The 222,476-nt window shown below is 66.6% G+C and carries 216 protein-coding genes, 6 tRNA genes, 3 pseudogenes and 2 riboswitches (2 of these 227 running past the window's edge); of the genes and pseudogenes, 83 read left to right on the forward strand and 142 right to left on the reverse strand.

Annotated features, from left to right (window positions below; all coding sequences use genetic code 11):
• Nucleotides 1-761 carry the 5' portion of a glycoside hydrolase family 25 protein gene (locus CYR75_RS09525; protein WP_101499829.1) on the reverse strand. It extends 37 nt beyond the left edge of the window, so the window shows 761 of its 798 coding nt (coding positions 1-761); it begins with the start codon at nt 759-761; the stop codon falls past the left edge of the window.
• A 161-nt stretch (nt 762-922) separates the two neighbouring features.
• Between CYR75_RS09525 and CYR75_RS09530 the strand changes: the two genes are divergently transcribed.
• Complete coding sequence (locus CYR75_RS09530; protein WP_101499830.1) at nt 923-2,092, forward strand: M20 aminoacylase family protein; 1,170 nt, start codon at nt 923-925, stop codon at nt 2,090-2,092.
• A 16-nt stretch (nt 2,093-2,108) separates the two neighbouring features.
• Here CYR75_RS09530 and moaA read toward each other — a convergent pair whose 3' ends face one another.
• Nucleotides 2,109-3,113, reverse strand: coding sequence for a GTP 3',8-cyclase MoaA (moaA, locus tag CYR75_RS09535; protein WP_101499831.1), 1,005 nt, complete (start codon nt 3,111-3,113; stop codon nt 2,109-2,111).
• Nucleotides 3,114-3,221: 108 nt separating this feature from the next.
• On the opposite strand from moaA, the gene CYR75_RS09540 reads away from it, so the two are divergent.
• Nucleotides 3,222-3,692 carry a hypothetical protein gene (locus CYR75_RS09540; RefSeq protein ID WP_225972669.1) on the forward strand — a complete coding sequence of 157 codons (471 nt, stop codon included), beginning with the start codon at nt 3,222-3,224 and terminating at the stop codon, nt 3,690-3,692.
• A gap of 18 nt (nt 3,693-3,710) precedes the next feature.
• Here the strand turns inward: CYR75_RS09540 and CYR75_RS09545 are convergent.
• Nucleotides 3,711-3,786: transfer RNA gene (locus tag CYR75_RS09545), tRNA-Thr, on the reverse strand.
• Between the two features lie 101 nt (nt 3,787-3,887).
• A tRNA-Ala gene (locus CYR75_RS09550) sits at nt 3,888-3,963 on the reverse strand.
• A 120-nt stretch (nt 3,964-4,083) separates the two neighbouring features.
• Here CYR75_RS09550 and CYR75_RS09555 point away from each other — a divergent pair.
• Entirely contained in the window at nt 4,084-5,289 is a 1,206-nt protein-coding gene (locus CYR75_RS09555; RefSeq protein WP_101499832.1) for an NAD(P)/FAD-dependent oxidoreductase, read from the forward strand.
• On the forward strand, nt 5,286-5,843 hold the full coding sequence (gene rsmD / locus CYR75_RS09560) for a 16S rRNA (guanine(966)-N(2))-methyltransferase RsmD (RefSeq protein WP_101499833.1): 558 nt from the start codon (nt 5,286-5,288) through the stop codon (nt 5,841-5,843). Before CYR75_RS09555 ends, rsmD begins: the two co-directional genes overlap by 4 nt.
• Here the strand turns inward: rsmD and dapD are convergent.
• A complete protein-coding gene (gene dapD / locus CYR75_RS09565; protein WP_101499834.1) occupies nt 5,840-6,664 on the reverse strand; it encodes a 2,3,4,5-tetrahydropyridine-2,6-dicarboxylate N-succinyltransferase in 825 nt (274 codons plus the stop codon). The genes rsmD and dapD overlap by 4 nt on opposite strands.
• Nucleotides 6,665-6,770: 106 nt before the next feature.
• Here dapD and CYR75_RS09570 point away from each other — a divergent pair, with 106 nt between their 5' ends.
• Nucleotides 6,771-7,598: an LOG family protein gene (locus CYR75_RS09570; protein WP_101499835.1), complete on the forward strand. Its 828-nt coding sequence runs from the start codon at nt 6,771-6,773 to the stop codon at nt 7,596-7,598.
• A gap of 48 nt (nt 7,599-7,646) precedes the next feature.
• Here CYR75_RS09570 and CYR75_RS09575 read toward each other — a convergent pair whose 3' ends face one another.
• From CYR75_RS09575 to argC, 5 genes are read right to left on the reverse strand one after another with little or no spacing between them, the layout of a single operon-like run.
• A complete protein-coding gene (locus CYR75_RS09575) occupies nt 7,647-8,165 on the reverse strand; it encodes an RNA pyrophosphohydrolase (protein ID WP_101499836.1) in 519 nt (172 codons plus the stop codon).
• A complete protein-coding gene (locus tag CYR75_RS09580) occupies nt 8,162-9,658 on the reverse strand; it encodes a S41 family peptidase (protein WP_101499837.1) in 1,497 nt (498 codons plus the stop codon). The genes CYR75_RS09575 and CYR75_RS09580 overlap by 4 nt, the downstream gene beginning before the upstream one ends.
• The gene (locus CYR75_RS09585; protein WP_101499838.1) at nt 9,655-10,860 is read right to left on the reverse strand and encodes a murein hydrolase activator EnvC family protein; all 1,206 of its coding nucleotides are present in this window, start codon (nt 10,858-10,860) and stop codon (nt 9,655-9,657) included. The genes CYR75_RS09580 and CYR75_RS09585 overlap by 4 nt, the downstream gene beginning before the upstream one ends.
• Entirely contained in the window at nt 10,857-12,383 is a 1,527-nt protein-coding gene (gene gpmI, locus CYR75_RS09590; protein ID WP_101499839.1) for a 2,3-bisphosphoglycerate-independent phosphoglycerate mutase, read from the reverse strand. The genes CYR75_RS09585 and gpmI overlap by 4 nt, the downstream gene beginning before the upstream one ends.
• Complete coding sequence (gene argC / locus CYR75_RS09595) at nt 12,380-13,297, reverse strand: N-acetyl-gamma-glutamyl-phosphate reductase (RefSeq protein ID WP_101499840.1); 918 nt, start codon at nt 13,295-13,297, stop codon at nt 12,380-12,382. Before argC ends, gpmI begins: the two co-directional genes overlap by 4 nt.
• 141 nt (nt 13,298-13,438) lie before the next feature.
• On the opposite strand from argC, the gene fzlA reads away from it, so the two are divergent.
• Entirely contained in the window at nt 13,439-14,158 is a 720-nt protein-coding gene (fzlA, locus tag CYR75_RS09600) for an FtsZ-binding protein FzlA (RefSeq protein ID WP_101499841.1), read from the forward strand.
• 11 nt (nt 14,159-14,169) lie between these two features.
• Here fzlA and aroC read toward each other — a convergent pair whose 3' ends face one another.
• Nucleotides 14,170-15,276: a chorismate synthase gene (gene aroC, locus CYR75_RS09605; protein WP_101499842.1), complete on the reverse strand. Its 1,107-nt coding sequence runs from the start codon at nt 15,274-15,276 to the stop codon at nt 14,170-14,172.
• A 111-nt stretch (nt 15,277-15,387) separates the two neighbouring features.
• Nucleotides 15,388-15,485: riboswitch (TPP riboswitch) on the forward strand.
• Nucleotides 15,486-15,514: 29 nt separating this feature from the next.
• Between aroC and CYR75_RS09610 the strand changes: the two genes are divergently transcribed.
• The 3 genes from CYR75_RS09610 to CYR75_RS09620 are packed head-to-tail and all read left to right on the forward strand — an operon-like array spanning nt 15,515 to nt 18,727.
• On the forward strand, nt 15,515-16,492 hold the full coding sequence (locus CYR75_RS09610; protein ID WP_101499843.1) for a thiamine ABC transporter substrate-binding protein: 978 nt from the start codon (nt 15,515-15,517) through the stop codon (nt 16,490-16,492).
• The gene (locus CYR75_RS09615) at nt 16,468-18,030 is read left to right on the forward strand and encodes an ABC transporter permease family protein (protein ID WP_101499844.1); all 1,563 of its coding nucleotides are present in this window, start codon (nt 16,468-16,470) and stop codon (nt 18,028-18,030) included. The genes CYR75_RS09610 and CYR75_RS09615 overlap by 25 nt, the downstream gene beginning before the upstream one ends.
• A complete protein-coding gene (locus tag CYR75_RS09620; RefSeq protein ID WP_101499845.1) occupies nt 18,017-18,727 on the forward strand; it encodes a thiamine ABC transporter ATP-binding protein in 711 nt (236 codons plus the stop codon). Before CYR75_RS09615 ends, CYR75_RS09620 begins: the two co-directional genes overlap by 14 nt.
• Here CYR75_RS09620 and CYR75_RS09625 read toward each other — a convergent pair.
• From CYR75_RS09625 to CYR75_RS09640, 4 genes are all read right to left on the reverse strand, one after another.
• Nucleotides 18,724-19,065 (reverse strand): DUF2794 domain-containing protein, encoded by a 342-nt coding sequence (locus tag CYR75_RS09625; protein ID WP_101499846.1) that lies wholly within the window; start codon nt 19,063-19,065, stop codon nt 18,724-18,726. The genes CYR75_RS09620 and CYR75_RS09625 overlap by 4 nt on opposite strands.
• 81 nt (nt 19,066-19,146) lie before the next feature.
• On the reverse strand, nt 19,147-19,425 hold the full coding sequence (locus CYR75_RS09630; RefSeq protein WP_101499847.1) for an I78 family peptidase inhibitor: 279 nt from the start codon (nt 19,423-19,425) through the stop codon (nt 19,147-19,149).
• Nucleotides 19,425-19,766: a hypothetical protein gene (locus tag CYR75_RS09635; RefSeq protein ID WP_101499848.1), complete on the reverse strand. Its 342-nt coding sequence runs from the start codon at nt 19,764-19,766 to the stop codon at nt 19,425-19,427. The genes CYR75_RS09630 and CYR75_RS09635 overlap by 1 nt, the downstream gene beginning before the upstream one ends.
• Nucleotides 19,767-19,853: 87 nt before the next feature.
• Nucleotides 19,854-20,525: a TetR/AcrR family transcriptional regulator gene (locus tag CYR75_RS09640; RefSeq protein ID WP_101499849.1), complete on the reverse strand. Its 672-nt coding sequence runs from the start codon at nt 20,523-20,525 to the stop codon at nt 19,854-19,856.
• A gap of 161 nt (nt 20,526-20,686) precedes the next feature.
• Between CYR75_RS09640 and CYR75_RS09645 the strand changes: the two genes are divergently transcribed.
• The gene (locus CYR75_RS09645; protein WP_225972670.1) at nt 20,687-22,114 is read left to right on the forward strand and encodes a Glu/Leu/Phe/Val family dehydrogenase; all 1,428 of its coding nucleotides are present in this window, start codon (nt 20,687-20,689) and stop codon (nt 22,112-22,114) included.
• Between the two features lie 163 nt (nt 22,115-22,277).
• Here CYR75_RS09645 and CYR75_RS09650 read toward each other — a convergent pair whose 3' ends face one another.
• The 9 genes and pseudogenes from CYR75_RS09650 to CYR75_RS09690 all read right to left on the reverse strand — a co-directional run bounded on the left by CYR75_RS09650 (nt 22,278) and on the right by CYR75_RS09690 (nt 32,189).
• Entirely contained in the window at nt 22,278-23,159 is an 882-nt protein-coding gene (locus CYR75_RS09650; protein ID WP_101499850.1) for a PfkB family carbohydrate kinase, read from the reverse strand.
• A gap of 102 nt (nt 23,160-23,261) precedes the next feature.
• Nucleotides 23,262-23,972, reverse strand: a pseudogene (locus CYR75_RS16750) (cytochrome c1); the annotation flags it as partial.
• A gap of 540 nt (nt 23,973-24,512) precedes the next feature.
• On the reverse strand, nt 24,513-25,835 hold the full coding sequence (petB, locus tag CYR75_RS09660; RefSeq protein ID WP_101499852.1) for a cytochrome b: 1,323 nt from the start codon (nt 25,833-25,835) through the stop codon (nt 24,513-24,515).
• An 11-nt stretch (nt 25,836-25,846) separates the two neighbouring features.
• Complete coding sequence (gene petA, locus CYR75_RS09665) at nt 25,847-26,425, reverse strand: ubiquinol-cytochrome c reductase iron-sulfur subunit (protein WP_192876650.1); 579 nt, start codon at nt 26,423-26,425, stop codon at nt 25,847-25,849.
• A 224-nt stretch (nt 26,426-26,649) separates the two neighbouring features.
• Nucleotides 26,650-27,447 (reverse strand): purine-nucleoside phosphorylase, encoded by a 798-nt coding sequence (locus CYR75_RS09670; RefSeq protein ID WP_101499854.1) that lies wholly within the window; start codon nt 27,445-27,447, stop codon nt 26,650-26,652.
• A complete protein-coding gene (locus CYR75_RS09675; RefSeq protein WP_101499855.1) occupies nt 27,431-28,396 on the reverse strand; it encodes an ABC transporter permease in 966 nt (321 codons plus the stop codon). Before CYR75_RS09675 ends, CYR75_RS09670 begins: the two co-directional genes overlap by 17 nt.
• A gap of 33 nt (nt 28,397-28,429) precedes the next feature.
• The gene (locus CYR75_RS09680; RefSeq protein WP_101499856.1) at nt 28,430-29,521 is read right to left on the reverse strand and encodes an ABC transporter permease; all 1,092 of its coding nucleotides are present in this window, start codon (nt 29,519-29,521) and stop codon (nt 28,430-28,432) included.
• The gene (locus CYR75_RS09685) at nt 29,521-31,200 is read right to left on the reverse strand and encodes an ABC transporter ATP-binding protein (RefSeq protein ID WP_101499857.1); all 1,680 of its coding nucleotides are present in this window, start codon (nt 31,198-31,200) and stop codon (nt 29,521-29,523) included. The genes CYR75_RS09680 and CYR75_RS09685 overlap by 1 nt, the downstream gene beginning before the upstream one ends.
• Nucleotides 31,200-32,189: a BMP family lipoprotein gene (locus CYR75_RS09690; protein ID WP_101499858.1), complete on the reverse strand. Its 990-nt coding sequence runs from the start codon at nt 32,187-32,189 to the stop codon at nt 31,200-31,202. Before CYR75_RS09690 ends, CYR75_RS09685 begins: the two co-directional genes overlap by 1 nt.
• Nucleotides 32,190-32,359: 170 nt before the next feature.
• Here CYR75_RS09690 and radC point away from each other — a divergent pair, with 170 nt between their 5' ends.
• Together radC and CYR75_RS09700 are read left to right on the forward strand one after the other, a co-directional pair.
• The gene (radC, locus tag CYR75_RS09695) at nt 32,360-33,169 is read left to right on the forward strand and encodes a RadC family protein (RefSeq protein ID WP_101499859.1); all 810 of its coding nucleotides are present in this window, start codon (nt 32,360-32,362) and stop codon (nt 33,167-33,169) included.
• Nucleotides 33,170-33,596: 427 nt separating this feature from the next.
• Nucleotides 33,597-33,854 (forward strand): DUF333 domain-containing protein, encoded by a 258-nt coding sequence (locus tag CYR75_RS09700; protein ID WP_101499860.1) that lies wholly within the window; start codon nt 33,597-33,599, stop codon nt 33,852-33,854.
• Nucleotides 33,855-34,326: 472 nt separating this feature from the next.
• Here the strand turns inward: CYR75_RS09700 and hflX are convergent, their stop codons facing one another.
• The 16 genes from hflX to CYR75_RS09780 form a co-directional block, all read right to left on the reverse strand.
• Nucleotides 34,327-35,625 carry a GTPase HflX gene (hflX, locus tag CYR75_RS09705; protein WP_101499861.1) on the reverse strand — a complete coding sequence of 433 codons (1,299 nt, stop codon included), beginning with the start codon at nt 35,623-35,625 and terminating at the stop codon, nt 34,327-34,329.
• Nucleotides 35,626-35,859, reverse strand: coding sequence for an RNA chaperone Hfq (hfq, locus tag CYR75_RS09710; RefSeq protein ID WP_101499862.1), 234 nt, complete (start codon nt 35,857-35,859; stop codon nt 35,626-35,628).
• Between the two features lie 95 nt (nt 35,860-35,954).
• Nucleotides 35,955-37,589 (reverse strand): potassium transporter TrkG, encoded by a 1,635-nt coding sequence (locus CYR75_RS09715; RefSeq protein WP_101499863.1) that lies wholly within the window; start codon nt 37,587-37,589, stop codon nt 35,955-35,957.
• Nucleotides 37,589-38,965: a Trk system potassium transporter TrkA gene (gene trkA / locus CYR75_RS09720; protein WP_101499864.1), complete on the reverse strand. Its 1,377-nt coding sequence runs from the start codon at nt 38,963-38,965 to the stop codon at nt 37,589-37,591. The genes CYR75_RS09715 and trkA overlap by 1 nt, the downstream gene beginning before the upstream one ends.
• A 71-nt stretch (nt 38,966-39,036) precedes the next feature.
• Nucleotides 39,037-40,206 (reverse strand): ABC transporter ATP-binding protein, encoded by a 1,170-nt coding sequence (locus CYR75_RS09725; RefSeq protein ID WP_101499865.1) that lies wholly within the window; start codon nt 40,204-40,206, stop codon nt 39,037-39,039.
• A complete protein-coding gene (locus tag CYR75_RS09730) occupies nt 40,194-41,756 on the reverse strand; it encodes an alpha-amylase family glycosyl hydrolase (protein ID WP_101499866.1) in 1,563 nt (520 codons plus the stop codon). Before CYR75_RS09730 ends, CYR75_RS09725 begins: the two co-directional genes overlap by 13 nt.
• Nucleotides 41,757-41,758: 2 nt before the next feature.
• The gene (locus tag CYR75_RS09735; RefSeq protein WP_101499867.1) at nt 41,759-42,889 is read right to left on the reverse strand and encodes a carbohydrate ABC transporter permease; all 1,131 of its coding nucleotides are present in this window, start codon (nt 42,887-42,889) and stop codon (nt 41,759-41,761) included.
• Entirely contained in the window at nt 42,889-43,884 is a 996-nt protein-coding gene (locus tag CYR75_RS09740) for a carbohydrate ABC transporter permease (RefSeq protein ID WP_101499868.1), read from the reverse strand. The genes CYR75_RS09735 and CYR75_RS09740 overlap by 1 nt, the downstream gene beginning before the upstream one ends.
• A gap of 29 nt (nt 43,885-43,913) precedes the next feature.
• On the reverse strand, nt 43,914-45,269 hold the full coding sequence (locus tag CYR75_RS09745) for an ABC transporter substrate-binding protein (RefSeq protein ID WP_101499869.1): 1,356 nt from the start codon (nt 45,267-45,269) through the stop codon (nt 43,914-43,916).
• 94 nt (nt 45,270-45,363) lie between these two features.
• Entirely contained in the window at nt 45,364-45,843 is a 480-nt protein-coding gene (locus CYR75_RS09750) for an RrF2 family transcriptional regulator (protein WP_101499870.1), read from the reverse strand.
• Nucleotides 45,844-45,944: 101 nt separating this feature from the next.
• Nucleotides 45,945-46,020: transfer RNA gene (locus CYR75_RS09755), tRNA-Thr, on the reverse strand.
• Between the two features lie 81 nt (nt 46,021-46,101).
• Complete coding sequence (locus CYR75_RS09760) at nt 46,102-47,433, reverse strand: glutamine synthetase family protein (RefSeq protein ID WP_101499871.1); 1,332 nt, start codon at nt 47,431-47,433, stop codon at nt 46,102-46,104.
• 4 nt (nt 47,434-47,437) lie between these two features.
• Nucleotides 47,438-48,262, reverse strand: coding sequence for an ABC transporter permease (locus tag CYR75_RS09765; RefSeq protein ID WP_101499872.1), 825 nt, complete (start codon nt 48,260-48,262; stop codon nt 47,438-47,440).
• Nucleotides 48,259-49,137, reverse strand: coding sequence for an ABC transporter permease (locus CYR75_RS09770; RefSeq protein ID WP_101499873.1), 879 nt, complete (start codon nt 49,135-49,137; stop codon nt 48,259-48,261). Before CYR75_RS09770 ends, CYR75_RS09765 begins: the two co-directional genes overlap by 4 nt.
• A gap of 46 nt (nt 49,138-49,183) precedes the next feature.
• Nucleotides 49,184-49,966, reverse strand: coding sequence for a transporter substrate-binding domain-containing protein (locus CYR75_RS09775; RefSeq protein WP_101499874.1), 783 nt, complete (start codon nt 49,964-49,966; stop codon nt 49,184-49,186).
• A 23-nt stretch (nt 49,967-49,989) separates the two neighbouring features.
• The gene (locus CYR75_RS09780) at nt 49,990-50,775 is read right to left on the reverse strand and encodes an ABC transporter ATP-binding protein (RefSeq protein WP_192876651.1); all 786 of its coding nucleotides are present in this window, start codon (nt 50,773-50,775) and stop codon (nt 49,990-49,992) included.
• Between the two features lie 88 nt (nt 50,776-50,863).
• Here CYR75_RS09780 and CYR75_RS09785 point away from each other — a divergent pair, with 88 nt between their 5' ends.
• Genes CYR75_RS09785 through CYR75_RS09795 form a run of 3 tightly spaced genes read left to right on the forward strand, consistent with a single transcriptional unit; the run spans nt 50,864 to nt 54,295 of the window.
• Nucleotides 50,864-51,562 carry a type 1 glutamine amidotransferase gene (locus CYR75_RS09785; protein ID WP_101499876.1) on the forward strand — a complete coding sequence of 233 codons (699 nt, stop codon included), beginning with the start codon at nt 50,864-50,866 and terminating at the stop codon, nt 51,560-51,562.
• A 40-nt stretch (nt 51,563-51,602) separates the two neighbouring features.
• Complete coding sequence (locus tag CYR75_RS09790; protein WP_101499877.1) at nt 51,603-52,961, forward strand: glutamine synthetase family protein; 1,359 nt, start codon at nt 51,603-51,605, stop codon at nt 52,959-52,961.
• Between the two features lie 23 nt (nt 52,962-52,984).
• Entirely contained in the window at nt 52,985-54,295 is a 1,311-nt protein-coding gene (locus CYR75_RS09795) for an NAD(P)/FAD-dependent oxidoreductase (RefSeq protein ID WP_101499878.1), read from the forward strand.
• A 21-nt stretch (nt 54,296-54,316) separates the two neighbouring features.
• Here the strand turns inward: CYR75_RS09795 and CYR75_RS09800 are convergent, their stop codons facing one another.
• From CYR75_RS09800 to CYR75_RS09810, 3 genes are all read right to left on the reverse strand, one after another.
• A complete protein-coding gene (locus CYR75_RS09800; RefSeq protein ID WP_101499879.1) occupies nt 54,317-54,757 on the reverse strand; it encodes a CoA-binding protein in 441 nt (146 codons plus the stop codon).
• A 184-nt stretch (nt 54,758-54,941) separates the two neighbouring features.
• Nucleotides 54,942-55,364, reverse strand: coding sequence for a YHS domain-containing (seleno)protein (locus CYR75_RS09805; protein WP_101499880.1), 423 nt, complete (start codon nt 55,362-55,364; stop codon nt 54,942-54,944).
• Between the two features lie 70 nt (nt 55,365-55,434).
• Nucleotides 55,435-56,235, reverse strand: coding sequence for a TrmH family RNA methyltransferase (locus tag CYR75_RS09810; protein ID WP_101499881.1), 801 nt, complete (start codon nt 56,233-56,235; stop codon nt 55,435-55,437).
• Between the two features lie 133 nt (nt 56,236-56,368).
• On the opposite strand from CYR75_RS09810, the gene CYR75_RS09815 reads away from it, so the two are divergent.
• Nucleotides 56,369-56,452: transfer RNA gene (locus CYR75_RS09815), tRNA-Tyr, on the forward strand.
• 116 nt (nt 56,453-56,568) lie between these two features.
• Here CYR75_RS09815 and CYR75_RS09820 read toward each other — a convergent pair.
• Together CYR75_RS09820 and CYR75_RS09825 are read right to left on the reverse strand one after the other, a co-directional pair.
• Entirely contained in the window at nt 56,569-57,168 is a 600-nt protein-coding gene (locus tag CYR75_RS09820; protein ID WP_101499882.1) for a superoxide dismutase, read from the reverse strand.
• 184 nt (nt 57,169-57,352) lie between these two features.
• Nucleotides 57,353-57,619 (reverse strand): hypothetical protein, encoded by a 267-nt coding sequence (locus tag CYR75_RS09825; RefSeq protein WP_101499883.1) that lies wholly within the window; start codon nt 57,617-57,619, stop codon nt 57,353-57,355.
• A gap of 175 nt (nt 57,620-57,794) precedes the next feature.
• Here CYR75_RS09825 and ccmI point away from each other — a divergent pair, with 175 nt between their 5' ends.
• Both ccmI and ruvX read left to right on the forward strand, forming a co-directional pair.
• Complete coding sequence (gene ccmI / locus CYR75_RS09830) at nt 57,795-59,033, forward strand: c-type cytochrome biogenesis protein CcmI (RefSeq protein WP_101499884.1); 1,239 nt, start codon at nt 57,795-57,797, stop codon at nt 59,031-59,033.
• Nucleotides 59,030-59,497: a Holliday junction resolvase RuvX gene (ruvX, locus tag CYR75_RS09835; RefSeq protein ID WP_101499885.1), complete on the forward strand. Its 468-nt coding sequence runs from the start codon at nt 59,030-59,032 to the stop codon at nt 59,495-59,497. Before ccmI ends, ruvX begins: the two co-directional genes overlap by 4 nt.
• 39 nt (nt 59,498-59,536) lie before the next feature.
• On the opposite strand, the gene uvrC is transcribed toward ruvX, so the two are convergent.
• Nucleotides 59,537-61,411 carry an excinuclease ABC subunit UvrC gene (gene uvrC / locus CYR75_RS09840; RefSeq protein WP_225972671.1) on the reverse strand — a complete coding sequence of 625 codons (1,875 nt, stop codon included), beginning with the start codon at nt 61,409-61,411 and terminating at the stop codon, nt 59,537-59,539.
• A gap of 7 nt (nt 61,412-61,418) precedes the next feature.
• On the opposite strand from uvrC, the gene CYR75_RS16055 reads away from it, so the two are divergent.
• Nucleotides 61,419-61,808 (forward strand): hypothetical protein, encoded by a 390-nt coding sequence (locus CYR75_RS16055; RefSeq protein WP_158644624.1) that lies wholly within the window; start codon nt 61,419-61,421, stop codon nt 61,806-61,808.
• Here CYR75_RS16055 and CYR75_RS09845 read toward each other — a convergent pair.
• Together CYR75_RS09845 and CYR75_RS09850 are read right to left on the reverse strand one after the other, a co-directional pair.
• On the reverse strand, nt 61,781-62,713 hold the full coding sequence (locus CYR75_RS09845; protein WP_101499886.1) for a calcium/sodium antiporter: 933 nt from the start codon (nt 62,711-62,713) through the stop codon (nt 61,781-61,783). The genes CYR75_RS16055 and CYR75_RS09845 overlap by 28 nt on opposite strands.
• A 99-nt stretch (nt 62,714-62,812) precedes the next feature.
• Complete coding sequence (locus tag CYR75_RS09850) at nt 62,813-63,625, reverse strand: S49 family peptidase (protein WP_101500981.1); 813 nt, start codon at nt 63,623-63,625, stop codon at nt 62,813-62,815.
• A 99-nt stretch (nt 63,626-63,724) separates the two neighbouring features.
• Between CYR75_RS09850 and CYR75_RS09855 the strand changes: the two genes are divergently transcribed.
• The 3 genes from CYR75_RS09855 to CYR75_RS09865 all read left to right on the forward strand — a co-directional run bounded on the left by CYR75_RS09855 (nt 63,725) and on the right by CYR75_RS09865 (nt 67,263).
• A complete protein-coding gene (locus CYR75_RS09855; protein ID WP_101499887.1) occupies nt 63,725-64,681 on the forward strand; it encodes an acetyl-CoA carboxylase carboxyltransferase subunit alpha in 957 nt (318 codons plus the stop codon).
• Nucleotides 64,682-64,778: 97 nt separating this feature from the next.
• Nucleotides 64,779-65,468 (forward strand): preprotein translocase subunit SecG, encoded by a 690-nt coding sequence (gene secG, locus CYR75_RS09860; protein WP_101499888.1) that lies wholly within the window; start codon nt 64,779-64,781, stop codon nt 65,466-65,468.
• Between the two features lie 148 nt (nt 65,469-65,616).
• The gene (locus CYR75_RS09865) at nt 65,617-67,263 is read left to right on the forward strand and encodes a CTP synthase (protein ID WP_101499889.1); all 1,647 of its coding nucleotides are present in this window, start codon (nt 65,617-65,619) and stop codon (nt 67,261-67,263) included.
• A gap of 45 nt (nt 67,264-67,308) precedes the next feature.
• On the opposite strand, the gene CYR75_RS09870 is transcribed toward CYR75_RS09865, so the two are convergent.
• On the reverse strand, nt 67,309-67,953 hold the full coding sequence (locus tag CYR75_RS09870) for a L,D-transpeptidase (RefSeq protein ID WP_101499890.1): 645 nt from the start codon (nt 67,951-67,953) through the stop codon (nt 67,309-67,311).
• Between the two features lie 191 nt (nt 67,954-68,144).
• Between CYR75_RS09870 and CYR75_RS09875 the strand changes: the two genes are divergently transcribed.
• The gene (locus CYR75_RS09875; protein ID WP_101499891.1) at nt 68,145-68,657 is read left to right on the forward strand and encodes a CAP domain-containing protein; all 513 of its coding nucleotides are present in this window, start codon (nt 68,145-68,147) and stop codon (nt 68,655-68,657) included.
• 3 nt (nt 68,658-68,660) lie between these two features.
• Here the strand turns inward: CYR75_RS09875 and CYR75_RS09880 are convergent, their stop codons facing one another.
• The gene (locus CYR75_RS09880) at nt 68,661-71,696 is read right to left on the reverse strand and encodes a M10 family metallopeptidase C-terminal domain-containing protein (RefSeq protein WP_101499892.1); all 3,036 of its coding nucleotides are present in this window, start codon (nt 71,694-71,696) and stop codon (nt 68,661-68,663) included.
• Nucleotides 71,697-71,895: 199 nt separating this feature from the next.
• Between CYR75_RS09880 and rfbC the strand changes: the two genes are divergently transcribed.
• The 4 genes from rfbC to rfbA are packed head-to-tail and all read left to right on the forward strand — an operon-like array spanning nt 71,896 to nt 75,225.
• Complete coding sequence (rfbC, locus tag CYR75_RS09885; protein WP_101499893.1) at nt 71,896-72,456, forward strand: dTDP-4-dehydrorhamnose 3,5-epimerase; 561 nt, start codon at nt 71,896-71,898, stop codon at nt 72,454-72,456.
• Nucleotides 72,453-73,493 carry a dTDP-glucose 4,6-dehydratase gene (rfbB, locus tag CYR75_RS09890; protein ID WP_101499894.1) on the forward strand — a complete coding sequence of 347 codons (1,041 nt, stop codon included), beginning with the start codon at nt 72,453-72,455 and terminating at the stop codon, nt 73,491-73,493. Before rfbC ends, rfbB begins: the two co-directional genes overlap by 4 nt.
• Complete coding sequence (gene rfbD / locus CYR75_RS09895) at nt 73,490-74,356, forward strand: dTDP-4-dehydrorhamnose reductase (protein ID WP_101499895.1); 867 nt, start codon at nt 73,490-73,492, stop codon at nt 74,354-74,356. The genes rfbB and rfbD overlap by 4 nt, the downstream gene beginning before the upstream one ends.
• Complete coding sequence (rfbA, locus tag CYR75_RS09900) at nt 74,353-75,225, forward strand: glucose-1-phosphate thymidylyltransferase RfbA (RefSeq protein ID WP_101499896.1); 873 nt, start codon at nt 74,353-74,355, stop codon at nt 75,223-75,225. Before rfbD ends, rfbA begins: the two co-directional genes overlap by 4 nt.
• Here rfbA and gph read toward each other — a convergent pair.
• From gph to CYR75_RS09960, 12 genes are all read right to left on the reverse strand, one after another.
• Nucleotides 75,201-75,887, reverse strand: a complete 687-nt coding sequence (gene gph / locus CYR75_RS09905) for a phosphoglycolate phosphatase (protein WP_101499897.1) — start codon at nt 75,885-75,887, stop codon at nt 75,201-75,203. The two genes, rfbA and gph, sit on opposite strands and share 25 nt — an antisense overlap.
• A complete protein-coding gene (rpe, locus tag CYR75_RS09910; RefSeq protein ID WP_101499898.1) occupies nt 75,884-76,579 on the reverse strand; it encodes a ribulose-phosphate 3-epimerase in 696 nt (231 codons plus the stop codon). The genes gph and rpe overlap by 4 nt, the downstream gene beginning before the upstream one ends.
• 59 nt (nt 76,580-76,638) lie before the next feature.
• Complete coding sequence (locus CYR75_RS09915) at nt 76,639-77,583, reverse strand: glycosyltransferase (RefSeq protein WP_101499899.1); 945 nt, start codon at nt 77,581-77,583, stop codon at nt 76,639-76,641.
• Nucleotides 77,584-77,691: 108 nt separating this feature from the next.
• On the reverse strand, nt 77,692-78,192 hold the full coding sequence (locus CYR75_RS09920; RefSeq protein ID WP_101499900.1) for a flagellar basal body-associated FliL family protein: 501 nt from the start codon (nt 78,190-78,192) through the stop codon (nt 77,692-77,694).
• A gap of 9 nt (nt 78,193-78,201) precedes the next feature.
• Nucleotides 78,202-78,936 (reverse strand): flagellar basal body L-ring protein FlgH, encoded by a 735-nt coding sequence (gene flgH / locus CYR75_RS09925; RefSeq protein ID WP_101499901.1) that lies wholly within the window; start codon nt 78,934-78,936, stop codon nt 78,202-78,204.
• On the reverse strand, nt 78,933-79,364 hold the full coding sequence (flgA, locus tag CYR75_RS09930; RefSeq protein ID WP_101499902.1) for a flagellar basal body P-ring formation chaperone FlgA: 432 nt from the start codon (nt 79,362-79,364) through the stop codon (nt 78,933-78,935). Before flgA ends, flgH begins: the two co-directional genes overlap by 4 nt.
• Entirely contained in the window at nt 79,364-80,149 is a 786-nt protein-coding gene (gene flgG / locus CYR75_RS09935; RefSeq protein WP_101499903.1) for a flagellar basal-body rod protein FlgG, read from the reverse strand. The genes flgA and flgG overlap by 1 nt, the downstream gene beginning before the upstream one ends.
• Nucleotides 80,150-80,160: 11 nt before the next feature.
• Complete coding sequence (locus CYR75_RS09940) at nt 80,161-80,880, reverse strand: flagellar hook-basal body complex protein (protein WP_101499904.1); 720 nt, start codon at nt 80,878-80,880, stop codon at nt 80,161-80,163.
• 3 nt (nt 80,881-80,883) lie between these two features.
• Entirely contained in the window at nt 80,884-81,150 is a 267-nt protein-coding gene (locus tag CYR75_RS09945; RefSeq protein WP_101499905.1) for a flagellar biosynthetic protein FliQ, read from the reverse strand.
• 1 nt (nt 81,151) lies between these two features.
• Nucleotides 81,152-81,430 (reverse strand): flagellar hook-basal body complex protein FliE, encoded by a 279-nt coding sequence (locus tag CYR75_RS09950; RefSeq protein WP_101499906.1) that lies wholly within the window; start codon nt 81,428-81,430, stop codon nt 81,152-81,154.
• Nucleotides 81,431-81,441: 11 nt separating this feature from the next.
• Nucleotides 81,442-81,834, reverse strand: coding sequence for a flagellar basal body rod protein FlgC (flgC, locus tag CYR75_RS09955; RefSeq protein WP_101499907.1), 393 nt, complete (start codon nt 81,832-81,834; stop codon nt 81,442-81,444).
• Between the two features lie 4 nt (nt 81,835-81,838).
• Nucleotides 81,839-82,225 (reverse strand): FlgB family protein, encoded by a 387-nt coding sequence (locus CYR75_RS09960; protein ID WP_101499908.1) that lies wholly within the window; start codon nt 82,223-82,225, stop codon nt 81,839-81,841.
• A 109-nt stretch (nt 82,226-82,334) separates the two neighbouring features.
• Between CYR75_RS09960 and CYR75_RS09965 the strand changes: the two genes are divergently transcribed.
• The gene (locus CYR75_RS09965) at nt 82,335-83,651 is read left to right on the forward strand and encodes a FliI/YscN family ATPase (RefSeq protein WP_101500982.1); all 1,317 of its coding nucleotides are present in this window, start codon (nt 82,335-82,337) and stop codon (nt 83,649-83,651) included.
• A gap of 98 nt (nt 83,652-83,749) precedes the next feature.
• Nucleotides 83,750-84,478 (forward strand): Crp/Fnr family transcriptional regulator, encoded by a 729-nt coding sequence (locus tag CYR75_RS09970; protein ID WP_101499909.1) that lies wholly within the window; start codon nt 83,750-83,752, stop codon nt 84,476-84,478.
• A gap of 8 nt (nt 84,479-84,486) precedes the next feature.
• On the opposite strand, the gene CYR75_RS09975 is transcribed toward CYR75_RS09970, so the two are convergent.
• The 3 genes from CYR75_RS09975 to CYR75_RS09985 all read right to left on the reverse strand — a co-directional run bounded on the left by CYR75_RS09975 (nt 84,487) and on the right by CYR75_RS09985 (nt 87,384).
• Nucleotides 84,487-85,065, reverse strand: coding sequence for an extensin-like domain-containing protein (locus CYR75_RS09975; RefSeq protein WP_101499910.1), 579 nt, complete (start codon nt 85,063-85,065; stop codon nt 84,487-84,489).
• A 234-nt stretch (nt 85,066-85,299) separates the two neighbouring features.
• On the reverse strand, nt 85,300-86,580 hold the full coding sequence (locus CYR75_RS09980; RefSeq protein ID WP_225972672.1) for a L,D-transpeptidase family protein: 1,281 nt from the start codon (nt 86,578-86,580) through the stop codon (nt 85,300-85,302).
• A 51-nt stretch (nt 86,581-86,631) separates the two neighbouring features.
• Complete coding sequence (locus tag CYR75_RS09985) at nt 86,632-87,384, reverse strand: GntR family transcriptional regulator (RefSeq protein WP_101499911.1); 753 nt, start codon at nt 87,382-87,384, stop codon at nt 86,632-86,634.
• 223 nt (nt 87,385-87,607) lie between these two features.
• On the opposite strand from CYR75_RS09985, the gene CYR75_RS09990 reads away from it, so the two are divergent.
• Both CYR75_RS09990 and CYR75_RS09995 read left to right on the forward strand, forming a co-directional pair.
• Nucleotides 87,608-88,258, forward strand: a complete 651-nt coding sequence (locus CYR75_RS09990) for a ribonuclease HII (RefSeq protein WP_101499912.1) — start codon at nt 87,608-87,610, stop codon at nt 88,256-88,258.
• 90 nt (nt 88,259-88,348) lie between these two features.
• Nucleotides 88,349-89,461, forward strand: a complete 1,113-nt coding sequence (locus tag CYR75_RS09995; protein ID WP_101499913.1) for a site-specific DNA-methyltransferase — start codon at nt 88,349-88,351, stop codon at nt 89,459-89,461.
• A gap of 98 nt (nt 89,462-89,559) precedes the next feature.
• Here CYR75_RS09995 and CYR75_RS10000 read toward each other — a convergent pair whose 3' ends face one another.
• Together CYR75_RS10000 and CYR75_RS10005 are read right to left on the reverse strand one after the other, a co-directional pair.
• Entirely contained in the window at nt 89,560-90,675 is a 1,116-nt protein-coding gene (locus CYR75_RS10000; protein WP_101499914.1) for an alkane 1-monooxygenase, read from the reverse strand.
• Between the two features lie 64 nt (nt 90,676-90,739).
• The gene (locus CYR75_RS10005) at nt 90,740-91,606 is read right to left on the reverse strand and encodes a branched-chain amino acid aminotransferase (protein WP_101499915.1); all 867 of its coding nucleotides are present in this window, start codon (nt 91,604-91,606) and stop codon (nt 90,740-90,742) included.
• A 146-nt stretch (nt 91,607-91,752) separates the two neighbouring features.
• On the opposite strand from CYR75_RS10005, the gene CYR75_RS10010 reads away from it, so the two are divergent.
• Nucleotides 91,753-92,271: a MarR family winged helix-turn-helix transcriptional regulator gene (locus CYR75_RS10010; RefSeq protein WP_225972673.1), complete on the forward strand. Its 519-nt coding sequence runs from the start codon at nt 91,753-91,755 to the stop codon at nt 92,269-92,271.
• Complete coding sequence (locus tag CYR75_RS10015; protein WP_101499916.1) at nt 92,268-92,969, forward strand: response regulator; 702 nt, start codon at nt 92,268-92,270, stop codon at nt 92,967-92,969. The genes CYR75_RS10010 and CYR75_RS10015 overlap by 4 nt, the downstream gene beginning before the upstream one ends.
• A 219-nt stretch (nt 92,970-93,188) precedes the next feature.
• Here CYR75_RS10015 and CYR75_RS10020 read toward each other — a convergent pair whose 3' ends face one another.
• Both CYR75_RS10020 and dapB read right to left on the reverse strand, forming a co-directional pair.
• Nucleotides 93,189-96,281, reverse strand: coding sequence for a valine--tRNA ligase (locus CYR75_RS10020; protein WP_101499917.1), 3,093 nt, complete (start codon nt 96,279-96,281; stop codon nt 93,189-93,191).
• A 125-nt stretch (nt 96,282-96,406) separates the two neighbouring features.
• Nucleotides 96,407-97,219 carry a 4-hydroxy-tetrahydrodipicolinate reductase gene (gene dapB, locus CYR75_RS10025; protein WP_101499918.1) on the reverse strand — a complete coding sequence of 271 codons (813 nt, stop codon included), beginning with the start codon at nt 97,217-97,219 and terminating at the stop codon, nt 96,407-96,409.
• Between the two features lie 80 nt (nt 97,220-97,299).
• Here dapB and rbfA point away from each other — a divergent pair, with 80 nt between their 5' ends.
• The 3 genes from rbfA (at nt 97,300) to truB (ending at nt 99,456) form a co-directional block, all read left to right on the forward strand.
• Complete coding sequence (gene rbfA, locus CYR75_RS10030; RefSeq protein ID WP_101499919.1) at nt 97,300-97,719, forward strand: 30S ribosome-binding factor RbfA; 420 nt, start codon at nt 97,300-97,302, stop codon at nt 97,717-97,719.
• Nucleotides 97,700-98,470 (forward strand): phosphodiester glycosidase family protein, encoded by a 771-nt coding sequence (locus CYR75_RS10035; protein WP_101500984.1) that lies wholly within the window; start codon nt 97,700-97,702, stop codon nt 98,468-98,470. The genes rbfA and CYR75_RS10035 overlap by 20 nt, the downstream gene beginning before the upstream one ends.
• 68 nt (nt 98,471-98,538) lie before the next feature.
• Entirely contained in the window at nt 98,539-99,456 is a 918-nt protein-coding gene (truB, locus tag CYR75_RS10040; RefSeq protein ID WP_101499920.1) for a tRNA pseudouridine(55) synthase TruB, read from the forward strand.
• Between the two features lie 269 nt (nt 99,457-99,725).
• On the opposite strand, the gene CYR75_RS10045 is transcribed toward truB, so the two are convergent.
• The 3 genes from CYR75_RS10045 to CYR75_RS16060 all read right to left on the reverse strand — a co-directional run bounded on the left by CYR75_RS10045 (nt 99,726) and on the right by CYR75_RS16060 (nt 102,430).
• A complete protein-coding gene (locus tag CYR75_RS10045) occupies nt 99,726-100,559 on the reverse strand; it encodes a C40 family peptidase (protein WP_101499921.1) in 834 nt (277 codons plus the stop codon).
• Nucleotides 100,556-101,950, reverse strand: coding sequence for a leucyl aminopeptidase family protein (locus CYR75_RS10050; protein WP_101499922.1), 1,395 nt, complete (start codon nt 101,948-101,950; stop codon nt 100,556-100,558). Before CYR75_RS10050 ends, CYR75_RS10045 begins: the two co-directional genes overlap by 4 nt.
• An 84-nt stretch (nt 101,951-102,034) precedes the next feature.
• Complete coding sequence (locus tag CYR75_RS16060; protein WP_158644625.1) at nt 102,035-102,430, reverse strand: hypothetical protein; 396 nt, start codon at nt 102,428-102,430, stop codon at nt 102,035-102,037.
• 143 nt (nt 102,431-102,573) lie between these two features.
• On the opposite strand from CYR75_RS16060, the gene CYR75_RS10060 reads away from it, so the two are divergent.
• The 4 genes from CYR75_RS10060 to CYR75_RS10075 are packed head-to-tail and all read left to right on the forward strand — an operon-like array spanning nt 102,574 to nt 106,070.
• Nucleotides 102,574-103,221, forward strand: coding sequence for a carbonic anhydrase (locus CYR75_RS10060; RefSeq protein WP_101499924.1), 648 nt, complete (start codon nt 102,574-102,576; stop codon nt 103,219-103,221).
• Nucleotides 103,221-104,408 carry an MFS transporter gene (locus CYR75_RS10065; RefSeq protein WP_101499925.1) on the forward strand — a complete coding sequence of 396 codons (1,188 nt, stop codon included), beginning with the start codon at nt 103,221-103,223 and terminating at the stop codon, nt 104,406-104,408. Before CYR75_RS10060 ends, CYR75_RS10065 begins: the two co-directional genes overlap by 1 nt.
• A complete protein-coding gene (locus CYR75_RS10070) occupies nt 104,401-105,441 on the forward strand; it encodes a glycosyltransferase family 4 protein (protein WP_101499926.1) in 1,041 nt (346 codons plus the stop codon). Before CYR75_RS10065 ends, CYR75_RS10070 begins: the two co-directional genes overlap by 8 nt.
• A complete protein-coding gene (locus CYR75_RS10075) occupies nt 105,438-106,070 on the forward strand; it encodes a glycosyltransferase family 29 protein (RefSeq protein ID WP_101499927.1) in 633 nt (210 codons plus the stop codon). The genes CYR75_RS10070 and CYR75_RS10075 overlap by 4 nt, the downstream gene beginning before the upstream one ends.
• A gap of 28 nt (nt 106,071-106,098) precedes the next feature.
• Here CYR75_RS10075 and pheT read toward each other — a convergent pair whose 3' ends face one another.
• Nucleotides 106,099-108,504: a phenylalanine--tRNA ligase subunit beta gene (gene pheT / locus CYR75_RS10080; RefSeq protein WP_101499928.1), complete on the reverse strand. Its 2,406-nt coding sequence runs from the start codon at nt 108,502-108,504 to the stop codon at nt 106,099-106,101.
• A gap of 279 nt (nt 108,505-108,783) precedes the next feature.
• On the opposite strand from pheT, the gene CYR75_RS10085 reads away from it, so the two are divergent.
• The 7 genes from CYR75_RS10085 (at nt 108,784) to CYR75_RS10120 (ending at nt 117,561) form a co-directional block, all read left to right on the forward strand.
• The gene (locus CYR75_RS10085; protein WP_101499929.1) at nt 108,784-109,317 is read left to right on the forward strand and encodes an iron transporter; all 534 of its coding nucleotides are present in this window, start codon (nt 108,784-108,786) and stop codon (nt 109,315-109,317) included.
• Between the two features lie 60 nt (nt 109,318-109,377).
• A complete protein-coding gene (locus tag CYR75_RS10090) occupies nt 109,378-109,725 on the forward strand; it encodes a cupredoxin domain-containing protein (protein WP_101499930.1) in 348 nt (115 codons plus the stop codon).
• 13 nt (nt 109,726-109,738) lie between these two features.
• Nucleotides 109,739-110,584, forward strand: a complete 846-nt coding sequence (locus CYR75_RS10095) for an FTR1 family iron permease (protein WP_225972675.1) — start codon at nt 109,739-109,741, stop codon at nt 110,582-110,584.
• The gene (locus CYR75_RS10100) at nt 110,581-111,987 is read left to right on the forward strand and encodes a 4Fe-4S binding protein (protein ID WP_101499931.1); all 1,407 of its coding nucleotides are present in this window, start codon (nt 110,581-110,583) and stop codon (nt 111,985-111,987) included. Before CYR75_RS10095 ends, CYR75_RS10100 begins: the two co-directional genes overlap by 4 nt.
• Before the next feature lie 87 nt (nt 111,988-112,074).
• Nucleotides 112,075-112,662 carry an ImuA family protein gene (locus CYR75_RS10105; RefSeq protein WP_101499932.1) on the forward strand — a complete coding sequence of 196 codons (588 nt, stop codon included), beginning with the start codon at nt 112,075-112,077 and terminating at the stop codon, nt 112,660-112,662.
• Nucleotides 112,577-114,175 (forward strand): Y-family DNA polymerase, encoded by a 1,599-nt coding sequence (locus CYR75_RS10110; RefSeq protein WP_450091375.1) that lies wholly within the window; start codon nt 112,577-112,579, stop codon nt 114,173-114,175. Before CYR75_RS10105 ends, CYR75_RS10110 begins: the two co-directional genes overlap by 86 nt.
• On the forward strand, nt 114,172-117,561 hold the full coding sequence (locus tag CYR75_RS10120) for an error-prone DNA polymerase (protein WP_101499933.1): 3,390 nt from the start codon (nt 114,172-114,174) through the stop codon (nt 117,559-117,561). Before CYR75_RS10110 ends, CYR75_RS10120 begins: the two co-directional genes overlap by 4 nt.
• 176 nt (nt 117,562-117,737) lie before the next feature.
• Here CYR75_RS10120 and CYR75_RS10125 read toward each other — a convergent pair whose 3' ends face one another.
• Together CYR75_RS10125 and CYR75_RS10130 are read right to left on the reverse strand one after the other, a co-directional pair.
• The gene (locus CYR75_RS10125; RefSeq protein ID WP_101499934.1) at nt 117,738-118,004 is read right to left on the reverse strand and encodes a glycine zipper 2TM domain-containing protein; all 267 of its coding nucleotides are present in this window, start codon (nt 118,002-118,004) and stop codon (nt 117,738-117,740) included.
• Nucleotides 118,005-118,146: 142 nt separating this feature from the next.
• Entirely contained in the window at nt 118,147-119,466 is a 1,320-nt protein-coding gene (locus CYR75_RS10130) for an MFS transporter (protein WP_101499935.1), read from the reverse strand.
• A 210-nt stretch (nt 119,467-119,676) separates the two neighbouring features.
• Between CYR75_RS10130 and cyoA the strand changes: the two genes are divergently transcribed.
• The 10 genes from cyoA to CYR75_RS10180 all read left to right on the forward strand — a co-directional run bounded on the left by cyoA (nt 119,677) and on the right by CYR75_RS10180 (nt 129,975).
• Complete coding sequence (gene cyoA, locus CYR75_RS10135; protein ID WP_158644626.1) at nt 119,677-120,705, forward strand: ubiquinol oxidase subunit II; 1,029 nt, start codon at nt 119,677-119,679, stop codon at nt 120,703-120,705.
• Between the two features lie 10 nt (nt 120,706-120,715).
• Nucleotides 120,716-122,719, forward strand: coding sequence for a cytochrome o ubiquinol oxidase subunit I (gene cyoB, locus CYR75_RS10140; RefSeq protein WP_101499937.1), 2,004 nt, complete (start codon nt 120,716-120,718; stop codon nt 122,717-122,719).
• A gap of 8 nt (nt 122,720-122,727) precedes the next feature.
• A complete protein-coding gene (cyoC, locus tag CYR75_RS10145) occupies nt 122,728-123,342 on the forward strand; it encodes a cytochrome o ubiquinol oxidase subunit III (RefSeq protein WP_101500986.1) in 615 nt (204 codons plus the stop codon).
• Nucleotides 123,342-123,743 (forward strand): cytochrome o ubiquinol oxidase subunit IV, encoded by a 402-nt coding sequence (gene cyoD, locus CYR75_RS10150; RefSeq protein WP_101499938.1) that lies wholly within the window; start codon nt 123,342-123,344, stop codon nt 123,741-123,743. Before cyoC ends, cyoD begins: the two co-directional genes overlap by 1 nt.
• A complete protein-coding gene (locus CYR75_RS10155) occupies nt 123,740-124,474 on the forward strand; it encodes an SURF1 family protein (RefSeq protein WP_225972677.1) in 735 nt (244 codons plus the stop codon). Before cyoD ends, CYR75_RS10155 begins: the two co-directional genes overlap by 4 nt.
• A 125-nt stretch (nt 124,475-124,599) precedes the next feature.
• Nucleotides 124,600-125,178, forward strand: a complete 579-nt coding sequence (locus CYR75_RS10160) for a GNAT family N-acetyltransferase (protein ID WP_158644627.1) — start codon at nt 124,600-124,602, stop codon at nt 125,176-125,178.
• Between the two features lie 110 nt (nt 125,179-125,288).
• A riboswitch (cobalamin riboswitch) is annotated at nt 125,289-125,481 on the forward strand.
• A gap of 120 nt (nt 125,482-125,601) precedes the next feature.
• Nucleotides 125,602-127,461 (forward strand): TonB-dependent receptor plug domain-containing protein, encoded by a 1,860-nt coding sequence (locus CYR75_RS10165; protein ID WP_101499940.1) that lies wholly within the window; start codon nt 125,602-125,604, stop codon nt 127,459-127,461.
• A complete protein-coding gene (locus tag CYR75_RS10170; RefSeq protein ID WP_101499941.1) occupies nt 127,455-128,267 on the forward strand; it encodes an ABC transporter substrate-binding protein in 813 nt (270 codons plus the stop codon). The genes CYR75_RS10165 and CYR75_RS10170 overlap by 7 nt, the downstream gene beginning before the upstream one ends.
• On the forward strand, nt 128,264-129,238 hold the full coding sequence (locus CYR75_RS10175) for a FecCD family ABC transporter permease (protein WP_101499942.1): 975 nt from the start codon (nt 128,264-128,266) through the stop codon (nt 129,236-129,238). Before CYR75_RS10170 ends, CYR75_RS10175 begins: the two co-directional genes overlap by 4 nt.
• Nucleotides 129,235-129,975 carry an ABC transporter ATP-binding protein gene (locus tag CYR75_RS10180; protein ID WP_192876652.1) on the forward strand — a complete coding sequence of 247 codons (741 nt, stop codon included), beginning with the start codon at nt 129,235-129,237 and terminating at the stop codon, nt 129,973-129,975. Before CYR75_RS10175 ends, CYR75_RS10180 begins: the two co-directional genes overlap by 4 nt.
• A gap of 15 nt (nt 129,976-129,990) precedes the next feature.
• Here the strand turns inward: CYR75_RS10180 and CYR75_RS10185 are convergent, their stop codons facing one another.
• The 6 genes from CYR75_RS10185 to puuE all read right to left on the reverse strand — a co-directional run bounded on the left by CYR75_RS10185 (nt 129,991) and on the right by puuE (nt 135,985).
• The gene (locus tag CYR75_RS10185; protein WP_101499944.1) at nt 129,991-130,740 is read right to left on the reverse strand and encodes an ABC transporter permease; all 750 of its coding nucleotides are present in this window, start codon (nt 130,738-130,740) and stop codon (nt 129,991-129,993) included.
• On the reverse strand, nt 130,737-131,702 hold the full coding sequence (locus CYR75_RS10190) for an ABC transporter ATP-binding protein (RefSeq protein WP_101499945.1): 966 nt from the start codon (nt 131,700-131,702) through the stop codon (nt 130,737-130,739). The genes CYR75_RS10185 and CYR75_RS10190 overlap by 4 nt, the downstream gene beginning before the upstream one ends.
• A complete protein-coding gene (locus CYR75_RS10195; protein WP_225972678.1) occupies nt 131,699-132,961 on the reverse strand; it encodes an ABC transporter permease in 1,263 nt (420 codons plus the stop codon). Before CYR75_RS10195 ends, CYR75_RS10190 begins: the two co-directional genes overlap by 4 nt.
• A 33-nt stretch (nt 132,962-132,994) precedes the next feature.
• A complete protein-coding gene (gene osmF / locus CYR75_RS10200; protein ID WP_101499946.1) occupies nt 132,995-133,903 on the reverse strand; it encodes a glycine betaine ABC transporter substrate-binding protein OsmF in 909 nt (302 codons plus the stop codon).
• Between the two features lie 146 nt (nt 133,904-134,049).
• Nucleotides 134,050-134,496, reverse strand: a complete 447-nt coding sequence (locus CYR75_RS10205) for an ureidoglycolate lyase (RefSeq protein ID WP_318778983.1) — start codon at nt 134,494-134,496, stop codon at nt 134,050-134,052.
• A 73-nt stretch (nt 134,497-134,569) separates the two neighbouring features.
• Nucleotides 134,570-135,985, reverse strand: a complete 1,416-nt coding sequence (gene puuE / locus CYR75_RS10210) for an allantoinase PuuE (protein ID WP_101499947.1) — start codon at nt 135,983-135,985, stop codon at nt 134,570-134,572.
• A 147-nt stretch (nt 135,986-136,132) separates the two neighbouring features.
• On the opposite strand from puuE, the gene uraH reads away from it, so the two are divergent.
• On the forward strand, nt 136,133-136,465 hold the full coding sequence (gene uraH / locus CYR75_RS10215) for a hydroxyisourate hydrolase (protein WP_101499948.1): 333 nt from the start codon (nt 136,133-136,135) through the stop codon (nt 136,463-136,465).
• 24 nt (nt 136,466-136,489) lie between these two features.
• On the opposite strand, the gene CYR75_RS10220 is transcribed toward uraH, so the two are convergent.
• The 4 genes from CYR75_RS10220 to CYR75_RS10235 form a co-directional block, all read right to left on the reverse strand.
• Nucleotides 136,490-137,401 carry a LysR family transcriptional regulator gene (locus CYR75_RS10220; protein WP_101499949.1) on the reverse strand — a complete coding sequence of 304 codons (912 nt, stop codon included), beginning with the start codon at nt 137,399-137,401 and terminating at the stop codon, nt 136,490-136,492.
• A gap of 121 nt (nt 137,402-137,522) precedes the next feature.
• Nucleotides 137,523-139,676 carry a malate synthase G gene (locus tag CYR75_RS10225; protein WP_101499950.1) on the reverse strand — a complete coding sequence of 718 codons (2,154 nt, stop codon included), beginning with the start codon at nt 139,674-139,676 and terminating at the stop codon, nt 137,523-137,525.
• A gap of 160 nt (nt 139,677-139,836) precedes the next feature.
• Entirely contained in the window at nt 139,837-141,354 is a 1,518-nt protein-coding gene (locus CYR75_RS10230) for a nucleobase:cation symporter-2 family protein (RefSeq protein ID WP_101500990.1), read from the reverse strand.
• A gap of 401 nt (nt 141,355-141,755) precedes the next feature.
• Nucleotides 141,756-142,580, reverse strand: coding sequence for a bifunctional allantoicase/(S)-ureidoglycine aminohydrolase (locus CYR75_RS10235; RefSeq protein ID WP_101499951.1), 825 nt, complete (start codon nt 142,578-142,580; stop codon nt 141,756-141,758).
• 178 nt (nt 142,581-142,758) lie between these two features.
• Between CYR75_RS10235 and CYR75_RS16065 the strand changes: the two genes are divergently transcribed.
• A tRNA-Sec gene (locus tag CYR75_RS16065) sits at nt 142,759-142,849 on the forward strand.
• Between the two features lie 87 nt (nt 142,850-142,936).
• Here the strand turns inward: CYR75_RS16065 and CYR75_RS16070 are convergent.
• Both CYR75_RS16070 and CYR75_RS10240 read right to left on the reverse strand, forming a co-directional pair.
• On the reverse strand, nt 142,937-143,074 hold the full coding sequence (locus CYR75_RS16070; RefSeq protein ID WP_158644628.1) for a hypothetical protein: 138 nt from the start codon (nt 143,072-143,074) through the stop codon (nt 142,937-142,939).
• A 22-nt stretch (nt 143,075-143,096) separates the two neighbouring features.
• Nucleotides 143,097-144,110 (reverse strand): cation diffusion facilitator family transporter, encoded by a 1,014-nt coding sequence (locus CYR75_RS10240; RefSeq protein ID WP_225972679.1) that lies wholly within the window; start codon nt 144,108-144,110, stop codon nt 143,097-143,099.
• A 258-nt stretch (nt 144,111-144,368) separates the two neighbouring features.
• On the opposite strand from CYR75_RS10240, the gene CYR75_RS10245 reads away from it, so the two are divergent.
• Nucleotides 144,369-144,593 (forward strand): amphi-Trp domain-containing protein, encoded by a 225-nt coding sequence (locus tag CYR75_RS10245; RefSeq protein ID WP_101499953.1) that lies wholly within the window; start codon nt 144,369-144,371, stop codon nt 144,591-144,593.
• 297 nt (nt 144,594-144,890) lie between these two features.
• Here the strand turns inward: CYR75_RS10245 and CYR75_RS10250 are convergent, their stop codons facing one another.
• Both CYR75_RS10250 and CYR75_RS10255 read right to left on the reverse strand, forming a co-directional pair.
• Nucleotides 144,891-146,321: an amidohydrolase family protein gene (locus tag CYR75_RS10250; protein WP_158644629.1), complete on the reverse strand. Its 1,431-nt coding sequence runs from the start codon at nt 146,319-146,321 to the stop codon at nt 144,891-144,893.
• A gap of 32 nt (nt 146,322-146,353) precedes the next feature.
• The gene (locus CYR75_RS10255) at nt 146,354-147,556 is read right to left on the reverse strand and encodes an MFS transporter (protein WP_264080887.1); all 1,203 of its coding nucleotides are present in this window, start codon (nt 147,554-147,556) and stop codon (nt 146,354-146,356) included.
• 577 nt (nt 147,557-148,133) lie between these two features.
• On the opposite strand from CYR75_RS10255, the gene CYR75_RS10260 reads away from it, so the two are divergent.
• Nucleotides 148,134-148,913: a GntR family transcriptional regulator gene (locus tag CYR75_RS10260; RefSeq protein WP_101499956.1), complete on the forward strand. Its 780-nt coding sequence runs from the start codon at nt 148,134-148,136 to the stop codon at nt 148,911-148,913.
• Between the two features lie 20 nt (nt 148,914-148,933).
• Here the strand turns inward: CYR75_RS10260 and CYR75_RS10265 are convergent, their stop codons facing one another.
• The 14 genes from CYR75_RS10265 to CYR75_RS10330 are packed head-to-tail and all read right to left on the reverse strand — an operon-like array spanning nt 148,934 to nt 162,033.
• The gene (locus CYR75_RS10265) at nt 148,934-149,710 is read right to left on the reverse strand and encodes an aspartate/glutamate racemase family protein (protein ID WP_101499957.1); all 777 of its coding nucleotides are present in this window, start codon (nt 149,708-149,710) and stop codon (nt 148,934-148,936) included.
• Nucleotides 149,707-150,480: an aspartate/glutamate racemase family protein gene (locus CYR75_RS10270; protein ID WP_101499958.1), complete on the reverse strand. Its 774-nt coding sequence runs from the start codon at nt 150,478-150,480 to the stop codon at nt 149,707-149,709. Before CYR75_RS10270 ends, CYR75_RS10265 begins: the two co-directional genes overlap by 4 nt.
• Nucleotides 150,480-151,901 carry an FAD-dependent oxidoreductase gene (locus CYR75_RS10275; protein ID WP_101499959.1) on the reverse strand — a complete coding sequence of 474 codons (1,422 nt, stop codon included), beginning with the start codon at nt 151,899-151,901 and terminating at the stop codon, nt 150,480-150,482. The genes CYR75_RS10270 and CYR75_RS10275 overlap by 1 nt, the downstream gene beginning before the upstream one ends.
• Before the next feature lie 19 nt (nt 151,902-151,920).
• On the reverse strand, nt 151,921-152,814 hold the full coding sequence (locus tag CYR75_RS10280; protein WP_101499960.1) for an isocitrate lyase/PEP mutase family protein: 894 nt from the start codon (nt 152,812-152,814) through the stop codon (nt 151,921-151,923).
• 41 nt (nt 152,815-152,855) lie between these two features.
• Complete coding sequence (locus CYR75_RS10285; RefSeq protein ID WP_101499961.1) at nt 152,856-153,557, reverse strand: ABC transporter ATP-binding protein; 702 nt, start codon at nt 153,555-153,557, stop codon at nt 152,856-152,858.
• Nucleotides 153,550-154,290 carry an ABC transporter ATP-binding protein gene (locus CYR75_RS10290; protein WP_101499962.1) on the reverse strand — a complete coding sequence of 247 codons (741 nt, stop codon included), beginning with the start codon at nt 154,288-154,290 and terminating at the stop codon, nt 153,550-153,552. Before CYR75_RS10290 ends, CYR75_RS10285 begins: the two co-directional genes overlap by 8 nt.
• The gene (locus tag CYR75_RS10295) at nt 154,283-155,266 is read right to left on the reverse strand and encodes a branched-chain amino acid ABC transporter permease (RefSeq protein ID WP_101499963.1); all 984 of its coding nucleotides are present in this window, start codon (nt 155,264-155,266) and stop codon (nt 154,283-154,285) included. The genes CYR75_RS10290 and CYR75_RS10295 overlap by 8 nt, the downstream gene beginning before the upstream one ends.
• A complete protein-coding gene (locus CYR75_RS10300; protein ID WP_101499964.1) occupies nt 155,263-156,132 on the reverse strand; it encodes a branched-chain amino acid ABC transporter permease in 870 nt (289 codons plus the stop codon). Before CYR75_RS10300 ends, CYR75_RS10295 begins: the two co-directional genes overlap by 4 nt.
• A 60-nt stretch (nt 156,133-156,192) precedes the next feature.
• Entirely contained in the window at nt 156,193-157,416 is a 1,224-nt protein-coding gene (locus CYR75_RS10305; protein ID WP_101499965.1) for an ABC transporter substrate-binding protein, read from the reverse strand.
• Between the two features lie 38 nt (nt 157,417-157,454).
• Nucleotides 157,455-158,069, reverse strand: coding sequence for a 3-isopropylmalate dehydratase small subunit (leuD, locus tag CYR75_RS10310; protein ID WP_101499966.1), 615 nt, complete (start codon nt 158,067-158,069; stop codon nt 157,455-157,457).
• The gene (leuC, locus tag CYR75_RS10315; RefSeq protein ID WP_101499967.1) at nt 158,066-159,493 is read right to left on the reverse strand and encodes a 3-isopropylmalate dehydratase large subunit; all 1,428 of its coding nucleotides are present in this window, start codon (nt 159,491-159,493) and stop codon (nt 158,066-158,068) included. Before leuC ends, leuD begins: the two co-directional genes overlap by 4 nt.
• A 14-nt stretch (nt 159,494-159,507) precedes the next feature.
• Nucleotides 159,508-160,431 (reverse strand): polysaccharide deacetylase family protein, encoded by a 924-nt coding sequence (locus CYR75_RS10320; protein WP_101499968.1) that lies wholly within the window; start codon nt 160,429-160,431, stop codon nt 159,508-159,510.
• Nucleotides 160,431-161,339 carry a polysaccharide deacetylase family protein gene (locus CYR75_RS10325; RefSeq protein ID WP_101500991.1) on the reverse strand — a complete coding sequence of 303 codons (909 nt, stop codon included), beginning with the start codon at nt 161,337-161,339 and terminating at the stop codon, nt 160,431-160,433. The genes CYR75_RS10320 and CYR75_RS10325 overlap by 1 nt, the downstream gene beginning before the upstream one ends.
• A gap of 16 nt (nt 161,340-161,355) precedes the next feature.
• Complete coding sequence (locus CYR75_RS10330; RefSeq protein ID WP_101499969.1) at nt 161,356-162,033, reverse strand: isochorismatase family protein; 678 nt, start codon at nt 162,031-162,033, stop codon at nt 161,356-161,358.
• 173 nt (nt 162,034-162,206) lie between these two features.
• Here CYR75_RS10330 and CYR75_RS10335 point away from each other — a divergent pair, with 173 nt between their 5' ends.
• Nucleotides 162,207-162,602 (forward strand): nuclear transport factor 2 family protein, encoded by a 396-nt coding sequence (locus CYR75_RS10335; RefSeq protein ID WP_101499970.1) that lies wholly within the window; start codon nt 162,207-162,209, stop codon nt 162,600-162,602.
• A 96-nt stretch (nt 162,603-162,698) separates the two neighbouring features.
• On the opposite strand, the gene CYR75_RS10340 is transcribed toward CYR75_RS10335, so the two are convergent.
• A complete protein-coding gene (locus tag CYR75_RS10340) occupies nt 162,699-162,944 on the reverse strand; it encodes a hypothetical protein (protein WP_225972680.1) in 246 nt (81 codons plus the stop codon).
• 108 nt (nt 162,945-163,052) lie between these two features.
• On the opposite strand from CYR75_RS10340, the gene CYR75_RS10345 reads away from it, so the two are divergent.
• A protein-coding gene (locus tag CYR75_RS10345) for an IS3 family transposase (protein ID WP_225972681.1) occupies nt 163,053-164,209 on the forward strand; the annotation gives its coding sequence in 2 pieces (ribosomal slippage) (nt 163,053-163,308 and nt 163,308-164,209; 1,158 coding nt in all).
• On the opposite strand, the gene CYR75_RS16635 is transcribed toward CYR75_RS10345, so the two are convergent.
• The 12 genes from CYR75_RS16635 to CYR75_RS10400 form a co-directional block, all read right to left on the reverse strand.
• A complete protein-coding gene (locus CYR75_RS16635; protein ID WP_264080888.1) occupies nt 164,206-164,337 on the reverse strand; it encodes a hypothetical protein in 132 nt (43 codons plus the stop codon). The genes CYR75_RS10345 and CYR75_RS16635 overlap by 4 nt on opposite strands.
• A 153-nt stretch (nt 164,338-164,490) precedes the next feature.
• On the reverse strand, nt 164,491-166,059 hold the full coding sequence (locus tag CYR75_RS10350) for a hydantoinase B/oxoprolinase family protein (protein ID WP_101499971.1): 1,569 nt from the start codon (nt 166,057-166,059) through the stop codon (nt 164,491-164,493).
• 2 nt (nt 166,060-166,061) lie between these two features.
• A complete protein-coding gene (locus CYR75_RS10355; RefSeq protein ID WP_225972682.1) occupies nt 166,062-166,946 on the reverse strand; it encodes a M24 family metallopeptidase in 885 nt (294 codons plus the stop codon).
• A 38-nt stretch (nt 166,947-166,984) separates the two neighbouring features.
• Nucleotides 166,985-168,643 (reverse strand): hydantoinase B/oxoprolinase family protein, encoded by a 1,659-nt coding sequence (locus CYR75_RS10360; protein ID WP_101499973.1) that lies wholly within the window; start codon nt 168,641-168,643, stop codon nt 166,985-166,987.
• 12 nt (nt 168,644-168,655) lie between these two features.
• The gene (locus tag CYR75_RS10365) at nt 168,656-170,731 is read right to left on the reverse strand and encodes a hydantoinase/oxoprolinase family protein (protein WP_101499974.1); all 2,076 of its coding nucleotides are present in this window, start codon (nt 170,729-170,731) and stop codon (nt 168,656-168,658) included.
• Nucleotides 170,728-171,231 carry a GAF domain-containing protein gene (locus CYR75_RS10370; protein ID WP_101499975.1) on the reverse strand — a complete coding sequence of 168 codons (504 nt, stop codon included), beginning with the start codon at nt 171,229-171,231 and terminating at the stop codon, nt 170,728-170,730. Before CYR75_RS10370 ends, CYR75_RS10365 begins: the two co-directional genes overlap by 4 nt.
• A 5-nt stretch (nt 171,232-171,236) precedes the next feature.
• Complete coding sequence (locus tag CYR75_RS10375) at nt 171,237-172,031, reverse strand: ABC transporter ATP-binding protein (protein ID WP_101499976.1); 795 nt, start codon at nt 172,029-172,031, stop codon at nt 171,237-171,239.
• On the reverse strand, nt 172,028-172,897 hold the full coding sequence (locus CYR75_RS10380) for an ABC transporter ATP-binding protein (protein WP_101499977.1): 870 nt from the start codon (nt 172,895-172,897) through the stop codon (nt 172,028-172,030). The genes CYR75_RS10375 and CYR75_RS10380 overlap by 4 nt, the downstream gene beginning before the upstream one ends.
• Entirely contained in the window at nt 172,894-173,727 is an 834-nt protein-coding gene (locus tag CYR75_RS10385) for an ABC transporter permease (RefSeq protein ID WP_101499978.1), read from the reverse strand. The genes CYR75_RS10380 and CYR75_RS10385 overlap by 4 nt, the downstream gene beginning before the upstream one ends.
• Nucleotides 173,724-174,749, reverse strand: a complete 1,026-nt coding sequence (locus CYR75_RS10390) for an ABC transporter permease (protein WP_101499979.1) — start codon at nt 174,747-174,749, stop codon at nt 173,724-173,726. Before CYR75_RS10390 ends, CYR75_RS10385 begins: the two co-directional genes overlap by 4 nt.
• 66 nt (nt 174,750-174,815) lie before the next feature.
• On the reverse strand, nt 174,816-176,411 hold the full coding sequence (locus CYR75_RS10395; RefSeq protein WP_101499980.1) for an ABC transporter substrate-binding protein: 1,596 nt from the start codon (nt 176,409-176,411) through the stop codon (nt 174,816-174,818).
• On the reverse strand, nt 176,320-177,057 hold the full coding sequence (locus CYR75_RS10400) for a helix-turn-helix domain-containing protein (protein WP_101499981.1): 738 nt from the start codon (nt 177,055-177,057) through the stop codon (nt 176,320-176,322). The genes CYR75_RS10395 and CYR75_RS10400 overlap by 92 nt, the downstream gene beginning before the upstream one ends.
• Before the next feature lie 707 nt (nt 177,058-177,764).
• Here CYR75_RS10400 and CYR75_RS10405 point away from each other — a divergent pair.
• The 3 genes and pseudogenes from CYR75_RS10405 to CYR75_RS10415 all read left to right on the forward strand — a co-directional run bounded on the left by CYR75_RS10405 (nt 177,765) and on the right by CYR75_RS10415 (nt 180,581).
• Nucleotides 177,765-178,583, forward strand: coding sequence for a heparinase II/III family protein (locus CYR75_RS10405; protein WP_158644630.1), 819 nt, complete (start codon nt 177,765-177,767; stop codon nt 178,581-178,583).
• A gap of 32 nt (nt 178,584-178,615) precedes the next feature.
• Nucleotides 178,616-179,806: pseudogene (locus CYR75_RS10410) on the forward strand (IS3 family transposase).
• Nucleotides 179,748-180,581: a heparinase II/III family protein gene (locus tag CYR75_RS10415; RefSeq protein ID WP_158644631.1), complete on the forward strand. Its 834-nt coding sequence runs from the start codon at nt 179,748-179,750 to the stop codon at nt 180,579-180,581. The pseudogene CYR75_RS10410 and the gene CYR75_RS10415 overlap by 59 nt, the downstream one beginning before the upstream one ends.
• Nucleotides 180,582-180,831: 250 nt before the next feature.
• Here CYR75_RS10415 and CYR75_RS10420 read toward each other — a convergent pair whose 3' ends face one another.
• From CYR75_RS10420 to CYR75_RS10440, 5 genes are all read right to left on the reverse strand, one after another.
• Complete coding sequence (locus CYR75_RS10420; RefSeq protein WP_101499984.1) at nt 180,832-181,560, reverse strand: SDR family NAD(P)-dependent oxidoreductase; 729 nt, start codon at nt 181,558-181,560, stop codon at nt 180,832-180,834.
• 10 nt (nt 181,561-181,570) lie between these two features.
• On the reverse strand, nt 181,571-182,863 hold the full coding sequence (locus CYR75_RS10425) for a TRAP transporter large permease (RefSeq protein WP_101499985.1): 1,293 nt from the start codon (nt 182,861-182,863) through the stop codon (nt 181,571-181,573).
• Nucleotides 182,860-183,366, reverse strand: a complete 507-nt coding sequence (locus tag CYR75_RS10430) for a TRAP transporter small permease (RefSeq protein ID WP_158644632.1) — start codon at nt 183,364-183,366, stop codon at nt 182,860-182,862. The genes CYR75_RS10425 and CYR75_RS10430 overlap by 4 nt, the downstream gene beginning before the upstream one ends.
• Before the next feature lie 81 nt (nt 183,367-183,447).
• Nucleotides 183,448-184,434, reverse strand: a complete 987-nt coding sequence (dctP, locus tag CYR75_RS10435) for a TRAP transporter substrate-binding protein DctP (RefSeq protein ID WP_101499987.1) — start codon at nt 184,432-184,434, stop codon at nt 183,448-183,450.
• 37 nt (nt 184,435-184,471) lie between these two features.
• Nucleotides 184,472-185,344, reverse strand: coding sequence for a fumarylacetoacetate hydrolase family protein (locus CYR75_RS10440; RefSeq protein ID WP_225972683.1), 873 nt, complete (start codon nt 185,342-185,344; stop codon nt 184,472-184,474).
• Nucleotides 185,345-185,539: 195 nt separating this feature from the next.
• On the opposite strand from CYR75_RS10440, the gene CYR75_RS10445 reads away from it, so the two are divergent.
• The 6 genes from CYR75_RS10445 to CYR75_RS10465 all read left to right on the forward strand — a co-directional run bounded on the left by CYR75_RS10445 (nt 185,540) and on the right by CYR75_RS10465 (nt 190,774).
• A complete protein-coding gene (locus CYR75_RS10445) occupies nt 185,540-186,202 on the forward strand; it encodes a GntR family transcriptional regulator (RefSeq protein WP_158644633.1) in 663 nt (220 codons plus the stop codon).
• Nucleotides 186,199-186,528: an EthD family reductase gene (locus CYR75_RS16075; protein ID WP_158644634.1), complete on the forward strand. Its 330-nt coding sequence runs from the start codon at nt 186,199-186,201 to the stop codon at nt 186,526-186,528. The genes CYR75_RS10445 and CYR75_RS16075 overlap by 4 nt, the downstream gene beginning before the upstream one ends.
• Nucleotides 186,525-187,478 (forward strand): NAD-dependent epimerase/dehydratase family protein, encoded by a 954-nt coding sequence (locus CYR75_RS10450; RefSeq protein ID WP_158644635.1) that lies wholly within the window; start codon nt 186,525-186,527, stop codon nt 187,476-187,478. Before CYR75_RS16075 ends, CYR75_RS10450 begins: the two co-directional genes overlap by 4 nt.
• Before the next feature lie 706 nt (nt 187,479-188,184).
• Nucleotides 188,185-189,132, forward strand: coding sequence for an ABC transporter substrate-binding protein (locus CYR75_RS10455; protein WP_225972684.1), 948 nt, complete (start codon nt 188,185-188,187; stop codon nt 189,130-189,132).
• The gene (locus tag CYR75_RS10460) at nt 189,132-189,944 is read left to right on the forward strand and encodes an ABC transporter ATP-binding protein (RefSeq protein WP_101500993.1); all 813 of its coding nucleotides are present in this window, start codon (nt 189,132-189,134) and stop codon (nt 189,942-189,944) included. Before CYR75_RS10455 ends, CYR75_RS10460 begins: the two co-directional genes overlap by 1 nt.
• Nucleotides 189,941-190,774, forward strand: a complete 834-nt coding sequence (locus tag CYR75_RS10465) for an ABC transporter permease (protein WP_101499991.1) — start codon at nt 189,941-189,943, stop codon at nt 190,772-190,774. Before CYR75_RS10460 ends, CYR75_RS10465 begins: the two co-directional genes overlap by 4 nt.
• Before the next feature lie 275 nt (nt 190,775-191,049).
• Here CYR75_RS10465 and CYR75_RS10470 read toward each other — a convergent pair whose 3' ends face one another.
• Nucleotides 191,050-191,715, reverse strand: a complete 666-nt coding sequence (locus CYR75_RS10470; RefSeq protein WP_101499992.1) for a DUF924 family protein — start codon at nt 191,713-191,715, stop codon at nt 191,050-191,052.
• Between the two features lie 162 nt (nt 191,716-191,877).
• Between CYR75_RS10470 and CYR75_RS10475 the strand changes: the two genes are divergently transcribed.
• Both CYR75_RS10475 and CYR75_RS10480 read left to right on the forward strand, forming a co-directional pair.
• Complete coding sequence (locus CYR75_RS10475; protein ID WP_101500994.1) at nt 191,878-193,746, forward strand: heavy metal translocating P-type ATPase; 1,869 nt, start codon at nt 191,878-191,880, stop codon at nt 193,744-193,746.
• A 160-nt stretch (nt 193,747-193,906) separates the two neighbouring features.
• Nucleotides 193,907-194,260 (forward strand): zinc ribbon domain-containing protein YjdM, encoded by a 354-nt coding sequence (locus tag CYR75_RS10480; protein WP_101499993.1) that lies wholly within the window; start codon nt 193,907-193,909, stop codon nt 194,258-194,260.
• A 145-nt stretch (nt 194,261-194,405) separates the two neighbouring features.
• Here CYR75_RS10480 and CYR75_RS10485 read toward each other — a convergent pair.
• From CYR75_RS10485 to CYR75_RS10550, 14 genes are all read right to left on the reverse strand, one after another.
• Nucleotides 194,406-194,481 (reverse strand) — tRNA-Phe (locus tag CYR75_RS10485).
• Between the two features lie 68 nt (nt 194,482-194,549).
• On the reverse strand, nt 194,550-194,717 hold the full coding sequence (locus tag CYR75_RS10490) for a DNA gyrase inhibitor YacG (protein WP_101499994.1): 168 nt from the start codon (nt 194,715-194,717) through the stop codon (nt 194,550-194,552).
• On the reverse strand, nt 194,718-195,761 hold the full coding sequence (locus CYR75_RS10495; RefSeq protein ID WP_101499995.1) for a ribonuclease E/G: 1,044 nt from the start codon (nt 195,759-195,761) through the stop codon (nt 194,718-194,720).
• On the reverse strand, nt 195,758-196,354 hold the full coding sequence (locus tag CYR75_RS10500; protein WP_101499996.1) for a Maf family protein: 597 nt from the start codon (nt 196,352-196,354) through the stop codon (nt 195,758-195,760). The genes CYR75_RS10495 and CYR75_RS10500 overlap by 4 nt, the downstream gene beginning before the upstream one ends.
• 78 nt (nt 196,355-196,432) lie before the next feature.
• The gene (gene infA, locus CYR75_RS10505) at nt 196,433-196,651 is read right to left on the reverse strand and encodes a translation initiation factor IF-1 (RefSeq protein WP_010397442.1); all 219 of its coding nucleotides are present in this window, start codon (nt 196,649-196,651) and stop codon (nt 196,433-196,435) included.
• Between the two features lie 209 nt (nt 196,652-196,860).
• Nucleotides 196,861-198,036 (reverse strand): FliM/FliN family flagellar motor C-terminal domain-containing protein, encoded by a 1,176-nt coding sequence (locus CYR75_RS10510; protein ID WP_158644636.1) that lies wholly within the window; start codon nt 198,034-198,036, stop codon nt 196,861-196,863.
• A gap of 51 nt (nt 198,037-198,087) precedes the next feature.
• The gene (locus tag CYR75_RS10515) at nt 198,088-200,745 is read right to left on the reverse strand and encodes an ATP-binding protein (protein WP_101499998.1); all 2,658 of its coding nucleotides are present in this window, start codon (nt 200,743-200,745) and stop codon (nt 198,088-198,090) included.
• Nucleotides 200,735-200,998 (reverse strand): hypothetical protein, encoded by a 264-nt coding sequence (locus tag CYR75_RS10520; protein ID WP_101499999.1) that lies wholly within the window; start codon nt 200,996-200,998, stop codon nt 200,735-200,737. The genes CYR75_RS10515 and CYR75_RS10520 overlap by 11 nt, the downstream gene beginning before the upstream one ends.
• Nucleotides 200,995-201,486, reverse strand: coding sequence for a response regulator (locus tag CYR75_RS10525; RefSeq protein ID WP_101500000.1), 492 nt, complete (start codon nt 201,484-201,486; stop codon nt 200,995-200,997). The genes CYR75_RS10520 and CYR75_RS10525 overlap by 4 nt, the downstream gene beginning before the upstream one ends.
• Nucleotides 201,487-201,556: 70 nt before the next feature.
• Entirely contained in the window at nt 201,557-202,849 is a 1,293-nt protein-coding gene (locus CYR75_RS10530; RefSeq protein ID WP_101500001.1) for an XRE family transcriptional regulator, read from the reverse strand.
• A 74-nt stretch (nt 202,850-202,923) separates the two neighbouring features.
• Nucleotides 202,924-203,805: an ATP-binding protein gene (locus CYR75_RS10535; RefSeq protein WP_101500002.1), complete on the reverse strand. Its 882-nt coding sequence runs from the start codon at nt 203,803-203,805 to the stop codon at nt 202,924-202,926.
• Nucleotides 203,798-204,646 (reverse strand): twin-arginine translocase subunit TatC, encoded by an 849-nt coding sequence (tatC, locus tag CYR75_RS10540; RefSeq protein WP_101500003.1) that lies wholly within the window; start codon nt 204,644-204,646, stop codon nt 203,798-203,800. The genes CYR75_RS10535 and tatC overlap by 8 nt, the downstream gene beginning before the upstream one ends.
• Nucleotides 204,647-205,201: a Sec-independent protein translocase protein TatB gene (gene tatB / locus CYR75_RS10545; protein WP_101500004.1), complete on the reverse strand. Its 555-nt coding sequence runs from the start codon at nt 205,199-205,201 to the stop codon at nt 204,647-204,649.
• Nucleotides 205,202-205,275: 74 nt separating this feature from the next.
• Nucleotides 205,276-205,542, reverse strand: a complete 267-nt coding sequence (locus CYR75_RS10550) for a twin-arginine translocase TatA/TatE family subunit (protein ID WP_101500005.1) — start codon at nt 205,540-205,542, stop codon at nt 205,276-205,278.
• Nucleotides 205,543-205,720: 178 nt separating this feature from the next.
• On the opposite strand from CYR75_RS10550, the gene CYR75_RS10555 reads away from it, so the two are divergent.
• Nucleotides 205,721-206,344, forward strand: coding sequence for a MarC family protein (locus tag CYR75_RS10555; RefSeq protein WP_101500006.1), 624 nt, complete (start codon nt 205,721-205,723; stop codon nt 206,342-206,344).
• A 2-nt stretch (nt 206,345-206,346) separates the two neighbouring features.
• Entirely contained in the window at nt 206,347-206,919 is a 573-nt protein-coding gene (locus CYR75_RS10560; protein ID WP_101500007.1) for a retropepsin-like aspartic protease family protein, read from the forward strand.
• Between the two features lie 11 nt (nt 206,920-206,930).
• Here CYR75_RS10560 and CYR75_RS10565 read toward each other — a convergent pair whose 3' ends face one another.
• Nucleotides 206,931-207,383, reverse strand: a complete 453-nt coding sequence (locus tag CYR75_RS10565; protein WP_101500008.1) for a DNA polymerase III subunit chi — start codon at nt 207,381-207,383, stop codon at nt 206,931-206,933.
• A 7-nt stretch (nt 207,384-207,390) separates the two neighbouring features.
• Nucleotides 207,391-209,001, reverse strand: coding sequence for a leucyl aminopeptidase (locus CYR75_RS10570; RefSeq protein WP_101500009.1), 1,611 nt, complete (start codon nt 208,999-209,001; stop codon nt 207,391-207,393).
• Between the two features lie 158 nt (nt 209,002-209,159).
• Between CYR75_RS10570 and CYR75_RS10575 the strand changes: the two genes are divergently transcribed.
• The 6 genes from CYR75_RS10575 to rsmA are packed head-to-tail and all read left to right on the forward strand — an operon-like array spanning nt 209,160 to nt 216,973.
• Entirely contained in the window at nt 209,160-210,386 is a 1,227-nt protein-coding gene (locus CYR75_RS10575) for an LptF/LptG family permease (RefSeq protein WP_101500010.1), read from the forward strand.
• Nucleotides 210,383-211,483 (forward strand): LPS export ABC transporter permease LptG, encoded by a 1,101-nt coding sequence (gene lptG, locus CYR75_RS10580; protein ID WP_101500011.1) that lies wholly within the window; start codon nt 210,383-210,385, stop codon nt 211,481-211,483. The genes CYR75_RS10575 and lptG overlap by 4 nt, the downstream gene beginning before the upstream one ends.
• Before the next feature lie 29 nt (nt 211,484-211,512).
• Nucleotides 211,513-213,846, forward strand: a complete 2,334-nt coding sequence (locus tag CYR75_RS10585) for an LPS-assembly protein LptD (RefSeq protein ID WP_225972685.1) — start codon at nt 211,513-211,515, stop codon at nt 213,844-213,846.
• Between the two features lie 53 nt (nt 213,847-213,899).
• The gene (locus tag CYR75_RS10590) at nt 213,900-215,144 is read left to right on the forward strand and encodes a peptidylprolyl isomerase (protein ID WP_225972686.1); all 1,245 of its coding nucleotides are present in this window, start codon (nt 213,900-213,902) and stop codon (nt 215,142-215,144) included.
• A 3-nt stretch (nt 215,145-215,147) separates the two neighbouring features.
• A complete protein-coding gene (gene pdxA, locus CYR75_RS10595) occupies nt 215,148-216,125 on the forward strand; it encodes a 4-hydroxythreonine-4-phosphate dehydrogenase PdxA (RefSeq protein WP_101500014.1) in 978 nt (325 codons plus the stop codon).
• A complete protein-coding gene (rsmA, locus tag CYR75_RS10600; protein ID WP_101500015.1) occupies nt 216,122-216,973 on the forward strand; it encodes a 16S rRNA (adenine(1518)-N(6)/adenine(1519)-N(6))-dimethyltransferase RsmA in 852 nt (283 codons plus the stop codon). Before pdxA ends, rsmA begins: the two co-directional genes overlap by 4 nt.
• A gap of 841 nt (nt 216,974-217,814) precedes the next feature.
• Here rsmA and CYR75_RS16805 read toward each other — a convergent pair.
• The 3 genes and pseudogenes from CYR75_RS16805 to prfA all read right to left on the reverse strand — a co-directional run.
• Nucleotides 217,815-218,067, reverse strand: a pseudogene (locus CYR75_RS16805) (DUF4167 domain-containing protein); the annotation flags it as partial.
• A gap of 219 nt (nt 218,068-218,286) precedes the next feature.
• Nucleotides 218,287-219,156 (reverse strand): peptide chain release factor N(5)-glutamine methyltransferase, encoded by an 870-nt coding sequence (gene prmC, locus CYR75_RS10610; protein WP_101500017.1) that lies wholly within the window; start codon nt 219,154-219,156, stop codon nt 218,287-218,289.
• Nucleotides 219,153-220,205 carry a peptide chain release factor 1 gene (gene prfA, locus CYR75_RS10615; protein WP_101500018.1) on the reverse strand — a complete coding sequence of 351 codons (1,053 nt, stop codon included), beginning with the start codon at nt 220,203-220,205 and terminating at the stop codon, nt 219,153-219,155. Before prfA ends, prmC begins: the two co-directional genes overlap by 4 nt.
• Nucleotides 220,206-220,322: 117 nt before the next feature.
• On the opposite strand from prfA, the gene gdhA reads away from it, so the two are divergent.
• Entirely contained in the window at nt 220,323-221,672 is a 1,350-nt protein-coding gene (gene gdhA / locus CYR75_RS10620) for an NADP-specific glutamate dehydrogenase (protein ID WP_101500995.1), read from the forward strand.
• Between the two features lie 70 nt (nt 221,673-221,742).
• On the opposite strand, the gene speB is transcribed toward gdhA, so the two are convergent.
• Nucleotides 221,743-222,476 carry the 3' portion of an agmatinase gene (gene speB / locus CYR75_RS10625; RefSeq protein ID WP_101500019.1) on the reverse strand. The gene runs 238 nt beyond the window's last position, so 734 of the gene's 972 nt are visible here — the last part of the coding sequence; its start codon lies beyond the right edge, outside the window; the stop codon is at nt 221,743-221,745.

Consider the following 222,476-nt stretch of genomic DNA (forward strand, 5'->3'; position numbering starts at 1 on the left):
TGGCTGACACTGCCAGCAAAAGCGTTGAGGTCGACATTGCCGTTGATGCCCGGCGCCCGGCCGGTGCCGGTATATTGCCAGAAGGTCCAGTTCTGGCCCGGATAGACGGTCTGCGGATGCCCGGCAACCGAGCGCAGCCAGAACTCGGCGTTCAGGCGGCGGATGCCGGTGTCGCGGTAGAAATCGACGGTGGTGTAGATGATCGGGCGCTGGCCATAGTGACGCTCGAGGATGCTCATGAAGATCGACGCTTCGCGCAGGATCTCTTCGGACCCCGGACGGCGCGGGCAGGTGCGCGAATGGGTCCATTCGATGTCGAGGACCGGCGGCAGCGAGCCTGCCTCGCGCGGGACGTTGCGGATGAACCACGCCGCCTGCTCGGCGCCCGAGCGGCAGAAATAGTAATAATGATAGGCGCCGCGCGGGATGCGAGCATTGCCGGCCTCGCGCCAATAGCGGCGGAATTCGGGGTCGGCGTGGTCGGCGCCCTCGGTGGCCTTCAGGAAGGCGAAGCTGATGCCCGAGGTCCGCGCCCGCGCCCAGTCGATCTGCCCCTGCCAGCGCGAGATGTCGATGCCGTGGACCGGCAGCAGATAGGGGTGTCCGCCGACCCAGGCATGGGGGGCGCTGTCGCCCAGTTGCGGCACCATGCTGCCCGGCACGCCCCCGCTGGCGGTGACGACGACGGCGCGCTGCCCGCCGCCGCAAGCCGCCAGCACCAACAGCGCAAGGGCGGACAGAATGGTGACGATGCGCGACATGATGTCCCCCGTTTGGATGTTTTCTTGAAGCGTCTTATCGCAGCGCGGCGACGTAAAGTCACCACCGCTTGCGCCTCACGAAATCGTCAGGAAAGGGGCGGCGATCTTGCCACTTGCAGCGCCCGCGCCCGCGCGCCACCCTGCCCGCGAAGGAGAGACCCATGCCCGTCAAGAACCGCTTTGCCGACATGCTGCCCGAGATCATCGCCTGGCGGCACGATTTCCACGCCCACCCCGAGCTGCAATACGATCTGCCCCGGACCTCGGCCCGCGTGGCCGAGCTGCTGCGCAGCTTCGGCGTCGACGAGGTGGTCGAAGGCATCGGCAAAAGCGGCGTCGTGGGCGTGATCCGCGGGCGCGAGGACAGCGCGGGTCGGGTGATCGGGCTGCGCGCCGATATGGACGCGCTGCCGATCACAGAAATGACCGGCCTGCCCCACGCCTCGACCGTGCCGGGCAAGATGCACGCCTGCGGCCATGACGGGCACAGCGCGATCCTGCTGGGGGCGGCGAAATACCTGGCCGAGACGCGGAACTTCGACGGCACCGCCATCGTCATCTTCCAGCCCGCCGAGGAGGGCGGCGCGGGCGCGCGGGCGATGCTGCAGGACGGGCTGGCCGAGCGCTGGAAGATCCAGGAGTTCTACGCCATCCACAACATGCCCGGCATCCCGACCGGCGAATTCGCCATCTGCGAAGGCCCGATCATGGCCGCCGCGGACGAGTTCGAGATCACCGTCACCGGCCGCGGCGGCCATGCGGCGCGCCCGCATGACTGCATCGACACGCTGCTGGTCGCGGCGCAGACCGTCGTCAGCCTGCAATCGCTGGTGTCGCGCAATGTCGATCCGATGAAGAACGCGGTGCTGTCCTGCTGCGTCATCCAGACCGATTCGACCGCGCATAACGTCATCCCCGAGGTGGTCCAGATCCGCGGCACCGCCCGCAGTCTGGACGAAGGCGTGCGCGACATTCTTGAACAGGGGGTGGCCCGCGTGGCGAACCACACCGCCGCCGCTTTCGGGGCCACGGCAGCGGTCGATTACCGCCGCGGCTATCCGGTGACGGTGAACCATGCCGAGCAGGTGGGCTATGCCGCCGAGGTCGCGCGCGCCATCGCCGGCGATGTTGATCTGACGCTGGCGCCGATGATGACCGGCGAGGATTTCAGCTATATGCTGAACACCCGCCCCGGCGCCTATATCCTGATGGGCAATGGCGACACCGCCATGCTGCACCACCCGAAATACGAGTTCACCGACGAGGCGATCCCCTTCGGCGCAAGCTGGTTCGCGGGGATGGTCGAGGCACGGATGCCGACAACCGGCTAATCCCCGACGGGGCGCGTCAGCCGCCGGTATGGCTCATATGGCGGCTGACCTGACCGGCGACCGACTGCCGGGAATAGTCGAAATCATGCCCCTTGGGCTTGCGGGCGATGGCGGCGCGGATCGCCTCGCGCAGCAGGGTGTCATCCTCGGACGCGCGCAGCGGGGCGCGCAGATCGGCGCGGTCCTCTTGGCCCAGGCACATGTAAAGCTCGCCCGTGCAGGTGACGCGTACGCGGTTGCAGCTTTCGCAGAAATTATGCGTCAGCGGCGTGATGAAGCCGATCTTCTGCCCGGTCTCGGCCAGCCGCACATAGCGCGCCGGCCCGCCCGTGCGCTCGGCCAGGTCGATCAGGTTGAAGCGCTCGGCCAGCCGCGCGCGCAGGTCCGACAGCGGCCAATACTGGCCCAGCCGCTCGGTTTCGGACATGTCGCCCATCGGCATGACCTCGATGAAGGTCAGGTCATGCCCCTCGGCCGCGCACCAGTCGAGCAGCGAGAAGAGTTCCTCTTCGTTGAAGCCCTTCAGCGCGACGGTGTTGATCTTGACCCGCAGCCCGGCCGCCTTGGCGGCGCTGATGCCCTGCATCACCTGCTCAAGCCGGCCCCAGCGGGTGATCGCGGCGAATTTCTGCGCGTCCAGCGTATCCAGCGACACATTGATCCGCCGCACCCCCATCGCCGCCAGATCGGGCGCGAAGCGCGCCAGCTGGCTGCCATTGGTGGTCAGCGTCAATTCGTCCAGCCCGTCGCCCAGATGCCGCGAGGCGGCCCGCAGGAACGACATGATGTCGCGCCGGACCAGAGGCTCGCCTCCGGTGATCCGCAGCTTGCGCACCCCCAGCCCGATGAAGACCGAGGACAGCCGGTCGAGTTCCTCGAGCGTCAGCAGATCGCGCTTGGGCAGGAACTGCATGTGCTCGGCCATGCAATAGGTGCAGCGAAAATCGCAGCGGTCGGTCACCGACATCCGAAGATAGGTGATCGGGCGGGCGAAGGGGTCGATCAAGGGTGCGCGTTCCATATCTATCAGATAGGCCGAAGCCGCCCCGCAAGCAACTGGCACAGTGCCGCAGTCATTGCGCCGCCCCGGTTCAGCGGCTAGCCTGACCCGGCAACAAAGGACACACGCATGACCCGCCTGACCGCCGCGCTGACCCTTGCCCTTGCCACCCTGGCCCTGTCGGCCTGCGACATGGCGACAGCCCCCATCACCCCGCGTCCGGCCCCCGCCCCTGCGCCCACCCCGGCGGCAGCCAGCGCCGACGCGCTGCAGGCGCCGGGGCAAAGCGTGGCGGCGCTGGACACCACCACCGCGGCCGAGAAAGCCGCCGCAGCCGCCCCCGCGCAAGGCGGCGGCAAGCTGGGCAGCAGCGTGGCCTCGCTGGGGGACGCGACCGAGGGCGGGTTCTGGGTCAAATCGCCGCTGGTCAAGATCGCCGGCAAGGGCCGCGTGACCAATACCGAGACCGGCAAAAGCGCCAATGTCGATCTGAAGCCGCTGTCGGGTTCCGGCACCGGCAGCCAGTTGTCGCTGGCGGCCATGCAAGCCATCGGCGCCGGGCTCACCGACCTGCCCCTGATCGAGATCTGGCAAAACTGACGCGGAACGGGGTGAAAATGGTGCCGGATACCCGACTCGAACGGGTCGCCTCGGGGTTACAAAGCCCGCGCTCTACCAGATGAGCTAATCCGGCACACGGCCTCTATCTAGCAGCGGCGCGCGGGTGCGACAAGCGTCCGAGAGCGGCGCGGGGCGCATAATCGGGCGCGTCTTTGGCTGGCTGTGTTGGAGGATTGGTGGAGCCGAGGGGAATCGAACCCCTGGCCTCGTCATTGCGAACGACGCGCTCTACCAACTGAGCTACGGCCCCATCGGCGCGCGTTTTGAACCCGACCCGGCGCAATGTCAATGCGAAATTGAGCCGCGTCGGGCGGGGGTTGCGCTGCGGCGGCGGGCGCGCGATGACAGGCCAAAAGCCACAGGTGGACAGATGCAGATCGTGATCCTTGGTGCCGGTCAGGCGGCAGCGTCGATGGCCGCAAAGCTGCGGGCCCTCGGCCATCAGGGCGGCATCACCGTCATCGGGGACGAGCCGATCCCTCCCTATCAGCGCCCGCCGCTGTCGAAAGCCTATCTGCTGGGCAAGATGCCGCTGGCCCGGCTGACGCTGCGCGGGCCGGAATGGTGGGCGGAACAGGACATCCGGCTGCTGACCGACACGACCGGGTTCAGCATCGACCGGCAGGCGCGGCAGGTGCAGACAAGCGCCGGGGCGGTGCCTTATGACCAGCTGGCGCTGACGCTGGGGGCGCGGCCGCGTCGTCTGCCGCCGGGGATGGGCGGCGATCTGGCCGGGCTGCACGCGATCCGCAACCTCGCCGATATCGACCGGCTGCGGCCGGAACTGCAGGCCGGGCGCGATCTGGTGGTCATCGGTGGCGGTTATATCGGGCTCGAGGCGGCGGCGGTGGCGCGGATGCTGGGGCTGCGGGTGACGCTGATCGAATCAGCGCCGCGCATCCTGGCCCGCGTCGCCGCGCCGGAAACCGCCGCGATGATCCGCAAGCTGCATGAAAGCCACGGCGTCACGATCTGCGAATCGACGGCGCTGACCCGGATCGAGGGATCGCAGCGGGTCGAGGGCGTCCGGCTGGCCGATGGGCGCCTGCTGGCGGCGGATCTGGCGATTCTGGGGATCGGGGTGGACCCGGAGACCGAAGTTGCCGCGCAAGCGGGGCTGCGGATCGAAAACGGCATCGCCTGCGACAGCCATGGCCGGACCTCGGACCCTGCGATCTGGGCGGCGGGGGATTGCGCCTCGTTTCCGTGGCAGGGGCAGCGGATGCGGCTGGAAAGCGTCGGCAACGCCATCGACATGGCCGAGCTGGTGGCCGAGAACATGCTGGGCGGCGGGCGCGACTATCAGCCCAAGCCGTGGTTCTGGTCCGATCAGTATGACGCGAAACTGCAGATCGCGGGGCTTGGTCACGGCCATGACCGGATCGTGACACGGCCCGGCGACGGCGCGCATGGCGGCTCTGTCTGGTATTTCCGCGAGGGGCAGTTGCTCGCCGTCGACGCGCTGAACGACGCCCGCGCCTATATGGTCGGCAAGCGCCTGATCGAGGCCGGGCGCAGCCCCGACGCCGAGCGGGTGGCCGATGCGTCGGTTCCGGTCAAGGATCTGCTGGCGTGAGGATTATCGGCGGCGCGTTGCGCGGGCTGAAGCTGGCCGATGTGGGAGAGGGCAATGCGGCCGCACATCTGCGCCCGACCTCGGACCGGGTGCGCGAGGCGGCGTTCAACCTGCTGCAGAACAGCCTGGGGATCAGGCTCGACGGGCTGCGCGTGCTGGACCTGTTCGCCGGCACCGGCGCGCTGGGGCTCGAGGCGCTGTCGCGCGGCGCGGCGCGCGTGGCCTTCGTCGATGACGGCGCGGCGGCGCGGTCGCTGCTGCGGGCGAATATCGAAAAGGCCCGCGCCATGGGCGCGACCGATGTCTGGCGCCGCGATGCGACGAAGCTGGGCGACAATCGCGGGCCGGGTTATGACCTGATCTTCCTCGACCCGCCTTACGGCCAGCAGCGGGGCGAGGCGGCGCTGAGTTCTGCGCTGGACGGCGGCTGGCTGGCCCCCGACGCGGTGGTGCTGTGGGAGGAGAACCTGCCCCCCACGCCCCCCGCCGGGTTCCAGCTTCTGGACCAGCGCCGCTATGGCGACACGCTGATCACCATTCTGCGGCGCGATTAGTCGCGCAGCAATTCGTTGATCGAGGTCTTGGACCGGGTGCGTTCGTCCACGCGCTTGACGATCACCGCGCAATACAGGTGCACGCCGTTCTTGGACGGCATCGACCCGGCGACGACGACCGACCCGGCGGGCACCTCACCATACATCACCTCGCCCGTGTCGCGGTCGAGGATCTTGGTCGACTGGCCGATGAAGACGCCCATGCCCAGCACCGAGCCCTCGCGGACGATCACCCCCTCGACCACTTCAGAGCGCGCGCCGATGAAGCAGTTGTCCTCGATGATGGTGGGGCCGGCCTGCATCGGTTCCAGCACGCCGCCGATGCCCACGCCGCCCGACAGATGCACGTTCTTGCCAATCTGCGCGCAAGAGCCGACCGTGGCCCAGGTGTCGACCATCGTGCCCTCGTCCACATAGGCGCCCAGGTTCACGAAGGACGGCATCAGCACCACGCCCTTGCCGATAAAGGCGGATTTGCGAACGATGCAGCTGGGCACGGCGCGGAACCCGGCGCTGCGGAAATCCTCGTCATCCCAGCCTGCGAACTTGCTGTCGACCTTGTCCCACCAGCCGCTGCCCTGCGGGCCGCCGGACTGGAACTCCATATCCTTCAGGCGGAAGCCCAGCAGCACGGCCTTCTTCGCCCATTGGTTCACATGCCAGTCGGCACCGCGCTTTTCCGCAACGCGCAGCTCGCCGCTGTCCAGCGCGGCCAGCGTATCCTCGATGGCGTCGCGGGCCTCGCCGGTGGTGGCGGGGGTGATGGTGTCGCGATCCTGCCATGCGGCTTCGATGGCGGTTTCCAGGGCGGCGTTGGACATGATGGCTCCTTCGTCGGGTCGCTGAGGGTGGAACTGGCTTGCAAAGGGCTATAAGCGTGGCGCGAGTCCGGCGCAATGCGCGCCCCCGGAATACAAAGGTCCGCCGATGGAAGACGAACCCCGCGCCCACCCCTTTCCCCCCAGCCGCGCGGATGCGATTTCGGCCCAGAAAACGCCCGACACGCCGCAGACCCGCGCGCCCGCCTATCGGCTGGCCTTTGCGGATATGGATTTCCTGCTGCGCGAAGAACTGCGCCCGGTGCGCCTGCAGCTGGAACTGCTGAAGCCGCAGATGGTGATGGACGAACGCGGGATCGAGTCCACCGTGGTCATGTTCGGCGGCGCGCGCATCCCCGCCCCCGACCACAAGACCGAGGCCCGGACCGAGGCGCTGGCCGAGATGTCGCGCTATTACGACGAGGCATACCGCTTTGCCCGCCTGATGACCGAGCGCAGCAGCGCCAGCTATGGCCGCAACTTCGTCATCTGCACCGGCGGCGGCCCCGGCGTGATGGAGGCCGGGAACCGCGGCGCGATGGATGCCGGCGGCCAGTCCATCGGGCTGGGGATCGTGCTGCCGCATGAACAGGCGCCGAACCCCTATGTCACGCCGGACCTGTCCTTCAACTTCCACTATTTCGCCATTCGCAAGATGCATTTCCTGCTGCGCGCGCGGGCGATCACGATCTTTCCCGGCGGCTTCGGGACGCTGGACGAGATGTTCGAGACGCTGACCCTGATCCAGACCGGGCGGATGAAGCGCGTGCCCTTCCTGCTGTTCGGGCGCGAGTTCTGGGACAGCGTCATCAACTGGCGCGCGCTGGCCGATGCCGGCACCATCAGCCCCGAGGATCTGGATCTGCTGCGCTATGTCGAAACCGCCGAGGAAGCGGTCGAGATCATTGACGCCTATGATCCCGACGCCTGCATCTGACCGCTGAACCACGCCGAGCGGGCGGCGTGGCAAGCTCCCGCGCCGCTGTCAGGCCAGCCGGTCGCGCAGCGCAGCAAAGACCTGTTCGTAAACCGTGCGCTTGAACGGTACGATCGAGGCGATCAGCTCGTCCGGCCCCATCCACGCCCATTGGCTGAACTCGGGATGTTGGGTCGCGATGTCGATCTGATCGTCGCGCCCGGTCAGTCGCATCAGGAACCATTTCTGGCGCTGGCCGCCGAATTTCCCCTGCCAGATCTTGCCGAGCAGCTCATCCGGCAGATCGTAATAGATCCAGTCCGGCGTCTCTGCCTCGATCCGGACGGCGTCGGGCGGCAGCCCGGTTTCCTCGCCCAACTCGCGGATCGCGGCCTGCCGTGGCGTCTCGCCCGGATCGATCCCGCCCTGCGGCATCTGCCAGGCCTCGGCGGTGGTGTCGATGCGGCGGCCGGCAAAGATCAGCCCTTGCGGATTGACCAGGACCACGCCGGCGCAGGGCCGATAGGGCAAGCCCTTTGGCCCCAGCCGGTCGGGCGCGGTGTCGCCCGCCGCATCCACCTTGGTCATTGCACCGCGTCCGTTTCCGCCTCGCCGGCCTCGGCGGCGTCGTCCTCGGCCGTGCCGTCATCGGGGACCGACGGCGCGTCGGTCGCGGGTTGGGATTCGATGCCCGAATCCTCGGTGGCGGCGGGTTTGGCGGCCTCGGGGACGGCATCGGCGCGGTATTCCACCGCCGACAGACCTTTCAGGATGTCGATGGCATAGGCCATCTGGTAATCCTCTTCCCGCAGCTTGGCGGTGGCCTCGACCTCGGCCGCTTCCTGTTCAAGCTGGCGCTTTTCCTCTTCCGAATAGCTGTCATTGTTCAGCGCGCCGCGCAGATCGGCCTCGGAACTGGTGAAGCGCGACTTGGTGCGCGGGGCGTTCTCGTCCTCTTCCTCTTCGGGCTTGGGACGGGGTTGGGCCACGATGATGTCGGGATTGATCCCCAGCGCCTGGATCGACCGGCCCGAGGGCGTGTAATACCGCGCCGTGGTCAGCCGCATGGCGCTGTCGGCGGTGACCGGCAACACGGTCTGGACCGAGCCCTTGCCGAAGGATTTCTCGCCCACGACGATGGCGCGGCGGTGATCCTGCAGCGCCCCGGTGACGATTTCCGACGCCGAGGCCGAGCCGCGGTTGATCAGCACCACGATGGGCTTGCCGCCGGCAAGATCGCCGGGCGTCGCGGCCCAGCTTTCGCTGTCCTCGGGCAGACGTCCGCGGGTCGAGACGATCTCGCCCCGGTCGAGGAACGCGTCCGAGACATAGATCGCCTGATCCAGCAGCCCGCCGGGGTTGTTGCGCAGGTCGAGCACGAAGCCGGTGACGTTTTCCAGGCCGCCCAGCTCGTCCACCGCCTTTTTCAGATCGGCTTCCAGCGAGGACATGGTCTCGTCGTTGAAGGTGGCGATGCGCAGGATGACGGCGTGGCCCTCTACCCGGCCCTTCACGGCAGTCAGCTTGATGGTGTCGCGGGTCATGGTCAGGTCGAACGGCTCCTGCTCGCCCTCGCGCAGGATGGTGATGGTGATTTCGGAGCCGACCTCGCCGCGCATCAGATCGACGGACTGATCCAGCGACAGCCCCATCAGCGGCTCACCATTGACATGGGTGATGAAATCGCCGGCCTTGACGCCCGCCTCGGCGGCGGGGGTGTCGTCCATCGGCGTGATGACCTTGACCAGCCCGTCTTCCTGGCTGACCTCGATCCCCAGCCCGCCGAAGCTGCCGCGGGTCTGGGTGCGCATGTCCTCGTAATCCTCGGCAGGCAGGAACGAGGAATGCGGGTCCAGCGATTGCAGCATGCCGTTGATGGCGGCCTCGATCAGCTTCTTGGGGTCGGTTTCCTCGACATACTGGCTGCGGACCTGTTCGAAGACATTTCCGAACATGTCGAGTTGCTCGTAAAGCGCGGTGTTCTTGCTCGAATCCTGCGCCAGCAGGGGCGCCGCAAGCTGCGTGGTCAGCAGCAGGCCGGCCAGCGTTCCGCCGATGCCTGCGATCAGATAGTTCTTCATTGCGTCTCCGCCTGTGTGTCTGCCTGCGCCTGCGCCTGCATCTGGTCGCCGACAATGTGATTGAGCACGAACCACTCCTCGGGGTCCAGCGTTTGCTTGCCCTTCCGCAGTTCGAGATACAGCGTTTCGGTGCGGTCGGCATGGCGCCCGGTGGCCGCGTTGACGACGAAACCGATGCCGAATTCCTGCGCCGGGGGTTCGGTTCCGCCCATCAGGCCCACGGGTTCGCCCGCCGCCAGCACGTCGCCCACCTCGCCAAAGACCTGCGCCAGACCGGCCAGCACCAGCAGGTAATCCCGCGCCGGTTCCAGGATCATCACATTGCCGTAATCGAGCAGCGGCCCGCGATAGCGGATGGTCGCGGCCCATGGCGTGGTGACCAGCGAGGCGGGGGCGGTGGCGATCACCAGCCCCGGCCGCTCGATCCCCGCCGCGTCGGGTTCCAGATAGCCGCGCAGCACCTGTCCCATCACCGGCAGCGGCAGCGACCCCTGCGCGCCTTCGAAATCCGCCAGCGGCGGGCCGACATCGGATTCCATCCCGGCGATGCCCTCGGCAAAGGCATCCAGCGTCGCTGCGGATTTCTGCAGCGCCTGCAATTCCTCGGGGTTTTCGGCAAAGCGCTTGGGCATGGTCGAGCGGTCGGTGACGGCACTGGCCAGCAGCCGGCGGGCTTCCTGCACGCGGCCAAGCCCCTCGGCCAGGGTATTGGCGGCCTCTTGCTGCTGGGCGCGCAGGGAGGCGATCTCGTCCAGCCCCTGCTTCAGCGCGTCCGCCTCGGCGCGCAGGCCGGGGGCGATGCTGGACAGGATCATGCCGGAATGGGCGGTGGCGCGGGGCCCGGCCGGATGCAGCAGCATCAGCGTTTCGGGCGATTGCTGCATGGTCATCATCACGCCGATGATGCCGGCCAGCTCGGCCCGCCTGCCCTCCCACGTCGCGCGCAGTTCCTGCTCGCGGATGCCGGCATGGCGCAGCCCGGCCCGCAGCGAGGCAAGCCCCGTCTCATAGGCGTGGATCATGTCGGTCAGCGCGGTGACCTGATCCTCTTGCGAGAGCGCCGCTTCCAGCCGGTCGGTCGCCGCCCGCAGATCGAGTGCAGCCTGCGCCGCATCCTCGCCCGCCACCTGCGCCGACAGCGTCGCGGGCAGGCCGGCAAGTGCCAGAACGCCGGACAGGATCAGGGAACGCGCCAGCCTCATGCGCGCTCGATCAGGCTGCGGCCGGTCATCTCGGGCGGCAGGTCGAGGCCCATCAGTTCCAGCACCGTCGGCGCCACATCGGCCAGCCGCCCGCCATCGCGCAGCCCCTTGATCGCGCCGCCGCCGGTCACGATCACCGGCACCGGATTGGTGGTGTGGGCGGTGTGCGGGCCGCCGGTCTGGGGGTCGATCATGGTCTCGCAATTGCCGTGATCGGCGACGATCACCGCCGCGCCGCCGGCCTCGTCCAGCGCCTGCAATGCGCGGCCCAGATTGCGGTCCACTGCCTCGCAGGCGCGGATCGCGGCGGGCAGGCTGCCGGTATGGCCGACCATGTCGGGATTGGCGAAGTTCACCACGATCAGGTCATAGCCCTCGCGGATCGCCTTGACGAACCAGTCGCCGACCTCGTCGGCGGCCATTTCGGGCTGCAGATCATAGGTCGCGACCTTGGGGCTGGCCGGCATGTGGCGATCCTCGCCCGGTTCCGGCGCCTCTTTCCCGCCATTGAGGAAAAAGGTCACATGCGGATATTTCTCGGTCTCGGCCAGCCGGAACTGGCGCAGCCCCTTGCGACCGACCCATTCGCCCAGCGTGTTGACGATCTGGCGCTTGGGATAGGCGGCGGCCATGTATTCATTGTGCCGCTGCGAATAATCGACCATCCCCAGCAGCGCCGCCCATTTCGGCCGCGGCCCGGCGTCGAAATCCGAAAAGCCGGGCTGGCCGATGGCGGCCAGGATCTCGCGTGCGCGGTCGGCGCGAAAGTTCAGGCAAAAGAACCCGTCGCCGTCCTGCGCGCCGCCAAAGCCGCCCAGAACGGTCGGCTGGATGAACTCGTCGGTTTCGCCGCGCTGATAGGCGGCCTCGACCGCGTGGGGCGCGTCGGGGGCAGACAGGCCCTTGCCGCCGATCATCGCCTGATAGGCGCGCGCCACCCGGTCCCAGCGATTGTCGCGGTCCATGGCGAAATAGCGCCCGATCACGGTGCCGATCCGCGCGCCTTCGGGCAGGCTGCCCTGCAATTCGGTGATGAAGCCCATGGCCGATTTCGGCGGCACGTCGCGGCCGTCGGTGATGGCGTGGATCACCACCGGCACGCCCTTGTCGGCTACGGCGCGGGCGGTGGCGACGACGTGGTGGATATGGCCGTGAACGCCACCATCCGAGACCACGCCCATCAGATGCGCGGTCCCGCCGCTGCGCTGCAGCTTGGCGACGAACTCGCCCAGCCCGGTGTTCTGGTAGAAGCTGCCGTCTTCAATCGCGAGGTCGATCTGCCCCAGATCCATCGCCACCACCCGGCCCGCGCCGATATTGGTGTGGCCGACCTCGGAATTGCCCATCTGCCCGCGCGGCAGCCCGACATCGGGACCATAGGTGATCAGGGTCGAGCGCGGACATTCCGCGTTCAGCCGGTCCCAGGTCGGGGTCCGGGCGCAATCGGGCGCGCTCTGCTCGGGCCGATCCGAGATGCCCCAGCCGTCGAGGATGCACAGCACGACGGGCTTCTTGCCGCTCACAGCCCGGCCCCCTCGTCGATTCCCAGCATGATGTTGAGGTTCTGCACCGCCGCGCCCGAGGCGCCCTTGCCCAGATTGTCCAGCACCGCGACGACCACCGCGCAGTCCGAGGTGTCGTCGCCATGCACCGAGATTTCCAGCATGTTGGTGCCGTTCAGCGCGGTCGGGTCGATGCGGGCACCGACCTCTTCGGCCTCGCGGATGCGGACGAACTCGGCGCCGGTGTAATGCCGCGACAGCGCCGCATGCAGCGAGGACAGCGACAGCGCGCTGTCCAGATGCAGCGGCAGCGACACCGCCATGCCTTGCGCGAAGTTCCCGACCGAGGGCGCAAAGATCGGTTGCACCGACAGGCCCGACAGGGCCATGATCTCGGGGATGTGCTTGTGGTGCTGGGCCATCGCATACAGGAAATGCGGCGGCGCGGTGCCGGCCTGGTATTCCGCGATCAGCGCATTGCCGCCGCCGGTATAGCCGGACACGGCGTTGATCGCCAGCGGCCGGTCATGGGCCAGCAGCCCCGCCGCCACCAGCGGCCGGATCATCGCGATGGCGCCGGTCGAATAGCAGCCCGGATTGGCCACACGCCGGGCCGAAGCGATGCGCGCCCGCGCGTCGCGGTCCAGTTCGGCAAAGCCGTAAACCCAGTCCGAATCCACCCGATGCGCGGTCGAGGCGTCGATCAGCCGCACCGGCAGATCGGCCGACAGCGCGACCGCCTCTCGGGCGGCATCGTCGGGCAGGCACAGGATCGCGATATCGGCCTGCGCAAAGCAGTCGCGGCGGGCGTCGGCATCCTTTCGCAGGTCATGGGGGATCCGGACCAGCTCGATATCGTCGCGCCCGGCCAGCCGGTCGCGGATCTGAAGCCCGGTGGTCCCGGCCTCGCCGTCGATAAAGACCTTGTGCGTCATCGCACCCCCCTTTCGTCTGCGCCCCTGACATAACGATCCGCCGCCCCGGGGGCAATGCGCGCGACCGCTGCCGGCGGGATACGCGGGCAGATTGTCGCGGACAGTTGAAACGCCCCCGCAGGATCGCGTATCACCGCTGGCATGACCGATCTTTACGCCCATTCCGCCGTTGCGCCGCGCAGCCTGACCGGGCAGCCTTCGCGCCTGTATCACACGCCCCTGTCGCCCTTTTCGCGCAAGGTCCGGCTGGTGCTGGCCGAAAAGCGGATCGAGGTCGAACTGGCCGAGGAACGCTATTGGGAGCAGGGGCCAGAGCTGTTCCGCCGCAACCCCGCCGGCAAGATCCCGGTGCTGCGCCATGACGGGATGCTGTTGGCCGAAAGCCAGGCGATCTGCGAATATCTGGACGAGACCGTGCCCACCCCGCCGCTGATGCCCGCCGATGCCGCTGGCCGCTACGAGGTGCGCCGGCTTTGCGCGTGGTTCGACGACAAGTTCAACGCCGAGGCGACGCGCCCGGTCCTGAACGAGCGGGTGTGGAAAAAGGTGCAAAAGACCGGCTACCCGGATTCGCGCATGGTCAAGGCGGGGCTGGCGGCGATCAAGGCGCATATCGACTATATGCACCGCCTGCTCGAGGAACGGCGCTGGCTGGCGGGGCGCACGCTGACCATCGCCGATTTCGCGGCGGCGGCGCATTTTTCCTGCCTCGATTACATCTCGGACATCGACTGGGACCGCTCGGATCTGGTGCGGCAATGGTATGCGACGATCAAGTCGCGCCCGGCCTTCCGCAGCGTGCTGGCGGATCAGGTGCCGGGCCTGCACCCGGCCCCGCATTACGCGCAACTCGATTTCTGACGGCGCCGGGCCTATCCCCCGATCCGCCCCCGCACCCCGCCGGTCTGCGCGCGGTCCAGCAGCAGGTGATCCAGCACCACGCAGGCGGCCATGGCCTCGGCCACCGGCACCGCGCGGATGCCGACGCAGGGATCGTGGCGGCCCTTGGTGATCAGCTCGATCTCTTGCCCCGCCGCGTCGATGGTGCGCCGTGGGGTCAGGATCGACGAGGTCGGCTTGACCGCGAACCGCACGGTGATGTCCTGCCCGGTCGAGATGCCGCCCAGAATCCCGCCGGCATGGTTCGATAGATATTCCGGCTGACCGTCCGGCCCCATGCGGATTTCATCGGCGTTCTCGACCCCGGTCAGGGCGGCCGCCGCCATCCCCTCACCGATTTCGACGCCCTTGACGGCGTTGATCGACATCATCGCGGCCGCCAGATCGGTGTCGAGCTTGCCATAGACCGGCGCGCCCAGACCGGGCGGGCAGCCGCGGATCAGCACCTCGACCGCCGCGCCGACGCTGTTCTGCGCCTTGCGGATGGCGGACAGATACGCCTCCCACTCTGCCACGGCGCTGGGGTCGGGCAGAAAGAACGGGTTGTCGCGGATCGCGTCGGCATCGAAGGCATCGCGGTTCAGATGCAGCGCGCCCATCTGGACCATATAGCCCAGCACCGTCAGCCCCGGCACCAGGTCGCGCAGCACCGCCTGCGCCACCGCACCGGCCGCGACCCGCGCGGCGGTTTCCCGCGCGCTCGACCGCCCGCCGCCGCGATAATCGCGCAGCCCGTATTTCTGGTGATAGGCGATGTCGGCGTGGCCGGGGCGGAAGGCGCGGGCGATGTCGCCATAATCGCGCGAGCGTTGGTCGGTGTTCTCGATGATCAGCATGATCGGCGTGCCCGTGGTCTGCCCCTCGAACACACCCGAAAGAATCCGCACCCGGTCGGCCTCTTGCCGTTGCGTCGTATGCTTGGAACTGCCGGGGCGGCGGCGGTCCATGAAGGGCTGGATCCAGCCCTCGTCCAGCGCAACGCCCGGCGGGCAGCCATCGACCACCGCGCCCAAAGCCGGGCCGTGGCTCTCGCCCCAGGTGGTGACGCGGAACACATGGCCAAAGCTGTTCAGGCTCATCTCGATCTCCCCTTTGCGGGCGTGGTTAGCGGGCATCCGCCGGACCGGCAAGCGGCAAGCCGGTCGCGGTGCAGAAACGCCCTTGCACCCGCGCCCGCCATGACCGATGCTGTCCCCGCCTCGGGGAGCCATCTGGCTGAGACGCATCATGCGGACCCGTCGAACCTGATCCGGTCAATACCGGCGGAGGGAAGGTATCGCTGACCTTCTTTTCGGTAACAGAATGAAGGAGGAAGCGATGCGCACCACCGTCCTGGCCCTGCTGGCCACGACCGCCCCGGCCCTTGCCGCCGGCCCCGAATTCACCGTCTACGCGCCCGACTATTTCGCCTCGGAATGGGGCCCCGGCCCCAAGATCGAGGCCGGGTTCGAGGCGATCTGCGGCTGCGATTTGCGCTTTGTCACCGGCGACGTCCTGCCGCGCATCCTGCTGGAAGGCGACCGGACCGAGGCCGATGTCGTCATCGGTCTGAACAGCGACACCACCATGCGCGCCCGCGCCTCGGGGCTGTTCGCGCCGCATGGGCAGGACGTGTCCGGGCTGACCATGCCGGTCGAATGGACCGACGACACCTTCCTGCCCTTCAACTGGTCGGAATTCGCCTTTGTCTATGACGACACCCGGCTGGAAAACCCGCCCAACAGCTTTCAGGAACTGCTGGACGCGCCCGACGACCTCAAGCTGGTGATCCAGGACCCGCGCAGTGCGATCTCCGGTCTGGGGCTGCTGCTCTGGGTCAAGTCGGTCTTTGGCGAGGACAGCAAGCAGGCGTGGGAAAAGCTGCGGCCCAAGGTACTGACGGTCACGCCCGGCTGGTCCGAGGCCTACGGTCTGTTCACCGATGGCGAGGCGGACATGGTCCTCAGCTATACCTCGTCGCCCGCCTATCACATCGCGGCCGAGGATGACGCGACCAAACATGCCGCGATCTTCCCCGAGGGCCATTACCTGATGGTCGAGATGGCCGCGCAGTTGAAGGACAGCGATCAGCCGGAACTGGCGCAGGCGTTCATGGACTATATCCTGTCGCATGATTTCCAGTCGATGATCGCCGAGGCGAACTGGTCCTATCCGGCCAAGCTGCCGGCCGAGGAACTGCCAGAGGCCTTCGCCGTCCTGCCGCGCCCGGACAAGACCATCTTCCTGCCCGAAGATCAGGCCGAGGTCCTGCGCAAACCGGCGCTTGAAGAATGGCTGCAGGTCTTCGCCCGCTAGGGATCGGCCGCCGATGGTCGCCCGGCGCATTCGTCGCCGCCGGGCTGCTGGCGCTGATCCTCGGCACACTGGGCACGGTCGCGATCCATGCCGGCGGGCTGACCGCGCTTGGCAGTTGGGACTGGCGCGCGGTGTGGTTCACGCTGTGGCAGGCGGCGCTGTCGGCCACGCTGTCGGCGGCGCTGGCGATCCCGGTCGCGCGCGCGCTGGCGCGGCGGCGGTTCGTCGGGCGCCGGCTGCTGATCACGCTGCTGGGCGCGCCCTTCATCCTGCCGGTGATTGTGGCGGTGACGGGTCTGATCTCGGTCTTCGGGCGCAGCGGGCTGGTCAATGGGCTGCTGGTGCCCTTGGGCTTCGGGCCGGTATCGGTCTATGGCTGGCACGGCGTCATTCTGGCGCATGTCTTCTTCAACCTGCCGCTTTGCGTGCGGATGATCCTGCATGGCTGGCAGGCGATCCCGGCCGAGCGGTTCCGCCTCGCGCAATCGCTCGACTTCGCGCCCGCCGACATTGCGCGCCATCTGGAACGCCCGATGCTGCGCGAGGTTCTGCCGGGCGCCTGGCTGGCGGTGTTCCTGGTCTGCCTGACCAGCTTTGCGGTGGCGCTGGCCCTGGGCGGCGGGCCGCGGGCGACGACGGTGGAACTGGCGATCTATCAGGCGTTCCGGTTCGATTTCGACATGGGCCGGGCGGCGACGCTGGGGCTGGTGCAGGTGGGCTTGTGCGTGCTGGCGCTGCTGCTGGCGGCGGGGGTGGCGGCGCCTGCGGGCTTTGGCGCGGGTCTGGACCGCGCGGCCCCGGCGCTGGCGCCACCGGGCTGGCGGCGCGGCGCCGATCTGGCGGTGATCGCGCTGGCTGCGGCCTTCCTGCTGGTGCCGATTCTGTCGGTGACGCTGGCCGGCGCGCCGCGCATAGCCGAGCTGCCGCCCTCGGTGTGGGAGGCTGCGGGCCGGTCGATCGTGATGGCGCTGATCTCGGCCGTGCTGGCGCTTGCCGTGTCGTTGATGCTGGCGCTGTCGGTGGCCGCTGGCCAGCGATGGACCGAGGCGGCGGGGATGCTGCCGCTGGTCGCCTCGCCGCTGGTGCTGGGGACGGGGCTGTTCCTGCTGCTGCGCGGCTTAGCCTCGGCCACGCAACTCGCGCTGCCGGTGACGGTGGCGATCAACGCGGTCATGGCCCTGCCCTTCGCGCTGCGCATCCTGATCCCGGCCGCCCGCGCCCTGCGGCACGATTACGGGCGGTTGGCGGATTCGCTGGGCATGACCGGCGCGGCGCGGTTGCGGCTGCTGATCCTGCCGCGCCTGTCGCGGCCCCTGGGCTTTGCCGGCGGGCTGTCGGCGGCGCTGGCGATGGGCGATCTGGGGGTCATCACCCTGTTCGCCGACAGCCGCAGCCCGACCCTGCCGCTGATGCTGTACCAGTTGATGAACAGCTATCGCATGGCCGATGCGGCCGCCTGTTCGGTGCTGCTGATGGCGATCAGCTTTGCCCTGTTCTGGGCTTTCGACAGAGGAGGACGGCTGAATGCTGCAGCTTGAGCGGGCCGAAAGCGATCTGGGCGGCTTCCGCCTGCGCGCCGATTTCAGCATCGAGCCGGGCGCGCGGGTCGCCGTGATCGGGCCGTCCGGGTCCGGGAAATCGACGCTGCTGGGCATGATCGCGGGCTTTGTGCCGCTGTCGGCGGGCCGCATCCTGTGGCGCGGGGCCGATCTGTCCCAGCTCGCGCCCGGCGCGCGGCCGGTGTCGATCCTGTTTCAGGACCAGAACCTGTTTCCGCATCTGAGCGTCGGTCAGAATGTGGGTCTGGGCCTGCGCCCGGACCTGCGGCTGAATGCTGGCCAGAAGCGCGCGGTGACGCAGGCGTTGCATCAGGTCGGGCTGGACGGTCTGGCCGACCGCCGGCCCGCGCAACTGTCGGGCGGGCAGCAAAGCCGCGTGGCGCTGGCCCGCGTCGCGCTGCGCGAACAGCCGATCCTGCTGCTGGACGAGGCGTTTTCCGCCCTCGGCCCGGCGCTGAAGGATGAGATGCTGTCCCTGTTGATGGGTATCGCCGATCGCAGCGGCCTGACCGTGCTGATGGTGACGCATGACCCGCAGGATGCCCGCGCCTTTGCCGCGCAGACCGTCGCGGTGATCGACGGGCAGGTCAGCCCGCCCCAGGCCACGGCGGCGCTGCTGGACAGCCCGCCGCCCGCCCTTGCCGAGTATCTGGGCGCAGGCCCGGTGCGCCGCTAGTTGCGGTTCAGCGCGCGCAGCAGCTTGCCGTCGAAGACCCGCAGCACCTGCCCCAGATCGTGACCGCGCCGCAGGATGCGCCCGTCCATGGCGATCACCGCATAGGCCCCCTGCGCATTCCGCAGCCGCGGCCGTTTCTCGACCCGGTAGATCGGCGTCTCTGCCGCGTGGCGAAAGATCGAGAAGATCGCGACGTCGGACAGGAACGCCATCGCGTAATCGCGCCACTCTCCGGCGGCGACCATGCGGCCATAGACGGACAGGATCTGCCCCAGCTCGACCCGGTCGAAGGCGATCCGGTCGGGCTGCGGGGCAAAGGGGCGGGCGGGCGCGGTCATGGCCCGATGGTGGCATCCGCCACGCGCGCAGGCAATCGCAAAAGCTCGCGCCGCAACCTTGGCGCAGCGGGCGCGGCCTGGTTAATAGCAGGCAACCTTGGTCACGCGGTTGGCCGCGTCATATTCGATGTTCAGCCGGTCGGGCCGGTAATCGTCGGTCACCGCCATGTCCGGCCCGATCTGGCGCGGCACCCGCGACAGCGACCGGAAATCCAGCGACCCCAACGGCTTGCCAACCAGAGCTTGCAGGGCCGAGGCCCCGCAGGCATCCGAGGGCGGGGGCACGCCCGGGCCGGTCGCGGCCTCGGGCTCGACACAGGCGGTCAGCGACAGCAGCGCCAGCGCCAGACCCCGCCGCATCACCCGCAATCCACGCCCGAGATCGCGCCGGTGCTGTCCAGCCGGAAGACGATGCGGTTCGGATCATATTCCTGCGGCTCGATCCCGCGATACTCGACCACGCGATAGGTCCGGCTGATGCCGAGCGTCGGGATGACGGTGCCGGGCTGGCCGATCCTGTTGGCATAGGTGCTGGCCTTGCACAGGTCGGGCTTGCGCTCGGTCAGCCCGCTATCGGCGGCGGTGGGCAGCGGCTCGATCCCGGCGGGCTGCACCGGTTCCTGCACCGGCGCGCCAGCCATGCAGCCGGAAAGTGCTGCGATGGCGACCAGCGGGGCGATCAGTCGAAGCGTCGTCGTCATGGGGTGTCTGTCCCTGATGGTTTTCTGATTCTGCTCGGGCACCCTGACGGGCGCTGCGTCAGCTATACTGCAAGCCCCCCGCCGGTGTTAAGCCCTCGCCTTTTGCGGCGGCGCGTCCAGCAGCGCGATGGCGTCGGGCGTGCCATAGGCGCGCAGGAACACCTGCACCGCGTTTTCGACCGTGCGATGGATCAGCCCGTCATCGACATGCATCCGCCCGACCAGCAGGACCTTGTCACGCAACCGCGCCGCGCAGAGCAGGATGAAGCAATCCGCCGCCAGCGTCAGATCGTCCAGATCGTTGCGCAGCATCCCTTCCTGCTGCCAGATCCGGAACTGGCTTTGGAACAGCCGATGCAGCCTGACCGAGGATGATTCGTAGAACGCCTCGCCCAGAACCGGAAAGCGCGGTGCCTCGGCGATGGCCAGACGCAGGGCCCGGTGCCCGGCCTCGGACAGATATTGGCTGGCGATCAGATGGCCGGTGAAGCGCAGCACCTCGTCGATGGGCAGATCGGCGGTGATCAGCCGGTCCAACTCCCAGATGGCGCCGCCCATCATTTCGCGAAACACCGCCTCGAACAGCTGCGCCTTGTCAGGGAAATAGCTATACAGCGTCGCCTTGGACACGGCAGCCTCGCGTGCGATTTCGTCGACGCTGGCGCCGTGATAGCCGTCGCGCAGAAACACGTCGCGCGCACCACGCAACACCTTGTCGACCTTGCGGCCCGTGACAGCGGGCCGATACTCTTTAAACATACAACCGACCCGGAAAAAACAGGTGGCCCCAGCTTAGGCCGAGGCAGGGTCGCCGGGCAAGCACGACCGGCAAGGATAATTAACACGGATAATTAACATTGCATTTCCGCTGTCAGCAATGAAGCTTCGCGGGAAGGACTGCCTCAGCAAAAGGACGCATCATGTCGATGAATCAACCCTCTTTTCGCGACTCGGTCGATCGGATGTTCACCCATGCCGCATCGTTGATGGATCTGCCGCCGGGTCTCGAGGAAAAGATTCGGGTCTGCAACTCGACCTATACGGTGCGGTTCGGGGTGCGGCTGCGCGGGGCGATCCACACCTTCACCGGCTACCGCTCGGTCCATTCCGAACATATGGAGCCGGTCAAGGGCGGCATCCGCTATGCGATGGCGGTCAATCAGGACGAAGTCGAGGCGCTGGCGGCGCTGATGACCTATAAATGCGCGCTGGTCGAGGTGCCCTTTGGTGGGTCCAAAGGCGGGCTGCGGATCAACCCGCGCGACTGGAACGAGGATGAACTGGAACGAATCACCCGGCGCTTCACCTATGAGCTGTCGCGGCGGTCGCTGATCTCGCCCTCGCAGAACGTGCCCGCGCCCGATATGGGCACGGGCGAGCGCGAAATGGCGTGGATGGCCGACGCCTATAAACGGCTGCATCCCGACGACATCAACGCCAAGGCCTGCGTCACCGGCAAGCCAGTGACCATCGGCGGCATCCAGGGCCGGGTCGAGGCGACGGGCCGCGGCATCCAGTACGCGCTGCGCGAATTCTTCCGCCACCCCGAGGCGCTGAAGCGCGCCGGCATCAGCGGCGATCTGTCCGGCAAGCGCGTGGTCGTGCAGGGTCTGGGCAATGTCGGCTATCACGTCGCCAAATTCCTGCAAGAGGAAGACGGCTGCGCCATCGTCACCGTGGTCGAGTATAACGGCACCGTCCACAACCCCGACGGGCTGGATGTCGAGGCGCTGAAAACCCATATCCGCGAGACTGGCGGGGTCGAGAATTTTCCCGGCGCCAGCTTCCGCCCGGCCGGCCTCGAAGGGCTGGAGGATGATTGCGACATCCTGATCCCCGCCGCCGTCGAAAGCGTCATCACCCAGGAAAACGCCCCGCGCATCCGCGCCCGGCTGGTGATCGAGGCGGCAAACGGGCCGACCACCTCGGAAGGCGACCAGATCCTGAAGGATCGCGGCATCGTCGTCATCCCGGACATGTTCGCCAATGCCGGCGGCGTCACCGTGTCCTATTTCGAATGGGTCAAGAACCTGTCCCAGATCAGCCTCGGCCGGCTCGAGCGCCGCCACGAGGAGGCCCGCAACCGCCTGCTGGTGGCCGAGATCGAGCGGCTCTCTGCCGCCTCGGAGGTCAAGTGGAGCCTGTCCGACGGCTTCAAGGAGGCCTATATGCGCGGCGCCGATGAGCTGCAGCTGGTGCGCTCGGGCCTCGATGACACGATGCGCGAAAGCTACATGAAGATGCAGGAGGTCTGGTTCGGCAATGACCGAGTCGACGACCTGCGCACCGCGGCCTTTGTGGTCGCAATCCGTCGGATCGCCAAGGTCTACGGCTCGCTCGGGTTGTAAAGCGTAGCAGGCTGGGGCGGTGACGCGGCGGGCTAGGTCGGTGTCGTCCCCTGCTGCGGCCGTCGAAACTGCGGGTCGTTGGAGAGGTGAGCGCCGGAGCGTCCATCCGCAGCCCTGATCATCGGCTGCCGGTTCGGGCGCCCTATCCACCGCCCGCGCTCTATCAACCGCCCGTCCGCGCCAGGTAGTCGTTGACCTCGCTCGCCTCGGGAATGGCGTCGCCGGCGCCCGGTCGGGTGACCTTGATGGCCGAGGCGGCGGCGGCGTGGCGCAGCGCCTCGGGGATCGGCCGGCCCAGATCGAGACCGGCGGCGAAATAGCCCAGGAAGCAGTCGCCTGCCCCGGTGGTGTCGACCGCGCGCGCCGGAAATGCCTGCTGCGTGAGGGTCTGGCCAGAGGCGAGATCGCGATATTCGGCGCCCTCGGCGCCCTTGGTCACCAGCATGGCCGGCACGGCGATGCCGTCGGGGAATGCCTTGGCCAGTTGCGCGGCCTCGACCGCGTTCAGCGCCAGCAGCGAGACATGGGGCAGGATCTTGCTCACCGCATCGACCGAGAACGGCGCCGAGCTATAGATCACCCGCGCCCCGGCGGCACGCGCAATCCGGGCCGCCTCGACCTGCTGCGAGGTTTCGTTCTGGATCAGCAGCGTGTCGCGCGGGCCGATGGGCGCCAGCGCCTGCGCGACCGCGTCGGGGTCGAGCCGCCGGTTCGCGCCCGGGTGCAGCACGATCGAGTTCTCGCCCTGCCCATCGACCAGGATGATGGCGTGCCCGGTGGTCTGGTGGTGCAGCCGCGCGATCCGGTCGGTTCGGACGCCGTATTCCTGCAGCCGGTCCAGCACCCAATCCTCTCCCAAGGCAGCAATCGCGCCGATATGATGCACGACCGCCCCGGCCCGCGCGGCGGCGACCGACTGGTTGGCGCCCTTGCCGCCAAGGCCCTGCCCATAGCCCTCTGCCGCCAGGGTTTCGCCCGAAGCCGGCAGATGCGGCAGCCGATAGATGTGGTCGACGTTGATCGAACCGAGATTGTAGATCGCCATGAAGCCCCCTTGCGCGATTCGCAGACTGCACCGGCGCAGGTTAAGATACCGCAAAGAAAAACGCGCCCCGGCGGGGGCGCGTTTCTGTTTCGGCGGTCTCGATCACTCGGGGCGGCGATGCTTGATCGGATACCACAGCCGCTTGTTGGTCAGATACAGCAGCGCAGCGAAGATGGTCAGGAAGATGACCGACACGAAGCCGACCTTCTTGCGGGCCATCATGTGCGGCTCGGCCGTCCACATCAGGAAGGCAGAGACGTCCTTGGCCATCTGGTCCATGGTCGCCGGGGTGCCGTCCTCGTATTCGACGAGATCGTCGAACAGGGGCGGCGGCATCGAGATCCAGTTCCCGGGGAAGGTGGTGTTGTGATAGAGCACCGTCCCGGCCTGTTCCTTGTCCTCGCCCGTATAGTGCATCAGCACGGAGTAGATGTATTCCGGGCCGCCGATGCCGTTGAAGAGCTGGCTGATCCCGGTGCCGAGCGGTCCGTGGAAGCCGGCCCGCGCCTTGGCCATCAGCGACAGGTCCGGACCCATGCCCAGGCCTTCGACGGTCGGGAAGTGGTCGGTCAGGATGCGCGCGCGGTCCTCGTCGGTTTCGGGGTCGTAGATGTCGAACTGGGCCGCATAGGCGCGGACCTGATCGACCGGCAGGTTGGGCCCACCCTCATCCGCGAGCGTCCGGAACGCGACCTGCTTAAGGCCGTGGCACGAGGCGCAGACCTCGGTAAAGACCTGCAGGCCACGCTGAAGCTGGAACTGGTCGAAGGTGCCGAACGGGCCTTCGAAGGAAAACGCGATGTCGGTGACATGCGCCTCTTCGACCTCGATCGGCGGCTCCTCGACGACCATCTCGGTTTCGCCAGAGTCGGCGAGACCGGGCTGTTCGAGGCTTTCCAGATCTTCGGCGTCGTCGGTCGCGGCCTCGTCGGCGGCCTCGACCGCTTCGGGCGCGTCCTCGGCTGCCGGTTCTTCAGCGGCGGCGTTGGTTGCCTCTTCAGCGGCCGGTTCCTCGGCGGCTGCTTCCTCGGCGGGGGCTTCGTCTGCCACCGCCTCGGCTTCAGGTTCGGCTTCCGGCTCGACCGCGGCCTCGTCGGCAGCGGCTTCGGCGTCAGCCTCGTCCGCATTGTCCTCGGGCGGGATCACTTCGGACGCAGGCTGGGCGGCCGGCGGCTCTGACGCGACCGGCGCGGTGGCCGGTTCGGTCAGGATCTCGACAGGGCTGCTCTCTGTGGCGGTATCCGTGGGCAGCGGGATCACCACAGCCTCGTCCTGCGCCCATGCGGCGGCACCGAGGCTGAGCGCGGCCACAGCCGTGAGGGTCTTCATTCTCAGGGACATGCTTGCCTCTCCTTACTCGGCAGGATGGGTGGTTGTGCCGTAATGCGCGGCAAAGTCTTCCTCGATGGTCGAGGGCATCGCATCCGGCTTTTCGATCACACCCAGCAGCGGCAGGATGATGAGGAAATAGGCGAACCAATAGGCGGACCCGGCCAGGGCGATATAGGGATAGATCCCCTCGGCGGGCATGGCACCGACCCACATCAGCACCACGAAGTCGATGCAGAGCAGCCAGAACCACCATTTGAACTGCGGCCGGAACCGGCCCGAGCGGACACGCGAGGTATCCAGCCAGGGCACCAGCGCCATGACCACGATCGCACCGAACATCGCGATCACGCCGAAGAACTTGGCGTCGATGATGCCAAAGCTCAGCCACTCGACCGCGATCACCACCCAGACATCGGCGGTGAAGGCGCGCAGGATCGCGTAGAAGGGCAGGAAGTACCATTCCGGAACGATATGGGCGGGGGTCACCAGCGCGTTCGCCTCGACATAGTTGTCGGGGTGGCCGAGATAGTTCGGCATGAAGCCGACCACGGCGAAGAACACGACCAGGATCACCGCCAGGGCGAACAGGTCCTTGATGACGAAATAGGGCCAGAAGGGCAGCGTGTCACGCTCTGCCTCTTCCTTCGAGGTGCGGCGCACTTCGATGCCGGTCGGGTTGTTGTTGCCGGTGGTGTGGAAGGCCCAGATGTGGACGACGACCAGCGCCGCGATCACGAAGGGCAGCAGATAGTGCAGCGAGAAGAAGCGGTTCAGCGTCGCGTTGTCGACGGCCGGTCCGCCCAGCAGCCATTCCTGCAGGCTCGGCCCGATGCCGGGGATGGCGCCGAACAGGCCGGTGATGACGGTGGCGCCCCAGAAGGACATCTGACCCCAGGGCAGCACATAGCCCATGAAGGCGGTGGCCATCATGCAGATATAGATCAGCATGCCGACGATCCACGTCACTTCGCGCGGGGCCTTGTAGCTGCCATAGAACAGGCCGCGGAACATGTGGATATAGACGGCCAGGAAGAACAGCGAGGCGCCGTTCGAATGCAGGTAACGCAGCAGGTGGCCGCCATTCACGTCGCGCATGATATGCTCGACACTGCGGAAGGCCATGTCCACATGCGGCGTGTAGTGCATCGCCAGCACGATGCCGGTGGCGATCTGCAGCACCAGGCAGAAGGCCAGCACGATGCCCCAGATCCACCACCAGTTCAGGTTGCGGGGGGTCGGGATCATCAGCGTGTCGTAAAGCAGCCCGACGATGGGCAGCCGGCGATGCAGCCAGCGCTCGGCGCCGGTCGTGGGTTCGTAGTGGTCGTGCGGAATACCGGACATGCTTAACCTCCTTAGCCGAGCTTCAGGGTCGACTCGTCGACAAAGGACGCCACGGGGATGTCCATGTTGCGCGGGGCCGGGCCACGGCGGATGCGGCCGGCGGTATCGTAATGGCTGCCGTGGCAGGGGCAGAACCAGCCGCCGTAATCGCCGGCGCCGTCGCCGATCGGCACGCAGCCCAGATGGGTGCAGACGCCGATCTGGACCAGCCATTCGCCGGTGTTGGTGCCGTCCGGCCCGGCGAGCGAGCGGTTTTCGTCGGTCGCGGGTGCGCCCGGGTCGATATTGGGGTTCTGGGCCAGCGGGTCGATCAGCGCGGCGTCGTTATCGGCGCGACCGGCCTCGATCTCGGCCTCGGTCCGGCGGCGGATGAAGACCGGCTTGCCCAGCCATTTCACCGTCAGCTGCGTGCCTTCGTCGATGCCGCTGACATCGACCATGATCGAGGACAACGCCTGAACATCGGCCGAGGGGTTCATCTGGTTGATCAGGGTCCATCCGGCAGCGCCGGTTGCGACGGCCCCTGCCCCCGCGGTGGCGTAATAGAGGAAATCCCTCCGCGTGCCTTCGTGTTCTTCTGCGTTGGTCACGGCTTCTCTCCGGTTCAGGCCCGCCGTCGCGGACCGGCTATGATAGATAGGGGCGCTGAATCGCCGCCCGTGCAGGGGCATCTCTAGCGATCAATTCCGCGCCAGTCCAGCGGCCCGGCGCGGTTGAAAGGGGCCAAATAGCCGCAGGTGTGGCCTTTGCGCCCCGGCCGCTTTGCATGGCTGGCGCCATCGGGACGGGCGTGACGGCGTGGCATCCACAGCGTTCATTGGTGTAGAAAGCGGCGCAACACCCGCTCCAGCTTGGCGGCGCCGATGGGGGCCATCTGCTTGGTGTGTTCGTGGCTGATCGATTCATCCGACAGGCCTGCGCCCATATTGGTGATGACCGAGACCGCCGCGCAGCGCAGCCCCAGAAACCGGCCGAGAATGATCTCGGGCACGGTGGACATGCCGACCGCGTCCATGCCCAGCACGCGGGCGGCGCGAATCTCGGCCGGGGTCTCGAAGCTGGGGCCAGAGAACCAGCCATAGACGCCCTCGGGCAGATCGACCCCCTCGGCCTGGGCTGCCGCCTTCAGGCCCGTCCGCAGCTCGGCGTCATGGGCGTCAGTCATGGGCACGAACCGCGCGTCCGACCCCTCGCCGATCAGCGGGTTGGTGCCGGCGAAGGCGATATGGTCGGACAGCAGCATCAGATCGCCGGGCGCCAGATCGCGGTTCACCGCCCCCGCCGCGTTGGTCAGCAGCAGCTTCTCGGTGCCCATCTCGGCCAAGACCTGCAGGGGCAGCCGCATCGCATCGGCCCGCCCGGATTCGTAGTAATGCGCCCGCCCGCCGAAGACCGCGACGCGCACGCCTTCCAGCGTGCCGATGACCAGATGCGGGTTGTGGCCCGACACGCCGGCATGGGGAAAGCCCGGCAGATCGGCATAGGGGATTGCGACCCCGTCCACCGCCTGCGCCAGATGCCCCAGACCCGATCCGAGGATCAGCCCGATCTCGGGCACCTCGTCGCCCGCGCGGTCACGGATCAGGCGGACAAGATCAGCGCTCTTTGACATAGGGTTCTCCGCCCGCGCGGGGCGGGATGGCGCGGCCGACAAAGCCGGCGAGGATGATGACGGTCAGGATATAGGGCAGCGCGTTCATGAACATCGAGGGGATGGCGATGACGCCCAGATCCAGGCTTTGATAGCGGTTGGCGATGGCCTCCAGCAGGCCGAACAGGAAGGTCGCGAACAGCGCGTTCCACGGCCGCCACTTGGCGAAGATCAGCGCCGCCAGCGCGATGAAGCCGCGCCCGGCGGTCATTTCCTTGACGAATCCCGCCGACAGGCCCGTCGCCAGATAGGCCCCGGCCAGACCGCACAGCACGCCGCAGATGATGATCGCCTGATAGCGCAGTCCGGTGACCGACACCCCGGCCGTATCGACCGAGGCCGGGTTCTCGCCCACCGCCCGCAGCCGCAGCCCGAAGCGGGTGCGAAACAGCAGCCACCAGGTCAGGGGCACGCAGAGAAACGCCACATAGACGAGGATCGTGTGGCCCGAGATCAGCTCGTAATAGATCGGGCCCAAAATCGGCACATCGCGCAGCGCGGCGGCGAAGGGCAGCTCGATTTCGGCAAAGCGGGCGGCGCCGGACAGGCTGGGGGTGCGGCCGCCCAAGCTGAACAGCTTTTGCCCGACCAGCACCGTCAGCCCCGAAGCGAGGAAGTTGATCGCGACACCCGATATCAGTTGATTGCCGCGAAAGGTGATCGAGGTCACGCCATGGACCAGCGACAGCGCCATCGATCCGCCGATCCCGGCCAGCAAGCCCAGCCAGACCGAGCCGGTCAGCGCCGCCACCGACGCCGCCGAAAACGCCGCCATCAGCATCTTGCCCTCGAGCCCGATGTCGAAAACGCCCGAGCGTTCGGAATATAGCCCGGCAAGGCAGGCCAGCAGCAGCGGCGTCATCAGCCGCACCGAGGAATCGAGGATCGCGAGAATGGTGTTGAAGTCCATGTCAGACCCCGCCCCTGTCGGTCAGCGCGCCGGTCATGTCTTGCGCCTTTGCGACATGAAAAACGCCTCGAGCGGGATGCGCACCATGTTGTCCAGCGCGCCGGTGAACAGGATCACCAGCGCCTGAATAACCACGATCAGCTCGCGCGGGATAGTGGTCCACAGCGCCAACTCGCCCCCGCCCTGATAGAGAAAGCCGAAAAGCAGCGCCGCCAGTAGCACGCCGAAAGGGTGGTTGCGGCCCATCAGCGCGACGGCGATGCCGATGAAGCCCGCGCCCTCGACATTGTTCAGGATCAGCCGCTCGGCCTCGCCCATGACGTTGTTGATCGCCATCATCCCCGCCAGCCCGCCAGAGATCAGCATCGCCACGATGATGATTCGCACCGGCGAGATGCCTGCATAACGTGCCGCACTCTCGGATTTGCCGAAGGCCCGGATCTCATAGCCCAGCCGCGTGCGCCAGATCAGCAGCCAGACGCCCAGACAGGCCAGCAGCGCGATGACGAAGGTGACATTGGCAGGCGTGTGCCGGCCCCAGGCGATGCCGAACAGCGCGAAAATCTCGGTCAGCTTGGGCAGATGGGTGGCGGCCGGGAATGTGGCCGAGGCCGGGTCCATGCTGCCGATCGGGCGCAGCTTGACCACCAGCACCCAGTTCAGCAGCGCCGCGGCGATGAAGTTGAACATGATCGTGGTGATGACGACATGGCTGCCTCGCTTGGCCTGCAGCAGCGCCGGAATAAAGGCCCATGCCGCGCCGAACAGCGCACCGCCCGCCATCGCCGCCAGCAGCGCCAGCGTCCAATGCGGCCAAGGGATGAACAGGCACATCAGCGCCACCCCAAGGCCGCCCAGCGCCGCCTGCCCCTCGCCGCCGATATTGAACATCGCGGCGTGATAGGCGACGGCGACGGCCAAGCCGGTAAAGATGAAATTCGTCGTGTAATACAGCGTGAAGCCCCAGCCATAGCTGGACCCCAGCGCGCCGTTGACCATGATCTTCAGCGCCGCCCAGGGGCTTTCGCCGATGGCGAGGATCACCAGCGCCGAGATCGCGAAGGCCAGCGCCAGCGAGATCAGCGGCGTCAGGATCACATCGGCCCATTTCGGCATCCTGTCCATCAGCCCATCCCCTCGGGTTTGACCAGCCGGTCCTCGCTGCGGTCGGCGGGCTGGATCTGGGCGGGCGGGATGCCGGCCTCGGCGGGCTGGGTCGGGTCGGTGACGCCGGCCATCAGCAGCCCCAGCTCTCCCGCCGTGACGGTGGCAGGGTCGCGTTCGCCCATGATCATGCCGTCGAACATCACCAGAATCCGGTCCGACAGCGCCATGATCTCGTCCAGCTCGACGCTGACCAGCAGCACCGCCTTGCCCGCGTCGCGCAGCTCGACGATGCGCTTGTGAATGAACTCGATGGCGCCGATATCGACGCCGCGGGTGGGCTGGCCGATCAGCAGCAGGTCGGGATTGCGCTCAACCTCGCGCGCGACGACGATCTTCTGCTGGTTGCCGCCCGAGAAGTTCCGCGCCGCAAGATCCGGGTCGGGCGGGCGGACGTCGAACCGGCTGATCTTGCCCTCGGCATCGGCGCGGATCGCGGCGCGGTCCATGAACGGCCCGCTACGGTATTCCGGCGCGGTGTGATAGCCGAAGGCGATGTTTTCCCAGGCCGTGAAGTCCATGATCAGCCCTTCATCCTGCCGATCCTCGGGGACATGACCGATCCCCCGCGCCCGCCGCGTCGCCGCGTCCGAGTGCCGCCCGCTGAGGTCCAGCATCTGGCCGTTCACCCGCACCTCGCCGGTGATCTTGGCGCCGGGTTCGGGAAATCCGCCCAGCAGTTCAAGCAGTTGCGTCTGACCATTACCGCTGACCCCGGCGATGCCCACGATCTCACCCGCGCGGATGTCGAAGCTGATCCCGCGCAGCCGCTCGACCCGGTCCTCGTCCCGCATCCGCAGGTCGCGCACCGACAGAACGGTCGGACCCGGCGCGGCGGGGGTCTTGTCCACCTGCAGCAGCACCTTGCGCCCGACCATCAGCTCGGCCAGTTCCTCGGGGCTGGTGTCGGCGGTGGCGACCGAGGCGACCATCTGGCCGCGCCGCATCACGCTGACGGTGTCGGTGATCTCCATGATCTCGCGCAGCTTGTGGGTGATCAGGATGATCGTCTTGCCTTCGTCACGCAAGCCGTTGAGGATACGGAACAAATGATCCGCCTCGGCCGGGGTCAGCACGCCCGTCGGCTCGTCCAGGATCAGGATATCGGCCTGCCGATACAACGCCTTGAGGATCTCGACCCGCTGCTGATGGCCGACCGACAGCTCGTCAATGGTCGCGTCGGGATCGACGTTCAGCTCGTATTCCTGCGCCAGCTCGCGCAACCGCCCCCGCGCACGCGCCAGCGAGGGGCGCAGCATCGGCCCGTCCTCGGCCCCAAGGATGATGTTTTCCAGCACGGTGAAGTTCCGCACCAGCTTGAAATGCTGAAACACCATGCCGATGCCGGACCGGATCGCGGTCATCGAATCGGTGATCTGGACCGGCTTGCCGCCGATCCAGATTTCCCCGCTGTCGGGTTTGTAGAATCCGTAAAGGATCGACATCAGCGTGGATTTGCCCGCGCCGTTCTCGCCGATGATGCCGTGGATGGTGCCCCGCTCGACCCGCAGGTCGATGTCGCGATTGGCCTGAACCGGGCCGAACGCCTTGGAGATCCCGCGCAATTCGATCGCCGGAACATCGCCAGCGGAACGAGGGGCCGCGTCCGGCCCCCCGCGCTTTTGCGCCTTTTCAGGCATCAATCGACCGGGCAGGTGTTGTCGGTCATGTAGTCATGCACCTCGATCTCGCCCGAGATGATCTTGGCCTTCGCCTCTTCGACCGCCTGCGTCATCTCCGGCGTGACCAGCGGCGCGTTGTTGTCGTCCATCGCGAGGATCACCCCGTCCGAGCGGACGTCCCAGACCTTGGTCCCGGGCTCGACATTCTCGCCGACGGTGAAGGCGTCGAACACCGCATTGTCAACGCGCTTGACGACCGAGGTCAGCACCTTGCCGGGATGTAGGTGGTTCTGGTTGCTGTCGACGCCGATGGACAGGATGTCCATGTCGGCGGCTGCCTGCAGCACCCCGATCCCGGTCCCGCCCGCGGCGGCATAGATCACGTCCGCACCCTGCGATTGCTGGGCCTTGGCCAGCTCGCCGCCCTTGACCGGGTCGTTCCAGGCGGCGGGCGTCGTGCCGGTATAGTTGACGATCACCTTGCCGTCGGGCCGCGCGGCCAGAAAGCCCTGCCGATAGCCGCATTCGAACTTGTGGATCAGCGGCACGTCCATGCCACCGATAAAGCCCACGGTCCCGCTTTCCGACGCCTGCGCGGCCATGACGCCGGCCAGATAAGAGCCCTCGCCCTCGTTGAAGACGTTGGACTGCACATTGGGCTGATCCACCGCCATGTCGATCAGCACGAATTTCGTGTCGGGATAGTCGGGCGCGACGGTGTTCAGCACCTCGCCAAAGGCGAAGCCGGTCATCACGATGGGGTTGGCGCCGGTTTCGGCCAGCCGGCGCAGCGCCTGCTCTCGCTGCGCTTCCGACTGCATTTCCAGTTCCTTGTAAGAGCCGCCGGTTTCCTCTTTCCAGCGCTGCGCGCCGGTATGGGCGGCCTCGTTGAAGGATTTGTCGAACTTGCCGCCCAGATCGAAAATCAGCGCGGGTTCGGCCGCGGCGGCACCGGCCAGCAGGCCAAGCGCGGTGGCCGAGGCCATAAGGGCTTTCATCGGGGTCATGGCAACCTCTTGTTTCAAGCGGGCGATTCTGCCCAAGGATGGGGTTGATTGTAGGGCGCAAGCCGGGCCATGGGTCAAGGCGATTCCGCTGCGACGTGGCGATGGCTGCCGGGGCGGGTCCGCAGCCGCGTTAACGGATTTTTCATCCGCCCTGTGCCAGCCTGCAGGGCATGAGTGCGAATCGATCCTTTCAGGAAGCCCCGCTGCCGCTGTTCAACCCCGACAGTGACGAGGCCGTGTGGCTGCCGGCTGGCGCTGATACAGGTGAGCCATCCGACCCGTCCACGCGGCGCGGATCACCGGCCGCGCCGTCCTATCTTGCCGATCACCGGGCGCGGTTGCGCGACCGCTTCATGTCCGGCGGGGCAGGCGCGATGCCGGATTACGAACTGCTGGAGCTGGTGCTGTTCCGCGCCATCCCCCGTCAGGACGTCAAACCGCTCGCGCGGCGCCTGATCGACAGCTTCGGCGATTTCTCGCGCGTTCTGGCCGCCGCGCCCGCCCGGCTGCGAGAGATCGAGGGCGTGGGTCCGGCCGTGGTAACCGAATTGAAGGTCGTCGCCGCCGCCGCGCAACGCATGGCGCGGGCCCGGATCATGCAGCGCCCGGCGCTTTCGGGCTGGGACGCGCTGCTCGACTACTGCCACACCGCGATGGGCCATGAGGGGACCGAGGAGTTCCGCGTCCTGTTTCTCGACCGCAAGAACATCCTGATCGCGGACGAGGCGCAGGGACGAGGCACGGTCGATCACGTCCCGGTCTACCCGCGCGAGATCCTGCGCCGCGCGCTGGAACTAGGCGCCTCGGCGCTGATCCTGGTCCACAACCACCCCTCGGGCGACCCGACTCCCTCGCAGGCCGACATCACCATGACCCAGCGCATCCAGATCGGCGCCGAGGTCATGGGCATCACCATCCACGACCACCTGATCATCGGCGCCGGGCGAGAGGTGAGCTTCCGTAGGGATGGGCTGCTGTAGCGCGCTAAGACACAAGCCTCGCAGCACGTGCCCGAGTGCCGCGATCACAAGGTGGATTGCGTGGAAACGGACTTGGCCCGCACATGATCAGATGGCACATGACCCAGCGGCGCGAAAAGGGGGGACGCGGATCTCAGGGGCGACCCGAACGGGGTGGGCAGGGGGATCGGGCGGTGTGGGAAGGCGAGTACGCATAGACTGCCGGTCTAGGACTGCCGTCAGGACGGGCCCGCGGACCATTAATAAACGTCAGGTGAAGGCCGCGGGCAAACAAGCCATCTTCATCTGCGAAGATCTGCCACACCCGTCCCGTGTCCATCGGAAACGTGTTGAACGGGCGAGCGAGCTCTGTCGCGTCCTGCACCGCGCGGGCTTGCCCTGCCGGGCGGGAGCGGCAAAGATGCGGCGGGCCATAAAGGATCGAGAGATGACGAAATCACTGACCCTGACCGCGATCACCGCCTGTCTGGCACTCGCCGCCTGCGGTGGCCCCGGCGCGCAGCCACGCACCGGCTCGGCCCCGGCCGGAGGCATTCAGGTCGATCCGGCGGCGCAATACTGTCAGGGCACCGGCGGCCAGGTCATCCCCCGCACCCAAGGCGGACGCCGCGCCGATCTGTGCCGCACCCCCGACGGCCGCACGGTCCGCGCCGCCGATCTGCTGAACGCGCATAATGACTTGTGAGCGGCGTCAGGCGTCGATTCGGCGCTGACTTTGGCGACACGATTTCGATGTTCAGGAGGACGTCCAGCAGAGCGGAAGTAACAGGCGCAGTCAATCGCTTCGCCAATCTTCATCTCGGACGCGGAGCGGCGACGCGAACTGCCTTAGGGAACGCTTTGTCATCTTTCGGCGCGGGCGCCAATCAGACGCCGCTGCCGCAGAGACGCGCAGTAGCACGCTTCAGCGCGCAACATGGAGGATCATCGGGCGTTACCTGTAGCAGACCTTCAACTTTAACCGAACGCAGCCCATGCAAAGGGGTGTCCGATAAAGTCAGTCGCCTCGGGTCAAGCTAGCCGACGCCCAACCGACACCCCAACGCTAAAACGCTGCAGACGCGCCAAGCTGCGAGGCCGCGAGGGTCCGAGACTGCGAGGCTTGCGAGACCCCGAAGCCGCGAGCCTGCCAGGCCGCAACGCCACAGTCCCCACCGCTACAACGCCGCAAACGCCTCGCGCTGGCGCTCCGTCCAGCGGACGTTGACGATCACCGCGTCGTCCTCGGGCCGCTCTTCCTCGACCACGCCCTGCTCGTGCAGCCAGGCGCGGCGGCGGCCGTCGCCGAAGTCGAGGCGCAGTTCCGCGGTCTCGCGCGGTTCGGACAGCACCGCATCCAGCGAGCGGTCGATGGCGGCGGTCAGTTCGTCCAGACCCTCACCGGTCAGCGCGCTGATCGCCTGCACGCCCTCGGTCCGGCGGTCGGTATTGCGCAGCGCGGCGCGGGTCGCGTCAGACAGCGCGTCGATCTTGTTCCACACTTCGATCAGGGCCACATCCTCGTCGATCCCCAGCGATTCGAGGATCTCGGCCACGTCGCCCGCCTGCTCTTCGGTTTCGGGATGGCTGATGTCGCGGATGTGCAGGATCAGATCGGCCTCGAGCACCTCTTCCAAAGTGGCGCGGAAGGCGGCGACGAGTTGATGCGGCAGGTCGCTGATGAAGCCCACCGTGTCCGACAGGATGATCTGGCGCCCCGAAGGCAGGCGGATCGCGCGCATCGTCGGGTCCAGCGTCGCGAACAGCATGTCCTTGGCCAGCACTTCGGCCCCGGTCAGGCGGTTGAACAGCGTCGATTTGCCCGAGTTCGTATAGCCGACCAGCGCCACGATCGGATAAGGCACCTTGGCCCGCGCGGCGCGATGCAGGGTCCGCGTCTTGACCACGCGCTCCAACTGCCGGCGCAGGCGGGTCATCTGGTCGTCGATGGCGCGGCGGTCGGCCTCGATCTGCGTCTCACCGGGGCCGCCGACAAAGCCGAAGCCGCCGCGCTGCCGCTCGAGATGGGTCCAGGCCCGGACCAGCCGGGTGCGCTGATAGGACAGCGCCGCCAGTTCGACCTGGAGCACGCCTTCACGAGTGCGGGCGCGGTCGGCGAAGATTTCCAGGATCAGCCCGGTCCGGTCGAGGATCTTCAGCCCCCAGGCCTTTTCCAGATTGCGCTGCTGGACCGGCGTCACCGGGCCGTCGATCAGCACCAGCTCGACCTCGGACTGTTCCAGAACCTCGCCCACCTCTTCCAGCTTGCCGCTGGACAGCAGATAACCCGGCGAGGGCTTGCGCAGCCGCACCACCTGAGAGCCGACGATCTCGACCCCCGGCAGCGCCATGGCCAGCGCCACGCCTTCCGCCAGCGCATCCTCGGCCGAGCGGCGCGACCCGGCGCTGCCGTCGATGTCGGGCTGGATCACATAGGCGCGGGTCGGGGCGCGTTCCGTGACATGGGACTGCGCCAATCAGTCGTCGCCTTCATAGAGGCTGATCGGCGCGCCCGGCATGATGGTCGAGATCGCGTGCTTGTAGACCAGCTGCGACTGCCCGTCGCGGCGCAGAAGCACGCAGAAATTGTCGAACCAGGTGATCACACCCTGCAGTTTGACGCCATTGATCAGGAAGATCGTTACCGGAACCTTGGTCTTGCGGACGTGATTCAGGAATGCATCCTGAAGATTCTGTTTGTCGCCGGCCATGTTTGGTCCCTGTTCTGATTGTTTCCTGAAATCTATGGGACGAATCGGGCTGTGACAAGCGGCGCTTGTCCGTCAAGGCACAGTGCTGTGTCCTTTCAGCGACGCCAGAACTCGGGCGTCAGCAGCGCCAGGATGGCCAGCGTTTCCAGCCGGCCCGCCACCATCGCCCCCGCCAGCACTGTCTTGGGCAGCAGGGCAAGGCCCGACCAGCCTTGCCAAGGGTTCGAGGCAAAGCCGGCGCTGGCCTCGAAACTGGGGGTCAGCGAGATGGTGCCGGCCAGCGGCCCGGTATTTGTCAGCGCCGAGACCGACAGCATGACGGCGGTGTCGAACTCGATCTGGTGGATCGACACCAGCAGGACCGAGACAGCAATCGACAGCGCGAACAGCATGAAGAAGATAAAGGCCAGATACGCCCCCTCGCCCCGGATGCGCCGGGCCACCGCGCCGCCGCCGCTGACCGAGGCGGGGTGGATGATCCGCTCCATCTCGCGCTGGCTCTGGCGGGCCAGGGCATAGACGCGCAGCAGTTTGACGCCGCCCGCCGTGGTCGCCACGCCGCCGCCCATCATCGCCAGCCCGGCCAGCAGCAGCCCCGGCGATTCAAGGCCCGACCAGTTCCGCGCGCCCTTCCAGTCGATCGAGTTCCAGCCCGTCGTGGTCAGATAGGACAGCGCGTTGAACAGCCACCCCCAGGTCGCCACCGCCGCATCCCTCAGCGGCAGCAGCATGGCCTGCCCGCCATCCGGGCGGGCGGCGCCGATCTCGATCGCCGCGGTGAAGTGGCGGGCGAACAGCACCGCCGCGACCAGCGCCACCACGGCAAGGCCCAGGCGCAGTTCCGGGTCGTCGCGCAGCCGTTCCGAGGCGCGCAGCGATTCGCCGCCGGGCCAGAAGCGCCGCGACAGGGCGAGCAGCAGGAAGGCAAAGACGGCGACCTCGCCGAACAGGCCGGAATGGATGCCGACCGGCCCCGAGACCGGCGAGATGCCCGAGGTCGACAGCGTCCCCATCGCGCGGCACAGCGCCACCAGCCCCGGATCGCCCGCCATCAGCAGCAGCACCCACAGCAGCAGCGTCAGCCCGGCATACCAGGGCGTCACCTGCGCCGCGAGTTTCAGGCTCTGCTCGGTCGGGCTGGCGCGCTGGCCGGCGAGGTTCAGAAGCTGCGCGCGCATCCGGTGGCCGGGCACCTCGCCCTCGACCAGCGGGGTGAACTTCTCGCTGCCGCGATGTGGCGAATCGAGGATCTCGAAACCGCCGACCTTCAGCGGCGCCAGCACCGCGACGGCGGTGACCAGAATGAACAGCCCGCCCAGCCAGCCGACCATCGCCCGCCACAGATGCAGCGGCGGGGCCAGCAGTTCTGCGGCATACAGCGTGGCGCCGGTGGTGGTCAGGCAGCTCACCATCTCCCACCAGGCGTTGTAGAGGCCGGTATCGGGCAGCGCCAGCGACAGCGGCATGGCCAGCGCCACCGGCAGCAGCACGAACGCCCCCAGCATCGTCGCCAGGGCCGAGCGGCCCTGCAGGAAGATCGTGTCGCTATTCCCCGCCACCGCCACCCCCAGCAGCGCCGACAGCACCAGCAGCAGCGCACCGCTGAACAGGAAGATGCGCCCCAGCTCGCCCAGCCCCAGCGTCGCCGCGTAACCGGCGGGGACCAGCATCGCGGCCCCGGAAAAGCCGATCAGCAGGATGAACAGCGGCAGGCGGAACAGCGTCTGCATCAGAAGAAGTCGATGGCGACCTGCAACAGCCGCTCGACCTCGTGCACGTCCGGCGTCATGGCGAAGATGCAGATGATGTCGCCCTCGGACAGGCGGATGTCGGGCATCGGCTTGATGACGCGGTCGCCCTTCAGGATCATGCCGATCAGCGCGCCTTCGGGCAGTTCGATCTCGCGGATGGTGCGGCCCGACATGGACGAGGTGGCCAGCACCTGCGCCTCGATCACCTCGGCCTCGGCATCGCCGATCGAGTAGATGTCGCGGACCCGGCCATGGCGGACATGGCGCAGGATGGTCGAGACGGTGATCGAGCGGGGGTTGATATAGGCGTCCACCCCCAGGGGCTTCATCAGCGACACCAGCGTCGGGTCGTTGACCAGGCTGACGACCAGCTTGGCGCCCGCCTGCTTGGCGCGGACGGCGGCGAGGATGTTGACCTTGTCGTCATCGGTCAGGGTCATCACCGCGTCGGTCTGGCGGATCGCGGCCTCTTCCAGCAGTTCCAGCGACAGCCCGTCGCCATGCAGCACGATGGTCCGTTCCAGCGCGTCGGCGGCCAGTTCGGCGCGGTCGCGGTTGCGTTCGATCATCTTGACACGGACGCGGTCGCGCCCGGCTTCCAGCGCCTTGGCCACCGACAGCCCGACATTGCCGCCGCCGATGATGATGACGCGGTCGGCGCGGTGGGTCTCCTTGCCGAAGATTTCCATCGTCCGGGTCACATCCTCGCGGCTGGACAGGACATAGATCTGGTCGCCGGCGAAAAGCTGGTCATTGGCTTCCGGCACGAACAGCCGCCCCTCGCGGCGGACGCCGACGACGATGGCGGTGAGGCTGGAAAAGAGTTCGTTCAACTGCCGCAGCGGGGTGTTCAGCGCCGGGCAGTCATCGTCCAGCACCAGCCCCAGCAGGCGGACGCGGCGATCCATGAAATCCTCGGCCTCGAAGGTCTGGGGCGCGCGCAGCCGCGCCAAGGCGGCCTCTGCCACCTCGCGTTCGGGGCTGATGACCACGTCGATGGGCAGGTGATCGGTGCGGTAGAGATCGGAATAGATCGCGTCCAGATAGGCCGGAGAGCGCAGCCGCGCGATCTTGCGCGGCACCTGAAACACGGAATGGGCCACCTGACAGGTGACCATGTTGACCTCGTCCGAATGGGTCACGGCGATGATCAGATCGGCGTCGCGCGCCCCGGCACGGTCCAGCACATCGGGGTGACTGGCGAAACCGGCGACGCCCTGGACGTCCAGCGCCTCGGTCGCGCGGCGGACGAGTTCGCCGTTGTTGTCGATCACGGTGACGTCGTTGCGTTCACCCGACAGATGCCGGGCGATCTGCCAGCCGACCTGCCCGGCGCCGCAAATGATGATCTTCATGCCGTCCCCCTGCGGTTGCGGCCAGCATTAGGCAGTTGCACGAAGCCGGTCAATCGCGCTTGCCCGCCCGGCTAGCGGGCCGGGGTGGGCTTGACCACCGGACCGAGATCCTCGCCCCCCGGCGGTTCGGGCGGGGCGGCGGGGGCCGGTGCCTGCGAGCGGTAGAGCAGCGATTGCCCGCCATGGAACAGATGCAGCGCCTTCGGCTCGGCGGTCAGGCGCACGGTCTGGCGGTTTAGCCCGGCATGGATGCCCGGCAGCTTGGCGATCACCGGCTCCTGCGTCGAGCCGGTGCCGAAATAGAGCAGCGTCACCTCGCCCAGCGCCTCGGTCAGATCGACGCGGCCCTGAAACAGCGCCGGCCCGTCGGTGACGCGCAGATCCTCGGGGCGGACGCCCAGATTGACCGCCAGCCCCTGATCGGAAGGCTGCGACGGGATCGGCACCTGACATTGCCCGCCCGCGTCCAGTTCGACGCCTGTCACCTCGCCGGTCGAGACGATGCGGCCGGGCAGCAGGTTCATCGCCGGGCTGCCGATGAAGCGGGCGACGAATTCGTTGATCGGGCGCTCATACAGGTCCAGCGGCGCGCCCACCTGCGCGATGCCGCCCCCGGCAAGGACCACGATGCGGTCGGCCAGCGTCATCGCCTCGGTCTGGTCGTGGGTGACATAGATCATGGTCCGGTCGGGCATGCTTTCCTTGAGCTGCGCGATCTCGATCCGCGTCGCCACCCGCAGCGCGGCATCAAGGTTCGACAGCGGTTCGTCGAACAGATACACCTTGGGGTCGCGCACGATGGCCCGCCCGATGGCCACGCGCTGGCGCTGCCCGCCCGACAGCGCCTTGGGCAGCCGGTCCAGATAGGGCGTCAGTTGCAGCATTTCGCCCGCGCGGTCGGTGGCCTGCCGGATCTCGGCCCGGCTCTTGCCCGCGATCTGCAGGGCAAAGCCCATATTGTCGCGCACGGTCATGTGCGGATACAGCGCGTAGGACTGGAACACCATCGCGATGCCGCGCTGGCTGGGCGGGATGTCGTTGACGCGCTGCCCGTCGATCCACAGCTCGCCCCGGCTGATCCGTTCCAGCCCCGCGATCATCCGCAGCAGCGTCGATTTCCCGCAGCCCGAGGGGCCGACAAAGACCACGAACTCGCCCGAGCGGATGTCGAGGTCGATGCCGCGCAGCACCTCGACCTCGACATAGGATTTGCCGATGTCGCGCAGTTTCAGGTCTGCCATCCCGCACCCCCCTCGCCCTCGATGATCTCGACCTGCCACGAGGCCAGCCCCTGCTGCGGCAGGTCCGACAGGTTGGCGCGCAGCCGCACGCGGTCGCCGGGCGCCTGACGGTCGATGAACAGCACGTCGCCCTGAACCCGCAATTCCTGCGTGCCCTGTTGCAGCGCCGCGTGACGCTGCCGCAGCGCAATGGCCTGCCGATAGTGGTTCAGCACCGAATCGGGATCGTCCTGCTGCAGGCTGACGGCGCGGCCCAGATGCTCGGCCGGGATCGGCAGCCAGGGGGTGCTCTCGGAAAAGCCGGCATTCGGCAGCGTCGCATCCCAGACCATCGGCGTGCGGCAGCCGTCGCGGCCCTTGAATTCGGGCCAGAACTCGATCCCGTAGGGGTCTTTCAGATCCTCGAAGGCGATATCGGCCTCGGGCAGGCCCAGCTCTTCGCCCTGATAGAGGCAGATCGAGCCGCGCAGGCAGACCAGCACCTGCACATAGGCGCGGACAGCGGCCTCGGTCAGCGACCAGCGGCTGGCATGGCGGACGACGTCGTGATTGGAAAACGCCCAGCAGGGCCAGCCATCGGGGGCCAGCCGCGCCTTGTCCTCGAACACCTGAACGATGCGCTGCGCGTCCAGACTTTCGCCCGACAGGAAATCGAACAGATAGGACATCTGCATCCGCGTCTCGCCCGCGGTGTAGTCCTGCAACAGCTCCCACGCGCGCTCGCTGTCGCCGATCTCGCCCAGGGCGACGGTGCCGGTCTCATCCATCACCGCGCGCAGGCGTTCCAAGAAATGCAGGTTCGCGGGCTGCGACTTGTCGAAGCGATGGCTTTGATAATTATAGGGATTGACCGCGGGCGCGGTATCGCTGCGGCGCAGTTCCGGCGGCAGGGCCGGGTTGTCGCGCAACTGCGCGTCATGGGTATAGAAGTTGATCGTGTCCAGCCGAAAGCCATCGACGCCGCGATCCTGCCAGAACCGCGCCACATCCAGCAGCGCGTCCTGCACCTGCCTGTTGTGAAAGTTCAGGTCGGGCTGGCTGGGCAGGAAGTTGTGCAGGTAGTATTGCAGCCGCCGCGCGTCCCATTGCCAGGCGCTGCCGCCAAAGATCGACAGCCAGTTGGTGGGCGGCGTTCCGTCCGGCTTGGGATCGGCCCAGACATACCAGTCGGCGCGCGGATTGTCGCGGCTGGACCGGCTTTCGATGAACCACGGGTGCTGGTCCGAGCTATGCGACAGCACCAGATCGATGATGATCCGCAGCCCCAAATCATGCGCGCGGGCGATCAGCCGGTCGAAATCCGCCATGCTGCCAAAGACCGGGTCGATGTCGCGGTAATTGCTGACATCATAGCCGAAATCCTTCATCGGTGAGGTGAAGAAGGGCGAGATCCACACCGCGTCCACCCCCAGCGACGCGATGTGGTCCAGACGCAGCGTGATGCCCGCCAGATCGCCGGTCCCGTCGCCATTGCTGTCCTGATAGCTGCGCGGATAGACCTGATAGATCACCGCGCCCTTCCACCAGTCCCGCTTGCCGTCCAACGCCATCTTCAACCGCCCTTGACCGAACCGGCCAGCAATCCGCGGACCAGATATTTCTGCATCGCAAAGAACACGACCAGCGGCACCGCGATCGAGATGAAGGCCGAGGTGGCAAGGATCTCCCACTCACCCCCCTTCGAGCCCATCAGTTCGCGCAGCACGCCGGTCATGACCAGCTGCTCGCGGGTGTTGCCCAGAAACACCGTCGCCACCAGCAGATCGTTCCAGACCCACAGGAACTGGAAGATCGCAAAGGACGCAAGGGCCGGAAAGGACAGCGGCAGGATGATGCGGCGAAAGATCTGGAACTCGGTCGCGCCATCGACGCGGGCGCTTTCGATCACCTCGCGCGGCAGCCCGGCCATGTAGTTGCGCAGCAGATAGATCGCCAGCGGCAGGCCGAAGCCGGTATGTGCCAGCCAGATGCCCAGATAGCCCTTGCCGATGCCGATATCGTTGTGCAGGCGCAGCAGCGGGATCAGCGCGACCTGCAGGGGCACGACCAGCAGGCCCACGACCGCCGCAGTCAGCAGGGCGCGGCCCGGAAATTCCATCCAGGCCAACGCATAGGCGGCGAAGGCGGCGATCAGGATCGGGATGATCGTCGCCGGGATGGTCACGGTCATGGTGTTCATGAAGGCCCGGCCGATGCCTTCGGCCTGCAGCACGCGGGCATAGTTCGACAGGGTGAAATCGGGCGGCGAGCCGGTGGTCACGAAAATCCGCTCGCCCCGCCGCATCTCGAAGGGGCGGTCGGATTCCAGACGATAGGAACCGTCCTCGGCCACCGTCAGCCGCGCGCCGTCCAGTTCCGCCGTCTCGCCCGGCCGATAAGCGGCGGGTTCGCGGGCGCGGGTGCCCCAGCCCAGCAGGGATTGATCGGGCGCCAGCACATTGCCCTCGATCACGAAGACATCGCCCTCGGCCCGCTGGTCCTCGGCGGTGCCGCTGCGGACGAAGCCGGTCTGTTCGGTCGTGGTCAGCGATTTCCACCAGCCCGTGGCCGAGATCTGGTCGCGGTCGCGAAACGACGACACGAACAGCCCCGCCGTCGGCACCGTCCACAGGATGACCAGCAGCAGCGCGGCCAGATTGACCGCCCAGATCAGCGCCGGCTTGCGGCCCGCCATGTCCTGCATCAGCGCATCTCCCGCCGGACGTTGCGGATGTTCCAGACCATGATCGGCAGCACCAGGATCATCAGCACGATGGCCACGGCCGAGCCGCGTCCGTAATCCGGGGTGCCGCGGAACATCCAGTCATACATCAGGTTTGCCAGCACCTGCGTGCCCCATTGCCCGTTGGTCATGACAAAGACGATGTCGAAGACCTTCAGCACGGTGATGGTGATGGTGGTCCAGACCACGGCGATGGTGCCCATGATCTGCGGCACCTTGATGCGCAGAAAGATCTGCCAGGGGTTGGCGCCGTCCAGAACCGCGGCCTCGATGGTTTCTTCGGGGATGCCGCGCAGGGCGGCCGACAGGATCACCATGGCGAATCCCGTCTGGATCCAGATCAGCACGATCATCAGGAACAGGTTGTTCCACGGCATCAGCGTCAGCCAGGTCTGCGGCGTGCCGCCCAGCCATTGCACGATGGCGTTCAGCAGGCCGATCTGTTCGGTCCCCGGCTCGCGGTATTCATAGATGAACTTCCAGATCACGCCCGCGCCGACGAAAGAGATCGCCATCGGCATGAAGATCAGCGACTTGCCGATGCTGCCCCAGCGGATGCGGTCGGTCAGTTGCGCCGCGATCAGCCCGAACAGCGTCGACAGCGCGGGCACGATCAGCAGCCAGAAGAAGTTGTTGCGGATCGATTCGCGGAACTTGGTGTCGCCCACCAGCCAGGTGTAGTTGTCGGCGCCGACCAGCCGCCGACCCGAGCCGTCATGCAGCGACAGCCAGAACGAGTTGATGACCGGATAGACCAGATAGACGCCCAGAAACAGGATCGCCGGCCCCAGAAACAGCCAGGGCCGGATCATTGCGGCGCGCCCGATATTGCGCCCGGCCTGCGGCCCGCGCGGGGGCAGGATCAGGTCCAGCACCAGGTTCGAGCCCCAGAACCACGCCACGCAGCCCGCCACGCCGGCCACGATGGTCCCGACCGCCATCAGAAACAGGTCCATCCAGCCCCCTTGTCAGCCCTTGGCGATGGCTACTTGATCGTGTCCCAGGTCGCCTGGATCGCATCCGCCGCGTCTTGGGCCGATTTGCCGCCGACGAAATCGACCATCCCGGTCCAGAACGCGCCTGCGCCGATCGCCCCCGGCATCAGGTCCGACCCGTCAAAGCGGAAGGTCGTCGCATTCAGCAGGATATCGTTCATGCGCCGGACGGTGTCCTCGCTGTAAGCTTCGGGGTTGACGCCGGTATGGGGGGTCAGGAAACCTTCCTGCGCCATCCAGACCTCATGGGCCAGCGGCGTCTGCAGGAACTCGATGAAGGCCGTCGCCGCCGGATTGTCGGTCAGCGCGGCGAACAGCGTGCCGCCGCCCAGCACCGGCTGCCCGGCAGAGCCATCGGCAGGGGCCGGGAAATAGAAGAAATCGGCATCCTCGCCGACCACCGTGCCCTCGGGGAAGAAGGTGGTGATGAAGCTCGCCTGCCGGTGCATGTAGCAAGCGGGCGGGCTGTCGAACAGGCCCTTTGGGCTGTCGCGGAAATCGGTCGAGGCGACGGAGCCGGTGCCGCCGGCGACGAAATCGTCGTTCTTGGCGAACCAGCCGAATTCCTCGATGGCGGCGACGACCTTGGGATCGTTGAACTTCAGCTCATTGGTCACCCAGGCGTCGTAATCCTCGGGCGTGGCGGTGCGCAGCATCAGATCCTCGACCCAGTCGGTGGCCGGCCAGCCGGTCGCCCCGCCCGAACCCAGCCCGATGCACCACGGCTTTTCCCCATCCGCCGCGATCTGTTCGGTCAGCGCCTTCAGATCCTCCATCGTTTCGGGGATCTCGTAGCCGGCATCCTCGAAATTCTCGGGGACATACCAGACCAGCGATTTCGCATCGGCCTTGTAGGGGAAGGCGTAAAGCTGATCGTCGCCGTCCGGCCCGGCATAGGTGGCAAGCTGCGCCCAGCTTTCGCCGGCGGCATAGTTGTCCACGATCCACTGCCGCATCTCGTCCGGCAGCGGCTTCAACTGCCCCTTGGCGGCCAGCCCGGCGGCCAGCCCCGGCTGCGGGAACACCGCCAGATCGGGCGGCGAGCCGGCTTCGGCGTCGATGACGATCTGCTGCTCGAAACTGTCCGAGCCGTTATATTGGACGTCGACGCCCGTCGCCTCTTCGAAATAGGGCAGGACCGATTCGAACAGGTCCTTGTCGCCACCCAGCCACGGCCCCAGAATCGTCAGCTTTTGCCCCGACAGATCGCCATGCGCGGATTTGAACTGGTCCAGACTGTCCCAGTTGAAGCGGTCATCCTCGCCCATCGGGAACACCATCGCGGCCGAGGCGGCCGCCGTTGACAGCGCGATGATCGCGGCCGAGGCCAGCAATTTCTGTTTCACGACTTCTCCTCCGTTGGACCGGCCCGCCAGCGCGGACGTCACACGGATTCTGCGTCAAAGTCGATGATTGTCAAATATTTGCTGCGCGGATCGCTCAGTTTGCCGCCGGACCGGCAGCGCCGCCAATCCGGGCCCGGCAGGCCGGGGCGGCGAAGGCGGTTTCCAGATCGGTGTTGTTGCAGACCAGATCTTCCAGCGACAGCCGGGCAAGGACACCGTAAAAGGCGCGCGCGGCCTCGATCAGCGCGTCGCGCAGGCGGCAGCTTTCGGTCAGCGGACAGGTGTTGCCCTGCCCGTCGAAACATTCGGTCAGCGGCAGTTCCGCCTCGAAATGCGAGAACACGTCCCCGACCGAGATCGCCGCCGCCGGCCGGGCCAGCGCGATGCCGCCCGACCGCCCGCGCCAGGTTTTAAGATAACCGAGTGTCGCCAGTTGGTTGACCACCTGCGCGACGTGATGGACCGAGGCGTTGCAGGCCGCCGCGACCTGACCGGACCGCGCCAGACCGTCGCTGTTGACCGCGCAATACATCAGCACGCGCATGGCAAGATTGGTTCGCATGGTCAGACGCATCGGTTTCCCCCTTTGCCATGTCGCGTAACACGGCGGCCACGGCCCCGGCTTGACCTGCATCAAAAGCGCGCAGACCTGCGGGGAAAGGATCGGGTGGAAACTGGTGCCCCAAGACGGACTCGAACCGCCGACCACCTATTTACGAAACAGGTGCTCTACCAACTGAGCTATTGGGGCCTCGGGCCGCAGATGTAACCGAGGTCGGCGGGGCGTGCAACAACAAGGTTGCGGCCCGCGCCAAGTTTGCCGCCGCTGCCGTCAGACCAGATCGAGATACAGCTCGACCGTCTCCTCGTCGCTCAACTCTGCCATATAGCGCAGCTCTTGCCGCTTGGTCATGACGAAATTGTCGATCAGGTGCTGCGGAAAGATGCGCGGGATCTGGTCACAGCGGACGAACGCCTCGATGGCGTCGGCCCAGGTGCCGGGCAGCTGTTCAAGGTTCTGGTCATAGGCATTGCCCTTGAAGGCCGGTGGCGGGTCGATCCCGTCCTCGATCCCGTTCAGGGCCGCTCCAAGGATCGCCGCGATCATCAGATAGGGGTTCACATCGCCCCCCGCGACGCGATGCTCGATCCGCCGCGAGCGGTTGCCCGAGGCCGGGATCCGAATCGCCGCCGTGCGGTTTTCATAGGCCCAGCCGATGCCGGTGGGCGCATGGGCGTTGGGCACCAGCCGGTCATAGCTGTTTTCATGCGGGGCAAAGATCAGGGTCGAGCCAGGCATCGCCCGCAACAGCCCCGCCACCGCGTGATGCATCACGTCCGAGCCGCGATCGGTGCCGTCGTCGAACACGTTGCGCCCCGACGCATCCAGGACCGAGAAATGCATGTGCAACCCGGACCCCGACCAGACCTCGTAGGGCTTGGCCATGAAGCTGGCGGCAAAGCCGAACTGGCGTGCGATGCCCTTGGTCAGCATCTTGAACAGCCAGGCATCGTCCGCCGCCTTCAGCGGATCGGGCTGGTGCATCATGTTGATCTCGAACTGACCCAGCGCGGCTTCGGAAATGGCGGTGTCGGCGGGAATGTCCATCGCCTCGCAGGCGTCGTAAAGCCGGGTGAAGAACTTGTCGAAAGCATCCAGCGCCCGCAGGCTGAGGGTTTCCGCGCCCGTCCGGCGCTTGCCCGAACGCGGGCTGGGCGGCACGCGCAGGGTCTTGCCGGAATCGTCGATGACGAAGAACTCCATCTCGGTCGCCACGACCGGGGTCAGCCCGGCGGCCTGATAGCGGGCGACGACGCGGGCCAGCGCCTGCCGGGGATCGCCCTCATAGGGGCGGCCATCGGGGTGAAACATCCACAAGGGCAGCAGCGCCGATGGCGCGTCCAGCCAGGGCATCGGCATGAAGCCGCGCTCGGTCGGCATCAGCAGCGCATCCGGATCGCCGCTTTCAAAGACCAGGGGGCTGTCCTCGATATCCTCGCCCCAGATGTCCATGTTCAGCACGGAATAGGGAAAGCGCGTCCCTTCGGACAGCAGGGCCTTGGCAAAGCGGGCGGGCACCCGCTTGCCGCGGGCCACGCCATTAAGATCGGCCGCGGCCACACGGATCGTGCGCACCTCGGGATGTTCGGAAAACCAGTCCATTGTCTCACCTGATGAGTTGCGGACGGTAACGAAGCCGTCTCGCCGCCCCCGGAAGATGCCGGTTCAGGCGCCTGTTGGCCAGCCCGAAAAGCGAAATCAGCAGCAAGGTCAGCAGGATGAAATAACCAGCGACAATGGGATAGGCGACAAAGGGGTTGAAGGTCTTGTCGGCCAGATAGCTGGCGTAATACAGCGCGTCGCCCTGTTGGGCAAAGGCCGGGAAGCTGGCAAAGAACACCAGCGTCGTGGCGTGGAACAGAAAGATCGCCTCGTTCGTATAGGCGGGCCAGGCCAGGCGCATCATCGTCGGCCAGACGATCCGGCGAAAGCGCTTCCAGCCGGTCATGCCGTAAGCGTCGGCGGCCTCAAGATCGCCTTTCGGCACCGCCAGCAACGCGCCGTGAAAGATCTCGGCCGAATAGGCGGCGGTGTTGAGGATCAGCACCACGACCGTCCCCGCCCAAGCCTTGGTCAGCCATTGCACCGGCAGCGTCAGGCCCAGCAGCTCCACGCCGCCGCGCGGCAGCAGCACGAAAAGCTGATAGGCGAGGAAGAACTGGATGAAGAGCGGGCTGCCCCGGAACAGGAAGATGAACCACTCGGCCGGTTTGCGCAGCCAGCGTTTGCCCGACACCCGTGCCAGCGCCAGCGCATTGGCCAGGAAAAAGCCGACCGACAGCGCCATCACGGCGAAATAGACGTTCCAAATCAGCCCGGAGCCGATCAGCACGACCTGCGTGCACAGGTCGATGTCCGCGCGAGGCAGCAGCCGCTCTCCCAGCCCGATCGAGCGCAGCGCGTAGTCGCCGATGGCCTGCGCGCAGCTCATGCGGCGGTCTTTCGCATCGTCTCGCCGGCCAGCGTCGCCTGCCCCACCGCCAGCCGCCGCGTCAGCCGGCCCAGCACACGTTCCGACACCGCGGTCATCAGCAGGTAGAAGACGAGGATGGCCAGGAAGTAATACAGCCGCCAGTCGGGGTGGGCGTAATCGAACGAGCTGGTCTTGGAAGAACCAAGCTGACGCGCCCAATAGACGATGTCCTCGACCCCGAGCAGGAACAGCAGCGGCGTGGCCTTGACCAGGATCATCCACAGGTTCGACAGGCCCGGCACGGCATAGGTCCACATCTGCGGGATCAGGATGCGCCGGTTCACCTGCCGCTGCGACATGCCGTAAGCCTCGGCGGTTTCAAGCTGCGCGCGCGGGACTGCCCGCATGGCGCCATGCAGCACATTGGCCGCGAAGGCGCCGAAGACGATGGCAAAGGCCAGCACCGCCAGCGCGAAACCGTAGGCGTCATGGACCCAAGGCGCACTGGTGGCGCGCGGCAGCTTGGCCGCCGCGCAGACCACGAAATCGCTGCCCTGCCGCACCGGGATCGACGGATCGCAATAGACGCGAGAGCGCAGATATTCGAACAGCTGGTCCAGCGCGATGGGCACGAACATGAAGAATACGATGTCCGGCACGCCCCGGACCATCGCCGTATAGGCCTTGCCGAACCAGCGCAGCGGCGCGAAGCCCGACCGCGCCGCCAGCGCGCCCCCGAAACCGAACAGCAGCGCCACCGGCGCGGTGATCGCCAGCAGCAGCAGCACCGTGCCAAAGCTGGCATAGAAGCGCATATGGGTGCCGGTCGTCAGATAGCATGACAACCAGCGAAGCCCCTCCAGCGATTTCGGATCGGCGCAGTATTCGAACATTCACTGTCCCGCCCCGCCGCCCTTGCGGGTGGCGGGGCGGTGTTCCTCAGCTTGCCGGCGGCGTGATCTTGGCGTCGGCCTTGTCGGCGGGCTGCCCGTCGGCGCCGAAATAGATCGCGCCCTCGCCGAACCACTTTTCGATCAGGCCGTTCAGGGTGCCGTCCTCTTTCATCTCGGTCAGGGCGGCATTCATCTTGTCGCGCAGCTCGGTGTCGGATTTGCGCACGCCGACGCCCATGCCGTCGCCAAGCGGCACATCCTCGCCCACCCAGACCAGTTCGCCATTCGATTCATTGACGGCGGGTTCCAGGAAGTCCTTGTCCGAGAATACCGCGTCAGCCTCGCCATTGCGGACCGCGGCCAGGGTTTCGTCGGGCGAGGCGAATTCCAGCAGCGTCGCCCCGGATTCCGCGACATATCCCGCCTGCAGCGTCGCGGTCTGGGCCGAGACGACGGCGCCTTCGCCGACATTGGTATCGGCCGACAGCGCGGCATAGGCCGAGGGCGCGGGCGGGAAATAGTTCTGGGTAAAGTCGATTTCCTGCTTGCGCTCATCGGTGATCGACATGCCGGCCATGATCGCGTCGAAGTTCGACGATTTCAGGTTCGGCAGGATCGAATCCCAGTCGTTCTTGACCCAGACGCAGTCCAGTTCGGCGCGCTTGCAGATCTCGTTGCCGACGGCGATGTCGAAGCCGTCCAGCTCTCCGGCCGAGTTGATGATGTTGAACGGAGGATAGGCGCCTTCGGATGCGATCCGCACCGGATCGGCCGCGGCGATGCCCGCAGTCATCGCCATCGCCGCTGCGGCAATCATCAGTCTTTTCATGTGTCACGCTCTCCTGTTGGGGATCATTGCGCCATGGTGGCGCTGAGAAATTGGCGCAGCCGGTCGGATTTCGGCGCGCCAAACACCTGATCGGGCGGACCTTCTTCTTCGATCCGTCCCTGATGCAGGAATATCACCTTGTCGCTGACATCGGCGGCCAGCCGCATGTCGTGGGTGACAAGGATCATGGTGCGGTGCTCGCCGGCCAGATCCTTGATGACCCGCACCACCTCTTGTTGCAGTTCGGGATCAAGGGCGCTGGTCGGCTCGTCAAAAAGCAGGGCCTTGGGCTCCATGCACAGGGCGCGGGCGATGGCGGCGCGCTGCTGCTGGCCGCCCGACAGCTGCGCGGGCCAGGCGTCGGCCTTGTCGGCGATGCCGACCTTGGCCAGCAGATCGCGGGCGCGGGCCTCGACCACGGCTGGCTTCTGGCCTAGCACGGTGACCGGCGCCTCCATCACGTTCTGCAGCACGGTCATGTGCGACCACAGGTTGAATTGCTGGAACACCATCGCCAGCTGGGTCCGCATCAGCGACACCTGATCGCGGCTGGCGGGTTGGCGGGCCTTGCCCTGCCCCTTCCAGCGCACCGGATCGCCCAGAAACAGGATCTCTCCCGCATGGCTGTTTTCCAGCAGGTTGCAGCAGCGCAGCAGCGTCGATTTGCCGGACCCCGACGACCCGATCAGGCTGACCACATGCCCGCGCGGCGCGCTGAGCGAGACACCCTTCAGCACGTCCAGCGGGCCATAGGATTTCTGCAGGTCGCGAATCTCGATGACCGGGATGTCTGAAGTGCTGTCGTTCATGTCATCGCTCATCTGGCGCGATTTGATCCCCGATTGCAACGGTTACATGCGAAGCCTAGGTTCGGGCAAACGGCAAAAGTGGTTGGACATGAAGATCGGCATTCTGCAAACCGGGCAATCCCCGCAAGAGCTGCGCGCGACGCTTGGCGACTATCCGGATTTCTTCCGGCACCTGCTGGCCGGGCGCGGCCTTAGCTTCCAGACATGGCATGTCGAGGCGATGGAATTTCCCGCCTCGGTCCATGACGCGGATGGATGGCTGATCACCGGATCGCGGCACGGCGTGTACGAGGATCACCCCTTCATCGCGCCGCTGGAACAGTTCATCCGCGACGCCTTCGACGCCAGCGTGCCGATGGTCGGCATCTGTTTTGGCCACCAGATCATCGCGCAGGCGCTTGGCGGCAAGGTCGAGAAATTCGCCGGCGGTTGGGCGGTGGGTGCGCAGGAATACGACTTCGGCGGCCAGACCCTGACGCTGAACGCATGGCATCAGGATCAGGTGACCCGCGCCCCCGACAGCGCCGAATTGCTGGGCACCAACCCCTTCTGCGCCAATGCCGCCCTGATCTATCCGGGCCGGGCGCTGACCATTCAGGCCCATCCCGAATTCAGCGACGAATTCGTGCAGGGGCTGATCGACACCCGCGCCCGCGGCGTCGTGCCCGACCCGATCCAGGACCAGGCCGAGGCGCGGATGGGCGGCAAGCGCGACAACGCCCAGATCGCCGACCGGATCGAGGCGTTCTTTCGCGACAACCGCGCCGCAAGCAAGCCCGCCGCATGACGCGGCAGGCACGGACAGCGCAAAAACCCACAGGACACACATGACCCCCGACTGGCTGAAACAGATCCCGCAGGCCGCCCAGGACTATATCGCCGGGCGGCGGCTGGACGAGGTCGAATGCATCGTGGCCGACATCGCAGGCGTGGCACGCGGCAAGGCGATGCCTGCCTCGAAATTCGCCCGGCAGGACAAGTTCTACCTGCCCAACTCGATCTTTCTGCAGACGATCACCGGCGAATGGGCCGACAACCCCACCGGCGCCTTTACCGAGCCGGACATGATCCTTGTCCCCGACTATTCCACCACCACCGCCGCCCCGTGGAGTGCCGATTGCACGCTGCAGGTCATCCATGACGTCTTCGACCAGCAGGGCGCGCCGGTGCCGATGGCGCCGCGCAACGTGCTGAAACGGGTGCTGTCGCTGTACGAGGCCCGCGGCTGGCGCCCCATCGTCGCCCCCGAGATGGAGTTCTTTCTGGTCGCCCGCAATGTCGATCCGAACCAGCCGATCATCCCGCCCATGGGCCGGTCGGGCCGACGCGCGGCCGCCAAACAGGCCTACTCGCTGTCGGCGGTCGATGAATACGGCAAGGTGATCGACGACATCTATGACTTTGCCGAGGCGCAGGGGTTCGAGATCGACGGCATCCTGCAGGAAGGCGGCGCGGGCCAGATCGAGATCAACCTGAACCACGGCGATCCTGTGCGGCTGGCCGACGAGATCTTCTTCTTCAAGCGCCTCATCCGCGAGGCGGCGCTGCGCGAGGACTGCTTTGCCACCTTCATGGCCAAGCCGATCGAGGGCGAGCCGGGATCGGCCATGCATATCCACCACTCGATCATCGACATCGCGAGCGGGCGGAACATTTTTTCCGACGAACAGGGGCGCGAGACGCCGGCCTTCCTGAACTTCATTGCCGGGATGCAGGCGCATCTGCCGGCGGTGATCGCGCTGCTGGCGCCCTATGTGAACAGCTATCGCCGCTATGTCCCCGACTTCGCCGCGCCGATCAATCTGGAATGGGGCCGCGACAACCGCACCACCGGGCTGCGGGTGCCGGTCTCCAGCCCGGAATCGCGGCGGGTGGAAAACCGGCTGGCGGGGATGGATTGCAACCCGTATCTGGGTCTCGCCGCCTCGCTTGCCTGCGGCTATCTGGGGCTGGTCGAGGGCAGCGATCCGCGCCCCGAATGTCTGGGCGACGCCTATATGTCCGAGGACGAATTGCCGCTGACCCTCGGCGACGCACTGGACATCATGGTCGAAAGCGAGCCGATCGGTGAGGTGCTGGGGAAGGAATTCGTGGCCGTCTATGAATCGGTCAAGCGCAATGAATACAAGGAGTTTCTGCAAGTCATCAGCCCGTGGGAACGCGAACACCTGCTGCTGAACGTCTGACGCCGATTGCGGACCCGCCAAGCATGAACCTGCTGTTTTCCAACGACCGCCGCGGCGAATACCCCCCGACGGTCTATGCCGAACAGGTGCCCCCGCTGCCGCCCTTCGCGCCCCTGCAGGGCGAGACGCGGGCGACGGTGGCCATCGTCGGCGGCGGCTATACCGGGCTGTCGGCGGCGCTGCATCTGGCCGAACGCGGCATCGACTGCGTCCTGCTGGAGGCGCATCGCGTCGGCTTCGGCGCCTCGGGCCGCAATGGCGGGCAGATCGGGTCCGGCCAGCGGCTCGACGTCGAAGAGATGGAGGCGCTGGTCGGCCGCGACCGAGCCCGCATCTTCTGGAACATGGCCGAGGACGCCAAGCGCCTGACCCGCGATCTGGCCGCCCGCGCGGGCGTCCCGGTCCGCGACGGCGTCGCCCACGCCTTCCGCAAGCCCGCCGAACTGGACGCCGCGCGCCGCCACATCGACCATCTGGCGCAGCATTACGACTATGACCAGATCGAGGCCCTGTCGCCGGATGCGTTCGGCGCCCTGATCCCCTCGCCCGCCTATCAGGGCGGAGAGCTGGACCACGGCGCCGGCCATCTGAACCCGCTGGCGCTGGCGCTTGGCATGGCGCGGCTGGCGCAGCAGGCGGGCGCTGTCATCCATGAAAACAGCCATGTCCACCACATCGCCTTCGCCCGTGATGCCACCGCCAAGACCATCGTGCAGACCGGCAGCGGGCGGGTGATCTGCGATCATGTCGTGCTGGCGGGGAACGGCTATCTGGGCGGGCTGTCGCCGCAGGTCGCGGCACGGGTGATGCCGATCAACAATTTCGTCGTGGCGACACCGCCCTTGGGCGCGCAGGCGCGTCAGGTGGCCAGCCGCCAGATCGCCGTTCATGACACGAAATTCGTCGTCAACTATTGGCGGCTCGATGATGAGGGGCGGCTGATCTTTGGCGGCGGCGAGAATGTCAGCTATCGTTTTCCCAGCGACATCGCCGCCAAGGTCCGCAAGCCGCTGGCGCAGATCTATCCGGCGCTGGCCGATGTGCCCTTCACCCATGCCTGGGGCGGGACGCTGGCGATCACCATGAACCGGCTGCCCTGCTTTCTGCGCCCGGCCCCGAACGCGCTGTCGGCCAGCGGCTTTTCCGGCCATGGCGTGGCGCTGGCGACGCTGGCCGGGCGGCAGATGGCCGATGCGGTGGCCGGTCAGGCGGTGGGCTTTGACGCCATGGCCGCGCTGCCGACCTCTCGCTTTCCGGGCGGCGAGATGCTGCGCTTTCCCCTGCTGGTCGCCGGGATGAGCTGGTTTGCGCTGCGTGACCGGCTGGGCATCTGACCGGCCACGCAGAGCGCGGCTTCAGCCCAGACGCGGAAACTCGATCTTGGGGCAGCGGTCCTGAATCACCGTCTTGCCGGCATCGCGGGCCTTGGCGGCGGCCTCGTCATGGGTCACGCCAAGCTGCATCCAGATCACCGACAGGTCGGGCAGATGCGTCAGCGCGTCATCGACGATCCCCGGCACCGCCTCCGAGCGGCGGAAGATGTCGACCATGTCGACCTGCACGTTGCTTGGGATCGAGGCGAGATCCTTGTAAACCGTCTCGCCCAGAATCTCCTCGCCGGCGTGGCCGGGATTGACCGGGATGATGCGATAGCCGCGGCCCTGCAGATAGCGGGCGACGCCCCAGCTTGGGCGTTCGGATTTCGGCGACAGGCCGACCACCGCGATGGTCCGGACAGTGTCGCGGATCTGGCGGATGGTTTCGGTTTCGGCGGCGGGATCTTGGGATGTGGTCATGTCGTCCTCACTTTCACCGCGACGTTTTCATAGAAAAAGCGCCCGGTCTAGGACCGGGCGCAAGTCGCGGAACGAGGGACAGTGATCTGAGCGCGGCCGTTCCGTGGCATCGCGCCCGTTCTCATGATATGGGAAGCGATTCGCGGATTCCAAGCCCCTTCGCCATTTCGTGAACGAAACGCGATCAGGGCTTGATCTTGATCCACATCGCCTTGGCTTTCATCAACAATTCCCGTGGATGCGAGGCAAGGGTCTGCTTGCGGCTGGCGCTGCCGGCAAAATAAACCCGCTGCCCGATGGTCAGGAATTGCTGGGGATCGCCGGGTTCGGACCGACCTTCGGTCAGGGCGACCACGCACAGCCCGTCAAAGCCCGGGGTGTAGGCGCGGGGGTTGGCCTCGAACAGGGCGCGGTGTTCCTCGGACGCGAAATGATACTCGCGCCCGCGCCAGGTCGTGACCACATCGGCACGCCCCGCCACCGCACGGTTCTGCGTGACATAGGCCACCGGATCGTAACCGCCCAAGGCCCAGTCCCGCGCCAAAGCTGGCAGCGGCAGGGCGATCAGGACGGCAAGGGCAAGGGTTTTCAGACGTGTGTCAAACATGGCTTTTCTGGCTGGGTTCAACCTGACATGGCATCCGCCCCCCGGCCTGTCCATGATTCGAGGCCGGTCCTCAAGCCGAATTGAAACGTCGTGCGGTGGCGTAAAGCGCGACCGCCGCCGCGTTCGACACATTAAGTGAGCCAAACGGCCCGGCAAAGGGGATACGCGCCAGCGCGTCGCAGGTCTCGCGCGTCTTCTCGCGCAGGCCCGGCCCCTCGGCCCCCAGCACCAGACAGATCGGCCGCCCGGCGGCGGTGTCGAGCACATCTTCCAGCCCCAGATCGGCATCGCCGGTCAGGCCTATGCAATAGAACCCGGCATCCTTCAGCGCCTGCAACCCGTCCGAGAGGTTGCCGATTCGCAGATAGGGCTGGCGTTCCAGCGCCCCCGAGGCGGTCTTGGCCAGCGCCCCGGTCTCGGGCGCGGCGTGCCGCGCAGGCGCCACGACGGCACGCGCGCCGAACACCTCGGCCGAACGCAGCACCGCGCCGACATTATGCGGATCGGTGACCCGGTCGAGCGCCACGACCAGCGGCGCCCCCTCGCCCGTGATCGCGCGTTCGGTCAGGCTGCCCCAGTCCAGCGGCCGCACCTCGAGCGCGCAGCCCTGATGGACGCTGTCGGGCGGCAACCCCACCTCGCGGTCGAAGATGCGGGCATCGGTGATCTCGGGCTCCAGCCCGCCGGTGTCGCCCAGCCGGCTTAGCGCATTGCGCGTCACCACCAGCCGCAGCTTTTCCCGCGCCGGGTTGGCCAGCGCATCGCGCACGGCGTGCAGCCCGAACAGCCAGATGGTCTCGGCGGCCGAGGCCTTTTTCGCGCGTTCCTTGGCAATCACCCAGTCGGGCTTGCGGTTGGTGCTGTCTGCCATGGCGATCCCCTTGTTCCCGCACCCTTCTGCGTGAAGCGCCCGGCCCGTGCAAGCGCGACCGAAATTCTGCCTGATTCCGGCTTGACGCCCCGCGCCGTCATGCTTAGACCACGCCCGACGCCGAAGGCTCGGCGGGCGACGTGCTGCAAGGTGCGGCAGCGGACTGTAACTCCGCCGGGGAGACCCATGCCTGGTTCGATTCCAGGGTCGCCCACCATTTCCCCCTTATCATTTGACGCGGGCAGATCGGTGCGGATTGTTTCAGCGCCCCTCCGAACGAATAATGCCCGCCAGTGACGGCGGGCATTTTGCCTGTCGGCGATGTCGCAGGATTTACATCCGCGAGGCGACGTTTTCCCAGTTGACCAGCTTGTTCAGGAAGTTCTCCAGATAGGCCGGGCGCTTGTTGCGGAAGTCGATGTAGTAGGAATGCTCCCACACGTCGCAGCCCAGCAGCGCGGTCTGGTTGAAGCACAGCGGGTTCACGCCGTTTTCGGTCTTGGTCACTTCCAGCTTGCCGTCGGCATTCTTGACCAGCCAGGCCCAGCCCGAACCGAACTGGCCGGCGCCCGCTTCGGAAAACTTCTTCTTGAAGTCGTCGACCGAACCAAAGCTGTCGGTGATCGCGCGTTCCAGCTCGGACGGCATGGCGCCCTGATTGGGGGTCATCATCTCCCAGAACTGCGCGTGGTTCCAGTGCTGGCTGGCGTTGTTGAAGATGCCGTTCTGCGCGACGGCGTCTTTCTGATAGGTGCCCTTGACGATTTCCTCGAGCGATTTGCCTTCCCATTCGGTCCCGGCAATCAGCTTGTTGAGGTTATCGACATAGGCCTTGTGGTGAATGTCGTGGTGGTATTCCAGCGTCTCCTTGGACATGCCGCCGGCGGCAAGAGCGTCATGGGCATAGGGAAGATCGGGAAGCGTGAAGGCCATGTTGTCATCCTCTGGTCTGCGCGGGTGGTGACCCGCATGTGTTAGGTCCGGGAGGGCAACGCGATGCTGCCTTCACCGGTTCCAGAGGCCTCGTAACACACGCTGCCGAAAAGGAAAAACCCCTTCGACGCGGGCGCGGCCCGGTCAGCGCCGGCAGGACGTCCCTGCCGGCGCGTGTTTGGCGTCAGTTGCCGACCGGCTCTTCCGTGGTCGGGGCCGTGGTGGCGTCGGGGGTCACGTCGGCCACGGGCGCATCAGCGGCCGGGGCCTCGACCACCGGGGCGGCCGGGGTCACGCTGTTATCCTCGACCGTGACGGTGGTCGCGGGGGCGTCGGCGGTGGTCGCGGTGTTGCTGCCGCTCATCAGCCAGAAGACCAGCGCCACCGCGACGACCAGTGCGCCGACGATGAAATAGAGGTTGTTGTTACTCGACTCGTTGGGGTTAGCCATTTTGTAAGCTCCGATGGATAGTGTCAGCCCAACAATGCGCGGCAGGGCGTTTGGGTCCGCCCATCTGCAACAATGTGCCGCAGGGTGATGCAGTCCGGCAACGCAATCCTGGGGTCGGGCGGGCTTTTGCCTTGCCGCGAAAGCGCCTATCAAGGGCCGACTGAAAGGAGCGTCCATGTTCTTCTGGCTGATCGCGATTGCCCTGACCCTGATTGTTGCGCTGGCGGTGCTGCAACCCTTCTGGCGCAGCGGGGCCGGGCTGGCAGAGCCTGCCGCCGCCTATGATCTGCGCGTCTATCGCGACCAGCTGGCCGAGGTGGACCGCGACCTCAAGCGCGGCATCCTGGACGCCGCCGACGCCGAGCGGCTGCGGACCGAGATCGGGCGCAAGATCCTCGACGCCGACCGGGCGCTGTCGCGGCAGTTGACGACGCCGCGCGCCGTGGCGCGTCACGCCGCCGCCCCGGCGCTGATCCTGCTGGCGCTGTCGGTGCTGGCGGTGGGGCTTTACCTGCGTCTGGGTGTGCCGGGGCTGCCGGATATGGGTCTGTCGACCCGGATCGCGCAGTCCGAGGCCAGCTATGCCAGCCGCCCCAGCCAGCAAGAGGCCGAGGCGCGACTGGCCGAGGCCGCCGGCGTGCCCGCCCTGACCCCGCCCGCCGACCCGCAATTCGTCGACCTGATCGAGAAGCTGCGTCAGGCCGTCGCGCAGCGCCCCGACGATCCGCAAGGGCTGGCCCTGCTGGCCCGGAACGAGGCGCGGCTGGGCAATCTGGCCGCCGCCCGCAGTGCGCAGCAGCACCTGATCGAGGTTCTGGGCCCCAATGCCAGCGCCGCCGACCACGCCTTTCTCGCGGGGCTGATGACCGAGGCCGCCGGCGGTGTGATCACCCCGGAAACCGAGGCCGTCATCGCCCGCGCCCTGCAGGCCGATCCGCGCGACCCGCAGGCGCTGTATATGACCGGTCTGCTGCAGATCCAGAACGGCCGCCCCGACCGCGCCTTTCCGATCTGGCGCGACCTGCTGGAAGCCAGCCCGCCCGATACCCCCTGGGCGGTGGCGATCCGCGGCATGATCCGCGATGTGGCCTGGCTGGCCGGTCAGCCCGATTATGTCCCGCCCGCGACCGAGGCGCCCGGCCCCGACAGCGAGCAGGTGCAGGCCGCGAGCGAACTGAGCGCAGAGGACCGGCAGCAGATGATCCAAGGCATGGTCAGCCAGCTCGAGGATCGGCTCTCCGCCGAAGGTGGCCCAGCCGAGGATTGGGCGCGGCTGATCACCTCGCTTGCCGTTCTGGGCGAGCAGGACCGTGCCCGCGCCATCCATGCCGAGGCGCTGACCCGCTTCAAGGACCGTCCCGACGATCTGGCCACCATCGAGGCCGCCGGGCGTCAGGCCGGGATCGCCGGATGATCCACGAGGATCTGGCCGCGTTTCACGCCACCCTGCCCCGTGTCGGCGGAATTGCCGGGCTTGATCTGGGCACCAAGACCATCGGCGTCGCGGTCAGCGACGGGCTGCGGCAGGTCGCCTCGCCGCTGACGGTGATCAAGCGGCAGAAATTCACGCTCGACGCGCAGGCGCTGCTGAAGATCCTGACCGAACGCGGGCTGGCCGGCATCGTGCTGGGCCTGCCGCGCAACATGGACGGCTCGGAAGGGCCGCGCGCGCAGTCGACCCGCGCCTTTGCCCGCAACCTGTCGGCGCTGACCGATCTGCCCATCGGGTTCTGGGATGAACGCCTCTCGACCGTCGCTGCCGAACGCGCGCTGCTCGAGGCTGACACCTCGCGCCGCCGCCGCGCCGAGGTCATCGATCAGGTCGCGGCGGGCTATATCCTGCAAGGCGCGCTGGACCGGCTGCGGCATCTGGGCTGAGCGGGCGCTGTGACGCGCGCAACGGCCTGACCGCGCCCGCTACCCGCGAAAGCGGTCATAGATCTTTTGCGCCAGCCCCTCGCTGATGCCATCGACGGCCATCAGATCGGCGACGGCGGCGCGGCTGACCGCCTTGGCCGAGCCGAAATGCGCCAGCAGCGCGCGTTTGCGGGCCGCGCCGATGCCGGCGATCTCGTCCAGCGGCGTGGCGCTGACCGCCTTGGCGCGCTTGGCGCGGTGGGTGCCGATGGCCCAGCGATGCGCCTCGTCGCGCAGGCGCTGCACGAAATACAGCACCGGATCGTTCATCCGCAGCGCAAAGGACCGCTGGCCGAAGCGGTGGAACTCTTCCTTGCCGTGGTCGCGGTCCTGCCCCTTGGCGACGCCGACCATTGGAATATCCTCCACCCCCATCTCGGCCATGATCTCGTGCACCGCGCTGACCTGCCCGGCCCCGCCGTCGATCAGCAGCAGATCGGGCCACGCCTCGGATTCGCGGTCCGGGTCTTCCTTGAGCAGCCGGGCAAAGCGGCGGGTCAGCATCTCGCGCATCATGCCGAAATCGTCGCCGGGGGTGATCTCGGTGCCCTTGATGTTGAACTTGCGATACTGGCTCTTGATCCAGCCTTCGGGGCCGGCGACGATCATCCCGCCCACCGCATTCGTGCCCATGATGTGAGAGTTGTCATAGACCTCGATCCGGCGCGGCGCGGCGGGCAGGTCCAGCGCGGTCGCCAGCCCCTCGAGCAGGCGGCGCTGGGTAGCGCTTTCGGACATGTGGCGGGCCAGGCTTTCGCGGGCGTTGCGCAGGGCGTTTTCGACCATCTCGGCCTTTTCGCCCCGCTGCGGGACGCCCAGCACGACGCGGCGGCCAGCGCGTTCTGACAGTGCCGACTGCATCAGGTCCATATCCTCGACCCCATGCGACAGCAGCACCATGCGCGGCGGCACCTTGTTGTCGTAGAACTGCATCAGAAACGCCTGCATCACCTCGTCCGGCGATTCCGCACCGCCGAGACGGGGGTAGAAATCGCGGTTGCCCCAGCTCTGATTGCCGCGAATGAAGAAGACTTGCACGCAGGCCTGCCCGTTTTCCATATGCAGCGCGACGATATCGGCCTCGGCAATGCGGCGAGGGTTGATCGCCTGCACCGACTGCACCGCCGTCAGCGCCTTGATCCGGTCGCGCAGGGCGGCGGCGCGCTCGAACTCCATCGCGTCCGAGGCGACGGCCATCTGCTCGGCCAGATCGGCCTGAATCTTCGTCGAGCGGCCTTTCAGGAACTGTTCGGCGTCCGAGACCAGCGCGCCGTAATCGGCCTCGCTGATGCGGCCGACGCAGGGGGCGCTGCAGCGCTTGATCTGGAACAGCAGGCAGGGCCGGGTGCGGCTTTCAAAGACCGCATCGGTGCAGTTGCGCAGCAGAAACACCCGCTGCAACTGGTTCAACGTCCGGTTCACCGCCCCCGCACCGGCAAAGGGGCCATAGTAATCGCCCTTTTCCGACTTCGCGCCGCGATGCTTCTTGATCTGCGGGAAGGGGTGCGACTTGGCGACGAGGATGTTCGGAAAGCTCTTGTCGTCGCGCAGCAGCACGTTGTAGCGCGGCTTGAGCTGCTTGATCAGGTTCTGTTCCAGCAACAGCGCCTCGGTCTCTGTGCGCGTGGTCAGGAACATCATGCTGCGGGTTTCAAGGATCATCCGCGCGATCCGCGCCGTATGCCCCTGCCCGCGCGCATAGTTCGACACCCGCGCCCGCAGGTTGCGGGCCTTGCCGACATACAGAACCTCGCCCTTCTCGCCCAGCATCCGATAGACGCCGGGGCTGGAGTCGAGATTGCGGACATAATCGGCGATCAGCGCCTGTCCGGTCAGGGGAGGAGTGTCAGCGGTCATGTCGTCAAATGCGGTCATCGGCGATATGGTGATTCTGACCTTGGGCTGCAAGTTCGGCGCTGCAAAGGCAAGGGGAAAGCTGTCCACTGAATCTGTGGATAACTCTGTGGGCGAGCTGTGGCGTTCGTGGCTTTTCCGTGCGTATCATGGCCGTTTCCAAGATTGCCTGTTTTTTAGGCAGATTTCCAATGCTCTGATTTATCTGGCTATTTTATGTGATGAGGGCAAAGCACTGATAAACAAGCGGGATTTCTTAACGCGTCATCACGCCGCTGTCAGAAAGTGGACAAACCGTCGCAATCCCGCCGACCAAGGGGCATTTCAGGCCCCGACGCAGGGGAAACTGGCCCGATCCGCCTCGCGCGTCTGCGGCCCCGCTGGCTCGCCTCAGGTCGCCAGCAGCCACGCCGTATAACCCGCATAACCGGCCAGCAGCACGCTGCCGGCCCGGCGCCCGATCTTGATGTCGCGCAGCAGGAACGGCCCCAACAGTAGCGTCACCGCCAGCATCACCCACAGGTCAAAGCGCAGCATCTCGGGCGGCACGGCCAGCGGGCCGAAAAACGCCGTGATCCCCATGATCGCCAGGATGTTGAACAGGTTCGAGCCGATGACATTTCCCATCGCCATATCCGCCCGCCCGCGCAGCGCCGAGGCGACCGAGGCCGCCAATTCCGGCAGCGAGGTGCCCACCGCCACCAGCGTCAGCCCGATCACCGCATCGCTGATGCCCAGCCCGCTGGCGATATCGCTCGCCCCGCCGACCAGCAGCCGCGCGCCGATGGGCAGCGTGACCAGCCCCACCGCCAGCCACAGCGCGATGCGGCGGCCGGGGGCGTGGCCGACCTGCATCTCGGGCGCGGGGGTGTCGTCCTGCGAGGACTGGCGGATCTGCAGAAACAGCGTCGCCGCCAGCCCCGTCAGCAGCACCGCGCCGTGCCACCACCGGAGCGGACCGGCGAAACACAGCACGATCAGCAGCAGCGAGGCGAGCATCGTATAGCCCCAGCTTCGCCGCAGTTCGGGGTCGCGGCCCAAGACCGGCGCGATCAGCGCGGTCGCGCCAAGGATCAGCAGGATGTTGGCGATGTTGGACCCAATGACATTGCCCAGCGCGATGCCCGGCGCCCCGCGCGCCGCCGCCGCGACCGAAACGATCAGCTCCGGGGCCGAGGTGCCGAAGGCCAGCACCGTCAGCCCGACGATCACCGGCGCGATGCCCAGCCGCAGCGCCAGCGCGACGGCGCCGCGCACCAGATACTCACCACCCAGAACCAGCAGCGCCAGCCCGGCCAGGATCAGCAGGATATCAACGATCAAGGCGCAGCCACCCCAGAACCTTGCGGATCAGGCGGCGATAGCCCGGCCCCGCCATCAGCCCCAGCGCGATCAGCGCCAGCAGGATCAGCAGCGCGCCCTTTACCATGCCCCGAACCTCTGGAAGGCCGCGCGTTCGTTCAGCGCGCCCAGGGTTTCGTCGGCCAGATCGGCGGCCGAGATACCGAAGCGACGCAGGAAGGGGCGCGGCGCGCCATAGGTCTGGAAGCGGACCTGATCGCCGAACAGATCGCGCATCCGCGGCACCAGATGGCCGATGCCGTCGATCAGCCCCATCCGAAGCGCGGGGGCGGCCAGCCAGAACTCGCCGGTGAACAGATCGTCATCGCCCTTCAGCCGCGCACCACGCCGGCGCTGCACCTGCTCGATGAAGATCGCGTGCATCTGGTCCAGCAGGCGTTGCAGCCGGGCGACATCCTCGGGTTTTTCGGGGCGGAACATGTCCAGCTGCGCCTTGGACCGGCCGGCGGTGTGGATGCGCCGCTCGATCCCGTGGCGGGCGATGAAATCCTGCAGCCCGAACCGGCCCGAGACGACGCCGATCGAGCCGATGATCGAACACTCATCCGCCCAGATCTGATCCGCCGCACTCGCCAGCCAATAACCGCCCGAGGCCGCCACATCCTCGACAAAGGCGTGGACCGGCACCTGATGGCGCTGCGACAGCCGGCGGATACGCGCGGCGATCAGCGAGGACTGGACCGGCGAGCCGCCGGGCGAGTTGATCGCCAGCGCCACGGCCACCGGCCGGCCGCGACGAAATGCCCGCTCAAGGACCGGGGCCATGCCCGCATCGTTCAGGCCCCCGGTCCCGCCGCGCCCGGCGATGCCAATGGCGCCTTGCAGGCGGACGACGTTGACACGCGTGGCGGGGTTCAGAAATGGGACTTTCATCCGACCCAGATAGGGCGCGCGCGCCTGCGGGACAAGCTTCGCGCGTTGCAATCGGCCGTCACCCGAAGCATATAAGACCCCGACACGACGGGGGACCCGATGACCTATCTCGATTTCGAAAAGCCGCTTGCCGATATCGAAGGCAAGGCCGAGGAACTGCGCGCGATGGGCGCCAAGACCGACAATCTGGATGTCGAGAAGGAAGCCGCCGCCCTGGACCGCAAGGCCGGCGCGCTGCTGCGGGACATGTATGGCTCGCTGGATGCGTGGCGCAAGACGCAGGTCGCCCGCCACCCGGAACGGCCCCATTGCAGCGACTATATCCGCGCGCTGTTCGCCGATTACACGCCGCTGGCGGGCGACCGGACCTTTGGCGACGATCACGCCGTCATGGGCGGGCTGGCGCGGTTCAACGACGCCCCCTGCGTGGTGATCGGCCATGAAAAGGGCAGCGACACCAAGTCGCGGATCACCCATAATTTCGGCATGGCCCGGCCCGAAGGCTATCGAAAGGCGATCCGACTGATGGATCTGGCCGACCGCTTCGGCCTGCCTGTGATCACGCTGATCGACACCCCCGGCGCCTATCCCGGCAAGGGCGCGGAAGAGCGCGGCCAGTCCGAGGCGATTGCCCGCGCGACCGAGAAATGCCTGCAGATCGGCGTGCCGCTGGTGTCCGTCATCATCGGCGAGGGCGGCTCGGGCGGTGCGGTGGCGTTTGCGACCGCGAACCGCGTCGTCATGCTGGAACACTCGATCTATTCCGTGATCTCGCCCGAGGGCTGCGCCTCGATCCTGTGGAAGGACGCCGAGAAGATGCGCGAGGCCGCCGAGGCGCTGCGCCTGACCGCGCAGGATCTGAAATCGCTGGGCGTCATCGACAACATCGTGCCGGAACCGTTGGGCGGGGCGCAGCGCGACCCCATCGCCGCGATCCGCGCGGTGGGCAAGCAGATCGCCGCCTCGCTGAAGGAGCTGGACGGCAAGCAACCGGCCGATCTGGTCCGCGACCGGCGCGAGAAGTTCCTGTCCATGGGCCAGAAGGGCCTGGGCTAAGCCGCTTTTCGCGCCCGGTTTCACGCCGGAAACCCAGCCTTGCCAAGCCGGGCCGTGCTGACTAGATAGGCCCGTCCGCAAACGAAAGGCCCGAGTCTTGGAAAACGTCGTCCTGACCGTCCATCTGATCCTTGCGCTGCTGCTGATCGGCATCGTGCTGCTGCAACGCTCCGAGGGCGGTGGGCTTGGCATGGGCAGCGGTGGCGGTGGCGGCGGTGTCATGACCGGCCGCCAAGCCGCGAATGCCATGTCGCGGGCCACCTGGATTCTGGCCGGCGCGTTTCTGATCACCTCGATCGCGCTGACGGTCATTGCCGCGCGCAGCAGCGTCGGCGGCTCGGTCCTCGATCAGCTGGGCGTGACGCCCAGCAGCGAGACGACGGGCAGCACGCCGCAACTGCCGACCTATGCCCCGCCGCCCGGCGTGGGCCAGCCGGTCAGCCCGCCCGCCCCTGATGCTGCGGCCCCTGCGACGGATAGCAGCGCCGCCGCACCGGCCCTGCCCGCAGCCTCGGCCCCCGCGGCCATCGCGCCCGCACCGGCAACGGCACCGGCAGTCGAGGCACCCGCGCCCGCAGCGGTCGAACCGGCAGCACCGGCAGTGGAACCCGCCGCCCAAGCCCCTGCCGAACCCGCAGAGGCTGCACCCGCAGAGGCCGCGCCCGCTGAACCGGGGGCACCCGCCGCCCCGGCTGAACCGGCCGCGCCCGCAGCCGATCCGGCCCCCGCCAGCCCTGCCCTGCAGCCCGACGCAGCCCAGCCCGTCGCGCCGCCTGCGGCCAACTGAGCACAAGAAATTGCGGGCGCAAACCACTGCGCCCACGACAGCTTGCGGTCCGCGTTGCGGCCACGGGATTATTCGGTTATATCTTTAGCCCCGTGAACGGCGCCTCGCGCGACCGCGCATCAACCTGATTCGATCTCACGGGGGCCGCATGGCGCGTTACATCTTTATTACCGGCGGCGTGGTGTCCTCGCTTGGCAAGGGACTGGCATCGGCGGCCCTGGGCGCGCTGTTGCAGGCGCGCGGCTTCACCGTCCGCCTGCGCAAGCTGGACCCCTATCTGAACGTCGATCCCGGCACCATGTCGCCCTTCGAACATGGCGAGGTCTTCGTGACCGATGACGGCGCCGAAACCGACCTCGATCTGGGCCATTACGAACGCTTTACCGGCGTCTCGGCGCGGCAGAGCGATTCCATCTCGTCCGGGCGGATCTATTCCAACGTGCTGGAAAAGGAACGGCGCGGCGAGTATCTGGGCAAGACCATCCAAGTCATTCCCCACGTCACCAACGAGATCAAGCAGTTCCTCGCCACCGGCGATGACGAGGTCGATTTCATGCTGTGCGAGATCGGCGGCACCGTCGGCGATATCGAGGGGCTGCCGTTCTTCGAGGCGATCCGCCAGTTCATTCACGAGCGTCCGCGCGGCGAATGCATCCTGATGCACCTGACGCTGCTGCCTTATCTGGCCGCCTCGGGCGAGTTGAAGACCAAGCCCACCCAGCACAGCGTCAAGGAACTGCAATCCATCGGCCTCGCCCCCGACGTGCTGGTCTGCCGGTCGGAACATCCGATCCCGGAAAAGGAACGCGCCAAGATCGCGCTGTTCTGCAATGTCCGTCTGGATGCCGTCATTCCCGCCTATGATCTGAAATCCATCTATGAGGCCCCGCTCGCCTATCACCGCGCGGGCCTCGATCAGGCGGTGCTGAACGCCTTCCAGATCAGCCCCGCCCCGCGTCCCGACCTGACCCGGTGGGAGGATGTGATCGACCGCCTCACCCACACCGATGGCGAGGTCAAGATCGCCATCGTCGGCAAATACACCCAGCTCGAGGATGCCTATAAATCCATCGCCGAGGCGCTGACCCATGGCGGCATGGCCCATCGCGTCCGCGTCCGCTCGGACTGGATCGCGGCCGAGGATCTGGAGGCCAAGGACGGCGAGCATCTGCTGGACGGCTATCACGGCATCATCGTGCCCGGCGGTTTCGGCGAGCGCGGGACCGAGGGCATGATCACGGCGGCGAAATACGCTCGCGAAAAGGACGTGCCCTATCTGGGCATCTGCCTTGGCATGCAGGTGGCGGTGATCGAGGCGGCGCGCAATCTGGCGGGCATTGCCGATGCGGGGTCCGAGGAATTCGACCACGAGGCTGGCAAGGCCCGCTTCACGCCCATCGTCTATCACCTCAAGGAATGGGTGCAGGGCAACTACAAGGTCCAGCGGACGCTGCATGACGACAAGGGCGGCACGATGCGGCTGGGCGCCTATACGGCCGTGTTGAAGCCCGGCTCGCGCATCTCGCAGGTCTATGACGACGCGACCGAAATCGAGGACCGCCACCGCCACCGTTACGAGGTCGACAGCCGCTATATTCCTGATCTGGAAAAGGCCGGGCTGTCGTTTTCCGGCATGTCGCCCGATGGCCGGCTGCCCGAGGCGATCGAATATCCCGACCATAGCTGGTTCATCGGCGTGCAGGCCCACCCCGAGCTGAAGTCGAAGCCGTTCCAGCCCGCGCCGCTGTTCGCCAGCTTCATCGGTGCCGCCAAGGAAGGCGCGCGTCTGGTCTGACGCGCTGCTGCGGCCCGGATGCGTCCGGGCCGCAGGGCCGCACGGCTAGATCAGCAGGACCTGCGTGCCGATATTGGCGAAGCCGAACAGTTCCTTGATATGCTCGTTATACAAGCCGATGCAGCCGTTCGAGGATTTGCGGCCGATCTTGCGCGTGTCATGCGTGCCGTGGATGCGGTAATATTGCCAGCTCAGCCACAGCGCATGGGTGCCCAGCGGGTTGTCGGGGCCCGGCGGCACGAAATCCGGCCATTCCGGGTTGCGCTGCTTCATCTCGGGCGTGGGCGCCCAGCTTGGCCCCTCGACCTTCTTGATGATCTCGGACCGGCCGCGGCGGGTCAGTTCCGATGACACCGGGATCGAGGACGGGTAGAGGCGATAGATGCTCTCATCCTCGGACCAGTAATGCACGCAGCGCGACGTGATGTCGCACAGGATCGCGCCATTGGCGAGGCCGCTGAAATAGGGCCGCCAGTCCTGCGCCCGAAAGCTGGAAATATTGCGCCGCTGATCGGCGCCGTCCTCATACTGCACCTGACCCGCATCCGGGGTCTGCTGCGCCAGCGCCGGCGCGGCCAGCCCGGTCACGCCCAATGCCGCCCCCGCGATGACGAATCGGCGGCGGTCCAGCCCGCGCGGGGCGCCGGTTGTGGCAGCGTCAGTGCCGGTTCTGCGAGGGGCCTCGGTCATTTCTGTCTCCTGCTCTTGCCGTCTGTCGCGGCTTGTCGATCCTTTCACCGATATGTCCGCCTGACGGATTCGGGCAATTCAAACTGTCGTCAGCCGGGCAAAGCGATCACGAATGTTGTGGAAATCACGCATTCTTGGCTTTGTGCCGGCAGCGGCTTTGCGTAAACATGACGAAAAATCCGAGGGGCAGTATGAAGCAGTTACTTTTCCTGGCGGCCATCGGCCTGTCGCTAGCCGCCTGTGCGCCGCGCACGCCGGGCGCGCAGATGGGGCCGGACGGGCAGCCGATCCCGGTCGCCTATACCATCACCGGACCCGAGGCCGCGGCCATCCCCGGCCGGGTGCTGTCGCAGGTCAACATGCTGCGCGCCGGATCGGGCGCGCCGCCCCTGACGCTCGACCCGGCGCTGAACGCGGCCTCGGCGGCGCATTCGCGCGACATGGCGGCGCAGAACCGGGCGTGGCATTTCGGCTCGGACGGGTCGTCGCCGCTGGATCGGGCGCAGCGGGCCGGCTACCCGGGCCAGCTCGTGGGCGAAAATATCAGCGAAAGCTATGAAAACGACATCGCCACGCTGCAGGCCTGGATGCAGGCCCGCGACACCCGCGACGTGATCATGGACCCGGTGGCGACGACGCTGGGGATTGCCTGGTATCAAGAGCCTTCGCGCAAGATCTGGTGGACGTTGCTGACCGGGAAGTGACCCCTAGAACAGCAGGTCAAAGGGCGTGATCACATCGCCCGCGACGTCTATGCTGAAATCCAGCCTGCCATCGCCATCGGTGTCCAGTTGCAACTGGACCCGATCCGACAGGCTGGACATCCGCACCTGCGGCTTGCCGCCGCCGGTAAAGGCCGCCTCGCCCAGCCAGACTAGGCCGCGCCCAAAGCCGGACAGGTCGATCAGGTCGATGCCGCTTTCGAAATCGGTGATCAGGTCGGGCAAGGGCGGCGTGCGTCCCGGCTCGGGCGTAAAGACAAAGACATCGGCGCCGCCCCCGCCGGTCAGCGTGTCGCGGCCGGTGCCGCCGATCAGCGTGTCATCGCCCGCATCGCCGAACAGGCGGTCGTCGCCCGCCCCGCCATTCAGCACGTCATGGCCGTTGCCGCCCCACAACATGTCGTTGCCGTCATCGCCGAACAGCATATCATTGCCGTCATCGCCATACAGCCGGTCATCGTCGCTGCCGCCGTAAAGGGTGTCGCGTCCTGCCCCGCCGCGCAGCGTGTCGCGCCCCTCTTCGCCGTTGATCAGATCGTCGCCGTCCCCGCCCTCGGCCAGATCGTGATCCGGCCCGGCATAGATCGTGTCATTGCCGTCCCCGCCCAACAGCGTGTCATTGCCGCTCTGCCCATACAGCAGATCGTCGCCGTCCATCCCCATCACCAGATCATTGCCGACCTGGCCGTGTATGCGGTCATTGCCGCTTTCGCCATACAGGATGTCATCGCCCGGCCCGCCAAAGATGCGGTCATCGCCGGACGCGCCATAGATGGTGTCGTTGCCGCCGCGCCCGTAAGCCACGTCGTTGCCGATGCCCAGATAGACCTCGTCCCCGCCATTGCCGCCAAAGACGGTGTCGTCGCCCGGCCCGCCATTGGCGTAGTTATAGCCATTGCGCATCTCGATCCGGTCATTGCCCATGCCGCCACAGACGCGAGAGTTCGCGCCCTGCGCGATCAGCCAGTCATTGCCGGCATCGCCATATATCGTGTCGCTGCCCCGGCCGCCCTTGACCAGATCATCGCCCGGCCCGCCAGAGATCAGGTCGTTTCCCGCCCCGCCCAGAATCAGGTCATTGCCCGGCCCACCCTTGAGGGTGTCGTTTCCGTCGCCGCCCAGCATCCGGTCATCGCCCATGCCGCCCAGCATCAGGTCGTTGCCATTGCCGCCGAACAGCCGGTCATCGCCCAGCTGCCCCAGCAGCCGGTCGTCGCCATCGCCGCCGACCATGTAGTCCGAGCCGAAGCCCCCGCGGATGGTGTCGTCCCCGTTGCCGCCCCACAGCCAGTCATCGCCCCAGCTGCCGACGATCATGTCGTCGCCGCCCATCCCGTTGATCTTGGCGGCCCCGCTTCCGGCCGCGATCTGGTCGGCGCGGTCGGTGCCATAGCGGGTCAGCGCGATGGGTGCCGGCAGGGGCGGGACCTTGCCGGGCTTGTAGCCCTGCCCGTCGCCCGGCGGCGCAGGCGGGCTGGCCGAGGTCGGCGGCGAGGCGAGCGGCGGCGTGACCAGATCGGCATAGTCGATGTCGTTGGCGTAATGGGCCAGCCGGAACATCGACTCGGTGAAGAAGGACGGGCTCAGCATGGTGCCGCTGGCGGTGATGATCTCGATCCGCAGCGGCCCGGCGATCAGCGCCGCGCCGGTCGCGGTCGGGATGATGCGCAGCTGCGCGACGCTGCGGATGAAAGCGAGCTCGGACAGGTCCAGCATGTCCTCGCCCGGCACGAAGTCGTGGATCGTGACCAGTTTCGTGCCATGCCCCGGCACGAAGATGTCGCGCCCCGCCCCGCCGCGCATATGGACCACGCCCTCGCGCGCGATCAGGATATCGTCGCCCGCCCCGCCATCCAGAACCGAGGACGCGCCGGTGCCGATCAGGATGTCGTCGCCCGCCCCGCCCGTCACCCGCCCGCTGCCCTTGGTCGAGACCCCGATCCGGCCGGGGTCAAAGCTGAACTGGCTGACGCCGCTTTCGCTGGAGCTCGCGACGAACAACTGGATCTTGCCGCCCACGACCCGCGCCTCGATGGCCGAGACATCGGCGAGCGACAGGCCGGCATCATCCTCGATCACGCTCAGCAGGATCAGCCGGCCCTGCCCGTCCAGCGTGAAGACCGTGATGCCGTCATCCGCGCCGCCGACAAAGATGAAGGCGCGGCCATTAACCTCGGCGGTGGCAAGCGCGGTCGCCGACTGAAACCGCGTCAGCCGCGAATCGACCACGTGATCGGTCAGTGCAATCGCCCCCGCCGCCGAGATGCTGAAGACGCTGACCGAATCGCTTTCGCCGCCGGTCACCACCAGAAAACTGCCGCTTGCGGTGGTGACGCCCTGCACCTCGCGCGGGGCCGAGATGCCGATGGTGCTGTCCAGTCCGATATGGCCGCGCAGCGACAGCCCCGTGGGCGAGACCTGAAACACCGCCAGCGTGCCCGACAGCGCCGAGGTCGTCACCGCATAGCTGGCGCCCGAGACGCTGACGACCTCGATATCGGTGAACTCGCCATCGCTGACCCCGCCGGGCGCGGTCTTGCGGTCGATCAGACCGGGGCGGCCGTTGCCGTCCAGCCGGAACAGCGACAGGTCCATGCTGCCATCCCGCCCGGCCAGCATGTAGCTGCCGCCCTTCTGGTCGAACACCTTCAGCGCGACAACATCGGCGGGCATGTCGGACAGGGCGACGCGTTCCGACGGCTTGCCGGAACCGGACAGCCCCAGACCGAATTCCAGCCCGTTGCTGAACCCCGACCAGACCAGCCGCGGCTGGCCGTTCTGGGTGATCACCGACATCTCGGGCGTGCCGAGCATCAGCCCGTATTTCGGCGGATCGGCGCGGCCAAGCGCCTGCGCCGCCGTGGCGGCATCCGAAAGGGCAAAGGTGGCGCTGTGCCCCTCTCGGGTCGAGGTCACCAGCAGCGGGCCGCTGGCGGTATCGACCACCAGCAGATCGGCGATATTGCCGCCATGCTTCTTGAAGTTCGACGCCAGCTGCGCGACATGGCTGACCGTCAGCATGAGATTGACCTTCCGACATCCTGCATCAGGCCAAGCTGGCAGGCGGGGGTTAATTTCCCCTTGCCACAGCGCACGCCCTGGCCCCTTGTCGGCAGGGAAATAGCTAACATGCCGCGCAACGGCGCCCCTACCCTCGCCACGGTTGCGGTGCGGGGCGGGCTATGGCACTTCAATGGCGTCTTCAGATGGGGGTGGCAGGATGCAGATCGAAGAGACCGCTTTGCCGGGGGTGATGGTGCTGACGCCGCAGCGGCATGGCGATGCGCGCGGGTTTTTCAGCGAAAGCTGGAACCGTCAGACGCTGCAGGCCGCCGGTCTGGACCTGCCCGACTTCGTGCAGGACAACCACTCGCTGTCGGCGCAGCCGGGCACGCTGCGCGGGCTGCATTATCAGGCCCCGCCGATGGCGCAGGGCAAGCTGGTGCGCTGCGGGCGCGGTGCGCTCTATGATGTCGCCGTCGATGCGCGTCTGGGCAGCCCCAGCTATGGCCAGTGGGTCGGCGTCACGCTGAGCGCTGCGAATGGCCGCCAGCTATGGATTCCGCCGGGGTTTCTGCACGGTTTCGTGACGCTCGAGCCGGACACCGAGGTCATCTACAAATGCACGCAGTATTATTCGCCCGAACATGACGGCGCGGTGCGGTGGGATTCGGTCGGCATCGACTGGGGTGTCGAGGCGCCGCTGCTGTCCGAGAAGGACCGCCTTGCCCCCGCCTTCGTCCAGTGGGAAAGCCCCTTCACCTATGAGGGCACGGCATGAAGATCCTGATCACCGGCGGCGCCGGGTTCATCGGCTCGGCGGTGGTCAGGCAGGCGGTGGCGGCGGGGCATCAGGTGGTCAACCTCGACGCGCTGACCTATGCCGCAAACCTTGAGAACGTCGCCAGCGTGGCCGATGCGCCGGGCTATGTCTTTGAACATGCCGACATCCGCGACCGCGCCGCGCTGGACCGCATCCTGCGCGCGCATGACCCCGACGCGATCATGCATCTGGCGGCGGAAAGCCATGTCGACCGCTCGATCGACGGGCCGGGGGCCTTTGTCGAGACCAATATCACCGGCACCTACAACCTGCTCGAGGCGGCGCGCGCCCATTGGCTGGCGCGCGGCAAGCCTGCGGGCTTTCGCTTTCACCACATCTCGACCGATGAGGTCTTCGGCTCGCTCGGGCCGCAGGGGCAGTTCACCGAGACCACGCCCTATGACCCGCGCAGCCCCTATTCGGCCTCGAAAGCGGCGTCCGACCATCTGGTGCGCGCTTGGCACGAGACCTATGCCCTGCCCGTCATCCTCAGCAATTGCTCGAACAATTACGGGCCGTTCCACTTCCCCGAGAAGCTGGTGCCGGTGGTCATCCTGAAAGCGCTGGCTGGCCAGCCGATCCCGATCTATGGCGATGGCGGCAATGTCCGCGACTGGCTCTATGTCGAGGATCACGCCGACGCGCTGCTGACCGTGCTGACCCGCGGCGAGATCGGGCGCAGCTACAATATCGGCGGCGAGAACGAGGCCACGAACCTCGAGCTGGTCCAGACCATCTGCGCCCAGATGGACGAGCTGCATCCGCAAGGCGCGCCCCATGCCGATCTGATCAGCTTTGTCGCCGACCGCCCCGGCCATGACCGCCGCTATGCCATCGACCCGACCCGCATCCGGACCGAGTTGGGCTGGCGGCCCTCGGTCACGCTCGAACAGGGGCTGCGGCGCACGGTCGACTGGTATCTGACGAACCGCGACTGGTGGCAGCCGCTGCTGGATCGCGACGGCGTCGGCACCCGTCTGGGCGCAGCGGAATGACCGCGCAGGACGGCGCCGGGCTGCTGGTCTTTGGCCGGACCGGACAGGTCGCGCGCGAGCTGGCACGGCTGGTCCCGCAGGCCGTCTTCGCCGGCCGGGACCGGGCCGATCTGACTGACCCCGCCGCCTGCGCCGCACTGATCGACGCGACCCGTCCCGCCGCCGTCATCAACGCCGCCGCCTATACCGCCGTCGATGCTGCCGAAACCGACGCCGACACCGCGCGTCTGGTGAACACGGACGCCCCCGGCGCCATGGCCACCGCCTGCGCCGCGCTGGACATTCCCTTAGTCCATATCTCGACCGATTACGTCTTTGACGGCAGCGGCGCGGCGCCGCGTGCCGAGGATGCGCCGACCGCGCCCCTGGGCGTCTATGGCCAGACCAAGCTGGACGGCGAGACCGCCATCCGCGCCAGCGGCGCGCAAGCCGCCATCCTGCGGACCAGCTGGGTGTTCTCGGCCCATGGCAGCAATTTCGTCAAGACCATGCGCCGCCTCGGCGCCGAGCGTGACGGCCTGAACATCGTCGCCGACCAGATCGGCGGCCCGACCGCCGCCGCCGACATCGCCCGCGCGGTGGTGACCATGGCGCGCGCCATGCAGGCTGACCGGGCGGTGGGCGGGCTCTATCACTTCGCCGGGTCGCCCGACACCAACTGGGCCGGCTTTGCGCGCGAGATCTTCGCGCAATCGGGCATTGCCTGCACCGTGACCGAGATCCCCAGCAGCGCCTATCCCACCCCCGCCCGCCGGCCGCTGAACTCGCGGCTGTCCTGCGCCGCGATCGCGCGGGATTTCGGCATCCAGCGCCCCGACTGGCGCGCGGCATTACGACAGGTCGTCAAGGAGTTGAGCGCATGACCGCACGCAAGGGCATCATTCTGGCCGGAGGCTCGGGGACGCGGCTCTACCCGATCACCATGGGCGTGTCCAAGCAGCTTCTGCCAGTTTATGACAAGCCGATGATCTATTACCCGGTCAGCGTGCTGATGCTGGCCGGCATCCGCGAGATCGCCGTCATCACCACACCCGAGGATCAGCTGCAGTTCCAGCGTCTGCTGGGCGATGGCAGCCAGTGGGGGCTGTCCTTCACCTATATCATCCAGCCCGCGCCCGAGGGTCTGGCGCAGGCCTATGTGCTGGCCCGCGACTTCCTCGACGGCGCGCCCTCGGCGATGGTGCTGGGGGACAACATCTTCTTCGGGCATGGGCTGTCGGAACTGCTCAGCGCCGCCGATGCGCGCGGCGCGGGCGGCACCGTCTTCGGCTATCGCGTGGCCGATCCGGAGCGCTATGGCGTGGTCGATTTCGACGAGGCCGGCCGGGTCCGCAGCATCATCGAAAAACCCGCCCGGCCGCCCTCGCATTTCGCGGTGACCGGGCTCTATTTCCTCGACGGAACCGCGCCCGACCGCGCAGCACAGGTCCGCCCGTCCGAGCGGGGCGAGCTGGAGATCACCACCCTGCTCGAAAGCTATCTGCATGACGGGCTGCTGACGGTCGAGCGGATGGGCCGCGGCTATGCCTGGCTCGACACCGGCACCCATGGCAGCCTGCTCGACGCCGGCAATTTCGTGCGCACGCTGGAACGCCGGCAGGGGCTGCAGACCGGCTGCCCAGACGAGATCGCCTTCGACCAGGGCTGGATCGACCGCAGCCAGCTGGAACACCGCGCCAACCTGTTCGCCAAGAACGATTACGGACGCTACCTGACCGGGCTGCTGGGATAAGGCTCGGTGGCTTCGGCCAGCCGGTCGATCAGGGCGGGCAATTCACGGAAATCCGAGAAGCGGGCGAATTGCGCCAACTGCGCGGCCAGCGTCTTGCGGTAACCTTCGGTGAACAGCAGGAAGGGCACGCCGGCGCTTTCCGCCGTGGCCGCGTCGATCTCGCTGTCGCCGATATAGGCGGGCGCGCCCGCGTCCTCCCCCATCCGCGCCAGCACCTCTCCCAGGGTCGCCGGATCGGGCTTGCGCGGCAGCCCGCTATCGCCGCCGATCACCTGATCGAAACAGTCCAGCAGGCCCAGATGCGTCAGCACCGCCCGCGCCGGCGCCAGCGGCTTGTTGGTGCAGACGGCGAGGCGATGCCCGGCCCGCGACAGGGTCTGCAATGTCGCGGCGACCGAGGGATAGGGCTGGGTCAGCCCGACCGCCGTCTCGTATCGCGCCAGAAACGCCTTGTTCATGTGTCGGGCCAGCGCTGCGTCCTTAATCCCCCGCGCCGTCATCATGCAGCCGACCAGATGCGGCACGCCATGCCCGATAAAGCTGCGGATGGTGGGCAGATCGAAGGCGTCCAGCCCCTCGGCCGCCGCCACCTCATTCGCGACGGCGTGTATGTCCGGCGCGCTGTCGATCAGCGTCCCGTCCAGATCGAAGACCAGCCTCATTCCGGACGATGCGCCTCGGCGGCCTCGCGGATGGCGCGAATGTTGCGGCCATAGACCTCGGCCTCGGCGACCGAGCCGCCGCGGAAGACGGCCGAGCCCGCGACCAGCACATCCGCCCCGGCCCGCGCGACCAGGGGCGCGGTCTTGGGATCGACCCCGCCATCGACCTGGATATGGATCGGCCGGTCCCCGATCATGCCGCGCAGCCGGGCGATCTTGTCGATCTGGCTGTGGATGAATTTCTGCCCGCCAAAGCCGGGATTGACCGACATGACCAGCACCAGATCGGTCAGATCCAGCACGTATTCGATGGCTTCCAGCGGCGTGCCGGGGTTCAGCGAGACGCCGGCCTTCTTGCCGGTGGCGCGGATCGCCTGCAGCGTGCGGTGGATATGCGGGCCGGATTCCACATGCGCGGTGATCAGGTCGGCCCCGGCCTCGGCATAGGCTTCGATATAGGGGTCGACCGGTGCGATCATCAGATGGACGTCCATGAAGGTGGTGACATGGGGCCGGAACGCCCGCACCGCCTGCGGCCCAAAGGTCAGGTTCGGCACGAAATGGCCGTCCATGACATCGACATGGACCCAGTCGGCGCCCTGATCCTCGATGGCGCGAATCTCACGCCCGAAATCCGCGAAATCGGCCGAGAGGATGGAAGGAGCGATCTTGATGCGGCGGTCAAACGTCATGATTTCCTCGACTGGGCGGACAGGGTTGCCCGAGGGTTATGGCCGAAACCCCGCTTGCGTCAACCGGACAAAGCCTCGCGGTCCGCCGGCGCCCGCCGCAGCCGCCCGGCCAGCGCCGCCAGATAGAGCGCGGCGTTGCCGGGGCGCGTCTGCCGGTAAAGCCCGATCCGCGCCATGCTGCCGGCGGCGCGCCAGCCGGGCTGCGACAGGGCGGCGTCGAACTGCGCGAAAATCCGACGGTTTTCCGGGGTCAGCGCGTCGGCAACGGCGCTCAGCGCGGCAAGATTGGCCTGCAGCCAGCGCCCGTAATCGCCAGCGAAAAGCTGACCCAGCCGCGCGCCCATCGCCCGCAGGCTGTCGTTGCGGCCCTTCAGATTGGCCGGGTGCTGGCGATAAAGCAGCACCTGTGCGTCGTCGCGCACCACCTCCAGCCCCGCGCCCGAGATGATCTGATAGAGCCACCAGTCATGCGATTCGATGCCAGCCTCGATCGCCGGCCCCGCGCAGGAGCGCGCGAGCACGACGGCATGGGGCGGCAGCACGCAGGTATTGCCCGCCGTCACTGCCTGCACCAGCGCATTGCGAAAGCCGAACGGCCCCGGCATCGGGCGCGAGGGCGCCAGCGGCCGCAGATCATGGTCGCAAATCGTGGTCCGGGCGGCATAGATCCCGGCGCCGGGACGCGCCGTCAGCGCCATCAGCGCCCGCGACAGCTTGTCGGGCCGCCAGACATCGTCCTGATCGGCCAGCGAGAGATACTCGCCCGGCTCGGGCAGCGCCATCATCGACAGGAAATTCCGCGTGGCCCCGCCCGCCGGGCCGGCGATCAGCTGGACCTGACCGGGGGGAAAGCGTGCGGCGAAGCGGCGAACGATCTCCGGTCCGTCATCGGTCGAGCCATCGTCCGACACCACCAGCCGCCAGTCGCGATGATCCTGCGCCGCGATGCTGTCCAGTTGCGCGTCCAGATGACGCGCCCCCTGAAACAGGCCCAACCCGATCATCACCCGTGGCAAACCAGTCTCCTGAAAGCTGATACCGGCTGATGCCCCAGCAGGGCGCGGGCTGCAAGCGGTGGCGATGCGGCCAGGGGCGGAGGGCTGGTGCCGCGTTTACGCTGAATCCTGCCGCGCGATATCCTCGATCAACACATCGGTGACGATGCCGCCGCTGGCCTGCACCGCCGCCGCGACCAGCGCCTCGCGCAGTCGGCGCATCCGCGGCTCGATGGTGTAGTTGCCGTCGAAGCCGCCGGTATTGGCCTGGATCAACAGCGTGCCGAGCAGCGCGTCGCGCAGCCGGAACTCCTGCCGGAACACCTCCTCCTGCCGCTCGGCGGGCATTTCCAGTGTCAGCGTCAGCACCATCATGCCCTGCAGCCGGTCGCCATGCATGACCGGGATGAAGAACTGCGACGGAAAGCGGAAATAGGCCGAGGGCGCAGCCTTGCCCTCGGCTGTCGCGACGGGCGGCGCCTCGTGGCCGGGATCCGCCCCTTCGGCGGTCTCGGCCTCGCTCGGCTCGGGGGCGGGCCGCAACCAGTCCCCAGCCACGAGACCGCCCACGCCCGCCAACAGGATCAGAACCGCCTGGATCAACCTCGCGCGCATCATGTGGCTCCGTCAGTAGGGCAGGATGATGTCAGCGAGTTGCTGACCATAGCGCGGCTGCTGGACGTCCATGATCTGCCCGCGCCCGCCATAGGAAATCCGCGCCCCGGCGATCCGGTCATAGGCGACCTCGTTGTTGCGCCCGATATCGCCGGGCCGGACGAAGCCCGAGACCAGCAGCTCGCGCATCTCGAAATTCACGCGCACCTCTTGGCTGCCCTGGATATGCAGCGTCCCGTTGGGCAGCCGGTCGATGACGGTGGCAGCGACGCGCAGGGTCATCTTGTCGCGCCGCGAGACCTGCCCCGCACCCTTGTAGCTCGACGAGGATTTGGCGTCGGCCAGATCGTCCATCGAAGCGCCCGTCGGCATCCGCCGGGTCAGGCTTTGCGACAACCCGCCCATCTGCGGGATCGAGACGTCATCCTTCGCCGAGCGCGAGCGGTTCGAGCTGTTCGAGATCTCGGCCTTGTCGTCGATCTCGATCACCACGGTCAGGATATCGCCGCGCGTGGCCGCCCGCCGGTCGCGCACCAGCGAGCTTTGCTCGCCCGCCCACAGCGAGGCCCCGGCCTCGGGGCGCTGCGGGGTCTTGGGCAGGAAGAGTTCGGGCGAGGTCATGGCCTCGAACTCCGGGGTGCTCTGCGGCTCGGACATGGTGGGGGGGCGGCCAAGATGGTCGGTCCGGTTGCAGGCGCCGAGCGCGAGCAGCGTGACCGCGGCGAGAAAAGCGATGCGGGTGTTCATTTGTTCTCCGTCGGGCTCGAGGTTGCGACCAGGGTGCCGTCGTCGCGGACAAGGGCGGTAATCGTGCTGCGCGAGCCGAGGTTCATGACCCGGATGACGTCGCCCGCCGCGCCTTCACCAAGCGCCCGGCCTTCGGTCTCGATGCGCAGGGCGCCGGCGTCGAAGGCGATGCGGACAAGCTGGTTGCGCGAGACCAGCACCGGCGCGCGCAGGGCGCCGGCGGTGACGGGACGCCCTTGATAGATGGCCATTCGCGTCTGCATCCCCACTGCCTGCGCCGGGTCGGTGATGCCGCCATGGGCGCCCTCGTCCCAGGTCAGATCGTCGGGGGCGATGACGGTGCCGGCCTGCAGGTTCCGGGTCGCCACGATGGCCGCGCCGGACGCCCCGGGCAGCAGCGCGATCAGCAGGATCAGAAGCCCGCGCATCACCGCACCTGCACGGTGGCGCCAAGGATCTGGTCGGCGGCGGTGATGACCTTGGCATTCAGTTCATAGCCGCGCTGCGCCTTGATCAACTCGGTGATCTCGCGCACCGGATCGACCGAGCTGTCCTCGAGATAGCCCTGCCGCAGCGTCCCCAGCCCCTCTTGCCCCGGCGTCGCCACCATGGCCGCGCCCGAGGCGTTGGTTTCCAGAAACAGGTTCGAGCCGATCGCCTCGAGGCCTTTCTCGTTGCTGAACCCGGCCAGCGTCAGTTGCCCCAGCATCTCGGGCTCGACCTGATCGCCGAAATAGGCATAGACCTCGCCGGCCGCGTTGATCGAGATGCTGCGGGTCTCCTCGGGGATGGTGATGCCGGGCGCAACAGCAAAGCCGTCAGAGGTCACGATCTGCCCATCCGCCGAGCGTTTCAGCGCACCGTCGCGGGTATAGGCGGGCAGGCCCGACGGCATCGTAACCTCCAGATAGCCATGCCCGTCGATGGCTACGTCCAGATCGCCGCCGGTCGAGGTCAGCGAGCCTTGGGCGATGTTGACGGTGACGGCGGTGGGACGCGCGCCCAAGCCCAGCTGGATGCCGGCAGGAATCACCGTGCCGTCCGAGGCGGAAATCGTGCCCGGACGCATCGCCTGCTGGTAATGCAGATCGGCGAATTCGGCGCGGCGGGCGTTATAGCCGGTGGTGGACATGTTCGCGAGGTTGTTCGAGATCACCTCGACGCGGGTCTGCTGGGCACTCATCCCGGTGGCAGCGATTTGCAAGGCTTTCATGGTTTCTCCATTCAGCGGGTCAGGGCCGTGATGGCGTCGCGGATGCGACGGTCCTCGCGGTCGAGCAGGTTGGCGCCCATCTCGTAGGCGCGTTGGACCTCGATCATGCGGCTGATCTCGGCGATGGGGTCGACGTTCGAATCCTCGAGAAAGCCTTGCTGCACGCGGGCATCCTCGGCCGGGGCCAGAGCGGCCTCGTCGGCGGTGAACATCGTGCCGCCGCTGCGCAGCATGGTCGCGGGGTCGGGCGTGGCGAAGACGCCGACGCGACCGAAGGCTTCGCCATCGGCCGACAGCGTGCCGTCGGCCCCGACGGCGACCTGTCTTGCCCCCGGCGGCACCGCGATCGGCGCCAGCCCCTCATCCAGCAGCCGATGGCCGGCGGCGGTCATCAATTCGCCCTCGGCCGAGACGAGGAACGCGCCGGCACGGGTCAGTCGGGTGCCCTCGGGTGTCTGGAGGGCGAAAAACCCGGACCCGTCGATGGCCAGATCATAGGTGCCGCCGGTCTGCGAGATCCCCGCCTGTCCCAGATCGAGCAGACGGCCGCGGGCATGGGCCATCGACAGCCCCTCTCGCCCGTCGCCGGTCGCGGTCAGATATTCCGAGAAGATCACCCCCTCGCGACGATAGCCGTTGGTCTCGGCATTGGCGATGTTGTTGGCGATGACCCGCATCTCGCGCATGAGACCGGATTGGCGGGTCAGGCTGGCATAGATGGCGTTGTCCATGTCTCAGCCGCCCCCGACCAGCGGGATGATCGCGTCGGTGAAGAAGCTCGACAGGATCGCGGTCATGAAGCTCATCGAGACCCAGAACACCGCCAGCATCAGCCCGACCTTGGGCACGAAGGTCAGCGTCATCTCCTGCACCGAGGTCAGCGCCTGAAAGAGGCCGATCAGCACGCCGGTCATCAGCGCCACCGCCAGCAGGGGCGCCGACATCCGCACCGCGATCCACAGCGCCTGCCGGACGAGGTCGAAGATCAGGTTCTCATCCATGTCAGGCCGGCATCCGCAGGATTTCCTGATACGCCTCGACCACCTTGTCACGGATCGCGACAACGGTATCGAGCGCGAGTTCGGCCTCGCTCAGCGACTGGACAAGCTGATGCGTCTCGGTGGTGCCCGACATCGCGCCGACTGCGTCCGTATCGGCCGCGTTCATCAGCTTTTCAAAGCTCTGCGCGGCCTGGCTGAACCCGGTTTCGGCCTGGGGCTGCGGGGTCGCGGCCTGGGTGGCGCGCAGATAGGCGGACACGGCATTGCTGGCAGAAATCATGATATCTCCTTTCAACGGCGCAGCAGATCGAGAAGCGAGGCGGACATCTGCCGCGACTGCTCGAAGATGCGCAGATTGGCCTCGTAACTGCGGCCGGCCTCGCGGGCGTCGGCCATTTCGGTGACCAGATCGACGTTCGAGCCGCGATAGAAGCCGCGCTCGTCGGCCATGGGATGCGCGGGATCGTGGATCTCGGGCAGTTCGCTGCGGTCGAGACGCGGCTGCGAGGCGGTGACAAGCCCGCTCGGCCGCCCCCGCTCCATCACCGCATCAAAGCTGACCAGCTTGCGCCGATAGCCGGGCGTGTCGGCATTGGCGATGTTCTCCGAGACATGGCGCAGCCGATCGGCCTGCGCCCGCATACCAAAGGCCGCGATGCGGGTGGCGGTAACCGGACCCTCCATCGCGTCAGCCCTTCCGTCCGATGGCCGAGCGCAGCATGTTCAGCGAGGACCGATAGACCGCCAGCGACAGGTCGTGCTGACGCTTGGCCTCGGCGGTGCGGACCATCTCATCCTCGAGCGAGACCGAGTTGCCGTTCGGCGCCCGCCCCCCCTGATCCTCGGCGATCCGCACCGAGGCCGCGCCGCCGCGCGCGTCCAGATGCCCTGCGCGGGTCGCCCGCAAGGCGTCGCCGGCGGCCCTTCGGTAAGTTTCGGAAAACGGCTGCAGGTCGCGGGCCCGAAAGCCCGGCGTGTCGGCATTGGCGACATTGCCTGCGATCACCTTTGTGCGTTCCGCCGCATGGGCGGTCATGGCGCGCGCCATGCGTATCGTCTCTAGCCCGTCCAACATAGAGGCTTCTCCTCTGCTGCGATAAACCGGGTCTTAACCCCATTTGGTTTAGAAACCGTTTCGAGCCGCAGATTTTCCGCGGCGGGATCAGGGGGAAAGTTTGGATAGCATCGCATCAATCGCACGGCGGATCGAAACCCTGCGGCCCACACGTCATTTCGGGCGCGTGGCCGAGATCCGGGCCGGGCTGGTCCGGGTCAGCGGGCTGAACACCCATGCCAGCATCGGCGACCGCGTGCTGCTGTCGGCGCCACGCAACCTGACAGGAGAGATCGTGGCGCTTGGGCCGCAGACCGCTGATATCGTGGCAGAATCGGCCGTCGACGGTCTCGCCATCGGGGCCGAGGTCGAGCTGCTGTTCGCGCCGCGTCTGGCGCCCTGCGCGGCTTGGATCGGGCGCATCGTCGACCCCTTCGGGCGGCCGCTGGACGGGCTGCCCCTGCCCCATGGCGGGGCCGAGCGCAGCTTTACGGCACCCGCCCCGCCCGCCGTCACGCGGCGACGGCTGGGGCAGCGGCTGGATACGGGGCTTGCGGTCTTCGACACGCTGCTGCCCATCGTGCGGGGGCAGCGAATCGGTCTTTTTGCCGGGTCAGGGGTCGGCAAATCGACGCTGCTGTCAAAGCTGTCGCGGGGGGTCGAGGCGGATCTAGTCGTCATCGCGCTGATCGGCGAACGCGGGCGCGAGCTGCGGGAGTTCGTCGAAAACGTCCTTGGCCCCGAAGGCATGGCGCGCGCCATTGTCGTCGCTGCGACCTCGGACCAGTCGCCGCTGATTCGCCGTCGCTGCGCCTGGGCCGCCATGGCGGTGGCCGAGCATTTTCGCGACAACGGCCAGCATGTCCTGTTTCTGGCCGATTCGATCACCCGCTTTGCCGAAGCGCATCGCGAGATCGCGCTGACCGGCGGCGAAAGCGCCTCGGATCGCGGCTTTCCGCCCTCGACCTCGCATCTGATCATGTCGCTGGCCGAGCGCGCCGGGCCCGGCCCCGAGGGCGCGGGCGATATCACCGGGATCTTCAGCGTTCTGGTGGCGGGATCGGATATGGACGAGCCGATTGCCGATATTCTGCGCGGCGTGCTGGACGGTCACGTTGTTCTGGACCGCGCCATCGCCGAACGCGGGCGCTTTCCGGCAGTGGATGTGCTACGCTCGGTCTCACGTTCGCTGCCGCAGGCGGCGAGTGCTGCGGAAAATGCGCTGATCGGACGCGCGCGGGCGGCCCTTGGCAGCTATGCCGAGTCGGAATTGATGATCAAGGCGGGTCTCTATGCGACAGGCAGCGACCCGCAACTGGACGAGGCGGTGCGGCTTTACCCGGCGCTCGATGCCTTTGTCGCGCAGGACAGCCCGCAGGGCGCAAGCGCCAGCTTTGCGATGCTGACGCAGGCCCTGCGCGGGCATCGGCCGGCGGCGGTACGGTGAGGCGGTCACGGAACCAACGCCGCTGCCGGAGGTTGAGCGGCGATATCTTCCAAAGCCCCGGACCAGGGTGACTTTTCATTCCACTTCAAGGAATTGCCGTGGCTTTGTCCGAATTCTTCATCCGCTATCTGGAATGTCGTGACGCGCTGAGTGCGGCCGAACGAAACCGTCTGCTCTCGCTGCCGACGCGCCGCGTGCGGTTCGACAGCGGCGGCGTCATCGTCGCGCAAGAGGCGCTGGTGACGGAAAGCTGCCTGATGATCGCGGGCATGTCGGCGCGCGTCCACAACCTGCTCAGCAACCGCGACCGGGTCATCACGGCGCTGCATGTGCCGGGGGATTTCGTCGATCTGCACGGCTTCGTGCTGGCGGGGCTGGAGCATTGCGTCGTGGCGCAGGGCCCGGCCGAGGTCGAGTTCGTCTCCCATGACGTGCTGCGCGAGCTGACCCGCGAATGGCCGCATCTGACCCGGCTGTTATGGATGTCGACCGCCATCGACGCGGCGATCCACCGGCAATGGCTGGTCGCGGCAGCCTCGCTGCGGTCGAGCGCGCATCTGGCCCATCTGCTGTGCGAGATCTATGTCCGGCTGCGCTCGGTCGGGGCGGCGCGCGATCTGAGTTTTGCGCTGCCGCTTTTGCAGCGCGATCTGGCCTGCATCCTTGGCTATTCGCCCATCCACATCAACCGCGCCGTGCGCGATCTGCGCGAGCGGGGGCTGCTGCGCTGGTCGGGGGCCGAGATCCGGATTCTCGACTGGGACCGGCTGAGCACGCTGGCGCGGTTCGATTCAGCCTATCTGGATCTGAACAAGCTGCACCGATAGACGGTGCGTCATTCGCAGATGCGCCAGCCGCCCTTGCGCGCGGCGCTGTCGAAATGCAGGTGCGTGTCATGCGCCGCGTTCGATCCCGGTCCCAGAACCGTGGTGAAATAGAGGCAGGCGCCATGGCGCACCGCTTTTTGAAACGCTTCCGCCATGCTGCCCTCGGCCTCGCGGGACGCGATGTCGATCCGGCTGCCATCGCTGAAACCGAAGCCCGTGATGTCGATGGCCGCGCCTGTGGCGTGTTCAGATAGTTTCGCGCTGCCGTCGCCGACCCGCTCGCGGCATTGATAGCCGGGGCCGGTCGCGATTCGCTCGACCCTCGGCGCGCCGGGCAGGGCCGCGGCGGCGGGCGCAACTTCTCGGCGCAGCCAGAGCGCGAGGCGCAGGGCGGTCTGGCAGGTCGTGACGGGTGCACCGTCGACGGCCACGCCTGCGCCAAGATCGGTCAGCAGGACCGGCCGCACGATGCCGCAGGCCGGGTCAGTGTCAGAGGCGATCGGCGGTTGCGGCTGGAAGCGGACGCCGAGCGCGTGAAGGGCTAGGCGGCAGACTGCGAACTCCGCCTGCGCGAGGGCTGGTGGCATTGGCGGTGTCGCGGGTTCCGGTGCTGCGGCCTCTACCACAGCGGCGGGACTGTCTGCCGGTTGAACCGCCGAGTTTGCAACCTCGGGACGGGCGAGCGGGCGAGCGGCTAGCCCCGACGTCGCCTTCTGCTCTGCCCGAGGCGGTCGCGCGGGCTCACCGACCTCTTGCGCCCAAACCGCCACGTTCACCCCCAGTGCGCCCAGCAGCACCGTCAGCGCCAGTCGCGCCACCGGTCAGCGTCCGTGGTTGATCTGCGGCCGCGAGGTGGCGTTGGCCGCAGGGGTGGGCTGAGTTGCCGCCGGTTCCGGCTCGACCGCCACCACCGGCAGGTCCGTCGCCTGCTCGACCGCCGCTGCCAGCGGGTCGGTCGGGCCGCCCGTCAGCCCCACCGGGCGCGGCAGGGGCGCACGCGTGGCGGTCAGCGTCAGCGACCCCCGGTCCGCCGTGCCTGCCGCCTGACCGGCGATCGGGGCGGGGGATGTCTCGCCCATCACGCTGGCGATGGACTGGTCCTTTTCCAGAAACTCGACCGAGGTCTCGCCCGGCTGCACCATATGCGCCAGTTCCTCGGCATCCCAATTCGTCAGCCGCACGCAGCCATGCGATTCGCTGACGAAGAGGCGCGAGGGCGTGGGCGTCCCGTGCAGCCCATAGGTGGGCTTGCTGAGCGCGATCCACACCGTCCCCACCGGCCCATTCGGGCCGGGCGGCAGGGTCAGAACCGATTTATTCTCGCCCTGGGTGAAATTGATCGAGGGGTTATAGGTATATTCCGGGTTCATCGCGACGGTGCGGACCTTGTGCGTCCCGCTGGGCGACGGGGTCTGCGCCGAGCCGATGGTCGCCGGATAATTCACCACCATGTGACCGCTCGCGTCAAAGCCCGCGACGCGGTTGGTGGCCTTTTCGACCAGAATCCGCGTCACGCGGCCGGTCAACGGCTTGGCGGGCGCGATCACGGTGATGGTGACGCCCTCGGCCAGTTCGACGCCGGGGTTCAGCGCGGCGAGGAAGCGTTCGTCCATGTGGAACCGCTCGCCCAGCTTTTCGGCGATGCTGGTGTAACCCAGCGTCGTCATATTGGCCTTTTCCACGTAATCCGACGGAATATGCGTGGTCAGATTCGCGGCATCCTCGGCGGTGACGGTGTATTCGACCGTCATCGCACGCCCGGCATGGGCCTGCAGCGCCTGCCAGACCTGCATGTCCATCTCGCCATCGGCGGGCAGACCGCTGCGCCGCTCGAAGGCGGCGATGGCGCTGCGGCTCATCCCGCCCGCGATCCCGTCGATCACGCCTGGCGAGATGCCCGAGCGATCCAGCATGATCTGCACCTTGGCGGTCAGCGCGGATTGCCCCGACGGCAGCGGCCCGCCGGAATAGTCCGCCGTTTCAATCGCCTCGGCGGTGATCGGCGCGGCCTGTGCCGGCCGAGGTGCGCCAAGGGCCATGGCGGCCACCAGCAGCAGGACCAGCAGCGCCCGGGGGGCAGGTCGAGAGGTGGCGGTCATCATCAGGGCTCCTGCGGGTGAATGGCGTCTGTCACGGCGTTGGCCCAAGCCCGCTCAAGGCGCAAGAGCGAAGCGGTGCCCCGGCGGATAAACTCTGCGCGAATAGGACAGCGCCCGCCCGGCGGTCCAGACCGTGCGTTCGACCGCCAGCACCGGCTGGTCGCGCTCGGCCGACAGCGCCTCGGCCGATTCGCTGTTCAGCCGCGCGGCCAGAACCTCGATCCGGGTCGAGACATGGGTCAGCCGGCGGATCATCCATTCCAGCGGCTCGGCCTGGCTCAGCATCTCGTCGGTCAGCCGCAGGCCCGGCAGTTGCGGCAGATAGCCGGTCATGAAGCAATAGGGCGCGTCATTGGCCAGCGCCTGCGCCGCATAGCGGGTCAGCGGCTGCGCGGGCGGCAGGTGCATCTGCGTGGCCACCGCCTCGGGCGCGGGGACGACGCGCTGGCTTAGCAGGCGATAGCCAAAGCGGGCGCCGGTGCGCTCGACCTCTTCGCGCATGGTGGTCAGCTTGTGGCAGCCATCGCTCAGCGCATGGTCCGCGACCCGCGTGCCGACGCGCCGGCGGCGATGCACGATGCCGTCGCCGGCCAGCGCATTCAGCGCCCGGTTCACGGTCGAACGCGCGCAGCCCAGCCGTTCGGCCAGCTGGTTCTCGGTCGGGATCAACTGGCCGGGCCGCCACTCGCCGCTGCGGATGCGGCGCAGGATCTCGGACTGCACTGCCTGCCATGTCAGACGGCCCTGCTCGCCCGTGGGGCGCAGATCGGTCTCTGTCGTCCAGGAACCAGACCGTTCTATCAGCATGGCGCGATGAGACTCCGTGATTCGGGGCAGGGAGGAAAGCGCGAAAGGTAAGCCATTCTGTCCGAAGCTCCAGTGGTGCCGTTGCGTCTCTCTCAATCATCGGGGTGGTAACTGAACTAGATCGTATGGATTAACACGGAAAGCCAGCCTTGCGTTGCCTAATCGACCCGCAGGCGGCAAACAGGCGCCGATCCACCGCCCGCCAGCGACCACAGGACCGCCCATGCCAGACGCCCTTCCCAGCCCCCTGCCCGACTTCACGTTGGAGATCGCCGCGCAGCAGGCCGGCGCGTTCCGCATTGCGGGCGTGGACGAGGTCGGCCGCGGGCCGCTGGCGGGGCCGGTGACGGCGGCGGCGGTGGTGCTGCGCGCGGGCCATGTGCCGCAGGGCGTGAACGATTCGAAAAAGCTGACCGCCCGCCAACGGCACGCCGCCGCGGCCGAGATCCGCGCCTGCGCCGATTACGCGGTCGTCCATGTCTGGCCGGCCGAGATCGACCGGCTGAACATCCTGCGCGCCTCGCATCTGGCCATGTGCCGGGCGCTGGCGCAGCTGCACCGGCCCGCCGATTTCGCGCTGATCGACGGGCATATGCTGCCGCAGGGCCTGACGGTGTCGGGGCAGGCGGTGATCCGCGGCGATGCGCGGTCCGTCAGCATCGCGGCGGCCTCGATTCTGGCCAAGACCGCGCGCGACAGGCTGATGGTGGATTTGGCGCAACAGTTTCCCGGCTATGGCTGGGAGAGCAATGCCGGCTATCCGACGCAGGCCCATCGCCGGGCGCTGGTCGAGTTGGGGGTGACCCCATATCATCGGCGTTCCTTCGCGCCTGTCCACAACATGTTGTGTAAAGCCACAAGCGCAACCGGTTGATTCAAATAAATAAATTGACGGCGATTCGCTGGTGACTCATCATCTGCCACATACCAGACCGGCACCAAGCCGGCAGAGCATGAGGCACAGATGACTTCCAGACATGACGCGTCCGCGCGACCGCTACCGCTTAACCAGATCCTCGCCGGCGATTGCATCGAGGTGATGAACGCCCTGCCCGAAGCCAGCGTTGACCTGATCTTTGCCGACCCGCCCTATAACCTGCAGCTGCGCGGCGACCTGCACCGCCCCGACAATTCCCGCGTCGATGCCGTCGACGACCATTGGGACCAGTTCTCCAGCTTTGCCGCCTATGACCAGTTCACCCGCGAATGGCTGGCCGCCGCCCGCCGCCTGCTGAAGCCGAACGGGGCGCTATGGGTCATCGGCAGCTATCACAACATTTTCCGCGTCGGCGCCGAGCTGCAGAATCAGGGGTTCTGGATCCTCAACGACGTCGTCTGGCGGAAATCCAACCCGATGCCGAATTTCCGCGGCAAGCGGCTGACCAACGCGCATGAGACGCTGATCTGGTGCTCGAAATCGGAAGCGTCGAAATATACCTTCAACTACGAGGCGCTGAAATCGCTGAACGAGGGCATCCAGATGCGCTCGGACTGGGTGCTGCCGATCTGCAATGGCGGCGAGCGGCTGAAGGACGAGCACGGCGACAAGGCCCACCCGACCCAAAAGCCCGAGGCGCTGCTGCATCGCGTGCTGATCGGCACCACCAACCCCGGCGACGTGGTGCTGGACCCGTTCTTCGGCACCGGCACCACCGGCGCGGTCGCCAAGATGCTGGGCCGCGATTTCATCGGGATCGAGCGTGAGGACGGCTATCGCGACGCCGCGTCGAAGCGCATGGCCCGCATCCGCCGCCTGCATGCCGAGGCGCTGGCCACCTCGACCGGCAAGCGCGCCGAGCCGCGCGTGCCGTTTGGGCAGGTGGTCGAGCGCGGCATGTTGCGGCCGGGTGAAGAGCTGTATTCGACCGGCAATCGCCACAAGGCCCGCGTGCGCGCAGATGGCAGCCTGACCGGCGGGCAGATCAAGGGCTCGATTCATCAGGTGGGCGCGCGGCTGGAAGGTGCGCCGTCCTGCAACGGCTGGACCTATTGGCACTTCAAGCGCGAGGGCAAGATGATCCCCATCGACGCGCTGCGCCAGCAGATCCGCGACGAGATGGACGAGCGCCCGAACTGATGTGACACGAATTTCCTTCGCCATGTCCGGCAGCCAGGCTCGTTCGGCGCGGACACACTTGCCCTGCCGTCTTGCGATGGCAGGGCCTTTTCACATCGCTACAGCGCCCCGCGCGGCATCGGCAGCTCGCCCCGGTCATAGGGCCGCCAGTCGCCGATATCGGAATAGAACTGCCGCCGCCACGCCCGCACGCGCGGGTTCATCCGCCGCCGCCACAGGGGCGGGATCATGGCCAGAAAGGTCATGCCAGGATAGCCGAAGGGCAGTTGCGGGGCCTCGGTCTCGGGATAGGTCTGCAACAGCGGAAAGCGCCGGTCGGGCTTGTAATGGTGGTCGGAATGGCGCTGCAGGTTGATCAGCAGCCAGTTCGAGACCTTGTGCGAGGCGTTCCAGCTATGCCGTGGCAGGACGTGTTCGTACCGCCCCTCGCCCAGATGACGGCGGGTCAGGCCGTAATGCTCGACGTAATTCGTCAGTTCAAGCTGCCAGATCGCGACGAAGGCCTGCCACAGAAACAGCAGCAGGCCCTGCCATCCCCCCAGCAGCAGCGCCAGCGCCAGCATTGCCAGTTGCAGCAGCCCGTACTTCCAGAACGGGTTGCGCCGGTCCCAGACCGGACGCCGGGCGCGGGCCAGCAGGTTGCGCTCGGCCTGCCAGGCGCTGCGCGGGCCGTGGCGCAGGACGCGCCAGAAAAAGCGGTGGAAGCCTTCGTTATACCGCGCCGAAACCGCGTCGCGGGGGGTGCCGACCCAGGCGTGATGAACCAGCAGATGCTCGGTCCGGAAATGGGAATAGAGCGTGCTGGCCAGCAGCAGATCGCCCAGAAACCGCTCCCATTTCGGGCGCTGGTGCAGCAGTTCATGGGCGTAGACCATGCCGATGGTGCCGCTGGCCACGCCGATGCCAAAGAACAGCCCCAGCTTTTCCCAGCCGCCAAGGCCCGAGCGGGTGGCGTAGAAGATCGCGCCGAAGATCAGCGCCAACTGCACCGGGCACCAGATCACGGTGACGGCGCGATACCAGAACAGATCGGCAGGCGCCTCGGTGTCGGGGTTGTCGAGGTTCAGCCCCAGCACCACATCCAGCCCGGTGACCAGATACCACGCATAAAGCGGCATCAGCGCCCACCACCAGCCGCCCCATGCCGCAGCCAGCACCGCCAGCGGCACCAGCCCCAGCGACATCCAGAACGGCATGGCGTGACGAAAGCTCATGCCGCCTTATAGACGCGGTTTCGCGGCAACGGAACTGCGGCGAGACGCCCTGCCCGCGTCCGCGTCAGGCCCGCACCAGCCGGTCATAGCCTTCCGCGATCTGGCGGGTGATCTGGCCCACCTGATAGTCATGCGGGCCGATCTGCCCGACCGGCGTGACCTCGGCCGCCGATCCGGTCAGCCAGCATTCGCTGAACCCGGCCAGTTCGTCCGGACGGATGCGGCGTTCATGGACGTTGAAGCCCATCTCGACCGCCATCCGGATCACGCTCTGACGGGTGATGCCGTTCAGGAAACGGTCGGCCAGCGGGGTGTGGATCTCGCCATCCTTGACGAAAAAGATGTTCGCGCCGGTGGCTTCTGCGACATAGCCCTCCCAGTCGTAGAACAGCGCGTCCGAGCATCCCTTGGCCTCGGCCGCGTGCTTGGACATGGTGCAGATCATGTAGAGGCCGGCGGCCTTGGCGGCGGCGGGGATGGTTTCGGGGTCCGGACGCTTCCAGCGGCTGATGTCCAGCTTGGCGCCCTGCCATTTCGCGTCGCCGTAATAGCTGCCCCAGGCCCAGGCGGCGATGGCGACCCGGATCGGGTTGCGTGCCGATGAGACCCCCATATCCGGCCCCGCGCCGCGAAACGCCACCGCGCGCAGATAGGCGTCGGTCAGCCCGTTCACCTGCAAAAGCTCGGCCTTGGCTGCGTCCAGTTCCTCGGCCGACCACGGCACCGGCATGTCCAGCAGCCGCCCCGATTCGATCAGCCGCAGCGAGTGTTCATGGCCCTTGAAGATCTTGCCGCCATAGCAACGCTCGCCCTCGAACACCGACGAGGCGTAATGCAGCGCGTGGGTCAGGACGTGGACCTGCGCATCGCGCCAATCCACCATCTCGCCGTCCATCCAGATCTTGCCGTCCCGCTGATCGAAATTCGCCATCGTCCTGCCCCTTGAGCCATACGTTTTGTTGCGCCCTGACCTGATCTAATGGTCTTTAATTGCGCGATACCGTCGATTCGCTAACTTTTCATCCTTGGAAAGTCAACAAGGCTGACGTAAAAAGAGACCGCAATGACGGAGGCCCCATGACCCGACCTGCCATGCAGCCCGCGCCCGGACCGACCCTGACCGCCGGCCCCACCGACCGGCAGATCCGCGGCGGGATCGAGGCGTTCTTCTTTGCCTATCGCGCCTTTACCGCCGACCCGGACCAGATCCTCGCGACCATGGATTACGGCCGCGCCCATCACCGGGCGCTGCATTTCATCGCCCATCGCCCCGGCATGACGGTGTCGAGCCTGCTCGACATCCTGGGCGTCACCAAGCAGTCGCTGAACCGCGTCTTGCGGGCGCTGCTGAAGGATGGGTTAGTCGAGCAACGCATCGGCAGCCGCGACCGGCGCGAGCGTCTGCTGTTCCTGACCGAGGCCGGCGCAGAACTGGAAACCCGGCTGTCGCGCCCGCAGCATGACCGCGTCCGCGCCGCCTATCGCGCCGCCGGTCCGCATGCCGTGGCCGGTTTTCACGCCGTGCTGGAGGCGATGATGGACGAGGACACCGCCCGCAGCTTCCGCGAGTTCCGCCATGACGAGGCGGCGGAATGACCGACAGCGCGCATATCCTTGTCGTCGACGACGATGAACGCATCCGCGCCCTGCTGCGCAAGTTTCTGGTCCGGCAAGGCTATATGGTCTCGACCGCGACCGATGCGGACCATGCGCGCAAGATCCTGCGCGGGCTGGAATTCGACCTGATCGTGCTGGATGTGATGATGCCCGGCGAGGACGGGATCGCGCTGACCCGCGACCTGCGCCGCCGGATGCAGACGCCGATCCTGCTGCTGACCGCGCGCGGCGAGACCGAGGACCGGATCGCGGGACTGGAGGCCGGCGCCGACGATTACCTGCCCAAGCCCTTCGAGCCGCGCGAGTTGCTGCTGCGCATCTCGGCGATCCTGCGGCGGATTCCGCAGGCGCAGACCGTGGTGCCGAAATACATGACGCTGGGACATCTGCGCTATGACACCGAGCGCGGCGAACTGCTGGACGGCGACGGCCATATCCACCTGACCGGGACCGAGGCCGCGCTGCTGCGCCGTCTGGCCGAAACCCCGGGCGAGCCGGTCAGCCGCGCCGATCTGACTCAGGATCTGGGTCGCGGCCCGGCGGATGAGGGCGAAATCTCGGACCGCGCCATCGACGTCCAGATCACCCGCCTGCGCCGCAAGATCGAGGCCGACCCGAAGGAGCCGCGCTATCTACAAACCGTGCGCGGCGCGGGCTATCTGCTGATGCCGGATTAGGGGCGCGGCGGGGGGCTTACCCGTGCGCTGTAGCCGACTGCCGTTATGGGATCACCCGGACGCTATCGCGTGGTGCTGGCAATAAGTTCACAGGACGCGGTGACCATAGCCCTTCAATCAGCCGCGTCCGACCACGCGGCTCGCTGCCGGTCTGTCCCGCCCCGCCGACCGCTGCACGACGTGGCGAAGTTCCCCAGCCCCCGCAGCGCCCGCGCGCCATCACATGGCGCGCAGCTGATTCAGGGCGGCGTCGAGGCGGGACAGGTCCTCGTCCAGATTGGCCAGCTTTTGCCGGGTTTCCTCGATCACCTCGAACTCGGCGTTCTCGACGAAACGCGGGTTGCCCAGCCGCTTGCGCAGCCCCTCGGCGTCCTTGGCGGTCTTCGCCTGCTGCTTTTCCAGCCGCGCGGTTTCGGCGGCGATGTCGATCACCTCGCCGATGGGCAGCGCCAGCGACGCGCCGGGGGCGGACACCGCGATCATGCCCCGACCGGCCACGCCATCGACCGGGGCGGTGACGCGGGCCAGACGCTCGATCAGCGGCGCATTCGCCTCCATCGCGGCGCGGGCGGTGGCGTCGGCCTCGGTCACGATCAGGTCAAGCCGGGCGCCCGCCGGCACCCCCATCTGCGCGCGGGCCGAGCGGATGTTCTCGATCAGCGTGATCACCCAGTTCATCTGCCGGTCGGCCTCGGCGTCGATCAGGCTGGGGGGCAGTTCGGGCCAGTCACCATGAACCAGCATCCGGTCCCGCTCGCCGGTCAGCGCCCACAGCTCTTCGGTAACGAAGGGCATGATAGGGTGCAGCAGCGCGTAACACTGGTCCAGCACCCAGCCCATCGTCGCCCGGGTCTCGGCCGCATCCTCGCCGTCGAACAGCGGCTTGGCGAACTCGACATACCAGTCGCAGACCGTGCCCCAGACAAAGGCGTAAAGCCCCTGCGCGGCGTCGTTGAAGCGATAGCTGTCCAGTGCCTGATCGGTGGCCTGGACGGCGCGGGCGACCTCGCCGATGATCCAGCGATTCACGGTATGGCGCGGGCTGGGCCGGTCGCCGCCGCCGCGCACGCCGTTCATCTGGGCAAAGCGGGTGGCGTTCCAGATCTTGGTGACAAAGTTGCGGTTCGCCTCGACATGCTTCGGCCCCAGCTTGGGATCGCGGCCCATCGCCGCCATCGAGGTCAGGGTAAAGCGCAGCGCGTCGGCGCCGTAAGCGTCGATCAGGTCCAGCGGGTCGATGACATTGCCCTTGGACTTGGACATCTTGGCGCCCTTTTCGTCGCGCACCAGCCCGTGGACATAGACGGTGTGGAAGGGCACATCGCCCACCACCTCGAGCTGCATCATCATCATCCGGGCGACCCAGAAAAAGATGATGTCGAAGCCCGTCACCAGCACGTCGGTCGGGAAATATTTCCGCATCTCGGGCGTGTCCTCGGGCCAGCCCAGCGTGCCGATGGGCCACAGGCCCGAGCTGAACCAGGTGTCGAGCACGTCCGGGTCGCGCCAGACCGGATAGACCAGCCGCGTCGGGTCCTGCGTCAGGTTGTATTCCGCCAGCCCCGCCGCAAAGGCGTCAATGGCGGCATCGCGATCCGCGACCTCGATCACGCGCGACACCTCGAGCGGCTGCGGCAGCCCGGCGATGGCGTCGCGGAACTGATCGGCCACCTCGGCGATGCCGGTCCCGGCGCGGTGGATGTCGCCGCGATGGACCAGCCCGCTGGACAGGATCTCGAACAGTTCGACCTCGTCCAGCGCGCCGTCGCCCTCGTCATCGGTGAAACCCCGCACGGAAAGGTCAAGCCCGTACCAGACCGGGATCTGGTGGCCCCACCACAGCTGGCGGCTGATGGTCCACGGCTCGATGTTTTCCAGCCAGTTGAAATAAACCTTGCGGTGCTGTTCGGGCAGGATCTGGGTGCGGCCCTCGCGCACCGCGTCCAGCGCGGGCTGCACGATGCGGGCGGTGTCGACGAACCACTGATCGGTCAGCATCGGCTCGATCACCACGCCAGAGCGGTCGCCAAAGGGCTGCATGATCGGCTTGGCCTCGACCAGCGGCCGCATTTCCAGATGCTCGGCGCCGGTTTCCGGCTCGATTTCCTTGTGCAGATAGGTCACCGCCAGCTTTTCGGCGGTGATTTGGTCGATCACCCGCCGCCGCGCCTCGAACCGGTCCAGCCCGCGCAGATCCTCGGGCACGAGGTTGACGGTCGAGACATCGCCCACATCCTCGCCCCGCGCGGCGGCGGTGGCGATCTCGGCGCTCTCGGCATAGCTCAGCCCGTCGACGCGCATCGCGCCCTTGCCGTCCATCAGCGTGTAAAGCGGGATGTTGTTGCGCAGCGCCACCGCATAGTCGTTGAAATCATGTGCGCCGGTGATCTTGACCGCGCCCGAGCCGAAATCGGGGTCGGGATAATCGTCGGTGATGATCGGGATCAGGCGGCGCAGCTGTTTCGGGCCGACCGGGATCTCGACCAGCTTGCCGACGATCGGGGCATAGCGCGCATCGCCCGGATGGACCGCCACGGCACCGTCGCCCAACATGGTCTCGGGCCGGGTGGTGGCGATGCTGATATAATCGCGGGTCTCGCGCAGGGTGACGTTGCCGTCGGCATCGCGTTCGACATATTCATAGGTCTCACCGCCCGCGAGCGGGTATTTGAAGTGCCACATATGACCCGGCACTTCGCGGTTCTCGACCTCGAGATCCGAGATCGCGGTCTCGAAATGAGGGTCCCAGTTCACCAGCCGCTTGCCGCGATAGATGATCCCCTTGGCATACAGGTCCAGGAACACGCGGATCACCGCATCGTGGAAATTGCCGCCCTGCCCCTCGGGCGCGCCGGGGGCGCCGGACATGGTGAAGGCGTTGCGCGACCAGTCGCAGCTGGCGCCCAGACGCATCAGCTGGTTCATGATCGTATCGCCGGATTCCTGCTTCCAGGCCCAGACCTTGTCCAGAAACGCCTCGCGCCCGATCTCGCGCCGGCCGGGCTCGCCGCGTTCGGCCATCTGGCGCTCGACGACCATCTGGGTGGCGATGCCGGCATGGTCCTGCCCCGGCTGCCACAGCGTGTCAAAGCCGCGCATCCGGTGCCAGCGGACCAGGATATCCTGCAAGGTGTTGTTCAGCGCATGCCCGATATGCAGGCTGCCGGTGACATTGGGCGGCGGGATCACGACAGAGAAGCTCTCGGCCCCCGGCTTGGCATTGGCACCGGCGGCAAAGGCGCGGTGGTCCTGCCAGGCGGCGCTGATGCGGGCCTCGGCGCTGGCGGCGTCGAATGTCTTGTCCATGGTCATGGTGATCCCCTGATCTTTGCGATTCCTCCTAACGGTTTCGCCGCGGCAGGCCAAGAGCCAGACCGGCAAAGGGGAAACGCCGCGACCGGGCGTCAGGATCGCCCGCCACCGGCAGGGACGCGCCGCTAGCTGGTCAGCCCCAGCACATCCATCATGTCGTATTCGCCCGGACCCTTGTCCTGACCCCACAGCGCCGCCCGCAGCGCGCCGCGGGCAAAGATCGCCCGGTCGCTGGCCAGATGGCGCAGCACGATCCGCTCGCCCTGCCCGCAAAAGATGACGTCATGCTCGCCCACCACATCGCCGCCGCGAATGGCGGCAAAGCCGATGCTGCCCTCGGCGCGGGGGCCGGTGATGCCGTCGCGGGCGGGGGTGCGCAGGTTCTCCAGCGCGTCGTTGCGGCCCTGGGCTGCGGCCTCGCCCAGCATCAGCGCGGTGCCCGAGGGGGCATCGACCTTGTGGCGGTGATGCGCCTCGACGATCTCGATGTCCCAGTCTTCTCCCAGCGTCGCGGCGACCTTGCGGGTCAGCCCGACCAGCAGGTTCACCCCAAGGCTCATGTTCCCGGCGCGCACGATGGGCGCGTGGCGGGCGGCGCGCGAGATGGCGGCCAGATCATCCTCGGACAGCCCGGTCGTGCCGATCACATGGACGGCGCGGGCCTGCGCGGCCAGCTCCGCGAAACCCACGGTCGCGGCGGGGGTGGTAAAGTCGATGATCGCCTGCGCCTGCGCGATGGCCGAGACCGCATCATCGGTGACGATCACGCCGTTGGCCGCCCCGCCCATCGCCTGCCCCAGATCCTTGCCGATCCAGTCGCTGCCCGTGCGTTCGACCGCCCCCACCAGCCGCGCCTGATCCGACCCGAGCACCAGCCGCGCCAGCATCTGGCCCATCCGCCCCGACACGCCCGTGACCACGATTCCCGGCTGTTCCATGCTCGCCCCCGTTCCCGACTGCCTTTGCCCCCTCGCTTAGTCCATTGCGGCCCGCGGCCCAAGCCCCTACATCTGCGGGCATGGCACAGAACCGCTTTCAAACCGGGCCCGGCCCGTCGCAACGGCAGCTTCGCGTGGGCGAGCTGATCCGGCATCGCCTGTCCGAGCTGCTGATGCGCGCCGACGTCCACGACCCGGACCTGAACCGCCACTCGATCACGGTGGGCGAGGTCCGCACCTCGCCCGACCTCCAGGTTGCGACGGCCTATGTCATGCCGCTTGGCGGCGAGGGCGCCGAACAGGCCCTGCTCGCCCTGCGCCGCAATGCGCGAGAGCTGCGCCACATGGTCGCCAAGGGGCTGAACCTGAAATACGCGCCCGAGCTGCGGTTCCAGATCGACGAGACCTTTGACCGCATGGACGAGACGCGCCGGCTGTTCGCCGACGAGCGCGTGCAGCGCGACATCGCCGCCGACGATGATGACGACGCTCTGGACTGATCTGCGCCGCCGGCTGGGGGTGGTCGCGGGCGCGCTGCTGGCGCTTGGCCTGCCCGGCGCGGCTGGCGCGGCCGACTGTGACAAGCTGGACCATGACGGCCAGGGCTACGCCGTCTGCACCGTCACCGCCGACGAAGAGCCGCGTCTGGGCCTGTGGCTTTACGACGGTCGCGGCCGCCCGCTGAACCATTTCGGCAGCCTGCGCAAGCATCTGGGCGGTCAAACGCTGCTGTTTGCCATGAACGCCGGGATGTATCACAGCGACTACGCGCCGGTCGGGCTGTTCCGTTCCGGCGAGGAAGTGCACGGCGCCGTCGTCACCGGCGAAGGCGGCGGCAATTTCGGGCTGTTGCCCAATGGCGTCTTCTGCACCGGCGGCAAGACACCGTTTCAGGTCATCGAATCGCGCCGCTTCAGCACCTCGGCGCCCGCCTGCCGGCTGGCCACGCAATCCGGGCCGATGCTGGTCATCGACGGTGATCTGCACCCGCGTTTCCTGATCGACAGCGACAGCCGCTATGTCCGCAACGGCGTCGGCGTCTCGCAGGACGGGCAGACGGCGTGGTTCGCGATCTCGGACCGGCCGGTGACGTTCCACGAATTCGGTCGGCTGTTCCGCGACGGCTTGCAGGCGCGCGACGCGCTGTATTTCGACGGCTCGATCTCGCGCCTTTATGCGCCGGCACTCGGCCGCAGCGATTTCGGCTGGCCCTTGGGGCCGATGATCGGACTGACCGCACCGGCTGGCTGAGGCCCTTTGGTTGACGGCGGGCGGGCGGCGCGCTATCGCCAGCGGCTTTCAGGACAAAGGGGGGCCAGATGGCTCGCAAGAAGGGTCGCGACATTTCGGGCTGGCTGATCGTGGACAAGCCGGCGGGGATCGGCTCGACCGATGTGGTGGGACGGGTCCGCTGGGCGCTCGATGCGAAAAAGGCGGGCCATGCGGGCACGCTCGACCCCGACGCAACGGGGGTGCTGGCGGTGGCCCTGGGCGAGGCGACCAAGACCGTCCCGATCCTGACCGAGGCGCTGAAAGCCTATGAGTTCACCGTCATCTGGGGCGCCGAGACGACGACCGACGACGCCTCAGGCGAGGTGCTGGACCGCAGCGACGCCCGCCCCGATGCGGCAGCGATCGAGGCCGCGCTGCCGCAGTTTCAGGGCGACATCATGCAGGTCCCGCCGGCCTTTTCGGCGGTCAAGCTGGACGGCGCCCGCGCCTATGATCTGGCGCGAGAGGGCGAGCGGCCGCAGCTTGCCGCGCGCCCGCTCTTTGTCGATGAGCTGACGTTGCTCGCGACGGATGAGGGGACGGCCACGCTGCGAATGGTCTGCGGCAAGGGCGGCTATGTCCGCAGCATCGCCCGCGATCTGGGGCGCAGTCTTGGTTGTCTGGGCCATGTCGCCCAGCTGCGCCGGATCTGGTCCGGCCCCTTCGATGTCGAGGATGCGGTGCCCTTCGACCTGATCGACCGCGCCAATCAGGCCGAGCTGGAACAACGCCTGCTGCCCCTTCAGGCGGCGCTGACCGATCTGCCCGAACTGCGCGCCACCGATCAAGGCGCCGCTCACATCCTGAACGGCAACCCCGGCCAGGTCCTTGGGCACGCGCAATTCGGCGAAGAGGTCTGGGTCAGCCATGACGGCCGCGCCCTCTGCCTCGGCCGCTATCTGGGCGGTGAGGTGCAGCCAGACAGGGTGTTCAACCTGCCGCTGCCGGAGGGGTCGGAGGCGTAACGCTGCGGGAGCAGTTCGAGGTGGCGTTCGGCGCGGTGGAGCGGCTGCCGCGTGCGCCCCAGAGAATGGCATTGCTGCTGATCTGGCGGGGCTGTCGCGGTTCGCCGCGCCGGAAACTGCCCCCCGAGCGGAATTGATCGCTGAACCTTCACAGCCGCCTGAACCGGCATCGCCCACCATCCTCAGAGTCGCAGCGTCCCTTGGCCACGGGCAGTTGTCATCTGCGCGGCCCTCACACCGGGTCACACCTCCACCAGTTTGCCCTCCCGCTACATCTCTAAGGCCGCACCCACCGGCCGGCGGGCGCCGCGGAAGGGGCCCTCGCCCGCCGCGTCGATGCGGGCAATGGCAGAGGCGATGTCCTCGTGGATGACCCGCATCTGCCAGGCGGTCGCGTGGATCATCCGCCCGTCGCCGCAGGCCATCGCGACATGGCCGGGCCAGAACAGCAGATCGCCGCGTTCTGCCTGCTCGACCGGCTCGAACGCCGCCTTTTGCAGATCGGCGTCGCCGGGGCAGGACATGCCGCAGGCAAACAGCGCCGCCTGCATCAGGCCAGAGCAGTCGATCCCGTGGCGGCTGTTGCCGCCCCACAGATAGGGCGTCCCCAGCAGGCTTTCGGCGGTGGCGACGGGATCGGTGGCAAAGCGGTCCGAGATCGCCTGAACCGGCACCCAGCCGCCGGTGGCGAGGCGGGCAAAGCGCCCCTGCACCTCATCCACCGTCAGCCGCGCATTCATCGGCAGCCAGCCCGCCTCGCGGGTCTTCATGTCGGGCGCGGGATAGATATGGGTTTCGGGGGCGCTGACCCGGTGCGTGATCCGGGCCTGCCCGTCCGTCAGATCCGAGGTCGCGACCCAGCCGCAATAGCCGTCGCGGCTGGCCTGAACGAAGGCCCAGCCGTCGCGCCGCTCGACCACCGTGACATCCGCGCCGAAGACCAGTTGCCGGTCGCGCTTGCCGTCCGGCGCGGCCAGCAGCTCGGCCAGCACCACCCCGATCCGCGCCGGTTCGCCGTCTGTGACGCGGCGTCCGTCGGCGTCAGCGGCGGCCGAGGACAGGATGACGCGGTCCGTCGCAGGGGTCAGGCGGCGGTCGCTCATTTCACCAGCAGGTCCGGCAGGGCGCCCAGCAGCGCCCGCGCGCCCTGCTGCACGCCGCCCTTGGTGCGGCCGGGCGCGGGCTTGGGCTGCCAGCCATAGATGTCGAAATGCGCGTAACGCCCCGCACCCTCGGCAAAGCGGCGCAGGAACAGCGCGGCGGTGATCGACCCCGCCATGCCGCCCGAAGGCGCGTTGTCGAGATCGGCGATGCCGGGTTCGATCATCTCCTCATAGGGCTGCCAGAAGGGCATCCGCCAGACCGGGTCCCAGTTGCGCTGCCCGGCGCGCATGATCGCCGCGGCCGCTGCATCATCATCGCAGTAAAAGGGCGGCAGGTCCGGGCCCAGCGCCACCCGCGCGGCCCCGGTCAGCGTGGCCATGGTGATCAGCCAGTCGGGCGTCTCCTCGGCGGCCAGCGCCATGGCGTCGGCGAGGACAAGACGGCCCTCGGCATCGGTGTTGTTCACCTCGACCGTCAGGCCCTTGCGGCTGGTCAGGATATCGCCCGGCCGGAAGGCGTCGCCGGCGATGGCGTTCTCGACCGCCGGGATCAGCACGCGCAGGCACAGCCCCTCCGCCGCGCCGGTTTCCACCAGCATCTGCGCCAGACCCAGCACCGTGGCCGCCCCGCCCATGTCCTTTTTCATCAGCGCCATGCTGGAGGGCGACTTGATGTCCAGCCCGCCGGTGTCGAAACAGACCCCCTTGCCGACCAGCGTCAGCGTCGGGCCGCTGTCGCCACGGCGCAGGTCGATCAGCCGGGGGGCCTGCGCGCCCGCGCGCCCGACCGCATGGATCAGCGGCAGATTTCCGTCCAGCAGCGCCTGACCCGCCGTCACCTCGACCGAAAATCCGTGCCGCGTCGCCAGATCGCGGGCGGCGGCCTCGAGATCGTCCGGGCCCATGTCGTTGGCGGGGGTGTTGATCAGCTCGCGGGTCAGGAACTCTGCCCCGGCCATGGCGAGCAGGCGTTCGGCGTCCACGCGCGGGGGCGCGACCAGACGGGCCTTGGCGCCTTCGGCCTTGCGATAGCGGCCAAAGGCGTATTGCGACAGCAGCCAGCCGAGCGCCGTCTCGGCCGGGTCGACGCCGTCGGGCCAATTGTCGATGCGCCACGCGCCTGCGGGCAGGGCCGCGGCCACCTGGGCGAGCGCAAACCGGCTGCGCGGGGGTGTGTCGCGGTGGGGGCCGATGCCCACCAGCGCCCCGGCGATCCCGCCCGAGGCATCGGGGATCACGCAGAGCTGATCGGCCTCGCCGGTAAAGCCGCAGGCCTCGACCCAAGCCCGCGCCGCCTCGTCCAGGGCATCGGGCAGCTCGTCGGGAGCCTCGTCGCGAACCAGCCAGAGCGGGTAAGAGGCGGCATCTGCGGGGGCGAATTCGGGGGTCATGGCGGCCTCGATCTATGGTTTTGCGCGCAGCATGTCACCGCGAAACGCCGGCTGCAAGCACACGCCCCGGCCCCTGCCCCACCGCTAACCGCCGCCCGAATCCGCGTTCCAGTCGCAGTCCCAGATCCCGGTCAGCGAGACATTCGCCAGCCGCAGCATCCGCGCCGCCGTCGCCCCCAGCGCCACCGCATCGCCGCGTTTCGCGCAATCCGCCACATCCACCGCCACCCCGGCCAGCGAGACCAGCCCCAGCTGCCACGCCATCCGCGACAGCTTTTCGGCCTGCGCGATCACCTGCCCCTCGCATCCCTGCTGCGCCAGATCGCAAAGCGTCCGCGCCGTCATCGCCATCTGTTCCAGCGCAAGCTGGATCACGCTTTCCCCCGCCACCTCGCCCAGTTCGGTGACGATCCGCCGCAGCTGCGCCGAATCCATCCGCACCTCTTCCGCGACTGCCAGCGCCGCAACCTTGTCCGTCATTCGCCATACCCTTTGCGTCCAAGCAGCTTAGGCGAACATGGCAGCGGGCTGTTATGATTTCCTTACCCGGCGCCGGAAAATATCGCTCGAATTGAAGGCATTCTGCGCCTATCTACGGGGTGCGCGAAAGGAAAGGACCACAGATGCACAATGCGAGAGTTCTGCCGCATTACCTTGTCAGCCGGTATAATGGCTGGCGCGCCACGACATTCGCGGAAAACCGGGCCTGGTACAGCCGTCTGGCCGATGAGGGGCAGCGCCCCCGCGCGATGGTGATTTCCTGCTGCGATTCGCGGGTGCATGTCACCTCGATCTTCGGGGCCGATACGGGCGAGTTCTTCATTCACCGCAACATCGCCAACCTCGTGCCGCCCTATACGCCGGACGGCAACCAGCACGGCACCTCGGCCACGGTCGAATATGCGGTGCTGGCGCTGAAGGTCGCCCATCTGATCGTCATGGGCCACACCAAATGCGGCGGCGTTGCCGGGTGTCATGCGATGTGCAGCGGCAAGGCCCCTGATCTGGAGGAGGATTCCAGCTTTATCGGTCGCTGGATGGATATTCTGCGGCCGGGATATGAACGCATTTCGGACCTGCCGGAACCCGATCAGGTGCCGGCGCTGGAACGCGAGGCGGTGATGATCTCGCTGGAAAACCTGATGACCTTCCCCTTTGTCCGCGAGGCGGTCGAGACCGGGCACCTGACCCTGCACGGCCTGATCCACGACATCGGCGACGGCACGCTGCTGCAGTTCGACGGCCCGGCGGGGCGGTTCGTGCCGGTCTGATGCGGCGCTTCACCGCCGGCATCTGGGTTCTGGTGCTGGGCTATACGCTCAGCCAGTTCTACCGGACGTTTCTGGCGGTGCTGGCGCCCCGGTTGCAGCAGGATCTGGGGGCCGGGCCGGACGATCTGGCGATCTCGTCGGGGATCTGGTTTCTGGCCTTTGCCGCCATGCAGGTGCCGGTCGGGCGCAGTCTCGACCGGATCGGGCCGCGGCGGACGGCGGCGGGGCTGATGCTGGTCGCGGCGGCCGGGGCGGCTGTCTTCGCCAGCGCCACCCTGCCCTGGCATCTGCATCTGGCGATGGTGCTGATCGGCATCGGCTGTTCCTCGGCGCTGATGTCGGCCTATTACATCTTTGCCCGCAACTACCCTGCGCGGGATTTCGGGATGCTGGCAGGCGTGTTTGTGGCCCTTGGCGCCTCGGGCAATCTGCTCAGCGCCGCGCCGCTGGTCTCGCTGACCGAGGCGATGGGCTGGCGCTCGGCGCTGTGGCTGATGGGTGGGCTGACGCTGGCCATTGCCGCCGCCAAATGGCTGGTCGTCCGCGATCCCCCGCATCTGGACGCAAGCCACCCCTCGGGCGGGCTGCGAGAGGTGCTGCGGTTGCGCGCGTTGTGGTTCATCCTGCCGCTTTTTGCGGTGAATTACGGCGCCTCGGCCGCGATTCGCGGGCTGTGGGCCGGGCCATACCTGCAAGAAGTGTTCGACGCCTCGCAGGACAGGGTCGGGCAGGCGACGCTGCTGATGGGGCTGGCGATGATCGCGGGGAACTTCCTTGCCGGTCCGGCGGTGCGGGTGATCGGCTCGGTCCGGCGCACGATCATCATCGGCACCAGCGCGACGATGATCTCCATCGCGGCGCTGTGGCTGTTTCCGGCCAGCAGCCTGGGGCTGTCGGTTCTGCTGCTGGCGCTGGTGGGCTTTACCGGCGCCTTCTATGTGCTGATGATCGCGCATGGCCGCGCCTTTCTGCCGCCGCATCTGGTCGGGCGCGGGGTCACCTTTCTGAACATGTTCTCGATCGGCGGGACGGGGCTTTTGCAGTTCGGCTCGCGTCCGGTCTATAACGCGGCGACCGGGCTTGCCGGTCCTGCCGCCGCCTATTCGACGCTGTTCCTGTTCTTTGCGCTGCCGCTTGCGTTAGGCTTGGGGCTGTATCTTCTGACCCCCGAGGCCCCGGATGACTGACCCCAGCAAGATCGAGGTGATCGCACCGAACCTCAAGCGCCGCCTGTCGGGCGTCACCGCGACGGTGGTGCGCCTGATCCCGGTGCAAGAGCGGATGATCGGCATCGTCACCACCGGGCCGGGCCTGCCCGACAGCCTGCCGCATGTGACGCTGACGCAGGCCGCGAGCCTGCCGCGCGACCAGTGGCGAGTCTGGCACGCGCGGCGCAACACGGAAATGGCGCTTGGGCTGCTGCTGCGGCGGGTGCTGGGGCGGCGGTTTAGGCTGCTGTTCACCTCGGCCGCGCAGCGCGATCATAGCGGGTTCACCAAATGGCTGATCCGCCAGCAGGATGCGGTGATCGCGACCTCGCCACAGGCAGCGTCCTATCTGGAGCGAGAGGCGAGCGTCATCCTGCACGGCGTCGACACCCAGGTCTTTCACCCCGCCGCCGACAAGCGCGCGCTGCGGGACAGCCTTGGGCTGGACCCGGATGCCGTGCTGATCGGCTGTTTCGGCCGGGTGCGGGCGCAGAAAGGCGTCGATCTGCTGGTCGAGGCCGCGCTGCGGCTGTTTCCCGACCGGCCCAAGGCGCAGTTGATCCTGACCGGCCGCATCACACCCGACAATGAAAGCTTCGTCACCGGCCTGAAGACCCGCATCGCCGCCGCGGGCCTTGCCCAACGGGTGCGGTTTCTGGGCGAACTGCCGTGGGAGGAGGTCGTCTGCCATTATCAGGCGCTCGACCTCTTTGCCGCCCCGGCCCGGTGGGAGGGGTTCGGGCTGACCCCGCTCGAAGCGATGGCCTGCGGCGTGCCGGTGGTGGCAAGCCGGGTGGGCGCCTATGAGACGCTGATCGAGGACGGCGTCACCGGCTCTCTGGTGCCGCCGGACGATGCGGACGCGCTGACCGAGGCGGTGGCGGCATGGCTGGACGATCCGGCACGGCGCGAGGCCGCGGGACACGCGGCGCGCGATCACGTCACCCGCAATCACGCCATCGAGGACGAGGCCCGCGCCATCGTCGCCGTCTATCGAAAGCTGCTGGCATGACCCCGCTGCGCTTCATCGCCGCTCGGCTGCTGCGCAATGACGCGATGCTGTCCAGCCTGTCGGTGCCGCAGGGGCAGTTGCTCGACCGGCTGGCCGAGCGCAGCGTGGCGCTGGTCGGCAATGCGCGGGCCCTGCGGGACAGCCGGCAGGGCGCGGCCATCGACGACCATGATCTGGTGGTGCGGATCAACCTGGCGCCCATGCCCGCGCCTGAAAGCCACGGCACGCGCACCGACTGGCTGGGTCTGGCCACCCGCCTGCCCCGTGCCGAGCTGGCGCGGATCAAGCCGGGGCGCATCCTGTGGATGTCGCACAAGCGCAAGCGGCTGGATTATCGCAGCGCCCATTCGCCGGGCTTCTATCTGCACCCGCTGGCCGATCATCAGGCGCTGCGCGCAGAGCTTGGCGCCCCGCCCAGCACCGGGCTGATGCTGATCGAGCTGCTGCTGCGCGGGGATCTGTCGCGGCTCGATCTTTACGGCTTCGACTTCTTCGCCTCGAAATCGCTGACCGGCAGCCGCGGCGCCGATCAGGTGCCGCATGATTTCGACGCCGAGGCCGCATGGGTGGCCGCGCGCCTGACAGCCGACCCGCGCCTGCATCTGCACCGCCTCCGCCTGGCCGGTTAGGACCGGCGGGCGGGGCAGCGGACGGCGGCTATTTGCGCAGCACGCCGCCAGTGGCCTTGCCGACCTTGTCGATGATCTTCGCGGCCACGGCCTCGATCTCGGCATCGGTCAGGGTCTTGTCGCGCGGCTGAAGATGCACGGTGATGGCCACGGATTTCTTGCCCTGACCCATCTGCGCCTCGGCCTTGTCGCCGATGAACTGGTCGAAGACCTGCACCCGCTCGATCAGCGCCTTGTCGGCCCCGGCGGCGGCGTTGACGATGCTGGACGCCTCGACCCCGCGATCGACGACAAAGGCGAAATCCCGATCCGCGCCCTGCAGGGCCGAGGCGTTCAGCGCCGGCCGCGTCGTCACGCGCGTCTTGGGCAGCGGCACGTTCGGTAGGTGGATGGTAAAGGCCACGGCCGGGCCCTTGACGTCCATCTGACGCAGAATGCGGGGATGGACCTCGCCAAAGCTCGCCAGACGGTTCGGCCCAAGCTGGATGTTGCCGGCGCGGCCGGGATGCCACCAGCCGTCCAGCTTGCGGTCGATCTGGGTGCGGGCGGGGGCGCCGATGGTCTGCAGGATCGCCTCGGCATCGGCCTTGGCGTCATAGATGTCGACCGCCCGGCGCGAGCCATGCGGATCGCGGGCGGCATTGGCCCCGACCAGCAGTCCGGTCAGCCGCAGCGATTGCTGCCCCGGCTCGCCGCCGGAAAAGACCGGGCCGCATTCGAACAGCGCCAGATCGGCAAAGCCGCGCGCCTGGTTGCGCGCCGCCGCCGCCAGCAGGCCGGGCAGCAGGTCGGGCCGCAGATGGGTCATCTCGCTGCTGATCGGGTTCTCGATCCGCACCGCATCCTGCCCGCCACCGAACAGCGCCGCCGAGTCCTGATCGACAAAGCTGTAGGTGACACATTCGTTATATCCCAGCGCGGCGGCCATGCGCCGGGCCTCGCCCTCGCGCCGCTGCAACGGGGTCAGCACCGGCTGCGGCACGCCGGGACGCGGGCGCGGCAGGGGCTGGCCGACCAGCCGGGTCAGGCTGGCGATGCGGGCGATTTCCTCGATCAGATCGGCCTCGCCCTGGATATCGGGCCGCCAGCTGGGGACATGGGCCATGTCGCCATCCATGCGAAAGCCCAGATGTTCCAGCGTCTGGCGCTGCACGGTATCCTCGATCTGCATCCCGACCAGGCTGACCACGCGGTCGGTATCCAGCCGATAGGCGCGCGCGTGGTCCGGCACCTCGCCCGCCGTCACGACGTTGGACGCCTCGCCGCCGCACAGGTCCAGCACCATCCGGGTCGCGAGTTCCAGCCCCGGCAGGGTGAATTCCGGGTCGATCCCCCGCTCGAACCGATAGCGCGCGTCCGAGTTGATGCGCAGCGCCCGGCCCGTGGTCGCGGTGGCGATGGGGTCGAAATAGGCGGCCTCGATGAAGACATCCGTCGTTCCGGGCTGGGCGCCGGTCTCGGCCCCGCCCATGACGCCGGCGATGGACAAAAGCCGGCTGGCATCGGTGATGACCACCGCGCCTTCGGGCAGCGCATAGGTTTTGTCGTCCAGCGCCTGCAGCGTCTCGCCGGCCAGCGCCCCGCGCAGATGCAGGTTCCCATCAAGCTGCGCCATGTCGAAGACATGCAGCGGCCGGTTCAGGTCGTGGGTGAAGTAATTGGTGATATCGACCAGCGCATTGATCGGCCGCAGACCGATGGCGCGCAGCCGCTTTTGCAGCCAGTCGGGCGACGGCCCGTTGGTCACGCCGCGCACCACCCGCCCGGCAAAGAACGGCGCGCTGGCCGCGATTTCGGGCGCGATCGAGACCCCGGTCGGGCAGTCGAACTGCCCTTCGACCCGGATCTGCTCCAGCGGCTTCAGCGTGCCCAGACCGCGCGCGGCCAGATCGCGGGCGATGCCGCGCACGCCCAGCGCGTCGGGGCGGTTGGGGGTGATCTTGATCTCGATCACCGGGTCGATCCGGTCGGGCGCATGTTCGGCCAGCCAGTCGATGAAGCGCTGCCCGACCTGACCCGAGGGCAGCTCGATGATGCCGTCATGCTCGTCCGACAGCTCCAACTCGCGTTCCGAGGCCATCATGCCGTGACTTTCGACGCCCCGGATGCGCCCGACCGACAGCGTGGTGTCGATGCCGGGAACATAATCGCCGGGCCGCGCCAGAACGCCGATCAGCCCGGCACGCGCATTGGGTGCGCCGCAGACGATCTGCGCCTCGCCGCTGTCGGTTTCGACCCGCAGGACGCGCAGCCGGTCGGCATCGGGATGCTGCTCGGCATGGGTGATGCGGGCCAGCCGAAAGCTGGCCAGCCGGGCGGCGGGATCGCTGATCTCTTCCACCTCGAGACCCAGATCGGTCAGGGCCTCGGCGATTTCGTTGACCGTGGCGTCGGTTTCCAGATGGTCCTTGAGCCAGGACAGGGTGAATTTCATGGCGCACCTTGATCTTCGCGCACCCCGAACCGAGGCCGCAGGCGGATTTACAGCCTTGAAACGAACGCGGGCCGGGGCGTCAACCCCGCTTGGCCTTGTCACCCCCGGATTTGCCGGTGGCGCAAGGGGGCGGGCGGCCGGTTGGCAGCGCCGTGAGCCTGCGACAGATCGACCGCGGCCGGGGCTTCAAGGCATCGTGACGGCGGGAAACTCTTTACTCGATTAAAATGGTCGCGTAAGTCGGAAACACGACTCGTTTCAACTGACAGGGAATTGCCCATGCCTCGATTGCACCTCGCCGCCGCCGCTTTTGCCAGCCTTGCCCTCGCCTCGGCCGCAAGCGCCGCAGAATATCCCATCGGCGAGCCGCAGGAAGGTGGCGGGCTGGAAATCGCGGCGGTCTATCTGCAGCCGATCCAGATGGACCACGAGGGCATGATGACCCCGGCGGCCGAATCTGACATCCACCTCGAGGCCGATATCCACGCGCTTGGCGGCAACCCGAACGGGCTGGCCGAGGGCGAATGGGCGCCCTATCTGCAGATTGGCTATACGCTGACCAAGAAGGGCAGCGACTGGACCGCCGAGGGCAAGATGATGCCGATGGTCGCCAATGACGGCCCCCATTACGGCGACAACGTCAAGATGGACGGGCCGGGCGAATATCATCTGGAACTGTCCATCGCGCCGCCCGACGGGATGCAGTTCGGCCGCCACACCGACCCCGAGACCGGCGTCGCGGCATGGTTCGACGCCTTCACCAAGGATTACGACTTCACCTTTGCCGGCACCGGCAAGAAGGGTGGCTATTGATCCACGACCGGCGGGCCGCACACCCCGGCCCGCCACCCCGTGACCTCGCAGGAGACTGACATGAAACCGCTTTTGACTGCCGCGCTGTTTGCCGCCGGGCTGTCGCTGGTTCCGGCGGGCGCGCTGCGCGCCGCCGACATGCCGGTGATCGAGGTGACGCTGAATGACGGCGTGGTGACGCCGCAGCATATCGAGGTCGAGGCCGGAAAGCCCTTCAAGCTGGCGATCCGCAACATCGGCACCACCGCGGCCGAGTTCGAAAGCCTGCGCCTCTACAAGGAAAAGGTGCTGGCGCCGGGGGCGGAATCCTTCCTGGTCTTCCGCAAGCTGTCGCCCGGCACCTATCCGTTCTTCGAGGAATTCCACATGAACCTCGACAGCGCCAACGGGACCATCACCGCGAAATAGACCGGAGACAACCATGCTGACCCAGATCCTTTTCATCGTCTGGCGCGAAAGCGTCGAGGCGCTGCTGGTCGTCGGAATCCTCGCCGCCTGGATGGCCGCGAACGAAACCGCCGCGGCGGGGCGGAAATATCTGTGGGGCGGGGTTCTGGCCGGGCTGGCGCTTGCGGCGGTGCTGGCCGGCGCGCTGATGGTGTTCGCCAACGCCCTGTCGGGCGAGGCGCAGGACTGGTTCCAGACCGCGCTGGTGCTGATCGCGGGCGTGCTGATCGTGCAGATGGTCAGCTGGATGCACGCCCATGGCCGCACGCTCAAGGGCGAGCTGCATGACGGGCTGTCGCAGGCCACCCGCCAGCGCCACTGGTGGGGGATCTTTGCGCTGGCGCTGATCGCGGTCGGCCGCGAGGGCAGCGAGACGGTGGTGTTCCTGTATGGCATCCTGTCCGCCGGGGCCGATGCGGTCGGCGGGCTGCTGCCGGTGATCGGGGCGATTCTGGGCGGCTTTGCGCTGGCGCTGGCGACCTATGGGCTGTTGCAGCTTGGCCGGCGCTGGCTGTCCTGGCGGCTGTTCTTTCGCGTGACCGAGGTGCTGCTGCTGCTGCTGGCCTGCCAGATGTTCACCAGCGGCGCCGAAAAGCTGATCGGGCTGGGCGTGCTGCCCTTTACCGATCCGCTGTGGGACACAAGCTGGCTGGTCAATGACATGAGCCGCTGGGGCGGGCTGGTCGCCGGGCTGACCGGCTATCGCGCCATGCCCGGCGCGGTCACGGTCGCGGTCTGGGTGGTCTATTGGGGGGCGATCTACGCGATCTCGTCCTGGCAATCGCGCCAGACCCGGCCCGCCACGGGGGGCGCGGCATGACCGCCATCGACTATCGCCACGCGGCCTCGGTGCCGCAACCGTCCCGGCTGGCGCGCGTGGGCCTGTGGCTGCGCGACCATCGCCGGGCGATCATGGCCATGCAATGGGCGGTGGTGCTGATCTATGCCGTGCTGCTGATCGGGCCGGCGGTGCTGCCGCTGCCGCCTTCGGGCGCGCATATCTGGAACAACCTGACGCTGCTGGCGCAGTTCCTGTTCTGGGGCGTGTGGTGGCCCGGGGTGCTGATCTCGATGCTGGTCTTCGGGCGGCTCTGGTGCGGCATCTTCTGCCCCGAAGGCGCGCTTTCCGAATTCGCCGCCCGCCACGGTCGCGGCCGCGCCACGCCGCGCTGGATTCGCTGGCGCGGCTGGCCCTTTGCGGCCTTCGTGATGACCACGGTCTATGGTCAGTTGATCAGCGTCTATCAATATCCGCTGCCGGTGCTGGTGATCCTTGGCGGTTCGACCGCCGCCGCCATTGCGGTGGGCTATATGTATGGCCGCAACAAGCGCGTCTGGTGCCGCTATCTCTGCCCGGTGAACGGGGTGTTCGGGCTGCTGTCCAAGCTCGCGCCGGTGCATTTCGGCGTCGATCAGCAGCAATGGAACGCGCCGGTGCAGCGGCCCGAGGCGATGCAGCCCTTTACCTGCGCGCCGCTGGTCGCCGTCAAGACGATGAAGGGCGCCAGCCCCTGCCACATGTGCGGGCGCTGCGCCGGGTTCCGCGACGCCGTCGAGCTGAAATCCCGCCGCCCGGATCACGAGGTCGTCCATGTCGCGGGCGAGACCGCCAGCCATTGGGACAGCCTGCTGATCATCACCGGGCTGATCGGCGTGGCCCTTGGCGCCTTCCAGTGGTCGGCGAGCCCGTGGTTCGTCACCATCAAGCAGGCGCTGGCCGGCTGGCTGATCCGGCACGACACGATCTGGCCGCTGGAACACAGCCTGCCCTGGTTCATGCTGACCAACTATCCCGGCCGCAACGACGTGCTGACCCTGCTGGATGCGACGGTGCTGCTGTCCTATATCGCCGCCGCGACCGCGATCCTCAGCCTGGGCGTGTCCCTGCCGCTGGCGCTGGCCGTCCGCCTCGTCGGGCGGTGGCAGTGGCAGCGGTTCCACCACCTCGCCCACGGGCTGATCCCGTTGGCGGCGGCGGGGGTGATTCTGGGCCTGTCGTCGATGACGGTGACGCAGTTGCGCGCGGATGGCTTCGCGCTTGGCTGGATCGGCACGGCGCGGTTCTGGACGCTCGCGATCGCCGTCATGGCCTCGTCTTGGCTGCTGACGCGGATTCTGGGCCGCTATGCCAGCGGGTTGCGGCAAGTGGTGGCAAGCGGGGCGGCGATCCTGTCGGTCACCGCGCCGCTGGTCGGCTGGTGGCTGTTGTTCTGGCATTGGTAGGGCGAACGGCGACCGGCTGCCCCGGATCGTGACGTCAGCGCGTCTGACCCCTTCATTCCCGGCGCGGTCCTTTCTATCATCGCCGCCATGAGCCAGCCCCCCCTCCCCGCCTTTCCCCTGCGGCCCGCGCGTGTGCACGAGGTCTTTGGCGCCGCCGCCCCGGCCTTTGCCGCCATCTGCGCGGCGGGCGGGTCGGGGCCGGTGCTGTGGGTGCGCGAATCATGGCTGCCCGAAACGCTGCACCCGTCCGGGCTGGCCATGTTTCTGGACCCCGACCGGCTGATCATCGCCAGTTCCGCCGATCAGACCGACAGCCTTGCCGTCGCGGAAGAGGCGCTGCGCGACGGTGCCGTGGGCCTTGTCGTCATCGAGATCACCCGCCCCGTGAACCTGCGCGAGGGGCGGCGGCTGCAGCTTGCCGCTGCCGCCGGGCGCAGCACCGGGCTGTGTCTGATCCGCGAGGGCATGGGCTCGAACGCCGCCGAGACCCGCTGGCACGCGATTCCCGTGTTCGATCCTGCGCATGAGGACTCGACTCTGATGCGTTGGGAAATTACCAAGAACAAATCAGGAACCGTTGGCGCTTGGAATGTTGTCTGGAACTGGCAGGCGAATCGTATCGATGTGGTTTCCCCGGCTGGCCTCGGACCGGGTTCTGCGGGCATGTCCGACTGACCGCCCCTTTGCGCTGTTTCTGCGTCAGCACAACAGCGATGTCATCCACTGCCTCAACCACGCCGCCGAGGCCGCCGATCTGTCGCGGGGGATGCGGATGACCGATGCCCGCAGCTTTTGCCCCGACCTGATCAGCCAGCCCGCCGACCCGGCGCAGGACACGCGATTCCTGCACCTGCTGCGGCGATGGGCCGGGCGCTATTGCCCCTGGGTCGGGATCGAGCCGCCCGACGGGCTGGTGCTGGACATCACCGGATCGGCGCATCTGTGGGGGGACGAGGCCGGGATGCTGGACGATATGCGCGACGCGGCGGCGCGGGCCGGAATGACGCTGCATCTGGGTCTGGGCGACACGCGCGGCGCGGCCTGGGCGCTGGCCCATTACGGCCAGGGCGTGGCGGCGCCGGGCGATCCCGCGCCCGTGCTGGCCCTGCCGGTCGCCGCGTTGCGCATCCCGGCCGAGATGGCGACCGGCCTGCAGCGCCTTGGGCTGCGCCGGGTGGGAGAGCTGGACGCGGCCGCGCGCGCCCCTCTGGCCCGGCGATTCGGGCCGCATCTGATGCTGCGGCTGGATCAGGCGCTTGGCCGCGCGCCCGAATCCATCACCCCCGCCGCCGAGCCGGTGCATTACGCGACGCGGCTGACCCTGCCCGAACCCATCGGGCTGGAAAGCGACCTGATGGCCGCGACCGAACGGCTGCTGGACGGGCTGTGCGCGAAACTTGCGACGCAGCAGGTCGGCGCGCGCACGCTGCGGCTGGAACTGCGGCGGGTGGACAGCGCCAGCCAGCACATCACCCTGCGGCTGGCGGCGGCGATGCGCGAACCGGCACGCATCCTGCCGCTGTTCGGGCGCAGCCTAAGCAAGGTCGATTCGGGCTTCGGGATCGACCAGATCCGGCTCGAGGCGGTGCTGGTCGAGCCCCTGCCCGAGATGCAGACCGGCATCGCCGAGACGCGCGCCCCGGACCGGCTGGCCGATCTGATGACCCGGATCGGCACCCGCATCGGGCTGGACAATCTGCACCGCTTCCAGCCCGCCGACAGCCACATCCCCGAACGCGCCTTTACCCTGACCCCCGCCACGCTGCCCCCCACACGGCAGACCGCGCCCGCCCGGCAGGCCGCATCGGCCCGGCAGTTCTCATCAGCACGTCTGGGCGCGACCCCAGACTCATCCGCCGGGCAGGACGCGACCACGTTGCAAGGCGCCGCCGCGCCGCCCTGCGGCTGGACCAGCCCCCGGCCCCGGCCGTTGCGGCTGTTCGACCCCGAGCCGATCATCGGGCGCGGTGCCTCTCCGCCACGCCGCTTTCGCTGGCGGCGCATGGTGCTGAACACCGCCCGCGCCACCGGGCCGGAACGGATCGCGCCGGAGTGGTGGCAAGAGGATAGCGGCTGGCGCGGCGGGCTGCGCGATTACTGGATGGTCGAAACCCGGCAAGGGCGGCGGCTGTGGATGTTCCACACCCCGCAGACGCCCGGCTGGTTCGTGCAGGGGGAATTCGCATGACCTCTGAACCGCCCGACACCGACCACGACCCGGAGGGGATCGCCAAGGTCACCGGCTATGCCGAGCTGTGCGTGACCAGCAACTTCACCTTCCTGACCGGCGCCTCGCACCCCGAAGAGCTGGTCGCCCGCGCGGCCGAGCTGGGGCTGGCGGCGATTGCGATCACCGACCGCAACTCGCTGGCCGGGGTGGTGCGGGCCTATTCGGCGCTGAAGGTGCTGCGCGACGAGGCCCGCGCCCTGCCGATCCGCTCGCAACATCGCATCGACGGCTGCTCGCGTCAGGAAATCGGCAGCCCCACCGATATCGACACTTCGGGCGGGGTCCGGCTGCCGCGGCTGATCGTGGGCGCAAGGCTGGTGCTGCGCGATTGCGCGGTGGATTTTCTGGCCCTGCCCACCGACCGGCCCGCCTATAAACGCCTGTCCCGGCTGCTGAGCCGGGGCAAGATGCGCGCCGAAAAGGGCGAATGTCATCTGGATCTGGCCGATCTGGACACCGGCTGCGCGGGCATGATCCTGATCGCGCTGCCGGACAGCACCCGGACCCACAATGCGGCGGTTTCCCCCGACAGCGTGCAGGCGATCCGGCACATGACGCGGCGCTATCCCGGCCACGTCTTTCTGGGCGCCGCCCCGCGCTATGACGGCAGCGATCAGGCGTGGTTCGACGACTGCGCCGCGCTGGCGCTGCGCTGCGCCGCGCCGATGGTGGCGGTGGGCGACGTGCTGATGCACCGCGCCCATCGCCGCCCGCTGGCCGACGTCCTGACCTGCATCCGCGAGGGCATCGTCATCGACCAGATCGGCACCCGCGCCCTGCCCAATGCCGAGCGCCGCCTGAAGGGGGCCGAGGACATGGCCCGGCTGTATCGCCGCCACCCCGCCGCGATCCGCCGCACGCTGGACATCGCCGCGCGCTGCGCCTTCGATCTGTCCGAACTGGCCTATGAATACCCGGACGAGGATGGCGGCGGCCCGCCCCAGCAGCGGCTCGAACGGTTGGCCCGCGCCGGTCTGGCGCGGCGCTATCCGCAGGGCGCGGATGCGCGGGTGCAGGGCCTGCTGGAGAAAGAGCTGCATCTGGTGGCAGAGCTTGGCTATGCCGCCTATTTCCTGACCGTGCATGACATCGTGGCCGAGGCGCGGCGGCGCGGCATCCTGTGTCAGGGGCGCGGATCGGCCGCCAATTCGGTCATCTGCTATCTGCTGGGCATCACCGATGTCTCGCCGGACCTGATCGGGATGGTGTTCGAACGCTTCATCTCGCGCCATCGCGGCGAGCCGCCCGATATCGACGTCGATTTCGAACATGAGCGGCGAGAGGAGATCATCCAGTGGATCTATGACCGCTATGGCCGCGAACGCGCCGGGCTGTGCGCGACGGTGATCCATTTCCGCTCGCGCGCCGCGATCCGCGAGGTGGGCAAGGTCATGGGCCTGTCGCAGGACGTGACCGCCGCGCTGGCCGGGCAGATCTGGGGCTGGTCCGGCGACGCCCCCGGCCGCGAGCGGGTCGAGGAGCTGGGGCTGAACCCCGACGACCGCCGGCTGGCCCAGACCATGCGGCTGATCGCCACCATCATCGGCTTTCCGCGCCACCTCTCGCAGCATGTCGGCGGCTTTGTCATCACCAAGGGCCGGCTGGACGAGCTGTGCCCGATCGGCAATGCCGCCATGGCCGACCGCACCTGCATCGAATGGGACAAGGACGACATCGACGCGCTTGGCATCCTCAAGGTCGATATCCTGGCGCTGGGGATGCTGACCTGCCTGCGCAAATCCTTCGACCTGCTGGCCCGGCACGAGGGGCAGGCGCTGACCCTCGACACCGTCCCGCAAGAGGACGGGGCCACCTATCGGATGCTGACCCGCGCCGATGCGGTCGGGGTGTTTCAGGTCGAAAGCCGGGCGCAGATGAACTTTCTGCCCCGGATGAAGCCGCGCACCTTCTATGATCTGGTGATCGAGGTCGCCATCGTCCGCCCCGGCCCGATCCAGGGCGGCATGGTCAAACCCTATATCCGCCGCCGTCAGGGCCTTGAGGCGGCCGAGCCCTTTGGTCCGGCGCTGGCCGAGGTGACGGCCAAGACCCTCGGCGTGCCGCTGTTTCAGGAACAGGCCATGCAGATCGCCGTCGTCGGTGCCGGCTATACCGCGGAAGAGGCCGACCGCCTGCGCCGTTCGCTGGCCAGTTTCCGGCGCATGGGCACCATCGGCGAACATCGCGACCGCTTTGTCGCCGGGATGATGGCCAATGGCTATTCGGCCGAGATCGCCGCCGCCTGCTTTACCCAGATCGAGGGCTTCGCCGATTACGGCTTTCCCGAAAGCCACGCGGCGGCCTTTGCCATGCTGACCTATGTCTCGTCATGGCTGAAATGCCATCACCCGGCGGTGTTCGCCTGTGCGCTGCTGAACAGCCAGCCGATGGGGTTCTATGCCCCCGCCCAGATCGTCCGCGACGTGCGCGAACACGGGGTCGAGACGCGGCCCATCTGCGTGAACGCCAGCGCCTGGGACAACACGCTGGAACGCCGCGCCGATGGCGCGCTGGCGCTGCGGCTGGGGTTTCGCCAGATCAAGGGGATGCGGGCCGAGGATGCCGACTGGATCGCGGCGGCGCGCGGCAATGGCTATCCCGACCCCGAAAGCCTGTGGCTGCGGGCGGGGATCTCGCCCGCCGTGCTGGAACGCCTGGCCGAGGCCGACGCCTTCGCCGGTCAGGGCCTGAACCGCCGCGATGCGCTGTGGGCGGTGCGCGCGATCCGCTCGCCCGCGCCGCTGCCCCTGTTCAACGACCCCATCGACGGCGAGGGGCTGCGCGAACCCGCCGTCACCCTGCCCGGAATGCATCTGGGCGAGGAGGTGGTCGAGGATTACCTCTCGACCCGCCTGACCCTGCGCGCCCATCCGATGGAACTGCTGCGCCCCGCCATCCCCGGCCTGACCTGCCACGAATCGCTCGCCACGACGCCGGTGGGGCGGGTCACGGTCTGCGGGCTGGTCATCACCCGCCAGCGGCCGGGCACGGCCTCGGGCGTGGTCTTCGTGACGCTCGAAGATGAGACCGGGGTCAGCAACATCGTCGTCTGGCCCAAGGTCTATGAACGCTTTCGCCGCGCCGTCATGGGCGGGCGGCTGCTGAAGGTGACCGGGCGGCTGCAGCGCGAGGGCATCGTCGTCCACCTGATCGCCGACCAGATCGAGGATCTGTCGGCGCGGCTGTCCGACCTGTCCCATCCGCTGCACGAGATGATCGCGACCGGCGAGCGCAAGACCGACGAATCCCCGCTGCGCCAGACCCAGCGCGGCCAGACCCGCCCCCGCCCGCTGCATCCGCGCGATCAGGCCCGGCAACTGTTTCCCAGCCGCGATTTCCACTAGGCCGCGGACGGGCAAGAAGGTTTATGTTGAAAGCGGCTGGCGATGCGGCGCACCGGTCACGACGCCTGACCTTCGCCAATCGGCAAGCAGCATGAAGCCCTCCCGCAGAACATGCGGAAGGGCTGCACGACAAAAGCCAGACCGGAACTCCGGTCGCTTACCTCACCCGAACGGCGTCAGCAGGGCGCCTGATAGGTCTGCCCGGTCTGGGTGTTGCGGAAGGTGCACGTCTTGTTCGTGGGCTGCATCGCGCCCACCTGAGTGCCGACGGCCGCGCCGACCAGCGTGGCCGCGGTCCGGCCGCTGCCCTTGCCGATCTGATTGCCCGCGGCGGCGCCGATCAGCGCGCCGGTCCCGGCATTGATTCCCTGATTGTCCGAACATCCCGCCAATGCGAAGATGCTCATGGCGGCGACGACGGCGAAACCTGCAGTTCTTTTCATCTCATGTCCTTTGTCGAGTTCGTTTCGAATCGATATCGATCTTGAGCAACTCATCGCAGAAACTCAGCGCCGATCCGGAAATGCTGCCAGTAACATGGCCTAAAGTCTAGCTTTCGTTGTCAGAACCCGGCTGGACAACGCGCTAGCGCCAGGACCGGTCCTCGGCCTGCCGCTGCCGCATGTTGCGGCGAAACAGGGTCAGCGCGGCCAGCGTGCACAGCGCCCCCGACAGCAGATAGACGCCTGCCGACCACAGCCCGAACCGCTCGGCCAGAAACAGCGCCACAACGGGCGCAAAGCCTGCCCCGAACATCCATGACAGGTCCGAGGTCAGGTTCGAGGCCGTATAGCGGTTCTCCATCGCGAACCCCGCCGCGACCACGCCCGAGGATTGCCCGAAGGACAGGCCCAGCAGCGCAAAGCCGATAAAGACGTAAAGCGCCTGCCCGCTCAGGCCCAGACCCAGCAGCACCGGCGAGATCACCGCATAGACCGCAATCGCGATGGCGCAGTTGCGCAGCAGCGAGCGCCGCCCGATCCGGTCGGCCAGAAAGCCCGAGGCGATGATGCCGCCCAGTCCGATGGCGCCGCCGAAAATCTCGATCCACAGGAAGGCCACGACGTTTTCCGGCGCGTTCAGATGAATCCAGGCCAGCGGAAACACCGTGACCATATGCATCAGTGCCAGCGTCGCCAGCGGCACGAAACTGCCCGCGATCAGGTTCGACGCCTCGTCCAGCAGCAGCCGGGGGTTGATCCGGGGGCGCAGCTCGGCCTTGGCGTAAAGCGCGTCGAATTCCTCGCTGACCGCCAGCCGCAGCCGCGCGAACAGCGCCACGACGTTGATCGCAAAGGCGACAAAGAAGGGATAGCGCCAGCCGTAATTCAGGAACTCGTCCTCGGTCAGGCTCATGCGCAGAAAGACGAACAGCGCGCTGGCCAGGATCAGCCCGATGGGCGCGCCGATCTGCGGCAGCGTCGCGTAACGCGCCTTGCGATCCTCGGGCGCGTTCATTGCCAGCAGCGACGACATGCCGTCATAGGCCCCGCCCAGGGCCGCGCCCTGCCCCATGCGGAACAGGCACAGGCTGGCCACGGTCAGCCAGCCCTCGGATTCGAAGCTGGGCAGGAACGAGATCGCCACCGTCGACATGCCCAGCAGGAACAGCGAGGCGGTCAGCTTGACCCCGCGCCCCCAGCGCCGGTCGATGGCGGTAAAGACAAAGCTGCCCACCGGCCGCGCGACGAAACCAAGCGCCAGCACCAGAAACGCGAACAGCGTCCCGTCAAGCGGCGTGGCAAAGGAAAAGATGAACTGCGGGAAGACCAGCACCGCCGCGATGGCGAAGACGAAAAAATCGAAGAACTCGGAGGTGCGACCAATTACCACACCGATGGCGATATCGGTGAGTCGTCCCTGACTGACCGGCGCAGAGCGGTCCGAATCGGCGGCAAGTTCCATGTTTTCAACCTGTTGCTGTTCAGCGGCGGGTTTTCGTCTGTCCTTCCAAGGTTCCGGCCCTGCCGGTTCCTGTCAAGCGTGGCTCTGTCATGGACAAAGCGGCGCGGCTTTGGTTTTATCCGTATCTCATATCCGGCTTTGCGGTGCCATCTTCCGCTTGCAAAGATCGCGCAGACCATCGCCGGCCCGTCCAGCAACCCCGAGATGTCCATGCGCCCGCTTCGAACCCTCGCCCCTCTCGCCGCGCTGTCGGCCCTGTCCGGCTGCGGGTCCGAGGTGCTGTTTCCCTCGGGCGACATCGCCGCGCGGACCCGCGATGTGCTGGGGCTGACCACGGCGCTGATCCTGGTGATCGTGCTGCCGGTGATGATGACCATCGTCTGGTTCGTGATCCGCTATCGCGCCTCGAACAAGGCGACGCAGGATGAATATGCGCCCGACTGGGACCATTCGGTCCAGCTTGAACTGCTGATCTGGGCCGCGCCGCTGACCATCATCATCTGGCTGGGCGCGCTGACCTGGGTCAGCACCCACAAGCTGGACCCCTATCGCCCGCTGGATACCGACATCCTTGGCGTCTACGAGGATTCGACCCCGCTGGTCGTGCAGGTGGTGTCGATGGACTGGAAATGGCTGTTCATCTATCCCGAATACGGCATCGCCACCGTCAACGAGCTGGCCGCGCCGCTGAACCGGCCGATCCGCTTCGATCTGACCTCGACCGAGGTGATGAACGCCTTCTACGTCCCGACGCTGGCCGGGATGATCTATACCATGCCCGCCATGCAGACCCAGCTGCACGCCGTCATCAACCGCGAGGGCGCCTATAAGGGCATGTCCTCGCATTACAGCGGCGCCGGGTTCTCGGGCATGAACTTTCCCTTCTTCGGGCAGCGGCAGGACGATTTCGACGATTGGGTGACGATGGTGGGCGAAAGCGAGCTGGTCCTTGACCGCGACAGCTATCGCGAGCTGCGCGAGCCCAGCCAGAACGTGCCCGCCACCTATTTCCGGCTGGGCGACCCGACCCTGTATCACGCGATCCTGAACCGCTGCGTCGATCCCGGTCAGGTCTGCATGGACCAGATGATGTCAGGCGGCGCCCATGGCGGCCACGCGGCCGCCAACCCCGAACGCGCCCATGCCCCGGACGACCAGACCGCCGCCCCGGACAAGGACGAGGGCGAGGCCGGCCAGCCCGGCGCGGGTGCCGAGACCCCGGAACAGGGCGACAGCTAGCAGGATGGACATGGACAACAGCATCAGCGATTCCACATTCCTTTTCGGCCGGCTCGGCTGGTCCCGGCTGCCGCTTCACGAACCGATCGTGGTCGGCACCTTCGTCGTGGTGGCGCTGCTGGGGCTGGCGCTGGTGGCCGCGCTGACCCGGTTCCGGCTGTGGGGCTATCTGTGGAACGAATGGTTCACCAGCGTCGATCACAAGAAGATCGGCATCATGTACATGGTGCTGGGGCTGGTCATGTTCCTGCGCGGCTTCGCCGATGCGGTGATGATGCGGATCCAGCAGGTCTGGGCTTTCAACGGGTCCGAGGGCTATCTGAACGCCCATCACTATGACCAGATCTTCACCGCCCACGGCACCATCATGATCTTTTTCGTGGCCATGCCGCTGGTCACCGGGCTGATGAATTACGTCATGCCGCTGCAGATCGGGGCGCGGGACGTTTCGTTCCCGTTCCTCAACAATTTCAGCTTCTGGATGACGGTCGGCGGCGCGGTGCTGGTGATGCTGTCGCTGTTCATCGGCGAGTTCGCGCAGACCGGCTGGCTGGCCTTTCCGCCGCTGTCGGGCCTTGCCGCCAGCCCGCGCGAGGGGGTGGATTACTATATCTGGGGCCTGCAGATCGCCGGGGTCGGCACGACGCTGTCGGGGATCAACCTGATCGTCACCATCCTCAAGCTGCGCTGCCCGGGCATGACGCTGATGCGGATGCCGATCTTCACCTGGACGACGCTGTGCACCAACATCCTGATCGTCGCCAGCTTTCCGGTGCTGACCGCGACCTTGGCGCTGCTGGCGCTGGACCGCTATCTGGGGATGAATTTCTTTACCAATGACCTCGGCGGCAACCCGATGCTGTATATCAACCTCATCTGGATCTGGGGCCACCCCGAGGTCTACGTCCTGATCCTGCCCGCCTTCGGCATCTTTTCCGAGGTGGTCTCGACCATGTCGGGCAAGCGGCTGTTCGGCTATAACTCGATGGTCTATGCCACCGTCTGCATCACCATCCTGTCCTATCTGGTCTGGCTGCACCATTTCTTCACCATGGGGTCGGGCGCGTCGGTGAACTCGTTCTTCGGGATCACGACGATGATCATCGCCATCCCGACCGGGGCCAAGATCTTCAACTGGCTGTTCACCATGTATCGCGGCCGCATCCGGTTTGAACTGCCGATGATGTGGTCCATCGCCTTCATGCTGACCTTTGTCATCGGCGGCATGACCGGGGTGATGCTGGCCGTGCCCCCGGCCGATTTCGTGCTGCACAACTCGCTTTTTCTGGTAGCGCATTTCCACAACGTCATCATCGGCGGCGTTGTCTTCGGGCTGTTCGCCGGGATCAATTACTGGTGGCCCAAGGCCTTCGGCTTTCACATGAACCAGTTCTGGGGGCATGTCAGCTTCTGGTGCTGGGTGATCGGGTTCTGGATGGCGTTCGCGCCGCTGTATATCATGGGGCTGATGGGGGTGACGCGGCGGCTGCGGGTATTCGACGATCCCTCGCTGCAGATCTGGTTCGCCATCGCGGGGCTGGGGGCGGCGGTGATCGCGGTCGGCATCTTTGCGCTGCTGATGCAGATTTACACCTCGATCCGCGACCGGGCGCAGAACCGCGACGTCTCGGGCGATCCGTGGAACGGGCGCACGCTGGAGTGGTCGACCTCGTCCCCGCCGCCGGAATACAACTTTGCCGTGCTGCCGGTGGTCCATGATATCGATGCATGGCAGGACATGAAGGAACATGGCTATACCCGCCCGGCCAAGGGCTTCGGCCCCATCCACATGCCCCGCAACACGCCCGCCGGCATGTTCCTCGCGGCGGCGAGCGTGGTGATCGGCTTTGCGCTTGTCTGGCATATCTGGTGGCTGGCCGGGCTGTCCCTGCTGGGGCTGATCGCCATCGCCATCTGGCACAGCTTCGATTACGACCGCGGGCGCGAGATCCCCCGCGACCGCGTCATCGCGACCGAGGCGGCGCACCGCCAAGCCCTGTCCGGCGCGGTATGAGGGCCAAGATGACCGCAGAGACTACCAACCCCCGCCCCTTCCACCCGACCGAAGAGCCGCACCACCCCGACGGCCATTCCACCCCGCTAGGCTTCTGGATCTATCTGATGAGCGATTGCCTCATCTTTGCGATCCTGTTTGCGACCTATGGCGTGCTTTCGCATCGCACCGCCGGCGGCCCCGGCCCGCAGGACCTGTTCGAGCTGCCCCTGATCGCGCTGAACACGGCGATGCTGCTGATGTCCTCGCTGACCTTCGGGCTGGCGATGCTGGCGATGCATTCCGGTCGCGTGCGCCAAGTGCTGCTGTGGCTGCTGGCGACGGCGGCGTTCGGCGCCGGTTTCCTCGCGATCGAGATGTACGAGTTCGCCCATCTGGTCAGCATCGGCGCCGGACCGTCGCGTTCGGCCTTTCTGTCGGCCTTCTTCACGCTGGTCGGGACGCATGGGCTGCACGTCACCGTCGGGCTGATCTGGCTGGCGGTGCTGGCGGTGCAGATTCAGCGCCACGGGCTGACCTTCGCCAATCAGCGCCGGGTCGCCTGCCTGTCGCTGTTCTGGCACTTTCTCGACGTGATCTGGATCGGCGTCTTCACCTTTGTCTATCTGATGGGGATGATCTGATGCGCAGCGATCACGCCACCGACGACGATGCCCTGGGCGAGGGCTTTCCGCAGGGCACGCTGCGCGGCTATCTGACCGGCTTTGGCCTGTCGGTGATCCTGACGGCGATCCCCTTCTATATCGTGATGACCGGCGGGCTGGATACGCGGCTGCTGACCATGCTGGCGGTGCTGGGCTGCGCGGTGGCGCAGATGCTGGTTCACGCGGTCTTCTTCCTGCACATGACCCCGCGCGCCGAAGGCGGCTGGCCGCTGGTCTCGCTGTTCTTCATGCTGATCCTGCTGGTGATCGTCGTCGTGGGCACGCTGTGGGTGATGTATCACATGGACAGCAACATGATGCCCGGCATGGCCCCGGCGCTGACCGACACGCCGGTGCCGCTCGACACGGGCGGCAGGTGACAGAGGCCGAGCGGCCGCCCCGCCCGCTGACGCAACTGGTCGCGGTGCTGGTGCTGGGCGCACTGATGCTGGCGGGGTTCATGTGGCTGGGCCTCTGGCAGATCGAGCGGCGGGCGTGGAAGCATGACCTGATCGACCGGGTCGAGGCGCGTCTGTCCGCCCCGGTCCAGCCTTTCGCCCGGATCACCGGCCCGCCCAAGGACCGCGAATACAGCCGCGTCCGCGTCACCGGCCGGTTCGACCATGGCGCCGAGGTTCTGGTGCAGGCGGTGACCGAGCTTGGCGGCGGGTTCTGGGTGCTGACCCCGCTGCATCTGGACCAGGGCGGCAGCGTCCTCGTCAATCGCGGCTTCGTCCCGCCGCAGCGGCGCGACCCTGCCACCCGCGCGGCCGCGCAGCCCGAGGGCGCCGTGACCGTCACCGGCCTTCTGCGCCTGACCGAGCCAGATGGCGCCTTCCTGCGCCAGAACGACCCCGCCGGCGGGCGCTGGTATTCCCGCGACGTCGCCGCCATCGCGCAGGATCTGGGCCTGCCCAACGCCGCGCCCGATTTCATCGACGCCGACGCCGACCCGGATGTGATCGCCGCCGACGGGCCGCAGGGCGGGCTGACGGTGGTGCAATTCCGCGACACCCACCTGATCTATGCGCTGACATGGTTCACGCTGGCGGGCCTCGTCGCCTTCGCCCTGACCGTGCTGATCCGCCACGAATACCGCCTGCGCCGCTGATAGTGCCGTTGCGGCACAACCCCGCCCGGCCGCCGCGCCCCGCTTGATCCCCCCTCCCGTCCACCCCACATATGCTGCACTGCGGCATGAATGGTTCGGAGGTTGGTCCCATGCAGGGAAAGACAATGGCAACAAGCACGTCGGGGATGCAGGCACGGCTGCGGCACTGGGCCGGGGACGACACGCCCTCGCAATCCGCGAAAGAGCCCCGTCCCCATGTCGAACTGCGCGGCTTGACCGGGCGCGACCAGCCCCAGCATGTCGAACACCTGCTGCGCCTGACCGCCGAGGATCGCCGCGCACGCTTTCACTCCGCCACCAAGGACGAGACCATCCGCGCCTATTCGGAAGGGCTGGAATGGCACAAGGTGCTGATCTTCGGTCTGTTCGTGGACGGCACGCTGCGCGCCGCAGGCGAGCTTTTGCAGGCTGACGGCTCGACCAGTGCCGAGATTTCTCTGTCGGTGGAAAAAGAGTTCCAGCATGGCGGTTTCGGCAAGACGCTGGTGCTGGCGCTGGTCCTCGCCGCCCGCCGGGTCGGCGTCACCCATCTGACCATGTCGTTTCTGGGCAGCAACCACTCGATGCGGGCGATTGCGCGGGATCTGGGGGCCGTGACCGACGGTTTCGCGCCGGTGATCGAATCGGTCAAGGTTATTCCCCCGGCCGCGCGGCTGAAGCCCGCCGCAGACAAGCCCACCTGACAGCGCAGACAGCGGGCGGGCAGCGGCGCGCCCCGGCTGGCCTTAATGCCACAACCCGTTGCCGCAGCGCAGCAAGTCCGCGATGCGGCTTGACCTGCGGCGACATGGCGATATGCAGAACCCGCTCAGGTTCCGGCGCTCGCGTCGGTGAAAAGGGAACACGGGACAGGCGTCATGCCGATGCCGTGGCTGCCCCCGCAACTGTAGGCGGATAGCAAGGCCGAACATGCCACTGGGAAACCGGGAAGGCCGGCCAAGCGGTGACCCGCAAGCCAGGAGACCTGCCCGGGCGCTCACCCATTTCGCGGCGCGGGGCGTGCCGGGAAAGCGGGCGATCCGCAGCGGTGACAGCCGTCCTGAGGCCCTTGGCCCCAGGTGTCGATCACCCCTGCCCGGCGCGTCCCGCCGGGCCCTTGGAAAGCCATGCCGATGCGCCTTTCGCTGCTGCTTTGCTGCGCCCTGATCCCTGCCCCGCTGCTGGCGCAGGACGATGCCCCCCTCGTTCTCGATCCGATCACGCTGCAGGCGGGTCTGCGGCCGATCCTCGAATCCGCTTATGGCCGCGCCCATACCGTGCTGACCGCCAACGACCTCGCACGCCAGGGCGCTACCACCGTCGCCGACGCGCTGCGCCGGGTGCCGGGGCTGGCGGTCAGCGACAGCGGCCACGGCCTGACCGCGCTGCGCATCCGCGGCGGCGAGGGCAATCATACGCTGGTGCTGATCGACGGCGTCCGCGCCTCGGCCGGGGATGGCGAGTATTATTTCTCTGGCCTCGACCTGACCTCGGTCGAGCGGATCGAGGTGCTGCGCGGCCCGCAATCGGTGTTCTTCGGCGCCGATGCCTCGTCCGGCGTGGTCAACATCATCACCCGCAAGGGCGGACCGGGCCGATCCGCGCGCCTTTCGGTCGAGGGCGGCAACGGCTATGCGGCCTCGGCCTTTGTCAGCCAGCGCGATGAGCGCGGCGGGGTGGCGCTGAACCTGTCGCGCCGCGACGATCATGGATTCGACATCTCGGGGTCGGGCGGGGAAAAGGACGGGCTGCGCCGCAACAGCGCGCAGATCAGCGTTGATTACGCGCTGACCGACACGCTGACCATGGGCGCGATGCTACGCCGGGCGAGCGAGGATTACGACTATGATGCCGACAACTGGGCGGCGACCTCTGCCGAGGATTACCTGATCGACAGCGACGACCGCTCGGCCCGCATGGAACGCGCGGGACAGATCTGGCTCGACCACCAGATGCTGGACGGCCGCCTCCTGAACCGGCTGTCCTTCGACCGCACGCAATATGACTTCAACGACAACAGATGGGTCGAGACCGAGGCCCGCACCGACCTGCTGAAGCTGCGCAGCACCTATGGGCTGGACGGCGCGGCCGATGTCGCCAGCCAGACCCTGTCCTTTGGGCTAGAGCGGCGGCGCGACGAAAACAGCCTCGCCAGCCAGCAGAACCGCCGCACGGTCTCGGCGGTGATGGAGTATCGCGCGGCCTTCGCCAGCGGGCTGGACGTGCAGTTCGGGCTGCGCCATGACGACAACGACCTGTTCAAGGACAAGACAAGCTGGTCGCTCGGCCTGTCCTGGCAACTGCCACAGGCGCCCCTGCGGCTGCATGCCTCGGCGGGGACTGGCATCGTCAATCCGACCTATCTCGAACTTTTCGGCGGCTACGGCTATGTCGGCAATCCAGACCTGCGCCCCGAGGAAAACCGCGGCTTCGATCTGGGCGTCGAGGCGAGCCTGCTGGACGGGCAAGCGATCCTGGATGTGACGATCTTCCGCGATGATCTGGAAAACGAGATCCAGCCCTCTGAACTCGAATTACCCGACGGCACCAACTACTATAACCAGTCGGGCACCAGCAAACGTCGCGGGGTCGAGGTCGCGGGTCAGTGGCGGGCGACGGACGCGCTGACGCTGACCACGGATTACACCTATCTCGACGCGACCGAACCCGATGGCTCGGTCGAGGTCCGTCGCCCGCGTCATCAGTTCGGGTTGGGCGTCAATTATCTGGTGGCCGAGGGTCGCGGCAGCCTGTCCGCCGAACTGCTGCACGTCTCGGGCAATCATGACGGCCAGCCATGGTCGGGTTATCAGAAGAAAGAACTGCCATCCTATACGCTGGTCAACATCTCGGGCGGCTATGATCTGACCGATCAAGTCCGGCTGACCGGCCGCGTCACCAACCTGTTCGACCGCGACCATGAGGAGGTCTGGGGCTATGCCACCCGCGGCCGCGCCGCCTATCTGGGGCTGGTCGCCGCATGGTAGCAGGCCGGATGCTGGCGGCGGCGCTGATCCTCTGCACCGCCGGGGCCGCGCTGGCCGAGGGCGTCGCGGCGGGCCGCACTGCCCTCAGCCAGCCGCAGCGTGTCGTCTCGGTCAACCTCTGCACCGATCAACTCGCCATGCTGATCGCCGCGCCGGGGCAGTTGCGCTCGGTGTCGTGGCTCGCCGCCGATCCTGCCGTGTCGGTCATGGCCGGGCAGGCAGAGGACTGGCCGCAGAATGACGGCAGCGCCGAGCAGGTGTTCCTGATGCAGCCCGATCTGGTGCTGGCCGGGACCTATTCGACCGGGCCCGCGGTGCAGATGCTGCGCCGCCTTGGCATCCGGGTCGAGACGCTGCCGCCCGCCAACTCGATCACCGATATCCGCGCGGGGATCACGCGGATGGGCCTCCTGCTGGACCAGCCCGAACGCGCCGCCCGGCTGCTGGCAGCGTTCGATGCCGATCTGGCCGCGATCCATCCCCTCGCCCCGCGCCTTGCCGCGAGCTATGCCGCGAACGGCTTCAGCGACGGCCAGGACAGCCTTGCCGGCGACGCCATGCGCCATGCCGGGCTGCGCCTGATCGCCGAGGCCACCGGCGGGGCCACGCCGCTGGAAACGCTGGTCATGGCCGCGCCCGAGGTTCTGGTCACCGGCAGCCGCTACGCCCCGCCCTCCCGGGCCGAGGCGGTGCTGGACCACCCCGCCTTTCGCGCCATCAAGGCGGCCCGCTATGCCGTCCCCGACCGCGACTGGATGTGCGGCCTGCCCGCCATCGCGGACACCATCGCGCAGCTTGCCCGATGAGGCTGCTGACCACCCTTTCCCTGCTGTGCCTGGCGCTGCTGACCGCCTCGCTGCTGATCGGTCCTGCCCGCGCCGGGGTGGGCGAAAGCCTGCTCGCGCTGTGGTCCGGTCAGGGGCCGCTGGGCCTGGTCATGCGCGAGATCCGGGCCCCGCGGGCGGTGCTGGGGCTGCTGGTCGGTGCCTCGCTGGGGCTGTCGGGCGCGGCGATGCAGGGCTATCTGCGCAACCCGCTGGCCGAGCCGGGGCTGATCGGGGTGTCGTCCTCGGCCGCGCTCGGCGCGGTGCTGGCGCTGCAGACGGGGCTGGCGGCGAGCTTTGCGCTTGGCCTGCCGCTGGCGGCGCTGGCGGGCGCGCTGGCGGCGGTGGGGCTGATCTTTCTGCTCGCCGGGCCGGGCGGCAGTTCGCTGGCGCTGATCCTGGCCGGGGTGGCGATTTCGGCCTTTGCGGCGGCGGGGACGGCGCTGGTGCTGAACCTGTCGCCCAACCCCTTCGCGGCGGGTGAGATCGTGTTCTGGATGATGGGATCGCTCGCCGACCGGTCCTGGCTGCATGTGGCCATCGCCGCGCCGGTCATCGCCGCCGGCGCGCTGCTGCTGGCTGGGACCGGGCGCGGGCTCGACGCGCTGACACTGGGCGAGGATGCCGCCGCCTCGCTGGGGATCGGCATGCGAGGGCTGCGGCTGCGGGTGGTGCTGGGGGTTGCGGCGATGGTCGGCGGCGCGACGGCGGTGGCCGGTGCCATCGGCTTCGTGGGCCTCGTCGTGCCGCATCTGCTGCGCGGGGCGGTGGGGGCCAGCCCGTCGCGGCTGCTGGCGGCCTCGGCCCTTGGCGGGGGCGCGATGGTGCTGGCGGCCGATATCGCGGTGCGGCTGATCCTGCCGGGCCGCGATCTGAAGCTGGGCGTGGTCATGGCGCTGATCGGCGCGCCGGTGTTTCTGCACCTGATCTGGCGGCAAAGGCGGGGGCTGTGATGCGGGTGACGCTGCGCGATGTCTCGGTCCGGCGCGGGGCGCGGCTGGTCCTTGACCGGGCCAGCTTCGAGATCGGGCCGGGCGAATTTCTGGGCGTGATCGGCCCGAACGGCGCGGGCAAGACCACGCTGCTGCGCGCGGCGCTTGGGCTGTTGCCGATGCAGGGTCACTCCTCGCTGGCCGCATTGCCCCCGGCCAGCCGCGCCCGCGCCGCCGCATGGCTGCCGCAGACGCGCGAGGCGGCCTGGCCGATCTCGGTCGAGGCGCTGGTTCGTCTTGGCCGCATCCCCCACCGCCGCCGGCAGGCGCAAGAGCCGGCCATCGAGGACGCGCTGCACCGCATGGGCCTGACCGCCCTGCGCCACCGCCCCATCACCGCGCTGTCGGGGGGCGAGCAGGCCCGCGCGCTGATTGCCCGGGCGCTGGCGCAGGACACCCCGGCCCTGCTGGTCGATGAGCCGATCGCCGGGCTCGACCCTGCCTATCAGATCGCCACCATGACCCTGCTGCGCGAGTTGGCGAGGAATGGGCGCACCGTCATCGCCTCGTTGCATGATCTGGGGCTGGTGGTGCGGTTCTGCACGCGGCTGCTGCTGATGGATCAGGGGCGGATCGTGGCCGACGGCCCACCCGCGCGGGTGCTGACGCCCGATCTGCTGGCGCAGGTGTTCGGCATCAGGGGCGCGTTTTTCGACACCGCCGACGGGCCGGTGTTTCAGCCGCTGGCGCTGATCTGAGCGCGCGTGGCGCGGTCAGTCGCCACCCCGCCCGGTCAGCCCGATGCGGCGGGCGGCGCGGGCCTCGATGGCCTGAAAGCCCTCGTGGATCAGCACGGCCAGCAGCCCGACCACCACGCCGCCCTGCACGACAAAGGCCGTGTTCGACGACAGCAGCCCAGCGATGATCACCTCGCCCAACGTCCGCGCGGCGACGGTCGAGCCGATGGTCGCGGTCGCCAGCGAAATCACCGCCGACAGCCGTATGCCGGCGAGGATCAGCGGCAGCGCCAGCGGCAGATCGACCTGCCACAGCCGCTGAAACCGGGTCAGCCCCATCCCGCGCGCGGCCTCGGCGATCTGCGGCGGCTGATCGGTCAGCCCGGTCAGAGTGTTTTCAAAGATCGGCAGCAAGCCATACAGAAACAGCGCGATCAGCGTCGGACCGGCCCCGAAGCCCAGGATCGGCACCGCCAGCGCCAGCACCGCGACCGGCGGAAAGGTCTGCCCGACCGAGGTGACAGTCCGCGCCAGCGGCAGGAACTCGCGCCCCGCCGGCCGCGTGACCAGTATCCCCAAGCCAACCGCAATCACCGTCGAGGCCGCGACCGCAAGCCCCACCAGCGTCAGATGCGACAGCGTCAGCGAGAGCAGCCCGGTCTGGGTATAGATGGCAGGCGCGTTGTTGCGGGTCAGCGGCGCGAACAGCCAGTCAAAGCTGTCCGGGCTGGCCAGAAACGCCAGCAGAAACAGCACCGCAATCGCCAACAGGACGCGCCCGGTCACGGCGCGACCTGCGCGGCGGCGGGTTCGTCGGGTGCCGCCAGCCCCGCGCCCGCCGCGCGCTGCCGCAACTGCGCCAGCGTGACCACGCCGCCGCCGGTGACGGGCAGCCGGTCGCGCCCGGTCCACAGACACTCGGCCAGCGCATCGCGTAGGCTGGCATCGGGCGCGATGGCGGGGCCGTCGGCCTGCCCCGGCTGGACCAGATCGCCGACCGGGGACAGCGACAGCAGGCGAAAGGGCCGCTCGGCGCTGCCGATCAGGGCCTGGACAAAGGGCGTGGCGGGGCGGGTCAGGATCTGTTCGGGCGGGCCGTATTGCAGCAACCGGCCCTGATCCATGACCGCGATGCGGTCGCCAAGGGCCACGGCTTCCTCCATGTCATGCGTCACGATGATCAGCGTCGTGCCAAGCCGCCGCTGCAGGGCGCGCAGATCGGCCTGCGCCTGCGCCCGGATCACCGGATCGAGCGCGCCAAAGGGTTCGTCCATCAGCAGCAGCTCGGGCCGCGCGGCAAGCGCCCGCGCCACGCCGACGCGCTGCTGCTGCCCGCCCGAAAGCTCATGCGGGCGGCGGTCGCGGAACTCGGCGGGGTCCAGCTGGAACATGCTCAGCAGCTCGTCCACCCGCTCGCGGATCTGGGATTTGGGCCAGCCCAGCAGGCGCGGCACGGTGGCGATGTTCTGCGCGACCGAGCGGTGCGGGAACAGCCCGTGGCCCTGGATCGCATAGCCGATCCGCCGCCGCAGCAGATGCGGCGACAGGGTGGCGGTGTCGACGTCGTCGATCAGCACCCGCCCCGCCGTCGGCTCGACCAGCCGGTTCACCATCCGCAGCAGCGTCGTCTTGCCAGAGCCAGAGGTGCCGACCAGCGCCGCGATCTGGCCCGTTTCCACGGTCAGGCTGACATCGTCGACGACGGTCGCGGTGCCGTAGCGCTTGGTCAGATGCTCGATCCGGATCATCGCGATCTCCTGTCACGGGGGCGGTGGTCAAGCGCCTCGATCAGCAGATCGAGCGCGATGCCGGCGATCAGCGCCAGGGCAATGGTGGGCAGCGCCCCCAGCAGAACCAGATCCATCGCGGTCTGGTTCAAACCCTGAAAGACAAAGGTGCCAAAGCCGCCGCCGCCGATCAGCCCGGCGATCACCGACATGCCGATATTCTGCACCAGCACGATCCGCACCGCCGCCAGCACCACCGGCAGCGCCAGCGGCACCAGCACGATCCGCAGCACCTGCGCCTGCGTCATACCCAGCCCGAACGCCGCATCGCGGGCGGCGGGCGAGGCCCCCGACAGCCCGACCAGCGTGTTCGAGACGACCGGCAGCAGCGAATACAGAAACAGCGCGACCAGCGCCGGAAAGACCCCGATACCCGCCACCCCAAGGGCCGCCGCGCCGGGCAGGTTCAGCGCGATCCAGCCAAAGATGGGGATCATGATGCCGAACAGCGCCAGCGACGGGATGGTCTGCAGGATGTTCAGCACCCCCAGCACCGGCCGGCGCAGCGCGGGCCGCAGGTAAAGCGCCACCCCCAGCGGCAGCCCGACCACCAGCGCGCCGCCAAGCGAGCCGAAGGCCAGCAGCAGATGCCGCCCGGCCTCGCGCCAGAACAGATCGCGCCGCACCTCGTATTCGCGCATGACCGAGACCCCGTCGAGCCAGCCCGACAGCAGCACCGCCGCAAAGCCCGCGATGACGCCCGCCAGCATCAGCCAGCGTGTGCCCAGGCCCGGCCGCATCCGCGACAGCGCATCGGCGGCCATCAGCGCGAAGGCCAGCAGCAGCAGCCACATCCCGGCCGAGGGCGCGATGCGGGCGATCGAGTTCCCCTGAGGCGTGCCCTGACGCACCACCGCGCCAAGCGCCAGCAGCACCAGCAGCGTCGACATCGCGGCCAGCGCCAGCCGCAGCGGCAGCGACACCCGCGCCAGCACGCCGACCCCCAGCACCGCCGCCAGCACCGCGATCAGCAGCCAGCCCGGCAGGCCGAGGCCGGTGGACAGCCACACCGGCTCGCCCAGCACGATGCGGTTGGGTTTGAACTGGACAAAGGGCAGCGCCAGCCCCGCCGCGCCGATCAGCGCGAACAGCACCCCCGGCCGGCTGAGCCGCGTGGCGCCCGTCTCGCCGGTCGCCTCGGACGTCTTGCCGCCCGAGGACGCGCGTTGGCGTCGCGCGCGACTGGCGGTCGCGGCATCGGCCCGTGCGGCGTCAGGCACCGGGGCGCCCGCCTGGCAATACCGCCTTCACCCCTAGTTCAGGATGCCCTTGCCGGTCAGATAGTCGCGGGCGACGGCGTTCGCCGGCTCGCCACCGACCTGGATACGGCCGTTCAGCTCTTGCAGGGTGACCAGATCGAGGTCCTGAAAGATCGGGTTCAGCACATCGGCGATGGCGGGATAGGTTTCCAGCACCTCGGCCCGGACGACGGGGGCGGGCTGATAGACCGGCTCGACGGCCTTGTCATCCTCCATCACCACCAGCCCGGCGGGGGCGATGCCGCCATCGGTGCCATAGACCATCGCCGCGTTCACGCCCGAGGTCTGCTGCGCCGCCGCCGCAATGGTGGCTGCCGTGTCGCCGCCCGACAGCTGGACCAGCTGCGCGGGCTGCAGCTCGAACCCATACGCCTCCTGGAACGCGGGCAGCGCCGCCGGAGAGGTGACGAACTCGGTCGAGGCCGCCAGCTTCACGTCGCCGCCCTCGCTGACATACTTGCCGAAATCGGACATGGTTTTCAGCCCGGCCTCAGCCGCGAGATCCTGCCTGACCGCGATGGCCCAGGTGTTGTTAGCGGGCGAGGGTTCCAGCCAGATCAGCCCGGCATCCTTGTCCAGCTCTGCCGCGCGGGCGTAACCTGCGGCGGCGTCCTTCCAGACCTCGCTGTCGGCCTCGTTATGGAAGAACGCGGCGTTGCCGGTATATTCGGGATAGATGTCGATCTGCCCGGCGCTGATCGCGTCGCGGACGATGGGGGTGCCGCCCAGTTGCAGCTTGTCCTGAACCGGCAGCCCGGCATCCTGCAGGGCCAGCAGGATGACGTTGCCCAGCAGCCCGCCTTCGGTGTCGATCTTGGACGACACGACGATATCCTGGGCCGAGGCTGCGCCCGCCGTCAGTGCCAGCGCGGTGGCGGCGGCGAAAGTGGTGATGCGGTTCATGCGTGGATGCTCCTGTGCGGGTTCGCGGGCAAGGCGTTCGCGCCCGCCAATGCAGACGCGATTCGTCAACTATCACCGAAGCACCGGATGGGCGCAACCGCCCCCGACACATCGCCGGGGGCAGTTTTTCAGGCCGCCCGCAAGCCTTATTCCGGGATCAGGATCGGCTGGTCGAGCCAGTGTTCTTCCAGATTGACCCCCTCGCCCACGCGGTCGATCACGGCGAACAGCCCGCTGCCGTCCAGCGGGCACAGGACGCCGTGCCAGACATTGCGGCCCAGATTGACCCCCTGCCCCGGCCGGGTCAGGAAGGCGCGGAAGTTGACCGGCACCCCGTCGCGATCATCCGCCACGACGACCAGAAACCGGCTTTCCGACATGGGCAGGAACGCCTGCGACCCAAGAGGGTGGCGCTCCACCATCGTCAGGCGAAAGGGCAGCGCGCGCAGCTTGGCCTGAAACAGGCTGATGCCGGCCTGCCCGGCCTCGGACGGCTGCTGGCCGTCGATGATGTCCAGCCGGGCGCGGTTGTGATAGCGCCCGCACATGCCTTCATTGATCAGCTTGTCGGGCGCGCCCGCGGCTTCCAGCACGTCCCCCCAGGGGCAAAGGCGTCGGCGGTCAGCGGCTCGCTGTGCAGGACCGGGTCGGCGGTCTGGGCGTCGGTCACGGCAACATTCCTTTCAGGCGCAATTCTGCGATGCGTTCGACCTGACGGCAGGCCTCGGCAAACTCGGTGTCGCGGTCATTGTCGATGCGGCGCTGGAAGGCGGACAGGATGCCTGCCTTGTCATGGTCGCGCACGGCGATGATGAAGGGAAAGCCGTGCTTGGCGACATAGGTGTCGTTCAACTGCGTGAAGCGCGATTTCTCGTCATCCGTCAGCGCGTCCAGCCCCGCGCTCGCCTGTTCCGAGGTCGAATCGGCGGTCAGGCGCTTGGCCTCGGCCAGTTTCCCGGCAAGGTCGGGGTGCGCGGTCAGCACGCCCAGCCGTTCATCGTCAGACGCGGTGCGGAAGACGCGGCACAGCGCGTTGTGCAGCCCGACGGCGCTGTCATGGGCGGGGCCAAGTTCCAACCCATGGGCGCGCTGCGCGATCCAGGGCGAATGTTCGAACACGCCGCCGAAGCGGTCGACGAAGCGCGCCTCGTCCATCTGGGACGGGCGTTCGTGGCGCTGCGGGGGGTGGGTTTCCGCCCAGTGCCGCGCGATGTCGATGCGGCGCGGCGTCCAGACGCCTTCGAAGCCCGCGATATAGCCGATGAACCGCTTCAGCCCCGCCATCTTGCCGGGCCGCCCGATCAGGCGGCAATGCAGCCCCACGCTCATCATCTTGGCCGCGCCCGCCTCGCCTTCGGCATAGAGCACGTCGAAGGAGTCCTTGAGATACTGATAGAACTGCTCACCAGTGATATAGCCGGGCGCGGTGGCAAAGCGCATGTCATTGGCTTCAAGCGTATAGGGAATGACCAGTTGGTCACGGTCGCCAACCTCGCGCCAATAGGGCAGATCGTCGTCATAGGTGTCCGAGACATAGGCGAATTGCCCGGTTTCGGCGGTCAGGCGGACGGTGTTTTCGCTGCAGCGCCCGGTGTACCAGCCCTGCGGCGGCTCGCCCGTCACCTCGGCATGCAGGCGGATCGCCTCTTCGATGGCGGCGCGTTCGACGGGTTCGGGCATGTCCTTGTGCTCGACCCATTTCAGGCCGTGGCTGGCGATTTCCCAGCCCGCGTCTTTCATCGCCGCCACCTGTTCGGGGCTGCGCGCAAGGGCCGAGGCGACGCCGTAGATTGTTACCGGGATATCGGCGCCGGTGAACAGCCGGTGCAGGCGCCAGAACCCGGCGCGGGCGCCGTATTCATAGATCGATTCCATGTTCCAGTGCCGCTGCCCGGCCCACATGGACGCGCCGGCGATGTCGGACAGGAACGCTTCGGATGCCGCGTCGCCGTGCAGGATGCTGTTTTCGCCGCCTTCTTCGTAATTCAGGACGAACTGCACCGCGATCCTGGCACCATTGGGCCATTTTGCATCCGGCGGGTTCGGGCCATAGCCGCGCATGTCGCGAGGATAACGATTCATGGTCTGCCTCCGTTGGTCGCCCCTGTTCTAACGCGGCGCTGCCGCGCTGACTTTAGCGTTTTTACTGAAAATGCTTCTGGTGGCTTTCCTATGGGCGGATGGCGTGAAACCGTCCAGACTGACGCCGTCACGATAAGAGGAACGACCATGGCCGGATATCTGACCACCCATGTCCTGGACACCGCCAGCGGCCGTCCCGCCGCGGGTCTGGTGATCGACCTGTACCGCATCACCGAAAGCGGACGCGAGCATCTGAAGACCGTCACCACCAATGATGACGGGCGCACCGATGAACAGATCCTGCCGCAGGCGGATTTCGCCACCGGCACCTATGAGCTGGTGTTCCATGCCGGCGACTATCTGAAGCAGAACGATTTTCTGGACGAGATCCCGCTGCGCTTCAACATGTCCGAGGGCACGCATTACCATGTGCCGCTGCTGCTGTCGCCCTACGGCTATTCGACCTATCGGGGCAGCTAGGCCAAGGCTTGCGGCAGTCACCGCTCAGGCGGTTTCTGCCAGCGCCTTCTGGATGTGGGCGACCATGAATTCGATGAACAGCCGCGTCTTGGGGTCCTGGCCCCGGCGGTGGCTGTAAAGGCAGGCCATCTGCACCGGCATCGGCGGTTCCTTGGGCAGCACCGTCACGAGACGGCGACTGCGCAGATGCTCGACCACCTCGAAAACGGGTTTCAGCGCGATCCCCTGCCCCAGCAGCGCCCATGCGGTCAGCACCTCGCCGTGATCACATTCCAGCGGCCCCTTGACCGGGATGCGCCGCACGCCGTCGGCGGTTTGCAGCGGCCACTGGAACTCTGGCGCGCCGGGAAAGCGCAGGTTCAGGCAGTCATGGCTGCCATCGACCAACTCGCTGCTGCTGCGCGGACTGCCGCGCCGCGCGATATAGTCGGGCGAGGCACACAGCACCCGCGGGCAATCCGCGATCTTGCGGATGCGCAGCGAGGAATCCTCGGGCTGGCCCAGGAAAAAGCTGGCGTCCAGCCCCTCGGCGGTGATGTCCAGCCGGCGGTCGGATAGCCGCAGACGGACGTTGATGAGGGGATAAAGCTGGCGGAACTGCGGGATCGCGGGTGCGACCAGCCGCTGCCCCAACCCCAGCGGCGCCGAGACATACAGCGTCCCGCGCGGGTTCTCCGTCACTTCGCTGATCTCGGCCTCGGCCTCGTCCACGGCGGCCAGAATCCGCACCGCGCCGTTATAGAAGATCTCGCCCTGCTCGGTCGGGTTCAGCATCCGGGTGGTGCGCTGGAACAGCCGCACGCCCAGATGTTCCTCAAGCTGCGAGATGCGGGACGACGCCACCGCCGCCGACACCCGCATGTCGCGCGCAGCCGCGGACATGCTGCCCAGTTCATAGACGCGCGCAAAGGTTCTGACATTGTCCAGATAGGCCATGAAAACGAAAACCGCCGGGAATTGCAGGACGCGGCCAGTCTGGCACGAAAGCGAACGCCGCGCCAGATCGGCGCGGCGTGGGGCTCGTTGCGGGTTCGTTGCGGGTTCCGCGCGGCGGCGATCAGGCCGCGTGCTTGGCCTTGAACTGGCGGCGATAGTCATGCAGCAGCGGCTCGGTATAGCCCGAGGGCTGTTCGCGGCCCTTGAAGACCAGATCGCAGGCCGCCTGGAAGGCCAGCGAGTCCGAGCCGTCGCCCATCGGCAGATAGGCCGGGTCGCCCTCGTTCTGGCGGTCCACGATCTCGGCCGCCTTGTGCATGGCCGCCCTCACGCGATCCTCCGAGACGATGCCGTGATGCAGCCAGTTGGCCAGCATCTGCGAGCTGATCCGGCAGGTGGCGCGGTCCTCCATCTGGCCCACATCGGCGATGTCGGGCACCTTGGAACAGCCGACGCCCTGGTCAATCCAGCGCACGACATAGCCCAGAATCCCCTGCGCGTTGTTCAGGATCTCGGCGTCGATATCGGCCTCGGGGTAGCCGTTCGAAGGCGCCAGCGGGATGGTCAGCAGCTCGTCCAGGCTGCGGCGGGGACCGGCCTCGCGCAGTTCGTCCTGACGCTGTTCGACATCGACCTGATGATAATGGACGGCGTGCAGCGTGGCGGCGGTGGGCGACGGCACCCAGGCGGTGTTGGCGCCGGCCTTGGGATGGCCGATCTTGGCGGCCAGCATCGCCTCCATCAGGTCGGGCATGGCCCACATCCCCTTGCCGATCTGGCCCCGGCCCTGAAAGCCGCAGGCCAGCGCGATATCGACGTTGCGATCCTCATAAGCCGCCAGCCACGGCTCGTCGCGCATCTGCGCCTTGCGCTTCATCACGCCCGCTTCCATCGAGGTGTGAATCTCGTCCCCGGTGCGGTCGAGGAAGCCGGTGTTGACGAAGACCGCGCGGTGACGTGCGGCGCGGATGCACTCCTTGAGGTTGGCCGAGGTGCGGCGTTCCTCGTCCATGATGCCCAACTTGACGGTATAGCGCGGCAGGCCGAGGATTTCCTCGACCAGCGCAAAGGTCTCGTCGGCAAAGGCGACCTCGGCCGGGCCGTGCATCTTGGGCTTGACGACATAGACCGACGCGGCCGAGTTCGACTGTGCGCCGCGCAGATCATGCAGCGCCGCGGTGACGGTATACAGCGCGTCCAGCAGCCCCTCATGCACCTCGGCCCCGTCTTCGGTCAGCACGGCGGGGTTGGTCATCAGATGGCCGACATTGCGCACGAACATCAGCGCCCGACCCTTCATCGAGGACGCATTGCCATCCGCGTCGCGATAGTCGATCCTGTCCGCCAGCCTGCGGGTGACGGATTTGCCGCCCTTCTGGAAGGTGTCCTGCAGCGTGCCCTTCATCAGCCCCAGCCAGTTGTCATAGGCCAGAACCTTGTCGGCGGCGTCGACGGCGGCGATGGAATCCTCGCAATCCATGATGACGGTCAGCGCCGCTTCCAGACGCAGATCGGACACGCCGGCCTTGTCGGTCTTGCCGATCGGGTGGTTGCGGTCGATGTCGATGATGATGTGCAGCCCGTTATGGATCAGCACGATCCCGTCGGGCGCGTCCTGACTGCCGATAAAGCCCGCATAAGCGCCTGCATCCTGCAGCCCGACCTCGCCCTGCGGCGTGCTGGCGCGCAACGCGCCGCCCGCGATCCGATAGGCGGTCACATCGGCGTGGCTCGCCCCGTCCAGCGGCACGGCGTCGTCCAGGAACTTCTTGGCCCAGGCGATGACCTGCGCGCCGCGATCCGCGTCATAGCCGCCTTCGGGTGGCAGGCTGCCCATCGCGTCCGAACCGTAAAGCGCGTCATAAAGGCTACCCCAGCGGGCATTCGCGGCGTTCAGCGCAAAGCGCGCGTTCATCACCGGCACCACCAGTTGCGGGCCCGAGAGCAGCGCGACCTCGGGGTCGACGTTTTCGGTTTCGATGGTGAAATCCGGGCCTTCGGGCTGCAGATAGCCGATCTGCTCCAGAAAGGCGCGATAGGCGGCGGCGTCGAAGGGGGTCTTGCGATGGGCGATGTGCCAGCGGTCGATGGCCTGCTGCAGTTCGGCCCGCTTGTCCAGCAGGGCCGCGTTCTGGGGCGTCAGGCCCGAGACCATCCGGGCCAGACCGTCCCAGAATGCACCCGCCTCGATCCCGGTCCCCGGCAGCAGCTTGTTTTCAGTGAAATCGACCAGTTTCGCGGCGACCTGAAGGCCGGATTTCTGCGCGTATTCCATCGAACGTCTTCCCCTTGGCTTCCTGCTTTGCAGATCGACGTCCTTCTCGGCCCTAACACCGCGCAAGACAAGCCCTGTTAGCCCAAACGCAAGGCAAAGGGGCGCCGAAGCGCCCCCAGACCGTCACGATTTGCGCCTGCGCGCGGGGTCAGTTGGCGGGCTAGTGGCCGCCATCCGCCTGCAGCGCGGCGTGGCGCAGATCGGCCTCGGTCGCGGCCCCGGTGCCGTTGAAGATCACGTTCAGCGCCAGCGCCGTCAGCGAGGCCAGCAGGATGCCCGAGTCGATCAGCGGGTGGATCGCGTGCGGGATGTGCATCTTGAAGTCCGGCGCGATCAGCGGGACCATCCCCATGCCCAGCGACACCGCGACGATGAAGCCGTTGTTGCGGTTGGTCTTGAAATCGACCGCGCCCAGGATGCGGATGCCCGTCGCCGCGACCATGCCGAACATGACCAGCCCGGCCCCGCCCAGCACCACCGTCGGCAGCGCCTCGACCAGCGCGCCCATCTTGGGCACCAGCCCCAGCACGATCATGATCGCCCCGCCGGCCACGCAGACAAAGCGCGAGCGGATGCCGGTGACGCCGACCAAGCCGACATTCTGGCTGAACGAGGTATAGGGGAAGGTGTTGAAGATGCCGCCGATGACCGTGCCCAGCCCGTCAGTCCGCAGCCCGGCCGACAGCGCGTCCTGCGTCGGGCGGCGGTTGCACATCTCGCCTAGGGCCAGGAACATGCCGAGGGATTCGATCATCACCACGATCATGACCAGAACCATGGTCAGCACCATCACCGGCTCGAAGATCGGGAAGCCGAAATGGAAGGGCGCGATGGGCGCGAACCAGCCGGCGCTCGCCACCTTGTCGAAATGCATCAGCCCGGTGGCGGCGGCGATCACCCCGCCCACGATGATTCCGATGAGGACCGAGATATTGGCCATGAAGCCCTTGGCGAAGCGCATCACCAGAATGATCGCCACCAGCACCGCCGCCGCGATCAGCATGTTCGACAACGAGGCATAAGCCGGGTTCTCGACCGTCGGCGCCAGCGCCAGACCCGCCGGCATGTCGGGTGCGCCCGACATCTCGCGCACGGTGTTCACCCAGGCCTGCGCGTCGGGGTTGATGGTCTTGGGCGCGGTCGGCCCCACCGGCAGACCGAAGATCCAGTTGATCCCGATCCGCATCAGGCTGACGCCGATGACCAGGATGATCGACCCGGTCACCACCGGCGGAAAGAACCGGATCAGCCGCGACATCAGCGGCGCAATCAGCATCCCCACAAGCCCGGCGCCGATGATGGCGCCAAAGATCATCCGCGCCCCGTCCGGCCCCGGATTGGCGATGGCGATCGACACCATCGGCCCGACCGAGGCGAACGTCACCCCCATCATCACCGGCAGGCGGATGCCGAACCAGGGCGAGGCGCCCAGCGACTGGATGATGGTGACCACGCCGCAGACGAACAGATCGGCCGAGATCAGAAAGGCCACATCCTCGGGCTGCAGGTTCAGCGCCCGGCCGACGATCAGCGGCACCGCGATGGCGCCCGCATACATCACCAGCACATGCTGCAACCCCAGCGTCAGCAGCTTGGGCGCGGGCAGGATCTCATCGACGTTGTTTGCGGTCTCGGCCGCGGTAATCGGGGCGGTATCCGCCCCCGTGATCGAAGCCATCTGGCTCTCCCCTTGATTGGACATGTTGGCGATACGTTTCTTGTTCTTGTCCCCGCGCCCCTTGCGACGCCGGAAAGTCGTCCCGGACCGCGCGAGGCACCCTGAAGGCAGGCACCGGCTGTCCACAGGCGGACAGAAAGCGGCGGCAGGTTTTCGGCGGTGGGCCCTGTTCAGCGGGTCCAGACCCGTCGCCTGCACATGCCGTCAGAATATCCGCGTTTCGCGTATCAATGTGGGGAAATGTCGCAGCCGGAGCTTGTCGCCGATGCGCCAAAAATCTGGCGGAATAGGGCTTTGGCTGGATCGGCTTGGGCGGGGATTTTATCGCATCGGGCTAAAGAGTTTCGTGAAAATCGCGAGTCCCCGCCGGGCGCTCGCGATCCTCGATCCTGGCGAACCGTCTAGCGGTTCAGCGGCATGTGACGATTCACATCCTTATAGAGCAGATAGCGGAACGGCCCCGGCCCACCGGCATAGCAGGCCTGCGGGCAGAAGGCGCGCAGCCACATGAAATCGCCCGCCTCGACCTCGACCCAGTCCTGATTCAGGCGATAGACCGCCTTGCCTTCCAGCACGTAAAGCCCGTGCTCCATCACATGCGTCTCGGCAAAGGGGATGACGCCGCCGGGCTGCAACGTGACGATGGTCACATGCATGTCGTGGCGCAGATCGGCCGGATCGACAAAGCGCGTCGTGGACCAGGCGCCGTTGGTGTCGGGCATCGAGACGGCCGCGACCTCCTTGTCGGACAGGATCAGCGGCTCCGGCGCATCCAGCCCCGGCACCGCCTGATAAGCCTTGCGGATCCAGTGAAACCGCGCGGTCTCGGCCCCCTTGTTCCACAGCTGCCATTCGGTGCCGGCGGGAATATAGGCGTAACCGCCGGGCTGAAGTATGTCGGTCTTGCCGGCGACGGTCACGGTGATCTCGCCCTCGACCACGAACAGCACCGACTGCGCCGCCGGGTCGATCTCGGGCCGGTCGCTGCCGCCGCCCGGCTCGACCTCGGAGATATACTGCGAGAACGTCTCCGCAAAGCCCGAGAGCGGCCGCGCGATCACCCAGAACCGCGCCTTGTCCCAGAACGGCAGGAACGAGGTGACGATGTCGCTGAACGTGCCTTTCGGAATGACCGCATAGGCATCGGTGAACATCGCCCGATCGGTCAAAAGCTGGGTCTGCGGCGGCAGCCCCCCTTTCGGCGCGTAATAGCTGCGGTCAGACATCGAAAGCTCCCATGGGACAAATGGATACCGCGCCAGTCAAACAGCCGCGCCACCGCTTTGCCAACGCCTTTCCGCCGCCCGCTGGCCTGAAGCATCCATAGGCTTTTCCTGACAATGCCGCCGAGGGCGCCCGCCACGCCGGTTGACCCCGCGCGACCCCCCTCGTATCGATGTCCCCGGAAGAGCAACATCCCCGGTGGGGTGCCCGGACTTCAAATCCGGAGGGGGGCGCGCGGCGTCCCTGGGGGGTTCGACTCCCTCCTCTTCCGCCCCGCATCAGTTGGTTTTCTATTAAAATATCGATCCGCCGGCTCATACTGCTCAGGGCAGCTGCTTAGTGGTCGAGAATGACTACATCAGTCGTCGTTCTCACCGCAGTCAGATGCCTGAATTGAACGCAGATGCTGCAGTCGTCGCCGCGCAAGCGAGATCTCGCTCGCGCTGAAGCCCAGCTGGCTCAGCGTCTCCGCCAGCTGCTTGTCCAGTTCCGTCAATTACTCCTGCGGGCGCTCCACCCTATCCATCAGCGCTTCCGACCACTTCAACGGTCACATGAGCCATCCCGGTCGTCTCCCGAACGCGATCCTTGACCGCGCGGCGGACGTCGTCGGCATCCGCCCCGGCGGTCAGTTCGACTTCCAGCGTGGCCATCGGGCGTTCCTGCGTGATCGACCACGCATGCACGTGCTGAACCCGCGCCACGCCGGGCAGCGCTGCCTCGAGGTCGGCGGCCACCGTGCGGGCATCGAACCCGGGCGGCGCCCCTTCGAGCAGGATGTGCCCGCTCTCGCGGATCACCGCCCAGGCCGAGCGCAGGATCAGCAGCGCCACCAGCACCGACAGGATCGGATCGATGGGAGTCCAGCCTGTCCAGATGATGACCAGCGAGGCCACGATGGCGGCGAACGAACCGAGCAGATCGCCCATGACGTGAAGCGCGGCGGCGCGGACGTTCAGGTTGTCACCCTCGGCGCGACTGAGCACCCAGAAGGCGAGGATGTTGACCGCCAACCCGCCGACCGCGACCCAGAGCATCAGCCCGCCCAGCACCTCGGACGGATCGCGCAGGCGCTGAAGCGCCTCGACCGAGATCCATGCGGCGATGGCGAAGAGAGCAAGACCGTTCACGAAGGCGGCCAGCACCGAGAAGCGGTCGAACCCGTAGGTCCGCTTCCAGTCCGCCGGGCGCCGGGCGAGGCGGAAAGCCAGCCACGCCAGCACCAGAGAGGCGAAGTCCGTCAGCATATGGCCCGCATCGGCGAGCAGCGCGAGCGAGCCCGAGACAAGGCCGCCCACGACCTCCGCCCCCATGAAGCCGCCCGTCAGGACGGCGGCAATGGCGATGGCCCGCTCCTTCGAGCGCCGCTCTTCGGGTGGGGTGTCTTTGGTAAGGGCAGGTCCGTGGGAATGGCCATGCTGCCCCGGCTCGTGATCGTGTCCCCTGCCCATGCGCAGATCCTTCCTTGGTCGGTGGCGAGGCGGCTCCGCGCCGCCGAGCCAGCTGTAGCGGGCTTGCTGGATCTGGCCCACCCGGGATGGAAGGCACTCGCCCCTACTCGATTACAGTACGGGCGGTTTCAGATCCTTGCAAACAGAGCACCCAGCGCGGCGTGGTAGAGGTGACTCTTTCGGCTTGGGGTTGCGATGTTTTCTGAAAGGCGGGTGCCAAGTTTCGTATTGACGCCAACCCCGCGCTACTAGCCGATGAGGTGAGCAGGTTGCGACGTCGATCAGCCGCACACAACCCGCGCCGCGAAAGCTGCCGCTTAACACGAAGGACTAAGTATCATGTCACCAAAATCCGATAGAGACATCGAAAAGGACTATCCGCTGCCCGAGTTCATCGAGAAGCTGCGGCGCCTCGCGGACGCCCTTGAGCAAGGGAAGCGCTTCGAGATTCAGATCGCTGGCGAGCGAATTTCCGTTCCGGTTCGGGCGACCTACAATATCGAGCATGAACGGGAAGGCGGGGAAGAAGAGATCGAGTTCCAGATCAAGTGGAGCGTGAAATAGAGGCAGGCGCGGTCAGCCGAGCGGCGCCGGGCAGGTGAGGTTTCGCCTGCCAGAGCTAACTGATCTGGTAGGCGAAGACGCTGACTCGCCGTGTCGGTTTCACGCGGCCGGTATGAATGACTGGATCCCCGATTTGGATCGTTCAGGATCTGAGTTGTGGAACAACGCCAGGCGCAGGAGAAAATACGAGTAAAGACGCCTGGCTGACGCAGCGACGAGGAAATTCCCGCCGGACCGAGTTCCGAGCCCGGACTATAAGTCCGGAACCAGCCCGCCGCTTCGGCCTTTGGGAAAATCCTATGCATCGGCCTTGCGAGCATAATGATGTCCCGGATTTTTCCATTCCTGAACCAAATCCGTAATTCCGGCTCTCTCGATCACCGTTTTCGACGCTTGCAAAGCATCGGCAATCGCTTTTTCGTCATCGATTCTTGTGGAGCGACCGTCGGCGACGATATGCTCGCCATCGACCACAACGTGCCTGACGTCAGAGCCACGCGCTGAACTGGTCAGGCAACATACCGCCCGCGTTGCCGGTTGATGGTGAGGACCGCTGATATCGACAGTGATGAAATCGGCCAATGCGCCCAGCTTCAGCACGCCGACATTCTTGCGCAGCATTTTCCCGCCGTTTCGGCAAGCCAGATGCAGCATCAGCTCGGCGCTTGTCGATTCCGCGTCATACCCCCGCAAGTGCTGCATCATCTGCGCTGATTTCATGGCCTCGAACATATCCTGCCCGGCCACGGCAACCCCATCGGTTCCAAGCGCGACATTCGCCCCCGCTTGCAGCAATGGACCCAGCTTCATGATGCCGGATGCCAGAAACTGATTTGAGACCGGGTTGTGGATCACCGTCGACCTGGCGTCGCCCAGCAGTTCGATTTCCTCCTCGTCAAGCCAGATCCCATGCGCAAAAGTGGTCCGGTCGCTGAGAATGCCGTTCTCGTGCAGCCACTTGACCGGCCGTTGCCCGTGGATCGATTCATGGATCTCGACCTCGAACCGGGATTCGCTCATATGAGCCTGCCAGCTGACATCGTATCGCTCTGCCAGTTCCAGCGCGCCCTGCATCATCTCCTTATCGACATAGACGACGTTTTCCGGCATCGGCCAGATCTGCACCAGACTGCTGGCCGGTTGCTGTTTCAGACAGGCTTCGGTGATGTCGATCTCTTCCTGAACGCTGTATTTGAACAGCCGTTCGTCGGTGTTCATGCGCACGCCGCCTTCGACCATCGGGCCGAACATGCCGCGCGCCACCGCGCCGCGGACCCCCACGCGCTCCATGCTGTGCGCGACGGCGAGCGTGGTTTGCTCGTCTACCGGCGCATAGTGGTTGTCGACAACCGAGGTTGCGCCCGTCAGCGCCGAGTTCAGGGCAGACAGTTCAACAGCTGCCAGCGCGCTTTTGGAATCCATCGAAGCCGCCAGCGGCAACATGAACTTGGCCAGCCAGGGCAGTAAGGACATGCCATCGCCCAGCGTTCGACCAAGAAGCTGGAACTGGTGGGTATGCGCGTCGATCAGGCCGGGCATCAGGACCGTGCCTGAACAGTCGACGGTGCGCGTGATCGTCTTGCATCTGGCCGCGACCTCAGCAGCCGGCCCAATGGCGGCAATGCTGTTGCCGACAACGGCAATCGCCCCGTTCCGGATGACCGGCTGGTCTTCGTCCAGAGTATAGATGTCCGCGCCGGTAAACAGAAGATCGACGTTTTCCATCATGATCATTCATCCTTTTTGAAATGGGTGCGGTTTCAGATTGCGACCTCTTTCCGGGCCTCGGCATTTGCCTCGGACGGGAAGGATTCCTTGGTCAGCAGCGTTGCGACGACCCCGATACAAACCGCATAGACCAGCAACATCATCGCCGATTGATAATCAGACAGCGACGGATCGGCGGCGTCGATTCCGGTAGTCCCGGCCAGCATCGCCCAGACACCCGTGCCGGACAGCGCGAGACCGGGCACTGCCATCAGGACACCTGTCCAGAAAAATTGCATCGTGTTGACGAAGGCGCTGGACGTGCCAACCAAGGATTCCGGAACCAGACTGCCCGCGATCGGATAATTCATGGCGGTGCTGGCCGAGGCCAGGCCAATGAAGAAGAAGGTAGTCTTGGTGGCGACCGAGGGATCAAGAATGGCATAGGCAAGCAGCGCCGCATGGAAAATGGCAGGAATGACCGCCATGGGCTTGTTTCGTTTGATCCGCTCGGACACCCATACCCATAGCGGCGCCCCGACCAACATTCCCAGAAAGGCAAAGCTGGAAATGGCCACCGCGTCGAAAACGCTCATGCCGGTTTCGGCCAGAAAGATCGGGCCCCAGACCAGACTGACGCTCAGATGGACGCCGAAGGTCATGCCGCCGTGGACGGTGTTGAGCCAGAGATGCAGGCGCGTGACGATGTGCTTCAAGGATCGAAAGACGCTGATGATCAGGTTTTTCGTGCCTGTCCATTCCGGCTTTTCCACGTCCGGACGCCGCGGCTCGCGCATGAAAAGCAGCATCAGGACGCTGATGATCAGGATGATGAAGGCGATCACGTTCAGGCTGAAGGACCAGCCATAATCCTGCACGAGATAGCGCGTGACGTTCTGGTTGAAATACGAGCCGAAGGCGCCCGCCCCCTGCACAAGGCCGAACATCAGGCCAAAGCGGCCCCAGCCAAACCATTTGCCGCCGACCATACCCGCGCCGACAAAGGCGAAGGCGTGCCCGACAGCGATACAGATGTTGGACAGGATCAGCATCTCGAAAGAGCCCGCATTGGCATAAGCAAAGCCGCCGACCACGGAAAACAGGCTGACCCAGGCGAGAATCCGGATGCCCACCCGGTCAAGGATCGCGCCAGAGAACAGCTGCATGATGGCGACAGCCCAAATGTAGGTCGCGCCCAGAACGCCGACCTGCACCAGGGTGAGCGACAGATCGCTGGCGATTTCGGTGCTGGTCACGCCATACGCGGTCTGGAAGGAAAACCCGGCAATGACAAAGAGCGTGGCGATGCTCCAGATCAGCCAGGCGCGTGGACCTCCTAAACGACGTAGCTGGTCACATCAAAACCCCTATGTTTTGCTGAGAATCGCTTCGCACTTGACACTCCGGTCAACCAGAAGCCGTTCCTGGCCCGGTCGACTTACCTGAGGCGTTCTGGTCCGGGCGCTGTTTGTGGCAAGCCTAGGACGGATCGACCGGGTTTGTAAGTGCAGCTATTGCAGCGGCTGGCATCGGTCCGGGTTCATGCTGCGTCGGTCCCCGCGGACTGAACCGTTTGAAGCTCGTTTTCGGCTGGGTTCCTCGGGCTGGGAGAGGAGAGGAATGGCAGCAAGGCGTCGAAGTTGACGGAGGCGCAAAGCGCTTGTCCTGTAGCAGGGCGAAGAAGGCGGCCGGCTGGCATACGCTTCGGGTGCGTGTTACCAACGATGTCACCCGTCGGCGACATTTGGACCTGCAGTTGACACAATTCGCAAACGGCCCGGACCGGCGAACAAAGGCCATTTCGCAGCCCACAGCGCGGAAGGGTGCTCCGGCATGAACAAACTCGCCTCGCCGACGCCGCTGTATCACCGGATCTACACGGTCCTGCGGGAACGCATCATCAACGGCTATTACCCCGCGGACCTTCCGGTCCCGAGTGAGGCGGAACTCGCCCAAAGCTTTGGAGTCAGCCGTATCACCATCCGAAAGGCGATGAAGATCCTGAGTGACGAGGGTCTCGTGACCCGCGCCCGCGGTCGGGGCACCTTCGTGACCGACCACAGCCAGCAGCATCGGCTCAACCGTGCTGTGGTCTCGAACATCAACGGTCTGTTCAACTATCTCAACACCGTGGGGCTGAGCACGACGTTGCGGGTCATCAGCATCGACAAGAGCGAAGCCCCGCCCCGCATCGCGGTCCTGATGGGGATCGCGCCGGATGCGCAGATCGTCCGGTCGGTCAGGGTCCGCGATCTGGACGGGCGGCCCTACTCTCTGTCCATCGCCTACCTGCTGCCCGAAATCGGATCGGCGATTCAGGAAGACGATCTCGCGCAGAACAACATGATCGATCTGGTGCAGCAGGCCGGAGCCCGGGTCGATCAGGTCGAACAGGTTCTGACCGCCACGCTTGCCGACGACTATGCGGCGCAGCACCTGCAGGTGCCGGTGGGTGCCGCGCTGATGCGGATGATCCGCGTCTTCGTGGATGCCCGCCTCGGCTCATTCTATCTCGCCGAAATCCTCTATTGCGCCGACCGATACGAATATCGCGTCGCCCTGAGGCGCGAGCCGGGGCAGGATTTCATCCTGGATGACATTCAGTCCGGCTAACGAGATCCTTGGACGCGACTTCAGCCGATCCCACCATCTTCGGCGGCTGCCCCCGCCTTCATCATGTCATGCAGCATGTCCAGACGGTTCTCGACCGGCGCCGGATAGGCGGCTCGGCCATGTGTCAGACCCAAGGCGAGAAACGTCTCGATCAGCTTATAGCTGAGCGGCCCCGGATTCACCACCGGCACCGGCAGATGGTCCGCCAGATAGCTTGCCGCCTGGTGCATCGTCGTCGATCCCAGACAGATCACATCGGCGGCGTCCTCTTCGATGCAGCGCATGGCGATGTCGCGCATCTTGGGGAAGACAGCTTCCTCCTTGCCGCCCAACAGGTTCGCGAAATCGGGCGGCGTGTCGATGCTGCGGACCGAGGCACATTGCCTGTCGAAGCCATATTCGCGGATCACCTTGCGATAGCGCGGAAGCGCCAGATCCCACTGCGCGAGGATCGAGAACCGGCTGCCCAACGTCAGGGCGTACAGCATCGAGGCCTTGCCCGCGCCGATCACCGGGATGTCGAGGACCGACCGCAGCGCGTGCATCCCGCCATCCGACATGGTGTCGATACAGACTGCGTCGAACCCGTCCCTCTCGGCCGTGGCCCCGGCCTCGAAAATCGCCAGATCCATCAGCCCCCAGTCGTGCGGAGACATGAAGGACTCGGGTCCGCATGCAACCGGCCGATAGACCAGCTCCCAGCCCTTTGGCAGCGGAACGGCGGCGGATTGCGCTTGGCGGTTCTGCAGCCCCGCCTCGTCCAGCGGGAACGGGACAATGACAAGCACGCGCGTCATGAGCGGTTCTCCAGCCAAGCGGCACCGGCCGCGCCGATGGCGCGGATCATCTCGACCTTGGGCACCAGCGGCGCTGGCCAGGTCGTGGCGGAATGGACAAGATCCAGATCCAGCGCGACCGACGCCATCTGATAGGTCAGCGGACCGGGATTGATGACGGGCACATCGATGCGCTCCGACAGCCATCCATGCGCCTCGTGCATGGTCGTCGACCCGAGAAGCAGCACTTGCGCCCCGTCGTCGTCGACGCACTTCCGGGCGGCCTCGAGCAGAAGCGGAAAGACCTGCTCTTCCTTGCCGGCCAGCAGCGACTTGTTGTCAGGGGTGACGCCGATGCTGCGCATCGAGGCGCATTTGTGCTCCATCCCCAATTCGGCCAGCGTTTTCTGATACAGCATCTTCCACCGGTCCCACATCATCAGGATCGAGAAGCGGTCGCCGAGCATCTGCGCCACCAGCATGGCGTGACGACCGGGCGCGATCACCGGGATACGCAGCATGGACCGCAGCATGGCCATTCCGCTGTCGGACATGGTATCGATGCAGACGGCATCGAACCCGTCGCGTTCGGCGTCCAGCCCCGCGTCGAGTATCGCGATATCGGCTAGCGCCATGTCGTGCTGACTGGAATAGTTCAGCGGCCCCAGCCTAACGGCGCGAAATTGCAGCGTGATGTCCGGCCCCAGCCTGACCTTATCGGCCTGGGCCTGACGGCGAGCCAGTTCGTCGTCGGCCATTGGAAACGGAACGATGACAAGAATATTCTTCATCACGAGGCTCCGGCTTCTGACGCGGTATCGGCTGCGATTCGTGCGGCGCCCTCGCCAGCCCAGCGGCCAAAGACTGTCGCTGGAAGCAGCCCGTTTCCGGCCAGATAGCCGCCGCTGCCGGTGCCAGACAGGCCGCGCGCGGCGCCACCCCCCGCGAACAGGTTGGGCAGCGCGCTGCCGTCCGGTCTCTGGACCCTGGCCTGAGTATCGATGACCAATCCGCCTTGCGTGTGAAACAAGGCGCCGCTGACCCGCACGGCCCGATATGGCGGCTGCAGCACCTCGGCGGGCGAGAAGCGGCGTCCGAACCTGTCGGGCTTGCCGCTGGCGGCGGCCTCGGCAATCAGGTCGAACTCTGCCACCACCGCATCGGCGGGCATACCCGTCACAGCGGCCAGTTCAGCGATGGTGTCGGCTTGCTTGATCGCGCCCAGCTTTCCAACCTCGCGGAAGTCGTGAAAGGCCATGCCCACAGCCTCGGCCCGGCTGTCGAAGACGTCCCAGACCGTGCCGCCGGGTTGGGCGGCAACGCGGGCGCCATGTTCGGAATAGCCCAGCATCTCGTTGGAAAAGCGCTTGCCGGCGCTGTTGAGCAGCACGCCACCCTGGGTGATCACCGCCCAGGTCAGCGGAATGGAGTGTGGATGCGCGACGGACCCATGACCCTGATAGCTGTCCATGTCCGCGACGGCCGCCCCAAGCGCCACCCCCCATTTCACCGCATCCCCGGTGTTCGACAGATGCCCGCAACAGGCCGCATCGGCGATTTCGGGAATGTGGCAACGCACCATCTCGGGGTCGCCGGCGAAGCCGCAGCTTGCAAGCACGACGGCTTTGCAGCCGAGCGTCTCCAAAGCGCCGTCGGGGCGGCGAAAGCGGACGCCGTGAACCCGCCCCTCGGCATCGGCGTAGAGGTCCTGCACCGAGGCCCCGGTCACGACGTCGATGTCGGCGCGGGCGACCGCCGCCAGCAGCATCTGCTGAAGATGGGCGCCGGTCAGCCCCTCGGGCCCGTGCATCCGCAGGGCCGAGTGACCGGGGTAGAGAAAGCTCGTGACCAGATCCAGCGCGACGCCGTGCGAGTCCGCCAGCCAATCGACCAGCGGCCCCGAGGCCCGCGCGACCTGCAGCGCCATCTCGTGCGGCGCGGTCCCGCCGGTTTTTCGACTGATGTCGGCGGCGAAAAGTTCCGGACTGTCGTCGATGCCTGCGGCCCTCTGCTGACGGCTGCCCACCGCCGGGATCAGCCCGGATGAGAGGGATGTCGAGCCGGTCGGCACCGCGTCGCGTTCCAGCACGATAACTTCGGCGCCCGCATCATGGGCCGCAAGCGCGGCGGTCAGTCCGGTCGCCCCGCCGCCGATCACGACAACAGGGATCGTAACCTCGAAGCTGGTGCCCTCGGCAGGCAGAATGGCCATGTCGTCCTCCGTCTTGCGGTCAGTAGGTCGTGCGATGGTCGTCGGGCGTGCCGTAGCGCGCCTCGAGCTCTTGCACCTCGGCCATTCGGGCGGTGTCGAAGAACTGCTTGAAGCTCATCACCTGCGGCGCGATGTCGGCGACCGTCTCGTCCCGCTTCAGGGTTTCCAGCGTGCGCCGCGCCGCCTCACACGCCGACAGCAGCAGCCAGTTGGGATAGATGATCAGCTTGAACCCCAGCGCCTCGATCTCGGTCCGGGTCAGGAACGGCGTCTTGCCCGACGTCGCCATGTTGTAGAGCAGCGGCACCCCGGGAAAGCGCGGTGAGATCAGCGGCAGGTCGGTCGGGCCGGGGCTTTCGATGAACACGACGTCGGCCCCGGCCTCGCGATACATCTCTGCCCGGTCAAAGGCCGCGTCGCGGCCGTCCACGGCCAGCGCATCGGTGCGCGCGATGACGATGAAATCGGGATCGATCCGCGCATCGACAGCGGCCTTGACCTTGGCCACCATGTCGACGGCCGAGATCAGTTGCTTGCCGGCCAGATGCCCGCAACGCTTGGGCAGGACCTGGTCTTCCAGATGCACGGCCGCGACGCCGCCGCGTTCGTAAAGCTGGATCGCCCGGCGCACGTTCAGGGGCCCGCCATAGCCGTTGTCGGCATCGGCGATCAGCGGAACGTCCGACGCATCGGCGATCCGGGTCGCGTTGTCGACCATCTCGGTCATGGTCAGCAGGCCCACATCGGGATAGCCAAGCCGCGTGGCCGAGGTGCCGGCGCCGGTCATGTACATCGCGTCGAAACCGGCCTCGGCCACCAGTCGCGCATACATGGCATCGACGACTCCGGGCGCCATCACGGCGCGGTCGCCGGCCAAAGCTTCGCGCAGACGGCGGGTGCGTGTCTTGGACATCTCATTCCTCCATTTCCGGTCCGGCAGATACCGGACGCGCGTCACAGGCCCAAATAGGCCTGGCGCAGTTTCGGGTCGGCCAGCAGATCGGCCGCCGGTCCTTCCATCGCGATTCGCCCCTGTTCCAGGACATAGGCCCGCTCTGCCACGGTCAGCGATTGCATGACGTTCTGTTCGACCAGCAGCACCGCCACGCCTTCGGCGTTGATGCGGCCGATCAGGGCGAACATCTCTTCCACCAGCAGCGGCGACAGGCCCAGCGACGGCTCGTCCAGGATCAGCAGTTCGGGTTCCGACATCATCCCGCGGCCAATGGCGAGCATCTGCTGCTCGCCCCCCGACAGGGTGCCCGCAACCTGGTCCAGACGTTCGGACAGTCGCGGAAAGATCGCACAGATCCGGTCGAAGTTCTGTCGCTTGCGAGCGCCCGCGCGGCGAAACGCGCCCAGTTCGAGGTTCTCCGCCACCGACAGGTTGGGGAAAATCCGCCGCCCTTCAGGCACCTGCGCGATGCCGAGCGCCACGATCTCGCGCGGGGGCAGCCCGGTCAGGCGCTGGCCCTTCCATCGCACCTCGCCTGCGGTGGGTCGGATAAAGCCGCACACGACGTTGTTCAGTGTCGTCTTGCCGACGCCGTTCGACCCCAGCAGGGCCACGACCTCGCCGGCGCCGATCTGCATGTCGATGCCGCGCAGCACAGTCATCTGGCCGTAGCCGGCGTGAATATCCGCGATCTCAAGCATGGCCGGCCTCCTGCAGGCGGGCGGCGGCGCCGTGGCCCAGATAAGCCTCGATCACGGCGGGGTCCTGGACCAGCTGCGCAGGCGTGCCATGGGCGATCAGCGCGCCGTGGTTCAGGACATAGGCCGTCTCGGCCAGGCTCATCACCGCCTGCATCACGTGTTCGATCATCAGGAAGGTGTGTCCCTCGTCGCGGATCTGGCGGATGATGGCAACGATCTCGGCCACCTCGCTGGGGATCAACCCGGCCATCACCTCGTCCAGCAGCAGCAGTTTCGCACCGGTGGCCAGCGCGCGCGCGATTTCCAGCCGCTTGCGTCCGGCGATGGTCAGCGCCGCTGCGGGGCGGTCCAGCATCGTGCCCATGCCCAGACGCTGACCGATACGGCGCGCGGTCGCCATCGCCTCGCGTCGATCGCGTTCGTGTAGATAGGCGCCGACGGCGATGTTTTCCTGCACGGTCAACCCGGCAAAGGGCTGCACGATCTGGAAGGTCCGCACCATTCCCTGCGCGCAGATCTGGTGCGGCGGCAGCCCGGTCACGTCGCGGTCCTGAAAACGCACCGTGCCGGTATCGGCGCGGGTGAACCCGGCGATGATGGTGAAGCAGGTGGTCTTGCCCGCGCCGTTCGGGCCCAGAAGGCCGACGATCGACCCTTCGGGCACGTCCAGCGACACGTCCGAGACGGCGACAAGGCCGCCGAAGCGTTTGACCAGGTTACGGACTTCAAGCATCGCTGCCCCCCTTTCGGCCGAAGGCCCCGATCCGCCCGGCCAACCCCATCAGCCCCTGCGGCAGAAAGCGCAGCGCGACGATCAGCACGATGGCGTAGAGAACGAAGTTCAGACCCGGTGCGTTATGCAGCGCCGTTTTTGCGCCCTCGCCCAGCAGGTGCAGGCCCAGCGTGCCGATCAGCGGCCCCCAGACGGTGCCGGCACCGCCGACGATCGGCCCGATCAGTGCGGCGACCGAGATGGCGACCCCGAAGACCACCGCGCTGTCGATGAACAGCCACAGCTGCAGATAGACAACGCCCGCCAGGCCCCCGAACGCCCCGGAAATCGCCATTGCCACGACCTTGACACGATAGGTATCGATGCCCAAGGCGCGCGCGGCGTCCTCGTTCTCGCGCACAGCGACCAGATAGGCGCCAAAGCGCGAATATTTGATCCATGCGGTCAGGGCCATGACCAGCGCGACCAGGATCAGCAGCAAGGTGTAGGTCAGGGTGCGGTCGCTGTTGAATTGCAGCGTTGCCAGCCCGGGGTCCAGCCGCAGCTGCAAACCCCGCCCCGCGCCGGTGATCTCGAACGCCGATGCGCAGATCCGCAGCACTTCGGCAAAGGCCAGGGTGACAAGGGCGAAGTAAGACCCTTTCAAGCCATACCGGAAGGACAGCGCCCCGATGAACGCGCCCATCAGCGCGCCCGCCACGATACCCGCAGCAAAGGCAGGCCATGCGTTCACGCCGTACTGCACCTGCAGCACCGCCGAGGCATAGGCGCCCGTTCCATACATGGCCGCATGTCCAAAGGACGACATCCCACCAAAGCCGCCGGTGACGTTCCACGACAGCGCGATGATCGCCACGACCAGAGCGTTGATGGTGAAGCCCATCCACACCTGCGAGGGCAGGACATAGACGGCCGCCAGATACAGCACCACGATCGCGACCAGCGCGACCTGCCCTGCGGATGCAAATCTCATCATGCCGGCCTCCGACCCAGAAGGCCCGAGGGCCGGAACAGCAGCGTCAGGATGAAGGCGACGAAGATGCCGATCTGGCCCAGACTCTCGCCCAGAAACAGCCCGCCCAGCGCCTCGATCACACCCAGCGCCAGACCCGCGATCAGCGCGCCGGGCAGGCTGCCCATGCCGCCCATCACCACCGTGGTGAAGGCGACCAGAACGAAGGTATATCCGACCTGCGGCGTGACGTAGAATGTCGGCAGCAGCAGACAAGCGGCCAGCGCCACGCAGGCTGTGCCAAGGCCGAAGCAGATCGCATAGGTGTGGCCGACGTCGATTCCCACGATCTCGGCGCCGCGTTTTTCGACCGCGACGGCGCGGATTGCCGCACCCGTGCGGGTGCGGGTCATGAACAGCCACATCAGCCCCGCGACCACCAACGCCGCGACAAAGGCGATCACACGGCCCAACGTCAGATAGGCCCCGAAGACCTCGACCGTGTTATACGCATAGGGCACATCGACGGTGCGGGTGTTCGATGTCCAGAAATACAGCGCCAGATTGTCGATCACCAGCGACAGCGCCAGCGTGACCAGCAGGACGTTCTGTTCGGACCCGGCGCTCATCGGCGCGATGACGACACGCTGCAGCGCATAGCCCAGTCCGAAGAACAGAGGCACGACGATGACGGCAGCGAGGTAGGGGTCGATCCCGAGGTGCTGGAACAGGAAATAGGCGGCATACAGCGCCAGCATCAGCAGGCTGCCATGGGCAAAGTTGATGATGTGCAACACACCATAGATCAGCGTCAGGCCTAGCGCGATCAGCGCATAGACGGCACCCATCATCAGGCCGTTCAGCACGGCAGGCAGAATCAGGCTGGACATCGGTCACGCACCTCCGCGTCTGAAGCGCGTCCCCGCCGCGATGGGCGGGGACGCTGGGGATCAGCCCTGGGACGGGCGCGGGAAGACCGGCTCGGCCGTGGCGTATTCCTCGGGGAAGATCACCTCGATCTCGTCGCCGCGCACCTGCAGGTTGACCGGGCGCGAGTTCACGTTGTCGCCGTTCACGAACTTGGTCGGGCCATAAGGCATGATCGAACCGTCGAAATTCGACGCCGCCAGCGCGTCGATCATGGCCTTGCGGTCGGCAGAGGCACCGCGTTCCAGCGCGTCGGCCACGACCTGGATCACCGCATAGGCCACCATGACGTCATAGGTCATGTCCAGACCGGCCGCAGCGACGCTGGCGGCGAGCGCCTTGGACTGTTCCTTGCGAGGGTCGTACCAGTGGTTGCAGTCGATCACATACTGGGCCATATCCTTGTTTTCGCGAACGAATTTGATATTCGAAGCCGCCCCGCCCAGAACCGAGTAAATCGCCTTCAGATCGACGCGCTGCTGCTGCAGCGCGCGGGTCATCAGCGTGTATTCGTTCAGGTAGTTGGTCGGGATCAGGATGTCGGCCTCGGATGCCTTGACCCGCAAGGCGATGTTGTTGAAATCGCGGTGCGGGGTCGGATGCGCGATCTTTTCGACCACGGTGATCCCCAGTTGCGGCAGCGCCTCTTCGACGATGCCCGAAAGCTGCGAGCCGAATGGCCCGTCCTCATGGACGATGGCGGCGGTCTTGACCGGATTGCCGGCGGCCGCGTTCAGCAGACCCAGATTTTCCATGGCCACAGCGCTGATTTTTTCGACGCCGGGGGTAAAGCGGAAGACGTTGGGCAGGCCGCGTTCGACAATCGCCTCGGCGGTGCCGACCGAGAAGACCTGCGCCAGGTCGTATTTCGCCGCTGCCTGCGACGACGCCAGCCCCAGCGCCGAGGCGCTCGACCCGGTGAAGGCGCAGACGCCGGCCTCGACCAGCGTGTCGACGGCGGCGGCGGCGACCTCGGGACGGCTTTCGGCGTCGACGACGACCAGCTCGATCGGGGCGCCGCCCATGCTCTTGATGCCGCCGGCGGCATTGATGGCTTCGGCCGCGAAGCGGGCCCCGGCGACGCATTGGTTGCCGTTATAGGCCAGGTTCCCGGTCAGCGGTTCCAGCACGCCGACCTTGATGGCGGCGGTCTGGGCGCGCAGGATCGCCGGCGACATCAGCGCCCCGGTCAGTGCCACGGCGCCCGATGCCTTCAGCAGGCCGCGGCGGTTGATGGTGTGGGTCATGTTCTGTTTCCTCCCTTGTGTTGTCTTTGGTGATCCCGTCAGCGCGCCAACCACGGGGCGTCGGCCATCCGCGTCGCCTCGTAGTCCGTGATCTGCTGCATGTAGGTCAGCGTCATCTCGATCTCGTCCAGCCCTTTGAGGATGCATTCGCGGGCGAAGGCGTCGATGATGATGGGATGCGTGCCCAGATCGCCCGGCAGCACGACCTGCCCCGCGACCAGATCGACCGTGACCTCTGCGCCGGGATTGGCCGCAAGATGATCGGCGAGCGCCTCGCAGACCGGCAGCGGCAGCGTCACCGGCACGACGCCGTTCTTCAGCGCGTTGTTGCGGAAGATGTCGCCGAAGCTGGGCGCGATCAGCGCGCGGATGCCGGCATCGACCAGCGCATAGACCGCGCCTTCGCGTGACGATCCGCAGCCGAAGTTATCCTCGACCAGCAGGATCCGGGCGTCGTCGGCGCCGGGGCGGTTCAGAGGGAAATCGGGATCCAGCGCGCCCGACGCGTCACGCCGGATGTCGTGGAACAGGAACTGGTCATAGCCTTCGCTGCGGTCGGCCTTGATGAAGCGTGCGGGGATGATCTGATCGGTGTCGCAGTTGACGCCGGGCACGAATATGACGGGCGAGGTTTCGCGGGTGAACGCCCTCATGCTGCGCCCTCCATCAATCGGCGCACATCGGTCAGCCGCCCGGTGATCGCCGCCGCCGCCGCCATCGCGGGGCTGAGAAGATGGGTGCGCGCCCCCGGTCCCTGCCGCCCGACGAAGTTGCGGTTCGAGGTCGAGGCGCAGCGTTCGCCCCGCGCCGCCACGTCCCCGTTCATCGCCGCGCACATCGAACAGCCGGAATGGCGCCATTCGAACCCGGCGGCGCGGAAGATCTCGGCCAGGCCCTCGGCCTCGGCCTGATCGCGCACCTGCGTCGATCCGGGCACCACCATGGAAGGCACCACCGCCTTGCGCCCGCGCAGGACCGCAGCGGCGGCGCGCAGATCCTCGATCCGGGCGTTGGTGCATGACCCCAGGAACACGCGGTCGATGGGCAACCCATCGAGGGCCGTGCCCGGAGTCAGCCCCATATATTCCAGCGATTTTTCCGCAGCCTTGCGCTTTTCGCTGCTGGCAAAGCTGGCAGGTTCGGGCACCCGGCCGGTGATCGGCACGGCGTCCTCGGGGCTGGTGCCCCAGGTGACCATGGGGGCGACCGCACTCCCGTCGATCTGCACCTCGCGGTCGAAGACGGCGCCGTCGTCGGTCGGCAGCCGCTGCCACTGTGCCAGCGCCATATCCCATTCCTCGGGACTGGGACCATAATGGCGCCCTTGAACATAGCGGAAGGTGGTTTCGTCGGGGGCGACAAGGCCCAGCCGCGCGGCGGCCTCGATGGACATGTTGCAGATGGTCAGCCGTCCCTCGATCGAGAGATTTCGCACCACCTGACCGGCATATTCGATGGCGTGACCGCCCGCGCCGCCCGCGCCGATCTGTGCGATCAGCGTCAGGACCACGTCCTTGGCCGTGACGCCCGGACCCAGCACGCCGTCGATGGTGACACGCATCGTCTTTGGGCGCGTCTGCCACAAGGTCTGCGTGGCCAGCACATGCGCGTTTTCCGACTGGCCGATGCCGAACGCCATCGCGCCCAGCGCCCCCTGGGTCGAGGTGTGGCTGTCCGAACAGACGATGCTCAGCCCCGGCAGAGTGATCCCCTGTTCGGGCGCGACGACGTGGACGATGCCCTGGGCACGATCGCCGATGCCGAAATGACGGACACCGGCCCAGTCCATGTTGGCGTCGAAGGTGCGGATCATCCGCTCGATCGCGGGGGTCGCGGCGTCTTCGGGGCGCCGGCCCAGGGTCGGCACATAGTGATCCGCGATGCCGAAAATCTGCAGCGGCCGGCGCGGCATCAGCCCGCGCCGCTTTAGGTCGGCAAAGGCGTGAAAGCTGCCCTCGTGGATCAGGTCGCGGTCGATATACAGCAGCGACGGCCCTGCCGGATGGCGCAGGATCTCGTGCGCGTCCCAGATCTTGGCGAACATGGTGCGCGGCGCGCGCTCGATAGGGGTATCCATGCTGTCCACCGGCCTCAGCCCTGCGCCCGGAAGGCGCGGGCAATGGTCCCCGCCGGTGCGGCCCAGACGCCGTCCCGCGCCAGCATGTAATCCAGCACCTCGCGCAGATATTCGACGCGATAGGGCATTCCCGAGACCCAGCTGTGCAGCGGCAAGCTCATCACCCGGCCGCCGTGGTCGGCGCTTTCGCGCCACAGCACGTCGAAGCGGTCCTTGACCTGCTGCACCCAGTCGGGCTCGGAATGGAAATACTCCATCGCTACGACGCGGTCGTCGGTCTCATAGGCCAGCGGCATCGCCAGCAACGGGCCGTGATCGGTCCGCATCTCATAAGGCAGGTCGTCATTGGCCCAGTCGAGACACCACTCGACCCCCTGCTGCGCCAGCCGGTCGGGGGTGTGGAACCCCTGCGCGCGCCCGGGCGACAGCCAACCGGTCACCGGCTGCCCCGACGCATCCCGCAGCAGGCGCAGCGTGTCGGCTATCAGGCCGGTTTCCTCGGCCTCGGACAGGCCGGAATGATGCACGCGCCCCATGTCCAGACCATGAGCGACGAGCTCGTGCCCGCCCGCGACCACCGCGTCGATCACCGCCGGATAACGCTGCGCGATACAGCCGTTGATGGCAAAGCTGGTCGTCAGCCCCTTCTCTGCCAGCAGCTTCAGGATGCGGAAAACCCCCAGCCGGTTGCCATAATCGCGGTTGGTGAAGTAGCGGAAGTCGGGATAGGGCATCGACAGCGCGCCCGGCGCCTTGAACGGCTTGGCCGGCATGTTCAGCGGAAAATGCTGCACATGCGTCAAGATCGACAGCGCCACGCGCGCGTCCTCGGGCCAGCGGATCGGCGCGCGCGCGAACATGTCGGACCAGTCATAGCGGTCATGGTCCATCCCGTAGCGGCGGGCCGGATAATCCAGATAGCTGTCGGGCATCGGCATCAGCGGCCCCCTTTCGCGGCGGCGGACATCGCATCATAGGCGCCGCTGGCGTGATAAGCCTCGGCGATCTCGCGCCCGGTGGCCTGCCACACGCCGTCATGCCTGGCGATATACCGAATCGCCTCGGCAAAGGCGTCGATGCGGTGCGGCTGACCGACCAGATAGGGATGAAGCGGGATGCACATGACCATGCCGCTGTCGTCCGAGTCCTTGTAGAGCTGGTCGAACTGGCGGCGGATGATCTCGGCATAATGCCGAGGCGTCACCTTCTGGCTGTTATAGACGATGACGTCGTTCATCTCGAGCGAGTAGGGCATCGAGATCAGCTTGCCGGACGCCACCTTGACCGGCATCGGCTGGTCGTCGTGGAACATGTCGCAGGTATACCGAATCCCCGCCTCGGCCAGCAGGTCCATCGTCCACAGGTTGTTGGACAGCGCCGGCGACAGCCAGCCTGCAAGTTCCTGCCCGGTATGCTTGCGCACCGTGTCGAAGGCGTCGCGGATGATCTCGCGTTCCTGGTCCGCCGTCATGTTGTAGACATAGCGGGTGTTGTAGATGCCGTGGGAAAAGAACTCCCACCCGCGATCTGCGCAGGCGCGGATGATTTCCGGGTGGTGATCGCACAACGCGACGTTCAGCGATACCGAGCCGCGAAATCCCGCCCGGTCCATCGCCGCCATCATCCGCTGCCAACCGGCGCGGTTGCCGTAATCGCGATGGGAGTACTGCAGCACGTCAGGGTTCGGGCGGCCCCAGGGCGTGCGGGTCGGGTTGTCCGGCGGATCGTATTCATAGAACTCGATATTCGGCGCTATCCAGACGGCCAGTTTCTTGCCGCCGGGCCAGGTGATCTTGGGCCGGCCGGGCCAGGGCAGATAATCATACAGCCCCAGATCTGCGCGCATCTCTTCCGCGGCCATGTCAGCGGGCCTCTGGCTGATAGGCTTCGTACCAGGCCAGCGCCTCGGCCACCGGAATGACGTCGCCGTACTTCACCGAAATGTCGTAGAGGTTGGCGAAATGCGGGCTTTCGTGCTTATCAGCCACGCATTCCTCGGGAACAATGACGCGATACCCGCGTGAGATCGCGTCCACGACCGTCGCGCGCACGCAGCCCGAAGTCGATCCGCCGGTCAGAACGACCGTGTCGCATTGGTGCCAGACCATCAGAGACTGCAGGTTGGTTTCGTGAAACGCCGACGCCATTCGCTTGTTGACGATGATGTCGCGGATCGGATCGACATGCAGCCGCGGATCCAGCTCCGCGCGCTCTGAGCCGACCTTGATGTTCTGCAACGAATCCGGCGTGTCCGTGCGGGTGCCCCAGACGCCGCAATCCTCACCGGATTCCATATAGGCGACATAGGTCCAGGTGACGGGCAGGTCTTTTTCACGTGCTGCGTCTGCCAGCTGATTCACATAAGCGATCTGGTCGGGATCGGTCTCATAGGCGGTCTTGAAGGCGCCAAGATCCGTGTAAGCCCGCTGCAGGTCGATATTGATCAGCATCGGCTTGCGGCCAAAGCCGAAGCGCCGGCGTGTCGGATTGGCGCGGGCCTGCTCGAACAGCTGACGCGCTGTCAGCGATGACGTCTCCATGATCCCTCCTCGATCTGGTTCCGGCTCGGCGTATTCAGGGGTCCAGGCGCCCCTCCTGCCGTGAGCCGTCCTCTCCTGATTTCGATATTGTTATATCTCTATGCCATTTGTAAAGCTCGTTGTACGATCGAGGTCGACGGGCTGCGGCGCAGTCCGAAGCTGAGGGGAATGACATGATCGAGTCGACGACTGCTCTGGGCACCTGCGAGGCGTTTCTAGAGGCGATGGAGCGCCGTGATCTCACTGCTGCGCGAAGTTTTCTGACCGAAGACGGGCTCGAGATGGTGTTTCCAGGCGGCAACCGCTTTTCAAGCCTCGAAGAAATGCTCTCCGGCGCCGCCGGCCGCTATCGCTTCGTCCGAAAGAGCTTTGATCGTCGGGAAAGCTGGTCCTCGGGCGCGGACGACTGCGCCCTGATCGCCGGGACACTCTCGGGCGAGTGGCTGAATGGCGAGGCCTTCGACGGCATCCGCTTCATCGACCTCTTCGACCTGCGCGACGGCAAGATCTGGCGGCAGCATGTGTGGAATGACATGGGCGAATACAAGCTAAAGCACGGTATCGCCTGAGGTTGCGTCAATATGTGCGGCTGATTCCCTATGATGGCGTGACGAAAATCCCGCGCCAGCGTGGCGCGGGACGTGCCTTTCGCTAGCATCACTCCCCTACACCGCCACGCGTTCGGCCCGATGAACAGCCGCGTGAGCCCGCGCCCTTTTTGGCACGCGCAGCAGGCGCATTAGGCTTTGGTGAACCAACATCCCGCCGGCCATGTGGATCGAGCCGATATAGACGACGAACAGCAGCCCGACCACTGTCAGCACCGCGATGACGAGGTTCTGGCGCATGTTGGCGAGGGTGGCGCGGCCAATCTCCATGGCCTCGGCGATCTTGCCCAGATCGTCGGTCATCAGCGCGATGTCCGCTGTCTCGATGGCGATGTGAGGTGCTCCCCGGAAACTGGACACTGACGTAAGCTCGAGTTTTCTGTCTGCTGATCTTCGCCACGAAGGAGATCGATGATGACGAAACGAAAGCAGCATGCGCCTGCATTTAAGGCCAAGGTGGCACTTGAGGCGCTGAAAGGCGAAGAAACCGTGTCGGAACTGGCGAGCCGGTTCGGCGTGCATCCGACAATGATCAATCAATGGAAGCGCGCGCTGTTGGATGGCGCGTCCGGTGTTTTCGAGCGCGGCAGCCGCAAGGCACCGGTGATTGATGAAGATCAGGTCCGGGACCTGCACGCCAAGATCGGGGAGCTGGCGGTGGCCAATTCTTTTTTGGAAAGAAAGCTCAAGCCCTGGGGCGGGACGTGAGGCGCGGCATGATCGAGCGCGACCATCCGGACTTGTCGATCGGCCAGCAATGCGCGCTGCTGTCGATTCCGCGGTCGTCGTTCTACTACGCACCGCAGGGTGAGACGGAGCAGAACTTGGCGCTGATGCGGTTGATCGATGGACAGTTCCTTGAAACGCCGTTCTTCGGCGTTCGCCAGATGACGTGGCACCTGCGCAATCAGGGTCATGCCGTGAACGAAAAGCGCATCCGCCGGCTCATGCGCCTGATGGGGCTGATGCCAATCTATCAGAAGCCCAGCACCAGCAGGCCGGCGAAGGGGCACAAGACCTATCCTTATCTGCTGCGCGGGCTGCGTGTGGGCAGACCAAACCAGGTCTGGTGCGTGGATATCACCTACCTGCCAATGCGCCGCGGCTTTCTCTATCTGGTGGCGATCATGGACTGGCACACCCGGATGGTGCTGTCCTGGCGGATCTCGAACACGCTGGACGCCGACTTCTGCGTCGAGGCGCTGAACGAGGCTATCTATCGGTTCGGACCGCCGGACATCATGAACAGCGATCAAGGATCTCAGTTCACGTCGTTTGCTTGGATAGACCGCTTGCGCCGGTCGGGTATCCGCATCTCGATGGATGGCAAGGGGCGCTACCTGGACAACATCTTTATTGAACGCCTCTGGCGCACGCTAAAATACGAGTGCGTCTATCTGCATGCCTGGGAGACCGGGTCCCACGCCCGCGCCGGCGTCCGCAAATGGATCGAGTTTTACAATCACCGCCGCCCGCACAAAGCCCTTGGCGGCCGACCACCAGCAGTGGTCTACTCACTGCAAATCGAAGCAACCCAACCCGATCAGCAGGAGCAAATCAGAGCTTAAAAAGCGCCAGATACTGTCCAAGCAATGGGGAGCACCTCAATGTCGCTGCCGCTGGCGCCCATCGCGATGCTGATGTCGGCGGCGCCGAGTGCGGGCGCGTCGTTGATGCCATCGCCGACCATCGCCACGTGCAGCCCCTCGTCGCGCTCCCTTGGGCGTTTCCCTTAGGCTTTGAGCTATGAATTACAGAATTCCTCAGCCTTACGGACAATAGTCGCCGGGACTATGCCGCGCCTTCGCAACCCTTATATCTCTTTGACTAAGTCACTGCCTGTCTCGCGTCAGTTGGTGGGATCTCCACCCCAAGATCCGCCGCGTGCCGTAGTGATATGGATGCGGTCGCCCGCGCCGAGGCTCAGCCCGCTGACGAAGGAATGGTCCGTGCGTTCGCCCCCAGGTCGTTCTACGGTGAAGTGGTTGGTGCCGCCGGCGTCGCCACCTGCCAGACCCCAGACCGGGACTCGGTTGCGGCTGTAGCCCGCCGAGACGAGGCAGTTGCCGCGTAGCGCATAGCAAAGCGACAAGCCCAGGCCACCGCTATGCACGCCCCGAGGCTTAGGCCCGGCATCATCAAGCTTCTTCCACAAGACGTCGATGCCATAACGCGCTTCGCATATTTCGACCGGGCAATTGAAGGTCTCGCCGTGACTGGCCGAAAACATGGCGTCGAGCCCATCGCGCCCTGCAGTGGCACCCCATCCGCCCATCTGGGGCTCGACCATGGTGAAGCGTCGGCCGGTATCAGGATGGAGACCGGCGATCACGGTGCCGCAGATGGAGGCGAAATGTCCGGCCGGCAAACGCTCGGGCATGACGCGAGCCATGCATTGCCACAGCATGTCGTAGAGCCGGATCCGGGTCTCAAAATAATAGCCGTGTGGTGCGGTTCCGGTGGCATGGAAAACGGTGCCGGGATCGGTGAGAACTTCCAGGGGGCGAAACGATCCTTCATTCGTCAAAAGGGCGGGGTCACAAAGCGCTTTGAAGATCATTTGGCAGGAAATGACGGCGCCATCGCGCGACGTGTTATAGGGCTCTGCCCGCTGTTTGGGATTGTCGCGCAGGTCGACTGTGAAGCGGTCAGCGGTGACGGTAATGGCCGCGCGCCAGATCGCACCATCGTCCTGCTCTTCCTCGATCTGGTAGGTGCCTTCGGGAATCGTTGCGAGGCCTGACAGACTTCGCGCCTCTCCGGTTGCAAATAGATCCTCGAGCGCATTGCGGAATGCATCCGTGCCATAGGATTCGCAGAGCGCGCCGATCCGCCGCGTCGCGGTGCGGCTGGCGGCGACCTGGGCCCAAAGATCCCCGCGCACGAAATCCGGCAAGCGCGAGTTCGCTGCGATGATGTCGAGCACCGCCTCGACCGGTTCGTCGTTGCGGAACAGGCGTACCGCGGGCAGGCGCAATCCTTCCTGATAGATCTCGGTCGCCTCTGTGGACATGGAGCCGGGGGTCATGCCGCCAATATCATTCCAATGCGCGATCGACGCAGTCCAGGCGACAAGGTCGGCGCCATGAAAGACAGGCTGCGCGATGACGACGTCGCTGAGATGGGTCACGCCGCCGAAATAAGGATCGTTCGTGACATAGATGTCGCCCGGCTCGATCCCCTCACGGCCGTGGATGTCGATAATGCGTTTGACCGCTTTGTCGAGCACACCCACAAAGGTAGGGATGCCCGCCCCCGAACTGATCAGGCGTCCGCTACCGTCAGTGATCCCGGTGCCCACATCGAGCACTTCATAGATGATCGGGCTCATTGCCGTCTTTTTGAGCACGGCAAACATTTCGTCCGCGGCAGCAGAAAGCGCCGCCTGAATAACAGAAAGTGTAAAGGGATCGGTCATTGTCATACCTCCTTGGCGTTCAGGTCGCGGGGCCGATCCGACAGGATTTCCGGACCGTCGGCACGCAGGATGACGATATCCTCGAGCCGGACGCCAAAATGGCCCGGCAGGGAGACCCCTGGTGCGACGGCAAAGACCATGCCCTCGTGTAGCACGGTTTCGCTGGCCGCCGTGATCCACGTTGGCTCGTGCACCTCAAGGCCCATCCCATGACCAGTCCGATGCACGAAAAACGGGCCATATCCTGCCTTTTCGATGACGCTGCGGGCGGCGTTGTCAACTTGTTTTCCTTGCACGCAAGGGCGGGCTGCCTTCACTTCCGCCTGAACCGCCTCCTCAACGATAGCGCGAATTTCTGCGTAGCCTTCAGTTGGCTTACCCAGAGAGTCCATCCGCGTCAAATCTGAGGAATGACCGCCATTTGCGCCATTGAAATCGACGACGAGCCAGCCGCCTTCACGCAGCGCCCGGTCGCCGGTGGAGTGGTGCGGATAGGCACCGTTCTCACTAGCTCGGACGATGCCGAAGACGGGTTTCGCGCCCTCCGTTGAATAGTGTCTCGCCATCGCAGCCGCCAGATCGCGTTCTGTCATACCGGCGCGCCTATGGACTGGCTTCTGGTCCCTCATCCCCATCCCGATGAGCCGCGCAGTTCTTGTTTCAGCAAGTGGCTGGCCGGACCGTCCGCGCAAGGACTTCCCGCCGCAGTCGTGCGGCAGCTGCACCGCCCATTCAGCGCGCTTCAGTGCCTCAACCGAGAAGTGCTCAATGTGTTCGACACGACCGCAACTGTCGGGCGGCGAAACGACATGAGCCCCGAGCTTTTGGCGCTTACAGCGGCTCGCCATCACCGCGGTCAGTTCGTTACCCGCAGCGGCGTCCGCCATGGGACCGAGACGCATGATCCGGACCATCGGCTCAGCTTCTAGCCCGCTATGCCGTAGACTTCTCGGGCCCGCTCTTCAGACACGAAGCCCGCGCGGATATCATCCTTGATAGCGCTCGGGTCTCGGTCTCGCGGATGACCATATCCACCACCGACGCCCGTCAGGATTCGGATGACGTCCCCTTCGTTCACTGTCAGTTCGGATACGAAAGAATAGGTCTCTATATCGCCGCCGCCCTTGCGGATCACCTGCACCTGATTGGGCGACCCTTCATTTCCACCCTCGAGCGCCCAAGGCAGGATCCGGGCACGGGTATAGCCGGCTGTCAGGAACGATCCGTCCCGGCGAATTCGGTATTCGAGCCGCAGCCCGCGTCCGCCGGTGAACTGTCCTTCTCCCCCCGGGGCGCAATTCAATTCCATTCGGTCCACGATGAGGCCGTTGCGAGCCTCGGAGATCTCGGCCGGCGTATTATAGGTTTCGCCGTGAAAGCCCGAGAAGATGCACGAGTTTCCGTCCCGATCGCTGGAGGCACCCCAGCCGCCGATCTGAGGTTCGATGATCGTATATTGCCGGCCTGTGTCGGGATGGATGCCGCCGATGAACGTGCCGCAAATCGAGCTGAAATGGCCGGCGGCAAGTCGTTCCGGCAGATGCGGCGCAAGACAGCGCCAGATGAGGTCGTAAACCCTCACCTCCGTCTCGAAATAGAAGCCGATGGCGGCAGGCTCTTTTGCGTGGAACACCGAACCCTCGCGGGTCAGCAGCCGGATCGCCCGGAACGACCCATCATTGGCCGGGCTTGTGGGGTCGATCAGCGACTTGAAGATCATCTGCGCGCAGACCATGGCGCCGTCGCGGCTGGTGTTGGTGGGGCCCGGATCCTGATCGGGATTGTCGCGCAAATCGACGACGAATTCGGTGTCGCTTATGGTCACCTTGACGTTGAAGAAGCGGCCATCATCCTGTTCTTCGGTCAGCTCGAACGTGGCGTGTGGGAGTTTGGCGAGTTCGGCGAGCGTCACTTTTTCGCCGAAATCCATAAAGCTGTCCATGGCGCGGCAGAACGTCTCAGCGCCATACTTCTCGGCGAGCCCAGCCAGACGTTTTGCTCCGATCCGTGTCGAGGCAATCGCCGCCCAGACGTCGCCATGCAGATAGTCGGGCATGCGGCTGTTGGCCTTCATGATCTCGAATACCGCCTCGATCGGCTCTCCTTCCGAGACCAGCTTGACTGCGGGCAAACGCAGACCTTCCTGATATATTTCCGTCGCCTCACCCGAAAGCGATCCCGGAGCCATGCCGCCTATATCCGAATTGTGCGCGATATTGGCGGTCCAGGCGATCAGCCTTTCGCCCGAAAAGACGGGCATGGCCACGACAAGATCGTTGAGATGAGTAACACCGCCATGCCATGGGTCATTGGTGATAAACACGTCGCCGGGCCGGATCTGCGCGGCAGGAAACTTGCCGATGAGCACCTGAACGGCCTTGTCCAGAACGCCGATAAAGGCCGGAATACCGGCCCCCGAAGAAGCGATGCGTCCTTGCGCGTCCAGAATTCCGGTGCCCATGTCCAGCACCTCGTAGATGATAGAACTCATTGCCGTCTTGCGCATCGCCGCGAACATTTCATCGGCGGTAGCCTGCAGCGAATTCTGGATGATTTCCTGGGTGATCGGATCATTCGCGGACATGGACTGCCCCCCTTACTGTCGCTGAATTGCAATGTGCAGATCGCCGTAACCGTCGACGGTGACACGATTGTTGGGGTGGATCACCACCGTGGTTCCCTTGTCTTCAACGATGGCGGGGCCGTCGAATTCCATCCCTGGCTCCAGGAGGGCGCCGTCATAGATGTCGGCCTCGTGCTGCCCTTCCAGCGCGTAATCCACCTGACGCTGTCCTTTTCGTGCCTCACTGGCCGGGGTGCCGGTTGGCGCAGCTTCGGTCATCTCCAGCTTTCCGACCTCGGCCGAGGCTACCAGATGGATGCCCACCATCTCGACCGGCGCATCCAATCGGTAGGTGTATTCTCGTTCATAGGTTTCATGAAAAGCGCTGGCGATCGCGTCCAGACTGTCATCCGTGATGGCGCCTTCACTCAACAGCACCTCGGTCGTGTGCTCCTGGTTCTGATAGCGGAATTTGCCATAACGATGGAAGGTGATCTGGTCCCCCTCGATCCCTTCCTGAGCGAACTGGGAACGAGCGCGGTCCTCGATCTCGGAGATCAGCGACTCGATTCCCTCAGCAGCGCCCGGCCTTAGATCCGTCAGCCGGGTGACAAAATAGTCCCGCCGCAGGTCCGACATCATCATCCCCCAAGCCGAAAACACGGCTGCGGCAGTCGGGATGACTACCTTTCTGACCCCCAGCTCCTGTCCCAGAGCGACGGCATGCATTGCGCCACCACCGCCAAAGGCCACCAAGGTGAAGTCGCGCGGATCGTGCCCCCGATTGAGGCTGACCAGCTTAAGCGCATTGACCATGTTGTTATTGGCGATACGCACAATACCTTTTGCGGCCTCGTCAGTGGATACGCCCAGCTTTTGTCCGATCGCGGCTATGCTGCGTTCGACGGCCGCCATATCTGCGGGCTTACTGCCTCCGCGGAAGAATTCGGCGTTAATCCGCCCCAGCCACAGGTTTGCATCGGTGGTGGTCGCGTCTTCTCCGCCTTGCCCATAGGCAGCCGGGCCAGGCTGTGCCCCGGCTGAGTGGGGGCCGACGTGAAGCTTGTCGAATTCGTCGACCCATGCGATCGACCCGCCGCCGTTGCCGATCTCGACCAGGTCAACGACCGGCACCATGATCGGATAGCCGGCATTGGTGCGGTCACGCTCGATCCAATAGTCGGTCATGATGCGGACCTGACCGTTCTCGATGAGCGAACATTTTGCTGTGGTGCCGCCGATATCCAGCGCAAGCACGTTGTGTTCTCCGATCAGCTTGCCAAGCTCGGCCGCCCCCCAGAACCCAGAGGCGGGGCCACTCTCGACCATCGTGATCGGGATCTGCGCCGTCGCCTCAAGCGAATCCACGCCGCAGTTGCTTTGCATGATATAGGGGCTGCGCCTCAGGCCCCTGCCCTTCAGCCCGTCATCGAGCCGTTGCAGGTAGCGCGCTGCGATCGGCTGAACATAGGCCGAGAGCACCGCGGTATTGGTACGCTCATATTCACGCCATTCGCGCGTGATCTGATGTGCGGCCACGGCCGAGACCTCCGGCCACAGCTTCCGCAGCTCTGCCAGCGTCGCGCTTTCATGAGCAGGGTTGGCATAAGAGTGCAGAAAGCTGATCGATACCGCTTGGACGCCTTCGGCTCGAAAGCTGTCGACAATTGCGGGCAGCCCCGAAAGGTCCAGCGGCGTCTGTTCGTGGCCGTGATAATCCATACGCCCCGGAAGTTCTGCGCGCAGGTGGCGCGGCACGAAGGGTCGTGGCTTTTCATAGTGCAGATTGAAGAAGTCTGGCCGATTGCCACGCGCGATTTCCAGCGTATCGCGAAATCCTTCGGTGGTAATCAGACCCACCTTTACACCCTTGCGCTCGGTCAGGGCGTTGATGACGACGGTGGTGCCATGGGCCATGAAATCCACCTCGGCAGGGTCGACCCCGGCAAGCTCCAGCACGTTCAGCACGCCTTTCTCGAATTCGGGCGGCGTCGTGTCGGACTTGGCGGTGGTGATCCGGGGAGGAGCGCCCTTCCGGGTTTCGAAACAGACCAGATCGGTGAAGGTTCCGCCTACGTCAGTGGCAACGCGGATTGTCTTGTCGGTCATTCGGAATCTCCGGTAAGGGCGTTGTTTTCAAGAAGGATGAAGGCCAGCGCGCCGGGCAGTTTCAACATTTCGGAGGCGGCAACGCGCGCTGGTGTGTAATGGCCAGCCTGATGCAGGATGTTCAGCGTGCCGAGGACTCTGCCGGCAACGACCACCGGCACGTTGATGCAGGATCCGCATCCCAGGGATCGGATCAGCTCGTAGTCGGGGAATACCTTGGCAATGGCGTCGATGTCATTGGCGACGAATGTCTGGTGCCGCTCCATCACGATTTCGGACCATTCTGTGCGGTCGGCGGGTTTACGGCCGGAGACCGGATATTCCTGGGGCTGACTTGACCAGGCGCGGCTGGCCTCGCCGGTCGCCTCGTCGAAGGTCATCAGCGTGAATAGCCGGGCACCGACGACGTGTTTGACCAGCGCTTCAAGCGCCCGAAGCGTCGCGTGAGGCTGATCATTTTCCTGCGACAGCGCACGGATGAAGTCTGTTAGGTCGGTCATTTCTGTCACGGGAAATCCTGTTTGCTGAGCCGGTCGCGCAGCGCGACCTCCTCTTGGGTCACCACCGGCACCGCGCCGATCAGTTCGCGCGTGTAGTTCCGTTGCGGATTGAGAAAGATCTCGTCAGTCGAGGCGCATTCCACAAGCTCCCCGGATTTGAAGACCGCGACGCGATCAGCGATATTGCGCACCACCGACAGATCGTGGGTGATGAACAGGTAGGTTAGGCCGCGCGCCGGGCGCAGGTCGTTCAGAAGCCGAAGGACCCTCGCCTGCACGAGCACATCCAGCGCCGACGTCGGCTCGTCCAGCACGATCAGATCGGCGCCGCAGGCCAGCGCGCGGGCGATGGCCACACGCTGGCGCTGACCGCCCGACAGTGCGGTGGGCGATCGACGCCGATACTCGGCCGGCAGCCCGACCTCTTCGAGGATCTGTCCTACGCGCGCATCTCGTTCACGGCGGGAGCCGATGCCATAGACATCCAGCCCCAGCCGCACCGATGCACCAACCGACCGCTTGGGATTGAGCGACGACAGCGGATTTTGCTGCACCAGTTGGATTGCGCGGCGGTGTTCCAGCGTGCGCCTGGCCGGCAGGGGGGCGCCCCTGAAATGCAGCGAGCCCCCGCTGGGACCGAACACGCCCAACAGGATGTTGGCCAGTGTCGATTTGCCCGAACCGCTTTCGCCCACCACAGCCAGACATTCGCCCTGATGAACGTCCAGCGTGACATTCCGCAGCGCATGCACCTCGCCAAAAGATTTGGAGACGTCGCGGATTTGCAGGAAATCGCTCATGCAGTGGCCTCGTGGGTTTCGCGCGGGGCCAGGAAATCGTCCGAGCGATCGTCGATATCGGGAATTCCACCGCCCGTGATGCGCGGCACAGCCTGCATCAGCGCGCGCGTGTAAGGGTGGCGCGGATGGTCAAAGACGCTGCGAGTTCGCCCCTCTTCAACGATATTTCCGCGATAGATGACATACAGACGATCGGCAAATTCGCGCACCACGCCAAGATTGTGACTGATGAACAGGACGGCGGTGCGGTGATCCTCGACGAGGCGCCGCATCAGGCTCAAGGTCTGCGCCTGGACAGTGACATCCAGGGCGGTTCCCGGCTCGTCCGCAATCAGCAATGAAGGCTCGTTGGCCAGCGCCATGGCAATCACGACCCGCTGATTCATACCACCCGAGAGCTGGAACGGATAGGCGGCCAGCACACGGCCTGGGTCGGGAATGGATACATCATCAAGAAGACGTGTCGCCCGTTCGAGGCAGGCGGCATTGCTCAGTTTGGGCTCACCGCGACGCAGAACCTCGGCAAACTGGGTGCCGATGGTGAAGACCGGGTTGAGAGAGCTTGTGGGATCCTGAAAGATCATCGACATGCGGGTGCCGCGCAGCGCATGCCGTTGCCGGCGTGACATTGCGTTCAGATCCTGCCCCTCGAAACGCAACGCGCCGCGGATACGTGCGCTGCGCAGCTCCTGCAACAGTCCGAGCACGATGCGGGCCGTCACCGATTTTCCTGATCCGCTTTCGCCGACCAGCGCCACGCGCTCGCCGCGTGCGATATGAAGGCTGATGCCATGCAGCACCTCGACTGTGCCGGAATAGCCGCGAAAAGACAGGTGCAGATCGTCGATACCTAGTATTTCGGTCATTCCTCTACCCCCAGTATTTCGCGCAACGCGTCCCCCAGCAGGTTGAAGCCGAACACTGCAATCAGGATCGCCAGCCCAGGAAAGACCGTCAGCCACCAACTGTCGGGCAAATATCGGGCGCCCTCGGCGACCATGCTGCCAAGGTCCGGTGTCGGGGGCTGAACCCCCAAGCCCAGAAAGGAAAGGGACGAGGCGATGATGATGACAAAGCCCAAGTCCAGCGTCATTTTGGTGACGATGGCAGGGATGCAGTTCGGCAGGATTTCGCGGAATGCGACATGCAAGCTGGAGGCGCCGATCACCTCGGCGGCCAACACATAGCCCTCTTCGCGTTCAGACCGCGCGATGTTGTAGACCAGGCGCGCATACCAGGGCCACCACATCGCCGTCACCGCCAGCATCCCATTGGTCAGCGTCGGCTCCAGAAGGCCCATGATCGACACTGCCAGCACCAGGGGCGGGATCGACAGGAAGACGTCGGTCACCCGCATCAAGATCGCCTCGGTCCATCCGCCCAGATAACCCGCGAACAGACCGACCGTAACGCCGATCGGAACCGCAATGGCCAGCACCACTACCCCGAGCAGCAGCGAGATCCGGTAAGCATAGACAATGCGGCTGAACAGGTCTCGTCCAACAAGGTCGGTCCCCATCAGATAGGTGCTATCGGGTGGCTTGTTGAAGTTTACGAAATCGACGACCGCGCCTTTATGTTCGGGAAACGGCACAATGAAGTCCGCCAGCAGCGCTGACAGCACGACGATCGCCACCAAGGCGACGCCCAAGGCTGACAGCGGATTGCGTAACAGAATGACAAGAGTTCGCTTCATGTGCCCCTCTGCGAATGGCGGATGCGGGGGTTAAGAAAGGCGATCAGAAGGTCGATCACGATGTTGATGATCAGGAAGGTGGCCGAGATGATCAGCACCGTGCCGATGATCGCGTTAAGATCCTTGCGAAGAATGACTTCGACCCCGTAGCGAGAGAGACCTGGCCAAGCGAAGACGGCTTCGACCAGAAAGGCGTTGCCCAGCATTGCTGCAAAGTCCAATCCGATAATTGTCAGCGACGGGATCAGCGACGGCTTGAACGCATATCGATTGGCGATGCGTCTCTCACGAAAGCCATAGGCGCGCGCCATCTCGATATAGGGTTTGTCATAGGTTTCGACCATGTTGGCGCGGGTCAGCCGCGCCGCTTGGCCGATGCCCGACAGCGCCAGTGCAAAGGCCGGCAGAATGAGATGCGCCACGGCGTCCCCAAACGCCGCCAGGTCGCCGGCAATCAGGGTGTCGATCAGCAGAAAGCCTGTCACCGTGTCGATCTGATAGGCATTGTCCAGCCGCCCCGCAACCGGAAAGATCGGCAGGAAATAAGCGAAGCACAGCATCAGGATCACCGCCCAGACAAAGCTGGGCGCAGATACCCCGAGCAGCGACACAATGCGGATCGCATTGTCGGCAAACCGGCCCCGGAATCGGGCGGACCAGATTCCCAGGGGCAGGCCGATGCCGATCATCATGATGCCCGCGACGATGATCAGTTCCAGGGTTGCGGGCAGAAATTCAGCAATATCGGTCGTCACCGGGCGGTTTGTATAAAGCGACATGCCCAAGTCGCCACGTGCCAGATCGGCGAGAAAATAGCCGTATTGGACCGGAATCGGGTCATCCAGGTGCATGTCGGCGCGAAGAACAGCCACCTGTTCCGGCGTAGCATTGGGCCCAAGCGCGATGCGCGCCGGATCTCCCGGGATGATCCTTGCGATCCCGAAGATCAGCATGGACACGCCCAGCAGCACGATGAGTGAAATCCCCAGTCGCCGGACCAGTAGTTTTTGCATGGCGCTCATGGCAACGTCCCTGTTGCGGTGGCCGGGCCGGGACGGTTCCTGCCGCCCGGCCCAGGCATCGACCGCTCAATCCTCGGCGACTTCCATGAGCCGGAAGGTGAAGCCCATTCCGTCCAGACCGAACGCCTTCTCCGGGTCGGTAAGAGCAGGTGCCTTGACGCGCTGGGACGCAGCAAAGACCGACTGCCGATCATAGCCGTAAATCGTCGGCGCCAGCTCCATCAGGCGATCATTCAGCTTTGAATAGGCCTCGTGTCGCGCCTCGGTGTCAGTTTCGAGGCGCCCTTGATCGAGATATTCGTCCACCTTCTCGTCGGTTAGATATTCCGGTGACTGCCAAGTTCCCCGCACGCTTGAGTGATACATGTTATAGAGCAAGGTATCGGGATCACCGGTGACGGCATTGGTGAATATCTGCGAGATATGCGGCGTATTTTCCGGCTTGCTGACAAGTTCGGTGAACAGCGCCCACGGCACCTTCCGGATATGCGATTTGATCCCCAGTTCAGAGAAGTTGGCCTGCATCAGCAGCGCAAACCTCTCTTCGATTGGCACGGACGAGATCCAGCTCAGTTCCAGATCCATTTCTGCCGGGTCGTATTGGCACTTTGCCAGATATTCGCGGGCAGCATCCATGTCGCGCTTCAAGGTTTGGTCGGGCGGATTCGCGCCAAGCATGCCCACGGGGATCGCGCCAGTTGATGGGCTGCCCTGGCTGACGTCTTCGGTAATGCCCACCATGCGAAGTCCGGTTTCATAATCGAAGGCATGCGCCAGCGCCTGCCGGCAGTTCACATCATCGAGCGGGGCTTTGGCAGTGTTCATTTTGATATAGAACGCGCCGACACCACTTTCCGTGAACAACTGCGCACCATTGTCTGCCAGCGACTGGATCACCTCGGGCGGCAGCCACTGGCTCGCGATGTCATGTTCCCCTTGTGCGAAAAGGGTGCGAACCGTCGCAGCTTCCAGCCCATAGCGAAGACGCACGGTGTCGGGCGCGGCCTCGGCTACCTCAAGAAAATAGTCGGTGCGCTTGGTCATCACCGTCTCTTCCTGAGGGTTGTGGCTTTGCACGACATAGGCGCCAGTTCCCGCAGAATCGCCTGACAGAAAGGCCTGACCCCAATCGCCCATTTTGCCTTCCCCCTGACCAAGGTTCTGCATGACCAGCGCCTTGTCCACGATGGGCAGACGTAGCAATGACGCGACAAAGGGCGAATAGGATTGAGACAGACTGAACTTCACCTGATTGTCACCCACGACCTCGGCGCCTTCAACATTGGCAAAGAGATGAGAAAATCCCGACCCCAACGCCTTCATCCGGTCCAGAGAAAAGACCACGTCCTCGGCCGTCAGCGGGTTGCCTGACTCGAAGGTCACGTCATCCCGCAATGTGAATGTATACTCAGTTGCGTCTTCGTTCGCCTCCCAGCCGGTGGCGAGATGCGGTTCGTGTCCAGGCCCCCCCTGCCGCGGCATGACGAGCGTGTCATAAACGTTGAACATCAGGATGGAGTCAGCGTAATCGGTCGCTTTGCCGGGGTCGAGTTCCCCGACTGCGACCTCGTCAAGGCGAAGTGTTCCGCCCGCCGTGGCCATCTGTGCGGCGCCGGTCAGCGTTGTGGCGGCCGCTAGGCCCCAGATCAGTGCCTGTTTCATGACGATGTCGCCTCTCCTGTTGCTCGTGTTGGATTTCCGATTGGGTGACTTGCCGGTGGCGGATCGGATCCGCCCCTGTCTCTCCGAAGACGTCCATGGTGCCACACCACAGAACCGTCGTGGGCTGGTCGGTGTGGTTCCAGGTCGAATGAATTAGCGTGGACGCAAAATGTATGGAATCGCCCTCGCCCATCACAGTGCGCTTGCCGTCAACCTCGACCGTCAACTCGCCGCGGAGCACATACATCATTTCTTCGCCTTGATGCGAAATCGCTATGCTTCGGTGGCCCGGCGGTTCGTGCATGATGACTGAGCGCAGCAAGCTACCGGGGAAAGAGGACGACAACCTTTCATAGGCCAGGTCGTCATGGGCAATGGAATAGACTTCGCGACTTGCACGGCGGGTCAACTGGTCCGTGTTTTCCGGCTGATCCAAGAACCGGCTGACCGGCACTCCTAAAACCCTGCTGATCGACACCAGAGACGAAAGAGACGGCGCCGTCAGCCCCCGTTCCACCTGACTGATGAAGCCGACGGAGAGCCCGGCCTCGGTTGCCACCGCCTGCATTGTCAGACCCAATTCGGCGCGACGGGCCCTTAGACGGCGCCCCAACGTCAGTCCCTGAGGTGGATCGGCGGCAGACATCGGCGATTCCAGTGAATTTTAGTATTGCTATAATGATGGTTCGCTGGGCGCCCTTACGTCAAGGAAAATCGGTGCCCCCGGGTCAGGCGATCAGGCGAAGCCACAGATGTTGCTGCGGGCAGCTTCGATAGACACGCGCTCCGCATGGGCCGCGCGCCGATAAGACTCGGATAGGTGGCCCTACGCCCCGCCTGCGGTTTGGCCTGCTATCGGTTTCGAGGGCGTGAAGATGCAGTCGCCGAGCCCTGATGCGACTTGACCTTGCGGAGAGCTTGCTGCGTCGCTCGGTGCGGAATTCGACAGAACTGCCTGTTGCGACCTTACCTGGCAACGGCTTGCAACGCACAGTGCTGGCGGTGTCAGGAGATCAGCGCCTCGAACTGCGCTCGGCTCAGCGGCATCATGTCATGCAGGATCGCAATCAAGGTGAACGCCGTCTGGCCGAGCTACTCGTACTCCAGCACCAGACCCGCTCCATCCCCCCGTGTCTGACGAAGAACAACTACGGAATTGCGATACTGGCAGCGCTAGCTCCTGTCCAAAAACATTGTTAAGACGGATCTGAGGCTGATGCAACTAATCCACTCGATGCTCAATTTAGTCTCTTAAGCGAGCCATGGCAGCAGCAAGACGAAGGAATAATTGATGTCCGACTCTCAAGTTAAAGTCGATGGGAACAATGATGCAAAGCTCGTGGAGTTTCAGTGGTGAAGCCGCTTGATTTCTATAACTATGGTTTGCTTTCCGGTATCGACAAGACGCTGTTGACTTCAGTGGATGATGACAAAGCATGTTTACGGAGAGGAACGCCGACATTTTCGGTAAATCTTCCATTCGACTGGGCGGAAGATCCATATGACGATCCTAATTGGTGTTTTCAGCTTCACTGCTGGCGGATGGGTGACAAGTGGCTCCGCGACTACTTCGAGACTGGCAGCTGTCGGGCATTGAAAAAGACACTGCTGATCATGAACGACTGGCACAGATTTCACTTTGAAGACGACAGATGCTCGGACTATTCGTGGTATGACATGTCAGCAGGTATTAGAGCTGCAAGAATAGCGTTTTACTGCTCGGCGATGAAGGAGCATCAGGGCTACTTCGAGCAGGACGAACTGGACAGCTTTACCTCTTGCTTGGGCGAGTTGGCCGAAGCGCATGTCGAGTTTCTAAGCCAAGAGAAGAATCTGCATAAAGGCAATCACGGCATTTTTCAACTCCATGGACTGGCGCTGCTCGCTCTATGTCTGCAGGATGATGATGCGATAAGGTACGCTAAGGAAAAATTCGACGTGATCATGCGGGATCAGTTCGGTAACAACGGGCTGCACACCGAAAACTCTCCGGAGTACCACTTTTTTGTCTTGAATATGATTGAAAGGCTGAAGCTCGATGAGCTTTTTCCTCAGTCGGTCTCATCAAACATTCTCAAAAAAGCGACCAGTATTAAAAGGTGGTTAGCAATGCCTGATGGTCGCTTGGCAACATTTGGTGTGACGTTGCCCCCTCTGCCTAATCCAGTTTGAGGTAGACTCTGGCCTAACCGAAAGGACCAGAGATGAAGCGCAGCAGGTTCACCGAGGATCAGATCATCGGCATTCTGAAGGAGCACGAGGCGGGGATTTCCGTTGCCGATCTTTGCCGTAAGCACGGCGTCAGCGATGCGACCGTTTACAAGTGGAAAGCCAAGTATGGCGGCATGGATGTCAGCGAGGCGAAGCGTCTGAAGGCGCTTGAGGATGAGAACGGCAGGCTGAAGAAGCTGCTGGCCGACTCCATGCTCGACAATTCGGCCTTGAAGGATCTGCTCGGAAAAAAGTGGTGACGCCCGCCGCGAAGCGGCAAGCGGTCGCGCATCTAGTGGCAAGTCACGAGATGAGCGAACGGCGGGCGTGCCGGGTGATCGGCTGTTGCCGGATGACCATGCGGTATGAGGTGGTCCGCCAAGACGACCCTGTGCTGCGCGAGCGGCTGAAAGAATTGGCAAAGGTCCGGCGCCGGTTCGGGTATCGTCGGTTGCATGTCTTCCTGCGGCGCGAGGGCCACGAGGTCAACCACAAGCGCCTGTTTCGCATCTACCGCGAAGAGCAGTTGCATGTCCGTCGCCGGGGCGGGCGCAAGCGGGCCATGGGCACACGGGCCCCGATGGTGCTGCCTTTGCTGCCAAACCAGCGCTGGTCGCTGGACTTCGTGTCAGACCAGCTGACCGATGGCCGCCGGTTCCGGATCATGACCGTGGTCGATGACTGCACGCGGGAATGCTTGGCGCTGATCGCGGACACGTCGCTCTCGGGGGGCAAGGGTGGCGCGGGAACTGGCGACGCTGTTCGACACCCGCGGCAAGCCTCAGACGGTGGTCAGTGACAATGGAACCGAGTTCACCTCGAATGCGATCCTCAAATTCGTGGATGACCGCAAGTTTGACTGGCATTACATCGCGCCCGGAAAGCCGACCCAGAATGCCTTCATCGAAAGCTTCAACGGTCGCCTGCGAGACGAACTCTTGAACGAAACGCTGTTCCCGTCCCTGCACCATGCCCGCGCAACGCTGGTCGCCTGGCGCACGGACTACAACACCGAACGCCCCCACTCCCGCCTCAGCTGGCAGACCCCAGCCGAGTTTGCCGAAACCTTCACCCCGCAACGGGGCCTGACGCTGCGCAATCCGCAAAGCTCCGCGCCAGCCCCCGTTGCCCAACCCGCCCAAATGGGCAAAACTCAGTCCCGGAGTCTCGCTCACGCTGGATAAAAGTTGGGGGGCAACGTCAGGTGATACATCATCACGTTCACGGTGGGCTGACAGTGTTACGTCGGACCTAGTAGTAAAGACGGACAATGATGAGCACTTCATCAAAGACATCTCAGATGACGGTCTGCTGATAGTGAGAAACAATAGGGAGAAACCTGATTATTTCGCTGCGACGTTTGGCGGCCATAGCTACGTCCACAAGCATGCCGATGTGGGGCAGATGATTTTTTGGTACAAAGGTGCGCAGTTCCTCGCTGATCCTGGGAAGTATATTTACGGAAAATCGGCTGAACGTGACAGGGTGGTTTCAGCTATTTCACACGGCGTGATAGATTCGCACCCGGAAACACTTCATCCGACAGATATTCAATTGCCCAGATCAGGAAGCTACAAGACAGGTGTTAGCGTTCTTGAAGATGAGGTTTCGATCTCGTTGAACTTTTCAGATAAATCCGGCGGCGCCTACATTCGCCATATTGAATATGCCCCGTCACGGTTCCTGCGGATACGCGACATTGCCCACAGGAAGCAGGGAAAATATGTTTCTCGCTTAAAGTTCAACGGATCTCTGTCCGTCGAGGAGCTGGTCGAAGGTTACCAGCTGAGTGATCTAAATAGCGGGGCATCTCTCACTCTATCATGTTCTGCTGCAGCAATCGCTTCGACATGTCCGTTTGGTCTGTCATTAGCGTATGGAGAGATAGAGCCCGCATGGGTTTTCGAGGTCATTGCCGAGTCTGGGAAGCTGATAGAGTGGAAACTGACTCTGGATTAGAACTTCGAAACTTTTCGTGCTGGGAACGGTTCTAAAGCGGGGACCTAACCTTAGTCAAAGCTGTCACAATTCGCTTTCCTCTGTGGCCGTTTTCCCAAATGCTTTAAGAGGGCTGACGAGCGCTTGCAGAACGAGACAAAGCGAGGTTTGCGATCGCATACTGCCGTTTTTGATCTGCGATGCTGATTTTTTAGCAGATGTGGAGCAGACGTTTTGCGTTTCATCGCGGAAGCAAGGCACCTTGCCGCCCTCAGATGCCCAGCCCACCGAGGGACTTGCCGCCATCGACGAACAGGCATTGGCCGGTGACGAAGCCGGCATCCTCTCCAAGCAGGAACAGGACTGCTCCGGCGATCTCGGCGGGCTGTGCGGCGCGGCCACGGGATTCGAGCTTTTCCCATTGGGCGAACAGTTCGGCAGGGGCCGAACGGGTCATCGGCGTGTCGGTGAAGCCCGGCGCGATCGAGTTGACGGTGATCTGGTCGTCGCGCAACTCCATCGCCATCGCGCGCGTCAGCCCGATGACAGCCGCTTTCGAGGCCGCGTAATGGGCAAATCGCCGCCCGCCAAGTGCGCCGCGCGAGGAGATCGTGACGATCCGGCCGCCCGGCTTCATGCGGCGCGCAGCGGCCTGGGCGATCAGGAAGGTGCCGATCAGGTTGACCTCGGTCATGCGCCGGAAATCATCCGCAGTCAGATCGAAGAAGCCGCGATCTGTATAGGCGCCTGCCGCTGTGACCACGGCGTCGACACGGGATTCGCTGGCGACGCAGGCGGCCACCTGGTCTGCGTTGCATACATCGACCGCCTTTGCGGTGACATCGCCGCCGCTGCTCGTCAGTTCTGCCGCCAGCCTGGTCACGGCCTCGGCGTTTCGGTCGACAAGGACGACGCGCCAGCCGTCGCCCGCCAGCCGGGCAGCGATGGCAGCACCGATGCCCTGGGCGGCGCCGGTCACGAATGCAGTCTTGTGGGTCATGGATGATCCTTTACCGATAGCCGAACGCGTGCGGCAGAAACAGGATGATCTGGGGGAACAGCACCAGCACCAGCAGCAGCACGATCAGCGAAAACACGAAGGGCAGAACGGCCGCGAAGACCTTTTGCAGAGGGGCGCCGGTCAGGCTGGACAGGATGAACAGCACGAGCCCATAGGGCGGCGTGATCAGCCCGATCATGAAGTTGATGATGACGACGACGCCGAAATAGTTGAGGTCGATGCCCAGGGTCTTCACGCTTGGCAGAAGCAGGGGGATGACGACCAGCAGAATGACCGATCCGTCCAGAAAGCAGCCGAGCAGCAGCAGAACCACGTTCACGACCAGCATGAACTGCAGCTGTGATAGCTCCATTGACGAGATCCAGCCGACCAGTGCGGCCCCCAGACCTTCGTTCGCGATGGCATAGTTGACGACAAAGGCGGACGCGATCAGCAGCATGGTCGAGGCGGTCTGCTTCAGCGAGGTCTCGAACGCGCCGGGAAGCTGGCGGACGCGCAAGCTGCGCATGATGAAAAGCCCCAGCACGATCCCCCACAGGGCGGCGACCGCGGCCGACTCGGTCGGGCTGAACCAGCCGGTCCAGATGCCGCCCAGCAGCACCACCGGCAATGTCAGCGGAAGCACGGCGCGCCCCATCAGGGGCAGCGTCTCGCCGCGCGGCACGCCGCTGCCCTTCGGCAGATCATAACGCCGGGCCGAGAACATGATGACCGACATGATCGTCAACGCCATCAGCAGGCCGGGGACGATCCCGGCAAGGAACAATGTCCCGATCGAGGCGCCTGACAGCATCGCATAGATCACCAGCGGGATCGAAGGCGGGATGACCGGCGCGATGACACTGGCCGCAGCGGTGACGGCGACGGCCAGTTCCAGCGGATATCGGCCGATCTGCCGCATCATCTTCACCGCGATGACGCCGGGGCCTGCGGCCTCGGTCACGGCGCTGCCGGTCATGGACGAAAAGATGATGCTGACGACGACGGTGACATGGCCGGTGCCGCCGCGCAGTCGCCCGACCAGCGCGTTTGCCGCGCCCCACAGGCGTTCGCTGATGCCGCTGTCGTTCATGATGTTCGCCGCCAGGATGAACATCGGGATCGCCACCAGCACATAGATGCCGTTCATCTGCCCCATGACCTGATCGGCCAGCAGGCCGGCATCCTGTCCGGTGACGATGAAATAGACCGCGCCGGCCAGAAACATCGACAGCGCGATCGGCAGCCGGATGATCGACGCGATCACGAAGGTCGCGACCAGTGCGGTCAGGCCGGGCGTCATAGCGAAACCTCATCCGTTGAATCGGCGGGGGAAAGCTCTGCCAGCGCGGCCTCGTGATCGCCCAGGGTGAGCTGCCAGATCAGGATGGCCAGACGAACGCAGATGGCGGCGATGAAGACCGGGAAGATCGCGTAGATGTAATCCAGGCGGATCTCGAGCATGTCGGTCGTCGAAATGCGCATGAACAGCACATAGTCGACCAGCGCATAGAAGATGTATCCGAACACGACGATGAAGATGAGCGCCGCGGCCGTCATGCTGACGCGCTGCGCGTTCGGTGGCAGAGCCCGGAAGACCATGTCGAAGGCGATGAATTCGGACCACCGCAGGACAAAGGCCGAGGTGAAGAAGACCACCCAAGCGGCAAGGATGGTCACGACCTCATCGACCCAGCGCGGCGGGTGGCCGGCATAACGCATCCCCACGCCGTAGATGAAGATGGCGAAGATGGCGAACATGCCCAACAGCGCCAGACGTCCGGCCAGAAGCCGCAGCGTGCTCATGACAGACCGCATGAGAAATCCCTCCCCCCTTTCGTTACGCAGCCCCGCACAGACGGGGCTGCGACCGGCTTTCGGACGGGATTACTCGACCGCCTCGATGCGGGCGTTCAGGTCGGGCATCCAGTCCTCCATCATGCCCGGCTGCGCATAGACCTCTTCAACGCGCGCACGGAACGGTGCCAGATCGGGCGTGCTGAAGATCTTGCCCTCGGCCTCGAACTGTTCGCGTGCCGCCTTTTCGGCCTCGCGCGTCAGCTCGATCTCGCGGTCGACGGCCTCGCGGGCTGCGTCCTTCAGGGTTTTCTGCTGCTCTTCGCTCAACTGATCCCAGGCCTTGCCCGAGATGGCGAAAAAGACCGGCTGGACGAGGTGGTTGGTCATCACGAACTCTTCGGTGACCTCATCGAATTTCCAGTTCTCGACCAGATTGAGCGGATTGTCCTGCCCGTCGATAGAGCCGGTCTTCAGCGCCAGATAGACCTCGGTCGCCGGCATCGACACCGGCGTCGCCCCCAGCGCCGTGGCCAGGTTCTGATAGGCGGCACCGGGCGCCATGCGCAGCTTGACCCCGTCGAGGTCCGCGGGGCTTTCGACATTCCTGGCGCTGCGCAGGCCGATGGTCCGGGTTCCCAAATAGCCGGTATCGAGGATCACCACCCCCATCTTGTCCTGCACGTCCTTGTAGAACTGCTCGCCGATCTCACCGCGATAGACGGCGATCATGTGATCGACATCGCGGTAGACATAGGGCTTTCCCAGCGCGCCGTATTCGGGAAGCTGCTGCTCGATCTCATAGACGATGGGCGTCGCCATCTCGAGGTTGCCGCGCTGCATGGCCGGCAGTTCCGTGCCCTGCTTGAACAGGCTGCTCGAGTGGTGAATCGTCACCGTGATGTCGTCCGGATAGGCCTCCTCCATCCGCTCCTTGATGATCTCGAAAGCGGCGACCAGCGGGTTGTCCGGTGGCGCTGCGGACGAAATCCGCAGCTCGATCGCGGCCATGGCCGATGTCGCGCCCATGGCAAAGGCGAGGCCGACGCCGAGCGCGGTGAAATAGTTGGTCTTCATGGTTTCCCTCCCTGTTTTTGATGTATCCGGCCCGCTCCTAAGCCAGAGGCTTGCGTACCCCGGTGCTTGGTGGCTGGACCTCGACCTCGAAACGGCCGATCCCCTCGATCTCGGCCTCGATCCGGTCGCCGACCTGCAGAAACTCGCCACGCGGCGAGCCGACGCCGGCCGGTGTGCCGGTCAGCAGGACGTCGCCGGGATCGAGCTGCATCAGGCGCGAGGCCGTCGAAATCTGCTCGGCAATCGAAAAGATCATGTCGCCGGTGGTGTCGTCCTGTTTCTTGACCCCATTGACGCTAAGCGTCAGGCGCAGCGCCTGCGGATCGCTGATGGATGAGGCGGGGACGAACCGCGGACCCAGCGGACAGCAGGATTCCTGCGCCTTCCCGGCCACCCAATCCAGCTTGTAGAATGTGTCCGGCGCCTTGTTCAGGTCGCGCGCGCAGGCGTCGATGGCCACGACATAGCCTGCGACGTGATCCATCGCCTGTTCCGGCGTGACCGCCCGCGCCGCCTTGCCGATGACCACGCCCAGCTCGATTTCCCAATCCATCTGCTGGGTATCCAGCGGCATGTGGACGGTCGCCCCCTCGCCCACGACGGCGTTGCGCGCCGGCTTGAAGAAGAAGAAAAGCCGCTGGCTGTCCTTGGTGACGTTCTGGACGCCCATCTCTTCCAGGTGGCGGTAATAATTGGCCCCGGCGCACAGCACCTTGCCGGGATACAGCAGCGGGGCCATGCGCACCCCGTCATCGACGCGGCAGTCGGGGTCGGGGTTCTCGGCCAGACGATCCAGCAGCTGGGAATTCTGCGCCCAGTCCTCGTACAGTTCGGCGACCTCGGTCAGATCCGATCCGGCGCCCGCAAGAAGCTTTGCAAGGTCATGGACCCCGTCCTTCGTCTCAAGCACCGCCAATGGGCCATTTTCGGTTTGCAGCGTCGCCAACGCCCAGCGAGTGTGCTGTGAAAAATCGCTCCGCATCCGAGCCTCGTTTCTGTTAAAGTTGAGTCTTGACGTGATAAAGGTTACTTTTTATAAAATTGATGTGTCAATATGAAATATGCCATGCGAACCGATCGAAGCCTCGTTCCTTCCGCCTACCAGATGCTGCGTGATGAGATCCTGCACGGCGATCTGATGCCGGGCGAACGGCTGCGCGTGTCGGCGCTGAACAAGCGCTACCAGATGGGGCTGACCCCGCTGCGCGAGGCGCTGGTCAGGCTTGCCTCGGAAGGGCTCGTCGAAAACGAGGCCAATCGTGGGGCGTCGGTCCGACAGGCGTCGGTCAGCGAACTTCGCGACCTTTTCTCGGCCCGGCGCGAGATCGAGGCGATCTGCCTGCGCCGCGCGATGGCCAACCGCACGCCGGAATGGGAAGCCGAAATCCTTCGCGCCCAACACCTGCTGTCACGCACCCCGGTCCCTAAGTCATCCGAGGATCGCGCGCGCGCCGCGCATTGGGAGGCGATGCACCGCCAGTTTCACCGGGCACTGGTCGCTGCCTGCGATTCGCAGTGGCGGCTGAGTTTCTGGGAAACCTTGGCCGACCATTCGGAACGCTATCGCAAGCTGCGCCTGGTGACGCCCGGACCCGATCAGGCCGATCCGCGCAACATCAAGGCCGAACATGAAGCCATTGCCCAAGCCGTCCTGGCTGGTGACGAGGATCGCGCCGTCGCACTGATGGACAGCCATCTGGCGGCCACCGAACAGGTCGTTGCGCAGATTCTGCGCAAAACCGAAAGCAAAGAGGGAGAGACCGCATGATCATCCGCAGCGCCTTTCTGCACGGCAGCGTTCCCGAACCGGAGCAGCCGGATTTCGACCGCCACATGCGCGACACGGTGGTCGCCGAGATCCTGACCTATCCCGGCATCCGGCGCGTTACCCTGCGCAAACTGGCGCAGGCCGATGCAGGCGCGGACGCTGCCTATATGCAGTTCGACCTGTATTTCGACTCGGTCGATGCAATGGACGCAGCCTTGGCAAGCCCGGTGCGTCAAGCGGTGCAGGAACGGATCAAGGCGGGCATGGGGCCGTTCAGCGGTCGCGTGACCCATGTCGTCTCCGACCTGATCGAGGACCGGACGTGACCACTCTTGTCACCGGTGCCGGTCTTATCGGCAGCGCTGCCGCGAAGCTGCTGGCGGCGCGTGGCGGCAAGGTGGTGCTGATCGATCTCCGCGCACCGGCTGACATACCACCGGGCGTGACCTTCATTCGCGCCGACATCACCGATACCGGTCAGATCGACCAGATCATCCAGGACCACTCGATCACCGCGATCCTGCACACCGCCGCCCTGCTTTCGACCGCGATGCGGGCCGACCCGGTGCTGGGTCTTCGCGTCAATATCCTCGGCACGGCGGCCCTTCTGGAGGCGTGCCGGAGGCATTCGATCCACCGGATCGTCCTGATCAGTTCGACGACGGTGCTTTACTCCGGCTTCTCGACGCTCGGGCCGGACCCCATCCCCGAGGATGCGGCGCTGCACCTGGTCAGTCAGCGCCCCGGCAGTCTTTACGCGGTCAGCAAGCTCACCTGTGAGCAGCTTGGGCTGCTCTACCGCGACCTGCACGGCGTGGACGCGATCTCCCTGCGGCTTGGCGCGGTGGTCGGGGGCGACACCGACGCGCCGACCAGTGTCCCGGGGCGGCTGTTCTCGACCCTAGTCGAGGCGGCCAGAGCCGGTCATCCCATCGCGCTGGACGACCCGCTGCTGATCTGGAAGGGCAACGAGGAATTCGTCGATGTCCGCGACTGCGCCCGCGCAGCCGTGGCCGCGCTGGATGCGACGCACCCACAAACCGGCGTCTACAACATCGTCCACCCCGCGCAATGGTCGCTGGATGCGGTGATCGCCGCGGTCGAGAGCACGCATGGCAAGCTCAGCGTGAGCTATGACCGATCCGTCTCCACAGGCTTTGCAGGCTTTCCGCATGTCCGCCCCGCCGGCTCGTCGACCGAGGCGGCCCAGCAGGAGCTGGGGTTTTCCGCCGCGCATGATCTGCAGGACAGCCTGCGCCATTGGTGGCCCGCCTGACGTCGCCCACGCGTCCGGCGGTTAAGGTGTGCAGAACAGCCGCATCATCGCGTGGCGTGATGGCTGCGGGCGCGACGCCGGTGGCGCGAGCGGATGTGCGATTTTCGAACCTTGGCGGGACACGCGAACGGATCAATCTTAATTCCGCTTGTCTGATGCCACCACGCCAAGCAAAAGCTTGACTCAGATATTTTATAAAGTCACTCTGTTAAGATAAAACAGATGGTAACTTACAGAATGCTGCTGCCAATTGCACGCCTGCCCGTAAGCCAGACTCCGTCCGCGCGGCGTGATTGCCACGGTCTTGCAGAGGTATGGGCTGGGGCTGCTACCAACCGCTGCGTCTTCCATCACTCAGCCGGATCTTCAACGGCTTCCCGGCCGTCGGAGACCATGCCAGTTGCCATTGTCCGGAAGAGCCGCCCCAGCCCCACGCCCCAGACACGCGTCCACCAGCCCTGTGACGGCCATCTGCATCAAGCCAAGCTTCGTCTCGATCTCGGACGGGATCGAGCCAACGCGACCGCAGGACCGCCGGTGCATTCGCTGCCGGATCAACCACCCCACGACCCGCCACATCGCTGCGGATAAGGGTCAGAAACGACAGAGAGGGAGACTCATGACGAAATCCACCGGAATCTCGAGAAGGGCTTTCACCCTCAGTTCGCTCGGCGTCGGCGTTGGCGTCGCGCTGGGCCTGCCATCCATGGCAAGGGCACAGACCCCTGTCACCTTCGCCGTGCCGGCCCCATCCGCCCTTGTCTGGCTTCCCTACTGGGTCGCGGTCGGCGAGGGTTACATGAAGGACGAAGGACTGGACACGACGCTGGAAGTCGTCGACGGATCGGCATCCGTTCTGCAGGCGCTGTCCTCGGGTCAGGCGCAGATCGGCGCCCCGGGACCGGGACCTGCGCTGGGTGCGCGCGCCCGCGGCGTTGACGTCAAGTATATCTATAATCTCTATCCCAAATCAGCCTTCGGCCTGCTGGTTCCCGAAGACAGCCCCATCACTGAACCCGCGCAGCTGAAGGGCAAGGTGATCGGTGTCGGATCGACGGACGGGGCCGAGGTTTCGTTTGCGCGCGGCATCCTGTCCGAGGCGGGGATGGAGCTCGACCGCGACTACAGCTTCCTTGTCGTGGGCGACGGGGGCATGGCGGCCGTGGCCTTCCTGCGCGGCGAGGCGGACGCCTATGCGGGCGGGATCGCGGATGTCGCAACCATTGCGCGGCGGGGCCTGAACCTGCGCGAGATCACGCCGGATTCGTTCCTTGCCTTTTTTGGCAACGGGCTGGCGATGCTGGAAAGCGAGATCGAGGCGCATCCTGAGATCGCGCGGGGCTTCGGCAGGGCGATCGTCCGCGGCATGGAGTTCGCCAGCAAGCCCGAGAACGCCGAAGCGGTTCTGGCCCATTGTGCCGCCGGTTCGCCGCAGGAGGGAGAGGACAAGGAGTTTGCGGCGGCGCTGATGAAGGTGGTGCTGGACCGCATGATCCCCACTGAAGAGATGCGGCCGAAGGGCTTTGGCTATCAGCCCCCCGAGCATTGGCAGAAGGTCCACGATTCGTCGGTCGAATCAGGCGCCTTGTCCGAGCCGCTGGCCGATCTCGACGAGATCTACACCAATGAGTTCGTTGAAGGTTGGAACAGCTGATGCAGCAGGCCGCGGAACGGCAGACATTGGTCCGGGCGGACGATGCCCGCCCGGTCTATCAGATCGAGCGCCTCAGCAAGGTCTATGGCCGCAACCAACTGGTGGCGTTGGACGACGTGAACCTGACATTGGTCGAAGGCGAATTCGTCGCGGTTCTGGGCGCATCTGGTTGCGGCAAGTCGACCCTGCTGAAGATCATGGCCGGGCTGATGCCTCCGACTGCGGGGCGGGTGATGCTGAACGGCACGCACGTCCTCGGGCCGCGGGAAGACATCGGCATGATGTTTCAGCAGGCCACGCTGCTGCCATGGAAGACCACGCTCGAGAACATGCTTCTGCCGGTTGAGATCCGCCACGGCAGACGCGCCGCAATGGAAATGAAACCGCGTGCGGAAGAACTGCTCGAACTGGTCGGTCTGGGCGAGTTCGGGCATGTCTATCCGCGCGAGCTGTCCGGCGGGATGGCGCAGCGCGCGTCCATCTGCAGGATGCTGATCCTTGAACCGGCGGTCCTGCTGCTGGACGAGCCGTTCTCGGCACTGGACGAGCTTTCCCGGGACTTCATGCATATGGAACTGCAGCGCATCTGCACCGAGCGATCGGCGACGGCCCTGCTGGTGACCCACTCGCTGGTCGAAGCCGTCTTCCTGTCCGACCGGGTCCTGGTCATGAAGCCGCGCCCCGGTCGCGTGGTCGAAGAGATCAGGATCGATCTGCCCCGCCCCCGAACGCTGGATCTGATCAACACCCCGGAATTCGGCCGGATCGTCGGGCACATCCGCGATCTTCTTGGCAAGGAGGCCTCCGAATGACCATTGAAACCGACGCCCCCAAAGACACCGTCTGGGTCGAACATGTCGCCTTGATCGACCGAATCCCCCGCTGGCTGGCGATGTTGGCACTGGCTCTGGTCGTCGTGGGGACCTGGGACCTGGTCACGACGCGGACCGGGCTCGTGTCGCCGATCATCCTGCCCAGCCCGCAAGAGACATGGGCCGATCTGACCTTCGTCATCGGCAACATCTTTCAGGGGGGCCACTATTTCGACGCCCTCTGGACCACCACGCAGACCGTATTCTGGGCGTTCCTGATCGCCGCCGGTGTCGGATTCCTGCTCGGTCTGCTGGTGGGCGAGACAGCCTTTGGCGAAAAAGCGGTGATGCCCTATCTGGTCGCGATCGACGCCATGCCGAAGGTCGCGTTCGCCCCGCTTTTCATCGCATGGCTGGGGTTCGGCATTTCGTCGAAGGTCGCCTTGGGCGCGTTCATCGCGACCTTTCCGGTGGTCGTGGCAACGGCGTCCGGTCTCTACTCCTCGACCGAGAACGAGCGAATGCTGTTCCGCACCATGGGGGCGAGCCGGCTGCAGACATTGCTGCGCCTGAAGCTGCCGAACGGCCTGCCGCATATTTTCACCGGGCTGAAGATCGCGACGGTCGGCGTGATGGCAGGCGTGATCACGGGCGAGTTCCTGGGCGGCGGGCGCGGCCTTGGCGCATTGATCCGGCAATCGGCAAGCCAGATGGACACGCCTCGGGTCTTTGCGCTGATCCTCGTTCTCAGCGTCTTTGGCCTCGGCCTCTATCTGCTGATCGTTCGCCTTCAGAAACACTTGGTCTTCTGGATCAGATACACGGACTGACACGCCCGACGGCGCCGCAGCATCGACGGGTGGCTCGCAGTCCCGCCAGTCGTCGCCGCCGTTCAAGGTTGAGGTCGCTGGCTGATTGCGCAGCCCGGTCGGCTAGGTTCAATTAGACCAGCAACTCGGAAGCCACGGCTTCAGCTTCGGAGAGTTAGAGCCGCAGATAATGTCCGGACCGGTCGTCCGCCCCCTATAGTTAATCCCCCGGATATCGCCTTCGAACCTTACTCCGGCTGCGTCGCTGGCCCTGCCGCAAGCTGGCAACGATCCCGTCACTCTCCCTCATCCTGCCCCTCAAACGCCCGCAGATGCGGGAAGTCTCCCGTCGTCAGATACGCCTCTTCCTCTCGCGTCGATGTGCGACCCAGCAGCGCGTTGCGGTGCGGGTGGCGGCCGAAGGTTGCAACGATCTGCCTCACGTCTCGGGCCTGTTTGACCAGCGAGGTATAGATCGGCCGCAGCGGGACCGGCGCCTCGGCGGCGATGTCTTCGCGCAGGCGGATCAGCAGGTCGAGACGGGCGAGGTGGTCCGGCCCCTCGCAGTGACCCAGCGGCAGGCCGAAGACGACTTTGAACCACGGCGTCGGCAGCGCGGCATAGTGGCCGTTCGACAGCCCCTCGCGCGTCAAGGCGAGCGCCGCCGGGTCCTGCGCAAAGGCGCGGGCGCTGCCCTGCCAGACCGAGCGCGAGAACTGGTCGAGCAGGATGATCAGCGCCAGCCGCCCCTCGCGGTCCGCCGCCCAATGCGCCAGCCGCCCGGCCGCCGCGGCCTCGGTCAGCTCGGAAAACCGCCGCGTCACCGCCTCATGCGCGCCGCCGCGCATCCGCCAGACCCACAGCGCCTTGTGCTTTGCGGCGTCGATCTGCAGCGAGCGGCCTTCGGGGAACCAGAAACCGATGACCTCGGACCATTCCGCGTTTTCGTCAGTGCTGTTCATGCGTCGACCTCCGATCCGGCCATGCTCGCTGCTTCCGGCGCGGGATGCAAACCCCGCCATCCGCCGCTGGCACCCGACAGTCCCGCCGTGCTAGCCGTCGTCACACCCCTGTTTCCTCGTCAGGAAAATGCTGTGCAGAAACTCCTCGCCGTGGATCGCGCCATGATGCTGACCGCCGCCACGCTTGTCGGGATGCTGGCGGCGACGCTCGGGCTGTGGCCGCTGCAGGGCGCGACCGCCGCCTGGGTGTCGCTGGCCGGGCTGGTGCTGGTCTATCTGGCCGGCGGGCTGCCGGCGGGGTGGCGAGCGCTGGGTGCGCTGTGGCGGGACCGGGTGCTGGATATCGACCTGCTGATGGTGGTGGCGGCGATTGCGGCCGCCGCCGTGGGCGCCCCGTTCGAAGGCGCGGTGCTGCTGACGCTGTTCAGCGTCTCGACGACGCTCGAGGACCGCGCTCTTGGCCGCGCCCGCCGCGCGGTCGAGGCGCTGATGGCGCTGCGCCCCGAAACCGCGCTGCGCAAGCACCCGGACGGCAGCGTGACCGAGATCCCGGCGGCGGAACTGGCGGTGGGCGACATCTTCGTGCTGCGCCCCGGCGCCCGCGTGCCCACCGACGGGGTGATCGCCGCCGGGCGCGGCGCGCTGGACGAGGCGAACATCACCGGCGAATCCATGCCCGTCACCAAGCAGCAGGGCGACATGGTGTTCGAGGCGACGGTGAATCTCGACGGCGTGCTGGACGCGACGGTGACAAAAACCGTCGAGGAAAGCACCGTCGCCCGGATGATCGCGCTGGTGACCGAGGCGCAGGCCGCCAAGGCGCCGTCCGAGCGGTTCAGCGAATGGTTCGGGCAGCGCTATACCGTCGCGGTGCTGCTGGGCGCGGTGCTGGCCTTCGCGGTCTTTCGCTGGATCGAGGGCGACTGGCACGCGGCGCTGTATCGCGCGGCGGTGCTGCTGGTCGCGGCCAGCCCCTGCGCCATCGTCATCTCGGTCCCCGCCGCGATCCTGTCGGCGCTGTCGGCGGCGGCGCGCCGGGGCGTGCTGTTCAAGGGCGGCGCGGCGCTGGAGACGCTGGCGGCCATCGACAGCTTCGCCTTTGACAAGACCGGCACGCTGACCACCGGCAAGGCCTCGGTGACGCGCTTGGTCGCGCTGGACGGTGATGAGACCCGGTTCCTGTCGCTGCTGGCCGGGCTCGAGGCGCAGTCCGAACACCACAGCGCCGCCGCGATCCGGCAAGAGGCGGCGCGGCGGCAGATCGAGGGCGTCTCGGTCCACAATGTCGCGGCCCTGCCCAGCGAGGGGATCATGGGCGACGCGTCGGATGGCAGGCTGTGGGCCGGCAACCCGCGCATGGCGGCGCGGATGGGGGTCGGGATCGACCACCCAAAGCTGCGGGTGCTGGCCGAGGACCCTGACACGGTGATCTATGTCGGGCGCGACTCTACCCTGCTGGGCGCGGTCAGCCTCGCCGATCAGGTGCGGCCAAGCTCGGCCCTGGCGCTGGCGGCGCTGCGGGACAGCGGCGTGACGCAGGTCCTGATGATGACCGGCGACCGCGCGCCGGTCGCCCTGCGCATCGGCGCGGAACTGGGCTTTCGGCCGACCGAGATCAACGCCGACATGCTGGCCGAGGACAAGGTCCGCATGATCGGCGCGCTTGCCGATCAGGGCCGTGTCGCTTTCGTGGGGGACGGCGTCAACGATGCGGCGGCGCTGGCGCGCGCCGATGTCGGCATCGCCATGGGCGCGGCCGGGTCCGAGGTCGCGCTGCAGGCAGCCGATGTGGCGCTGCTGTCCGAGGACATGACGCAGCTTGCCGCCGCGCATCAACTGGCGCGCCGGACCGCGCGGATCATCCGCCAGAACCTGATCTTTGCCATGGGTGCGATGGCCGTTCTGGTGACGGGTGGGCTGTTCTTCGAACTGCCCCTGCCGCTGGCCGTGATCGGCCATGAAGGCGGGACAGTGCTGGTGGTGCTGAACGGGCTGCGCCTGCTGCGGACGCCGGAGGAGCGGGGGGCGTAGGGGCGAGCAGGCGTCCGAGAGAGTGCGGGTTGACGGATCAGACCCTAAGCCCGACCGGCCAAGGCCAAGTCGCCTCACGATCCTCCCGCTTTGCCTGCTGGACGGCAGAGGGCACGGCCGCGCTATGGCCTCTGTCGCGCAAGGGGGATAGGGTCTGGCCATGACCGAAACCCTGCCGCCCTGCCCCGCATGTGCCTCTGGCTACACCTATCAGCTGGACAGCCTGCTGATCTGCCCCGAATGCGGCCATGAATGGCAGCCGGGCGCGCCAGCAGACGAGACGTCAGACGACGCGGCAGAGGTCCGCGACAGCGTCGGGAACGTCCTGCAGGACGGCGACACGGTGATGGTGATCAAGGATCTCAAGGTCAAGGGCTCGTCATCCGTGGTCAAGGTCGGGACGCGGGTGCGCGGCATCCGGCTGACCAGCGGCGATCATGACATCGACTGCAAGATCGCCGGGATCGGACAGATGGGGCTGAAATCGCAATTCGTGAAGAAGGTCGGGGATTAGGCGAGGCGGTTCTCGACTTCCACGCACCCCAAGGCATCTTCGACCCTGCCGCCCTAAAGCGTCACCTCACACCTGACCCACGCGGAAAGGTGCAGTCTTGCGCCAAGCGCCATGACCGAAAAACCGGATTGTTCTGAAGGTTAGGTGGTGCCCGGAGACGGATTTGAACCGCCGACACGCGGATTTTCAATCCGCTGCTCTACCAACTGAGCTATCCGGGCGCATCAGCCGTGGCTGAAGGTGAGGGGTGTTTACGAAAGCCGCTTGGCGCTGTCCAGACCGAAAAACGCTATTCTTCCCTCTCGGGGGCGTCTTCTGCGTCAGGGTCCACCGGTTCGCCGGGGATCGCATAGTCGCCCCGCAGCCAATGGGCGAGGTCGACATCGGCGCAGCGTTTCGAGCAGAACGGGCGATAGGCCTCGTCGCTAGGCTTCTTGCAGATCGGACAGCGGGTCATTCAGGGCTCCGCCTCGACAAGGCGGGTCAGGGGGACGCGGTCGCGCTTTCGGCTCAGCTCGAACAGGCCCATGGTGGTGAACCCGGCCAGCACGGCCTCGCTGCCTTCGATGCGGAAGGCTTTTTTCAGCTCTTGTTCCACCGTGCCGCGGTCGCGCTTGGGCATCGGCGCGAAGTCCACGACCACCTGCCCGCCCAGACCGCGCAGCCGCAACTGGCGGGGCAGTTCCCGCGCCAGCGCGACGTTGGCCTTGAGCCCGGCGGCGGGCGAGCTGTCAGTGCCGGTGTTCACATCGACCGCGATCAGCGCATGCGTCGGCTCGATCAGCGCCGAGGCGCCGGCGGGCAGCGCGATGCGGGGATCGAGCAGCTTGTGCAGCGCATCCAGCGTGTCAGGCGGCAGATCGTCGTCTTCGGTGATCGAATCAGGCGCGGGCTCGGCCCAGTCCTGCCAGGCGGTCTCGGCCGGGGTCGGGGCATCCAGCAGCAACTCCGGCGCGCCCTCGGCATCCGAGAGGATCTGCGCGGCGATGGCGGTGATGTCCTGCAACTCGGCCGCGATCTCGTCATCGGGTGCGTCTGCGGCCGCGCTGCGCAGGATCAGGCCGCTCTGGTCCGAGGGCTGCGCCCGGTTGCCCAGCTCTTGCAGCAGCGCCCGACGCTCGGGGTCGCGGACCGCGCGCGAGATGTTCACCCCCGGCGCGCCCGGCGTGACGATGCCGTAACGCCCGCGGATCAGCAGGCGCGAGGTCAAAGGCACCGCCTTGCCCGGCTCGGCCATGCCGCTGACCTGCACCAGCACCGCCTGCCCCTCGCCCAGCCCGCTGCGGTCGCGCAGATAGCCTGTGGCGCCGTCGGGCAGCGCGACGAACACCCCGCCCTGCCCCTTCATCAGCCGCTTGACGCGGCCGCGCAGGATCGCGCCGGGCAGGAACGGGGCCAGCCCGCTGGCGTCGATGGCCAGATCTTCAAGCCGCCCGTCGACCAGCAGCACGGCCGCGTCGCGGCCCTTGATGCGGCCGATCTGGATTTCGCGTCCCTTCATGGGGCCTCCGGTCCGGGGGTGGCGCGCGCGGCGCGCAGCAGATTGGCGGTTTCGGTCAGCGGCAATCCGACCACGGCGCTGAACGAGCCCGAGATCCAGACCACGAATTCGCCCGCGCGGCCCTGGATCGCATAGCCGCCCGCCTTGCCGCGCCATTCGTCGCTGTTGAGATAGGCGGCGATATCGGTGTCGGTCAGCGGCCGCATCCGGACGATGGTCTCGACCAGCCGCTGCCAGTCGCGCCCGGCGCGGCGGACCGAGACGGCGGTCATCACCCGGTGCCGCCGGCCCGAGAGCAGGCGCAGAAAGGCCCGCGCCTCGTCCGCATCTGCGGGTTTGCCGAGGATGCGCCGCCCTGCCGTCACCACGGTGTCGGCGGTCAGCACGATGTCATCGGGGCCTGCGGGCACCGCCGCAGCCTTTTCGCGCGACATGCGGCGGACGTAGTCGCGGGCGTTTTCGCCGCGACGGGGTGTTTCGTCGATATCGGCCGGCAGCACGGCGTCAGGCCGGATTCCGATCTGCGCCAGCAGCTCCAGCCGTCTGGGGCTGGCCGAACCGAGGATCAGCCGTGGATGGGGATGGTCGTTCATGGCAGACCGCGTGCAGCAGGGGGCGTCGCCATGCAGGCCCGTCGCGGCCCAAAGGCCGGGGCGGAGCGCTGGCGCGATTTACTTGAAACGATAGTTGATCCGGCCCTTGGTCAGATCATAGGTGTTCATTTCCACCTGAACCTTGTCGCCGGCCAGAACGCGGATGCGGTTTTTTCGCATCTTTCCTGCCATATGCGCGATGATCTCATGGCCGTTTTCAAGCTCGACCCGGAATGTCGCGTTCGGCAGAAGTTCCTTCACGACGCCTGGGAATTCGAGCATTTCTTCCTTGGCCATGGTCACTCCTGACAGATTTCCCGCGTCACTCTGCGGGCGTGGCTTAGATGCGACCGCAGCGGGGTATTTTCAAGCGCAAAAGCAGCAAAACGCGGGTTTGGCGGCGTGGGCGTTGCAAAAAGGGCCGCTTTGGCCGGGCGGGAGGCGGGAAACTTCGCGTTCCGGTTGCCGAGGCGGGATCGCGGGGCGGGCCGGGGCCGGCGGCCGCGTCAGTCGGGCGAGGCCCTGTCGCCCGCCGCGCCGCCGCGGAACGGATCGGGATGTGCCGCATCGCCAAGCGGCGGCTCGGTCAGGAATGACACCGGCGGCGCGTCGCCATCCCCGGCCGGCGCGAACAGGCTGGCGTCTTCGTCCCCGGGATCGAAGGCGGGCGCGGCGTCGCGATGCGGGGTCGGTTGAGCCGCAGCACTGGCTGCATCCTCTGTCCCGCGCGCGCCGCCGATGCGGATGGCACGGTTGCCATGCAGCGTGCCCAGCTTGCCCCGATGCAGAAGCTGGCCGCCTGCCGTTTCGATCCGCACCGCGGACATCGCATCGGGCGGCAGCTTCAGCACATCGCCGGGCCGCAGCGCGCGCAGATCGCGCAGCAGGATCGGGCGGCGGCACAGGATCACGTTCAGCGGCAGTGGCACCGCACTGACCGCCTGCGCGAGGCTGCGCGGCACCGGACCCTCTGCCGGGGCGGCGGCGGCGGGGGGCAAATCGCGGCTGTCATGGGTCAGCACCGAGGGCGGGCTGGGATCGGGCAGAAACAGGATCAGCGCCCCGTCCCGCACCCCGCCCTGCCCAAAGCGCAGATCGATCCGCATCGCGCGATAGGCGAGGTCGTCCAGCATCAGTTCCAGCGGGCGCGGGTCGTCGACAAAGCTCGCATAGCGGAACCGGGACGGGGCATCGGCGCCCAGAAAGGCCAGCTCGCCCGCCAGTTCCGCCAGCGTGGCGTTGACGAAATCGGCGCAGATCGCGGCGTCGGTGCGGGTCGCGCGGCGTTCGCGCGGCTCGGCCCGGGTCACGCGGCCGATGGACTGCATCTCGATCAGCGAGGTCAGCGCGGCGGGGCACAGCCCGACCACGCCAAGCGCGCCCGACGCATCCTCGACCACCAGAACCAGCGCGCGGTCGGGCAGCAGTTCGGGCAGTTCGGCCAGCGTCGCGGGCGTGATCCGCATTTGCGTCGGATAGGTCGGCAGCCCGCAGACCCGCTGCGCCGCCCGCCCCACCGCATTGGCGAGCCCCCGTTCCGGCGTCGGTCGCGGCACCACCGCCCGCGCCGCCACCGGCACCGGGGCCGCCGCCTGCGCGCGCGCCAGGCGCTGCCCCAGCAGCGCCAATGCGCCCTGCCGTGGCGCCTCGCCCATCGCCGGTTTCTCGCCCGCTGCCGTCACCCTGTCCCCGCCGAATCACACCGTCCCACCGGCAATCTGGCATGCCAGAGATTAAGATTCGGTTTGCAGATCCCGCTCTTGCGGTGACAGGCCGGGCGGGCGCAGCGGCAGTTGCAGCCGGAAGGCCGCGCCGTCATGGCCGGGCAGATAGGTGATCGTCCCGCCAAGCGCCTGCATCACCTCGCGCGAGATCGCCAGCCCCAGCCCCGCGCCCCCGGCCCGCGACGGATCGTTCAGCCGCGAGAATTTCTCGAAGATCAGATCCTGCTGTTCGGGCGCGATGCCCTTGCCGTTGTCCATGACGTCGATCTGCGTCGTCTCGGCCAGCCTGCGGACGCGGATGGTCAGCACCGGCCGCGCCGAATCGCAGTATTTGCGGGCGTTCCCGATCAGGTTGATCAGCACTTGCAGCAGCCGGTCGGCGTCGGTCAGCACCATCAGATGTTCCGAAGGCGGGTCGCGGTCGATGATCAGATCCGCCCCCTTGCCCAGCGCCGAGCTGGCCTCGATCGCGCGCGAGATGACCTCGTGCAGGTTCACCGGCCCCAGGCTCAGCCGCGCCCGGCCGCTTTCCAGCACCGACAGGTCCAGCAGATCATCCAGCAGGCGGGTCAGCCGCGTCGCCTCGTCATGGATGATCGAGGCGAAGCGGCTGCGTTCCTCGGCCGACAGATCGGGTAGCTTCAGCAGCTCGGAAAACGCCCGGACCGAGGTCATGGGCGTGCGCAGCTCGTGGCTGATCTGGCCCAGAAACGCGTCCTTCTGCACCGACAGCGCGGTCAGCCGGTCATTGGCCTCTTGCAGGCGGCGGGCGGTGCGGGCCAGTTCGCCCGCGTCGTCTTTCAGCCGCTTGGCGCGTTCCTTGGCCCGCTGCGCCTCGCCCGCGACGGCCATCAACTCGGCCATCGAGGTCGGCCGCTGCCCGCCCACCTGCGCCAGCATCGCATGCGCGGTGGCGGTGCCCACGGCACCCGCCAAGCGCCGTTCCATCCGCGATAGGAAATCGGCGGTCACGTCGGGCAGAAAGCCGGATTTGCCCTGCCGATCAGCCTCGGCGCGGAAGAAACGCAGCGCCTCGTCGCCGCCCCAAACCCGGCGGGCCAGCGCCAGCAGCGCCTCGGCCCGGCTGGCGCCGCCGCCATTGGTGGGCGCGGTGGCGGCGGCGGCCTCGGGGGCCACGGCATGGACAAAGGACATGCCCTGCACGCGCTCTTGCGGGGCGGGCAGCGTGACCAGCGAGACGACCGAGAACAGCAGGATGTTCAGCCCCAGCGAGATGATGATCGCCGCCGCCTGCGCGTCCACGGGGCCGAAATCGGGCGCCCGCAGCCAGCCCAGCGAGGGCAGAAACACCAGCAGCATCCACACCGTCGCCCCCGAGACGATGCCGGCATAGGCGCCCAGCCGCGTCGCGCCGCGCCAGACCAGCCCGCCTAGCATCGCCGGCAGCAGTTGCGCCACGCCGATGAAGGCCACCGTCCCCATCGCCGCCAGCGCCTGCCCGCCGCCATAGGTCTGATAGAGCGCCCCCGCCCCGATCACCCCCAGGACCGCGATCCGGCGCGAGACCAGCAGCGGATTGCGCAGGTTGCTGGGCGGCGCGTCCGCCGCATCGGTGCGGCGCATCATCAGATACAGCGGCACCAGCCAGTGGTTCGACACCATCGTCGCCAGCGCGATGGCGCTGATGATGACCATCGAGGTGGCCGAGCTGAGCCCGCCCAGAAACACCAGCAGCGCCAGCCCGTTCTTGCCCTGCGACAACGGCAGATGCAGCACATAGAGGTCAGGCGAGATATCGGCGGGCAGCATGTCGCGCCCGACCACCGCAATCGGCAGCACGAACAGCGACATCGCGAAGAGATAGGCCGGAAACGCCCAGGCGGCAGAGTTCAGCGGCCGCTCGTCCGCCGGCTCGACGATCAGCACCTGAAACATCCGGGGCAGCGTGACGACAGCGGCGGCCGAAACCGCGATCAGCGTCGTCCAGCGGTCGGGGCGCAAGACCCAGCCGGCGGCATCCGGGGCGGCCGCGCGGGCGGCAATGCGCGCAATCACATCGCCCGCCCCGCCCGCCAGCCCCCAGACCACCCAGACGCCCAAGGCGACGAACGCCACCAGCTTGACCACGGCCTCGATGGCGATGGCCATGACCACGCCGTGATGACGCTCATCCGCGGCAAGGTTGCGGGTGCCGAACAGGATGGCAAAGACCGCCAGCCCCCCCGCCACCCACAGATCCAGCGGGCCGGGCAGCACATCGCCCTGCCCGAACACCGAAAACGACAGCGAGACCGATTGCAGTTGCAGCGCCACATAAGGCGTCGCCGCCACCAGCGAGATCAGCGTCATCAGCGCCGCCAGCGGGTTCGACTTGCCGAACCGGGCCGAGACGAGGTCCGCGATCGAGGTGACGCGGTGCATCTTGGCCACGCGCACCAGCCGGCGCAGCCACCACCAGCTTCCGGCCAGCACGATGGTGGGGCCCAGATAGATGGTCGCGAACTCCAGCCCCGAGCGGCTGGCATAGCCGACCGCGCCATAGAACGTCCAGGCGGTGCAATAGACCGACAGCGACAGGGTATAGGTCAGGGGCTGCTCGCTCCACCGGGTGCGGCCGCGCTCGGCGGCGCGGTCGGCCCCGAAGGCCACGGCGAACAGCAGCCCCACATAGCACAGGGCCGCGATCACCAGCCCGTCAAAGCTCATCCGACGAATCCTCGGGGCTGCGCCCGCGCGCCAGCCGCCGGTGCAGCAGGGCCGAGGCGATGATGACGGCGAACCACAGCCCGAACAGCCAGATCATCCCGCCCGCCCCGGACATGGCGGCGGGCACCAGCCAGACCGGCACCAGCAGCACCGCCAGCGTCGCCAGCGGCAGCAGCCGGGTCGCGTCGGCCAGACGGCGCCGGCGATAGGCGGCACGTTCCAGATAGATCGGGCCGTGCCGGCGGGGGATCATGCCGGCTGGCCCAGCATCTCTTTGACGACGCGGCGCAATTCGTCATTGTCGAAGGGCTTGGCCATGACGAAATCCGGCCGGGCGGCGGGTGTGCCGCGATCTTGCCCGGCGTGTGCGGCGTCGGGGGCGGCGTCAGCGCAGACAGGCTCGGGCGCGTCGAACAGCCCTGCCCCGGCCATGGCGTCGCCCTTGCCCAGCCGCGTCGCGCCGCCCAGGCTGGCACCGCCGCGCGCGGTCAGCATCAGGACCTGAGTGGAGGCCAGTTCGGGGTCCGCCCGCAGCGCCGCCAGCACCTCGAGCCCCGATTGCGCGGGCAGCATGACGTCAAGGATCACCAGCCGGGGGCGCAGCGCGCGGATGCGGTCGAGCGCTTGGCCGCCCTCGGTCCAGATCTCCAGCCGCCACCCCTCTCGCATCAGGATGAAGCGCACCGCCTCGGCGATGTTGGGCTCATCCTCGATCAGCAGGATGTCGATGCCGGACATCATCCGCCCCCCTCTGTTCTCTAACGGATAAGCAGCAAGGGCGGGCTTGTCAAAGCCGACGGGGCTGGGGAGCCTATCCCGAATGCAGGATCGAGGCGACCTGACGCGCCGGGCAATCGGGGCGCGGACAGATCCGGCAGGTCGGCCCGACCGGCACCGGGGGGGTGTGGGGTATGGCGTCCTGCTCGGCCTCGGGCACGGGGCGCAGCAGCATGACCGCCCGGCTCAGCATCGGGCCGGCGGCGCCCCAGGCGGGCTGCCGGGTGGCCAGCGCCAGCGCCCGAAAGCGCAGGCCGGTCTCGGTCTCGATCACGCGCAGGACCGGGGTGCCGGGCTGGCCCAAAGCCTCGAACAGCGGCAGCATCCCGCAGGGGTCGCCCTGGGTGCGGGCGGCCATGCCGCGCGCGGCGCGGCGAAAGATCGGCTTGCCGGCGCCGTCGCAGACCATCAGCCCCGATGCCGCCTCGGTCAGCCCCAGCCGGCGCAGGACCAGATCCGGGGCCAGATTGTGCTGCATCGCCAGCCGCAGCGGGTCCGGATCGGGATCGCCACCCACCATCTCGGCCAGCAGCGCGTCGGGGCAGTCCTGCCGGTCGCGGGCCTCTTGCGCCAGCCAGCGCTGCGCCAGGTCGCGCGCCGCGTCCGAGACCGGCCCCCCGTCCGGCCTGCCCTGCGCGATCCAGTCGTCGAATTCCTCTTGCGGGGTCATCAGCCCGGTGTCGTGCTCGAACCCGTCCAGATAGGCGACCAGCGCCTGCGCCGTCACCGCCAGCCGGCGACTGTCCTGATCCAGATTGCCGTGGAACCGCTCGCGCCACTGATCCTCCATCCGCGGCTCCTGCACCAGGATCGAGGCGGTAGAGCGCAGCGAGGTCGTGGCCGACAGCACCTCGTGCAGCGTATCCAGCAGATAGGGGTTGCGGGTCATGCGCTCTGACAGGTCCGCCAGCCGCCGCGACTGCGCCGCCGCGCGTTCCGACAGCGCGACCAGCAGGGCGGCCCAGCCGGGCAGCCGGGCGGCGAACTCGGCGATGCGCGCGACCTCGGGCGGCGGTTGCAGATCGGGCGGTGCCTCGGCGGCGGCCACGCGCAGGCCGGACAGCACCGCCTGCTCGCGCCCGGCCTCAAGCTCGGTTTCCGAGATGTCCAGCACCTCGGCCAGCCGGGCGCGGATCGCCGGGGTCAGGTTGCGCCGGTCATGTTCGATCAGGTTCAGATAGGCGGGCGAGATCCCCGCCGCCCGCGCCACATCCGCCTGCGCCCGCCCCAAGGACAGCCGCCTTTCGCGAATATGCGACCCCGGCGGCACCCGCTGCGGGGCGGGACCGGGCGAGGCGGCGGGTTCAGGGATGCGCGGCTGGCTCATGCGTCACAGCCTGCCACCTGCAGCCGCAGCTGCAAAGCGGTGTTTCGCCCCAAGACGCGGAACTGCCGGGAAATTTACAGCGTCAACCCGTGGCGCCCGGCAAGGTCTGTAAAGAACTGCCACGCCACCCGGCCCGAGCGCGCCCCACGCGTCGCCTGCCACTCGATCGCCTGCGCGTGCAGCCTGTCATCGTCGATGACCAGCCCATAGGCGTCGCAATAGCCGCGAATCATCTGCAGGAACTCGTCCTGACCGCAGGCGTGAAAGCCCAGCCACAGCCCGAAGCGATCGGACAGCGAGACCTTTTCCTCGACCGCCTCGCCGGGGTGGATGGCGGTCGAACGCTCATTCTCGATCATGTCGCGGGGCATCAGATGCCGCCGGTTCGAGGTCGCATACAGGATCACATTGTCCGGCCGCCCGGCCAGCCCGCCATCCAGCACCGCCTTGAGCGATTTGTACTGCGTGTCGTCATGGCTGAAGGACAGATCGTCGGCAAACAGCAGGAAACGCCGGTCACTGGCCTGTCCCAGCAGCGCCAGCAGGCGGCCGACGCTGGACAGATCCTCGCGCGCGATCTCGACCAGCACCAGCGGCAGGCCCTGCGCGACGGCCTCGGCATGCACCGCCTTGACCAGCGAGGATTTGCCCATGCCGCGCGCACCCCAGAGCAGCGCGTTGTTCGCCGCATGGCCGCGCGCGAATTGCAGGGTGTTGGCCAGCAGGATATCGCGGGCGCGGTCAATGCCCACAAGCTGGTCCAGCGCCACGCGGGCGACGCGGTGCACGGGTTCCAGCCGGTCGGGATCGGTGTGCCAGACATAGGCCTCGGCCTCGGCAAAGCTGGGCGCGGGCGCGGGCGCGGGCGCCAGCCGTTCCAGCGCCGAGGCGATGCGGCTCAGGCTGGCCTTGGCCGACAGCGCGTCGGTCAGCCGGGGCTTGGCCTGCTCATTCATCGACGGGCAGCCCCTGCGCGCGCAGTTCCTCGTTCCGGCGGCGCTCGATGCGCTTCACCAGCTGGATCGAGATTTCGTAAAGGCCGTAAACCACCGTGAACAGCACCACTTGGCTGATGACATCGGGCGGCGTCACCACCGCCGACAGCACCAAAATCAGCAGGACCGCGTATTTCCGCACCCCGCCCAAGCCGGCCGAGGACACCAGCCCCGCCTTGCCCAGCAGCGTCAGCGCCACCGGAAGCTGGAAGGACAGCCCGAAGGCGAGGATGAATTTCGTGGTCAGGGTCAGATATTCGCTGACGCTGCCCTGAAAGACGATGCCCGCCATCCGGTCGCTTGGCGGCGCGGCTGCGGGATCGTCGGGCAAGGTCAGCGGCCCCTGCTGGAAGCCCAGGAAGAAGTCATAGGCCATCGGCAGGATGATATAATAGGCGAAGGCCGCGCCCAGAAAGAACATCAGCGGCGAGGCGATCAGAAAGGGCAGAAACGCCGCTTTTTCATTGCGATACAGCCCCGGCGCGACAAAGCGCCAAAGCTGGTAGGCGATGACCGGAAAGGCGAGGATGAAGCCGCCGAAGAAGCTGATCTGGATGGCGACGAAAAAGCCCTCCTGCAGTTTCAGCAGGATCAGCCCACATTCCTGTCCGCGATCTTCCAGCGCGGCGCAGATCGGGCGGGTCAGGAAGTTGTAGATCGGATTCCACACCGTATAGCAGATCAGCATGGCCGCGATGAAGGCCAGCACCGACCAGATCAGCCGCGTCCGCAGCTCGGCCAGATGTTCGATCAGGGGGGCAGAGCTGTCGTCGAGGTCGTCGCGCGCGTCGGTCTTGCTCACTCAGACATCCTTCGAATCGCTGCGCCGGACCGCGTGCAGGCGACGCTGGCCGGGGGTTTGGGACGGACCCGGATCGGCCGGGGCGGCAGCGGGCGTGTTTTCAGGCTTGGCGGTGCCGGTCGTGGCCGCCGGGGTGCTGCCGGTCGCGGCGCCTTGCGTCTTGGTGCTGCCCGCAGCGGCGGCGGGTTCGACGTCGGCCGGGCGGGCGCTGCCAGCAGGTGCGGGCGCGGCGGGATCGGGCTTTGCCTTGGCGCGGCCCGAGGGGATCTTGGGGTCCCATTTCTCGAACTTGTCGGCGGCGCGGTCCAGCGCGTCCAGACCCATCGAGCGTTTCGAGGTCACGTCGCGGATCTCGTTCAGGGATTTCGACGCCTCGTCCAGCCCGGTGTCGCGGGCGGCGTCTTCCATCGCGGCGGTGAACTCTCGCGCCATGCCCCGCGCCTTGCCGGTGATTCGACCCAGCGCGCGGAACATATGCGGCAGATCGCGCGGACCGATGACGATCAGCGCGACCACACCGACAAGCAAAAGCTCGCTCCAGGCGATGTCCAGCATAGGCGTGTCCCTTGGAAAGACCCGGCGCCGGGAAGGCCCGGCGGGGCGTCAGCGATCAGGCGTCCGTCGCGGTGTCAGACGCGATCGCGGTCCCGAGGCACCTCATGCGGGGTCACATCGCGCAGCTTCTGGTCGCGGCGCGCATCCTCGCGGTTCATCTCGTCGGTCAGCTCTTTGCCGGCGCTGTTGACGTCGTCGCTGCTTTCCTTGACGCCCTGCTTGAAGGCGTTGATGCCCTTGCCGACCTCGCCCATCAGCGACGAGACCTTGCCGCGTCCGAACAGGACCAGCACCACGACAGCGATCAGCAGCAGGCCGGGAAGACCGATATTCTGTAGCATGTGTCACTTCCTCCTCGGGCAGGATGGCCCGATGCCACCGCACATCTAGGGGTTTCCGCGCGGATTTGCAAAGCACGAATGCGCGCGGTCGGGCGCTTTGCCGGCGGCTGCGGGGATGCGCCGCAGGGCGCTGCCGCGCCCGCTTGGCAGCCGGCGCCGACACGGGCATAAGCGGGGCATGGACATCGCCGCCATCATCACCGCCTTCGTCACGCTGTTCGTGGTCATCGACCCGGTCGGGCTGGCGCCGCTGTTCGTGGCCCTGACTCCGGGGATGAGCGAGGCCCGCCGCCGCCATATCGGCGCCCGCGCCACGATGATCGCTGTGATCCTGCTGACCCTGTTCGGGCTGGCGGGCGAGAATATCCTGACCTTCATCGGCATCTCGCTGCCCGCCTTCCGCATCGCGGGCGGCATCCTGCTGTTTCTGACCGCGCTCGACATGCTGTTCGAACGCCGGACCGAGCGGCGCGAGGGGCAGTCCGCCGATCACGACCACGACCCGTCCGTCTTTCCGCTGGCCACGCCGCTCTTGGCCGGGCCGGGGGCGCTGGCCACGATGATCCTGCTGGTGGGCGAGGATCAGGGCGCGCTGCATCTGCTGGTCATCCTGCTGGTGATGCTGGTGGTGATGGGGCTGTCGATGCTGTTCTTCATCCTCGCCGGGCCGCTGTCGCGCCTGTTGGGGCGCACCGGCACCATGGTCGTGACGCGGCTGCTGGGGATGCTGCTGGCGGCGCTGTCGGTGCAGTTCATCATCGACGGGCTGCGCGGCACCGGCCTTTACGCGATGGCGGGCTGAGGATGGGGGACGAATGGCCCCGCGCTGCCTATCTGGTGCTGCTTCTGGTGGCGGTGGGCGGCTATCTGGTCGCCGACATGCGCCGTGATCCCGGCAAATCGCTGCGGCAATTGCTGGCCTGGGGCATGATCGTGCTGGGGCTGATCGCGGGCTATGGGCTGTGGTCGGACATCCGCCACCAGGTCGCGCCGCGCCAGATCGTCGAGGGCGACCGGATCGAGTTGCCGATGGCCAGCGACGGGCATTTCTATGTCGAGCTGGCGCTGAACGACACGCCGGTGACCTTCATGGTCGATACCGGCGCCTCGGGCATCGCGCTGCGCCAACGCGATGCCGAGCGGATCGGGCTACGCCCCGGCGCGCTCGATTTCGTGGGCTTCGCCTCGACCGCGAACGGCACCGTCTCCACCGCGCCGGTGCGGATCGACCGCGTGACCCTGGGCGATTTCACCGACCGCAATGTGCGCGCCGAAGTGGTCGAGGGCGAGCTGGAGATCTCGCTGCTCGGCATGGCCTATCTGCGCCGCTTCTCTCGCGTGGGGTTCGAGGGCGAGACCATGGTGCTGGAGCGTTAGGGCCGCACCCCTCACGCCTTCTTCTGCCAGCGCCCGTCAGCCTCGGACCAGTATTCGGCCTCGACGCCGCCCTTGGTCAGCAGGCGCCATTGCGCGCGGGCCGTCTCGACCGCCGCGGCGTCGTTGCCGTCGAAGATGATGCACAGGCGGGACAGCGCGACGGCCTCGGCCGGGTCGACCGCTGCACCGTCCAGCGTCATCAGGCAGTCGGGCGCATTGGCGGCGGGCGGGGCGTCCGCCGGGCGCAGCAGCACCGGCTGGCGCGCGTCATGCGCGCCGCCGGCCATGCCATGCGGCAGGAAACCGTCGAGCAGCCACAGCTCTTCGTCCAGCGCCTGCAGCCGGGCGGGATCGGGCGCGCGCAGCTCCACCCGCCAACCCGCCGCCAGCGCCTTGCCGAGCAGGTTCGGCAGCAGGCCCCGCGCGTCGGACCGCGTCAGGTGATAGAACAGCGCCTTGCCCATGCCGGGCCTAACCCTCGTAATTGTCGCGGATCAGGCGGTTCAGCGTCATCACTCCCCAGCCGGTCGCGCCCTTGGGGGCCAGATCGGTCTCGGCCGGCGGCAGGGCGACACCGGCGATGTCGATATGCGCCCAGGGCTGGCTGTCGCGGATGAAGCGCTGCAGGAACTGCGCCGCGGTGATCGAGCCTGCGGGCCGCCCGCCGGTGTTCTTCACATCCGCCAGCCGGCTGTCGATCAGCTTGTCATAGGCCTTGGACAGCGGCAGCCGCCACGCGCCCTCGCCCTCGACCCCGGCGGCGTTCAGCACCTGCTCGGCCAGATCGTCGTCATTGCTGAACACGCCCGCGTTTTCATGCCCCAGCGCGATGATCACCGCCCCGGTCAGCGTCGCCAGATCGATCACCGCCGCAGGCTTGAAGCGGGTCTGCGCGTACCAAAGCACATCGGCCAGCACCAGACGGCCCTCGGCATCGGTGTTGATGACCTCGATGGTGTCGCCCTTCATGCTGCGCACGATGTCGCCGGGGCGCTGCGCGCGGCCGTCGGGCATGTTCTCGACCAGACCGACCAGACCGACGACATTGGCCTTGGCCCGGCGCAGCGCGAGGGTCCGCATGACGCCCGCGACCACCGCCGCGCCGCCCATGTCCATGGTCATCTCTTCCATGCCGGCCGCCGGCTTGATCGAGATGCCGCCGGTGTCGAAGACCACGCCCTTGCCGACCAGCGCCAGCGGCGCCTGATCGCCGCCCGCGCCGTTCCAGCGCATGACCACGACCTTTGACGGCGATTCAGAGCCCTGCCCCACGGCCAGCAGCGCGCGCATCCCCAGCTTTTCCAGCTCGTCCTCGTCCAGCACCTCGACCTCAAGGCCGATCTCCTCCATCGCCTTCAGCCGGTCGGCGAAATCGGTGGTGGTCAGGACGTTGGCCGGTTCGCTGACCAGATCGCGGGTAAAGAAGACGCCCTCGGCCAGGGCCGCGTGATCGCTGGCGGTGCGGGCCAGATCCTCGGGGTCGGCGCACATGAAGGTGACGCTGGCCCGCGCCGGATCGGGCCGCTCGTCACCGCCATCCTGCGGCGCATCCGCGCCCTCGCGGCGCGCCTGCGCGGCGGCGTCGCCGGTCACGGCATCCTCGCGCGCACCCGACAGCGTCTGCGCGGGGGCGTCGCCCTGCGGCTGCGTGGCCGCGTCGCCATTCTTGTCGCGGGTCTTGTAGACCGAGAAGTCATAGCCGCGCAGCGCCAGCCCCAGCGCCACCTCGGCCGCGCGGGGGTGGTTGCCGGCCAGAACCAGCGTCTCGCCCTTGCCCAGCGCCGCGCCGATGGTGGCCCCGGCCTTGCGCGCCTCGGCGACGCTGGCCTTGCGCGGCAGCTTGATCAGCGTCACCGCCTGCGCCGCCCAGCCGCCCGGAAAGGACAGCGTCAGCCCCTTGCCCGCCGAGAGGCCCTGCCAATCCGAGGACGCCAAGGCCCGACCCAGCCCCTCACGCGCCGGTCGCGGCAGACCCGAGGGCAGCTTGCCCCGGTCATCGACGATCAGGGCAATGCGCCCCTCGCGCCGGGTCAGCTCGTCGGTGACGGTTTCAGTGAAGCGGATTTCGACCGGCTGGGTCATTTTGGCTCTCCTGGTTGCGTTGGCCGCGAACCTAGCGGCGCGGCTGGCCCTTGACCAGACTCGCGGCGCGCAGACGCCGGTGCTTCAACACCGCGTGCGGGGCTTTCCCCGGGATCGCGCAGCGGCTAATCAGGGGCCGGACCAACGAAGCGACGGCCATGACCAGCATCGACCGCTATATCCTCAAGACGATGCTGATCCTGTTCGGCTTCTTCGCGCTGATCCTGGTCGCGGTCTATTGGGTCAATCGCGCCGTCTCGCTGTTCGAGCGGCTGATCGCCGACGGCCAGACCGCGCTGGTGGTGCTGGAGTTCACGCTGCTGACGCTGCCGCTGGTGATCTCGGTCGTGCTGCCGGTGGCAGCCTTTGCGGCGACGGCTTACGGGACCAACCGGCTGGCCAATGAATCCGAGCTGGTGGCGATGCAGGCGGCGGGGCTGTCGCCCTGGCGGCTGGCGCGGCCGGTGCTGGTCTTCGGGCTGCTGGTCGCGGTGATGGTGGCGGTGCTGGTCAACGCGCTGGTGCCGATGGCGCGGGCGCGGCTGGCCGACCGGCAGGCCGAGCTGGCCGAGAACGTGACCGCGCAATTTCTGATCGCCGGCAGCTTCCAGTTTCCCGCCCCCGGCATCACCCTGTTCATCCGCAACCTGACCCCGCTGGGCGAGTTGGAGGGGCTGTTTCTGGAAGACGCCCGCAACCCCGCCAGCATCAGCAGCTACAGCGCCGAACGCGCGTTGCTGGTGCGGACCGAAACCGGGCCGAAGCTGGTGATGATCGACGGGGTGGTGCAGACCTTGCGGCCTGATCCCGCAGCGGCCCGGCCCGCGGAAACAGACCCGGCGCTTGACCCTGCCGCCCCGGCTTCACCGCAGGCTCCCGCCGCCACCCCGCCACAGGGCAGCGGCCCGCGCCTGTCGGTGACGCGGTTCGCGGACATGACCTATGATCTGGGCAGCATCCTCGGCCCCGGCGCGGCGCGAGGGGGCGATCTGCGCGACTATACCACCGGCCGCCTGCTGCAACCCGACGCCGCGCTGCTGGACGCGACCGGCGCCAACCCGGCGCGGGCGCGGCTCGAGGCGCATTCGCGGCTGGCCCAGCCGCTGCTGTCGCCGGTGGCGGCGATGCTGGGTTTCGCCACGCTGCTGATCGGCGGCTTTTCGCGCTTTGGCGTCTGGCGCCAGATCGGCTGGGCGGTGGTGGCGCTGATCCTCGTGCAGCTTCTGGGGAATTGGGCCGCGAACCGCGCCGGCGATCAGCCCGCGCTGTGGCCGCTGCTGTATCTGCCTGCGCTGGTGGGTCTGATGGCGTGCCTGCTGATCCTGTGGCTGGCGGCACGCCCGCGACGGCCGCGCGCCGCCAAAGCCCATGCGGTGGCGGCATGATCCTGGCCCGCTACCTCGCCAACCGCTATTTCCGCGCCTTCATGCTGCTGGCGGGCGTCTTCATGGCGCTGCTGCTGCTGATCGACATGGTCGAGCAGATTCGCCGCTTTGCCGACCGCGGCATCACCCTGGGCGAGGCGGCGCGGCTGTCGGCGCTGTCGGTCGCGGGCAGTTTCTACAACATCCTGCCGCTGATCGGGCTGCTGGCGGCGATCATGCTGTTCCTCGCCCTGTCGCGCTCGTCCGAGATGGTGGCGATCCGCGCCTCGGGGCGGTCGGGGCTGCGCTGCGTCATGTCGCCCGCGATCATGGCCGCGCTGCTGGGGGCGGGGGCGGTGGGTTTTCTGAACCCCATCGTCGCCGCGACGCAGGCCCGCTATGCCGCCGCCGTGGCGAAGATCGAGCAGGGCCAGACCCAAAGCGTCAGCCTGGGCGATGATGCGCTGTGGCTGCGGCAGGGGCTGGGCGATGCCGGCGCGCAGATGATGATCCGCGCGGCGCGGACCAGCCCCGATGCGACGACGCTCTATGATGCGAGCTTCGTGATCTATGACCCCGACGCCGGCCCCGCCACCCGGATCGAGGCGCGCAAGGCGGTGCTGGCCGAGGGCGAGTGGCAGCTGTCCGACGTCAAGGAATGGTCGCTGAACACTCCCAACCCAGAGGCCGAGGCCCGCCGCGCCGACCGGCTGCAACTGCCGACCGAACTGACCGCCGGCCGCATCCGCGACGGCTTCGGCCAGCCGCAGGCGGTGCCGGTGTGGGAACTGCCGGCCTATATCGCCGGGCTGCAACGGGCGGGCTTTTCGGCGCTGCGTCATCAGGTCTGGCTGCAGATGGAGCTGGCCTTGCCGCTGACGCTGGCGGCGATGGTCATGGTCGCTTCGGTGTTCACCATGCGCCACATGCGCGGGCGCAAGGCGGGCGGGCTGGTGCTCAGCGCCTTCATCGCGGGGATGGCGCTGTTCTTTCTGCGCAACATGGCGCAGGTTCTGGGCGATAATGCCGGGGTGCCGCCGGTTCTGGCAGGCTGGGCGCCGCCCATCGTCGCGATCCTGTTCGCGGTCGGCCTGCTGCTGCAACTCGAGGACGGATGATGCGCCGATCTGCCCTTTTCGCGCTGTCTGTGGCCGCGTCGGCGCTGACGCTGGCCCCGGCCGTGGCGCAGGATCTTAGCCCGGCGCCGGGCGTGACCCGGCCTTGGTGGCAGGGCGACCCGGCCTATGCGGGGCTGGCCCGCCCCGCGCTTGCCCCGACCGAGATCGGCGGGTTGAACGCGCCCAACGCCGACGGGACCGAGCTTAGCCGCCTGACCCGCGCCGCCGCCGCCCGCCCGCCCGAGATCACGCTGTCGGGCGAGGATATCGAAGATGACGGCGGCGCGGCGACGCTGCTGGCCGACCGGATCTCGCTGTCGGGCGACCGGACGCTGACCGCCTCGGGCGGGGTGGTGGTGTGGTATCAGGGCGCGCGGCTGCTGGCGCGGCAGGTCCGCTATGACGGCGCGACCGGGCGCATGGACATCACCGGCCCGATCCACTTGACCCGTCCGGGGCTGGCGGGCACGTCCGACGACGCCATCATCATCGCCGATCAGGCCCAGTTGTCGCAGGATCTGCGCGAGGGGCTGGTGCGCGGCGCAAGGCTGGTGCTGGCCCGCGAGTTGCAGATGGCCGCGCGAGAGGTCGCGCTGACCGGCGGCGGGCGTTTCACCACGCTGACCCATGTCGTGGCCTCGTCCTGCCGGATCTGCGCCGAAAGCCCGACCCCGCTGTGGGAAATCCGCGCCAAGAGCATCGTCCATGACGATCTGGCCCAGACGCTGACCTTCGAGCGCCCGCAGCTGCGCGCCTTCGGCGTGCCGGTCGCGGCCTGGCCCGGCACGCTGCGCGCCCCCGATCCCACGGTCGAGCGGATGACCGGTTTCCTGCGCCCGCGCATCCGCACCACCTCGGGTCTCGGGTTCGGCGTGATGCTGCCATGGTTCAAGACGCTGGGGCCGCATGCTGATGTGACGCTGACGCCCTATCTGTCGGCCTCGCAGACGACGACGCTGATGCTGCGCTATCGTCAGGCGTTCCAGAACGGCGCGACCGAGTGGAACGGCGCCGTCAGCCGCGACGATCTGCGCCCGGACGAGACGCGCGGCTATCTGTTCGGCGCCGCGCAGTGGTCGCTGCCGCGCGGCTATTCGCTGGGGATGCAGTTGCAGGTCGTGTCCGACGACGCCTATCTGCGCGATTACGACGTCTCGGACGCCGACCGGCTGTGGAGCGGGCTGACCCTGCAGCGCGTCAAGCGCGACCGCCTGGTCTGGGCGCGGGCCGGCAACTATCACAGCCTGCGCGAGGATGAGGACAACTCGACCTCGCCCGCGCAGGTGGCCGAGGCGATGTGGGTGCGGCGCTGGCAGGTGGCGGGCGGTCAGGCGCGGCTGGTCTGGTCGGCGAACGCTCTGCGGCGGCCCTCGACGCTGGACGGGGTCGGGCGCGACATGGCGCGGGCCTCGATGGATCTCGACTGGCAGCGCAACACGATCCTGTCCTCGGGGCTGGTTCTGGGCACGGCGGCGGGGCTGGGGGCCGATCTTTACGCCATCCGCGACGACGACGCCTTTGACGACACCGTGCTGCGGACCCGGCCCTGGGTCGCGGCGACGCTGCGCTATCCGCTGACCGGCAGCGACGGCACCGCCTCTTATGTGCTGGAACCGGTGGCGCAGCTGGTCTGGTCGCCGCAGCGCCACCGCCATGACGACGCGGTCCCGAACGAGGACAGCCGGCAGGTCGAGTTCGACGAAGGCAACCTGTTCGCGCTGTCGCGCTATCCGGGCTGGGACGAGCGCGAGACCGGGCTGCGCGCCAATCTGGGCGTGACATGGACGCGGTTCGACCCCGCCGGATGGTCGCTGTCGCTGGCGGCGGGCCGAATCTGGCGGGCCGATGCCGATGACCGGCCCGAGACGCCGAAGCTGCTGCGCGGCACACGCTCGGACTGGCTGGTGGCGGGGCATTATTCGGACGCGTCAGGCCTCAGCCTCGCCAACCGGGCGCTGCTGAACGACGATCTGCGCCTGACTCGCGACGAATTGCGGATCGGCTGGGCGCGGCCAGAGCTGGAACTGAGCCTCGGCTATCTGTGGATGCAGGCCGATGAAAGCGAGGGCCGCGCGCGCGAACTGTCGGAACTGACCGGTGAGGTCGGCTGGCAGCTGGCGCCGGGCTGGTGGGGTTCGGCCTATGCCCGCCACGATCTGGCCGCCAGCCGGGCGCAGAAGGCGGGTTTGGGCGTGGCCTATCGAAACGAGTGCATCACGGTCGAGGCCGCCGTCTCGCGCCGCTTCACCGACACCGCCGAACTGAACCCGGAAACGGATTTCGACCTGTCGGTGCGGCTGGGCGGTTTCGGGGCACAACCGGACGGCAAGGGCACGGTGGCGCGGCGCGCCTGCATGCGCTAGATTGACGCCAGATCAACAGGGGGCATGGTTGCATGCGGCAGTTTCTACTTTCCTTGACACTCGGCGCGACCCTGACGGGGGCGACGCTGACGCCGGTGCAGGCGCAGGATTTCTCTGCCGTGGTCTATGTGAACAACTCGGTCGTGACACGCTACGAGGTCCAGCAGCGGATGCGGTTCATGGCCGTGCTGAACTCGGCCGAGACCAGTGCCGAGGCCGCCGAAAAAGCGCTGATCGAGGATCGGCTGCGGCTGGAAGCGGCCCGCCAGATCGGCGTCGAGGTCAGCGATAGCGGGCTCGAGGAAGGGCTGTCGGAATTCGCCGGCCGCGCCGGGCTGACCACGGGCGAGTTCATTCAGGTGCTGGAACGCAGCGGCGTCGAGCGGCAGGCCTATCGCGACTTCATCAAGGCCGGCGTGGCGTGGCGCGAGGTCGTCCGCCAGCGCATCCTGCCCACCGTCTCGGTCTCGGAGGCCGAGGTCGATCAGGCCATGCGCCGCATCGTGGAAACCCCCATCGTGATCGCCGTGCTGCTGTCCGAAATCATCATTCCGATCCCGCCCGGCCAGGACGAGGCGATCGTCGATCAGGCCGAGGCCATCGCCGCCCGGTCGACCAGCGAGGGCGTCTTTGCCGACGCCGCGCGCCGCTTTTCCGCCACCCCGTCGGCGGCCCAGGGCGGGCGGCTGGACTGGATGCAAGTCGCCAACATGCCGCCGACCCTGCGCCCGATCCTGCTGGGGCTGCGCCCCGGTCAGGTCAGCCCGCCGCTGACCATCCCCGGCGCGGTGGTGCTGTTCTACATGCGCGACACGCGCGGCCAGCTGCGCCCCGGCGCCAGCGAACAGACGCTGGACTTCCTGACCGTCACCTTCCCCAGCATGGCCGAGGCGCAAAGCGCCGCCGCGCAGGCGCGAAGCTGCGCCGATCTGTATACCTTCGCCAATCACCTGCCCGACCAGCAGGTGGTCCGCCAGACTGCCAGCCAGAACGCGATCCCGACCTATACCGGCGTCCTGCTGGCCTCGCTGGATGAAAACGAAACCAGCGTCGTGGCGCGCGGCACCGGGGCCGATGTGCTGATGCTGTGCGACCGCACACCTGCGCTGCTGGCCGGGCTGGACGCCGGCCCCGTGCCCACCGCGACCAGCGATGGCGAGGCCAGCACCCCGGCCAATCCCGACGCGCTGCCGGAACGCGAATCGGTCCGCGAGCAGGTCTTCAACCGCAAGATCAACGCCGCCGCCGACGCCTATCTGGCCGAACAGCGCGGCGATGCGGTCATCCGCAGGCCCTGAGCCATGGCGCGCCCGATCATCGTCACCTGCGGCGAACCCGCCGGCATCGGCCCCGAGATCGCGCCGCAACTGCTGGCGGCGGGGCTGCCCTTTGCATGGCTGGGCGACCCAAGGCACCTGCCGCACGGCACCGCCTTCAGCGTGATCGAGGATCTGTCCGACCTGTCCGGCGTCGCCCCCGACCGCCTCGCCGTGCTGCGCCACGATTTCGCCGCCCCGGCGACGCCGAGCCAGCCCGATCCGGCCAATGCGGCGGGCGTGATCGCGGTCATTGAACGCGCCGTCTCGCTGGCGCTGTCGGGACAGGCGGGCGCGGTCTGCACGCTGCCGATCCACAAGAAGGCGCTGAAGGACGGCGCCGATTTCGCCTTTCCCGGCCATACCGAGTTTCTGGCCCATCTCGCGGGCGGGGTGGATGTGGCGATGATGCTCGCCTCGACCTTGGTCTCGCCGCCCTGCCGGGTGGTGCCGGCGACGATCCATATCCCGCTGGCGCAGGTGCCTGCCGCGCTGACCGCGCCGCTGCTGGAACAGGCCATCCGCATCACCCATGCCGCCCTGGTCCGCGATTTCGGCATTGCCGAGCCGCGCCTTGCCGTGGCCGGGCTGAACCCCCACGCCGGCGAAGGCGGCGGGATGGGCGGCGAGGAAATCGCCTGGATGATCCCGCTGCTCGACCGGCTCCGGACCGAAGGCTTGTCGCTGTCCGGTCCCTTGCCCGCCGACACCATGTTCCACGCCCCGGCGCGGGCGCGTTACGACGCTGCGATCTGCGGCTATCACGATCAGGCGCTGATCCCGATCAAGACGCTCGATTTCGCGGGCGGGGTGAATGTGACGCTGGGGCTGCCCTTTCCGCGCACCTCGCCCGATCACGGCACCGCCTTCGACATCGCGGGCAAGGGCCTCGCAGATGCCGGCAGCGCCATCGCCGCGCTGCGCATGGCCGCCGACATGGCCGAGGCACGCGAGCGGGGATGAGCGCCATCGACGGCCTGCCGCCCCTGCGCGAGGTGATCGCCCGGCACGATCTGCGCGCCCGCAAGCAGCTGGGGCAGAACTTTCTGCTCGACCTGAACCTGACCGCCAAGATCGCGCGGCAGGCGGGCGATCTGCGAACTTGCGATGTGCTGGAAATCGGCCCCGGCCCCGGCGGGCTGACCCGTGGCCTGCTGGCCGAGGGTGCGCGTCACGTGCTGGCCATCGAAAAGGACGAACGCGCCCTGCCCGCCCTGGCCGAGATCGCCGACGCCTATCCCGGCCGGCTGACCGTGCTGCATGGCGACGCGCTGCGGATCGACCCGCTGCAGCATCTGACGCCGCCGATCCGCATCGCCGCGAACCTGCCCTATAATGTCGGGACCGAACTGCTGGTCCGCTGGCTGACACCGCCCGACTGGCCGCCCTTCTGGCAGTCGCTGACGCTGATGTTCCAGCGCGAGGTGGCCGAGCGGATCGTGGCGCAGCCCGGAGGCAAAGCCTATGGTCGCCTCGCCGTCTTGGCCCAGTGGCGCTGCGAGACCGGGATCGTCATGTCCCTGCCGCCCGAGGCTTTCGTGCCCGCGCCCAAGGTCCATTCGGCCGTGGTCAGCCTGACCGCCCTGCCCGAGCCGCGCTATCCGGCCGATCCGGCGGTGCTGATGCGGGTGACGGCGGCGGCGTTCAACCAGCGGCGCAAGATGCTGCGAAGCTCGCTGAAGGGGCTGCATCCGCAAATCGAGGCGCTGCTGGAAGCCTGCGGCATCGACCCCACCGCCCGCGCCGAGGAAATCGGACTGAGAGAGTTCTGCGCCCTCGCCCGCGCGTTGGAGCAAGCGGAGCGCGATTAGGGCGGCGAGCGCTAACGGGCTGCCTGTTTAGGACGCGACCCCTTCGGGCCTAGCCACTCACCAAATGCAAAAGGGCCGCAGCGCGGCCCCTTTCCTGTCTCATGCTGATCGTAAGCCTATGCCTGCCCAGCGCTGTCATTCGTCGCGGGCTCGGCCGCGGCGTCCGGGGTGGCGCGGCGGCGGGTGCGCGGGGCGGGCTTGTCGCCCGCATCGGCGGCACGCGGCGCGCGGGTGCGCTTGGGCTTTGGCTGCGTCTCGGGCGTCTCGACCGGACCTTTTTCGGGGGTGATGGCGTCGGGCAGGGCGTCCTTGGCGGTCACGTTGTCGTCGCTCGCCTCGATCGGCTTGGCGGCGTCATCCGATTGATCGGCACGGGCCTTGCCCGCGACCTCGACCTGCTCGGCCTCGCGGTTGCGTGCCGGCTTGTCGTCGCTGCGGTCGCGACGGAGCGCGGCGGCGCGGTCGTTGCTGTCGCCCTGATCCTGATTGTCCGACTGGTCGTCGGACCGGTCCTTGCGGCCGGGCTTGTCCTGCGTGTCGCTGCGGTCCTGACGGTCCGAGCGGTCTTGCCGCTCGCCACGGTCCTGGCGTTGGCCTCGGTCCTGACGCTCGCCCCGGTCCTGGCGTTCGCCACTGTCCTGCCGTTCGCCGCGCTCTTGCCGTTCGCCGCGGTCCTGCCGGTCATCCCGGCGCGAGCTATCGCGGCCCTGATCCCGGCCCTGTTCGCGGCCATTGTCACGGCTGTCACGGCTGTCGCGATTGTCGCTGCGGCTGCTGTCGTCCGCGTCGTCGCGGTCGTCGTCGCTGCGTCCGCCCTGGCCGCTTTGCTGCTGCTGACGCTCGTTCTGCTCGCGCTGCGCCTCACCTAGCATGCGGGTGTAGTGCTCGGCATGTTGCAGAAAGGACTGCTCGGCCACGCGGTCGTTCGACAGTTGCGCGTCGCGGGCCAGCGTCAGGTATTTGTCGATGATCTGCTGCGGCGTGCCGCGCACCTTGCCTTCGGGCCCCGAGGAGTCGAAGACACGGTTGATGACATTGCCCAAAGAGCGCTGACGGTTCGACTTTGAACGCGAACGGGATTTCGATGATCTCATTGTTTGACTTTACCCAGTCGTCTGGAAGGGTTCCTTGCCGCCGTTCCATGCGCTGAACCTGAAGGGGGATAGTTGCGTCCGCCTGGTGGTTAGCGATGTCGTGGCTGGTCCGTGCGGTGGATCGCCTCCCCGGCACTTGGGTTGAATAAGCACGGCAAAGGCGGCGGCACAAGGAAAAACTGCCCTATGAACGGTGTTTTTTGACATTTCTGTCTGATCTTACGCAGTTTTGACCGGGTCGGGGCCGAAATGCGCCTCGATCACGCGGTCGCGCCCGTCCAGATCCGGCAGAACCCGGACCGACGCCCCGGCCTCGGCAAAAAGCCGCGCAACCGCCTGCCCCTGCTGCCAGCCGATCTCGACCAGCACCGCGCCGTTCGGGGTCAGATGCCGGGCGGCACCGGCGGCGATCCGGCGATAGGCGGACAGCCCGTCGCCGAAATCGGTGAGCGCACCATGCGGCTCGAACTCGCGGACCTCGGGCGACAGCGCGGCCATTTCCGACAGCGCGATATAGGGCGGGTTCGACACGATCAGGTCAAAGCGTCCGGTGACGCCGTCGAACCAGTCGGCGCGGGTGAAATCGGCCTTGACCCCCAGCCGCGCCGCATTGCCGCGCGCCACTGCCAGCGCGGCGTCAGAGATATCGGTCCCCAGCCCCCCAGCCTGCGGCCGTTCCGCCAGCAGCGAGATCAGGATCGCGCCGGTCCCCGTCCCCAGATCCAGAACCGAAGACCAGTCCAGCCGCAGCGCCGCCTGAACCAGCGTCTCGGTTTCGGGTCGCGGGTCGAGCGTGTCAGGGGTGACGTGGAAATCATGTTTCCAGAAGGCGCGGCGGCCGATGATCTGGCTGATCGGCTGGCGCGATGCGCGGCGCGCGATCAGCTCCGCCAGCCGCGCCTGCTGCGCGGGCGTCAACCGCGCGGGCGCGTCGATGCCCAGCCGCGTCACCGGCAGATCCAGCGCATGGGCCATCAGCAGCCGGGCGTCGCGGGGCGCATCGGCCACCCCGGCCTGCGTCAGCCGCGCCACCGCCGCCGCAAGCTGGGCGCGAAAGCCGCCGTCGTCAGCGCCGTTTGGCTGGGTCATTGCTGGGCGGCCAGCTTTTCGGCCTGATCATGGGCGGTCAGCGCGTCCACGATCTCAGTCAAATCGCCGGCCATGACGCGGTCCAGCGCATAGAGCGTCAGGTTGATGCGGTGGTCGGTCATCCGGCCCTGCGGGAAGTTGTAGGTGCGGATGCGCTCGCTGCGGTCGCCGCTGCCGACCTGGCTCTTGCGGTCGGCGGCGCGGGCCGAGGCAGCGCGTTCGCGTTCCATGTCGAACAGCCGCGCGCGCAGCACGGCCATGGCGTTGGCGCGGTTCTGGTGCTGCGATTTCTCGCTGCTGGTGACAACGATCCCGGTCGGCAGATGGGTGATCCGCACCGCCGAATCAGTGGTGTTGACGTGCTGCCCGCCCGCGCCCGAGGCGCGCATGGTGTCGATGCGGATGTCCCCCGCCGGGATGTCGACATCGACGGCCTCGGCCTCGGGCAGCACCGCCACGGTCGCGGCCGAGGTGTGGATGCGCCCGCCCGATTCGGTTTCCGGCACGCGCTGCACGCGGTGGACGCCCGATTCGTATTTCAGCCGCGCGAACACCCCCTCGCCCGCGATCCGCACCACCGCCTCGCGCACGCCGCCGAGTTCCGATTCGGACAGTTCGAGGATCTGGAAATCCCAGCCCTGCGTCTCGGCATAGCGGCGATACATCGACAGCAGGTCGGCGGCGAAAAGCGCGGCCTCGTCCCCGCCGGTGCCGGGGCGAATCTCCATGATCGCGGGCCGTGCATCCGCAGCATCCTTGGGCAAAAGCGCGATCCGCAGCGCCTGCTCCAGCTCTGGCAGGCTGTGTTTCAGGCGCTGAACCTCGTCCTCGGCCAGTTCGCGCATGTCGGGATCGGACAGCATCGCCTGCGCCTCGGCCAGCCCCGATTGCGCGGCCTGCCAGGCGGCGATGGTGTCCACCACCGGCCGTAACTCTGCGTATTCGCGGCTGATTCCCGCGATTTCGTCGGGATTGGGTCCGGCATTGAGCCGCGCTTCGAGATACTCGAAACGCTGCATGATCTGGGCAAGGCGGTCCTGTGGCAGCATCCCAGCGGCTTAGCGTCCCGCGTCGGACACGGCAAGCGCGGCCTTACAAACAGACATGTATACTTTTTCCGCAGCGCAGCATAAAAGCGAGGTCTGGCTTATCGCTAAGGAGGCATGATGGCCCAACTTCCCGAGAAACTCGAAAAGATCCGCAATGAGGTCTTACGTCGCAACCCAAACGAGCCTGAGTTCCATCAGGCGGTCGATGAGGTTCTGAGCTGCCTCGGCCGGGTCATCGCCAAACATCCTGATTATGCCGATCACGCGCTGATCGAGCGGATCTGCGAACCCGAGCGTCAGATCATCTTCCGCATCCCGTGGGTCGATGAACAAGGCCAGGTCCACATCAACCGCGGCTTCCGGGTCCAGTTCAACAGCGCGCTTGGCCCGTTCAAGGGCGGCATGCGCTTTCACCCCTCGGTCAATGTCGGGATCATCAAGTTCCTCGGCTTCGAGCAGACGTTCAAGAACGCGCTGACCGGCATGCCCATCGGCGGCGGCAAGGGCGGGTCGGACTTCGACCCCAAGGGCCGGTCCGAGCTTGAGATCATGCGCTTCTGCCAGTCCATGATGACCGAGCTGCACCGCCATATCGGCGAATATACCGACGTGCCGGCCGGCGATATCGGCGTCGGCAAGCGCGAGATCGGCTATATGTTCGGCCAGTACAAGCGGCTGGCGAACCGTTACGAGGCCGGCGTCCTGACCGGCAAGGGCCTCAGCTATGGCGGCTCGCGCGCGCGGACCGAGGCCACCGGCTATGGCACGGTCTGGTTCACCGATTCGATGCTGCGGACCCGTGGCACCAGCCTGGACGGCAAGACGGTCGTCGTCTCGGGTTCGGGCAATGTCGCGATCTATGCCATCGAAAAGGCACAGGAACTGGGCGCCAAGGTCATCGCCTGTTCGGACAGCGCCGGTTACGTCGTCGATGAAAACGGCCTCGATCTGGATCTGGTGAAAGAGCTGAAAGAGGTCCGCCGCGACCGCATCAGCGAATATGACCGCCTCAAGGGCGACGGCGTCTATTACGTCGCCGGCGGCTCGATCTGGGACGTGCCGTGCGACATCGCGCTGCCCTGCGCGACCCAGAACGAGCTGAACGGCAAGGATGCCAAGACCCTGATCCGCAACGGCGTGATCGCGGTGGCCGAGGGCGCCAACATGCCCGCGACCCCCGACGCGGTGAACGCCTTCCACAAGGCCGACGTGCTGTTCGCCCCCGGCAAGGCGGCCAATGCGGGCGGCGTGGCGACCTCGGCGCTGGAAATGCAGCAGAATGCCAGCCGCGACAGCTGGAGCTTTGACAAGACCGCCGACCGGCTGGAAACGATCATGCGCAACATCCATGACGACTGCGCCGAAACCGCCGCGACCTATGGCGAGCAGGGCAACTATGTTGTCGGCGCCAATATCGCGGGCTTTGTCCGCGTGGCCGAGGCGATGCGCGCGCTTGGCGTGGTCTGAACCGCGCCTGCACTGACAATGTTTGCGGCGGGCCTCAGCGCCCGCCGCAATGATTCTCAGGGGCCGGAAATCACGGCGCCGGTTTGCGCCGCGTCCAGCCATAGAGGCAGATCAGCTCGGTCGCGACATGGGCCGCCGCGATCGCCGTCGCGCCGGTGGTGTCATAGGGCGGCGAGACCTCGACCACGTCGCCGCCCAGCAGGTCGATCCCGGCCAGCCCGCGCAGCAGCGCCGCCGCCTGCCAGCTTGCCAGCCCGCCCCAGACCGGCGTCCCCGTCCCCGGCGCAAAGGCCGGATCGAGCGCGTCGATGTCGAAGGTCAGATAGACCGGCCGCGTCCCGATCACCTGCCGGATGCGGTCCAGCGTGGCCTCGATCCCGTCCCGGTGAATGGAGGCCGCATCAAGGATCGTGACACCCAGCGTGTCGGGGTTCTCGGTGCGGATCCCGACCGAGACCGTCGCGGCGGGATCGACCACCCCCTCGCGGATTGCTTTGTACAGAAACGTCCCGTGGTCGATCCGGTCGGGATTGTCGTCGGGCCAGGTGTCGGAATGGGCATCGAACTGGATCAGCGCCAGCGGGCCATGCCGCTGCGCATAGGCGCGCAGGATCGGCAGGGTCACGAAATGATCGCCCCCCAGCGCCACCGTCCCCACGCCCTGATCCAGCAGCCCGCCGATATGCGCCTGAATCGCCGCCGGAACCGACCGCGTATCGGCATAGTCAAAGGCCATGTCGCCGGCATCGGCAATCGCCAGTTCCGACAGCGGATCGAAGCCCCAGCCATAGGGCGGGTCATAGG

It is taken from the genome of Paracoccus jeotgali (genome assembly GCF_002865605.1).
Lineage (GTDB): Bacteria > Pseudomonadota > Alphaproteobacteria > Rhodobacterales > Rhodobacteraceae > Paracoccus > Paracoccus jeotgali.

Excerpts from the sequence above, each read along its gene's own strand:
- CYR75_RS10010 (WP_225972673.1), top strand. The coding sequence starts at position 91,753 with ATGACCCGACCTGCCATGCAGCCCGCGCCCGGACCGACCCTGACCGCC.
- CYR75_RS09570 (WP_101499835.1), top strand. The coding sequence starts at position 6,771 with ATGGAAGACGAACCCCGCGCCCACCCCTTTCCCCCCAGCCGCGCGGAT.
- CYR75_RS09555 (WP_101499832.1), top strand. The coding sequence starts at position 4,084 with ATGCAGATCGTGATCCTTGGTGCCGGTCAGGCGGCAGCGTCGATGGCC.
- CYR75_RS10280 (WP_101499960.1), bottom strand. The coding sequence starts at position 152,814 with ATGTCCAAGACACGCACCCGCCGTCTGCGCGAAGCTTTGGCCGGCGAC.
- CYR75_RS09680 (WP_101499856.1), bottom strand. The coding sequence starts at position 29,521 with ATGGACAGGATGCCGAAATGGGCCGATGTGATCCTGACGCCGCTGATC.
- cyoD (WP_101499938.1), top strand. The coding sequence starts at position 123,342 with ATGCGCAGCGATCACGCCACCGACGACGATGCCCTGGGCGAGGGCTTT.
- ruvX (WP_101499885.1), top strand. The coding sequence starts at position 59,030 with ATGATCCACGAGGATCTGGCCGCGTTTCACGCCACCCTGCCCCGTGTC.
- CYR75_RS10305 (WP_101499965.1), bottom strand. The coding sequence starts at position 157,416 with ATGACCCACACCATCAACCGCCGCGGCCTGCTGAAGGCATCGGGCGCC.
- CYR75_RS09575 (WP_101499836.1), bottom strand. The coding sequence starts at position 8,165 with ATGACCAAGGTGGATGCGGCGGGCGACACCGCGCCCGACCGGCTGGGG.
- CYR75_RS09870 (WP_101499890.1), bottom strand. The coding sequence starts at position 67,953 with ATGACCGAGGCCCCTCGCAGAACCGGCACTGACGCTGCCACAACCGGC.
- CYR75_RS10065 (WP_101499925.1), top strand. The coding sequence starts at position 103,221 with ATGCGGCGCTTCACCGCCGGCATCTGGGTTCTGGTGCTGGGCTATACG.
- CYR75_RS09915 (WP_101499899.1), bottom strand. The coding sequence starts at position 77,583 with ATGATCGGGTTGGGCCTGTTTCAGGGGGCGCGTCATCTGGACGCGCAA.
- CYR75_RS10490 (WP_101499994.1), bottom strand. The coding sequence starts at position 194,717 with ATGACCCGCTGTCCGATCTGCAAGAAGCCTAGCGACGAGGCCTATCGC.
- rfbC (WP_101499893.1), top strand. The coding sequence starts at position 71,896 with ATGCAGATCGAAGAGACCGCTTTGCCGGGGGTGATGGTGCTGACGCCG.
- uraH (WP_101499948.1), top strand. The coding sequence starts at position 136,133 with ATGGCCGGATATCTGACCACCCATGTCCTGGACACCGCCAGCGGCCGT.
- CYR75_RS09810 (WP_101499881.1), bottom strand. The coding sequence starts at position 56,235 with ATGGCAGACAGCACCAACCGCAAGCCCGACTGGGTGATTGCCAAGGAA.
- CYR75_RS10325 (WP_101500991.1), bottom strand. The coding sequence starts at position 161,339 with ATGCGCGCAGATCTGGGGCTGTATGATTATCTGCCCTGGCCCGGCCGG.
- CYR75_RS10125 (WP_101499934.1), bottom strand. The coding sequence starts at position 118,004 with ATGAAAAGAACTGCAGGTTTCGCCGTCGTCGCCGCCATGAGCATCTTC.
- CYR75_RS10165 (WP_101499940.1), top strand. The coding sequence starts at position 125,602 with ATGCCGATGCGCCTTTCGCTGCTGCTTTGCTGCGCCCTGATCCCTGCC.
- lptG (WP_101500011.1), top strand. The coding sequence starts at position 210,383 with ATGATCCTGGCCCGCTACCTCGCCAACCGCTATTTCCGCGCCTTCATG.
- CYR75_RS10575 (WP_101500010.1), top strand. The coding sequence starts at position 209,160 with ATGACCAGCATCGACCGCTATATCCTCAAGACGATGCTGATCCTGTTC.
- CYR75_RS10035 (WP_101500984.1), top strand. The coding sequence starts at position 97,700 with ATGACGACGCTCTGGACTGATCTGCGCCGCCGGCTGGGGGTGGTCGCG.
- CYR75_RS10500 (WP_101499996.1), bottom strand. The coding sequence starts at position 196,354 with ATGAACGACCATCCCCATCCACGGCTGATCCTCGGTTCGGCCAGCCCC.
- CYR75_RS10050 (WP_101499922.1), bottom strand. The coding sequence starts at position 101,950 with ATGACCCCCGAATTCGCCCCCGCAGATGCCGCCTCTTACCCGCTCTGG.
- rbfA (WP_101499919.1), top strand. The coding sequence starts at position 97,300 with ATGGCACAGAACCGCTTTCAAACCGGGCCCGGCCCGTCGCAACGGCAG.
- CYR75_RS10295 (WP_101499963.1), bottom strand. The coding sequence starts at position 155,266 with ATGATGAGATTTGCATCCGCAGGGCAGGTCGCGCTGGTCGCGATCGTG.
- CYR75_RS16055 (WP_158644624.1), top strand. The coding sequence starts at position 61,419 with ATGGTGATTCTGACCTTGGGCTGCAAGTTCGGCGCTGCAAAGGCAAGG.
- CYR75_RS09730 (WP_101499866.1), bottom strand. The coding sequence starts at position 41,756 with ATGGCGTTGGACGGCAAGCGGGACTGGTGGAAGGGCGCGGTGATCTAT.
- uvrC (WP_225972671.1), bottom strand. The coding sequence starts at position 61,411 with ATGACCGCATTTGACGACATGACCGCTGACACTCCTCCCCTGACCGGA.
- osmF (WP_101499946.1), bottom strand. The coding sequence starts at position 133,903 with ATGAACCGCATCACCACTTTCGCCGCCGCCACCGCGCTGGCACTGACG.
- CYR75_RS10460 (WP_101500993.1), top strand. The coding sequence starts at position 189,132 with ATGCAGCAGGCCGCGGAACGGCAGACATTGGTCCGGGCGGACGATGCC.
- CYR75_RS09940 (WP_101499904.1), bottom strand. The coding sequence starts at position 80,880 with ATGGACAACGCCATCTATGCCAGCCTGACCCGCCAATCCGGTCTCATG.
- moaA (WP_101499831.1), bottom strand. The coding sequence starts at position 3,113 with ATGGAACGCGCACCCTTGATCGACCCCTTCGCCCGCCCGATCACCTAT.
- CYR75_RS10370 (WP_101499975.1), bottom strand. The coding sequence starts at position 171,231 with ATGACCGACCTAACAGACTTCATCCGTGCGCTGTCGCAGGAAAATGAT.
- gph (WP_101499897.1), bottom strand. The coding sequence starts at position 75,887 with ATGAGGCTGGTCTTCGATCTGGACGGGACGCTGATCGACAGCGCGCCG.
- CYR75_RS10060 (WP_101499924.1), top strand. The coding sequence starts at position 102,574 with ATGCACAATGCGAGAGTTCTGCCGCATTACCTTGTCAGCCGGTATAAT.
- CYR75_RS09985 (WP_101499911.1), bottom strand. The coding sequence starts at position 87,384 with ATGCTGATAGAACGGTCTGGTTCCTGGACGACAGAGACCGATCTGCGC.
- CYR75_RS10100 (WP_101499931.1), top strand. The coding sequence starts at position 110,581 with ATGACCGCCATCGACTATCGCCACGCGGCCTCGGTGCCGCAACCGTCC.
- CYR75_RS10320 (WP_101499968.1), bottom strand. The coding sequence starts at position 160,431 with ATGCCGATGCCCGACAGCTATCTGGATTATCCGGCCCGCCGCTACGGG.
- CYR75_RS09785 (WP_101499876.1), top strand. The coding sequence starts at position 50,864 with ATGAAGATCGGCATTCTGCAAACCGGGCAATCCCCGCAAGAGCTGCGC.
- CYR75_RS10250 (WP_158644629.1), bottom strand. The coding sequence starts at position 146,321 with ATGATGGAAAACGTCGATCTTCTGTTTACCGGCGCGGACATCTATACT.
- CYR75_RS09780 (WP_192876651.1), bottom strand. The coding sequence starts at position 50,775 with ATGAACGACAGCACTTCAGACATCCCGGTCATCGAGATTCGCGACCTG.
- hfq (WP_101499862.1), bottom strand. The coding sequence starts at position 35,859 with ATGGCCGGCGACAAACAGAATCTTCAGGATGCATTCCTGAATCACGTC.
- CYR75_RS09690 (WP_101499858.1), bottom strand. The coding sequence starts at position 32,189 with ATGACCCCGATGAAAGCCCTTATGGCCTCGGCCACCGCGCTTGGCCTG.
- CYR75_RS10455 (WP_225972684.1), top strand. The coding sequence starts at position 188,185 with ATGGCAAGGGCACAGACCCCTGTCACCTTCGCCGTGCCGGCCCCATCC.
- CYR75_RS10385 (WP_101499978.1), bottom strand. The coding sequence starts at position 173,727 with ATGAAGCGAACTCTTGTCATTCTGTTACGCAATCCGCTGTCAGCCTTG.
- flgA (WP_101499902.1), bottom strand. The coding sequence starts at position 79,364 with ATGCGCGGGCTTCTGATCCTGCTGATCGCGCTGCTGCCCGGGGCGTCC.
- CYR75_RS10555 (WP_101500006.1), top strand. The coding sequence starts at position 205,721 with ATGGACATCGCCGCCATCATCACCGCCTTCGTCACGCTGTTCGTGGTC.
- prmC (WP_101500017.1), bottom strand. The coding sequence starts at position 219,156 with ATGACCCAGCCAAACGGCGCTGACGACGGCGGCTTTCGCGCCCAGCTT.
- CYR75_RS09740 (WP_101499868.1), bottom strand. The coding sequence starts at position 43,884 with ATGGACCTGTTTCTGATGGCGGTCGGGACCATCGTGGCCGGCGTGGCG.
- CYR75_RS10045 (WP_101499921.1), bottom strand. The coding sequence starts at position 100,559 with ATGAGCGACCGCCGCCTGACCCCTGCGACGGACCGCGTCATCCTGTCC.
- CYR75_RS09800 (WP_101499879.1), bottom strand. The coding sequence starts at position 54,757 with ATGACCACATCCCAAGATCCCGCCGCCGAAACCGAAACCATCCGCCAG.
- CYR75_RS10020 (WP_101499917.1), bottom strand. The coding sequence starts at position 96,281 with ATGACCATGGACAAGACATTCGACGCCGCCAGCGCCGAGGCCCGCATC.
- CYR75_RS10400 (WP_101499981.1), bottom strand. The coding sequence starts at position 177,057 with ATGTCTGCCGCCGATCCACCTCAGGGACTGACGTTGGGGCGCCGTCTA.
- cyoA (WP_158644626.1), top strand. The coding sequence starts at position 119,677 with ATGCGCCCGCTTCGAACCCTCGCCCCTCTCGCCGCGCTGTCGGCCCTG.
- CYR75_RS10560 (WP_101500007.1), top strand. The coding sequence starts at position 206,347 with ATGGGGGACGAATGGCCCCGCGCTGCCTATCTGGTGCTGCTTCTGGTG.
- CYR75_RS09950 (WP_101499906.1), bottom strand. The coding sequence starts at position 81,430 with ATGATTTCTGCCAGCAATGCCGTGTCCGCCTATCTGCGCGCCACCCAG.
- CYR75_RS10420 (WP_101499984.1), bottom strand. The coding sequence starts at position 181,560 with ATGACCCACAAGACTGCATTCGTGACCGGCGCCGCCCAGGGCATCGGT.
- cyoC (WP_101500986.1), top strand. The coding sequence starts at position 122,728 with ATGACCGCAGAGACTACCAACCCCCGCCCCTTCCACCCGACCGAAGAG.
- dctP (WP_101499987.1), bottom strand. The coding sequence starts at position 184,434 with ATGAAGACCAACTATTTCACCGCGCTCGGCGTCGGCCTCGCCTTTGCC.
- CYR75_RS10075 (WP_101499927.1), top strand. The coding sequence starts at position 105,438 with ATGACCCCGCTGCGCTTCATCGCCGCTCGGCTGCTGCGCAATGACGCG.
- CYR75_RS10170 (WP_101499941.1), top strand. The coding sequence starts at position 127,455 with ATGGTAGCAGGCCGGATGCTGGCGGCGGCGCTGATCCTCTGCACCGCC.
- rfbB (WP_101499894.1), top strand. The coding sequence starts at position 72,453 with ATGAAGATCCTGATCACCGGCGGCGCCGGGTTCATCGGCTCGGCGGTG.
- rpe (WP_101499898.1), bottom strand. The coding sequence starts at position 76,579 with ATGACGTTTGACCGCCGCATCAAGATCGCTCCTTCCATCCTCTCGGCC.
- CYR75_RS10340 (WP_225972680.1), bottom strand. The coding sequence starts at position 162,944 with ATGACCGACGATCTGGGCAAGATCGCCGAGGCCATGGAGATTGGCCGC.
- trkA (WP_101499864.1), bottom strand. The coding sequence starts at position 38,965 with ATGAAGATCATCATTTGCGGCGCCGGGCAGGTCGGCTGGCAGATCGCC.
- CYR75_RS10245 (WP_101499953.1), top strand. The coding sequence starts at position 144,369 with ATGTCACCAAAATCCGATAGAGACATCGAAAAGGACTATCCGCTGCCC.
- CYR75_RS10395 (WP_101499980.1), bottom strand. The coding sequence starts at position 176,411 with ATGAAACAGGCACTGATCTGGGGCCTAGCGGCCGCCACAACGCTGACC.
- CYR75_RS16075 (WP_158644634.1), top strand. The coding sequence starts at position 186,199 with ATGATCATCCGCAGCGCCTTTCTGCACGGCAGCGTTCCCGAACCGGAG.
- CYR75_RS09825 (WP_101499883.1), bottom strand. The coding sequence starts at position 57,619 with ATGGCTAACCCCAACGAGTCGAGTAACAACAACCTCTATTTCATCGTC.
- CYR75_RS09880 (WP_101499892.1), bottom strand. The coding sequence starts at position 71,696 with ATGCTGACGGTCAGCCATGTCGCGCAGCTGGCGTCGAACTTCAAGAAG.
- CYR75_RS09540 (WP_225972669.1), top strand. The coding sequence starts at position 3,222 with ATGACCCGCCTGACCGCCGCGCTGACCCTTGCCCTTGCCACCCTGGCC.
- CYR75_RS10000 (WP_101499914.1), bottom strand. The coding sequence starts at position 90,675 with ATGAGCTTTCGTCACGCCATGCCGTTCTGGATGTCGCTGGGGCTGGTG.
- infA (WP_010397442.1), bottom strand. The coding sequence starts at position 196,651 with ATGGCCAAGGAAGAAATGCTCGAATTCCCAGGCGTCGTGAAGGAACTT.
- CYR75_RS10160 (WP_158644627.1), top strand. The coding sequence starts at position 124,600 with ATGGCAACAAGCACGTCGGGGATGCAGGCACGGCTGCGGCACTGGGCC.
- CYR75_RS10270 (WP_101499958.1), bottom strand. The coding sequence starts at position 150,480 with ATGAAGAATATTCTTGTCATCGTTCCGTTTCCAATGGCCGACGACGAA.
- CYR75_RS10015 (WP_101499916.1), top strand. The coding sequence starts at position 92,268 with ATGACCGACAGCGCGCATATCCTTGTCGTCGACGACGATGAACGCATC.
- rsmA (WP_101500015.1), top strand. The coding sequence starts at position 216,122 with ATGAGCGCCATCGACGGCCTGCCGCCCCTGCGCGAGGTGATCGCCCGG.
- CYR75_RS10130 (WP_101499935.1), bottom strand. The coding sequence starts at position 119,466 with ATGGAACTTGCCGCCGATTCGGACCGCTCTGCGCCGGTCAGTCAGGGA.
- CYR75_RS16060 (WP_158644625.1), bottom strand. The coding sequence starts at position 102,430 with ATGACGGACAAGGTTGCGGCGCTGGCAGTCGCGGAAGAGGTGCGGATG.
- CYR75_RS10515 (WP_101499998.1), bottom strand. The coding sequence starts at position 200,745 with ATGAGCTTTGACGGGCTGGTGATCGCGGCCCTGTGCTATGTGGGGCTG.
- CYR75_RS10290 (WP_101499962.1), bottom strand. The coding sequence starts at position 154,290 with ATGCTTGAAGTCCGTAACCTGGTCAAACGCTTCGGCGGCCTTGTCGCC.
- CYR75_RS10095 (WP_225972675.1), top strand. The coding sequence starts at position 109,739 with ATGCTGACCCAGATCCTTTTCATCGTCTGGCGCGAAAGCGTCGAGGCG.
- CYR75_RS09960 (WP_101499908.1), bottom strand. The coding sequence starts at position 82,225 with ATGTTGGACGGGCTAGAGACGATACGCATGGCGCGCGCCATGACCGCC.
- CYR75_RS10110 (WP_450091375.1), top strand. The coding sequence starts at position 112,577 with ATGTTGTCTGGAACTGGCAGGCGAATCGTATCGATGTGGTTTCCCCGG.
- ccmI (WP_101499884.1), top strand. The coding sequence starts at position 57,795 with ATGTTCTTCTGGCTGATCGCGATTGCCCTGACCCTGATTGTTGCGCTG.
- CYR75_RS09725 (WP_101499865.1), bottom strand. The coding sequence starts at position 40,206 with ATGGCAGACCTGAAACTGCGCGACATCGGCAAATCCTATGTCGAGGTC.
- CYR75_RS09625 (WP_101499846.1), bottom strand. The coding sequence starts at position 19,065 with ATGACCGCGCCCGCCCGCCCCTTTGCCCCGCAGCCCGACCGGATCGCC.
- tatB (WP_101500004.1), bottom strand. The coding sequence starts at position 205,201 with ATGCTGGACATCGCCTGGAGCGAGCTTTTGCTTGTCGGTGTGGTCGCG.
- CYR75_RS09735 (WP_101499867.1), bottom strand. The coding sequence starts at position 42,889 with ATGCAGGACATGGCGGGCCGCAAGCCGGCGCTGATCTGGGCGGTCAAT.
- CYR75_RS09610 (WP_101499843.1), top strand. The coding sequence starts at position 15,515 with ATGCGCACCACCGTCCTGGCCCTGCTGGCCACGACCGCCCCGGCCCTT.
- leuC (WP_101499967.1), bottom strand. The coding sequence starts at position 159,493 with ATGGATACCCCTATCGAGCGCGCGCCGCGCACCATGTTCGCCAAGATC.
- flgG (WP_101499903.1), bottom strand. The coding sequence starts at position 80,149 with ATGAAAGCCTTGCAAATCGCTGCCACCGGGATGAGTGCCCAGCAGACC.
- CYR75_RS09945 (WP_101499905.1), bottom strand. The coding sequence starts at position 81,150 with ATGGATGAGAACCTGATCTTCGACCTCGTCCGGCAGGCGCTGTGGATC.
- CYR75_RS09715 (WP_101499863.1), bottom strand. The coding sequence starts at position 37,589 with ATGCAGACGCTGTTCCGCCTGCCGCTGTTCATCCTGCTGATCGGCTTT.
- CYR75_RS10330 (WP_101499969.1), bottom strand. The coding sequence starts at position 162,033 with ATGGAGACGTCATCGCTGACAGCGCGTCAGCTGTTCGAGCAGGCCCGC.
- prfA (WP_101500018.1), bottom strand. The coding sequence starts at position 220,205 with ATGCTGCCACAGGACCGCCTTGCCCAGATCATGCAGCGTTTCGAGTAT.
- CYR75_RS09650 (WP_101499850.1), bottom strand. The coding sequence starts at position 23,159 with ATGGCGATCTACAATCTCGGTTCGATCAACGTCGACCACATCTATCGG.
- CYR75_RS10265 (WP_101499957.1), bottom strand. The coding sequence starts at position 149,710 with ATGACGCGCGTGCTTGTCATTGTCCCGTTCCCGCTGGACGAGGCGGGG.
- aroC (WP_101499842.1), bottom strand. The coding sequence starts at position 15,276 with ATGAGCCTGAACAGCTTTGGCCATGTGTTCCGCGTCACCACCTGGGGC.
- CYR75_RS10070 (WP_101499926.1), top strand. The coding sequence starts at position 104,401 with ATGACTGACCCCAGCAAGATCGAGGTGATCGCACCGAACCTCAAGCGC.
- CYR75_RS09585 (WP_101499838.1), bottom strand. The coding sequence starts at position 10,860 with ATGAGGCTGGCGCGTTCCCTGATCCTGTCCGGCGTTCTGGCACTTGCC.
- CYR75_RS09685 (WP_101499857.1), bottom strand. The coding sequence starts at position 31,200 with ATGCCTGAAAAGGCGCAAAAGCGCGGGGGGCCGGACGCGGCCCCTCGT.
- flgC (WP_101499907.1), bottom strand. The coding sequence starts at position 81,834 with ATGGAGGGTCCGGTTACCGCCACCCGCATCGCGGCCTTTGGTATGCGG.
- CYR75_RS10175 (WP_101499942.1), top strand. The coding sequence starts at position 128,264 with ATGAGGCTGCTGACCACCCTTTCCCTGCTGTGCCTGGCGCTGCTGACC.
- CYR75_RS10430 (WP_158644632.1), bottom strand. The coding sequence starts at position 183,366 with ATGAGCACGCTGCGGCTTCTGGCCGGACGTCTGGCGCTGTTGGGCATG.
- rfbA (WP_101499896.1), top strand. The coding sequence starts at position 74,353 with ATGACCGCACGCAAGGGCATCATTCTGGCCGGAGGCTCGGGGACGCGG.
- puuE (WP_101499947.1), bottom strand. The coding sequence starts at position 135,985 with ATGAATCGTTATCCTCGCGACATGCGCGGCTATGGCCCGAACCCGCCG.
- CYR75_RS10380 (WP_101499977.1), bottom strand. The coding sequence starts at position 172,897 with ATGACCGAAATACTAGGTATCGACGATCTGCACCTGTCTTTTCGCGGC.
- CYR75_RS09700 (WP_101499860.1), top strand. The coding sequence starts at position 33,597 with ATGACGAAATCACTGACCCTGACCGCGATCACCGCCTGTCTGGCACTC.
- CYR75_RS09620 (WP_101499845.1), top strand. The coding sequence starts at position 18,017 with ATGCTGCAGCTTGAGCGGGCCGAAAGCGATCTGGGCGGCTTCCGCCTG.
- CYR75_RS10090 (WP_101499930.1), top strand. The coding sequence starts at position 109,378 with ATGAAACCGCTTTTGACTGCCGCGCTGTTTGCCGCCGGGCTGTCGCTG.
- dapD (WP_101499834.1), bottom strand. The coding sequence starts at position 6,664 with ATGTCCAACGCCGCCCTGGAAACCGCCATCGAAGCCGCATGGCAGGAT.
- CYR75_RS10425 (WP_101499985.1), bottom strand. The coding sequence starts at position 182,863 with ATGACGCCCGGCCTGACCGCACTGGTCGCGACCTTCGTGATCGCGTCG.
- CYR75_RS09630 (WP_101499847.1), bottom strand. The coding sequence starts at position 19,425 with ATGCGGCGGGGTCTGGCGCTGGCGCTGCTGTCGCTGACCGCCTGTGTC.
- CYR75_RS09635 (WP_101499848.1), bottom strand. The coding sequence starts at position 19,766 with ATGACGACGACGCTTCGACTGATCGCCCCGCTGGTCGCCATCGCAGCA.
- CYR75_RS09760 (WP_101499871.1), bottom strand. The coding sequence starts at position 47,433 with ATGGACTGGTTTTCCGAACATCCCGAGGTGCGCACGATCCGTGTGGCC.
- leuD (WP_101499966.1), bottom strand. The coding sequence starts at position 158,069 with ATGAGGGCGTTCACCCGCGAAACCTCGCCCGTCATATTCGTGCCCGGC.
- CYR75_RS10525 (WP_101500000.1), bottom strand. The coding sequence starts at position 201,486 with ATGATGTCCGGCATCGACATCCTGCTGATCGAGGATGAGCCCAACATC.
- CYR75_RS10465 (WP_101499991.1), top strand. The coding sequence starts at position 189,941 with ATGACCATTGAAACCGACGCCCCCAAAGACACCGTCTGGGTCGAACAT.
- CYR75_RS09795 (WP_101499878.1), top strand. The coding sequence starts at position 52,985 with ATGAACCTGCTGTTTTCCAACGACCGCCGCGGCGAATACCCCCCGACG.
- CYR75_RS10220 (WP_101499949.1), bottom strand. The coding sequence starts at position 137,401 with ATGGCCTATCTGGACAATGTCAGAACCTTTGCGCGCGTCTATGAACTG.
- CYR75_RS10495 (WP_101499995.1), bottom strand. The coding sequence starts at position 195,761 with ATGAAGGGACGCGAAATCCAGATCGGCCGCATCAAGGGCCGCGACGCG.
- CYR75_RS10225 (WP_101499950.1), bottom strand. The coding sequence starts at position 139,676 with ATGGAATACGCGCAGAAATCCGGCCTTCAGGTCGCCGCGAAACTGGTC.
- CYR75_RS10530 (WP_101500001.1), bottom strand. The coding sequence starts at position 202,849 with ATGAGCCAGCCGCGCATCCCTGAACCCGCCGCCTCGCCCGGTCCCGCC.
- CYR75_RS09675 (WP_101499855.1), bottom strand. The coding sequence starts at position 28,396 with ATGGACTTCAACACCATTCTCGCGATCCTCGATTCCTCGGTGCGGCTG.
- pheT (WP_101499928.1), bottom strand. The coding sequence starts at position 108,504 with ATGAAATTCACCCTGTCCTGGCTCAAGGACCATCTGGAAACCGACGCC.
- CYR75_RS10550 (WP_101500005.1), bottom strand. The coding sequence starts at position 205,542 with ATGCTACAGAATATCGGTCTTCCCGGCCTGCTGCTGATCGCTGTCGTG.
- CYR75_RS09775 (WP_101499874.1), bottom strand. The coding sequence starts at position 49,966 with ATGAAAAGACTGATGATTGCCGCAGCGGCGATGGCGATGACTGCGGGC.
- CYR75_RS10470 (WP_101499992.1), bottom strand. The coding sequence starts at position 191,715 with ATGAACAGCACTGACGAAAACGCGGAATGGTCCGAGGTCATCGGTTTC.
- CYR75_RS09920 (WP_101499900.1), bottom strand. The coding sequence starts at position 78,192 with ATGATGCGCGCGAGGTTGATCCAGGCGGTTCTGATCCTGTTGGCGGGC.
- flgH (WP_101499901.1), bottom strand. The coding sequence starts at position 78,936 with ATGAACACCCGCATCGCTTTTCTCGCCGCGGTCACGCTGCTCGCGCTC.
- CYR75_RS10275 (WP_101499959.1), bottom strand. The coding sequence starts at position 151,901 with ATGGCCATTCTGCCTGCCGAGGGCACCAGCTTCGAGGTTACGATCCCT.
- CYR75_RS10390 (WP_101499979.1), bottom strand. The coding sequence starts at position 174,749 with ATGAGCGCCATGCAAAAACTACTGGTCCGGCGACTGGGGATTTCACTC.
- radC (WP_101499859.1), top strand. The coding sequence starts at position 32,360 with ATGAGTGCGAATCGATCCTTTCAGGAAGCCCCGCTGCCGCTGTTCAAC.
- CYR75_RS09975 (WP_101499910.1), bottom strand. The coding sequence starts at position 85,065 with ATGCCACCAGCCCTCGCGCAGGCGGAGTTCGCAGTCTGCCGCCTAGCC.
- CYR75_RS09645 (WP_225972670.1), top strand. The coding sequence starts at position 20,687 with ATGTCGATGAATCAACCCTCTTTTCGCGACTCGGTCGATCGGATGTTC.
- CYR75_RS10085 (WP_101499929.1), top strand. The coding sequence starts at position 108,784 with ATGCCTCGATTGCACCTCGCCGCCGCCGCTTTTGCCAGCCTTGCCCTC.
- CYR75_RS09865 (WP_101499889.1), top strand. The coding sequence starts at position 65,617 with ATGGCGCGTTACATCTTTATTACCGGCGGCGTGGTGTCCTCGCTTGGC.
- CYR75_RS10105 (WP_101499932.1), top strand. The coding sequence starts at position 112,075 with ATGAGCCAGCCCCCCCTCCCCGCCTTTCCCCTGCGGCCCGCGCGTGTG.
- rfbD (WP_101499895.1), top strand. The coding sequence starts at position 73,490 with ATGACCGCGCAGGACGGCGCCGGGCTGCTGGTCTTTGGCCGGACCGGA.
- CYR75_RS10285 (WP_101499961.1), bottom strand. The coding sequence starts at position 153,557 with ATGCTTGAGATCGCGGATATTCACGCCGGCTACGGCCAGATGACTGTG.
- cyoB (WP_101499937.1), top strand. The coding sequence starts at position 120,716 with ATGGACAACAGCATCAGCGATTCCACATTCCTTTTCGGCCGGCTCGGC.
- CYR75_RS10190 (WP_101499945.1), bottom strand. The coding sequence starts at position 131,702 with ATGATCCGGATCGAGCATCTGACCAAGCGCTACGGCACCGCGACCGTC.
- CYR75_RS09750 (WP_101499870.1), bottom strand. The coding sequence starts at position 45,843 with ATGCGTCTGACCATGCGAACCAATCTTGCCATGCGCGTGCTGATGTAT.
- CYR75_RS09875 (WP_101499891.1), top strand. The coding sequence starts at position 68,145 with ATGAAGCAGTTACTTTTCCTGGCGGCCATCGGCCTGTCGCTAGCCGCC.
- CYR75_RS10520 (WP_101499999.1), bottom strand. The coding sequence starts at position 200,998 with ATGATCCCCCGCCGGCACGGCCCGATCTATCTGGAACGTGCCGCCTAT.
- dapB (WP_101499918.1), bottom strand. The coding sequence starts at position 97,219 with ATGGAACAGCCGGGAATCGTGGTCACGGGCGTGTCGGGGCGGATGGGC.
- CYR75_RS10300 (WP_101499964.1), bottom strand. The coding sequence starts at position 156,132 with ATGTCCAGCCTGATTCTGCCTGCCGTGCTGAACGGCCTGATGATGGGT.
- gdhA (WP_101500995.1), top strand. The coding sequence starts at position 220,323 with ATGGCCCAACTTCCCGAGAAACTCGAAAAGATCCGCAATGAGGTCTTA.
- CYR75_RS10480 (WP_101499993.1), top strand. The coding sequence starts at position 193,907 with ATGACCGAAACCCTGCCGCCCTGCCCCGCATGTGCCTCTGGCTACACC.
- CYR75_RS10005 (WP_101499915.1), bottom strand. The coding sequence starts at position 91,606 with ATGGCGAATTTCGATCAGCGGGACGGCAAGATCTGGATGGACGGCGAG.
- CYR75_RS09855 (WP_101499887.1), top strand. The coding sequence starts at position 63,725 with ATGACCTATCTCGATTTCGAAAAGCCGCTTGCCGATATCGAAGGCAAG.
- CYR75_RS10565 (WP_101500008.1), bottom strand. The coding sequence starts at position 207,383 with ATGGGCAAGGCGCTGTTCTATCACCTGACGCGGTCCGACGCGCGGGGC.
- CYR75_RS09640 (WP_101499849.1), bottom strand. The coding sequence starts at position 20,525 with ATGTTTAAAGAGTATCGGCCCGCTGTCACGGGCCGCAAGGTCGACAAG.
- CYR75_RS09580 (WP_101499837.1), bottom strand. The coding sequence starts at position 9,658 with ATGAAGAACTATCTGATCGCAGGCATCGGCGGAACGCTGGCCGGCCTG.
- CYR75_RS09995 (WP_101499913.1), top strand. The coding sequence starts at position 88,349 with ATGACTTCCAGACATGACGCGTCCGCGCGACCGCTACCGCTTAACCAG.
- argC (WP_101499840.1), bottom strand. The coding sequence starts at position 13,297 with ATGACGCACAAGGTCTTTATCGACGGCGAGGCCGGGACCACCGGGCTT.
- CYR75_RS09790 (WP_101499877.1), top strand. The coding sequence starts at position 51,603 with ATGACCCCCGACTGGCTGAAACAGATCCCGCAGGCCGCCCAGGACTAT.
- CYR75_RS10260 (WP_101499956.1), top strand. The coding sequence starts at position 148,134 with ATGAACAAACTCGCCTCGCCGACGCCGCTGTATCACCGGATCTACACG.
- CYR75_RS10375 (WP_101499976.1), bottom strand. The coding sequence starts at position 172,031 with ATGAGCGATTTCCTGCAAATCCGCGACGTCTCCAAATCTTTTGGCGAG.
- CYR75_RS09850 (WP_101500981.1), bottom strand. The coding sequence starts at position 63,625 with ATGAAAGTCCCATTTCTGAACCCCGCCACGCGTGTCAACGTCGTCCGC.
- CYR75_RS09530 (WP_101499830.1), top strand. The coding sequence starts at position 923 with ATGCCCGTCAAGAACCGCTTTGCCGACATGCTGCCCGAGATCATCGCC.
- CYR75_RS10355 (WP_225972682.1), bottom strand. The coding sequence starts at position 166,946 with ATGGCGGACGCCGCTGCGGGTAACGAACTGACCGCGGTGATGGCGAGC.
- petB (WP_101499852.1), bottom strand. The coding sequence starts at position 25,835 with ATGTCCGGTATTCCGCACGACCACTACGAACCCACGACCGGCGCCGAG.
- CYR75_RS09765 (WP_101499872.1), bottom strand. The coding sequence starts at position 48,262 with ATGAGCTGCGCGCAGGCCATCGGCGACTACGCGCTGCGCTCGATCGGG.
- pdxA (WP_101500014.1), top strand. The coding sequence starts at position 215,148 with ATGGCGCGCCCGATCATCGTCACCTGCGGCGAACCCGCCGGCATCGGC.
- CYR75_RS09980 (WP_225972672.1), bottom strand. The coding sequence starts at position 86,580 with ATGATGACCGCCACCTCTCGACCTGCCCCCCGGGCGCTGCTGGTCCTG.
- CYR75_RS09820 (WP_101499882.1), bottom strand. The coding sequence starts at position 57,168 with ATGGCCTTCACGCTTCCCGATCTTCCCTATGCCCATGACGCTCTTGCC.
- CYR75_RS10570 (WP_101500009.1), bottom strand. The coding sequence starts at position 209,001 with ATGACCCAGCCGGTCGAAATCCGCTTCACTGAAACCGTCACCGACGAG.
- CYR75_RS10535 (WP_101500002.1), bottom strand. The coding sequence starts at position 203,805 with ATGAATGAGCAGGCCAAGCCCCGGCTGACCGACGCGCTGTCGGCCAAG.
- CYR75_RS09805 (WP_101499880.1), bottom strand. The coding sequence starts at position 55,364 with ATGTTTGACACACGTCTGAAAACCCTTGCCCTTGCCGTCCTGATCGCC.
- CYR75_RS09990 (WP_101499912.1), top strand. The coding sequence starts at position 87,608 with ATGCCAGACGCCCTTCCCAGCCCCCTGCCCGACTTCACGTTGGAGATC.
- CYR75_RS10445 (WP_158644633.1), top strand. The coding sequence starts at position 185,540 with ATGCTGCGTGATGAGATCCTGCACGGCGATCTGATGCCGGGCGAACGG.
- CYR75_RS09670 (WP_101499854.1), bottom strand. The coding sequence starts at position 27,447 with ATGTCAAAGAGCGCTGATCTTGTCCGCCTGATCCGTGACCGCGCGGGC.
- CYR75_RS10350 (WP_101499971.1), bottom strand. The coding sequence starts at position 166,059 with ATGACCGATCCCTTTACACTTTCTGTTATTCAGGCGGCGCTTTCTGCT.
- CYR75_RS10360 (WP_101499973.1), bottom strand. The coding sequence starts at position 168,643 with ATGTCCGCGAATGATCCGATCACCCAGGAAATCATCCAGAATTCGCTG.
- CYR75_RS10235 (WP_101499951.1), bottom strand. The coding sequence starts at position 142,580 with ATGTCTGACCGCAGCTATTACGCGCCGAAAGGGGGGCTGCCGCCGCAG.
- truB (WP_101499920.1), top strand. The coding sequence starts at position 98,539 with ATGGCTCGCAAGAAGGGTCGCGACATTTCGGGCTGGCTGATCGTGGAC.
- CYR75_RS10335 (WP_101499970.1), top strand. The coding sequence starts at position 162,207 with ATGATCGAGTCGACGACTGCTCTGGGCACCTGCGAGGCGTTTCTAGAG.
- CYR75_RS10365 (WP_101499974.1), bottom strand. The coding sequence starts at position 170,731 with ATGACCGACAAGACAATCCGCGTTGCCACTGACGTAGGCGGAACCTTC.
- CYR75_RS10230 (WP_101500990.1), bottom strand. The coding sequence starts at position 141,354 with ATGGCTTCGATCACGGGGGCGGATACCGCCCCGATTACCGCGGCCGAG.
- fzlA (WP_101499841.1), top strand. The coding sequence starts at position 13,439 with ATGACCGATCTTTACGCCCATTCCGCCGTTGCGCCGCGCAGCCTGACC.
- CYR75_RS10120 (WP_101499933.1), top strand. The coding sequence starts at position 114,172 with ATGACCTCTGAACCGCCCGACACCGACCACGACCCGGAGGGGATCGCC.
- CYR75_RS10475 (WP_101500994.1), top strand. The coding sequence starts at position 191,878 with ATGATGCTGACCGCCGCCACGCTTGTCGGGATGCTGGCGGCGACGCTC.
- CYR75_RS09615 (WP_101499844.1), top strand. The coding sequence starts at position 16,468 with ATGGCTGCAGGTCTTCGCCCGCTAGGGATCGGCCGCCGATGGTCGCCC.
- CYR75_RS09770 (WP_101499873.1), bottom strand. The coding sequence starts at position 49,137 with ATGTTCGAATACTGCGCCGATCCGAAATCGCTGGAGGGGCTTCGCTGG.